Genomic DNA, 225,477 nt, shown 5'->3' with positions numbered 1-225,477 from the left:
CCTGGTCATCCAGCTGCGCAGGCAGCCGCACCACGGCATGACGGTCGTCGCCGCCTGCCTGCCCGCCGGCCCGGCCGCGTCCGGACTGACGGAGATCGACGGCATCCCCGTCCTCGGCGGCTTCTCCGACGTCGCCGGCGTGGTGGCCCGCGCCGACGCCGACGCCGTCGCCGTGCTGGCCTGCCCCGAGCTGGACGGCGCGGCGCTGCGCAGGCTGGCCTGGGGGCTGGAGGACGCCCGCACCGACCTGTTCGTGGCGCCGGCGCTCATGGACGTGGCGGGCCCGCGCATCAGCATCAGCCCGGTGGCGGGCATGCCGCTGCTGCACGTCGAGCACCCCGACTTCCGGGGGGCCAGGCGCCTGACCAAGAGCCTCTTCGACCGGTTCGCGGCGCTGCTGGCCCTGCTGCTCCTGGGCGTGCCCATGCTGGTCATCGCCGCGCTGATCCGCGCGACCAGCCCGGGACCCGCCCTGTTCCGGCAGGTCAGGGTGGGCAAGGGCGGGACGGAGTTCCAGGTGGTGAAGTTCCGCACGATGGTCGTCGACGCCGAGCGGCTCAAGACCGATCTGGAGCGTGACAACGAGGTCGACGCCGTCCTGTTCAAGATAAGGAACGATCCAAGAATCACCCGCGTGGGCGCCTTCCTGCGCCGCTACTCCCTCGATGAGCTGCCGCAACTGCTCAACGTGCTGCGCGGCGAGATGTCGCTCGTCGGCCCCCGCCCGCCGCTGCCCGACGAGGTCAGGCAGTACGGCGCGGACGTGCGCCGCCGCCTGGTCGTCAAGCCCGGCATGACCGGCCTGTGGCAGGTGAGCGGCCGCTCGGACCTGACCTGGGAGGAGTCGGTCCGGCTGGACCTGCGCTACGTGGAGAACTGGTCGCTCTTCCTGGACCTGCAGATCCTCTGGAAGACCTGGAGCGCCGTGACCGGCGGGGAAGGGGCGTACTAGTGAAGGCGCTCGTGCTCGCCGGGGGATCGGGCACCCGGCTGCGGCCGATCACCCACACCTCGGCCAAGCAGCTCGTGCCCGTGGCCAACAAGCCGGTGCTGTTCTACGGCCTTGAGGCCATCGCCGCCGCGGGCGTCCGCGAGGCCGGGGTCGTGGTGGGCGACACCTACGCCGAGATCGAGGCGGCCGTCGGCGACGGCAGCGCGTTCGGGCTGGAGGTGACCTACATCCGCCAGGCCGCGCCGCTGGGCCTGGCCCACGCGGTGCTCGTCGCCCGCGACTACCTCGGCGACGACGACTTCGTCATGTACCTGGGGGACAACTTCATCGTCGGCGGCGTCAGCGACCTGGTCGGGCGGTTCGCCCGCGAGCGGCCCGCCGCCCACATCATGCTCACCCGCGTCGGCGACCCCCGGCAGTTCGGGATCGCCGAGCTGGACGCGGCCGGCCGGGTGGTCGGCCTGGAGGAGAAGCCCGAGTTCCCCAAGAGCGACCTCGCACTGGTCGGCGTCTACCTGTTCACCGCCGCGATCCACGAGGCGGTGGCCGAGCTCAAGCCCTCCTGGCGGGGGGAACTGGAGATCACCGACGCCGTCCAGTGGCTGATCGCCGCCGGCCGCAGGGTCGACTCCACCGTCATCTCCGGCTACTGGAAGGACACCGGGAACGTCACCGACATGCTGGAGGTCAACCGGCTGGTCCTGGAGTCCCTGGAGCCGAGGGTGGACGGCCTGGTGGACGGCGCCAGCGAGCTGATCGGCCGGGTGGTCGTCGAGGCGGGCGCGAGAGTGGAGCGGTCCCGCATCGTCGGGCCCGCGGTCATCGGCTCCGGCGCGAGCGTCCTGGACAGCTACGTCGGCCCCTTCACCTCGATCGGGGCGGACTGCGCGGTCAGCGGCAGCGAGATCGAGTACTCCATCGTCCTGCCCAGGGCGTCGATCGCGGGCGTCTCGCGGATCGAGGCCTCCCTCATCGGCCACGACGTCGAGGTCACCCCCGCCCCCGCCACGCCCCGGGCCCACCGCCTGGTGCTGGGCGACCACAGCAAGGTCCAGATCAGCTCGTGACGACATCCGGCGGGACACGCGGGGCGACCCGCCCGAGAACACGCGGGGCCGCGCCCCGGGACGAGAGGGCATGTTCATGACCACCTGCAGGCTGTGCGGCTCGACGAGCCTGGCCAGCGTCGTCGACCTCGGCGCCACGCCGCCGTGCGAGCGCTTCCTCACCCGGGCGCAGCTGGAGGAGCCCGAGGTCACCTACCCGCTGCACCTGCGGGTCTGCACCGGCTGCCGGCTCGCGCAGATCCCGCCGCTGATCACCCCCGAGGAGACCTTCACCGAGTACGCCTACTTCTCCTCGTACTCGACCTCGTGGGTGGAGCACGCGCGGACCTTCGTGCTCGGGGCGGTGGAACGGCTCGGGCTGGGGTCCGGCTCGTTCGTGGTGGAGGTGGCCAGCAACGACGGCTACCTGCTGCGGCACGTCGCGGACCAGGGCATCCGCTGCCTGGGCGTCGAGCCGTCGGAGAACGTCGGCCGGGCGGCGCGGGAGGCGGGGGTGCCCACGTGGACGGCGTTCCTCGACCCCGGGACCGGCGCCTCGGTGCGCGCCGAGCACGGCCCGGCCGACCTGGTGGTGGCCAACAACGTCTACGCCCACGTGCCGGACGTGATCGGCTTCACCCGGGGGCTGCGCGCGCTCGTCGCCGACGACGGCTGGGTCTCGATCGAGGTGCAGTACCTGCCGACGCTGATGGAGGGCAACCAGTACGACACGATCTACCACGAGCACTTCCAGTACTACACCGTCGACTCGGCGCGCGCCGCCCTGGCCTCCGGCGGGCTCCGCCTGGTGGACGTCGAGCGGCTGCCCACCCACGGCGGGTCGATCCGGCTGTGGGCCAGGCCCGAGGAGACGGCCGGGGAGCCCGGGGAGCGGGTCGCGGCGCTGCTCGCCGAGGAGAAGGCCGCGGGCCTGCACGAGCTGTCCGGGTACGCCGAGTTCGGCGAGCGGGTCGCCCGGGTGCGGCGCGACCTGCTGGGCTTCCTCCTCGACGCGGCCCGGCAGGGGAAGACGGTCGCCGGCTACGGCGCGCCCGGCAAGGGCAACACCCTGCTCAACCACTGCGGGATCCGGCCCGACCTGCTGCCCTTCACCGTGGACCGCAACCCGTACAAGCACGGCAGGTTCACGCCCGGGACGCGCGTCCCGATCCTGCCACCCGAGCGCCTGGCCGAGGAGCGGCCCGACTACGTGCTGGTCCTGCCGTGGAACCTGCGCGAGGAGCTCGTCGACCAGCTTTCCTACGTGCACGCCTGGGGTGGCCGGCTGGTCTTCCCCATTCCCGAACTGGAGATCGTCGAGGTGAACCCGTGAAGGTCGTCCTCTTCTGCGGCGGATACGGCAGCAGGATGCGCACCGGCACCGCCGGCGACGTCCCCAAGCCCATGCAGCTCGTCGGGCCCAGGCCGCTCATCTGGCATGTGATGCGCTACTACGCGCACTTCGGGCACACCGAGTTCGTCCTCTGCCTGGGCTACGGCGCCGACCACATCAAGGAGTTCTTCCTGAACTACCGGGAGACGACGTCCAACGACTTCGTGCTCCGCGGCGGCAGGGTCGAGCTGCTGTCCACCGACATCTCCGAGTGGTCGATCTCGTTCGTGCAGACCGGGATCACCTCGCCGATCGGCGAGCGGCTGCGCCGGGTCCGCGACCACCTGGACGGCGAGGAGATGTTCCTGGCCAACTACGCCGACGTGCTCACCGACGCGCCGCTGCCGGAGATCGTCGACCGGTTCGCCGCGTCCGGCGCCGCCGCGTCGATGATGGTGGTGCCGCCCGCGGACACCTTCCACTGCATCGAGCTGGGGGAACGCGGCGCGGTCGGCGGCATCACCCCGGTCAGCGAGATGCCGCTGTGGGTCAACGGCGGCTACTTCGTGCTCCGGCAGGAGATCTTCGACCACATCCCGCCCGGCGGCGACCTGGTCGGCGACGGCTGCGCCGAGCTGGCCAAGCGCGGCAGGCTGCTGGCCTACCCGCACCGCGGCTACTGGCGGCCGACCGACACGGCCAGGGAGCGGGTCGCCCTGGACGAGGCGTACTCGCGCGGCGAGCGCCCCTGGGCGCTGTGGGAACGCGGGCCCGCGGCGGTGACGACCTCGTGATCGGTTTCCGGCCGGCCCGTACGGGCCGGATCGCGCTGCTGGCCGCGCACTGCGACGACCTGGCGATCGGGGCGGGCGGCACCCTGCTCACCCTGTGCTCGGCACGCCCCGGCACGCGGGTGGACGCCCTGGTGCTGTCCGGCGGCGGGACCGGGCGCGAGGACGAGGAACGCGCGGCGCTGGCCGACTTCTGCCCCGGCGCCGACCTGCGGCTGACCGTGCTCAAGCTTCCCGACGGGCGGCTGCCCGCGTACTGGGAGGAGGCCAAGACGGCGGTGGAGGAGCTGCGTGCCCGCACCGACCCCGACCTGGTGTTCGCGCCGCACCGCGGCGACGCCCACCAGGACCACCGCGGCCTGGCGGAGCTGGTGCCCACCGCCTTCCGCGACCACCAGGTGCTCGGCTACGAGATCGTCAAGTGGGACGGCGATCTCGGCAGGCCCGGCGCCTACCAGCCGCTCACGCCCGAGGTCGCCGAGGCCAAGGCGGAGCTGCTGGAGCGGCACTACCCCTCCCAGCACGGCCGGCCCTGGTACGACCGCGAGGCGTTCCTGGGGCTGGCCCGCGTGCGCGGCGTCGAGTGCCGCGCACGCCACGCCGAGGCGTTCCACATCGGCAAACTGACCTTCGACCTGGCTGGAGGGTGAATCCCATGCGCGTGCTGCTGACCGGGCACCAGGGGTATCTGGGGAGCGTGATGGCCCCGGTGCTCGCCGCCGGTGGCCACGAGGTGACCGGGCTGGACTCGGGGCTCTTCGCCGGGTGCGTGCTGGGCCCCGCGCCCGGCGACCCGCCCGGGCACGCCGCCGACCTGCGGGACGTCACCCCGGACATGCTGGAGGGGATGGACGCGGTGGTGCACCTGGCCGCGCTGTCCAACGACCCGCTGGGCGCGCTGGCGCCCGAGCTGACGTACGACATCAACCACCGCGCCGCGGTGCGCCTGGCCCGGCTGGCCCGCGACGCGGGCGTGCGCCGGTTCCTGTACGCCTCCACCTGCTCGGTCTACGGCGCCTCCGGCGAGGACCTGGTCGACGAGGACGCGCCGCTGCGGCCGGTCACCCCGTACGCGGACTCCAAGGTGCGGGTCGAGGACGACCTGCTGGAGCTGGCCGACGACGACTTCAGCCCGGTGTTCCTGCGCAACGCCACCGCCTTCGGGTTCTCGCCCCGGCTGCGCGCGGACATCGTGCTGAACAACCTCGTCGGGCACGCGCTGCTGTCCGGGCAGGTCAAGGTGCTCTCCGACGGCACCCCGTGGCGTCCCCTGGTGCACGCCGCCGACATCGCCGACGCCTTCGCCCTGGCGCTGACCGCGCCGCGCGAGACCGTGCACGCCAGGGCGTTCAACGTCGGCGACGAGGAGAACAACCTGACCGTCGCCCAGATCGCCGCCGAGGTCGCCGAAGCCGTGCCCGGCGCGGAGGTCGTGATCACCGGTGAGACCGGGGCCGACCCACGCTCCTACCGGGTCGACTTCTCGCGGCTGCGGGCCGCGATGCCGGACTACCGGACCCGGTGGACGGTCAAGGCGGGCGCGGTCGAGCTGGCGGAGGCCTACCGGAGGTGCGGCCTGACCGGGGAGGACTTCCGGGAGCGCTTCACCCGGCTGGCGCATCTGGCGGCCCGGCGCGAGGCCGGGACCGTCGACGACGCGCTGCGCCCGCGCCGGGTGAACGGCGACGCGGCCTCCCGCGACGGCGACGCGATCTCCCGGGGTGGTAGCCGGTGACGGCGGGCGCGGACGGTGCGGACGAGGGGCGTGAGATGCACGCCCTGGTGGAGCGGCTCTACCCGATCTGCCGCAGCATCACCGGCGACGGCGTGCGCCGCACCCTGGAGATCGTCTCCGAGTCCCTGCCGCTGCGGGTCCGCGAGGTGCCCACGGGCACCCAGGTCCTCGACTGGACCGTGCCCAGGGAGTGGAACGTCCGCGACGCCTACGTCAAGGACGCCTCCGGCACCCGGGTCGTCGACTTCGCCGCGTCGAACCTGCACCTGGTCGGCTACAGCGTCCCGGTGTCGGCGACCATGACCCTGGACGAGCTGCGCGGGCACCTGCACACGCTGCCCGGGCAGCCCGGCCTGGTCCCGTACCGGACGAGCTACTACGCGGAGACGTGGGGCTTCTGCCTGACCCACGACACGCTGGAGGGCCTGCCCGACGGACCGTACGAGGTCATGGTCGACTCCACGCTCGCCGACGGCCACCTGACCTACGGCGAGCACGTGGTGCCCGGCCGGGTCGCCGACGAGGTGCTCGTCTCCTGCCACGTGTGCCACCCCTCGCTGGCCAACGACAACCTGGCGGGGATCGCCGTGGCCGCCGGGCTCGCGCGACGGCTCGCCGGGACCGACCCGTGGTACACCTACCGCTTCCTGTTCGCGCCGGGCACCATCGGCGCGATCACCTGGCTGGCGCGCAACCGCGAGCGCCTCCCGCGCGTCCGGCACGGCCTCGTGCTGGCCTGCGCCGGGGACCGCGGCCCGCTGACGTACAAGCGCAGCAGGCGGGGTGAGGCCGTGATCGACCGGGCCGTGCGGCACGTCCTGCGCACCTCGGGGCGCGAGCACCGGGTCGTGGACTTCTCCCCGTACGGCTACGACGAGCGGCAGTTCTGCTCGCCCGGCTTCGACCTGCCGGTCGGCTCGCTCACCCGGACCCCGTATGCCGGATACCCGGAATATCACACCTCGGGGGACAATCCGGGCTTCGTGTCGCCCGAGGCGATGGCGGACACCCTGGAGACCTGCTGGGAGGTCACCCGGGTGCTGGAGGGCGACCGCCGCTACCTCAACCTCAGCCCGTACGGCGAGCCGCAGCTCGGCAGGCGCGGCCTGTACGGATCGCTGGGCGGGCGCAGCGACGCCCAGGCGGCGCAGATGGCGATGCTGTGGGTGCTGAACCTCTCCGACGGGGAGCACGGCCTGCTGGACATCGCCGAACGCGCGGGCCTTCCCTTCGGCGCGGTGGCCGAGGCGGCCCGCGCCCTGTACGAGTCGGGACTTCTCAAGGAGTGTTCAGCATGACGGGGTTGCGGGTCGTGGCGGACGTACCGTCGACCGGGACGCTCGGTCTCCGGGTCGGCGAGACGGTGGAGGTGCTCGGCGAGGCCGAGATCCTGGCCACCCTGGACGAGCGGGGGGAGCTGGACGGGCTTCCCTTCATGCCGGAGATGCTGGCCTGGTGCGGGCGGCGGCTCACCGTGCACAAGGTGGCGCACAAGCTCTGCGACACGATCAGTGGCAGCGGCATGCGCCGGATGGAGCGGGCCGTCCACCTCACCGGGGCCCGCTGCGACGGCGCGGCGCACGGCGGCTGCCAGACGGCCTGCCAGTTCTACTGGAAGGAGGCCTGGCTCAGGCGGGCGACCCCGCAGGCCTCGTCCTCCCGGGCCACCTCCGGCGGCACGGCCACGAACGGCACGGTCACGAACGGCACGGTCACGAACGGCGGGGCCTCCAACGGTGGAGCCTCCGACGGCGGCGTCTCCGACGGCACGGTCACGAACGGTGCGGTCTCCGGTGGCGTTGTCACGAACGGTGCGGTCTCCGGTGGTGCGGTCTTCAACGGTGGCCGGGTCGCTCCCGGTGCCCTGGTGGCGCCCGGCGCGCGGGACACCCCCGCCACGGGACGCGACATCGCCGCGGGCCGGACCCTGCTGCCGATCCTGAGCTCCGCCACCCGCAAGGAGCCAGGACCGGACGGCGAGGAGCGCTTCTCCTGCCAGGCCACCGAGCTGCTCCGCGCCGCGCCCGCCTGCCTGCCGCTCAAGGACGTCGGGCAGTACGTCGCCGACGTGCGCACCGGGAACGTGGGCGTGTCCTGGATGCTGCGCTCCCTCCTGGTCGGGCTGTTCAACCGCTACCAGCAGGCCGCCAGGCGCCTCCTGCCGAGGTGGCTGTGGATCAGGGGCGGGATGCGCTGGGGGTTCGTCAGGGGCGAGGCCGGGGCGAAGACCCCCACGCGGACCCTGGACCTGCGGCCGGGCGAGCTCGTCCGGGTCAGGCCCAAGGAGGAGATCCTCAAGACGCTCAACGACGACCTGCTCAACCGCGGCATGGGGTTCGAGGAGGAGATGTCGCGCTACTGCGGGCACGTGGCCCGGGTCAGCGCCCGGATCGAGCGGTGCCTGGACGAGAAGACCGGCCGGATGCTGCGGATGAAGAACCCCTGCATCGTCCTGGAGGGCGTCGTCTGCGCGGGCGCGTACAACGTGAGCTGCCCGCGTGAGTTCGTGCCGTTCTGGCGGGAGATCTGGCTCGAACGCGTCGCGGAAGGCGCCGAGGAACGTGTCGCGGAAGGCGCCGGGGAAGGCGCCGGGCGGCGCGTCGAGGGACGCGGCTGAGCGCTCCCCCCGCGAGACGCTCACCCCACGGACGGCGGAAGGCACGGATGGACCAGCGGCAGACACAGGACGCCGGCGCGCACGACACCGGCGCGCCCGGCTCCTCAGGCGCGTCCGGGGGTGGGCACGGCCCCCCCGACGCGTCCTCGGCGGGCGCGTCCACCGCCGGCGAGCACGGCCCCTCCGCCGGTGAGCAGGTGGGGGCGATCGGCGCCAAGGCCGGGCGCGGGCTGCGCTGGAGCCTGCTGGGCAACGTGGGCACCAAGGCGACCACGTTCGTCATGGGACTGGTGCTCGCCCGGCTCCTCGCACCCGAGGACTTCGGCCTCTACGCCATCGCGCTCGCCGCGACCACCTTCGTCATGCACGTCAACGACGTCGGCATCATCGCCGCCACCGTGCAGTGGCGCGGCAGGGTCGAGGACATGGCGCCGACGGCGACGGTCATGGCCATCGCGTTCAGCACGGCGATCTACGGCGTCTTCTGGGTGGTGGCTCCGTACTTCGCCGAGCTGGCGGGCAGCGCGGAGGCCACGCCCGTGGTGCGGCTGCTCACCGCGATCATCCTCATCGACGGTGTCACCGCCGTGCGGGCGGGCTCGCTGATGCGCGGGTTCGGCCACGACAGGCTGACCAAGGCCAACATCGCGGGCTCGCTCGTCAACGCCGGGGTGGCGGTCACCCTGGCCGCGAACGGCGCGGGCGCGTACAGCTTCGCCGCCGGGCAGGTCGCGGCCAACACGGTCACCGGCGCGCTGGTGTTCGCCTGGGCCGGGCTGCCGTTCCGGCTCGGCTTCGACCGGGAGGTCGCGGCCAGGCTGCTGCGGTTCGGCGCGCCGCTGGCCCTGGGCCTCGGCATCGAGGCGGTGCTGATGAACGCCGACTACGTCATCGTCGGCGCCGTGCTCGGCCCGGTCGCGCTCGGCTTCTACCTGCTGGCGTTCAACGTCTCCAGCTGGGTGCCCAGTGTGATCGGGACCGCGCTGCGCTACGTCACCGTGCCCAGCTTCTCCCGGCTGGCCGAGCAGCGGCCGGAGGCGCTCTCCCTGGGCGTGCAGCGGTCGGTGCCCCTGCTGGTCGCCGCCGTGCTGCCGGTCGCGGTGGTGACGGCCACGCTGGCGCCGGAGATCGTGGCGTTCCTGTACGGCCCGACGTGGGCGCCCGCCGCGGGGGTGCTGGCGCTGCTGGCGGTCCTGATGGTCGTGCGGATGCTCACGTCCCTGGCCTTCGACGTCCTCACCTCGGCGGGCGCCACCCGGGCCACGGTGTGGATGAACCTGGCCTGGGCCGCGGCGCTGGTGCCCGCCCTGTGGGCGGGGACGCACTGGTACGGGGTGCGCGGCGCCGCGATCGGGCACGCGCTGGCCGGGCTGCTGGTGGCCCTGCCGGTGGCGGCGCTGGTGCTGAGCCGCGCGGGGGTGCGCCTGGCGCCGGTCCCGGCCACGCTGGTACGCCCGCTGCTGGGCGCCGCGCTCGCGGCGGCGGTCACGGTGACGCTCGCCGACGCGGTCACGGGTATCGCCGGGATCGCGGCGACCGGGGGAGCCGGGGGCGGGATGGGCGCGGGCGCCGCGCTGCTGCGGCTCTGCCTGGCCGGGGGCGGGGGGCTGCTCGCCTACGTCCTCGTCGTCGTTCCCGCGGCACGGCTGCGCGCGCTCGGGCCGCTCCTGCGGCTCAGCCGGCCGGGGCGGCCGGGGCGGCCCGGATGACCCGGCCGGCTCGAGAGAACCTAGCGACCCTGGCGGCCCGGAAGACCCGGAAGGCCCGGACGCCCCGGACGAACGGATGGAGAGGAGAGGACCGGATGCCGAACTCCGACACGCTGGTGTCCATCGTGCTTCCCGTACGCAACGGGGCCGGCCGGATCGAGGGCGCGGTCCGCTCGGTGCTCGCCCAGGACCACGAGCGCGTCCAGCTCGTGATCTCCGACAACGCGTCCACGGACGGCACCGAGGAGATCTGCCGCGACCTGGCCGCCGGCGACCGCAGGATCGTCTACCGCAGGCACCCGGAGAACGTGGGCCTGTTCGAGAACTTCGTCGGCACGGTCGCGCTGACCGACGGGGCGTTCTTCCGCTGGGTCGGCGACGACGACCGGCTGGAACCCTCGTGCGTCTCCCGGTCGCTGCGGGCGTTCGCCGAGGACGAGCGGCTCGTCCTGGTGACCACGCAGGTCGCCTACACCGGACCCGACGGGACCGTCGCCACCGCCCCCCTCGACCGCCCCGGGCTGGGCTCGGACGACCCGGTCGAGCGCTTCACCGCGATGCTGGGGCTGCTCAACGAGAGCCACCTGCTCGTCGACCCGCTGTACGGCCTGCTGCGGCGCGACCCGCTGGCCGGGATCCCCCGGCGGAACATGCTCCGCGAGGACGAGGTGTTCGCGGCGAAGCTGGCGCTGGCCGGGCCGTGGGGGCACGTCCCGGAGGTCCTGGCCCACCGCAACTGGAAGCACGACCCGCTCACCGCGATCGCCCGCCGACTGGACGTCCCGCCCTGGCGGGCCCGCTGCTCCACCGTCCTGCAGTGCGCCGAGCTGCTCGGGTGGCTGCGGGACAGCGACCTCGACGCGCGGCGCCGCCGCCGCGCCCGCGCGGCCGTCCTGGCCATGTACGCGCGCCGCCACCGGCTGACCGCGGCCCGCCGGGGGCGCAGGCTCGCCTCGGCCGCGTCCGGTCTCCTCGGCGCCGGGCGGTGAGGGACCTCCCCGAGCCGCGTGTCCCGTGACCGACCAGCGATCCGACCGAACCCAGCGAGGAGAACCACCGTGACCACCGTTTTCTCCAACAGCGGAGTGGACGACGAGACCCGCAGGGAGCTGCTCTACGGCGGGCAGGTCTTCGTCTACCCGGCGACGCCCGCCTCCGGCCTGCTGGCCGCCTTCGCCCGGGAACTGGTCGCCGAGGCGTTCGGCGGCCGGGACCCGGAGACCGCCCAGTTCGACATGCCGGTCGAGGAGTTCGCCGAGCTGCTCGCGTCGCTCAAGCCCCGGTTCATCCACCACCCCCGGTGCAAGGAGCTGCTGCCCGCGCTGCTGGAGGAGCTGGGCTGCGACCTGGAGCGGACCTACTTCGACGTGCCCAGGCTGCGCACCTCCACCTCGAACGACTACCTGACCTCGGGCATCTCCTACGCCTTCCACCCGCACCGCGACTGCTGGTACTCGGCCCCGTTCAACCAGGTCAACTGGTGGATCCCGGTCTACGCGGTGGTCCCGGAGAACGTGATGGCCTTCCACCCCCAGTACTTCGGCGCCCCGGTGCGCAACGGCAGCGCGCGCTACGACTACGCCGAGTGGAACCGGACCAGCAGGGCCACCGCCGCCCGGCACGTGCGCGGCGACACCAGGGAGCAGCCCCGGCCCGAGGAGGAGGTGACGCTCGACCCGCAGGTCCGGGTGGTGCCGGAACCCGGCGGGGTGATGGTCTTCTCCGGCGCCCAGCTGCACTCCACGGTGCCCAACACCTCGGGCAGGACCCGCTTCAGCATCGACTTCCGCACCGTGCACATCGACGACGTGCGCGCCCGGCGCGGCGCGCGCAACGTGGACGCGGCCTGCACCGGCACCACCCTGCGCGACTTCGTCCGCTGCGCCGACCTCGACCCCATGCCGGAGGAGCTGGCCCTGGAGTACGAGGCGGAGGCCCTGGCCAGGTCCGGGGCGGGCCCCGAGCGGGTCCCGAGCAGGTCCTGAACCAGGCCGGGCCAGGCTCGCGACCGGTCCCCCGCGGGTCCCGGCCGGCCTCCGAGCAGGCCACGAGCCGGTTCCGAATCCGTTCCGAACCGGGCCCGAGCAGATCCGAGCAGATCCGGGCAGGCGGCGGATCCCGGCCGTCACCGGCCCGATGTGATCCCCGTGACGCCACAGTGACAAGGAGTTCGCGTGCCGCGACCAACACCCATCGTGTCCCGGGCGCCCGGGACACCCGGGAGAGCGGGGACGTAGTGGAGTTCTGGAAGACCCTCCTCGCCCTCGCCAGGAGGAGGCGCGTCGGGTTCCCGCTGCTGGGCCTGGCGCTCCTCGCCGGCGCGGTCACCTTCGCGCTGGTGCCCGTACGCCACGTGTCGAGCACGTCCATGGTGCTGACCACGCCCCCGGCGGGCGGGACACTGGACCCGGTCAAGCCGCAGGGGCGCAGCAACCCGCTGCTGCAGTTCAGCGACGGGCTGCGGACCACGGCCGGCATCCTCATCCTGGCCATGAACACCAAGGCGGTCATGGCGGAGCTCGGCGTGACCGAGGACGGTCCCACCGAGGTCACGATCAACGACGGCCGCAACGACCCCAGCATGATGGGCATCCTGACGAACGGCCCCTTCGTGTACGTCAAGGTCGAGAGCGGCTCCGCCGACACCGTCCAGACCGTCATGACCGGGGCCCAGGCCCGTCTCCGGGCCGAGCTGACCCGCAGGCAGCAGGTGCTCGGCGCCCCCAGCTCCACCTACATCGGGCTCGTCGAGGTGGTCCCGCCCGCCCCGCCGGAGGCGGACCGGACCGGCCCGGCGCGAGCGGCGGGCGGCGCGGCGTTCCTGGTCGTCATCCTCGGCCTCGGGGCCGCGTACGCCGTGGAGCGCCGCAGGGTGTTCCGGCGACGCGACGGCACCGACGGCACCGACGGCACCGACGGCGACGCGGGATCCGCGAGCACCGGCACGGTCCCGGCCGTCCCGGAGGACTCGGCGGCCCCCGAGAACCCGGAGAACCCGGAGAACCCGGAGAACCCGGAGAACCCGGAGAACCCGGAGAACCCGGAGGGCCTGCCGGACCCGGGCCGGACGACGGCGGCCAGGGACCCGGCGGTCCCCGGCAAGGCGATCCCTGGCAAGACCGTCCCCGATAAGGCCGTCGCCGGCGAGGTGGCATCTGCCAAGGCCGTCCCCGCCAAGGCCGTCCCCGCCAAGGCCGTCCCCGGCGAGGCGGCCCCGGGCGGGGCGGCGCGCCAGGACGGCGCGGCGCGACGCGGCGACGGCCGTGACGGCCGGGGACACGGCGGCGACGACGCCGGGCAGGACGGCCGGGACGACCAGGACCGGCCCATCGTGCTCTACCCCGCGGACCCGGCCGGCCGGGAGACGGACGGTCAGGAGAACGGAAGGGCCATGCGGCGGCGCAGGCGCAGGGCGGCGGCGCGGCGGGCGGACGGTACGAGGCACGGACGGCGCAGGCGGTAGACGAGCCGGTCACCGGCAGGGGAGCCCACGGCTCCCCGGCCCGGCGGCCCCCATCGGGCCGGAAAGGAGAACGCGTGGACTTCTGGGGAACGGTGCTCATCGTGGCACGGCGCTGGTACGTCGCCCTGCCGGCGTTCCTGCTCTCCCTGGGTGCCGCCGTCGGCGTCTACACGACGATCCCGACGCCCTACGTCTCGAACGCGGTGCTCGTCCTGACCATCCCGCCCAGCGGCGGGAGCCTGCCGAGCGATCCGGAGCGTCCCAACGGGCTGACCAACCCGCTGCTCAACTTCGACCAGGGCCTGAGCATGTCCGCCTCGATGCTCATCCAGGTGATCGGCACCCCCGAGTCCACGCGGGCGCTCGGCGTGCAGCCGGAGGGCGACACCACCTTCACGGTCACCAACGGCGGCACCAACCCCGAGGCGATGGACGGGGGGCCGTTCGTCTACATCGAGGGCAAGAGCATGTCACCGGACGGGGCGCGGGACATCGTGACGCGGGTCAGGGACCGGGCGAGGACGGAGCTGGCCGCCCGGCAGAGGGAGCTGAACGCGCCGCCGGCGACCTACATCGCGATGAGCGAGATGGTGCCGCCGACCGAGCCGATGCCCCAGCGCGGAGGCAAGTCGCGCGGGGCGGCCGCGGCCCTGCTGCTGGGAGTGCTCGCGAGCCTGGCCTCGGTGTTCTCCCTGGAGAGTTTCCTGGTCGCCCGCGCGCGCAGGCGCAACGCCCGGGGACCGATGCCGTCCGCGTCCGGCCGGCGGCCCGCCGAACCGTCGGCGCTGCGGCGGTGAGGGCCCCGTGACGACCCTGCCGCTTCCCACGTCCCTCGACCGTCCCGGCCTGCGCGCGGCCGACGGGGCCACCCTGGCCGCCGTGTTCGCGGTGGTCCTGATGCTCTCGCCCGCGCGGCTGGTCTTCCGCGGACTGCCGTTCTCGCTCACCCCGGCCGACGCGCTGGGCCTGTTCGCCGCGCTGTGGTGGTTCTGCGCGCACCTCACCGTCACGCTCGGCGCCGCCAAGGGCTCCAACCCCGTGCGCACCTCGCTGTTCCTGTACGGCGCCGCCATGCTGCTCACCTACGGGTACGCCAGCGCCGCCTACCTGCCGCCCGACGAGCTCGACATGGCCGACCACGCCATCGTCCTCGTCGTGGCGCTGGTGGGCATCGGGCTCGCCGCGTGCGACGGCGTCCGCGACCGGGAGCGGCTGGACTTCGTCCTGCGGTCCCTCGTGGTCGCCGGAGCGGCCGTCGGGGTCGTGGCGGCGCTGCAGTTCGTGTTCGAGTTCGACCTCACCAAGTACCTGGACTTCCCCGGTTTCCGGTTCACCGCCGAGCTCCCGGCGATCCTGGAGAGGAACACGCTGCGCCGCGTCGCCGCCACCACCGGGCATCCCATCGAGCTCGGCGTGGTCTGCGCGATGCTCATCCCTCTGGCGCTGCACTACGCGTTCGACGCCCGCGACCGGGGCGCCCCCTCGCTGCGGTGGTGGGTCTGCTGCGCGCTGATCGGCGCCGGGCTGATGTTCTCGGTGTCGAGGTCGGCGGTGCTGGGGCTCGCCGTGGTCGCCGCGGTGCTGATGACCGGGTGGCCGGCGCGCCGCCGGCTCTGGGCGCTGGCCGGCGGCGCCGGCTTCCTGGCGGTGACGAAGGTGGCCGTGCCCGGCCTGCTCAGCGTGTTCCTCGGCCTCTTCACCAGCCTGTCGAGCGATTCGAGCATCCAGTACCGGACCCACGACTACGCGGTGGCCGCCACCGAGATCGGCAACCATTTCTGGGTCGGCCGCGGGCTGGGCACCTGGTACGCGCCGAAGCACCTGATCTTCGACAACCAGTACATCCTCTCGCTGGTGGAGACCGGCGTGATCGGCCTGCTCGCCTTCGCGGCGATCTTCCTCGCCGGGATCCGGGCGGCGCTGCGCGTCCGCCACCTCAGTTCCGACCCCGGGGTACGGAACCTGGGACTGAGCCTGGCGGCCTGCCTGGTCGTCCCCCTCGTCGGGGCGGCCACGTTCGACCTGCGCTCGTTCGCGACCGTGGCCGGGCTGTCGTTCCTGATCATCGGCGTGACGGGCGCGCTGCTGCGGACCACCGGGCGGGCACGCTCACCCGACCCGGTCCCCGCCCTCGTACCGGCACCCCGGCCTGTGCCCGCTCGCGCCCCCGGAACCCACGGCGGACCGTCGGTCCCGGACGACGGAGGCGCCGGGGAGGAGGTCAGCCGGACAGCCGGTCGCGCAGATCCGCCCAGGAACCCGCCGACAGATCACGCTCACTGATCGCGGTGACCGGCAGCGGCCAGCGGATGCCGAGGTCGGGGTCGTCGTAGCGGACGGCGAGGTCCTCGGCCGGGTCGTGCTCCCGGTCGATCCGGTAGCAGACGTCCGCCTGATCGGTCAGTGCCTGATAGCCGTGCAACAAGCCAGGAGGAACGTAGAGATGAACGAACGCCTCATCGTCGAGGACGACCGACATCTGGCGGCCGAAGGTGGCCGAGTCCGGCCGGGCGTCGACGAGCACGTCGTGCACGGCGCCACGGGCGCACCGGACGAGCTTGGCCTCCCCCAGGCCTCCCCGCCCGTGCAGGGCGCGGACCGTCCCCCGGCGGGACCGCGACTGGCTGTCCTGGATGAAGGCGGCGGGCCGCAACCCGTGGGCGGCGGCGAGCTCGGCGTCGAAGGTGCGGGTGAAGAACCCGCGGTCGTCCCGGTACGGGGTGGGGACGAACAGCAGGACACCGTCGATCTCGGCGCGTTCGACTCTCATGGGCCCATCTTTGCCGTTCCCGGCGCCCTGGGCCATCGGCTGTCGGGCGGCGACTCCGTTCCCCGCACCCGGCAGAACGGCTCTTCCAAGCACGAATCTCCACAGAACGGTTCCCCGCAGAACGGCTCCTCCCTGCACGGTCCTTCGCACGAAGGCCCCTCACGGCACGGTTCCCCGCAGAACGGTTCCCCGCGGCACGTCCCTCTGCAGAACGGTTCCTCCCTGCACGGTCCTTCGCACGAAGGCCCCTCACGACGAGGTTCCCCGCAGAACGGCTCCTCCCTGCACGGTCCTTCGCACGAAGGCCCCTCACGGCGCGGTTCCCCGCAGAACGGATCCTCCATGACCGGACCGCCCGAACGGGACGACGAGGCGGGACGCGCGCGCGTCCGGGTCGGTGCCGTCGAGGTCATGGCGCTCAGCGAGGCGGACCTGCTGGACCGCGTGGCCGCCGGATGGCGGCGAGGAGAGGGCGGCGCGATCGTCACCGCGAACGTCGACATCGTCCGCGCCGCCACCCGTACCCCCGCGCTGGCCGCGCTGGTCGCCCGCTCCGAGATCGTCGTCGCCGACGGCATGCCGGTGGTCTGGGCGGCGAGGATCGCCGGCCTGACCCTTCCCGGACGGGTCACCGGTGCCTCGCTCGTCCACTCCCTGGCCGGGCGGGCCGCGCTGGAGAACCGCTCGATCTACCTGCTCGGCGGGGAGCCCGGCGTGCCCGAGGACGCCGCGCGGGTTCTGACCGAACGCCATCCCGGCCTGCGGGTGGCGGGCACCTGCTCGCCCTCCTTCGGGTTCGACAGGACGCCACGGGGGCTGCGGGAGGTGGTCGTCCGGGTGAGTGCCGAGAAGCCGGACCTCGTCATGGTCGGGCTCGGGTTCCCCAAGCAGGAGAGGGTCATCGAGGCCCTCCGGGCGGAGTGGCCGCACGCCTGGTATCTGGGCTGCGGGGCCGGCATCCCGATGGCGGCCGGGCGGTTCCGCCGGGCACCGGTGGCGTTCCAGCGGATGGGGGCCGAGTGGCTGTACCGGCTCGCGCTGGAACCACGCCGCCTGGCCCGCCGCTACCTGCGCGACGACGCGCCGTTCGCGCTCACCCTCCTCGCGGGCGCCCTGCGCGACCGCCTCACCTCCCGGAGCCGTCGATGACACCGGAACCCCGAAACGACACCGACGGGGCCGTTCCCAGGACACCGGAACTCCGGGAGAGCACCGTCGTTGCCAGGACACCGGAATCCCGGGAGGGCACGGGCACGACCGTTCCCGAGACACCGGAATCCGGAGCGGGCACCGGCACGACCGTTCCCGATCGGCTCCCGCTCGCCATAGTGATCGTCACATACGCGAGCGGCCAGGTCGTCGAGGGATGCCTGCGCTCGCTGGAGGCGGCCCTGGCCGGTGCCGGCCCCGCGCGGGTCATCGTGGTGGACAACGCCTCCCCCGACGACACCGTCGAGCGGGTACGCCGGGCCGCGCCCGACGCGGAGATCGTCCAGACCGGCCGCAACGGCGGTTTCGCCGCCGGGGTGAACGCGGGCATCGCCGCCGCGGCCGGCTGTGACGTGCTCGTGCTGAACCCCGACATCCGGCTCGCGCCCGGCGCGCTGCTCCCGCTCCGGCGGGCGCTCGCCCTCCCGGGCACCGGGATCGCGGCCCCCCGCCTCACCTCCGAGACCGGAGAGCTCCACCTCTCCCTGCGCAGGCGTCCCACCGTGACGCGGGCGCTGGGCGAGGCGCTGCTCGGCGGGAACCGGGCCGGGCGGACCCCGGCCCTGGGGGAGCTGGTCGTCGATCCGGCCGCCTACGACAGGCCACAGACGGCCGACTGGGTGACCGGCGCGGCCTGGCTGGTCTCCCGCGCCTGCCTGGACGCCCTCGGCCCGCTGGACGAGCGCTACTTCCTGTACTCGGAGGAGACCGAGTACATGCTCCGGGCGGGGTGGGCCGGGTTCGCGATCCGCTACGAGCCCGCGTCCCGCGCCGTGCACCTCGGCGGGGAGCAGTCCGTCTCCAGCCGGCTGTGGGCGATCTCCGCGGCGAACCGGGTCAGGATGCACCGGGAACTGTACGGCGGGCCGCGCGGCCTGCTGATGCGGCTGGCCGTCGGGCTCAACGAGCTGATCCGGGGGGTCGCCCGGGGCCGCGAGGGCGGCCGGCGGTACCGGGCCGCGCTGCGCGAGCTGGTCGTGATGCGCGAGTGGCCGCGCCTGCCCGCGGGGCCGACCCCGCCGAGTCCGTCACAGTCCCGGGAGACCGGCGACGTGCCGGGCTACATCTGCTTCTCCGCGCAGGACTGGTGGTACCACAACCGGGCGCACTCGGACTTCCAGCTCATGCGTTCGGTCGCCGCCCAGCGCAAGGTCCTCGTGGTCAACAGCATCGGGATGCGCATGCCGCTGCCCGGCAGGTCCACCCAGGTGCTGCGGCGGGTCGGGCGCAAGCTGCGCAGCGTCGCGATGCTCGTCCGGCGACCGCTGCCCGAACTGCCCGGCTTCTACGTGATGTCCCCGCTGCCGCTGCCCTTCTACGGGTCACCGACGGCCCGCCGGGTCAACGCCCTGCTGGTCCGGACCCAGGTAAGGGCCGTGGCGTGGGCGCTGGGACTGCGCCGGCCCGTGATCATGGTGACGATCCCCACGGCGTGGGACGTGGTACGGCCGATGCGCAGGCGGTCGCTGGTCTTCAACCGCTCCGACCGGCACTCCTCGTTCCCCGAGTCCGACCGGGCGACCATCGAGGCGCTGGAGCGGGGCCTGCTGCGCGGCGCCGACCACGTGCTCTACGCGAGCAACGCGCTGATGGGCGAGGAGATCGGGACCACCGGCGAGCGGGCGTACTTCCTCGACCACGGGGTGGACACCGACCACTTCCGCAGGTGTCCGGAGAGCGAGCAGCCCGCCGACCTCCGGGCCGTTCCCGGGCCGCGCGTGGGGTTCTTCGGCGCGCTGGACGACTACCTGGTGGACCTCGACCTGCTCGAACGGCTCGCCGTCGAGCTGCCCCACGTCTCGCTGGTACTGATCGGCGACGCGACCGTCCCGATGGAGCGGCTGACCCGGCACCCGAACGTGCACTGGCTGGGTTTCAGGCCGTACGAGCGCATCCCCGCCTACGGGTCGGGATTCGACGTCGCGATCATGCCGTGGCTGGACACGCCGTGGATCAGGAACTCCAACCCGATCAAACTCAAGGAGTACCTGGCGCTCGGCCTCCCCGTGGTCAGCACCGACTTCGCGGAACTCGCCGCGTACGCCGACCGGGTGAGGATCGCCACCGACCCCGGTCTCTTCGTGGAGGCCGTGCGCGCGGCCCTGCGCGAGGGCGGCCTGCTGCCGGCCGAGACCGTGCGCGAATCCGTGCTGGGCGCCTCCTGGTCCTCCCGCGCCGAACGGCTGATGGCACTCGTCGAACCTTCCGCCGACCTGCCGGCCGGGTCACCCGCGAAACCCCCCGCCGGCCTGTCCACCGAACGCCCCGCCCAGCCGGTGACCGAACCGCCGCCCGCCGGGTCGGCGACCGAACCGATACCCGAAACGGCGACCGAGCCCCTCGCCGGACCGGTGTCGGGCAGGGTCGCCTCATGACCTCTGAAGAGCGAGGACGGCCCCCGGGACGCGGACACCTGCCAGGACGGTCGCTGCCGGTCCTGGCCGGGGCGGGAGCGGTGACGCTGGCGATGCTGGGCTCCTGCGCGGTCGACACCCCGGCGAGCGGCGCCCGCCCCCCGCTCACCTCTCCCACGGGCGCCTCCTCCCCGAACGCCTCCCCGCCGCCCGGCGCGCCTTCCCCCCAGGCACTCCCCCCCGAGCCCCTTCCGACGAACACCCCCCTGACCGACGTCCTCCCGAACGGCGGCGGATCGAAGGGCGGCACGTCGGCCACCGGACAGGCATGGTCGGCCGCGGGCCCTCCCGCGACGGCCGCGCGGGTGCCGTGGGAGGGCGGCCCCGCCTACTACGGCCGGTTCGCCGCACCGGCGGCCGCCGGCTGGACCAGTCCCTCGTTCTTCCCGGTGGGCGTCTGGTTCGAGTCGGTGATCACCCAGGGCGACGTGAACAAGGACAAGGCCGCCGGGATCAACACCTACGTCGAGCTGACCACCACCACGAACATGGAGCTCGTACGGAAGAACGGCATGTCGGCGCTGACGAACGTCCCGCTGCCCGGCTACGGCAAGGAGACCGTGGGCTGGCTGCTCGACGACGAGGTCGACATGTGGGCGAAGGCCGGGGACGCGCCGTGGACGGGAAAGCACCCCGGCGAGGGGGCCCTGTGCATCCCCGAGAACAAGGGCTGCGGCTTCACCGTGCTGCGTACCCAGAAGAACCGGTTCCCCCGGGGCGACGGAAGGATGCACTACGCCAACTACGGCAAGGGCGTGATGATGTGGGAGAGGGACGTGGACGCCGCCACGTTCGTCAACTACTTCACCGACGTCGTCTCGACGGACGTCTACTGGTACACCAGCGAGAGCGCCTGCCTGGACGGGAAGAACTTCCTGTCCCTGTCGCCCGCCCGGTGCCGCCGGGCCGCCAACTACGGCACCGTCATCGACCGGCAGCGCGAGCTGGACGCGCTGGACGGACGCCTCCAGCCGATCTACGCCTTCGTCGAGGTCGGCTGGCCCGCCGAGAACGACACCCGGGCGATCGAGCCGTACCAGGTGACGGGCGCGGTCATGAGCTCGCTGATCCACGAGGCCCGGGGCATCATCTACTTCAACCACAACTTCGGCGGTCCGTGCCACTCCCAGCACGTGCTGCGCGAGAAGTGCGGGGAGAGGGTCAGGCCCGCGGTGACCGAGATCAACCGCAGGATCGCGAAACTGGCGCCCGTGCTGAACACCCAGTCCTACCGGCACCGCTTCGGCCCCGGCCTCGACACCATGCTGAAACACCACCGGGGCTCGTCCTACGTCTTCGCGATGCCCCGCGCCGCGAGCACCCCCGGCAGGCGCACGTTCACCCTGCCCCGCGGGGTACGGGCCTCCCGGGCGGAGGTCCTGTTCGAGAACAGATCCGTGCCGATCGACCGCAGGGGCAGGTTCACCGACTCCTTCGCCGCCGAACACTCCCACCACATCTACCGGATCACTACTCCCTGACGTCCCGCGCCCGAGCGGACGCGAGCCGGCACCTTTCGGGTCCGGCCGTACGCCGGTGGCCGGCCCGGGGCGGCGTGGGGAGTGAAACGTTCAGAACCACCGCCCCCGCGGTGTTCCCACGGAACCGCCGGGCGACCTCGACCTGGAGGATCACGTTCTCGCTGCTGAGGGGACGGATGCCTTCCGTGCGGGATGTGATCGCCCGCGAGTCGTCCGCGTCCGCCGGGAGGCCGGGCCTCCGAAACTTTCAGTCGTTTCCTTGACAAGTTTCGAGGCTCTTTCCACACTTGGGTGCCGAACGTGACGCACCGCCCCGCCCAATTGTTAACGCAAACATATTGTGATCATCCTTCTCGGGTCGGCGGCGATCATGCTCGGAGGTGATGGCGGCCGAGGAGACTCTCGTCGCCGAGCCGAGGGCGCGGCGGGACGAACGGTCGTGAAAACCGTCGAGCCGCCTCGGCCGGACCGGCTTCACCTGCCAGAAGCATCCGGATGGCACGATCTCGGGAGGGTCCGTGGTACGGATCGTCATGGCAAGCGCTCTTCTCGCCACGTCGCTGGTGGCGGTGGCCGGGCAGGCAGCGGCCGGACAGGTCGCGGCCGCGCCTGTCATCACCGTTTCGGACAGTGTGCGTCATCAGCAGATGGACGGCTTCGGCATCTCCACGGCGTTCCGCCGGGGCGAACTGCTGCGCAACCTGTCGACGACGCAGCAGAACGACATCCTCCGCCTGTGGTTCGACCGCGAGACCGGCGCGGGGCTCAGCATCCTGCGCCTGGGCATCGGCGCCTCACCGGCCGGCAGCCCGTACGACAAGATGGTCTCCATCCAGCCGCAGAACCCGGGCGGACCCGACGCGCCGCCGAGATACGTGTGGGACGGCGACGACGGCGCCCAGGTGTGGCTGGCCAAGGTCGCGAAGTCGTACGGCCTGGAGCGGTTCTACGCCAACGCCTGGAGCGCCCCCGGCTACATGAAGGACAACGGGAGCGAGAACAACGGCGGCACCCTCAAGCCCGAGTGGCGCACGGCCTACGCCCGGTACCTGGCGCAGTACACGAAGTTCTACGCGCAGGAAGGTATCAAGATCACGGACTTGGGGTTCACCAACGAACCCGACTACACGTCGACCTACGAGTCCATGCGCTTCACCCCGGCCCAGGCCGCCGCCTTCGTCAAGGTCCTCGGCCCGCTCGCGCCCGACGTCAAGATCGCATGTTGCGACGCCTTCGGCTGGGACCAGGCCAAGGGGTACACCAACGCCATCGAGGCCGACTCCGAGGCCCGCCGCTGGGTGTCCACCTACACGGGTCACACCTACGCCAGCCAGATAACGAGCCCCCAGCCCGGGAACAAGCGCACCTGGATGTCGGAGTGGGGCCCCGACGGGAGCACCTGGAACGAGAGCTGGGACGACGGGAGCAGCCAGGACGGCTTCACCGTCGCCCAGGCCATCCACCAGGCCCTCACCGTCGGCAACGTCAGCGGCTACATCTTCTGGCTGGGAGGCTCCTCGGGAGCCACCCGGGCGATGATCCAGATCGACCCGGCGGCGCGGACGTACCGCGTGTCCAAGCGGCTGTGGGCGATGGCGGCGTACAGCCGGTTCATCCGGCCGGGCGCGGTCCGGCTCGGCACGTCGACGAGCAACTCGGCGCTGAAGGTGTCGGCGTTCCTCAACGCCGACGGATCGAAGGTCGTCGGGGTGCTGAACACCGGCAACTCGGCCGTCACCTGGGACGGCCTGCAGGGCGGCACCACCGCCTACGTCACCGACAACGCCAACTCGATGACGCGTTCCACGGTCACGGGCGGCGCCGTCACCCTCAGGCCGCGCTCCCTCACCACCGTCGTGATCGGCGACCCCACCCCGACCCCCACGCCTACTCCCACCCCCACGCCGACCCCCACCCCGACGCCGACGCCCACCCCCACGCCGACGCCGACCCCCACGCCGACGCCGACTCCCACCCCGACTCCCGTCCCCGGTGGGTGCACGGCGGCGGTCCAGACGGTGAACGCCTGGGGCGGCGGCTTCCAGTCCACCGTCACCGTGAAGGCCGGCTCCAGCGCGATCAACGGCTGGACGGTGAAGTGGACCTGGCCCGGCTCGCAGTCCATCACCCAGTTGTGGGGAGGCATACGGTCCGGCTCGGGAGCGGCCGTCACCATCAAGAACGAGACCTGGAACGGCGGCCTCGCCGCCGGCGCCACCACCACGTTCGGGTTCACCGCCACCGGCCCCGCCGCCACACCGCCAATGACATGTGAGGCCTCCTGACCCGGCGACGACCACCCACGGCGCGGCGGTGAAGACCGCCGCGCCGTAGAGGACGACCGTTCACTCCCGGGCACCGGGACACCGGGGCACCCAGAGGGCACTCCGACCGGATCACCCTGTGGTCTCGCCGTGAGGGGAGAAACGCCAGCGGGCCCAGACGGTCTTGCCGGGACGGCCGGGGAGGTGGGTGACGCCGTGGTCGTGGGCGAGGGCCCCGACGATGGTCAGGCCACGTCCGTGGACGGCCTCGGCGTCGAGGACGAGGCGGCGGAGCCGTCCCGGCCCCCGGTCGGTCACCTCGATCCGAAGCTCGTCCGCCCCGGCCCGCATGGAGAACCTGACCACCGGCTCGCCGTGGACGATCGCGTTGGCGAGCAGCTCGCCGGTCACCAGGACGACGTCGTCGGCGAGATGGTGCAGCGTCCAGGCGGTGAGGGTCTCGCGCACCATGGCGCGAGCCTTGGAGACGATCGGCAGGTCGTGCGGCAGGTCCCAGCAGACGGCATGCGGCTCGTCCGGGGAGCGCCGATCGGCTCCCTTCGGCGCATCCGGAGGTCGCGAGGTGTCGTCGTCCGGAGTCTCGGTCATGCTCTCTCCTCGGGGAGGCGGTGTGCCGTGTCCGGCTCGCGCGTCAGGTGGCGTGGTTCCCCGCCGATGCCGCCCGCGTCGTGGAACGCGCGGAGTGCGCCCGCTCACGCGGTCACTCCCTGCCGGTACGGGGCGTGCCTGCCCGATGGGGTACGGGAGCCCGGCGGCCGTCCGCGCCGGTACGGCACCGAGGTCGCGGCGACGGGCTGCTCCGCCCTCCGGTGACGGCCGGGGGACCCCTCGGAGGTCCGAGGGGGAGGAGCGGCGAGAACCACGGGGCCCGGAATCGAGCGGATGGGCGTCGCGACGGGCGGGCGCCCGGACAGGTCGAGGCGACGACGGGCTGCCATCCGGGCACGGACCTGGGCGGGGGTGGGCTGCTCCCAGTGGTGGTGCGCGCGGTGCGGCAGGCTGGCGGCCTCGTGCGCGTACGGGGGATGGCCGCACCAGCGGCAACCGAGCGGCATCGGCGGCCGGTCCGCATGCCAACGCACCCGGATCGGCCTGGGGTTTCCTCTAGGGTCGTACATCAGGTCGGACCTCCAGAGTCCGGTCGAGGGACTCGTCCCGGCCTGTGATGCCGTGACGGGTCCCGCTTTCGTTTCTGAGACGAGGGCTGTGTTTCCGGGACAGGAGCGGCGCTGCCCGTGCGTTCACTGCGGGGTCAAAAGCCCGCCGCCCGTCAGGTCAGGGCTCACCGGGAGGTGACGGCTTCGTACCCGGTGGTTGTGCGGGCCGTCTGCCGATGTCTCGTGTTCTGGTACTCCGGTGTTACTGCCAGCACTCTTTTTTGGACATAGCTGATTATTTCAACGGCAGGCTTACAGGGGGCTTTCGTTGTGCGCGGCGAGCGGTTTCTTCGGTGACGTTCTCGCGCCTTCCGTCTCTTCACAGGGTGCTCCCGGAAGGCTACGGTGGGTGCCGAAACTCCCTGCACATTCTCGGGACACTTTGTAGTGGACTGTGTTCTTCTGTGTCGCCGGAGTAGCGCCCCCACAGGACGGAGCTGTAATGTCCGTTTTCTATGAATCCGATCCTTCTGTAAAGCCTCTGGTGCTTTTAGGGGTCGAACTCCGTAAACATCGAAAAAGAACTGGTATCTCCATAGAGCGCCTGGCGGAAGTCGTCCAGTTCAGCGCGAGTCTGATCGGCTTCATCGAGCGAGGGCAGCGCACGGCCAGCCGGAACTTCATGGAGCGGTACGACGAGGCCGTGGACGCGGGTGGAGAGCTCGTCCGGCTCTGGGAGCAGCTCACCCGTGCGGCAAGTCCCCGGTGGTTCCGGGGCTGGCTGGACATCGAGCAGGAAGCGCACTCCCTGCACACCTGGCAACCTCTCGTCGTTCCAGGCCTGCTGCAGATCGAGGAATACGCGCGGGCGGTCATCCGCTGCGAGCCCGGTATAACCGAGGAGCAGACGGAGAAGGCCGTCGCGGCACGAATGGAGCGACAGGAGATCTTCAGGCGAACCAACCCACCGCTGTTCCGCGCGGTACTGGACGAAGGCGTGCTGCATCGTCCGGTCGGCAGTAAGGAAGTGATGCGTCGACAATTCGAGCGCCTCATGGAGGCGGTAGAATCTCCGCGAATCGGAATTCAGGTTATCCCTGCGGCGCGGGGAGTGATGACCGGGCTTCTTGGTGGCTTCGCTATCGCACAGATTCCGGGAGGTCCGGATAACGTGTACATCGAGTCCATAATTCATGGACACGTGACAAGTCGCCCAGAAGACGTTGAAGCTATCCATAGCAGATACGACACTCTGCGAGCCGAGGCGCAACCTCAGCACATGTCCATCGAGTTGATCAGAGAGGCAGGGAAACTGTGGATCTGAGTGATGAACTGAAGGGTGCAGCCTGGCGCAAGGCCGCCAAGAGCGGGGCCAACCAGGGCGACTGCTTGGAGGTGGCTCCGTTGTCGGGTGGTCGGGTGGGTCTGCGGGACACCGAGGCTCCCGGGCGGGCGCCGTTCGTGGTGAGCGCGAGCGTCTGGGACGCCTTCATCGACGGCGCGAAAAAGGGCGAGTTCGACTTCTGACTCCCTGTCCGGTGCGCGGGGAAGCTTTTGATCGCTGTCAGAACTTTTCCCGCGCATCGTTGTCCCCAGGAGAGAGGCAGGGAAGCTGTGGATCTGAACGACGAGCTGAAGACCGCGATCTGGCGCAAGGCCACCAAGAGTGGATCCGACCAGGGCAACTGCCTGGAAGTAGCCCCGCTATCGGGTGGTCGGGTGGCTCTGCGCGACACCGAGGCTCCCGAGCGGGCGCCGTTCGTGGTGAGCGCGAGCGTCTGGGACGCCTTCGTCGACGGCGCCAAGAAGGGCGAGTTCGACTTCTGATCCTCACCATCTGGTACGTGGGAAAGACCTTGGTCGTCGCTGGACCTTTTCCCGTGCGTCATTGTCCGCAGGAGAGATGTGGAGAAGCTGTGGATCTGAGTGATGAACTGAAGAGCGCGGCCTGGCGCAAGGCCACTAAAAGCGGTTCCAATCAGGGCAACTGCCTGGAAGTAGCCCCGCTATCGGGTGGTCGGGTGGGTCTGCGTGACACCGAGGCTCCCGGGCAAGCGCCGTTCGTGGTGAGTGCGAGCGTCTGGGAGGCCTTCATCGACGGCGCCAAGAAGGACGAGTTCGACTTCTAGTTCGAACCCGCGAGACATGAGAAGCCCTCGGCCGGGTGGCCAAGGGCTTCTGTCGTCGTACGGCTATGCCACGGTGTATTCGACGTCCCCGAAGTCGGCCACCACGCGAAGCCGTCCGCCGAGGGCCTCCACGTAGGAGCGCAGGGTCGCCACCTCGGCACGGTCGATCTGGCCGCCTCTCCGCCATCGGTACGTTCGTGTCATACCACTGATCCCAGTTGCCGACCCTGTCGCCTGCGACCAGGAGCACCGCCCGGTGAGCCGGGTCGAACGCGAACAGAATGCGGATCTCGCTTTTTTGGATGAACCTGGCCTCAACTCTTTTGGGAGCTGTTCGAGGTTCAGACGTGGCCGGACCGCCTGTTCTGAAACTTTCACGACCATTGACTTATTCAAGTCAGTGAATTGAGAATGCTCAACGTCGTTCGAGAGGGCCACCAGCTGCCATGTCCATGATCCGATCCGAAGGCGTGTGGCCGTTCTTTCGGCATCGATGCGGCAGTTGTCGAGGACGCCGGCGAGGCCCCCGCCTACGACCACCGGATCCGATCCTGAGGCGGCAGATCTCCGGATCCACCAGGGAGAAAGAGGAAATCCATGAGACATCGCATCGCGCTGGCCGCGGCGACGGCCGTCGGCCTCGCGGCCGTGGGGGCCGCGCTCTTGAGCCCGCCGGCCTCCGCCGCCGACAGCGGCTGCTCGGTGAAGTACAAGGTCGCCGGCGAGTGGCAGGGCGGCTTCCAGGGGGACGTCTCAATCACCAATCTGGGCGATCCACTGACCGGCTGGACGCTGGAGTTCGACTTTCCCACCCCCGGACAGGGCGTGACCAACGGCTGGAGCGCCGACTGGTCGCAGTCCGGCGCGCACGTCACCGCCAAGAGCCTTGGCTGGAACTCCAACGTGGCCACCGGCGCCTCGGTGTCGATCGGCTTCACCGGCAAGTGGAGCGGCGGTAACCCCGTTCCCACCGTCTTCAAGGTCAACGGCATCGCCTGCGACGGCCAATCCCCAACCCCAACCCCGACCCCAACCCCAACCCCGACCCCAACCCCGACCCCGACCCCCACCCCGACCCCCACTCCCACTCCCACCCCTGATCCCGGCGGCCCGGCACCGCAGTTGCGCGTCTCCGGCAACAAGATCGTCACCGCCGACGGCAAGCCGTACCGGCTGCTGGGTGTCAGCCGCTCCAGCGGGGAGTACGCCTGCGTCCAGGGCAAGGGGACGTGGGACCACGGCCCGGTGGACCAGGCTTCGGTCGATGCGATGAAGAGCTGGAACATCCACGCCGTCCGCATCCCGCTCAACGAGGAGTGCTGGCTCGGCACCAACGGCACGCCCAGCGGTGCCCTCTACCAGCAGGACGTCAAGGACTACGTGAACCTGCTGGTCGCCAACGGCATCACGCCGATCCTCGACCTGCACTGGAACTGGGGACAGTTCACCGGCGTCTCCTGGGCGTGCACCGACACCACGGCGACCTGCCAGAAGCCGATGCCCGACGCCATGTACGCCCCGCAGTTCTGGACCGGTGTCGCGAAGGCCTTCAAGGGCAACAACGCGGTGGTCTTCGACCTGTTCAACGAGCCGTGGCCGGAATACGGCACCGGTGACACCACCTCGGGCTGGAAGTGCCTGCGCGACGGCGGGACCTGCCCCGGCTTCTCCTACGAGGTCGCGGGGATGCAGAGCCTGGTCGACGCCGTCCGGGCGACGGGGGCGACCAACATCGTCATGGTCGGCGGCCTGGCCTGGTCGAACGACGTGAGCCAGTGGATGCAGTACAAGCCGAACGACCCGACCGGCAACCTGGCCGCCTCGTGGCACTCCTACAGCTTCAACTACTGCTCCAACGAGGCCTGCTGGGACAGCCAGATCGCCCCGCTCGCCGCGAAGGTCCCCGTGGTGACCGGTGAGTTCGGCGCGGACGACTGCGGCTACGACTACATGGACCGGCTCACCAAATGGGCCGACAAGAACGGCGTGTCGTACCTGGCCTGGACCTGGAGCCCCTGGGGCTGCACCCAGGGCGCGGTGCTCATCAAGGACTGGAACGGCACGCCCGAGCCCGGCATCGGTGCGGGCTACAAGACGCACCTGCTCTCCCAGGACCCGTACGCGTGATCCCCTGTCCCGGCCGCGGATGATCGCACCGGGCCCGGCCGTCGCACCGTGACGGCCGGGCCCGTCGGGTGAACGGCCGTCACGGAGCCCGCGCTCAGCCGCTCGAACGCCCCGCGATGAGGACGAGCCGAGGACGCGGCTCGCCGTCCGGCGGACGCCGGAGGTGAAAGTTCCACGACATCTCACCTCAACGGTGCGAACGCGGCACGACAAGAACCCAGGTGGTGAGCCGACGGCACGGGGACGTCCCGGAAATCGGATCCACGCTCTTGACGCCGCGGCCTCCGTTGAATTGACTCAATGACACTGCCGACTGTGAATCGGCTTCGGACAAATAATGATGTTAGCGTTAACATTTTTGCAGCCGAATATGTTCGAACAGCGCCGTTCGATCGTTGTCCCCTGATCGAGAGAAGAGGGCATGATGCTTTTCGGGAGCCTGAGAAGGGCGTTCACGGCCGGTGCGAGCGTGCTGGTCGCCGTCGCCTGCCTGACCGGCGGCGGTACCGCCCAGGCCGCCGCCGTCACCGGCCCGTGTGACATCTACGCCTCGGGCGGGACACCGTGCGTGGCGGCGCACAGCACCACCCGGGCGCTGTACGGCGCCTACAACGGCCCGCTCTACCAGGTACGCCGCTCCTCGGACAACACCGTCCGCGACATCGGCGTGCTCAGCGCGGGCGGAGTCGTCGACGCCACCACCCAGGACTCCTTCTGCGCCAATACGAGCTGCCTGATCACCATCCTCTACGACCAGTCCGGCCGCAACAACCGCCTCACCCAGGCACCCCCCGGCCACTGGCCCGGCCCCGGACCGGGCGGATGGGACAACCTCGCCGACGCCAAGGCCGCCCCGATCACCATCGGCGGCCAGAAGGCCTACGGCGTGCGCATCGAACCCGGCACCGGCTACCGCAACAACAACACCAACGGCGTGGCGACCGGCGACCAGCCCGAGGGCATCTACGCCGTCGTCGACGGCACGCACTACAACCAGTGGTGCTGCTTCGACTACGGCAACGCGCAGACCGACGGCCAGGCCGACGAGCGCGCCATCATGGAGACCGTCTACTTCGGCGCCAACAAGCAGTGGGGCTACGGCGCCGGAGCCGGTCCCTGGATCATGGCCGACCTGGAGTGGGGGCTGTTCTCCGGGGTGAACGCCGGTTACAACAACCTCGCGCCCATCAACCACCGTTTCGTCACGGCCATCGTCAAGGGCGAGCCGAACCACTGGGCGATCCGGGGCGGCAACGCCCAGTCGGGCGGCCTGACGACCTACTACGACGGGCGGCGCCCCAACGGCTACCACCCGATGAAGAAGGAGGGCGCCATCCTGCTCGGCATCGGCGGCGACAACAGCGTCTCCGGCCGCGGCACCTTCTTCGAGGGCGTGCTGACCTCCGGCTACCCCACGGCCGAGACCGAGAACGCCGTGCAGGCCAACATCGCCGCCGCCGGCTACGCCCCCTCCGGAGGCACCCCGCAACAGGGCTCGCAGATCGTCGGGGCCCAGTCGAACCGCTGCGCCGACGTTACCGGCAACAGCACCGCCAACGGGGCCCAGGCGCAGCTGTGGGACTGCGGCACCGGCACCAACCAGCGCTTCACCCACACCTCCGGCAAGCAGTTGCAGGTGTACGGCAACAAGTGCCTGGACGCCTACGCCCGGGGGACCGTCAACGGCACCCAGGTGGTCATCTGGGACTGCAACGGCGGCACCAACCAGCAGTGGAACGTCAACGCCAACGGCACCGTCACCGGCGTGCAGTCCGGCCTGTGCCTCGACGCCAACGCGGCCGGTACGGCCAACGGCACCAAGCTCATCCTCTGGGCCTGCAACGGCGGCGCCAACCAGCGCTGGAGCCTGCGTAGCTGACCCTGACCGGCCGGTTCGGCGTACGAGGGCGAGCGGGTGGAGCGTGCTGGGCGGAGGTCCGGACACCTGGGCGGAGGCATGGCCCCCGGGAGCGGACCTCCGTCGGCACGGCGCGAGCGGGCAGGGGTGACATCGACACCGGAGGGGGAGAAGTCACCCGGCGGGCTCTCGGCCGGCCGTCAGCCGACGTACGGCTCGACGCGGTCCCGGGCACGTCGGCCGACCACGTCCGGCTCGTCCGCGGCACCTCCGGCGATCCGATCCGCGGCACGGCGATCCGACCCCGTCCCGGAGGACGACCGCAGCCGGTCGGTCAGGAATCCCTGGAAGTGCGGGCAGGTCATGATGTCGTCGTGCGGGCATTCCAGGCCGCCCTCCAGCATGTCGAGGGCGGCCTGTGCCCTGGCGATCCGTGCCAGCAACCTCTCGCGGTGGCGGGCCATCACCTCGTGGCGGTCCGGTGCGGACCGGACGGCCAGCATCGTCCGGATGTCCGCGAGCCCGAAGCCCGCCTCCTTCGAGATCAGGATCGCCGCCACCCGGTACAGGTCCGCGTCGGTGTAGCGGCGGCGGTCACCCGCACGGGCCGGGGTCATCAGTCCTTCCGACTCCCAGTGGCGCAGCACGTGGGTCGGCAACCCGAACTGGGCGGCCACTTCACCGATTGACTTCATGTCGACATTAAGTCGCACACTCATGACCATGTCCACACTACTTACCGTCCTCGACTTCCTCGACGACCTCCCCCAAGCCCGCGACCTGCGGGAACACACGTACAAGGCGCTGGGCGACACCGTCGTCGACGTCGGCTGCGGAAGCGGGCGCGCCGTCGGCGAGCTGGCCGCCCGCGGGGCGAGGGCCATCGGCGTCGACCTGGACCCCGCCATGATCCAGGTCGCGGCCGAGCGCTGGCCCTCGGGCGAGTTCCACGTCGCCGACGCCGCCGCGCTGCCTCTCGACGACGGCTCGGTCACCGGCTACCGCGCCGACAAGCTCCTGCACGCCCTCCCCGAGCCCGAACGGGCCGTCGCAGAGGCCCGCCGGGTCCTGGCCGCGAACGGCCGCGCGGTGCTCGTCGGCCACGACTGGGACACGTTCGTGATCGACTCCGACGATCCCGCGTTCATCCGCACGCTCGTCCACGCCCGCGCGGACACCATGCCGCACCCGCGGATCGCCCGCCGGTACCGGAACCTCCTGCTGGACAACGGGTTCGCCGACGTCACCGTCGAGGTCCACACGATCGTGTGGACGGGCACCGAGGGACTGCCGATGCTCGCCGGCCTGGGAGAGGGCGCCTGGCTCGACGACCAGGACGCCAGAGCGCGCGCCGACCGGCTGTTCCTCGCCATCCCGATCTTCCTCGCCTCCGGGACCCGCGCCGCCTGAGCACCGGTACGGCGTTGGAGGGTGATCTTCGGAGGTGTGGCGGCTGATACCCGATTGTCGGGCTCGCAACCGACACGCGAGCCCGACGTCGCCGCGTCCCGCAGGGGTCCGACCTGTCACGAGAAGCGGTACGAGAAAACACGCCGACTCAGGGATCTCAACGTAAAAGCGTAGAGGCACCACCTCGACACGACCGGTTTCGCCGTATTAAAGAGTCCTATGGCAATATTTTTATATAATTTCCCTTAGACGGTCAAATATGCTTCTTTGGCAATATTGTCCGCGTTGCGACATGTGTAGTCATTGGCTCGTCCATGGGAGGTCTGTCGGTAGATCTCGAGGCAGGTGAAACGGGTTGGCCGCTGAGGTGTGCAGTAATTTCCTGACACCGCTCAGCTGGAGCTATACCCTTAACTTCTATGCCTGAGCTTGACTCAACCTACATGCGAACGCAAGCTTGCAGGGCGACGCCTACACCCTGGCTTTGCCTGCCGGATGAGTTGATGCTTACTCACCACACCTTTCGTTCGGACAAATATATAGAAGCGCCTAGGTATGACCGGGAACGGGAAATTTCTCTCTTAACGGGCAAACTTTCAGTTGAACAGGCCAGCCGCTATCGAAGACGTGTGACAACCGCCAGGGCGCTTGAGTTAGCCTCCGTACGGCATGTATCAGCAGGTAAGCTCCGGGTGGAAGGGTTCGCGGTCGTGCACACGCCGGGACGTTTCATCGGTAAATGCGGAGTCGACCTGCAGCATGTTTCGATCGTTTGGCCGAATGACGATCCCGTCAATCGCCAGGACATTCCATGGCCTCAGGCCGTGTCGGAACGCTTCGTGCAGTGCTTCAATGGGTACCAATAGACGGGAGGTGAGACGGATGAATCTGGACTCGCTCATCAAGCGAGGCAGTCTTCCATGGCGGCCAAGACCGGAAGTGGTCGATCTTGATGTCTGGCATGAGTACGAGATCCCGTTGACGGGCACTTTTCGTGTGCACGGTGACCTCATCTTGTTCGCTCAGGTGCTAGAGGGCTCTCGTGGGCTGTCTGCCTGGGCTTATGTCTGCCTTGACGCCTCGGAGGCTCGCGAGGTGGCAGACGTGACATTCGACTCCCTGGAACATCTGGACAGCTTCGTCGAGGCCAAATTCCTTGGCCGAGAGGCCGTGCTGGCCCTGGCGATGGAAGATCGAATAGACAACTGGACACGGAGCGAAGTCGTCGGCGGACTGCTGTCAGCCGTTGAGGGCTTCATCAATGATGTGATTCAGGACACGGCGACCACCGCAAAGGTGCCGGACCCCAAGCAGCGTGTCCTGGCCAAGATTGCGAGCCTGGAGGCTGCGAAGTCCCAGTTGGCTCCTGCCTAGTGCTGTGACCGGAAACGATCGCCGGGTTGGCATGTAGAGCGCTCGTGCCGATTGGATGGGTGCTGATCACGTTCGATCGGCGCTCAGGAGGCCAGGTGACGCAACCGGTCAAGGTCCGCAGGCTCACGGACCCAGAAGGGCAGAAGCTGCAACGCATCGTGCGGCGCGGCACGATGAGCACGGTGCGGTATCGGCGGGCGATGATCCTGCTGGCCTCGGCCGGCGGTAACACGATGGCGGTCATCGCCCGCCTGGTGGCCGCCGATGAGGACACGGTGCGCGATGTGATTCATCGTTTCAACGAGATCGGGCTGGCCTGCCTGGACCCTCGGTGGGCGGGAGGCCGTCCCCGCCTGCTGAGTCCTGACGATGAGGCGTTCATCGCGCAGACGGCCACCACACGACCGGCCAAACTCGGCCGGCCCTTCACCCGCTGGTCCATCCGCAAGCTCCTGGACTACCTGCGCCGCCTGCCGGGCCGTGCCCTCACCCTGGGCCGGGAGACCTTACGCACCTTGCTGGTCCGCCACGGCATCACCTTCCAACGCACCAAGACCTGGAAGGAATCCCCAGACCCGGACTTCGAGACCAAACTCGACGCGATCGAGTACGCCCTCACCCACCGGCCCGAGCGCACCTTCGCCTTCGACGAGTTCGGCCCGCTCGGCATCCGGCCCACCGCCGGCACGGGCTGGGCACCGCGAGGCAAACCGGACCGGCTGCCGGCCACCTACCGCCGCACCCAGGGCGTGACCTACTTCCACGGCTGCTACTCGGTCGGCGATGACCTGCTGTGGGGCATCAACCGAGCCCGCAAGGGCATCGCCCCCACCTGGACCGCCCTGAAATCGATCCGCACCGCCCGCCCCGACGGCGCACCCATCTACGTCATCCTCGACAACCTCTCAGCGCACAAGAACTGGCGCATCCGCACCTGGGCCAAGAACAACAAGGTCAGGCTGCTGTTCACGCCGACCTACGCCTCCTGGGCCAATCCGATCGAGGCGCACTTCGGCCCGCTGCGCCAGTTCACCCTGGCCAACTCCGACCATCCCAACCACACCGTCCAAACTCGCGCCCTGCACGCCTACCTGCGCTGGCGCAACGCCCACGCCCGCCACCCAGACGTGCTGGCCGCCCAACGCCGCGAACGCGCCCGCATCCGTAGTGAGAAGGGCATCCGCTGGGGCGGACGCCCCCTCACACCGGCAGCCTGAAATCCCCACTCAACCCGGCAAACGTTCCCGGTCACAGCACTAGCTGCCTTGGAGCACACGAAACCTCTGGCCGCCTGGCCGGGGGTTTCCGTCGTTGACCTGTCCCCTCCCGATGGCTGAGGCTCGTTTTTCCTTCATGGGGATCCTTGGTCGAGCCGAGAGCTTTCGTGCAGATTTCTGACGTGCGGTCCGAGGCACTCCGGATCCGCGCGGACGCCGGCCGGTCATGGCCGCTCCGTAAGGATGCGGTTCAGGTGGTGGTCCAGGGTGCGCCGTACGTCCGTCAGGGGGCGGCGGCGGTGCAGCAGGTCGAGGCCGAGCCCGCTCACGCCGCCGACGAGCAGGACCGCCTCCTGTGCCGCGTCGATCGAAGGGCGGGCGCCGGCCGCCGTGATCAGATCGGCGACCAGGTCCTCCAGTGGGCTTCCCTCGTGCAGGAAGACCGCCGCCAGCGCGGGATCGGTGAGGCTCCGCGCGTAGTAGGCGGTCATCACCCGCAGGTTCGCGCGGCGCCGGTCGTCGAGCGGGAGCAGCTCCTCCAGGGTGGCGCGCAGCAGCACCCGCGGGTCGGAGGCGTCACGCAGCGCCGCGATCCGCTCCCGGCCCCGGTGCCCGTTCTCCCGGTGCAGCAGCTGCAGGGCGGTGACCAGCAGGTGGTGCTTGTCGGTGAAGTGGTACTGCACGACCCGGGCGGACACACCCGCCTCGGCGGCGATCTCCCGGACGGTGGCCATCTGGAGGCCGCGCTCGGCGGCGATCCGCCAGACCGCCTCGACGATCTGGCGCCGGCGGCCGGCCGGCTCCGGCGCGGTGGGAGCCGGGACCGGCGGGTTCCTGCGGGCCCGGTACGCCCGGGCCTGGCAGCCACGGGAGCAGTAGACCGGGCGGCGTCCACGCGCGGACGCCCGCAGCGGGCCACGGCAGACCCGGCACCTCTTTTCGTCACCCACACTTCCAGCTTAACCGCATCATTACCGTGACGTATTCGCTGCTGAAGCCTTGCTGACAGGGGATATCCGATGGTGTCGTTGATACATTCGTATCTCGACGGGAGTGAACTGTGAACGAAGCCTGGTACCGGCTGGCGATGCTTCTCACGCTCATCGCGGGCGTCTGGGAGGGCCCGATGGCGATCGTCTTCCGCGTGTTCACCGACAAGGCCCCGAACGTGCTGGTGGCGGCGAACTACCTGCCCGCCCCGTGGTGTTACGTCGCCGCCGTGGCCGCGACGGTCGTCGCGTTCGCGGTGATCGCCTTCCTGGACGTCCGGCACAAGCGGGTGACGTCCGCCGCCGAATGATCCCGCGACGGCTCCTGCCCCGGGCGCTCGCCGGGGCGCCGGGCAACGACGAGATGCGCGGCCCTGGGCGGCGGGACAAGGGGTAGCGTGCGGTGATGAGCTTCCGGCTGGCGGCGTACGCCGTGTGCGTCGAGGAGGGGCGGGTGCTGCTCGCCTGCCATGTGGGACACCAGGGCGAGCGGACCTGGACCCTTCCGGGCGGGAGGGTCGAGCACGGGGAGGACCCGTCCGACGCGGTCGTCCGGGAGGTCGCCGAGGAGACCGGCTGCGCAGGGGTGGTCGAACGGCTGCTGGGGGTGGATTCACGGGTGATCCCCGCGGCCGACCGCCTGCCCGGCCTTCCCGAGCACCAGAACGTCGGCGTCTTCTACCGGGTACGCGTCACCGGCGGCCGGCTCCGTCCCGAGCCGAACGGCGAGACCGCCGAGTCGGTCTGGACCCCGATCCCCGACGTCGCACGCCTCCGCCGGTCGTCGCTGGTCGAGGTCGGCCTCGCCCTGGCACGCACCCTTCCGGCGACCGGGCATGTCGATCCCGTCCCGGTCGGCGGCCTGATCCGGCACTGAGCGTCCACCACCCGGCACCGGCCGGGAAATGTCGGTCCACGAGCGTAGGCTCGCCGCGCCGATGTCCGGGAGGTCTCCGCCACCCGCCGGCCCGCGTTTCGGGGTGTGCGGGTGACACGGTTGACCCTGACACGGTGTGAGGTCGTAAACCAGAGGAATCATGTTCAGCATTGGAGATTTCGCCCGCCTCGGCCGGGTGTCCGTACGCATGTTGCGGCACTACGACACGTTCGGACTGCTCCGGCCCGCCCGGGTCGACCAGGCCACCGGCTACCGCTACTACGAGGCACGGCAGCTGTCCCGGCTCAACCGGTTGATCGCGCTCAAGGACCTCGGCCTCAGCCTCCAGCAGGTGGGGCGGATCCTCGACGAGAAGGTCGGCCTGGAGGAGCTGCACGGCATGCTGCGGCTCCGCCGCGCGGAGCTGGAGGCGCGGGTGGCCGACGACACGGCGCGGCTGGCCCGGGTGGGCGCGAGACTCCGAACGATCGAAACGGAGGGCGTCATGCCCATCGATGTCGTGGTCAAGAGTGTTCCCGCGATCCGCCTCGCCGAGTTGAGCGATGTCGCGGAGAGCTTCGAGTCGGACAAGATCGGCCCGGTGATCCAGCCGCTGTACGGGGAGCTGTGCAAGCGGCTCGACGAGGCCGGTCTCGCGATCGTCGGTCCCACGGTGGCGTACTACGAGCAGCTTCCCGAAGGGGTGCGGGTGCACGCCGGCGCTCCGGTGAACGCGGAGCGGGACGGGACCTACGACTTCGACGTCGTCGACCTGCCCGCGATCGAGAGGGCGGCCACGGTCGTCCACCACGGGCCCATGGAGAACGTGGACGCCACGGTCCAGCAGCTCGCCCAGTGGATCGAGGACAACGGCTACCGCAGCTCCGGCATGGCCCGCGAGGTCTACCTCACCTACGGCGAAGGCGACCCGTCGACCTGGGTGACCGAACTGCAGGAAGTCATCACGCCACACCCGTAGAACCGCCGGCCGAACCTCCGGGGGGCACGTGTCCCAGCTCCGTGGCCGGCGGAGCGGACTCCCGGGGGCGTCGCGACACGGCTCGTCGCCCGGCTCCAGCCCGTCCCGGTGACCGGAAACGATCACCGGGACGGGCTGGGGCCGGGATGACAGAAGGAAGATCGGTCAAAGGTCAACGAGTCGTCTGAGGGGCCTGGTAGCGTCGGAGGCCGGTATCGATCTTGATTTGAGATGATATTTCACTATGAGTGACAGTGACGCCGTCGCGTCCGCGTGGGCGCGTGTCGACACCACCGTTCCGCACTCCGCGAGGGTGTGGAACTTCCTGCTCGGCGGCAAGGACAACTTCCCGGTGGACCGCGAGGCCGGGGAGACCCTGCTCAGGCTGTTCCCCGACTTCGCGATGGTCGCGCGCCTGCAGCGTGACTTCCTCGTCCGCTCCGTCCGCTACCTGGTGCGCGAGGCCGGGATCCGGCAGTTCCTGGACATCGGCACCGGGCTGCCCACGGCGAACAACACCCACGAGGTCGCCCAGGGCATCGCGCCGGAATCGCGCGTGGTGTACGTGGACAACGACCCCATCGTGCTGGTGCACGCCCGCGCCCTGCTCACCGGCACCCCTGAGGGTGCCGCGTACTACGTCGACGCGGACGTCCGCAACCCCGAGCTCATCCTGGAGGGGGCGGCCACGACGCTGGACCTCGGCCGGCCGACAGCGGTCATGATGCTGAGCATCGCCGGGCAGGTGACCGACGACGACGACCCCCAGGGCATCATCGACCGGCTGCTGGAGCCCCTCGTTCCCGGGAGTTATCTGGCGCTGAGCGACGGCACGAACACCAACCCGGCCCTGATCGAGGCCGTCACCGCCTACAACGCGAGCTCCGCCAACACCTACCAGCTCCGCAGCCCGGAGCGGATCGCCGGTTTCTTCGACGGCCTGGAGCTGGTGGAGCCGGGTGTGGTGCCGACACCGGAGTGGCGTCCCGAGCCGGACCGCTGGGACGAGCCCTCCCCCGTGGTGAGCGCGTTCTGTGGGGTGGCCCGCAAGCCTTGAGTTCCGCGGCCCACCCCGCAGACCCACCCCGCAGATCCCGAGCCATGCGAACCGGTCCTCCGCCGTCGTGCGAGAGACCCGGCCGTCCTCTCCGCTCAGGCGTGCTCGCGGGCGAACCAGGCGACGGTCCGGCGCAGGCCCTCCTCCAGGCCGACGGCGGGACGCCATCGGAGGATCCCGGCGGTGTCGGTCAGGTCGGCGATCCTGGCGCTGTCGAGGGGGCGGTCGCCGAGGGCGCCGTAGCGGGGACGGGCCTCGCCGCCTGCGACGTCGCCGACGATCCGGGCGAGCAGGTCCACGGTGTCGCGGATGGAGGTGCCCTCTCCCGCGCCGATGTCGAAGGTACGTCCCCCCGCCTCCGGGCACGCGCCCGCCGCGAGGAAGGCGTCGACCACGTCGTCGACGTAGACCCAGTCGAGCTCGCGCGTGCCGCTGCCCAGCTCGGGCTCCTGCCCGCGCAGCAGCGACAGCGTCACGTACGGGACCAGCTTGCGGACGTCCTGGGGGCCGGGACCGTAGACCATGCCGATCCGCAGGTTGCTCACCTGGACGCCCCACAGGTGGTGGAACATCCGCGCGTACCCTCCGGCGGCCCACTTGGAGGCCGCGTACGGCGAGGACGGCGCCCGCTCGCCCTCGTCCGGCCGGAGCTCCTCCAGCGAGCCCGCCAGCACCACCCGGGTGTGCGGGCTGTCGGTGACCGCTGTGAGCAGGTTGACCACGCCGGTGAGGTTGCTGTGCAGCATCGGCAGGACGAGCTTCGGGTCCCTGGCCCCGGCGACCTCGCTGGCCAGGTGGAACACGACGTCCGGGCGGACGGAACGGACCAGGGCCCCGACCGCGTCCGCGTCGGCGACATCGGCGACGTGCCACGTCTCCCCGTGCTCGGAGCCCTCCCGTGCCCTGCGGCCGACGGCGTGCACGTGCGCGCCGAGCTCGCCCAGGCGCCTGACCAGGTGGGTCCCGATGAAGCCGCCGGCTCCCGTCACCAGCACGGGCCTCGCGCGCCAGTGCTCCTCCGTCAACGGGTCGGCCATGTGCTTTCTCCTGGTTCGGGGGGATTTGCGCTAACAAGCGGTAAGGCCCGCTCCGAGGAGCGGGCCTTACCGTGGGGTCGTGCGCCGGTTCCCGATCAGCCGGTGCCGTTCCCGGTCACCAGGCGCCGTCCGCATCGGCCGACGCCTTCGCCGATCGACCGGCGCCGTTCCCTGCCGACCGGCGCCGTTCCCGGTCGGCCGACGCCGGAGTCGGTACCGGTCAGCCGATGCGCCAGGTGTCCCCGGCCAGCAGCAGGTCGTTCAGGTCGCCCGGGCCCTTGTCGCCGACGGCCGCCTCGAGCTGGGCGGCCATGAGCTCGTCGTAGGACGGGCGGTCGACGTCGCGGAAGATCCCGATCGGCACGTGCTCGAACGAGGGCTCGTCCAGCCGGGAGAGCGCGAACGCCAGCGACGGGTCGGCGCGGTGGGCGTCGTGGACGAGGATCTCCTCCTCGCTCACCGCCGACCTCGGGACGACCTCGATGCCGCCGTCGGCCGCCCGGCGCACGGCCTTGGAGGCCGAGGCGATGGGCATGCCGTGCTCCAGGCGCAGCGTGATCTCGTCGCGCTGCTCCGGGTCCTTCAGCGGCTCGAAGGCGTTGTCGTTGAAGATGTTGCAGTTCTGGTAGATCTCGACCAGGGAGGTCCCCCGGTGCTCGGCGGCCTCGCGCAGCACCGACTGCAGGTGCTTGCGGTCGGAGTCGAGGGTCCTGGCCACGAAGGACGCCTCGGCGCCGATGGCCAGCGAGATCGGGTTGAACGGCTTGTCCAGCGAGCCCATCGGGGTCGACTTCGTGATCTTGCCGACCTCGGAGGTCGGGGAGTACTGCCCCTTGGTCAGGCCGTAGATCCTGTTGTTGAACAGCAGGATGTTCAGGTTGACGTTGCGGCGCAGCGCGTGGATCAGGTGGTTGCCGCCGATGGACAGCGCGTCGCCGTCGCCGGTGATGACCCACACCGACAGGTCGGGCCGGGAGGCGGCCAGGCCGGTGGCGATCGCCGGGGCACGCCCGTGGATCGAGTGGAACCCGTAGGTGTTCATGTAGTACGGGAACCGCGAGGAGCAGCCGATGCCCGAGACGAACACCATGTTCTCGCGCTTGAGACCGAGCTCGGGCACGAACGACTGGACCGCGGCCAGGATGGCGTAGTCACCGCACCCGGGACACCAGCGCACCTCCTGGTCGGACTTGAAGTCCTTCATGCCGAGCTTGACCTCGGACTTGGGGACCAGCGAAAGCCCGCCGCCGATTCCGGGGAGGGACACCTCTGTACTACTCACTGTCGATCACGTCCTGGATCACGCCGGCGAGTTCCTCGGCCTTGAAGGGAAGTCCGCGCACTCGGTTGTAGCTGATGATGTCGACCAGGAAGCGAGCGCGCAGCAGGAGCGCGAGCTGGCCGAGGTTGATCTCCGGGAGGAGCACCTTGTCGTAGGCGCGCAGCACCTCGCCGGTGTTGGCGGGCAACGGGTTGAGGTGGCGCAGGTGGGCCTGGGCCACCCTGCCGCCGCTCTTCCTGATGCGCCGCACCGCCGCCGCGATCGGCCCGTACGTGGACCCCCAGCCGAGCACCAGCACGCGGGCGTCGCCGTCGGGGTCGTCGACCTCCAGCGGCGGGATGTCGTTCGCGATCCCGTCGATCTTGGCCTGGCGGATCCGGACCATCCGGTCGTGGTTGCCGCCGTCGTAGGAGATGTTGCCGGTGTTCTCGGCCTTCTCGATGCCGCCGATCCGGTGCTCCAGGCCCGCGGTGCCGGGGATCGCCCAGGGACGGGCGAGGGTCTCGGCGTCGCGCTTGAACGGCAGGAAGGTCGTGCCGTCCTCGGCGTTCGGCCCGGAGGCGAACTCGGTGGAGATGTCGGGCAGGTCGGCCGCGTCGGGCACCTTCCACGGCTCGGAGCCGTTGGCCAGGTAGCCGTCGGAGAGCAGCATGACCGGGGTGCGGTACTTCACCGCGATCCTGGCCGCCTCCACCGCCGCGTCGAAGCAGTCCGACGGGGTCGAGGGCGCGATGATCGGCAGCGGCGACTCGCCGTTGCGGCCGAACATGGCCATCAGCAGGTCGGTCTGCTCGGTCTTGGTGGGCATGCCGGTGCTGGGGCCGGCCCGCTGCACGTCGACCACGAGGAGCGGCAGCTCGGTGGTCACCGCCAGGCCGACGGTCTCGGCCTTGAGCGCGACACCCGGCCCGGAGGTCGTGGTGACGCCCAGCGCGCCGCCGAAGGCCGCGCCGAGCGCCGCGCCGACGCCCGCGATCTCGTCCTCGGCCTGGAAGGTGCGGATGCCGAACCGCTTGTGCCGGGAGAGCTCGTGCAGGATGTCGCTGGCCGGGGTGATCGGGTACGACCCCAGGAAGAGCGGCAGCCTCGACTGCACCGAGGCGGCGATCAGGCCGTAGGCGAGCGCCTGGTTGCCGGAGATGTTGCGGTACACGCCCGGGGGCAGCTTGGCCGGCTTGACCTCGTAGGAGACCGAGAAGGACTCGGTGGTCTCGCCGTAGTTCCAGCCCGCCTGGAAGGCCGCGATGTTGGCCTTGGCGATGTCGGGCTTCTTGGCGAACTTGGTCTCCAGGAACTTGATCGTCGCCTCGGTGGGCCGGTGGTAGAGCCAGCTCAGCAGCCCGAGGGCGAACATGTTCTTGGAGCGCTCGGCGTCCTTCTTGGACAGGTCGAAGCCCTCCAGGGCCCTGACCGTCAGCGAGGTCAGCGGCACCGGGTGGACGCGCCACTCGGTGAGCGAGTCGTCCTCCAGCGGATTGGCGTCGTAGCCGACCTTCTGCAGGTTGCGCTTGGTGAACTCGTCGGTGTTGGCGATGATGTCGGCGCCGCGCGGCAGGTCCGACAGGTTGGCCTTCAGCGCGGCGGGGTTCATCGCGACCAGGACGTTGGGGGCGTCGCCGGGGGTGAGGATGTCGTGGTCGGCGAAGTGGAGCTGGAAGCTCGACACGCCCGGCAGGGTGCCCGCGGGGGCGCGGATCTCGGCGGGGAAGTTGGGGAGCGTCGAGAGGTCGTTGCCGAACTCCGCGGTCCCGGCGGTGAAGCGGTCACCGGTCAGCTGCATGCCGTCGCCGGAGTCACCGGCGAACCGGATGATCACGCGGTCGAGTTGCTGAACCTGTTTGGTCACAGCTCAGTCCTCCTCGACGCGACAGCGCGCCGTTGTTCGTGGCACATTCTTTTTTCCATGCTAGGTCCTCGGGGTGACGCGTAGTCTTTTCGCGCTCCACTCGGCGGAGGAAAGTGACCTTTGTCGCATTGTCCTCGGTGGCCTTGAGTCGAAGCCTGGGGGCGTGCGTACACGGCGCATCGCGGGCGTCCAGCGGCCCGCGGGGAGGTCACGGTCGCGGAAGGCCGGCCCGACACAGCCCGGCCGCGAGCCTGCACAGGTCGACGTGCAGGCGGGCGAAGAGGACGGTCGTGGTCACGCCGTCCAATATATGTCCCGTCCTGGAGCGGCTCTCATCGCCTCCGGTTATGGGCTCATAGCTCCAGGGTATGACGCCGACAGCCGTTCCGGCGACGTGGCGGCCGCCCCGGAGTCGTAGATCCAGCCCGGTCTCATCGCGCGCCGGCCGTACAGCTCGGGGACGGTGACGAAGGTGTAGCCCGCCTCGGTGAGCCGGCGCAGGATCTCCGGGGCCGCGTCCACGGTGGCGTCGTGGACGTCATGCATGAGGACGATCGACCCCGGGCCGGTCCTGGCGACGACCCGCTCGGCGATGGCGCGGGGGGCGGGGTCCTCGCGGTCGTCGGCGTTGACGTTCCAGCGCACCACGGACATGCCCAGCCCGCCGGCGACGTCGGCCACCCGCCCGTCGAGCCCCCCGTACGGCGGGCGCATCAGCGTGGGGGCCTGGCCGATCGCCTGGGCGATCGCGTGCTGCGCGCGGTCGAGCTGGGAGGTGACCATGAGGGTGGTCAGCATGGTGAGGTCGCGGTGGGACCAGGTGTGGTTGGCCACCAGGTGTCCCTCGTCCCGCATCCGCCGCAGCAGGTCGGGGCGGGCCGAGGCGCCGGAGCCGAGGGGGAAGAAGGTGGCCCTGGCCCCGTACCGGCCGAGGACGTCGAGCAGCCGCCCGGTGCCGGGGCCGGGCCCGTCGTCGTAGGTCAGCGCCACGCACCGGGCCCTGGCGCAGTCCACCTCACCGGCCCTGGAGCTGCGGGCCGGGGGCTTGTCGGTGCTCGCGTCGAGCATGTCCTGCTCCGAGGTGCCGGACGGCCTGGCCGACGACACGACCGCCCTCCGGGCCCGCAGCCCGGTCGGCGACAGCAGCGGCTCGGAGACGGCCGACGGCACGGCGACCGCCACCCGCCCGGTGGCCCTGGAGCCCACCTGCCCGTCGTCGAACTCCACGACGAGGTCGCCGCGCGGGTTGAAGACCAGGGAGTCGAACATCGCCGGGTCGAGCCTGAGCGGGTCGAGCCTGAGGGAGCCGAGGCGCACCGGCGTCCCCCGCCGGGTCATCTCCTGCCCGACCAGCCTCACCAGCGTGGTCATCGCGGCGTCGTCCCGAATCAGGCCCGCCGAGTCCAGGACGCGCCGGTCGGTCCGGTCGTACCAGAGGGTGGTGCGGGACTCCCGCCAGCCCGCGTCCATGGAGCGGCCGACGCGCAGCCGTACTCCCAGCACCTCCTCGGACGCGGCGGCCAGGAGCCAGTCGACGTTGAACTCGGGGGCGACCGCGGTGTCACCGGGGGTCTTGCGCCAGGTGAAACGGTGAAGCTCGTCCTCGACCGTGTCGCGGAGCCGGTCGGTGAGGCGGGGGGCTCCGGCGACGGCCGGGTAGGAGGCGTGCATCCGCCGGCCTCCGCGCTCGCCGGTGCTGAGCGTCCGGATGGTCAGGCCGTGGACGACCGAGGGGTCCACGTAGTTGATCATCGTCGGCTCCGAGGGCAGGGGAGCCCTCGTCGCGGGGGAGGCGGTGGCCGCGCCGCAACCGGCGAGCATCGCGACCACCCAGGCGATTCCTCCGATGAATCGCTTTTTAGGCATGAAGAGAGGCTAAACGTACTAATTAGGTATTTACCCGGATTTGATATTAAGTGCACAGAGGCTTTAGGCGTCCCGATCCCTCGGCCCCGGCCCCTCCCGCGGGTCCGGCGCCCGGTCTGGCGCCCGGTTCGGTGCTCGGCCCGGTGCCGGGCCGGACGTGTCCCGCATCGGTTCGCGGCCCGGTGTGCGCCTCGGCTTTCGGCCGGGTTCCGTTCCCGGCGCGGTCCCGGTCCCGGCCGGGTCCCGTCGCGTGACGGGGGCGGCGGATGCTGCTATAGGTAGGACAGGGGAGCGCCGCGGCGCGGACCCCCGGGAGGAGAAGCCATGAGCGGATATTTCGGCTCTTATGTGGTTGTCCTCGCGCTGTTCGCGATCGGCCTGCTGATCGTCGCGGGAGCGCTGCTCGTCAACCGGGCGCTCCGTCCCAGCCGCCCCACCCACGAGAAGCTGCTCACCTACGAGTGCGGCGTTGACCCGGTCGGCGACGGCTGGGCGCAGTCCCAGATCCGCTACTACGTCTTCACCTACCTGTACGTGGTCTTCGCGGTCGACGCGGTCTTCCTCTTCCCCTGGGCGACGATCTTCGCCGCGCCGGGCTTCGGGGCGGCCACCCTGGCCGAGATGTTCGTCTTCCTGGGCTTCATCGCGCTCGGCATCCTGTACGCCTGGCGCAAGCGCGTGCTCACCTGGACCTGAGTCCCGGCGGGCCGACGGCGCGCGGGCGCCGACACTGAAGGAGAATGCGTGCCATGGCGGATCTCCCGATGCCCACCGTGGGGCCGGTCTCGCGGCTGGCACCCAAACCCATGCGCTTCATCCTCAACTGGGGGCGGCGCTACTCGCTGTGGGCGTTCAACTTCGGCCTGGCCTGCTGCGCGATCGAGTTCATCGCGACCTCGATGAGCAGGCACGACTTCATCAGGTTCGGGGTGATCCCGTTCGCCAACGGCCCCCGGCAGGCCGACCTGATGATCGTCTCGGGCACGGTGACGGACAAGATGGCCCCCGCGGTCAAGCGGCTCTACGAGCAGATGCCCGACCCCAAGTACGTGATCTCCTTCGGCGCCTGCTCCAACTCCGGCGGCCCCTACTGGGACTCCTACTGCGTGACCAAGGGCGTCGACCAGATCATCCCGGTCGACGTGTACGTGCCCGGCTGCCCTCCCCGGCCCGAGGCCCTGCTGCACGGCATCATGATGCTCCAGGAGAAGATCGCGGCCGAGAACCTGGGTGATCGCTATGCCTGACCTGCCCGTTCCCGGTCCTGCGTCCGACCCCGTGTCCGGATCCGTTCCCGCGCCTGGTTCCGCGTCCGGTTCCAAGGCCGCGTCCGGATCCGAGGCCGGGAATCCGCCCGCGGCCGGTCCTCTGGCCCGCCTCTCCGGGGACGGGCGCGCCACGGTGTCGGAGTCCTTCGGCCAGACCACGGCGGACGTCGGCGCCGGGGACTGGGTCGCCCTGCTGGCCGCCGCCAGGGCGGAGGGGTACGAGTTCTTCGACTGGCTGACCGCGGTGGACGAGCCGCCGGAGGAGTTCGCGGTCGTCGCCCACCTCTTCGCCCCGGCCTCCCGCTCCCGCCTGCTGCTGCGCACCCGCGTACCGCGTGCCGATCCCCGGCTGCCCAGCGCGGTCGGGGTCTTCCGCGGCGCCGACTGGCACGAACGCGAGACCTTCGAGATGTTCGGCGTCGTCTTCGAGGGACATCCGAACCTCGTGCCGCTGCTGCTCCCCGACGGGTTCGAGGGACACCCGCTGCGCAAGGACTTCGTCCTGGCCGCCCGGGTCGCCAAGGCGTGGCCGGGAGCCAAGGAGCCCGGCGAGTCCGACCACGGCTCGCCGAGCCGCCGCAAGACGCTCCCGCCCGGGGTGCCGCCCGGCTGGGGGCGCGACCGTGGTGCCTGAGACGCCCCGCCGGAGGTGCCCGTGATCGCCGAGGTGCTCGACGCCGCCGTCCGGCTGCTCGTGATCGTCGCGGCCTTCCTGGTGCTGCCGCTGGTCGCCGGGCAGATGGAGCACAAGGTCATGGCGCACATGCAGGCGCGTCTCGGTCCCATGTACGCCGGGGGCTTCCACGGCTGGGCCCAGCTGGTCGCCGACGGGGTCAAGTTCATGCAGAAGGAGGACGTGATCCCGGCCGCCGCCGACCGCCGGGTCTTCGCCCTGGCGCCCGGAGTCGCGCTGGTCCCGTACCTGCTGGTGATGGTCGTGATCCCGGTCGGTCCCGGGCTGGTCGGGGTCGACCTGGACGCCGGGCTGTTCTTCGTCCTCGCGGTGATGGGGGTCGGCGTGCTCGGCTCGGTCATGGCCGGGTGGTCGTCGGGCAACAAGTACTCGGTCCTGGGCGGCATCCGCTCGGCGGCCCAGCTCATGTCGTACGAGCTGCCGCTGGTCCTGGCCGCCTCCAGCGTGGCCATGGCCGCCGGGACGCTCTCCCTGCCGGGCATCGTGCAGGCCTGGCAGTGGTGGTGGCTGCCCTGGCAGGCGATCGGCGCCGTCGTCTTCTTCGTCGCCGGGCTCGCCGAGCTGCGCCGCCCGCCGTTCGACATGCCGATCGCCGACTCCGAGCTCGTCATGGGCCCCATGACCGAGTACACCGGCATGAGGTTCGCGCTGTTCATGCTGGCCGAGTACGCCGGGATCGTCGTGATCTCCGCGCTGACCACCGTGCTGTTCCTGGGCGGCTGGCAGGGCCCCTTCCTGCCGGGGCCGGTCTGGACGCTGCTCAAGGTCTTCCTGCTGGTCTTCGTGATCATCTGGCTGCGGGTGAGCTACCCGCGCCTGCGCGAGGACCAGTTGCAGAGGCTCGCCTGGGTCGTGCTCGTACCGCTGGCGCTGGTCCAGCTCGCGCTGACGGGAGTCGTCAGGGTCGTCGCCGGATGACCCGGCGCCTTTCCTGCGACCCGGCCCCTTTCCTCGCAGGTCCTCGCGCGATCGGGCCGTCGTAGGAGATGATCTGACGTTCGAAGCGCCCACGCTGGGCAGGGAAGTAACACACCCTGTGACGCCACCTGCCAAGGACGGAACGCATGAGCCTCGCGCTTGCCGTTGAGAACCACGAACTGGTCGTCGACGTGCCGGAACATCCACCGGTGCGGCTGCCGCTGACCGGTGACGTCCGGGCGCGCACCATGCTGATCTTCGGCTATCCGGGCAGGGGCAGGACGCGCTACGGCCTGGCGGTGCTGGACGAGTCCGGCCTGGTCATGCTGGAGGCGCCGGGCGCCCGCTCCCGCGAGGAGGTGGAGGCGTTCGCCGCGGACAACGGGCTGGAGTTCGAGTTCCGGACGTTCGACACCCCGCAGCACGCCAGGGTCGCGCTGGCCCGCAGGTCGCCCAGGTGGCGCGGGGTGACCTGGCGCCGGGCGCCCGCGCCGCTGCCGCGCCTGCGCGTGCCCGGCGCGAGAAGCCTCAGGCCGCCGCTGAGCTCGCCCAGGGTGTGGTGGCGCGAGCAGCTGCTGTACGTGCTCATGTGGGCGGTGCTCGCCTACGGGGCGGTCTTCGTGGCGCTGGTGCTGCTGAACCTGACCGACACCCGCGCCGACGTCACCCGGGGGATGGGGGCCCTCGGCGTCGTGGCCCTCGTGCTGGCCGGGCTGACGGTCGTCGGGGCCGTCGTCGTGGTCGGCCTCGGCCGCCGCAGGACCCGCAGGCAGACCGCGCAGGGAAGGGTGCTCAGGCGGGAGGGGCAGCCGCACTGCCGGCTGGTCGTCGTCCACGACCGCCTGCTGCTGGAGACGGCGCGCAGGACCCGGGAGCTGGAGGCGTCCGAGCTGCTGCTGTACTCGGCGGAGTCCGGGGTGAGCGGCCTGCTGGTGGGCGGGGGGCTCTTCCACCTGCCGGGCCGCTGGGACCCCGAGGAGGTGGAGCGCTTCGCCTCCGGGAACGATCTGGAGCTCCGGATCCGCGCGCTGACCCACGAGGAGTACCTGAGCCTGTCGGCGGGGGCCGGGGACGCGGTTCCCTGACCCACGCGCACTGCTCGTCGGCCGGTCAGCGCACGGAAGGACGCGACGCCCTGACCCGCTCGGCGTTTCCTCGGCCGGTCGGTGCGCGAAAAGCGCGATGCCCTGACCCGCGCACGACTCCTCGGCCGGTCGGTGCGCGGAAGGACGCGACGCCCTGACACCCGCGCACGGCCCCTTCGCCGGTCAGTGCACGATCCGCAGCATGATGTCGGAGGCCGTGGGCCGGTTGCCGGGCCGCTTGTCGAGGCAGGCGGCGGCCAGCGGACGCAGTGACGGCGGCATGGGCGACAGGTCGGGATGGTGGTTGATCACCCGGTTCAGGATCGCGGGGATGGTGTCCTCCCCGAAGGCCGCCTTCCCGGAGGCGGCGAAGAGCATCGTCGCGGCCCAGCTGAACACGTCGGTCTCCGTGCCGACCGCCTCGCCCGCGAGCTGCTCGGGCGACATGTAGGCGGGAGTGCCCATGATCTTCCCGGAGGTCGCGGTCACCTGGTCGAGGGCGCGGGCGATACCGAAGTCGATCACCCGGGGCCCGTCGGCGCCGATCAGCACGTTGGCCGGCTTGAAGTCCCGGTGCACGACCCCCGCCCGGTGGATCGCGGCGAGCGCTCCCGCCGTGGCCAGGGCGAGCCGGGTCAGCCCGTCCTCGTCGCGCGGCCCGCTGTCGCGGACGAGCCTCTCCAGGGAGACACCCTCCACGTACTCGCTGACGACGTACGCCTGGTCCTCGTTGATGTTCACGTCGAGCACCCGGGCGGTGGAGAACGTCGCCACCCTGCGCGTCGCCTCCACCTCGCGCAGGAAGCGTTCCCTGACGACCCGGTCACCGCCGACGTGGTCGTGCAGCACCTTGATCGCGACCTTCTGTCCCTGCGGGGTGAGCGCCAGGTAGACCGTCCCCTGCCCGCCCTTGCCGAGCTCGCCGATCAGCCGGTACTGCCCCAGCCGGCCCAGCGGGGCCCGCCCCTGCGGGTCAGACGCCGCGGGCTCGTGGGAGGGCCGCCCGTGCGCGAGGTGTCCCGTCGCGGGGAACGGCGCCTGGTGGGACCGCCCGTCACGCGGATACCCGCCGTTGTCGTACGGGCCGTTGTCGTGGTGACCCTTGCGGTACGGATCGTTGCGGTACGGATCGCCGCCGTAGGGGCCGTTGCCGTAGGGACCTTCGTCGCGCTGGCCGGCACCGTAGGGGCGGACGTCGCGGTGGGCGTCGTACGCGCCGACGTCGTGCGATCGGGTGTCGTGCGGAACGGGCGACCCGTGGTGAACGCCCTGCCGCGCGCTCCCCGTGTGCTGTCGCGGGGGCTGCTGCCACCCCGTGGACGACCGCACGGTCGAGGGGGCCGTCGGCGCGGTCGTGTGCGGGGTCCGGGCGTGCCCGTACTCCGCGGCCGGGTACGGGTGGGCGTCCACCGGCCGCCGGAACACCGACTCCCTGATGATCAGGGCGTGGATCAGCCCGCCGATCCAGCTGCCGAACAGGCCGATCGCCCCGATGGTGTCCAGCCAGGCCGGGATGAGGTCGGAGTCGCCGTAGATCGAGGCGCCGGTCACGAAGACGCCGATGCCGATGCCGTAGAGGACGGCGGCGAGGGCCAGCAACGGGCTGCGGAGCCGGTGGGCGGCGTGACCGATGATGAACGGCGTGCCGATACCGCAGGTCAGCAGGGGTCCCAGGGCCCACAGCACGCTCCACGCCGTGGTGGATCGCGCCGGTGGCCGCGGCTGCCATGCCGGCGGTCCGTACTGGTAGGACATGGGGCGAACAATACGATTCTTTTGGCGTGACCGCAGAGCATTGTGTCCCGCGAGAGCGAGTGAGCTGTGGTTATCGAACACACAGTCTGTGGATAACTTCTGTGGATAACTTCGGGCCGGTGGGATCCCCGTCGCCGTGGCCATACCGCCGAGGTCTCCGGCGCCCGCCGCATTCCCGAGTGCCCCACCGTGCGTCATGATGTTGAGTTGTGGCACGGATACCAGGAGTGGGACTGGCGAAGGGTCTTTCCGTCACCCTTCGCCACATGCTGAACAGGTCGGTGACCCAGCAGTACCCCGAGGTCCGGCCGGAGCTGCCTCCCCGGAGCAGGGGGGTGATCGCGCTGGTCGAGGAGAACTGCACGGTGTGCATGCTCTGTGCCCGCGAGTGCCCCGACTGGTGCATCTACATCGACTCCCACAAGGAGACCCTCCCCGCCCCCGAGGGGGGCCGTCCCCGCGCCCGCAACATGCTCGACCGCTTCGCGATCGACTTCTCCCTGTGCATGTACTGCGGGATCTGCATCGAGGTCTGCCCCTTCGATGCCCTGTTCTGGTCCCCGGAGTTCGAGTACGCCGACGGGGACATCCGCAACCTCCTGCACGAGAAGGACAGGCTGGCGGGCTGGGCCCAGACCGTCCCGCCGCCCCCGGCCCACGAGCCCAACGCCGACCCGCCCAAGGAACTGGCGGCGACCTCACGCCCGGCCCGCCCCCGGCCCACCCCTCCCTCAGGCGCGTCCGCTCCCGGCGCTCCCGGCACCTCCGCTCCGGGCGCTTCGGCTTCCGGATCCGCTGCCGGCTCTAAGGTGCCCGGTCCTGGGGCGTCCGGTCCTGCGGTGTCCGGCTCTGGGGTGTCCGGCTCTGCGGTGTCCGGCTCTGCGGTGCCAGACCCTACGACGTCCGGCCCTACGACGTCCGGCTCCGGGACGTCGGGTCCCGTGCCCGGCTCTCCGGCTTCCGGAGTCCCCGGCTCCCCGGGGCCGGCGGCTCCGGGCTCCCCGGCCTCGGACACCCCCGGTCCGCAGGATTCGTCGGCCCCCCGCACCCCCGGTCCGCAGGGTTCCTCGGAGACGGGCGCCCCGGCCCCGCCTCCCGGGGAGTCCCCCCGGGCGCCGGGCAGGCCCTCCAGACCGGCCACCTCGGCGTCACACGCGCGCGTCCGCGCCATCCGGCCGCCCGGCTCCCTCCCCAAGCCCACCGGTTCGTCCACAGGTGGCTCGTCCGTCGAGAAGTTATCCACAGGTAAGGGTGGCGTGCCCCCGGCGGCCGACGCGCCGGAGCAGACTTCTCCTGCGGATCCCGGTGAAGAGCCGGAGAAGGAGAGGTGAGCGAGGTGCCGTCCTATCTGTCACCGAGCGGGCAGGAGATCGTTTTTCTTCTGCTGGGCGCGGTGGCCGTCGGGTCGGCCCTGCTCGTCGTGACCACCCGGCAGCTCGTCCACGCCGCCCTGTGGCTGGTGGTCTGCTTCGGCGCGCTGGCGGGGTGCTACCTGGTCCTGACCGCCGAGTTCGTCGCCTGGGTCCAGGTCCTGATCTACGTCGGTGCGATCGTGGTCCTGCTGCTGTTCGGCATCATGCTCACCCGCGCCCCGATCGGCAGGACCGCCGACCTCGACAGCCCGAACAGGCTCACCGCCGCGATCGTGGCGATCGCCACCGCCGCCGTGCTGGTCACCGTCGTCGTCGACGGCTTCCGCATGGCCTACGCCCCCCTCGAACCCGGCGGCGGTTCCGCACGTGAGCTCGGCTCCAGCATCTTCCGCAACTGGGTGCTCCCGTTCGAGGCGCTCTCGGTCCTGCTGCTCGCGGCCCTGGTAGGTGCCATCGTCCTGTCCCGCACCGACATCCGCGGGAGGGACTGACATGCACGTCGTCTACCCCGCGGTCGTCTCGGCGCTGCTGTTCTCGATCGGCGTGTACGGCGTGCTCGCCCGGCGCAACACGATCCTCGTGCTGATGTCCGTCGAGCTCATGCTCAACGCCGTCAACCTCAACCTGGTCGCCTTCGACGTGTGGTTGCGCGACCGGCTGCACGGCGGGCAGGTCCTCACGCTCTTCGTCATCGTGATCGCCGCCGCGGAGGTCGGCCTGGGCCTCGCGATCATCCTGGCTCTCTACCGCAACCGCCGGACCGTCGACCTCGACCGTCTCCGCTCCCTGGCCGAGCCCACCGCTTCGACCCCCACCACCGGATCCCCCCTTACGCCTGCCGACACCACGGTCCCCCCTGGGCCCCGCCCTCGGAACGAGCCGTCCGACCCGGCGGAAGGGCGCCGGGCGGACGCCGGGCCGGGTGACGCACGATGACCACCATCGCCGTGCTCGTGATCCTGCTGCCCTTCCTGGGGGCGGTCGCGGGCCTGCTCGGCTCCCGTCTCCCTCACCGCTCCGGTGGCCTGAACGCGGCCGACAACACGGCCGACAACGCGGCCGACAGCACGGCCGACGGCACGGCCGGTCGCCGAGCCGCCTGGATCGCCGTGATCCCCACCGCCGTCTCCGCGCTCCTGGCACTCTGGCCGGCCTACGCCGCCTGGATCGCCACCGGCCGGAGCGGAGCCGGGGCGTCCGCTCCGGCCGTGGCCGGTGGCCAGGCCGCGACCGAAGGGATCACCGCGACCTTCGCCGTCATCGAGACCGGCTCGGTGCCCATCTCCGTGGGGTTGCTGGTCGACGGGCTCGCCGCCTCGATCGCGGTGCTGGTGACCGTCGTCGCGCTGGCCGTCCAGGTGTACTCCGTCGGCTACATGCGCGGCGACCGGCGTTACCCGTCGTACAGCGCCTTCATCAGCCTGTTCACCAGCGCCATGCTGCTGGTCGTCTACTCGGCGGACCTGCTCGTCCTCTACGTGGGATGGGAGGTCATGGGTCTGTGCTCCTACCTGCTGGTCGGCCACTGGTGGGAGGAGAGGGCCAACTCGCGGGCGGCGATCAAGGCGTTCCTCGTCACCCGGATCGGCGACGTGGGTTTCCTGTTCGGCATCTTCGTCCTCGGGACGGCGGCCGGCAGTTTCAGGATCGCCGACGTCGTCGCCGCGGTTCCCGCGATGTCGTCCGGCACACTCGTCGCGGCCACCCTGTTGCTGCTGGCCGGGGTCGCGGGGAAGAGCGCCCAGGTGCCGCTGCACGTCTGGCTGCCCGACGCGATGGCCGGGCCGACGCCGATCAGCGCCCTCATCCACGCGGCCACCATGGTCGCCGCCGGGATCTTCGTCGTCGCCCGCCTCTACCCGGTCTTCCTCGGCGCCCCCGCCACCCTGGACGTGCTCGCGGTCCTGGCCGCGCTCGGCATGCTGGGCGGGGCCCTCGCCGCCCTGGCCCAGGACGACCTCAAACGCGTCCTGGCCTACTCCACCATCAGCCAGCTCGCCTACATGGCCGGTGCGCTGGCGGCGGGTTCCCAGGATGCCGCGATCTTCCATCTGATCACCCACGGAGCGTTCAAGGCGCTGCTCTTCCTGTGCGCGGGGGCGGTGATCCACGCGGTCGGCTCCAACCTGATGAGCACGATGGGAGGGCTCCGCACGCGGCTTCCCGTCACCTTCGCCGCGATGACGATCGGCTTCGCCGCGCTGATGGGCCTCCCCCCGGCCAGCGGCTTCTTCAGCAAGGACGAGGTGCTGGTGGCCATCGAGGGCTCCCTGTCCACCGGTCCGCTGACCGATGCCGCGGCCCTGCTGCTGTACGGCTGCGCCCTGGTCACGGTCGCGGTCACCGGCGCCTACGCCACCCGGGCATGGCTGCGCACCTTCTTCGGGCAGCGCGCCCCGGCGGCCTCCGTCCCCGTCCCCGTCCCCGGCTCCGTCCCAGGCCATGTCCCCGTCTTCGGCCCCGGCTCCGTCCCGGGCCATGTCCCCGGCCCCGGCTCCGGCGTGGGGTCCGCGTCCGGCGCCTCCCACGCCACGGCGCACGCGACCCCACCCACCGTGCACGCGACACCGCCCACCATGCGCTGGCCCATCGTCGTCCTGGCGGTCCCGGCCCTGCTCCTCGGCCTCGCCCGGATCGGCGACGTGCACTGGGGCACCGCCGCTCTCAGCCTCGCGCTGGCGCTGCTGGGCGCCGGCGTGGTCTACGTCGTCTGGCGCTCGGAGCCGGGAAGCGATCCGGCCCGTCTGCTCGGCCCCCTGCGCGTCCCCTGCGAGCGCGCCTTCCACGTCGACGCCGTCTACACGAACCTCTTCGTCCGTCCCGTCCTGCTCCTCGCCGGTCTGGTCGTCCGCGTCGACGACCGCGTGGTGGACGGCGCGGTGCGCGGCTCGGGCCGGACGACCCTGGGCATGGCCGGGCTCGTCCGCCTGACGCAGAACGGCAACGCCCAGCTCTACATCACCGGCCTGCTCGCGGGCGTCCTTCTCCTCACGGCCGGGGCGGTGATCTTCAAGTGATCTCCCTGCTTCTCTGGGGCGGCATCGCCCTCCTCGTGCTGCTCCTCATCCGTCTGGCGGTGACGCGCCGTTGACCCCCATGAGCTGGGTGCCGCTCGCGCTCCTCGGCCTGCCGCTCGCCGGTGCCCTCGCGCTGCTGCTCGTGCCGTCCGGTACGGACGCCGTGACCCGGGGGCGGCTGCTCCGGGCACACGGTCTGGCCGTCTCCGGGGTCACGTTCGCGCTGTCGGTGGTGCTGGCCGTCGCCTTCGACCACGACGACCCCGCCCGGATCCGGTTCGCGACCGACCTGGCCTGGATTCCCGGGCTCGACCTCAGGTTCCGTCTGGGCGTGGACGGGATCTCGCTCCCGCTGGTGGTGCTGACCACGCTGCTGACGTTCCTCTGCTTCGTCTACCTGTGCAGGGGACGCGCCGACGGCCCCGGGCAGCTGCTGGGGTCCGGCGGCGGGAACCGGCCACGGGCGATGGTGTTCACCCTGCTCGTCCTCGAAGTGGGCATGATCGGCACGTTCCTCGCGCTCGACCTGCTGCTGTTCTTCGTGTTCTTCGAGATCGTCCTCATCCCGATGTACTTCCTGATCGCCCTCTGGGGAGGCCGGGCCCGCCGGGCGGCGGCGATCAAGTTCATCCTCTACACCCTGCTCGGCTCGGTGGTCCTGCTGCTCGGCCTGCTGCTCATCTGGTCGCAGACCGGCACCCTGGACATGACGGTCCTCGCCGAGGCGCGGGGGACCGGCATGTCCCGCTCGGTGCAGATCATCGCCTTTCTGGCCGTGGGCATCGGGTTCGCGGTCAAGACCCCTATGTGGCCGCTGCACACCTGGCTGCCCGACGCCCACACCGAGGCGCCGACCGTCGGCTCGGTGCTCCTCGCGGGCGTGCTCCTCAAGATGGGCACGTACGGCTTCGCGCGCATCGCGATCCCGGTTCTGCCCGAGGGGGCCGCCGCGACGGCTCCCTGGCTGGGCGCCTTCGCGGTGGCCGGGATCGTCTACGGTTCCCTGGCCTGTCTCGCCCAGCGCGACCTGAAGAGGATGATCGCCTACTCCTCGGTGGGGCACATGGGCTTCGTGCTCCTGGGCTTCGCCACGCTCACCCCGGTCGGCGTCAACGGGGCGCTGTTCGGCAACATCGCCCACGGCCTGATCACCGCCCTGCTGTTCTTCGTGGCAGGGGCGATCAAGGAGCGGTACGGCACCTCCGACATGCGCGCGCTCGGCGGCGGCATGCTGACGCGTCTTCCCCGCCTGGCCTCCCTGCTCACCTTCGCCTGTGTCGCCTCGCTCGGACTGCCGGGGCTGGCCGGCTTCTGGGGGGAGATGCTGGCCCTGCTCGGCGCCTTCCGTCCCGCCGCGGGCCTGTCCGGCTCCCTCTACCTGGTCTTCATGGCCCTCGGAGGTCTCGGCACCGTGCTGACCGCCGCCTACTTCCTGCTCATGCTCTCCCGCGTCACCCACGGCAGGAGCACCGAGACCGTCCACGTCCCGGTCCTCACCGCCGCCGTCACGGGCGGCCCTCCCTCCACGGGACCCACGGGCGTCGAGGAGGGCACGGCAATCGCCGACGAGAGCGCAGTCCCGGCGGCACGGGGCGCGAAGTCGGGCCGTTCTCCCTCCACGAGCCCAACGGGCGTCGAGGAGAGCACTGCGGCCGCCGACGAGAGCGGGGTGCCGGCGGCACGGGGCGCGGAGTCGGGCAGTCCGCCCTCCTCCACCGGCAGATCGCCCCTGCGTGACGTCATGGGCCACGAACTGGCCGCCTGGGTGCCGCTGGTCGCGCTGATCCTGCTGTTCGGGCTCTGGCCCAAGGCCCTGCTCGCCCTCACCGATCCGGTGGTCCGCACCCTGCTGGGGGCACCGTGATCCAGCCCATCGACTATCACGCGATCGCACCGCCGCTGATCCTGGCCCTCTTCGCCGGGCTCGTGCTGCTGCTGGACGCCTTCCTGCCCCGCAGGGCGTACGTCCGGCAGGTGCTCGGCGCGGTCACGCTGACCGGGGTGATCGCGGCCCTGGCGACGGTGGTCTCGCAGGCCGTACGGGCCGGAGAGCCGCTGAGGACCTTCTGCGTGCCCGAAGGGCTGCTCGGCTCCTCCCGCGCGGTGATCGGCGCGATCCTTCCCCTGGACGGCGCGCCCGCGACGGCCACCACGCCCGGCGCCACCGTGCCCGCCGGCGCGGCACCGTGCTCCTTCGTGGTCGACGACTTCACGCTGGTCTTCGCGGGCCTCGCGCTGGCCGCGGGAGTCGTCGTGGTGCTGCTGTCGGCGACCGAGCTGTCCCGTGACGACATCCCCGTCGGCGAGTGGTACTTCCTGCTGCTCTGCGCGCTGGCGGGCGCCGTCGCCCTCCCCGCCTCCCGCGACCTGATCATGCTGGTGGTGGCGCTGGAGCTCGTCTCGCTACCGGTGTTCGCACTCACCGCGCTCAGACGCTACGACGGCCGCGGCTCCGAGGCCGCGGTGAAGCTCTTCCTGGTCTCGGTGGTCTCCACGGCCGTCATGCTCTTCGGTGTCTCCCTGCTGTACGGGACGACCGGAACCGTCTACCTCGACCGGATCGCCCATGCCCTGCGGGCGGCCGTGCCCGCCTCCGGAGCCGGCCTCGGCCTGGCGGGTCCGGGCGGCGCCGCCGCCGATGCCCAGGGCTCCCTGCCGCACATCGGCCAGATGCCGCCCGCCGTGGTGACCGTGGCCGTGGTGCTCGTTCTCGCCGGGTTCGCCTTCAAGGTCGCCGCGGTGCCGTTCCACGCGTGGGCGGGCGACGTCTACCAGGGGGCACCCGTGCCCGTCGCCGCCCTCCTGTCGGTCATCTCCAAGGCGGCCGGGTTCGCCGGGCTGATCCTCATCCTGGTCGTCGCCCTGGGCGGCCAGAGCGCCACCTGGGGCCCGCTGGTCGCGATCATCGCCGCCCTGACCATGACCGTGGGCAACCTGCTGGCCCTGCGCCAGCGCAACGCGGTCCGCCTGCTCGCCTGGTCGTCCGTCGCCCAGTCGGGCTACATCCTGGCTCCCCTGGGGGTCGGGGACGGCGAGGCGGTGAACGCCTCGATCGCCTACCTGGTCTTCTACGCGGCGATGAACCTCGGGGCCTTCGCCGTGGTCACGCTGGTGTCGAGAGGGCCCGGAGGAGGGCTCGACGACTACCGGGGGCTGGTGTTCCGCAGCCCCGTGGCCGGGCTGGCACTGGCCTTCTTCCTGATCTGCCTGGCGGGGCTGCCTCCAGGGCTGGCGGGGCTCTTCGCCAAGATCGTGGTGTTCCGGGAGCTGCTCGGCGGGGGCGGTGGCTGGCTGGCCGCGGTGATGGCGGTCAACACGGTCGTGGGCCTCTACTACTACGTCACCTGGGTCGTGCGGATCTTCACGCCCGTTCCGGTTCCGGTCCTTTCGGTAACCGGGGCCCCGGCCGTCGGAAGCACCGGGACGGCCGAGCGGGGATCGAGCGCCTCCGGCCTGGATGCCTCCGGTCCTGGCAGGAGCGGCAGGGGCATCCTCGGTCCATACAGGAGCGGCCCCGAGGGAAGCGGCCCGGACGTCCTCGGCCCGGGGGGGATCGGCCCAGGTGGGGGCGGACACGGAGCCGGGTGGCTGCCCGCCGGCGTGGCCGTCGCACTGGCGCTGATCGTGGCGATCGCCTTCTCGGTCGCCCCCCAGCTGGTCCTCGACCTCGTCCCCTCCGCGTTCATCACCGCAGGCTGAACCACTCGGGAACGTTCGACCTGGGCAGAGACGTTGTCACAGGTGAATCGGCATCGACCGGGAGGGGGATGTAGTGCACCACAACGGTCTGCGTACCGCGGTCCTCCTCGGCGCACTGTCCGCGGTGATCATCGCGGCGGGGGCGTGGTTCGGGGGTGGCGCCGGTGTGCAGATCGCGGTCCTGATCGCGCTGGCGGTCAGTGCCGTCGCCTACTTCTTCTCCGACCGCATGGCGCTGTCCGCCATGCGTGCCCGGCCGGTGAGCGAGGTCGAGCAGCCGGTCCTCTACCGGATCGTGCGTGAGCTATCCACCGAGGCCCGCCAGCCCATGCCCCGGCTGTACGTCTCGCCGACCATGCAGCCCAACGCCTTCGCGACAGGTCGGAATCCTCGAAACGCCGTGGTCTGCGTGACCTACGGGATCACCAGGCTCCTCGACGAGCGCGAGCTGCGCGGGGTCGTCGGCCACGAGCTCTCCCACGTCTACAACCGCGACATCCTGATCTCCTCGGTGGCCGGCGCGCTCGCAACCATGATCACCTATCTCGGCTACGCCGGGCTCATCCTCGGGGGCGGGGAGGACGACGAGGGGCCCGGTTTCATCGGCGCGCTCCTCATGCTCGTGCTCGGCCCGGTCGCGGCAGGGATGATCCAGATGGCCATCTCGCGCTCCCGTGAGTACCAGGCCGACGAGTCCGGGGCCCGGCTCACCGGTGATCCGCTGGCCCTCGCCTCGGCGCTGAGGAAGATCGAGATGGGCGCCCGCCAGTTGCCGCTTCCCGAGAACGGCCGGATCGTCTCCGCCTCACACCTGATGATCGCCAACCCCTTCCGCGGCACCGGGATCAGCAGGATCTTCTCCACCCACCCGCCGACCGCCGAGCGCGTCGCCCGGCTGGAACGCATGGCCGGCTACCGCCGCTGATCCACGACCCGGGAAGAGGCACTTTCATACCCGGGGCGGTGGTTCCCCCCACACTCCCGGGGGTGTCGGCTCTCACGCCCCGGAAGTGGCGAGTCCCCCCCCACCTTGGGGTGGCCGGTCACTCCCATACCTGGCGGTGGCGCCTCCCACGACCTGAGAAGGGGAACCGCCAGGGCGAATCACGGGCTCAACCCGGCGACGATCGGATGGTGAACCGATCCGGGCACGACGAAGCGGCGGATCCGTTCCATCTCACCCGTCTCCCGGTCGATCCGATACCAGCCGTAACGGTTACCGCCTCCCTTCCGCGCCCGGCGCGAAACGACCGTCTGCAGATCAAGGTGGCCCATGACGTTCCAGCGCAGCCGGGTCGGCGTCATGCCGTAGGGAACGGCGATGGGAGCGCTCGCGGCGGGGACGCCGGAGGGCACGCTCCACAGGCCGATCCCGGCGTCGCTCTCCGTGAAATGGGCGACGGTCTCGCCTTCCGGCCCGAGCGCACCTCCCAGGGGAGCACGTCCCCGCTCGGCGAAGGGCGACATCGCGTAGACCACCGCCTGGAACGCGTCGTCCACCGCCAGGACGAACTCCGCGTCGGGGCTGAAACTCCACGGCCGCAACCCCGGCCGTACCGTGAGGCTCGTCCCGCTGAGCGTGTCCAGGATCCGGTACTCCTCCCCGACGCCCAGCACCGCGTACCGTCCGCGCGGAGAGAGCTCGATCCGCGTCGCGCGCATGGCACTCGACCAGGTCACACCAGGCACCGCGCGTACCGTGCCCGAGACCACCTTCCGCACCACCAGTGCCCCGCTGCCGAGGTCGAAGTAGGCGACATGCCCGCCGTTGGGCGACAGGGCCAGCGGAGCCCGTCGCCCGCGCGAGGAGAACACCCGGGCGTCGGCGAGGTCGACGACATCGCCACCCCGGAGCCAGAGCCTCCACGGCGCGCACAGGCACCCGTCGAGGCCCGCGTACAGAGCCGGAGACCGCACGTCCTCGGCCCGCGCCGGAAGAGATCCCGCGTCCGCGGCCCGCGCCGGAAGGGCAGCCCCCAAGGCGATGGCGAGCACGCCGGCACAGACGCCCAGGCGACGGAACGACCCCACGCAGACCCCCCGAATCTCCCGGACAACGGGGGCGTCCGCTACGTACCGGCCCACTGTACGCCTCGGTCGGGGCGAGTCGGCGGTGTCGCCGCGGATGTCGTCGCCCGGTCGCGGCGGCGGACCGAAACCGCTTCATCGACGATCGTCCGCCCTTACGGTCGCCGGGTGTTTCGGCGACCGGGCGACCCTGCCGCCTCCGGCGGACGAGTAAGCGACCTCGGCGACCGGATGGTTCTGCCGCCTCCGGCGGGTGAGTGAGCGGCCTCGCGACCGGGCGGTTCTGCCGCCTCCGGCGGACGAGCGGCCGGGGCATGAAGACCTCCTGCCCCGGCCGTGTGCCCTGGATATGCCCCGATCAGGAGCGGGAATCGCGGGATCCCCGGTCACGGCGCCGATCGCTCGACGGGCTAACGGTAGTTCGAGAACTGAAGGGCGATCTCCAGATCCTTGCCCTTGAGCAGGGCGATGACCTCCTGCAGCTCGTCCCTCTTCTTCGAACTCACCCGCAACTCCTCGCCCTGGATCTGTGCCTTGACCCCCTTGGGACCCTCATCGCGAATGATCTTCGAGATCTTCTTGGCGTGCTCCTGGTCGATGCCCTCCTTGAGCGTCACCAGAAGGCGGTACTCCTTGCCGGACAGCTTGGGCTCGTCCGCGTCCAGGATCTTGAGCGAGAGCCCCCGCTTGATCAGCTTTTCCTTGAAGACATCGAGGACCGCGTTGGCGCGCTCCTCGCTGTTGGCCTTGATCTCGATCGCCTTCTGACCCCCCGACCAGGAGATGTCGGCCCCGGTGCCCTTGAAGTCGAACCGGTGCCCCACCTCCTTGAGCGTCTGGTTCAGCGCGTTGTCGGCCTCCTGATGGTCGATCTTGCTGACGATGTCGAACGATGAATCCGCCAAAGTACAATCCCCTCTGAACCGGTAGAACTATCAGCCACGGCCCGGCTCCCAGGTGCCGCGGACCCCGAAGCGCGGCGGCGTCCGCGAGCCGGTTCGGTAGACGCGTACGTAACGGATCAGCCTAGCCAGCATCTCCCGCCGATGCCGAGGCGGTGGCGTGTCCCACCCCGGCCCCGCCGTGCCGTCCGCTCCCCCGCACCCGATCCCGTACGGGTCCCACTCCTTCCCGCCGGCATCCCCGCGATCGGTGCCGGACCGCCTCCCACACGCCCCTTTGACCCCTTCCGTAGCCATCATGAACAGCTGGTGTGCTCCAAAGGTCCAGTTCAGGGCGGGTATGGGGCGACGCGCGCCGCCGATGTCACGTCACCAGCGGAAGTCCGCTATTCTTCTTCCTGTCGCCGCCGCAAGCGGAGGACGCGGCAGGTTGCCCGAGTGGTCAAAGGGAGCGGTCTGTAAAACCGTCGGCTCAGCCTACGCAGGTTCAAGTCCTGCACCTGCCACACCAGCAGAAAAAGCCCTCTCACCAGCGGAAACGCGGTGCGGGGGCTTCTTCGTTTCTGATCCACCATTCCCCGTTTCCCGCGAGATGCGGCTTCCACCTCAACCGTCTACGGCCTTCGTGGTGCAACGCCGATCATCCCGGAGCCGAGATGCCCCCGCCGGAGGAATGCTTTCAGGGGTTGCATCCTGTACCGGGGTACAGGCCTACCGTCGAGCTGCAGGGATCGTTCGCGCAAGGGACGGGTGGTCTTGATGGATGGAGAGCTCATGGGATGGGCGCCGGCCGAATGCACGCTTCCGACCGAGGAGCGGCCGCTGCGGGTGGCGGAGTTCGACGAACTGTTCGCCTCCGCGCTGCGTGGGCTGTACCGCGTAGGACCGGCTCACCTGCGGCTCACACTGGATGACGAGGCCCAGGTGGAGAGGGCCGCGCGTGACCTGGCGGCCCGTGAGACGGGGTGCTGCTCGTTCTTCACCTTCACCTTCACCCCTGGTGGCGATGGCCTGACCTTGGACATCGAGGTTCCGGCGGTGCACACGAAGGTGCTTGACGGGCTGGTGGTCCGGGCGATCGAGGCGGCGCCCCGGGTCGTGTCGTGAACGGGCCGTGGCTGCGTACCGGAGAGGTCGCCGATGCGGTGGGGGTCAACGCTCAAACGTTGCGCTACTACCACCGGCGGGGTCTGCTGGAGGAACCGCGGCGCAGCAGCGGGGGGCACCGGCTGTATCCGCCGGAGACCGTGACCGTCCTTCGGGTGATCAAGGTGGCGCAACGGCTGGGCTTCACCCTCGACGAGGTGGCCGACCTGGTCGAGGCGGCCGCGCATCGTCACGGCAAGCCGCCGGGCAGCGGTTTGCAGGCACGGGCGACGGCCAAGCTCGCCGAGGTGGAACAGAAGATCGCCGACCTTCGGACGATCCGCGAGACATTGTCCCAAGCGCTGAACGCCGGGTGTGACGACCTGGTGGAGTGCGCGGCGAGTTCGTGCTGTCCCCTGCCGTTCTCCGACCTTGCGAAGGGAGGTCGGCATGTCGACTTCGACCGACCCTGAACGGCGCGAGCGCCTGCTCCCGGCCGGCCTGACGGGGCTGGCCGCTCTGGCGTGCACCGTGTGCTGTGCGCTTCCCGTACTGCTGACCGCTGGGGTGATCGGGGGTGCCGGGGCCGTCGCGCTCACGGGTGTCATGCCGACGGTGGCCGTGATTCTGGCGGGTATGGCCGCGCTGACGTGGGGACTGGCGTGGTTCCTGCGCCGGCGGAAGCAGGCCGATGGATGCGCGGGCGGGGCTGGCTGCGGCTGCCGGAACGAGAGGGCTCACCGGGAGATCGAAAGCGGTCCCCTACAGTCGCGGTTGTGACTGTCGCGCGTTCTCTTCTGCTGTTCCTGGTCGCCGCGCTCGCCGAGATCGGCGGGGCGTGGCTGGTCTGGCAGGGGGTGAGGGAACAACGCGGGGTGGTGTGGGTCGGGGCCGGGTTCGTCGCTCTGGGCCTGTACGGACTGGTGGCCACCTTTCAGCCGGACGCCAACTTCGGTCGCATCCTTGCCGCCTACGGGGGCGTGTTCGTCGCGGGCTCGCTGATATGGGGCATGGTGGTGGACAGGTTCCACCCCGATCGCTGGGACGTCATCGGGGCCACCGTCTGCATGGTCGGCGTACTGGTCATCATGTACGGTCCGCGCGGGTAGCCGGAGTCGAGCGAAGCGGTCGAGGCCGGCGGCTGGAGCGACCACCGGGCGGTGGGCTGGCTGGGTGCGGCGTGCCGCCGCCTGGATCATCGCGGAGTCCTTGGCGGAGATCGGGGGGCGGCATGTCTTCGATATCCCCAGGTCGCACCGGCGTAGGAAGATCTGGACATGTGAGTACGCAGGCTCACGTGTCCCGATGTCGTTGCGGCTCCGCGTCAGGATGGGGTCAGGACGCAGAACTCGTGGTCTTCCGGGTCGGTCAGGCACGTCCACGGGACATCGCCCTGGCCGAGGTCGAGGTCGACGGCGCCGAGGGCTCGCAGCCGGGCCACCTCCGCCGCCTGGTCGTCACCGGGGTAGGGCAGCAGGTCCAGATGGACGCGGTCCGGCACGGTCTTCACGCCGGGCGTCCGGAGGAACTCGAGATACGGGCCGCCTCCCGTGGCGGAGCGCAGAACCGCCTGATCGTCGGTCATCTCGTGCAACGTCCAGTCCACCGCCTCGCCCCAGAACCGGGCCATGGCCCGGGGGTCCGCGCAGTCGACCACCACCGCGGCGATCGGCCCGGTGTCGCGATAGATCTCCCGGGGTTCCAGCACGCAGAACTCGTTGCCCTCCGGGTCGGCCAGGACCGTCCACGGGACGTCGCTCTGGCCCACGTCGGCGGGCGTCGCACCGAGAGCCCGAAGGCGCGCGACCAGGTCCGCCTGATGGGCCGTGGAGGTGGTGGCGAGATCGAGGTGTACGCGGTTCTTCGCCGGTGTCCTGGGTTCCGGGACGGGAACGACGTCGACGCAGACGGCGACCGGGTCCGGCCAGACGAGACCACCGGCGGGTCCGACGTAGGTGGTCATGCCGGGGCTGTACGCACTCCAGCCGAGCGCCTCCGCCCAGAACCGGCCGACCGCCGGGGCGTCAAGGGCCTTGATGTTCACCTGAACGGGTCGCAGCGCCATGTGGGAGACCCTATGCGCCCGCTCCGCGACGCCGTGCGCACCGTCGCCGAACGGGGATCGACTCCGCCCACCGTCCCGCTGGGCCGGTCACCCGCGTGTCCAGATGCGCGACGTCTCAGGGGCGGGCGCAGGTCGCGGGGCAGAATGTGGCCTCGGGGTGGCGCGGCGACGGTTTGTCCAGGAGGGGCTGTCGTCGTGATTTCAGGTGCTGGTCGAGGAAGGCCGCCACGTAGGTGCGGGTGAGCTCCGCGCCACGGGCCGCGGGCAGCATGCCGGGGAGAGGTTCGAGGCCGAGGACGTCCGCCAGCATCGGGATGTCGGTGAAGGACTGGTGTTCGGCGTCCGACAGCACCAGCCAGCGTTTCCATCCGGTCAGTAGTTTCCAGTCGCGGTCCCAGGAGGTGTCGAGGCCGCCCGGGACGTGGTCTTTCGAGCCCAGGAACATGAACGGCCGGGAGAGGCCGTCCTTGGGGATGCGGGCGTAGGTGGTGCCGTCCATGTCGATCCCGGCGCGTACGCGGGGGTCCTTGACCATGGTCGCCACGGCGGCGGCCCCGCCGATCGACTGGCCCGCCATCGCGATTTTCCCGCGGTCGATCAGGCGGGAGTGCTTCCACGTGGTGGTCAGCCGGTCGAGGACGAAGGAGACGTCGGCGGCCCGGCCCTGGACGAGCCCGGCACGGAAACCGGGGTCGGTGTCGCTGTCGCAGGCGAGGCATTCGACGACCCGGCCGTCGGACAGGGTGGTGGCGTAGCTCTCGTAGGTGTGGTCGATCCCGGCCACGACGTACCCGCGACTGGCCAGGTCCTCGGCCAGGGAGGTGAGGGTGCTCGCCGGCTTGGTGAAGCCGGGGGAGAGCACCACCAGCGGAAATCTCCCGCCGGCGGGGACGGCGTCCCTGACGGCGTTGGTCCGTGTGTCGCTCAGCGTGTCGTACGGCGTGGTCGAGAGCCCGGAGTCTTTCAGGAGAAGTTTCGCTTCCCCGGCTGTCATGTAGGGCGCGCGTTGCCCGTCGCGTTGCCCGGTCGGGTACCACAGGGTGACCTTGAGTTCCCGGGTGTCGGCGTCGGGGTTCCAGGGGTCGGGGCGGGAGGTGTCGGTCAGATGGAGGACGGTGGTGCCGACCGGGTGGGGGCCGGTGGGGGCGGGCAGGGTGACGGGGCCGGGGGGTGTGGCCGGTGGGGCGTCGGCTCTGGGGGGTGGGGGGGTGGAGCATGCGGAGGTGGCCAGGAGGGTCAGCCCTGCGGTGAGGATCAGGAGTCTTCTCATGGCGAGGTCCTTCACGTGCGCAGCAGGGTCAGGGCCTTGGCCAGGGCGGGGTCGTGTCCGGTGGCGGCGTCGTGGGGGGTCAGGGGGGTGTGGTGGTCGGGGGGTATGCCGATGCGGTCGATCACTTCGCGGTTGGGTCCCAGGTGGTGGGTGGTGGGCAGACTCACGGTGGTGTTGTCGCTGAGCCGGTAGGGGCGGGCCGGGCCGGAGACGAGGCCGGCGGTTCTGGTGCCGATCAGTGTTCCCAGGCGCAGGTCCTTGACGGCGGAGGCGAAGTGCTCGCACGCCGAGGCGCAGCCGTGGTCGGTCAGGACCGTCAGGGGCAGGTTGAGGGGGGCGACGGTGTCGTCGGTGCGCAGGGGCCGGCAGGTGCCGTCCGCGGTGCATTGGTAGGCGGTGGCGGCATCGCGGGCAAAGGCGCTCAGCAGGCGGATGGCCTCTTGGGGGCTGCCGCCGTCGTTGCCACGCAGGTCCAGCACGAGACCGGTCAGGGTGCGGCCGGTGCGCAGGCGGGTGAGGGCGGTGAAGGTCCGGTTGGCCGCGTCGGGGGTGAATCCGGCGATCCGCACATAGGCGATGTCGTCGCCGATCAGGTGTGATCGTACGACTTTCAGGGTGGCCGGGTCGCGTTGGAACACGCCGGGGGTCAGGGTGGCGCTCCAGCGGCGGCCGGTGGATTGCCGCAGGAGCCGCAGCCGGACCGGGCGCGCTTCGGGGTAGCGGGGGGAGAGGGCGGCCAGGGCGGGGGTGGCATGGTGGTCGATGAAGGGGGCCGAGCCGTTGATGGACTCGATGATGTCGCCGGGGCGCAGGGCGGCGGCCCGGGCGGCGCCGCCGTGGACGGTGGTGACGAACAGCGGGGGCAGAGCGGCGCCGGTGGCGCTGGAGTCACCGGTGCCTTGGGGGGTGGTGATGTTGGTCTGCAGGCCCAGGCCGTAGTCGTCGCCGTCGTAGAGGTCGGGGGGCCTGGCGAGGTCGTGCATCCAGCGGGCGTGGTTGTCGTCCAGGGCGGCCACGAGCGCTTCGAGGGTGGCGGTGGCCAGCTTGTCGCGCAGACCGGAGCCCCGGTCGGAGCCCTGGTCGGTGGTTTGGTCGGGGAGGTGGTCGGTGATGGTGCGGTAGGTGGCCTCGAAGGCGGCCCAGTCGGTTGTTCGGTCGCCGGTCAGGGCGGGCATGCTCGCCCGGGGCACGTTGTGCCCGTTGCGGTCGAGCTCCCGGGTCAGGGCGGCGAACGCGGCGGTCAGCAGTGTGCGGGCGTCCAGGGTGGCGCCGCCGTGGTGGTTGCCGAGGATGCACAGGTAGGCCTGCTCGATGACGTCGATCGTGGTGGCCGTCTCCGCCCGGGGAGGACCCGCCGGCGGCGCGCAGGCGGTCGTGGCCGCCGTGCTCGCCTGAACGCGCGGCGGCGCCGGCGCGCTACAGGCCGCCATCAGCAGCGAAACGAGCCCGACGGCCACGATCTTGACGCCGGCCCCGGCGGCGGACCTAAAGGTGGTCACGATGGCCGTCCTGGTGGTGGTCTCGGCACCGGCGCGGGCGGTGACGGCGGCTCTGACGACGGTTCCGGTAGCGGTCATAGCGGTGGTCATGTCAGGCGTCTCCGGATCCACCAGAAGGACGACCAGGTCAGGCCGAGGGTGAGCAGGGCGTAGATGCCGGTCTCGATCCACTGGAAGGGCCAGAAGCGCTCAAGGGGCTGGTAGCTCGCCCGCTGCCGGTAGCCGAGGCGGTTGATCTCGGAGATGCACCCTCCCGAGGAGAGTTCCTGCGGTGAGCAGGGTCCCGACGTCGTGGAGATCGGGACGGCCCGCACGATCGTCGACGACGGTCCCGAGCGTCCGTCTCCGCCGGAGACCGTACGTCCGGACGTGTCGACCAGCCTGCTGGACAGCACCCAGGCGCCCGCGTGGCCGGGAACGGCCGACGTTCTCAGGAAGATCTGCAGGGATCCGCCCTGCGGGGCGCCGAGGCCGTCCATGTTCTCCCGGCTGATCTCGAAGGTTCCGGTGACCGGGGGCATCAGGTGGGGACGGACCAGCAGCGGCACGGCGAGCTGGATCGCGACGAACACGGCCAGCGTGAGGGCCATCGCCGGCAGCGTACGGCGCACCAGCATGCCCACGGTCACCCCCAGGACGAACGCGAAGGCCGCGTACCCCATCGGGGCGATACCGCGCGCGCCGAACACCAGGGGCGCCATCTGCGCCAGCTCCGGCACCGCCGACCGGTCCAGGGGAGCGGACCACCAGGTCACCGCGAGCCCGCACACCCCGGCGGCGGCCATGGCCGCAAGGCCGACGAGCCCCAGCTTGACCGCCAGCCAGCGGCCCCGGGTGACGCTCTGGTTCCACACCAGCAGATGCGTGCCCGCCTCCAGCTCCCGGGTGACCAGCGGCGCCCCCCAGAAGAGCCCGACCAGCGCCGGCAGGAGCAGCACGACGAGGGTGAGGGCCAGGAAGGTGATGTCGTGCGCGCCGAAGAACCGGTCGAAGAAGTCGAGGCAGGTGTCGTCCGCGGTGCAGCCGGCGATCCCGGCGGCGTAGTCGGAGGCCAGGTCCGGCCCGGTCAGGGCCAGGACGGCGAGGAGCAGCGCGAGGACGGCGGCCGTCATCGCGGCCGAGCCGCGGAACTGGCGCCAGGTCAGCCAGATCATCGCCGCACCTCCACGGCGGCCCGCCGGTTCCCCACGGGGTGCTCGTCCATGGAGGCCAGGACGAGGTCCTCCAGGCCGAGAGAGGTGACCGTCCAGGCGGGGTCGTGGATCGGGGAGTCGGTACGGACCACGTACGTGCTCTGCCGGTCGGTGTGGTCGGCGGAGATCACGTGATGGTCGGCGGGGAGCCGGTCGGGATCGCGGCGCGGGCCGGTGAGCCGGTGATGGGTGGCCAGCAGCCGGTCGACCTTCCCTGCCATCCGGACGCGGGAGTCGACGAGGACGATCAGGTGGTCGCAGACCCGTTCCAGGTCGGAGACCAGGTGGGAGGAGAGCACCACGCTGAACTCGTGCTCGGCGACGGCCTCCGTCAGCCCCCGCATGAACTCGCGGCGGGCCAGCGGGTCGAGCGAGGCCACGGGCTCGTCCAGGATCAGCAGCTCGGGCCGCTTGGCCAGGCCGATGGTGAGGGCGAGCTGGGCGCGCTGGCCGCCCGACAGTTTGCCCGCCCGCTGCGCGGGATCGAGGCCGAGTGCCCCGATGTGTCTCCGCGCGAGCGCGGCGTCCCAGCGGGGGTTGAGCCGGGCGCCCAGTCGCAGGTGGTCGGCGACGGTCAGTGCCGCGTAGACGGGGGTGTCCTGGGCGACGAACCCGACCCTGGCCAGTTGCGCGGGCGTGCTCCCGGGCCGCCCGCCGAGCACCGTGATGTCGCCCGTCGTGGGTTCCAGCCGGCCACCGGCCAGCTTCAGCAGCGTGGTCTTGCCGGCGCCGTTGGGACCCACCAGCCCGACGACGTGACCCGCCGGGATGTCGACGGTGCACTCGCGCAACGCCCAGCGTCTGCCGTACCGCTTGCCCAGTGCCTGGGCCCGTAAGGCGGAAGTCACGCTCTGTCCTCCTGGGGGACGGTCCGAAAGGTGGCCGGAACGGCGCGGCGACACTCTCGGCGAGGTCGCGGCTCCAGCGCCAGGTGATGGCGAGAACGAAACTAGGTACCGTCCCCGCCGGTGCGCGTCGGCCGTCGTACCGAGATCGCGTACCTCCTGAGGACGAAGGGCCGCCGGGTCATCCCCGCGATGTACTCCCCGCGACCGCGAGCCCCGTCATCGCGGCCGATGTGGGAGGTGCCGGGCAAGCGTGACAATGTGCCGGTGGAGACCGATGAGCGACCACCGTGGTGGCGGTACGTGCTGGACCTGGACGGCCGGCTGGACGAGGACCGCCCGGGCCGGGACACGCCGGGGCCGGGCGGTGGCGGCCCCGCGCGGCCGTCTCGCGGAGCGCTCGCCGTCGACGGGGTGGTCGCGCTCGTCCTGACGGTCGTCGCGGTGACCATCTCGGTGAGGTATCCGGTGACCGGCTCCGTCGTGGACCGGCCCGAGGTGATCGAGTACCTGCGGCTCCGGCAGACCGTCCCGCCCCTGCCGTCGATTCCCGATCTCCCCGATCTCCCCGACCTTCCGGATCTTCCCGACATTCACGACCTGCCACCAATTCCGGACACTCTGTCCCCGCCGTCCGGCGACCCGCCCGGCAGCGTGGAGGACTGGCCGCTGAGCCACGTTCCGTCCGCGTTCGTCGTGGCGCTGACGGCGTTGCCGCTGGCGGCGCGGCGACGGTACCCGCTCACCACCTTCTGGGTGGTGCTGGCCGCGGCGTCGGCCACACACGCGAGCGCGACCTGGATCACCGTGCTGGCCTGCGCCGTCGCCGCGTACGGTGCCGTCGTCCACGGCCGTAACCGGTTCCTGGCGATGGGGGGTCTCGTGCTCGCGGCCGGGCTCGCCGGTGGCGCCTTCAAGGACGTCGCCCCCGGGCTGCCCAGCTGGCTGGGACCGTTCGTCGTCCTGCTGGGCGTCGGCGTCTTCGGGAGCTTCGTCCGTTTCTGGCGGCGACAGCTGGGAGCCAGCAGGTACCGGCTCGCCGAGCTGCAACAGGCGCAGGAGAACGCCCTGCGCAGGGCCGTCGCGGAGGAGCGCTCCCGGATCGCCGCCGAACTCCACGACGTGGTGACCCACAATGTCAGCGTGATGGTGATCCAGGCCGGTGCGGCCCGCAAGGTCATGGACGCGGAGCCCGAGCAGTCGAAACAGGCGCTGCTCGCGATCGAGTCCGGCGGCCGGGCCGCCATGGCCGAGCTGCGCAACGTCATGGGCCTGCTCGCCGGCCCGGGCGGCGAGCGCCTCGACGGGCCCTCCGACGGGCTCGAACCCCAGCCGGGCCTGGACCAGCTCGACGCCCTGGTGGAACGGGTCCGCGCCGCCGGGGTGCCGGTGAGCGTCGAGGTGTCGCCGCCCGGGCCGCTGCCGCCCGGGATCGACCTCGCCGCCTACCGCGTCGTGCAGGAGGCCCTCACCAACACGATCAAGCACGCGGCCGGGGCGGCCGCGTCCGTGTCGATCGGTCACGACGGCGACCGGCTGGAGATCGAGGTGACCGACACCGGCGGGACGCGAGGCGCCGGGCCGCGGACCGGCGACGGCAGGGGACTGATCGGGTTGCGCGAGCGGCTCGCCGTCTACGGCGGGACCCTGGAGGCCGGACGGACGGCCGGGGGCGGATTCCGGATCAAGGCCCTCATCCCGTGGAGTGCGCCGTGACCGAGCCCCTGCGCGCCGTCATCGCCGACGACCAGGCGCTCGTACGCACGGGATTCCGCATGATCCTCGCCGCCGACGGCATCGAGGTGACGGCCGAGGCCGCCGACGGGGAGGAGGCCGTCGCCGCGGTCCGCCGTACCGCGCCCGACGTCGTGCTCATGGACATCCGGATGCCGAGGACGGACGGCCTCGAGGCCACCCGGAGGATCTGCGCGGGCGGCGCCGGGGACACCCGCGTGCTGATCCTGACCACCTACGACCTCGACCACTACGTGTACGCCGCGCTCGCCGCCGGGGCGAGCGGGTTCCTGCTCAAGGACGTCACCCCCGAGCATCTGGTGGCCGCGGTACGCCTGGTGCGCTCCGGCGACGCCCTGCTCGCGCCCACCATCACCCGCCGCCTGGTCGAGCGCTTCGCCCGCCGCGACGACGCCGGGCCCGCCCTCCACCGTGACCTCTCCCAGCTGACGCCCCGGGAGCTGGACGTGCTGCGCCTGCTCGCCACCGGACTGAGCAACGCCGAACTCGCCGACCGGCTGACCCTCAGCGTGGCCACGGTGAAGACCCACGTCGCGCGCATCCTGTCCAAACTCGGCCTGCGCGACCGCGCCCAGGCCGTGGTGATCGCCTACGAGACCGGCCTGATCTCCCCGGGCGGCGTCCGTTAGGAGGTGGGACCGAACTCGGCGCGCACTGCCGTACTCGATCCGCGGGGTGCGACAAGGTTCAGCTTCTCTCCCACAAGCGTCATGCCGACGACGGCGCGCATCGCCTCTACACCTCGCTGGGATTCGAGCCGGAGGCGGAGGGTTTCCGGCTCTGTCTCCGGCACGTTCCCGCCGCCGTCCGGGCGGCCAAGGCGGCGCGGCGCTGAGAACCGTTCCCTGAAACGCGGAAGGGGCGCGGACCGTCTCCGGATTCCTGTTCCTGCGGCAGGTCCGGTCACGGCGGCACCGTCGAGGGTCGACCCGTCGACCCGTGGGCCCAGCGGTCCCGGTCGTTTCGGACAGGCATCGCCCATTCCGTTTTCGATGGTCGCGAAACGCGCGTGCCGTCGTAGGATCGCCTGTCGTGCTGACTTTTACCGAGATTTTCACAGGCGCCTTGTGCGTGGGGGCGATCGCTCTCGTCGCGGGCGCATTCCAGGCCGCACGCGACAAACGTCTGCGTCACCTTGGTGGTCCGTTCGCCATGGCCATTGTGGGGGGCAGCTTCATGCTTTCCGCCGGTGTCGTCGCGCTTGCCGAGCTGGAGGATTCGGAGCAGTTGATTCCGGTGAGGACACTTCGGCTCCCGGATTCCCGCGAGGAAATGGACACGGACGCGTAGACGACCGGGGTGACCCGGTCTTCCCTCGGCTCTCCGGAAAACCGGTCGACGCGGCCCGAACGGGATTGACACGGTGTTCCCGTGTTCGAGGCGGGCAGGGTGCCACAGGTGACGGCGCTGCTCCGCGACGCGGGCTGCGAGGTCACGTCCTCCAGGGTGAGGGGGCGCTGCGCCACCGTGGGGAACCGTGACGATCCAGTACATGTTCCACCCGGTACGCGCTCGCGGGCGAGCCGCCGGTGGTGCGCGCGCACCTCATGGAAGAGCCGGGGTCGTCGGTGTTGCCCTGGCCGGAACGCCGGTGACAGGATCTTCGCCATGCCCACCTTCCCCGCGTACGACGGAACCGGCCTCGCCTACCACGTGTTCGGTGAGGGGGCCCCGGTGATCTGCCTGCCGGGCGGTCCGATGCAGGACTCCAGCTACCTCGGCGAGCTCGGCGGCCTGTCGGGACACCGGCGGCTGATCATGGTGGATCCTCGGGGCACCGGCCGGTCCGCGACACCGGAGGACGCCGCCTCCTACCGCTGCGACCGGCTGGTCGACGACGTCGAGGCGCTGCGCGAGCACCTCGGTCTCGACCGGCTGGACCTGCTCGCGCACTCCGCCGGCACGAACCTCGCGGTGCTGTACGCGGCCCGGCACCCGGAACGCGTCCGCAGGCTCGCTCTGATCACGCCGAGCACCAGGGCCGTCGGCATCGACGCCACCGGGCGGAGCCGGCTCGCGGTCGCGCGGCTCCGCGAGGACGAGCCCTGGTTCGCGGCGGCCTTCGCCGCTCTCGAAGCCGTCATGGCGGGCGACGCCCCCGGGGACCCGAAGGCCGTCGACCCCTTCTTCTACGGCCGATGGGACGCGGAGGCGCGGACCCACCAGGCGTCCCAGGACGGTCAACGGAACGACGAGGCCGCGGTCGCCTTCGGCGCCGAGGGCGCCTTCGACCCGGAGGCCACCCGCGCGGCACTGGCCGCGTTCACCGCCCCGGTGCTGCTGCTCGCCGGGGAGGTCGACCTGAACACTCCTCCGGACGTCGCGGCCGAGTTCGCCGGGCTGTTCCCGGACGCCACGTTCGTCGTTCAACCGGAAGCCGGACACTTCCCCTGGCTCGACGACGCCGACCTGTTCGTGGCGACGACCCGGACGTTCCTGGGCTGACGATCGGCCGCCCAGACCGGGACGACGGGTCGATTCCCGTCCCCGCTCGGACGGGGATCAGGATTTCCCCGGCAGGGAAAGGCTTTCGGCCCCGGCGGGAAAAACGACGTCGCGTGAGCATCCCGGAACCGGCGAGAACAGCGGTCTCTGTTTTCGCGCTTCTCGTGGGCGTTTCGAGCATCGGATCGGCCGCTCTCGTCGCCGGCGGATTCCAGGCGGCGGAAAACAAGGACCGGCGCCGTCTCGGTGGCCCGTTCACCACGGCTCTCGTGGGAATCGGCTTCGTGCTTTCCGCCGGTGTCGTCGCGCCCGCCGAGCCGCCGGATCCGGAGCGGTCGCCTCAGGCGAGGGTGCTTCGGCCACGGCCGGTCACGGCCTTGCCGTTCTTGAGGGTGGACAGGTTGACGATCGTCACTCCCACCCGGTCCGCCGGCCGGGACGTTCGTCCAGCCGTGTGACTCACCCGGGCCCCCGCTCCGCACGCTCCGGGGTTTCGATCCCCGCGTGCCCGCGAGCGGCCGGGACTCCAGGCCGGTGGGCGCCGAGCCGGTGGCGGCGCAGGCGACCGTACGGCCGCCTGCGACCCGTGTGACACGGCCGGTGGAGGGCGGAGCCGGCTTCGCGCGCCGTCTCAGCGGCGCTTCAGTGGCGTTCCAGGGCGTGGTGCGAGAGTGTGCACGGCCGGCGGGCGGGAGGCGACTCCCGCCGGGGCACGCCCTCGGATCAGAAGGGCGCGGCGTCACACCCAGGGGATTTCACCGGCGCCGAGGGTCACGGGGATTCATCGGTCTTCGACGATCGTGTTCTCACCGCGGGCCGGGGGAGGCGTGCGCGGTGGCGGCCGGCGACGGAGCGGTCCGTCCGGCGGCTCCGGGCTTCGGCCCCTCGCCGTGGACGGGACATCGTAAAGGGGGAACGAGTGCTGGAACAGATAGCCGAGGGCGGGCTTCCGCCGATCATACTTGTGGACTTCGCCGTGTTCTCCGTCACCGACACGATGACGGACCTGATGAGCGGGGTGCCGGGGCCGGGGCGGAGCGTCTACCGCATCGACGCCGTGCAGGATCTCGAGGCGTACGGGGACACGACCATCGCCCGGCTCGCCGATGTGTACGCCCGGGAGGTGGGGGAACTACCGGTCCGGCCCGCCGGGGTGCTCGGTTACTGCAGCGCGGCGACGCTCGCCCTGGAGCTGGCGGACCGGCTCGGTGAGGGCGGGGACGCGCCGCACGTGGTCCTCGTCGAACCGACCTGGCTCACCCCCGGCATGATCGGGCAGGAGCTGGGAGCCCTGCGCGCGACGCTCGGCGCCGCCGCGGAGCCACCCGCCGGGCTCTCGCTCACCACCGCGCTCGACACGCTCACCGGCGACCTGGAGAGGAAGCTGGCGGGCGAGGACATGTCCGAGGCCGAGCGGGAGATGTGCGTCACGATGATGACCCGCCGGTACCGGGCGTGGTTCGGCTTCCTCTTCGCGACCGCCGCGACGCCCGCGCCGACGCCCGTCACGCCGGTCTCGCTCGTGGTCGGCGCCGGGAGCGACCGGGGGCCGGCGCCGGGGTGGACGGCCGACCGGTGCTCGACCGACCGCGTGGACGTGCCCGCGGACGGGTTTCTCAGAAGCGCGGAGGTCCGCCTGCGGATCTTCGACCTGATCGACCGGCGGTACGGTCATGTCCACCGCTGACACGTCACCGCCGTCCCCGTTCCGGGCGCGCGTCTACTGCTTCGCGCACGCCGGGGGCTCGGCCGCGGAGTTCCGCGGCTGGGCGGGCCTGGCGGACGACGTACGGATCGTCGGCGTGGAACGGCCCGGCCGCGGCACCAGGTTCGGCGAGCCGGCCTCCCGGGACCTGCGGGCCCTCGCCCACGACCTCGCGGGCTCCCTGTCGTCGGATCTGCCGTTCGGCCTGTTCGGCCACAGCTTCGGCGCCCTGCTCGCCTTCGAGGTCGCGCACGCGCTGCGCGTCCGCGGCCGCGGGATGCCGCAACGGCTGTGGCTCTCCTCCTTTCCCAGCCCCGACACGGCCCGGCGGGAGCCGGAGGTACGGCATCTGCCCGACGTCGAGCTCCTGGAGACGCTGCACGAGCGGCATCACGGGATTCCCGCGGAGCTGCTGGAGAGCCCCGAACTGCTCGCGGTCGTGGCGGACTACATGCGGGCCGACTACACGGCCGTGGAGACCTACCGCTTCCAGGACCGTGAACCGCTGTCGTGCGCCGTGGAGGTCCTGGCCGGCAGCGACGAGCACGACCTGCACGACAGGCTGGGCGGCTGGGAGAAGCACACCGCAGGGGAGTTCTCGATGCGCCTTCTGCCCGGAGGGCACTTCCACCTGCGCCACCCGGACAACGGCCGCCGCATCGTGCGGGGCATGCGCGACGTGATGACGACCACCGTTTCGACCCCGGGAGTGGAGTGATGAGAGAGATCTCGACCGGCCTGCGACGTGACGGAGGCGGTTCGCCGGCGACCTCGCCGCAGCGCGACCGTGGCCGGGCGTCCGAGGTCGACGCCGACGCCTGCCTGGGTGAGCTGATCACCTGGGCGGGCGAGGCCTTCGCGGAACTGCCCGCCGTCCGGGACCTGAAGCGGGACCTGAAACTGACCTACGCGCAGCTTCTCGGCCGGGTCGAGGCGCAGGCCGAGAGGTTGTCGGCCTGCGGGGTCGTCCCCGGCGACCACGTGGCCGTCGCGGTCCCCCGCTCCGTGGAGGAGATCGTCGCGGTCCTCGCCGTCCTCAGCGTCGGAGCGGTCTACGTCCCGATGGACGGCTCGCTCCCGCCGCCGAGGCTGAGGTCGATGCTCGGCGGGGTCCGGCCGAAGGCCGTGATCGGCGACTTCACCGCGGCCCGCTCCATCGTCCGGGCGGCCCCGGCCCCGTGCGTCCCCGTCCATCCGGTGTCCGTCACCGACCGGTCCGCCGCCGGGCCCGTCCGGGCCTGGGTCCGCCGTGATCCCGGCGACGTCGCGTACATCACGTTCACCTCGGGGTCGACCGGTGTGCCGAAGGCGGTGCGGATCCCGCACCGGGGGGTCGTGCGCCTGGTGCGCGGCGCCTCCTACCTGCGCCGGGGGCCCGGTGAGCGGATGCTGAGGCTCGCCCCGCTGGCCTTCGACGCGTCGACGCTGGAGATCTTCTGCACGCTGGCCACCGGGGCCACCCTGGAGATCTTCCCCGACGGGCCGGTCTCGCCGGACGAGCTGGCCTCGTTCATGCGCGAGGCCGAGGTGACCGTCGCCTTCCTCACCGCGGGGCTCTTCCGGGTCATGGCCGGTGAGGCGATGGAGGCGTTCGCCACCACCCGGCAGCTGCTCACCGGGGGTGAGGTCGTGCCCGCCGACGCGGTCCGGGCCGTGCTGTCGTGCCACCCCGGCCTGACCGTCGTCAGCGCGTACGGGCCGACGGAGAACACGACGTTCTCCACGGTGCATCCGATGGCGGACGCGACGGAGGTCGAGACCCCGGTACCGATCGGCAGGCCGATCGCGGGCACGTCCGCGCTGGTGCTCGACGAGGCCGGCGAGCCGGTCGTTCCGGGCCAGGTGGGTGAACTGTACCTGGGCGGCAGCGGGCTGGCGGTGGACTACCTGGGCGCGCCGGAGGAGACGGAGCGGGCGTTCGTGGTCCCCCGGGGCGAACGGGAGCGTTTCTACCGTACGGGCGACCTCGTCCACTGGGACGCCACGGGGCGGCTGCACTTCGACGGCCGCCGCGACCGTCAGGTGAAGGTGCGCGGCTACCGGATCGAGCTGGACGAGATCGAGGACCGGCTGCGCGGGCGCGAGGGGGTCCGGGACGTCACCGTCGTGGTGGCCGGTACGGAGGCCGGGGCCGGACGGCTGCTCGCCGCCGTCGTGGCGGACCGGGACGACGGCCTGGTGCCGCGGCTGCGCGAGGCGCTCCGCGAGGAGCTGCCCGGCTACATGGTGCCGGTGCTCTGGGTGGTGACCGACCGGTTGCCGTACACGCCCAACGGCAAGGTGGACGTGGGCGAGCTCGAGAGACTGGCGGTGGCGGGCGGCACGGGTCCGCCGCCCGTGGGCACCCCGGCGCCCGCCGTTGCGCCCGCGCCGGGAGGTCCCGCCCACGGAGGTTCCGCCCACGAGGGGACCGCCCACGGAGGGCCGTCCCACGGGAGACCCATGCCGGCTCAGGCCGGCGGGAGCGCCTTCGAGGACGTCATCGCGGCCGTCTGGAGCGAGGTGCTCGGCACCGGCGACTTCGGCGTCCACGATCCCTTCTTCGAGATCGGCGGGGACTCGCTGCTGGCCGGCCGCGTGCACACGCGCCTGCGGGCGGAACTGCCCGGCCATCCGCTCCGCATCGTGGACATCTTCCAATACCCCACCGTGCGGGCGTTGGCCGAGCAGTTGAGGGGAAGGTCCCGATGAACCGGGCTCACACACCGCGCGAAGATGTCGCGATCATCGGTTTCGGGCTGCGCCTGCCCGGTGCCGACGGTCCGGACCGTTTCTGGGAGAACATCGCCGAGGGCCGGGAGTGCCTCACCCGGTTCGACCGTGACGAGCTCACGGCCGAGGGGGTTCCGGAGAGCGTCCTCACCGATCCGGCCTACGTCCCCGTTCGCGGGGTCATATCGGGCGTGGAGGACTTCGACCCCGGCCTGTTCGGCATGCCGCCGCGCGAGGTCCAGGTCACCGACCCGCAGCAGCGGCTCTTCCTCGAATGCGCCTTCGAAGCCCTGGAGAACGCCGGGTACACCCAGGAGACGGCCCCCGGCCCGATCGGGGTGTACGCGGGCACGGGCAGGAACCACTACCTGACGCGCAACGTGCTCGGCCACCCCGAGCTGGTCAGGAACCTGGGCGAGATGGCGATGCTCGTCGGCCACGAGAAGGACCACGTGGCGACGCGCACGGCCTACCGGCTCGGCCTGCGGGGCCCCGCCATCACCGTCCAGTCGTCGTGCTCGACGTCCCTCGTGGCCGTGCACATGGCGGTGCAGAGCCTGCTCCGGTACGAGGCGGACCTCATGCTGGCCGGCGGCGCGTCCATCGTGCTGCCCCAGCGGTCGGGGTACCTGCACAGCCCGCACGACATCCTTTCCCCCGACGGGCACTGCCGGGCCTTCGCCAAGGACGCCCGGGGCGCCGTACCCGGCAACGGGGTCGGCGTCGTGGTGCTGAAGCGGCACGGCGACGCCCTCCGCGACCGGGACACGGTCTACGCGGTCGTCAAGGGGTCCGCGATCAACAACGACGGCGGACGCAAGGTCGGCTACACCGCCCCGAGCGTGAGCGGGCAGGCGGACGTCATCCGCGCCGCGCACGCCGCGGCCGGTGTCGGCGCGGACACCATCCAGTACGTCGAGACGCACGGCACCGGGACCGAGCTGGGCGACCGCATCGAGGTGGAGGCCCTGATCCGCGCGTTCGGCGACTCCGCGGGGCCCGGCTCCTGCGCGCTCGGCACACTGAAGCCGAACATCGGCCACGTGGACATCGCCGCCGGGGTCGCCGGCCTGATCAAGGCGTCGCTCGCCCTGTGGCACGGCCTGATCCCGCCGAGCATCAACTGCGAGCACGAGGAGCCCGACCTCGGACTCGACGGCAGCCCCTTCTACGTCAACCGCGCGCTGCGGCCGTGGCCCGCCACGGACGGGCCGCGCAGGGGCTCGGTGAGCGCGTTCGGGGTGGGCGGCACGAACGCCCACGTCGTCCTGGAAGAGGCCCCGGTGATCGACGACGCGCGGCCGGCACCGGCCCTGCCCGTCGTCGTCCCGCTCTCCGCGCACACCCCGCGGGCGCTGGCCCAGCTGACCGACCGGCTGGCCGGGTACGCGCGCGCACACCCGGAGACCGACGTCCGCGACGTGGCCGGCACCCTGCGTCACGGCCGCCGGGAGCGGGAACACCGCTCCGCCGCGGTGGTGCACGGGACCGCGGAACTGGCGGCACCGTCGGCCTTCAGGCTCCCCTCCCGCAGCCGGAGCTCGGTGGACGTCGGCCTGCTCTTCACCGGGCAGGGCAACCAGCACCCCGGGATGGCCGCGGGGCCCTACGACAGGTTCCCCGTCTTCCGCGACGCCATGGACGACTGTGCCGGTGCGTTCTCCGCCGGCACCGGCACGGACATCCGCTGGTCGCTGTGCGAGGTCCCCGGCGACCCCGTCGCCGCCCAGGCCGAACTCGACGGCATGTCCCTCGCCCAGCCGGCCGTCTTCGCCGTGGAGTACGCCACCGCGAAGTTCCTGCTCTCGCTGGGCCTGCGGCCGAGGGCGCTGCTGGGGCACAGCCTGGGCGAGTACGCGGCGGCGTGCATCGCCGGGGTGATGAGCCTGGCGGACGCCGCGTCGCTGGTCGCGGCCCGCGGCCGCCTGCTGGAACGCGTGCGCGGCGGGGCGATGCTGGCGGTCTTCGCCGGGGAGGACACCGTCGCCCCGATGCTGCCGGCGTCCCTGTCGGTGGCCGCGATCAACGCGCCGCGCTCGGTCGTCGTGACCGGCCCGGCGGACGCGCTGCCCGGCCTCGTCGAGCGGCTCGACGCGCTCGGCATCGGGCACCGTGCGGTTCCGGTGCCGATCGCGGCGCACTCGTCGATGCTGGACGGTCTGCTCGGGGAGTTCCGCGCCCACGCCGGGAAGCTCCGCTACCACCCGCCCGCGATCCCGGTGATCTCCGGGATCACCGGGCGGCCCGTCGACGGCGCGGACGGCTTCGACGCCGACTACTGGACCCGCCATCTACGGCGGACCGTCCGGTTCGCCGACGCGGTCGAGCACACCCTCCGGTGGCGCGACCCGCTGCTGATCGAGGTCGGGCCCGGCCGTACGCTCACCGGTCTGGTGCAGGAGACCGCCGCGGGCCGGCCGGTGACGGCGCTCGCGGCCCTGCCCGGACGCAGGGACGAGGCGCGTCCGCTGACGACCCTGCTGGAGGCCGTGGCCGGGGCGTGGTGCGCCGGCGCCCCGGTGGACTGGAAGGCGCTGGACGACGATCCGCACGCCCGCCGGACGGCCCTGCCCCCGTATCCGTTCCAGCGCACCCGGCACTGGCTCGACCCGGTGACGCCGGAGCCGTCCGCGCAGGAACGCGGGACGCCCCCGCCGCCGCCCCCGCCCCCGGCTTCCGGGCAGGCGCCGGCGCCGGTGACGGCCCCCGCCGGAGAGCCCGGCACTCCCGCGGAGCGGCGGGTGGCAGAGGTCTGGCGGGTCCTGCTGGGAGTGGAGGACGTCGGCCCCGACGACCACTTCTTCGCGCTCGGCGGCCAGTCCCTCCTCCTCGTCCGCATGATCGCCCGGCTCAACGAGCTGACCGGCGTCGCCGTCCCGCTGCGGGAGGCGCTCGCCACCCCGACGGTCCGCGGGATCGCGGCGCTGGTCGAGCACCACGGAAGGGGACGCGCGTGACGGGCGGGGAGCCCAGGCTCGCGGTCGTCTTCGGCGAGGGCGCCGTGACCCTGGGGGACATGCTGGTCGGCCTGGGCTTCTGCTCCGAGCTGGTCTTCGTGCTGCCCGCCGGCCCGGAGGGCGCCCGGTACGCGGCCGTGCTCCGTTCGGCGGGCACCGTCGTCACGCTCACCGGGGACGCCGACGCCGACGTCTCCGCCCTGCGCGCGGCCTCGGTGACCGGCATGGTGACGTTCAACGAACGCGGACTGCCTGTCGCGGCCCGGCTCGCCGCCGCGCTGGGCCTGCCGTTCCACAGCCCAGAGACCGTCGAACGGCTCACGGACAAGGACGCGCAGCGGCGGGCGATGCGCGAACACGGCATCGAGACCCCCGCCTCCTGGCCGCTGCGCCGTGCCGGCGAGTGGCCCGCGGACCTCCGCACGCCCGCCGTTCTCAAACCGGCCCGGGGGGAGGGCAGCCGGAACACCCACCTGGTGCGCGACGCGGACGAGGGGATCGCCCTGGCCGCCCGCCTCCTCGACCCGGCCGGTCCCGCGATGGAGGAGGGCCTCGTCGTCGAGGAGTACCTCGCCGGCGTCCCGAGCGAGCCGTTCGGCGACTACGTCTCCGTGGAGAGCGCCTGCTCGGGGGACGGGATCCGGACCGTCGGCGTCACCGGGAAGCTCCCCCTGCTGCCGCCGTTCCGGGAGAACGGCCAGTTCTTCCCGGACGCGCTGGACGACGTCCTGCGCGCCGAGGTGGTCGAGCTGACCGAGCGCACCCTGCGCGCCCTCGGCGTACGGCACGGGATCACCCACACCGAGATCAAGATCACCCCGCAGGGGCCCCGGGTCATCGAGGTCAACGGGCGCATCGGCGGGTTCGTCAACGAGCTGTACCGGCGGGCGACCGGCCTGGACCTCATCGAGGTGGTGGGCCGGCTCGCCCTCGGGCAGGACGTGGACGTGTCCGCGCGCCCGGCGGGCGGCGTGTTCTTCCAGCACTACACGCGGCCGCCGCCGGAGGCGACCCGGCTCGTCGCGATCGACGGCGCCCGTTCGCTCACCCGGACCCCGGGGATCACCGCGCGACGCCAGCTCGTCCAGCCGGGCACGGATCTGCCCCGTGACGGCAAGGCCGTCTATCTCGATCTGACCACCGGCGACGCGCCGACGCATCGGGAGATGCTCGCCGTGCTGGACCGCGGCCTGCCGGGGGTCCGGTTCACCTTCGAGACCCCGGCGGGACTCGTCACCCGGGCCGGTGACGAGCTGCGGGCCAGGGTCGCGATCCCGGGATGACCGGACGCGCGGGGACGGAGAAAGGGCCGGACGTGAGAGGACCGGCCGGACGCGAGAAGAGAACACGACGCAAGAGGGGGACTTCGTGAACGGGACACATCCCGGCGGCTCGGGAGCGGTGGGGGTCGCGGTCGTCGGTTACGGCGGCGCCGGACGCCAGCACGCCGACGCCCTGAGGGACGCGGCGGACGCGCGTGTCGTCGCGGTGGTGGAGACCGACCCGGGGGCCGCCGCGCGGGCGCGGGAGGCGGGCCTGGCGGTGCGCGCGCTGGAGGAGGTCCTGGCCGACGACGCCGTCCGGGTGGTGGCGCTGTGCCTGCCGCCGGGCGCCCGGGCGGGCGTCGCGGAGGCGGCGGTGGCGGCGGGCAGGCACCTGCTGCTGGAGAAGCCGCCGGCGCGCACTCCGGACGAGCTCACCGGCCTGCTCACGCTGGCCCGGTCCGGCGGGGTGCTGGCCGCGGTGATGTTCCAGCACCGGTTCGCGCTTCCCGAGGCGCTGCGGTCCGCCGACCCGGGACGGTTCGCCGGCGCCGTGGCGAGCCTCACCGTCTCGCGGGCACGCCCCGAGGCGCACTACCGGCAGGCGGGCTGGCGCTCCGATCCCCGTGACGCGCTCGGCGGCGTCACCGCCCATCTCGGCGTGCACTACCTCGACCTGGCGTGTCAGCTGCTCGGTACGCCGCGCACCGTGACCCCGCTGGCCAGGACCGACGCCGCACCCGGCATCGACACGCAGCTGTGCGGGCACGTCGTCTTCGCGTCCGGGGCCCGGCTGTCGGTCGCCGTCACCAGCCGTTCACCGGCCAGGTTCGAGCAGCTCACGGTACTCGGGACCGACGCCTGGATGGAGATGCGGTCAGGGGCCGTCACCGGGGAGATTGACGGGAGGCCGCTCGCCGGCCCGGCCCGGCCGGCGTCCGCGCTGCGCGGCGAGGTCTACCGGGAGCTCTGCGGCGCCGTGACGGGACGCTCGTCTCTCGCCCTGGCCGCGCTGAGCCGCGGCCGTGGCGTGACGGAGGTACTGGACGGCCTGCTCGGCGGGTCCGTCCTCGACGACCCGCGCCTCGCGGGGGTGGCACGGTGACCGGGGTCCCGGCCATCGGGCTCAGCTCCGGGACGCTGCCGCGTTCCACCGCCGCGGAACTGGCCGGCGCCGTGCTCGCGTACGGCGGCTCGGGCCTGGACCTGCGGGTCGGCAAGGGCCAGCGGTGGGAGGAGGACGGCGTGCTCTCCGGACTGCGCGCGATCGGCTCCGCCGGGCTCGACGTCTTCTTCACCGGCCTCGGATGGCGCCTGGGCGATCCCGCGCTGCCGCGGCCGGAGACGGCGGGGGTGCCGGCCGCGTGGCCGGTGAAGGTCTTCTGCGTCGAGGCGCCCGACCCGGGCCTGGTCGGCGAGCAGGTGGCCGCCGCGGCGGACGCCGGGTTCGAGCTGTGGGTCGAGACGCACGCCGGAGGGCCGGACGTGGACGGCCTGATCGACCTCGCCGGTCGTACCGGCGTGGGGGTCGTCCTCGACGTCCTGGGCCTGGCCGCGATCGGCGGCGCGGACGACCACCGGCTGGCCGGCCTCGCACCGCACGTACGCGCGGCCCAGGTCAAGGGCGTGACGCGCACCCCGCAGGGGGTGCGGCACCGCCCGCTGGCACCGCCGGATCTCGACCCCGTCCTGCGGGTCATGGAGAGCACGGCGTTGCGCTGCGTCACGGTGGAGTCCCGCGCGGGCACCCCGGACGCGGACCTGGCCGTACTCGCCCGCGCCCTCGCGCCCGCGGGTCACCCACCGGACACGGCTTCGGTCCGGAACCGTCCGGAGCCGGAGGAGAGGTACCGATGAGACTGGCAGTGATCGGCGACGAACTCGACCAGGACTGCGGGAAGGTCGCCAGGACCGCCGCCGAGCTGGGTTTCGACGCCGTCGAGATCAGGTCGATGGACGGCACGCCGCCCCACCTGCTGACCGACGACCAGCTCCTGCGGGCCCGCGCCGTTCTCGACGAGCACGGGCTGGCGAACGCGGGCTTCGCGCCGCCGGCCTTCAAGATCGGGGTACCCGGGACGGACGAGGAGCTGCGGGCCGCCGCCGACCTGCTGGAGGACGGCTGCCGCCGGGCGGCGCTGCTCGGCGCGCCGCACGTCAGGATCTTCAGCTTCTACCGCGACGGCGACCCCGACCCCGTCCGGGCCGGGCGCGTGGCCGCCCGCGTCATGAGCGGGTTACGGCTGCCGGTCCCGCTCGTCGTGGAGAACGGCACCAGGACCAACACGCCGACGCTGCGGCACGTCCTGGCGTTCCTCGACGAGCTCGGCCGCGACGACGTCGGCATCCTCTGGGACCCGGGCAACAGTGTCTTCGGCGGCTGGGACCCCGCCCCCTTCCCCGCCGACTACGAGGCGGGCCGCGCGCACATCCGCCACGTGCACGTGAAGGACCCCGACTCCACGCGCGGATACGTCCGGCTCGGCGACGGCGACCTGGACTGGCCGGCGATACTGCGGCGGCTGGCCGGCGACGGCTACGGCGGGTTCGTCAGCCTGGAGACCCACTGGCGCGAGGGCCGGCGGCTGACCGCCGACGAGCGTGACAACCCGTGGGGCGAGGCCTTCTCCGACGGCGGCCACGCGGCCAGCGTGGCGTGCATGCGGATCCTGCGCGGGTGGGCGGACGAAGCGGCCCCGGCGGGTACGGGGTCATGAGCGTGACCGGAGCCCCGCCGCTCGTCCTGCTCGGCGCCCAGCGTTCGGGCACCACCGCCCTGGCGGCGGTGCTCGACAGGGCCTTCGACGCCGTGGGCGGTCTCTTCACGATCAACGGGAAGCTTCCCTACCTGCTGCACCGCTGGTGCACCGAGGAGGACCTCTCGGCCCGTCACCTGCGCGTCGACGAGATGCTGCACGCCCTGCGCCGGCGGCCGCCGTACGGGCGGGCGAGCGGGCGATGGCTGGCCACCGTGGAGGAGGTGCTGCGCGAGGCCGCCGCCGAGGTCGCCGCCGGAAGGGTCGAGGACGCGGTGACGTTCCGGCGGGATCTGGTGAACCGGGCCTACCGCGGCGCGACCCGGTTCGGCGAGAAGTACAACGAGTACCTTCTGGAACTCGACCGGCTCGACCAGACCGTGCCGGACGCGCACTGGGTGCTGCTGGTCCGCCACCCGGCGGCCGTGGCGGCCTCGACGCTGCGCTGGTCCGGTGACCGCCCCTGGCGCCCGGCGACATGGGAGGCCGCGCTGGACAAGTGGGTCGCCTGGCACGAGCCGTGGCTGCGGCACGGGCGGACCCGCGATCCCGCCCGCCGCACCGTGCTCGAGTACGACCGGCTGTGCGCGGGCGAGGACCTCGCGCGGCTCTCCGCCGTGGCGGACCTCGACCTCGTCCCGATCGCGTCCCTGCTCGCCCGGCGGCCGCCGCCGGAGGAACCGGAGGAGTTGCCGCCGCATGTCGAGCGCGTCTGGCGGGCCCTTCTGGATTCGGCGGGTCCTGGCCGATCATAGGGCGCGGGCCTTCCCCCGGCGCGTCCACCGCGCCGCCCCCGCGCCCGTCCCCATCCCCGTCCCACCTGCGAAAGGTGTCCCCGACATGAACGACAACCAGCAGCCCCTGCCGTACGAGACCACGCGGGCCACGTCCGCCTTCGGCCTCGGTCTGCACCATGTGCAGCTCGCCCTGCCTCCGGGCGAGGAGGAGGCGTGCCGCCACTTCTACGTGGACGTGCTCGGCATGACCGAGATCCAGAAGCCGCCGGTGCTCGCCGCCCGCGGCGGCCTGTGGGTGCGTGCCGACGCCCTGGAGATCCACCTGGGGGTCGAGGAGGACTTCCGTCCCGCGCGCAAGGCTCACCCCGGCATCCTCGTGGCCGACCTCGACGCGCTGGCCAAGCGGCTGACCGACAAGGGCGTGACGATCACCTGGGACGGCAACTTCCCCGGGTACCGGCGCTTCCACACCGCCGACTGCCACGAGAACCGGCTGGAGTTCCTCTCCCCGGACGACGCGCGGAGTCCCGAGTCGTGAGTGCCCCGGCGTTCGTCCGCCGCATCACGCGCGGCTGGATCGGGCTGCCCGACGCGCCGGGCGTGCGGCGGTGGGCGTGGGTCGCGGTCATCGACGCGATCGGTACCGGCATGCGGATCCCGATCACGGTCATCTACCTGACCGCGGTGGTGCACCTGCCCGCCGCCGCGGTCGGTGTGGGTCTCGGCGTCGCGGCCCTGGCCGGGACCGTCTGCGCACCCGCCGCCGGCACGCTCATCGACCGGTTCGGGCCCAAGGCCGTGGTCGTCGCCTGTTTCCTGCTCGCGGCGACCGGCTACCTCGGCTACCTCTCGATAGGAGGCATGGTCTCCTTCGTCGTGGTCGCCGTCATCGCCGAGATCGCCGAGCACAGCGCGCGCCCCGCCAAGCAGGCCCTGGTGGCCGCCATGGTCACCGCCGAGCAGCGGGTGCCCCTGATGGCCTTCCAGCGGTCGGTGCGCAACATCGGTTTCGGCCTGGGCGGGCTGATCGGCGCGGCGCTGGTCACCCTTGACTCCCAGGCCGGGTACCGGGCGGTCCTCGCCGGCGACGCGGTGTCGTTCCTGCTGGCCGCGGCGCTGGTCGCCGGTATCCGGGTGGCGCGCGCACCGCGAGGCGGACCGGCGGCGCGCACGGGCTCCGGGGCGCGCGCGCCCGGCGGGTTCCGCGAGGTGCTCGCCGACCGCCGGTACGTCGCGCTGGCCGTGGCGAACACGATGGTGATGACGCACGTCACCGCGTTGAACGTGGGCGTGCCGCTCTGGGTGAGCCGGCAGACCTCCGCCCCGCCCGGGGTGGTGGGGGCGTTGTTCGCGCTGAACACGGCGCTCGTCGTGCTGCTGCAGGTCCGGCTGACCAGGGGCGTCTCCCGGGCCGGTCAGACACCGCCGGTGTACGTGCGGGCCGCGGTCTCCTTCGCGCTGGCCGCCGCCGGGTACTGGGCGGCGTCCGTGGCCGGTGACGCCCTGCCGTTCGTGGTGGTCCTGCTGGTGCTCGCCGTGCTGGCCCACACCGCCTCCGAGCTGTACGGCTCGGTGGGGGAGTGGACGGTCTCCGTCAACCTCGCGCCGGAGCGTCTGCGCGGGCGTTACCTCTCCCTGTTCTCCCTCAGTTTCTCCGCGCACCAGGCGATCGGCCCGGTGCTCGTCATTCTCCTCATCACCCAGGTTCCCGGCATCGCCTGGTTCGTCCTGGCCGCCGTGCTGGGGACGGGCTGCCTGGTCAGCGCGTGGCTGGCCCGCGGCGCCCGGGAGCCCGACGAACCGGACGAACCGGACGTGGCCACCGCCACCGCCGACGCCGACGCCAAGGAAGCGAGCAGTACGACATGACCACCCTCGATCCCACACGCTCCTCGACCGCCGACCTGCTCGGTGAGGCGTGGAAGGCCGCGCTGGGCACCGCCCCGTCCGGGCCGGACACGGACTTCTTCGCCGCGGGCGGCGACTCGCTGCTGGCCGTGCGGATGCTGAGCCGGCTGCACCAGGCCCGCGTCGACGGCGTCCTGCCCGACATCCTGCGCGGGCGTACGTTCGGCGGCATCCTGTCCCGGATCGAGGCCCGCCGGGGGCAGGGCGTGGCGGCGCCCGCGGGAACCCCCGCGGACGCGGCCGGCGAGGGCACGACTCCCGCCGTGCCGCTGCTGCCCACGCAACGCCGCTGGATCGGCGGCGCGTTCACCGATCCCGACCACTTCTCGCTGGGGTGGATCTTCGACGTGCCGGAGCGGACGCCCGGCGGCCGGCCCGTGGACACCGCCGCCGTGGAGGCCGCCGTCCTGGCCCTGGTGCGCAGGCACGAGGCCCTGCGCACCCGCTACGTGCTCGACGGGGACGGAGCGCCGTACGCCGAGGTGCTGCCCGACGCGCCGCGCGGGCTGTTCACCACGGCGGACGTGCCCGAGGACGAGGTGCCCGGCGTGTTACGGGACGGATGGCGGGCGCACCGGCTGGCCGAGGGCCGGGTGCTGGCGGCGTGCTGGCTGCCCGCCCGGCGGCTGCTCCAGATCGCCCTGCACCACCTGACGCTCGACGGTTTCTCCGTGGAGATCCTCGCCGACGACCTGGAGGCCCTCCTCACCGGGGCCGAGCCCCCGGCCGACCCGGGTACGCCCCGGAGCCAGGCGCGGGCACTGTCGGCGTGGCTGGCCTCGCCGCAGGCGCGGCAGGACGCCGAGGCGTGGGGCGCCCAGAACTGGCGGCGGGTCCACCGGGTGCCGGTCGAGCCGGCCGGACCGGGACTGCTTCCCAGCATGGACGTCAGGAGCGCCGTGCTCGACGCGGATGACACGTCCGCGGCCCACCTGCTGGCGGCCCGGAGCGGCCTCACCTTCGAGTCGCTGGTGCTGGCCGCGGCGGGAAACGCGATCATGGAGCACTTCGGCCTTCCCGCCGTGAGCGTGGACACCTACCACCACGGGCGGGAGCGGCTGCCGGGCGGCCCCGACCTCACCTCCGCGATCGGTTACTTCCAGGCCAACTATCCCGTGGTGATCACCGGTGGTTCCGGGGACTGGCTGGAGAGCGCCGCCGCCGAGTTCGGCCGGATACCGAGGAACCGGTTCGGTTTCGACGCCCTGCGTTTCGCCGGCCACGCCGCGCTCGCGAACCTGCCGGGCAGCGGCGTCCGGCTGAACTTCCGCAGCCGGATGAGTGAGATCAACGCCAGGGAGGCGGACTGGCTGCCGCCGTCGAGGGTGTCGGCGGGGGGCCGCCGCTCGCCCCGGCAGACGGAGCCGTACGTGCTCATGCTGGAGGCCGACCAGGTCGGCGAGCGGTTCTCCTTCGCCGTGAAGTTCAGCCGTGACCACTTCACCGAGGAGACGGTCGAGCGGTTGATCGGGTCCACGCTCGCCAGGCTCACCGGATCGGCCGGCCACCGCGGGGTGATCGCATGAAGGCGCGTCTCCCGGAGCGGCCCGCCCCCGCGGCCCCCCGCCCGCAGGTGGCGCTCGAACTGCGGGACGTCGTCCTCTCCGTCGGCCCTCCGGGAGCCGAACGGGTCCTCCTGCGCGGCGCCGACCTGCGGGTCGGCGAGGGGGAGAAGGTCCTGCTGTCCGGGCTGGACGGTGAGGCCCGCAGCAGCCTGACGGCGCTGCTGGACGGGCGGATACCGCCCAGGTACGGAACGGTCAGCGCCGGCCGGGTGCACGGTGGCCGCCTCGACCGGCTGCGCCCCGGCCAGCTGCGGCCCGGCCGGGCGACCGTGGTGCTGGACGCCGGCGACCGGCCCGCCGGCACGGCCGTGGACGACCTCCCGCCGGCCGACGAGCCGTACAGCGTGCTGGTCCTCGCCGGGCACGGCTGGGAGGGGCTGAGCGTGCCCGGACGGTACCGCTCCCTGCGGCTGGACGGCGGCCAGTTCGTCGACTGCCCGCCTGCCCGCCGGTCCGGGGGCGTCCGTGTGCCCCTGGCCGACCTGCACCACAGCACGGCGGCCGCCCTGCTGGGGGCGGGCGCAGGGGAGTCGGCCGCCGAGACCACGAGCGGCGTGCTGGTCGACGCGGAACGCCGGGGCCACCGCTCACACGGCGTCGCCCTGCTCCCCACCTACCTGCGGCGGATCAAGGAGGGCGGGATCAGGGTCACGGCCCGGCCGCGCCTCACCGAGATCACCCCCGCGATCGCCTCGGTGGACGCGTGCGGCGGGCTCGGCCAGCCCGCGGCCGAGCTGGCGGCCGGATGGTGCGCGGCCAGGGCCGCCGAGCACGGGCTCGCGGCCGTCGCGATCCACGACAACAACCATGTCGGAATGCTCGCCGCCTACCGGCACGCCTTCCAGGAGCACCAGGTGGTGGGCTTCCTGCTCAACACCTCCGGCCCCTCGGTCTCCGCTCCCGGCGCGAGCAGGCCGACCCTGGGCAGCAACGCCGTCTGCCTGGTCACCCCCACCGCCGGGGGCGGCGAGCCGTTCTGCGTCGACCTCGCCACCGGCGTCGTCGCCGCGGGCAAGATCAGGGACGCCGCGAACCGGGGGGCACCGGTGCCGCGGGACTGGCTGCAAGATGCCTCCGGCACGCCCACGACCGACCCGGCCGCCCTCGACCGGGACGGTTCCATCCCCCTCTTCGGCGGCTACAAAGGGCTGTGCGTCACCCTCGTGGCCGAGATCCTGGCCGGCGCGCTCGCCGGCCGGAGGGTGAGCCCGGACGTCGGCAAACAGCGCAGGCACCTGGACCGCGTGATGGGCTGCTCGCAGCTGTTCGTCGGCTTCTCCGCCCGGCACTTCGCGCCCGAGGGGGATCACGGGGAGCTGTCCGGGCTCGTCCAGCGGCTGCGTGAGGCCGTACTGGCCGGTCACGCCGCCGAACCCGCTCGCCCGTGGTTCCCCGACCAGCCCGAGGAGGACCACGCCGCGGACGCGGACGCGCACGGGGTCGAGGTCCCGGCGTCCGTGCTGGACGACCTCGGATGGACGTTCCCGTGAGCGCCGCCCTCTTCGATCCCGCGCTCGGCTCCGCTCCCGGCTGGCCCCTGGTGCTGTACTTCCACCATGTCAGCGACCTCGTGGACCACTACACGGCGCTCTCCCCCGACGCCTTCCGCCGGGGACTGGAGACGGTTCTCGACACGGTCGGCCCGGCGCTCGACCCCGCCGCCGTCGGGCCCGGGTTCTCACCCCCGGACCACCCGAGCGTGCTGCTGACGTTCGACGACGGCTACCGGGACAACCTGGAGGTCGCCGCTCCGCTGCTCGCGGAGTTCGGGGTCAGGGTCCTGCTCTTCTGCGTCACGGGGGAGCTGGACGCGGCCGATCGCCTGAGCCGCTCCGAGCGCGCCGCTCTGCCGCCCCGGAAGGCCTTCCTGACGTGGGCCGAGGCGGAGCTTCTCGCCGCGTCCGGCCACGTGCTGTCCGCGCACACCGCCGGGCACCCCCGGCTGACGGAGCTGGAACCTCGTGAGGCCGCCGAGGAGGTCGCGGTCTCGTTGCGCGGGATCGGCGAGCGAACCGGCGGGCCCGCGCGCACGTTCGCCTACCCCTACGGGCTGATCCCCCAGCCGCCCCCGGTTCCCCCCGGAGTGCTGGCCTTCGGAACGGTCAGGTCGCCACCGGAGCCCTGGGCACGCCGCCCGCTGCACATCCGCCGCACCTACCTGCCGGTGGGCGACACGGAGCGGTGGAAACGTCTCGCTGTCGGATGGAGAGAGCAATGGTTCGGATCTCAGTGATCATTCCCACCCGTGACAGGGGCGCGGATCTGCGGCGGTGCCTGAACGCGCTGCTCGAATGCGCCCACCGCCTGGACGGCTCGTCCTGCCGGGCCACGCTGCACCAGGTCATCGTCGTGGACGACGCCTCGGTCACGGAGAGCGCCACGGCCGCGGCCAGGTCCTCCCCCCTGCCCGTCGAGGTGTTGCGCAACCGCGACCGCAGGGGGGCCGGGGCCAGCCGGAGGCTCGGGGTGGAGGCCGCGGGCGGCGACGTGCTGGCCTTCCTGGACGACGACGCGGCACCACGCGGCGACTGGCTCATCCAGGCCGCGGACGTGAAGGAGAGCCGTCCCGCCGTCACCGGGCGCGTGCTCTGCTTCGACGACAGCCTGCTGTCCCAGGCGCGCCAGGCCCGCTACGACGCCCGGTACACCCGGCTGGAACGGGACGCGCCGGTCATGTTCTTCGCCGGTGGCAACAGTTCGGTCCTGACCGAGGCCTTCCACGAGGTGGGCGGCTTCTCGCAGGAGGGCACGGGAGGGGACAACAGCCTGGCCCAGGTCCTGAACGAGCGCGGCAGCCCGGTGCGATTCCGGCCGGAACTGGTCATCGCACACCGCAACGGGAAGGGTTGGCAGCGGGCGTTCGTGGACGCGTGGTCCTCGGGACGACAGCACACCGGGCGTATGCCCCTGCCCGAGGGGCTGAGGGCGCTGCGGGACGGGGCCGTCGGGAGCACGCGAACGGTACGGGAGGTCAACAGGCTTCTCGGCGCGGTGCACGTCGTGGGAAGGATCAGGGGCCTGAAGAGCACCTGACGGACCGCGCCGGCCCGGGGGAGGCGGACGCCCGCACGCCACCGGGCGGGCACCGGGGCGGCACCGGGCGGCGGGTGGTGCCGGGCGGCGGGGGTGACCGGTGGGTGCCGGGCGGCGCCGGGTGGCCTTGGGCGGCGCCAGGTGGCGCCGGGTGGCGCCGGGTGGCGCCGGGTGGCGCGGTGCTCAGCCGCCTCGCCTCATCGCCTCATCGCCTCATCGCCGGAGCCAGAGCTCCATCGCGTACGCCCGCAGCAGCCCCGGAAGCGCGTACCTGTCCCCGGGCCGGCGTGTGAGCAGGTGCGCGCCCGCGAGCTCGTCGATCAGCGAGCGGGTGTGGTGGACGCGCAGGCCGGTCGACTCCGCGGCGGTCTCCACCGTGACGTCGTGATCGGACCGGGAACCGAGCCACCGGAAGAGATCGGCCGCGTCCGCGCTGAGCGATCGGTACGACCACGAGAAGGCCGCGCGCAGGTCCGCGGTGGGATCACCGCAGGTGAGGACGTCCAGAGGCGGCCGGTCCCCGTGTATCTCGGCCGCCAGCCTCGACAGTGGCCGCGACGGGTAGGCCGCGGCCCGCGCGGCGGCGATGGCCAGTGCCAGCGGCAGTCCCCCGCACCATTCGACGATGGCCTCGGCCGGGCCGGTTTCCGCGTTCACCCTCTCCTCGCCCAGCCGGCTCGCGAGCAGGGCGCGCGCCTCGGAACGCGCCAGCAGGTCGAGGGAGAGCTGCTGGGCGCCCTCGGTGACGACCAGCGACGTCATCTGGGTCCGGCTGGTCACCAGGGCGACGCACCCGGGTGAGCCGGGCAGGAGCGCGCGGACCTGCGCGGCGTCCCGGGCGTTGTCGAGCACCACCAGGATCCGCTTTCCCGCCAGCAGACTGCGGTACAGCCCCGCCCGGGCCTCCAGGCCGGCGGGGATGCCGTCCGGCGGTACGGCGAGGGCGTCGAGGAGACCGCGGAGCGCGTCCTCCGTGGCCACCGCCGGCCCGCTCGGGGCGAACCCCCGGAGGTCGACGTAGAGCTGTCCGTCCGGGAACCTCCCGGCGACCCGCTGCGCCCAGTGGACGGCCAGCGCGGTCTTTCCCGCTCCAGGCGCCCCCACGATCGCGAGAATGGTGGCGGGGGAACCGGCTCCGGCGCCGCCTCCCCGTGTCAGCGCCCTGTCGAGCCGGCCGAGCTCGGTCAGGCGGCCGATGATCCTGCCGCCCCTGGGCGGCAGTTGCGCCGGGACGATCGGGGTGGGGTGCCGGGGGGCCGGGGACGCGGCCCGGCCGGCCGTGCCGACGGCGACCGGCGGGTCGATGGAGGCGTCGTGACGCAGGATCGCCTCCTCCAGCACCTGCAGCGGCCGTCCGGGGACGATGCCCAGCTCCTCCTTGAGCCTGAGCCGGAGCCGGTGGAGAACCAGCAGCGCGTCGGCCTGCCGGCCGGTCCGGTACAGCGCGAGGATCAGCTTCCGGTGCAGATCCTCGTCGAACGGGTGCTGGTGGGTGAGGTCCTCCATCTCGGGAATCAGGCCGGCGTGCTCGCCCAGGGCGAGCTGGACGTCGATGAACATGTTGACCGCGACCAGGCGGACCCGTTCGAGCCGTTCGGCCTGCTCGTCCAGCCAGGGGTGAGGGCTGAGATCCCCCAGCGGCCGGCCCCGCCACATGGAGAGGGCCGTCTTGAGGTGGGCCGAGCGCTCTCCCGGATCGGTGGCCTGCTTCGCCTGGCCGATGAGCCGTTCGATGATCTGCGCGTCCGTGACGACGTTCTCCCCGACCAGGCAGTACCCGGACGGACGCGTGACGATCGACTCGCGCGCGCCGAGCAGCCCGCGGAGATGGGAGATGTGACTCTGCAGGGTGTTCACGGCCGTGGCCGGTGATCTGCCGTCCCAGACGACGTCGATCAGCCGGTCGCTGCTGATCACCTCTCCCACCCGGAGGGCGAGGGCGGCCAGGACGGTTTTTCTGCGCAGTCCGGAAACGTATCTCGGGGTGTCGCCGAGGACGACGTCGAGCGGCCCGAGGAGCCTGATCGTCACGGGCCGCGCGGGCCCGAGGTCGGGCCCCGTGGATGGAAGCACGGGCCGTCGCGCCGGCGCGACGGCCGCCACGTGGTCGGGCTCGTGTTCGAGCATCGCTCGCCAGGGGCGGGGGCCCGAGGAGGAGAGCCCTTGCCGCACGTTCGGCGCTCCCCGAGAATAACTGCTGGCCGGGCGATGCGGACGCAAATTTCTCTCCAATCCGAACTGGGTTCGCATCAGAGTGCCCCCGGCCGGTTGCGGCCGCCTTGCCCCTCGCTTGTGACCCGCTAATACAGGATTTATGTGACCAAAAGTCAAATATGTCCTTTTTGTGCGGCAAACTCATTGAATTTGACGCGACGGGATAACCGCTCCGCGCCTTTTCTGGTCCTGTCAGGACGTCGGTGACCTGGCGCCCGCGGACCAAGGCGAAGGTGACGGCGCGGCCCTCCACCCGGTCCCGCCGCCAGGCGTGGTCCTTCGTGACGCGTCGTGCCGGTCGGCGGTGGCCGGGAGGTGTCAGGGGAGCGCGCGGAGCCGGCCGGAGGGGCGGCTCCTGAGCCGGTCGACGCTGCGGGCCGTCTCCTCGTCCGCGGGGAGGAGGACGAGGAGTTGCTGCCCGTCCGAGGCGAGTTCGAGCGTCTCGCGGAGCAGCCGGAGCTGGTGCCCGGACGGGTGGTCGATCCGCAGGACCCCCCGTCGCGGGACCACGTGACGGTTCAGGCGCCGCGTGAACTCGGGACCCACGTGGCACTTCACCCAGTGGACGGTCAAGCCGGTCGCCTTCGTCAGCTACGGCGGCGCGGCGGGCGGCAGGCATGCCGTGCTGCACCTGGAGAACGTGCTGACCGAGCTGCACGCGGTGACGATCCGCGACGGCCTGGCCTTCCCGAACTACTTCACGGCCTGGCGGGACGGCCGCCCGCTCGACCCCGAGGCCCCCGGGTACGCCAAGACGCTGCTCGACCAGCTGGCCTGGTGGGCGGAGGCGCTCAGGTCGGCGCGCGAGGCCGTCCCCTACCCGGCGTGAGCGCCGGGCCGGCACCGGTGTCCTCCTCGGGATGAGGTACGAGATCGCCCACCTGCGCGGCAACGGCGGCGTGATCGCCGGCGTTTCCCCCACCCCGGGCGTCCACATGCGGCCACCGCGCCCCGGCGCCCACGTGGCGCCCACGCCGGCCGTGAGCGGGCTGAGCAGGACGGCCGCGAAGAAGTACGCCGGGCAGGGTGCCGGACAGGGCGTTCACGGGACGGTCGTGTGTCACCGGCCGTCGAGATGTGTGAAATGATCTTCATGGCGTTCTTCCGGTCGTGCCGGGCCTCTCGGGCGGTTCCCGCATGGGGGGCGACCGGGGACGCCGAGGGGTCCCGGAGGTTCTCCGGGGCCCTTTTCGCGTCGTACGCGATCCCCTTCAGGAATTCCCCGGGGCGAGGGCGGCGAGCCGGGCGGCGCGGGTGGTGAGGTGGTCCCGTTCGGGGATGCTCGTGGTGCGGCTCGCCGCGACGCGGTACTCCTCGACCGCCGCGTCCCGGTCCCCGGCCATCTCCAGCAGGTGGGCCCGTACGGCGTGGAGGCGGTGGTGACCGGTCAGGCGGCCGCCGGCCTCCAGCGCGGCGAGCATGCGAAGGCCCACCTCGGGGCCGTGCGCCATGGCGGCGGCGACGGCGCGGTTGAGCGACACCATGGGATTGTCGGGGGACATGCGCTCCAGCAGGCCGTACAGGGCGAGGATCTGCGGCCAGTCGGTCTCCTCGGCCGTGGCCGCCTCGTCGTGGAGCGCGGCTATCGCCGCCTGGAGCTGGTAGGGGCCGACCGCGCCATGGGCCAGGGTCGCGGTGACGAGCGCGACCCCCTCGGCGACGGCCGCGCCGTCCCACAGGCTCCGGTCCTGCTCGGCCAGCGGGACGGGGGAGCCGTCCCGCGCGGTACGCGCGGGGCGCCGGGCGTCGGTCAGCAGCATCAGCGCCAGCAGCCCGGCCACCTCGCCGTCGTCGGGAAGCAGGCCGTGGACCATCCTGGTCAGCCGGATCGCCTCGCGGGCCAGCTCCACGCGCTGCAGGTCCGGGCCCGCGCTGCTGGCGTACCCCTCGTTGAAGACGAGGTAGAGCACGTGCAGCACCGAGGCGAGCCGCCTGGCCCGCTCCTCGGGAAGCGGCATGCGGAAGGGGACGCCGGAGGCCTTGACGCGCTGCTTGGCGCGGCTGATCCGCTGCGCCATCGTCGCCTCGGGGACCAGGAACGCCCTGGCGATCTCGGCGGTGGTCAGGCCGCCCACGGACCGCAGGGTGAGGGCGATCGCCGAGGCCGGGGTCAGCGCGGGATGGCAGCACAGGAAGAGGGTGGTGAGCGTGTCGTCCCGGTCGGCCGCGGGCTCGTCGTCCGCGGCCGGTGCCGCCCGCCGGTCCTGGGGCGCCTGCGCGGCCACCCGTTCCTCCCGGCGGCGCCGCGCCTGCTCGTTGCGGACCCGCTCGGTCATCCGGCGGGAGGCGACCTGGACGAGCCAGCCGCGCGGGTTGCCGGGCACGCCCTCGGCGGGCCACTGGGCCACCGCGTCCAGGAGCGCCTCCTGGACCGCGTCCTCGGCGGCGGCGAAGTCGCCGAAGCGCCGGGTGAGCACGCCGACGACCTGCGGCACCAGCGGGCGCAGCAGGTCGTCGAGAAGCGGGCCGGGCAACGTCAGAGCTCCTCGGGCGGGCTCTCCGACATCACCTGGCGCACCTCGATCGGCATGTTCAGCGGCCTGCCGCCGGGACCGGGGGCCGCCGAGACGTACGCGGCGAACTCGATCGCCCGCTCGGGGCCCTCGCAGTCGATGATCCAGTAACCGATCAGGAACTCCTTCGTCTCCGGGAACGGGCCGTCCGTGACCACGGGGGCGCCGCCCTCGCCGGCCCGCACGACCTTCGCCTGGTCCGGGGCCGCCAGGCCCTGCGCGTCCACCAGCTCCCCGGCGGCGACGAGCTTCTCGCTCGTCTCCCGCATGAACCCGATGTGGGCCATGACGTCCTCCGCCGGCCAGGTGTCGATCGCCGGGAAGTCGACCTGGGCGTTGAACTGCATCATCACCATGTACTTCATGGGTTCGCTCCTCGTGTCCTGGCGCCCGTCCCGGCGCCCTCACCCCTTGGTAGAAGCCGGCCGTCCCGTTCTCGACATTCTCCCGGGTGGTCCGTGAGGGAATTTTCGGCGGCGGGTACGAGCCGGTCGTGCGGGGGACCGGTCACGGGGTCGGGCCGGTGGTGAGGGAGCGGCCGAGGAGACCGGCGGCGGGCCGTGCCGGAGGGCGTCACGGCAGGGGGACGCGGAGCGCCAGGATGGCCATGTCGTCCGTCATGTGCCCCCGGCTGTACTCCAGGGCGGCGTCGCCGATCCGCCGTACGGTGCCGTCCGCGTCCAGGTCCCCGCAGGCCGACAGCAGGGAGATCAGGCGCTCGTCGCCGAACAGCTCCTGCTCCCCGGGCGGGTGCGCCTCGGTGACGCCGTCGCTGTAGAGCAGCAGCGTGTCCCCGGGCCGCAGGTCGAAGCGAGCGTTCTCCAGGCCGGTCTCCTCCAGGACGCCGAGGACGACCCCGCGCGTCCGCAGCTCCTCGACCGCGCCGTCGGCCCTCCGCAGCAGGGCGGAGGGGTGCCCGGCGGTGGAGAGCATCCCGGTGAACCCGTTCCCGTCCGGGCGGAAGATCGCGCAGACCGCCGTCAGGAACCGCCCGTCCTTGACCCGCTGGGCCAGCAGGGCGCTGTTGAGCTGCTCCAGCACCTTGCTGGGGGAGACGTGGCGGGGCGCGTCGGCGCGCATCGTGTACCGGGCCAGTGCGGTGATCTGCGCGGCCTCCACGCCGTGCCCGCACACGTCGCCCAGGATCGCGCACCAGCGCGATCCGCTGGCCAGGAACAGGTCGTAGAAGTCGCCGGTCACGTTCACCCCCCCGGCGGCCGGGATGTAGGTGGCGGCGGCCTCCAGGCCGGGGACCTCCGGCATCATCGGCGGCAGCAGGCTCTCCTGGAGGGTCCTGGCCAGTTCCTCGGAGACCCTGCCCGCGGCCTGCAACTCGGCCACGTGCCGTTCGGAGCGGGCCAGCGCGTCCCTGAGCATGATCTCCCCCGACACGGCGCGTGCCAGGGTGGCCAGCGTCTGCGCGTCGATGTCCGTCCAGGTGCGCGGTGCCTCGTCCACCACGCAGAGGCCGCCCAGGACCTCGCCGTCGGGGCCGTGGATGGGATATCCGGCCCAGGCGCCGATCTCCAGCCGCCTCACCGCCGCCAGGCGGCCCAGGCGGGGGTCCGCGGCCACGTCCCCGGCCAGCAGGGGCTCGTTCGTGGCGATCAGGATGTGGCAGGGGCTCTCCCACACCGGGCTCTCCCGCTCGGTCATCGAGAGCTCCCCCATGCCGATCGCGCTCTTCCAGAACACCCGCCGATCGTCCACCAGGGTCACGAAGGCCCGCCGCGTCCCGGTCACCCGGGCGGCCAGCAGGGCGAGATCGTCGAACGACGGCTCGGGGTCGGTGTCGAGGAGGCCGGTGGCCCGTACCGCAGACAGGCGCTTGGGGTCGAGCACCGCCGACGGGATCTCAAAGCCCATGTGCGCAACCACCTTCTCCCCGGTACGCCGTCCGTGAACGCGCCGCCGCGCCGGAAGGCTCCCGGGACCGGTCCGGGACCGGTGATCGTGTCTGTCGGGACAGGGCGGGCCACCACCCGGCCGGTCCGCGCTCCGGTGGCCCGGAGGCGGTGCTGCCCCTCCCGGCGCGGATCACACGGTCCCGTGGTGAATCGTACGGTGCCGTCGCCGCCCGCCCCTCGTCCGCCTCGCAGGTGCTTTTCGTACGGGGCCGGGGAGTGGTTGCTACAGCCCCATCTCGGATGTCAGCAGGTGGTGCGCCCGGTCGACGTCCTCGGGAGTGTATCCGGGGATGCTCCCGTCGAGCCGCTGCAGGAGGTCCATCAGGGCCTGCTTCTGCGCCAGGTGCCGGACGGGGAGCCGGTCGAGGTCCACGCTCATGAGCCAGTCGAGCAGCACCACCGCGTCGGCGGTCCGCAGGCTCAGCGCGGTCATCTCCGAGGCCGCCATCGGCAGGCCGGGCGTTCCGCTCATGCGAGCAACCTACCTCTATGCATATATGCGAAATAACCCGATTTGTCGTACGGGTTTCTCGTTCCTGTCGTACGAACAGGTCATCGCGCTTACCGGTTTCGAAAACGGTCGAAAATAGAGGAGAAGTGATATTGCCTGCTATTTATATGCATTGACCTCCTGAGTGGTCCGCGACACCCGGGGTCACGTGGCGCCGGCGCCATCAGCGCCGCCCGCGCGCCGTCCGTGCCGGGTACTCACGCGGTCCGGCCGCTCCGCGCCGGGTTCCCTCGCCGTCCGGGCCTTGTCCTGACGGGATACCGTCCCGTACGGCGGAACCCCTCACCGGCTGAGCGCGGTCCACAGGGTGCCGAACTCCTCGGCGGTCAGGGCGTTCAGGCCGAAGTCGTCGGGGTAGATCGGGCCCTCGGCGAGGAAGCCGTGCTCGTCCTCGATGTGCCTCCACGAGTAGGTGCGGGCCAGACCGTCGGAGCCCAGCTCGGCGTGCCTCACCGGCCAGTACTCCCCGCCGTCGTCGAGCACGGTCTCGAACAGCCACACGTGGCCGTCGCCGTCCACGCCGTGCCAGTACAGGTGCGGCCGGTCGCTCTCGTCGAGCGCGCGGATCGATTCCCTGCGACGGTCCTGCAGCATCGTGCTCCTCGGTGTCCCACAAAAGCTGGCGAAAGGGGCATGGCCTGCTTTTTGTTATGTTGCGTGTTCTCGGTCCGCTCCAGGCGGAGATCGACGGCCGTGCGGTGGACCTCGGTACCTCCCGGCAGCGGGCGGTGGTGGCCCGGCTCGTGGCGGCCGGCGGGCACGTGGTCTCCACCGATCGTTTCATCGATGACCTGTGGCGCGGGCAACCCCCTCCCAAGGCGCTGACCGCCCTCCAGGTCTACGTCTCCAACCTCCGGCGGGTGCTCGAACCCGGACGGGCACCCCGTACCCCCGCCACGGTGCTGGTGGGATCCCGCCCTGGGAACCCCGCCGGGACTACTACTGGCTGCTCTGGCACGGCCTGCGCGCCGAGAGCGCGATCGCGCTGGGCGACCGGGAGGTGGCCGAGCGGTGCCACCGCGTCCTGCTCCCCTGGGACGGGGAGCAGGACGGAATGCACTCCGGTTCGATCACCCTGGGACCGGTCGCCCTGATCCTGGGGCACCTGGCCGCCTTCCTCGGCCGCGACCCGGACTGACGCTCCGGGCCCCGGACGCGGTCATCCGTGGCGGGGGGCACGCGCGGGCACGCCGGCCGAGGGGCCGAAGACGGCGCGCTCGCGGCGACGGTGACCGCGCCGGAACAGCGAGAGCATCAGCACCAGCACGGGACCGGCGAGCCCGCGCAGCCGGGCCATCTCCTCGGGCCTGGCGTACTGCTCGATCCTGGGCAGGTCGATCCTGGGGTTCCCGCCCTTGCGGACCGCCGCCTCGACCGTGTTCCAGTCGGCGGCGGACACGTACCGGGTGATGATCGGGAAGATCAGCCGCTCCTCCTCGGAGATGTGCTCGTCGAGCATGTCGGCCAGCCGGGTGAGGGAGCGGGCGAGCGCGGAGGCGTCGCCGGTGGAGGCGAACGCGGCGGCCTGACCGTTGATCTCGGCCAGCAGGGGGTCGAGCTCGGCGTGGTCGTCGCTCAGGTCGCGCAGGTCCACCTCGGCCCCGGCGGACCGCTCGATGACGGGCCAGAGCAGCTCGTCCTCCATCGTGTGGTGGTGGTGGATGCCGTGGTTCAGGGTGGCGATGAACGCGGCGATGGCGCTCGCGCGGGCCGGAGTGGCGCTCTGCCGGCCGGCGGCCAGCTCGGTGGCCAGGACGGCCAGGCGCCGGGCGTCCCCGCGCATGGCGCGGTGGGTGATCCGGAAGCCCAGGAGTTCGGGGGGCGTGGCGGTCATGGCGGAGGGCTCCTCGTTCGATGCGTCGGTCTTTACGCCCACCACGATGCGCTCGCCCTCTTAGGACCTACTTGGGGATGACTTGGTGCCTGCCCGGTGGGGTGGCGGGAGGCCGCCCGCCCCACCGGGGCCGGGGGCGGTGCAGCGGTCGCCGGGACGGGACGCACTCGGGGAGAGACGGGCGCGGCATCGCCGACGCGGCCGGGACTCGCGTGAGAACGCCGGGCGGATCGGGGTGGTCCGGGTGGTCCTCGATTGATTTCGCATCCCGCTCCGGAGCCGTGTATGGTTACACCTGTCCGAGAGCGCGAGCGACACGGACAGGCCCCTTTAGCTCAGTCGGCAGAGCGTCTCCATGGTAAGGAGAAGGTCTACGGTTCGATTCCGTAAAGGGGCTCGACAGCCTAGAAGCCCTAACCTTTCGGTTGGGGCTTTCGGCTTGGCCGGCCATAAAGGCAGGTCAGAAAATACTCAAGGTTCCGACGCGCCGACGGGCATACTGGGGTGACCCAGAAGAGATCGCCCCGACCTGCACAAGTACGCAGGCACTCGACGGGTCGGGTATCCTTGCGGGGTCGGTCGATTTTGTCGGCCTCAAGGCGGAGTAGCTCAGCCAGGCAGAGCAAACGGCTCATAATCGTTGTGTCGCCGGTTCAAGTCCGGCCTCCGCTACTACCCATCGGGGTCTCCTCTCTTCGGAGGAGACTGCCGTGGGTTGTCCAATGTCTCGAACGTAGAAAGGCACTCCCACGTGGCTGCCACCGACGTTAGGCCCAAGATCACGCTGGCCTGCCAGGAGTGCAAGCACCGCAACTACATCACGCGGAAGAACCGGCGCAACGACCCGGATCGGCTTGAGCTGAAGAAGTACTGCCCGAACTGCAAGACGCACCAGGCGCACCGCGAGACCCGCTAGTCGCTCTCGCGAAGCCTCCCGTCCCGCGGCGGGGGATGAGTGCTTCATCGGCACGCACGTACTCCACGGAAACCGGCGTCCTCGTACGAGGCGCCGGTTTGTCGTGTTCATACATGTTTTTCGTCGGGACGTTGGCCGCGGCGGAGGGCCGGGGCCGCGGGGCTCCGGGCTACGGTTTCCCGGTGGCCTACGGTTCTCCGGTGGCCTCATCGAGGTCGCGCCGTCCGGGCTCGTCCCGGACGCCCGTCCTGTCACTGTCAGCTCGACCCACCGGCACCGGCCCTGCCGCGCCGGTACCCGCAAAGGAGCACGATGGCTCTGAACCGCGACTTCGTCGGGCGGGCGTCCGCGCCCGCCGCCCCGTACGAGGTCAGCCGTGTGAAGATCAAGGAGTTCGCGGCGGCGATCGGCGACGACAACCCGGTCTACCGGGACCGGGAGGCCGCCCAGGCGGCGGGCCACCCCGACGTGATCGCGCCGCCGACGTTCCCCATCGTGTTCAGCCTGGCGGGAGGGACGATCCTGACCGACCCCGAGCTCGGCCTGAACCTCGCCATGGTGGTCCACGGCGAGCAGCGCTTCGAGTACCGGAGGCCGATCCGGGCCGGGGACCAGCTGGTCAGCGTCTCCACGGTGACCGACATCCGCAGCGTCGGGCGGAACGAGCTGATCACCGTCAGGAGCGACATCGGTACCGTCGAGGGCGAGGACGTGTGCGTCGCCTACAACACCATCGTCGAGCGCGGAGGAGCGAGCTGAGATGGCCGCGACGGTCAGGTACGACGAGGTCGAGACGGGGCAGCAGATCCCGCCCGCCGACTACCCGGTGCGCCGGGCCAACCTGGTGATGTACGCCGGTGCCTCCGGCGACTTCAACCCCATCCACTGGAACGAGCGGTTCGCCAAGACCGTCGGGCTGCCCGACGTGATCGCGCACGGCATGTTCACCATGGCCCAGGGCGGCCGGTTCGTCACCGACTGGGCGGGTGACCCGGGCGCGGTCGTCGACTACGGGGTGCGGTTCTCCTCCATGGTCGTCGTCCCCGACGACGACCGGGGCGCGGTGATCACGGTGAGCGGGATCATCGAGGAGAAGCTGGAGGACAAGCGTGTGGTGGTCGCCCTGACCGCCAGGTCCAACGACTCCCGGGTGCTGTCCAAGGCCCGCGCGGTGGTCCAGCTCTCCTGACGTGCGGCGGCGGCGGGCACGGGCGGTCCGGGAGCGTCCGGGACGTCCGGACCCCCGGTGCCGGTCGGGGCGACCGGGATGACCGGGGGCGGGGCCGAATCTTCTCCCGGTCCGGGGGTAGCGTCCGTGCATGAGCGAAGCACCGACCTTCGAAGTGTGGCCCACGGTGGCGTCCCTGCCCCGGGAGGGCGGCCGTACGGCCCAGGCGGCCTCGCCCTCCACGGGCGACGCCCCCGCCCCCATCACCCCGGGCGGTCATGACGCCGGGCGTACCTCCGCCCCGCCGATCGTCACGGACGCCGACCCGGGCACCGTCACCGGCGCGGGATCCGATCCCGCGTACCGCACCGACGCCACCGGCGGCGACGGCGATCCTGCCGCCGCGCGGAGCACCGGCGCGGACGCCGATCCGGGGCGGCGCGCGGACGCCGACGACGCCGGTGGGCGGGAGAGGGACGCCGACCCGGGCCGGGTCGCCGAGGCCGCGCAGCCCGGCCGCCACCCCGGCGGGCTCGACGACCTGGACGCCAACCGGGTCGCCGAGACCGAGGCGGCTCCCCGGCAGACGCCCGAGGGTTCCGAGCTGGCCGGCCGGTCGGAGGATCTCGACGGCCACCCCGAGCGGATGGTGTCCTCCCAGTTGCTCTGGGACGGCAGCCTGTCGGTCTCCCGGATGGACGAGAGCATCACCCCTCCGGCCGGGGTCGAGGAGGCGAGCGCGCCGCGCGCGACGGTCACCGTCGCGCTGCTGGTGGACGGCCGGCCCGACGATCTGCGCGAGTGCGTACGCGCCCTGGTGGCCCGTACCGAGGTCAGGGTCCTCGCCCTCGACCTGGGGGACGTGGACGGCGCCGGTGCGGTCCTGCACGAGCTGGCGGAGGAGTTCCCCCGGCGGGTGGACGCCTGGCACGTGGCCGAGCTCCCGCACTGGCGGGGCGGGTCCGCCGGGTGGGGGGAGAGCCGCGACGCGCTGTTGCGCCTGGACGACTCGGACGTGCACGTCGTCATGGACACCTCCGTGATGCTGGACGGCGACGCCGTGACGCCGCTGGTCAAGGCGCTGGAGGACGAGAACGTGACCGCGGTGGGCTGGGAGGGGGTGACCTTCCACGACGACGGCCACGGATGGTCGGACGCGGAGTCCGGCGAGGTCCGGGGGCTGTCCGGCCGTCTGCTGGCGGTCAGGCGCGAGGCCGCACTGGCCGCGGGCGGGTTCCCGCCGGACGCCCGCTACCACGGTGACGCCGGGCTGGAGTTCTCGCTCAGGCTGCCGGGCACCCTCGTCGCCCTCGGCAAGGACCTTCCGGTCCACCGGGAACGGGACCACGAGGACGACGGTGTCGATCCCGCCTACCGGGAGAGGGAGTCCGGGCGGACCCGCGAGCGGGTGCTGAAGCTGCTGAGCTCGCCGTAGGCTGGTCGCGGATGTCGGCCGGAGCGGGGAGCACATGACGGAGCGGTTGCCGGAGTCGGCGGCGGGGGCCTCGACAGGGCCGGCGGCGGGGTCCTCGACGGGATCGGTGGCGGGTTCGCCGGACGGGTCGCCGACGGGATCCTCGGCAGGATCGGTGACCGGGTCGGCGGCGGAGTCGTCGTCGGTGCCGGGGGTGCGGCTGGGGCCGCACACCACGCTGGGGCTCGGCGGGCCGGCGAGGACGTTCGTGCGGGCCGGGTCGGCCGAGGAGATCGTCGAGCTGGTGGCGGCGGCGGACCGGGCGGGCGAGCCGGTGCTGGTGCTCGGCGGCGGCAGCAACCTGGTCGTCTCGGACGAGGGCTTCGACGGCCTGGTCGTGCGCGTCGACTCCCGGGGTGTCCGCGAGGAGGGGGAGCTCGTCACCGCGCAGGCCGGCGAGGACTGGGACGCCCTGGTCGAACGGATGGTGGCCGAGGGCCGTACGGGCATGGAATGCCTGTCCGGCATCCCGGGGCTGGTCGGGTCCACGCCGATCCAGAACGTCGGCGCCTACGGCCAGGACGTCTCCCAGACGATCACGGGGGTCCGGGTCTACGACCGCATGACCGGCGAGGTGCGGGAGCTGACCGCCTCCGAGTGCGGGTTCGCCTACCGGCACAGCGCGTTCAAGGAGGAGCCCGGAGGCCACGTCGTGCTCGCGGTCACCTACCGGCTGGCCCGGGAGGAACTCTCGGGCCCGATCGCCTACCGCGAGCTGGCCTCCCGGCTGGGTGTCGCCCAGGGCGACCGGGTGCCGCCCGCGGAGGCCCGCGCCGCCGTGCTGGAGCTGCGCCGGGGCAAGGGGATGGTGCTGGACCCGGCGGACCCGGACACCCGCAGCGCCGGGTCGTTCTTCACCAACCCCGTGCTGAACGCGTCGCGGGCGGCGGAACTGGAGCTGCGGGCGCCGGGGTTCCCGCGCTGGGACATGCCGGAGGGGGGCGTCAAGGTCCCGGCCGCGTGGCTGATCGAGAACGCGGGGTTCCCCAAGGGCTATCGGCGTGGTCCCGCGCGCATCTCCACCAAGCACACCCTTGCGCTGACAAATCCGGAAATGTCGGCATCGACCGAGCAGCTTCTCGACCTGGCCCGGGAGGTCAGGGACGGCGTCCTGGAGAAGTTCGGCGTCACCCTCGTCAACGAGCCCGTGATGATCGGCACCCGCCTCTGAACGCTCCACCGGCGAGGGGTGAGCGACGACCGGCGGGGAGCGCGGGCGAGGACCGGGCGGAGGGTTCGGTGAGGGACCGCGGAGGGCCGAGGCGAAGGTCCGGCGAAGAGGCGGGCGAGGGTTCGCGAAGGGCCGGGGCGAAGGGCCGGGCGAGGGGCCGTAGGAAGGGCCGGGCACCGTAATGGGCATCCGATTTCGGCTGCTATGGTCTGATGGAAAGACCCGAAGGGGAGTAGTCCCAATCGCGTGATCGACATGCTGGCGCCTCAGGGCGCCCGGTCGCGCGGGCCCCGGATCCGGCCGTTCGGCGCGGTTCCGTGGCGGACGAGACCTTCGGCCTGGCAGGCACTCATCATGCCGCCGGGCCGGAGCCGTGCCCGAGACTCCCCGGGTACTCCCCTTCCGCCCCGGCTGCGCGCGCGGGAAGGGCACCCTCGTTGGAAGCGTTCTGGATCAGTCTTGTTGTGATCTTCGTGGCCGAGCTGGGCGACAAGAGCCAGCTCATGGCGATGACCTTCGCCACCCGGTTCAGGGCGTGGCCGGTCCTCACCGGGATCACCATCGCCACCACCGTGGTCCACCTGGTCAGTGTCGGCGTGGGCGGGCTGGCCGGCGACCTTCTCCCCACCACCGCGATCACGGTCGTCGCCGGGCTCGCGTTCCTCGGCTTCGCCCTGTGGACGTTGCGCGGGGACGAGCTGACCGAGGAGGAGGCCGGCAAGGCCCAGCGCACCGTACGGTCGGCGATCATCGCCGTGACCGTCGCCTTCTTCCTGGCCGAGCTGGGGGACAAGACCATGCTGGCGACCATCACGCTCGCCACCCGCAACGGCTGGTTCGGCACCTGGATCGGCTCGACGGTCGGCATGGTCGCCGCCGACGCCCTGGCCATCCTGGTCGGCCGCATGCTCGGCAGGCACCTCCCCGAGCGGATCATCCGCTACGGCGCCGCCGCCGCGTTCGCCGTCTTCGGCGTGATCCTGCTGATCGAGGGGCTGCTCGCCTGATCGGACCCGCTACGGCCTTACCCGGGCGGCGGGGCGAGGTCAGGCGATCAGCGTGAGGCGATGGGCCACGGCGGCCGCCTCGCCCCGGGTGGAGACGCCCAGCTTGCCGAGGATGTTGGAGACGTGGACGCTCACCGTCTTGGCCGAGATGAACAACTCGGCGGCGACCTCGCGGTTGGACCTTCCCAGGGTGACCAGCCTCAGCACCTCCAGCTCGCGCGGGGTCAGCGGTGACTCCCCGTTCCCCGGGCGGTCGACGAGGAAGATCCCGATCCGGCGGGCCAGTGCCTCCATCCTGGTGGCCAGGGGTCTCGCCGAGAGCGACACGGCGATCGGGTAGGCGGTGCGCAACCGGTCCGCGGCGCCGTCGCGGTCACCGGCGCCGGCCGCGGCCAGCCCGGCGTGGAACAGCGACCGCGCCCGGAGGAACGGGCGGCCCAGCCGTTCCCAGGCCGCGGCGGCCGCGTCGTGGTCACGGGCGAGACCGAGGCGGTAGGCCTCGGCCACCGGGCTGTCCACGGTCATCGCGTTCGAGGCCCTCGTGACCTGGGCGCGCAGCGCGGACGCCCGGTCGGGCGCGAGATCCTCGGTCGCCTCGCAGACCCCGCCGAGCAGGCCGAGCACCCGCCAGCCCAGCATGGGCTTGCTCGTGATCCGCGCCTCCCGGGTGACCCGCTCGGCGGCCTCCAGCGCGGCCAGCGGCTCCCCTTCGAGCATGTGCAGGCCGATCTGGAGCCGGACGTTGGCCGTCAGCTCCTGCATGAACTCCTCGGGGACGGCGGCGAAGCCCCCCACCTCGTTCAGGACGGACCTGAGCACGCCGGCCTCGCCGCGGGCGACGGCCACGTCCCCGTGGATCCGCCGCAGGTGGTGGCGGGTGCGCAGGGAGGGGCCCATGGCGAGGATCTGGTCGACCAGGCCGGCGGCCTCGTCGAACCTGCCCAGCGCCTCCAGCGCCTCGGCCCGGTTGGTGGCGATGAACGTGCCCTGGACCCGGTAGCGGCCGTACTCCCTGGCCAGCCGTTCCCCTTCGAGCGCGAGCTCGATCGCCTCGGTGGAGCGGCCGATGTTGTTCAGCGCGTCCACGTTGTTGGCGATGGCCCGCAGGACGTTGCGGCCGGAACCGACGCGCTCGCCGATCGCCTGGGCGGTCTTGTTGAGCGCGATCGTGATGTCGAGGCGTCCCGCGATCGAGTGGCCCACCGCGAGGTTGAGCAGCAACTCTGCCTCCAGGGACTCCTCGCCGTGCTCGCGCGCGATCCGCAGCGCCTCCTCGGTGACCGCCGTCCCCTCCGCCAGCTCGCCGCTGAACATCAGGTACGAGCCCAGCGTGGACAGCACCTCGGCGCGCTCCAGGCCGGGCCCGGGGACCAGCCGTTCGGCGTAGCGCAGGTCGTCGAGCACCCCGGGCCTGCGCCTGGCCTTCTTGAACTGCGCCCGCCGTACGACCAGGTCGGCCACCCGCGCGGGTTCGGCCCGCTCGTCGAGCTCGTCCAGCGCGGCCGTGACGAACCTGCTGCCCCGGTCGACCTCGCCGCACGCGCTCGCGGCCTCGGCGGCGTGTTCGAGCACCGTGGTGTGGTCCACGCCGATGCGCTCGGCGGCATCGGGGATCTTGCACCAGAGGGTGAGCACCCGTTCCAGGAGCTGCATCATCTCGTTGTAGGCGAAGCTCCTGGCGGCCTTGCCCGCGGCCTCCCAGGCGGAGATCAGGGCCCACAGGTCGTCGCGGGCGGAGTACCAGTGGTGGGCGATCTCGATGGCGGCCCTGCCGGGCGGGACCAGCGTGCGGTCGCGGCCGATCTCCTCGGCGAAGCGGGCGTGCAGCCGTACGTGCTCCCCGGGCAGGAGCTCGTCGTGCACGGCCTCGCGGATCAGTGCGTGCCGGAAGAGGTAGTCGTGGCCGTCGGCGACCTGCAGGACGTTGGCCGCGATCGCGGTGCGCAGCGCGTCGTCGAGGTCGACGTCGGACAGGCCGCTGACCGCGGCGAGCAGGGCGTGACCCACCCGGTTGCCGCCGGCGGCGGCGACGCGCAGCACGCGTTGCGTCTCCTCGGGGAGGCGCTCGACGGAACCGATGATCAGATCGTGCAGGGAACTGGGGAAGCCGGAGTCGCCGCCGCACTCCATCAGCGCCTCGACGAAGAGCGGGATGCCCTCGCTGCGCTGGAAGATCCGGCTGACCTGGACGAACTCGGGCGTGGTGCCCAGGATTCCGGCCATCTGGGCCGCGACCTCGTCCCGGGTGAGCCTGGGCAGGTCGATCCGCACGACGTCGTCCAGCCGTCCGAGCTCGGCGAGCACCGGCCGCAGCGGGTGCTGGCGGTGCAGCTCGTCGGAGCGGTAGGTGAGGACCATCAGCACCGGCGCGGTGTGGAGGTTCCGGCTGAGGAAGGCGATCAGGTCGCGGCTGGAGCTGTCGGCCCAGTGGACGTCCTCGACGAGGAGGATCACCGGGTGGCGTTCCGCGAGCCGTTCCAGCAGGGTGAGGATCTGTTCGAAGAGGCGGGCGCGGGCGGTGTCGCTCTCGGTGTCGCCGCTCGGCTCGCCGAACTCGGGGAGCAGCCGGGCCAGGTCGCGCGCCCCGCCCTCGGGGAGCAGGGCCGCGACCCCGTCGGCGCCGAGCTCGCGGACGAGCTGGCGGATCGCGGCGGTGAACGGCGCGTAGGCGAGGCCCTCGGTCGACAGCTCCACGCAGCCCCCGTTGAGCACGTGGGCGCCGTCGGCCGTGGCCCGTTCCGCGAAACACCCGATCAGCCGTGACTTGCCGACGCCCGCCTCGCCGCCGAGCAGCACGGTCACCGCCGCGTCCTTCCGGGCCTGCCCGAATGCCTCGGTCAGGTCCGCGAGCTCCCTCTCCCGCCCCACGAAAACAGGACTTACCGCCCGGGCCACCATGTCTGCCAGCATGCCATGCCTTAAAGGTGTGATCTTCCTATTTTTCGTTCGGCGGAACCGGGTGGTTCAGGGAGGCGACAAGGCCCGTCCGGGCGAATGGCGGCAGGGCTCCCGGACCCTGGTCATCCCTGGATGATCCTGTTGAAGAGGCCTCGGCGGTGCTTTTCCGACGGGTGGGTCCTCCTGTCCTTCCGTACCTCGCGGGCGCGGCGCCGGCCGTCCGCCTCCCGGCGGAGTTCGGCGGTCCGGTCGGCGATCATCTGAAGCTGTAACTCGGGGCCCATAGGGGTTTCCTCCCTGGTGCGGCGCCTCGTGGCGCGCCTTCCTCACAGACTTCAGACTCGTCCTAAGGCCCCCGTTCCCGCATCGGGAGGATGCCCTATCTCGCGGACGACTCCCGTCCCGGAACCGCCCGGTGACACCCGGCCCGCGCAGGGGTCCACGGAAGGTATCGGTTGCGTGACATCGGGGCGGAGATTGCATTTCTCCTCATGTCCCGCCGATGGCTCTGGGGGACAATAATGCATAATTCCGGATTAATCGGTTATGTAGGACAAAGCTCTTTTTTGTTATAATTTCAAATAGGTGAGCTCCTGACGCCGTCCCCGGGACGGAGGGACCGGCTCGAACGGAGCCCGGAACGGCGTGAGGCCCGGCCGCCGGGAGGATGGCGACCGGGCTCTCTGGCCGGGCTCACGTCGCGATGATCTTTCCGAAGAGGCTCCGGCGGCGCTTGCCGGAGGACTCCCGCCGCGTCTGGGCCTCAAGGGCACGGCGGTGCCTGGCCGCCTCCGCGCGGAACCTGGCCGCTCTTTCGTCGATCAACTGGAGCTGCATCTCGGGACCCATGAGGGTTCCTCTCTGCTCGGTGCCTGTCGGCGCTTTCCTGACACACTCCAGAGTCGTCCTAAGGCCCCCCGCGCCACATCGGGAGGATGCCCTATCTCCTGTGGCGGGCCAGCCGAAAACCCCCTTAGGGCGATGGGCACCGCCTTAGGGATCTCCGTGCTCCACGCGGGTCTCCCGTGCTCCACGCGGGTTTCCCGTGCCTCACGCGGGATGCCGGCGCCTCGCGCGGGATGCCCGTGCTCCGCGCCGGCTTCCCGTGCCCTACGCCGGTTCCCTGACGGCCGGGCCCGCCGCGGCCCGCTCCGGGGTGACACGGCGGCGCCGGGCCGGCAGCCCGAACGTCGGGTTGGCGACACCCCAGGCGGCGCCCTTGCAGATCAGCTCCTTGTAGACGGCGGCGAGCCGTCCGGTCAGGACCGCCCGTACGGCACGGTCGTCGGCGGTGACGTACTGGATCAGGCCCTCCCCGCGGCCCAGCGAGACGCACCGGTTGAAGTAGCGGATCGGCATGTTCGGAAGCTTCCCGCCGGTCAGGCGCGCCGCGATCGCGTCGGCGGCCTGCAGCGCGGTCGGGCCTCCCGAGGCGCACGACATCCGCAGCGGCTTGTCCCCGGGGCCCGTCGCCATGGCCGCGTCGCCGACGGCGTACACGTCCGGGTGCGAGACCGAGCGCATGGTCCGGTCGACCACGATCTGGCCGGTGCCGGTGACCTCCAGGGTGCTCGCCCTCGCGATCGGGTGGACCGCGAAGCCGGTGGTCCACACCGTGACCGCGGCCGGTACGGCCTCGCCGTCGGCGACGGTGACGCGCCCGGCCTCGACACCGGTGACGTCGGCGTGCTCGTGCACGGTGATTCCGAGCCCGCCGAGGACCTTCCGCAGGTGCGCGCCGCCCTTGGGCGAGAACCCGTCCCCGAGACCGCCGCGGGTGACGAGGGCGACGTCGAGGTCCGGGCGGGTCTCGGCGATCTCGGTCACGGCCTCCAGGCCGGTGAGCCCGCCGCCGACGACGACCACGGCCTGCCCGGCGGCGAGGCCGGCCAGGCGTTCGCGCAGCCGCAGCGCCCCTGGTCGGCCGGCGATCTCGTAGGCGTGCTCGGCGACCCCGGGGACGCCCTGGGCGTTCCAGCCGCTGCCGAGGGCGTAGACGAGGGTGTCGTAGGCGAGTTCCCCGGCGCCGTCCTCGTCGACGACGGTGACGGTCCTGCGGTCGGCGTCGACGCCGGTGACGGTCGCGACCCTCAGCTCGACACCGGTGCCCGCCAGCATCTCGCGGAACGGCCGGGGAGTGAGGTCCTGGCCGGCCGCGAGCTGGTGCAGGCGGACGCGCTCGACGAAGTCGGGCTCGGCGTTGACGAGGGTGACGGTGACGTCCTCGCGGTGGAGCCGCCTGGCGAGGCGGCCGGCGGCCATGGCTCCGGCGTATCCGGCTCCGAGGACGATGACGCGGTGCTGCGTTTTCCTGTTCATGTCGGCTCCTGTCGGCCCGTGTCGGCCTCTTTCGGCCTCTTGGTTCGCGGGTTCGTCCCTTGAACCGGACGGCGTGCCGTTTCCTGACAGGAACGCGGTGTGAAGCACCTCACACGACGGCACGGGACCATGGGTGCACCTCACCCGGCGGTGCGAGGGCGCGGTGTGAGGCGCCTCACATGACGGTGTCAGGCCCCTCGTACGGCCGCCGGAGGGCTCAGAAGGCGTGGAACAGGGGCTCCCCGTGGTCGTCGGCCGCCCAGCGCGCGGTCGCGCGGTCGAGCTTGTCGGGGTTGAGCTGGTTGCGGATCGCGGCGACGCCCTCGGTGGTGACCTCCAGGCACAGGACGCCGACGACCCGGCCGTCGATGACGGCCACGACGGCGGGGTCGCCGTTGGCGGTCCAGGCGTAGACCCCGGGCGAGCCGCCGGCGAGGGCGCGCTTGGCCTCGCCGGGTTTGAACAGGCCCCGCAGGAACCTCGCGACCGCGAGGGCGCCCTCGAACGCCCTGGCGCGGGCCGGGACCTTCCCGCCGCCGTCGCCCGTCGAGACGGCGTCCTCGGTGAGCAGGCGCACGAGCGGCTCGGTCCGGCCGCTGGCGGCGGCCGTCAGGAACTCCTCGACGATCCGCCGGGCGGCGGCCTCGTCGACCGTGACGCGGGTCCTCCCGTCCGCGACGTGCTTCCTGGCGCGGTGGAGGATCTGCTGGCTGGCGGCCTCGGTGACGTCGAGGATCGCGGCGATCTCCCGGTGCGGGTAGTCGAAGGCCTCCCGCAGCACGTACACCGCCCGCTCGACGGGGGAGAGGCGCTCCAGGAGCGTCATGACCGCGTACGAGACCGATTCGCGCTGCTCGGCGGTCTCGGCCGGGCCGAGCATCGGGTCGCCGGCGAGCAGCGGCTCGGGGAGCCACCGGCCCACGTAGGTCTCGCGGCGCGCCCGCGCGGAGGCGAGCTGGTTGAGGCACAGGTTGGTGAGGACCTTCGTCAGCCAGGCCTCGGGGACCTCGACGCGGCCGACGTCGGCGGCCTGCCAGCGCAGGAACGTCTCCTGCGCGGCGTCCTCGGCCTCACCGGCGGAGCCGAGGAGACGATAGGCGAGGGCCTCCAGGCGCGGCCTGAAGGCCTCGAACCGCTCGACGTCGTTCGCGGTCAGGGCCATGACCCGATCCTAGGTCGCGCCACCCCCCGAAGCGGGCGGATGTTGACGAAAACGGGTGAGAGGGCTGGGCAGGGTCCAGTTTGGAAGTAATCACACCAGTAGGCATGCTGGAGAGGTGTCAACTACGACGACCTCGCTCACCGACGTGGCCGCGTCCAACGCCACGCTGCGGAGCTTCCTGAACGGCCTGCCCGGCGTCGACCGCGTGGGCGCCGACCAGCGCGCCGCGATGCTCGGCACCCGATCCATCAAGACGACCACCAAGGCCCGCGTCATCGACCTCGCCATCGGCATGGTGGACCTGACGACCCTGGAGGGGGCCGACACCCCGGGCAAGGTCCGCGCGATGTGCGCCAAGGCGGTCCGTCCCGACCCGTCCGACCCCTCGGTGCCCAGGGTGGCCGCGGTGTGCGTCTACCCCGACATGGTCGCCGGGGCCGCGGCGGCGGTGAGGGGCTCCGGCGTCAAGGTGGCCAGCGTCGCGACTGCGTTCCCCAGCGGGCGCTCCTCGCTCGACGTCAAGGTCGCCGACACCGGGTTCGCGGTGGCCGCCGGGGCCGACGAGATCGACATGGTCATCGACCGGGGGGCGTTCCTGGCCGGGGACTACGTCAAGGTCTTCGAGGAGATCGTCGCGATCAAGGCGGCGTGCGGGACCGCGCACCTGAAGGTGATCCTGGAGACCGGCGAGCTGGCCACGTACGACAACGTGCGCCGCGCGTCCTGGCTGGCCATGATGGCCGGGGGCGACTTCATCAAGACCTCCACGGGCAAGGTGCAGCCCGCCGCGACCCTCCCGGTGACGCTGGTCATGCTGGAGGCGGTCCGCGACTTCCTGGCCGCGACCGGCCGCCAGGTCGGGGTGAAGCCCGCGGGCGGCATCAAGACCACCAAGGACGCGATCAAGATGCTCGTCCTGGTCAACGAGACCGTCGGCGACGCCTGGCTCACCCCCGAGTGGTTCCGGCTCGGCGCCTCCAGCGTCCTCAACGACCTGCTGATGCAGCGCCAGAAGATGGCCACCGGCAGGTACGCGGGTCCCGACTACTTCACCCTCGACTAAGGGCGTTCACATGTTCGAGTACGCACCGGCGCCCGAGTCACGTGACGTCGTCGCGATCAGGCCGTCCTACGGCCTGTTCATCGGCGGCGAGTGGGTCGACTCCCAGGGCACAGAACGCGACAAGACCGTCAACCCGGCCTCCGAGGAGGTCCTGGCCGAGATCGTCTGGGCCTCCGAGGCCGACGTCGACCGGGCGGTCGAGGCCGCCCGCAAGGCGTTCGGCGTCTGGTCGGCGATGCCCGGCTCGGAGCGGGCCAAGTACCTCTTCCGGATCGCCAGGATCATCCAGGAACGCTCGCGCGAGCTGGCGGTGCTGGAGACCCTGGACAACGGCAAGCCGATCCGCGAGTCCCGCGACGTGGACCTGCCCCTGGTGGCGGCCCACTTCTTCTACTACGCCGGCTGGGCCGACAAGCTCGGGTACGCCGGGTACGGTCCCGCCCCCCGCCCGCTCGGGGTGGCCGGGCAGGTCATCCCGTGGAACTTCCCGCTGCTGATGCTCGCCTGGAAGATCGCCCCGGCGCTGGCCTGCGGCAACACGGTCGTCCTCAAGCCCGCCGAGACGACCCCGCTGAGCGCGCTGCTCTTCGCGGAGATCTGCGAGCAGGCGGACCTGCCGCCCGGGGTGGTCAACATCGTGACCGGTGCCGGCGAGACCGGCGCGGCCCTGGTGAACCACCCGGGGGTCGACAAGGTCGCCTTCACCGGCTCCACCGAGGTCGGCCGCCGGATCGCCAGGTCGGTCGCGGGTTCCGGCAAGAAGGTCACCCTGGAGCTCGGCGGCAAGGCCGCGAACATCGTGTTCGAGGACGCCGCGATCGACCAGGCCGTCGAGGGGATCGTCAACGGGATCTTCTTCAACCAGGGCCACGTCTGCTGCGCGGGCTCCCGGCTGCTGGTGCAGGAGTCCATCGAGGGCGAGCTGCTGGACGCGCTGAAGCGGCGCCTGGGCACGCTGCGGCTGGGCGACCCGCTGGACAAGAACACCGACATCGGCGCGATCAACTCCGCCGCCCAGCTCGCGAAGATCCACGAGCTCTCGGACCAGGGGGAGGCCGAGGGCGCCGAGCGCTGGTCCCCGGCCTGCTCGCTGCCGGACCGGGGCTTCTGGTTCCCGCCGACCATCTTCACCGGCGTCGCCCAGTCGCACCGGATCGCCCGCGAGGAGGTCTTCGGCCCGGTGCTGTCGGTGCTGACCTTCCGTACCCCGGCCGAGGCGGTGGAGAAGGCCAACAACAGCCCGTTCGGTCTGTCGGCCGGCGTGTGGACGGAGAAGGGCTCGCGCATCCTGTGGATGGCGAGCAGGCTCCGCGCGGGCGTCGTGTGGGCCAACACCTTCAACAAGTTCGACCCGACCTCGCCGTTCGGCGGCTACAAGGAGTCCGGGTACGGGCGCGAGGGCGGCCGGCACGGGCTGGAGGCGTATCTCGATGTGTGAGCGGCACGCCGCCGGGCGGCGTTCCCGCCGGGCCCAGAGCACCCGGGGTCATGATTTCGCCCGCGCCGGACGGCCGGTGATGCGGGGCTGGTTCGCGCACCGGTGCGGCGTGAGCCGCTGCGGTCAGATCTTCGTGCCGGCCCGGCTGGCGCAGCAGGAGAGCTCGTGGAGAGGGCTGGGAAATGAGTAAGGCGGACAGGCCGGGCCGGTCACGGACGGGCGGCAAGACCGGCGGGCAGGCCGGTGGGCAGGCCGATGAGCCGACCGGTGGGCAGGCCGGGAAGAAGGCCGCCGGGCAGGAGCCGGGACACGCCGGGGAGAAGGCCGGGGACAGTGCCGGGAACAGTGCCGGGAACAGTGCCGCCGGTCAGGCGCGGGAGCAGGCCGGTGACGCGGGTGCGGCCGTGGGCGCCGGGGAGCACGTGAGCGGCGAGGACGGCGTGAGCGGCGGGGAAGGGGCCGGTCGCGTGCCGGGCAGGCTCGCCGTGCGCAAGACGTACAAGCTGTACATCGGCGGGGCTTTCCCGCGGTCGGAGAGCGGAAGGTCCTATCCCGTGGCCTCCTCCAGCGGTGACTTCCTCGCCAACGCCTCCCGGGCCTCCCGCAAGGACGCCCGCGACGCGGTGTCGGCCGCGCGCAAGGCGTTCGGCGGCTGGTCGGGCGCGACGGCGTACAACCGGGGGCAGATCCTCTACCGCGTCGCCGAGATGCTGGAGGGGCGCCGGGCCCAGTTCGTCGCCGAGCTGGCGGACACCGGGGCCGGGCAGGCCGGGGACGCCGGGGAGATCGTGGACGCGGCCGTCGACCGGCTGGTCTGGTACGCGGGCTGGTCCGACAAGATCGCCGCCGTGGCCGGGTCCTCCAACCCGGTCGCCGGGCCCTACTTCAACATCTCCTCGCCGGAGCCGACCGGGGTGGTCGCGGTGATCGCCCCCGACGAGCCGCTCCTCGGGCTCGTCTCGGTGCTGGCCCCGGTGATCGTCACGGGCAACACCTGCGTGGTGGTCGCGAGCGAGCGCGCCCCGCTCCCCTCGATCACGCTGGCCGAGGTGCTGGCCACCTCGGACCTGCCCGGCGGGGTGGTGAACATCCTCACCGGCTCGGTGGCGGAGATCGCCCCCTGGCTGTCCGCGCACATGGACGTCAACGCCCTCGACCTCACCGGGGTCACCGACGAGCGGCTGGCGGTCGCGTGCGAGGAGGCGGCGTCGGAGAACCTCAAGCGGGTGCTGCGCCCCGCCGCGACGACCGACTGGTACGCCGACCCCGGCACCAGGCGCCTGACGACCTTCCTGGAGACCAAGACCGTCTGGCACCCCACGGGCGTCTGAACCCGCTCCCGGCCCAACCTGACCTGACCGGGCCTGGTCCGACTCGGCCAGATCTGGTCCGACCCGACCCGACCCGGCCCGGCCTGGTCGGGTCCGGCCGGCTCGGCAGGGTGGGGTCAGCGGAGCGGTGCGTGGCGCGTCCAGGGGCGGGCCGCCTCCAGCTCACCGGCCAGTGCCAGCAACTGGGACTCGCCCCCGGGCGCGGCGACGAGCTGGACGCCGATGGGCATCCCGCTGGAGTGCACGCCGTACGGGACGCTCATGGCCGGCCAGCCGGCGAGGTTCCAGGCCGCGGTCGCGGGCGCGTACGTCAGGTTGACGCGGGCGTTCGCCGGCAGGCCGCGACGCCCCCAGCGGTCGGCGGCCGGTGGCAGGGCCGCGAGCGTGGGCATCAGCAGCACGTCGGCGTTGCCGAACCACTGGTCGGCGCCGTGCGCGCGCCAGCGGTCACGGCCGGTCGAGCCGTCCGCGCCGAACCTGGCGAGCAGGCGGCCCGCCCTGACCAGCGACCGGGTGCGGCGCTCCAGCCTGCGCGGGTCCAGGCCCTCGGCATCGCTCCTGGCGCACGCGAACCAGGTGGCGACGGCGGCGCCGGCGAGCCAGGCGGGCATCCGGTCGGTACGGCCCACCATGGTGTGCCCGGCGGCGCCCAGCACCTCGGCCGCCCCGGTGACCGACCGCTGGAACTCCGCGTCCACCGGAAGGCCCGGGGGCAGCGGCAGGGGCGCGACCGCGATCCGCAGCCTCGGCGTCTCCGACAGGGTCAGCCCGCCCGGGTAGTCGTCGATGGCGCTGCCCACGCCGAGCGCCTCGCTCTCCCCGGGCCTGGCCAGGGACATGTCGCCCGCCATCACGGCCAGCGCCAGCGCGAGGTCCGCCACGTTCGTGGCCAGCGGGCCGTTCTCCGACATGCCGTACCAGTCGTGCTCGGGAGGCGGGACCACCCCCTGGCCGGGTTTGATCGAGACCAGGCCGCAGCAGGCGGCGGGGATGCGCAGCGAGCCGAGCCCGTCGTTGCCGTGCGCCAGCGGGACCATGCCCGCCGCCACCGCCGCCGCGCTCCCGCCCGAGGACCCGCCCGGGGTACGCCCGAGGTCCCAGGGGTTGCGCGTCACCCCGTACACGTTGTCGGAGAACGCGGCCAGGCAGAGCTCGGGGACGTTGGTGATGCCGACGACCACCGCGCCCGCAGCCCTGAGCCTGGCCACCACGGGGTGATCGGTGCCGGCGGGCGTGTCCGGCGTGGCCGCCGAGCCGTTGCGCGACACCTCGCCCTCGACCGCGACGTTGTCCTTGATCGCGACGGGCACCCCGGCGAGCGGCAGCTCCGACAGGTCCTCGCGTCCCTCCAGCAGCCGGGCCTCGGCCCGCGCCCGGTCGGCGAGCACCTCGCGGAACGCCCCGACGCGGCCGTCACGCTCGGCGATGGCGTCGAGGTGCTCCTCGACGACCGCGGACGCGGCGACCTTCCCCCGTCGTACGGCAGCCGCGATCTCCACTGCGGAACTTCCCACCCACGACATGAACCGAGTGTGGTCCGGCGAGTCCGCCAGGGGAAGCGCGCCACGTATCGATCCGATGTCTTGTCCGGATCATCGGCGTTATCCGGCCCGGTTCACGCGCGGTAGATCATGTCCCGCCCGGACGGCGCCGGGGGTTGGTCCGGCGGGTGGCCGGGGCCGACATGGGGTCGTCGGGCCAGGGGTGCCGGGGGTAGCGTCCGCGCAGCTCGGCGCGGACCGCCCGGTACCCCTCGCGCCAGAACGAGGCCAGGTCGGCGGTGACGGCGGCCGGGCGTCCCGCCGGGGATAGCAGGTGGATCACCAGCGGGACCCCGGCCACGCGCGGCGCCTCGGCCCAGCCGAACAGCTCCTGCACCTTGGCCGCCAGCACCGGTCGTTCCCCCGAGTAGTCGATCCTGATCCTCGACCCGCTCGGCACCTCGACCCGTTCCGGGGCCGTCTCGGCGAGGCGGGCGTTCCACGGGACCAGGCGGTGCAGGGCGGAGACGACGTCCAGGCGTTCCAGGTCGGACCGGCGGCGGGCCCGCGAGAGCTCCGGTTCCAGCCAGCGGCCGGCCGCCTCGATCAGCGCGTCGTCGTCGGTCGCGGGCCACGGGTCGCCGAGCGTACGACGGCAGAAGGCCAGGCGCTCGCGCAGGGCCACGGCCTCGGGCGTCCAGCGCAGGAGCGACAGGCCCTCGGCGCGCAGCCCCTCCAGGACGGCGGGACGCACGTCGGCGCCGCGGAGCACGCCGGAGGACAGCTCGATCGCGCCCAGCCGCTCCACCCGGCGCGCGGACACGTCGCCGCGCCGTTCTCCCGGCGGCACGCGCCAGGTGATCTCCTCGCCGGACGTGTACAGGGGGGCCGCGGCGAGCCTGGCGATCTCCTCGTCGATCACCACGGCCTGCCTGATCCGGGCGGACGCGGCACCGGTGGGCCGGTCCGCGACCGCGACCGCGAGCCACTCGGCCGTCCCCAGCCGCGACCCGGCCGGCAGCTCCGCCGCCGTCCCCGAGGCCATCAGGTACGACCCGCCGCGCCGCCGCGCGACCCGCTCCGGGTAGGCCAGCGCCACGACGGTCCCGGCCACGGTGTCATCGCTCCCGCCCTGCGCGCCGCCGTCCCTCCCACCCGGTACGGTGTCGTCCCTTCCGCCCTGCGCGCCGCCGTTCTTCCCGCCCCGCACGGTGTCGTCGCTCCCGTTCGGTGCGGTGCCGTCGTCCCCCTGCGGTGCGGTGCCGTCCTTCGCCTTTTCCCGGCGCGGGCCACCGCCGGGGACGGCCCGCGACAGGCGCCCGGCCTCCTGGCGCCAGCGCGCGGAGAACGCGTCGCCACCACGGCGCGCGGAACGCCACACCGCCACCAGGTCGTCACCGGCCTCGCGGGGAAGCTGCTCCGAGAGCAGGGCGACGACCTCGGCCGCCCGCGACCCGGCACCGGCGTCGATCAGGGCCCGCGCCAGGCGCGGATGGACCCCGGCCACCGCCATCCGCCTGCCCCGGCCGGTCACCCGGCCCGCGTGGTCGAGGGCGCCCAGGGCGCTCAGGGTGCGGCGGGCCGCGTCCATCGCCGCGGGCGGGGGCTGGTCGAGCAGGGCCAGTCCGGTGGCGGCCGGGTCGCCCCAGCAGGCGGCCTGGAGGGCGAAACCGGTCAGGTCGGCGAGGGCGATCTCGGGCCGCGCGTACTCGGGGAGCCGGTCGTGCTCGGCCTGCGACCAGCACCGGTAGACCACGCCCGGCGCCTCGCGGCCCGCGCGCCCGGCCCGCTGGGTGGCCGACGCCCTGGAGGCCCGGACCGTGCTGAGCGAGCCGAGCCCGCGGGCATGGTCGGTGCGGGGCTCCCTGGCCAGGCCGGAGTCGACCACGATCCGCACCCCCGGCACGGTCAGGCTCGACTCGGCGACCGAGGTGGCGAGCACCACCCTGCGCCCGGCGCCCGGGGACAGGACCGCGTCCTGGACGCGGGCCGGAGCCTGGCCGTGGACCTGCAGGATCTCCACACCACCGCCACCACCGTCGTTGTCGCCACCGCCGTCGACGCCGCGAAGCTGCGCGGCCACCCGCCCGATCTCGCCGACACCGGGCAGGAAGCAGAGCACGTCCCCCTCCCCCTCCGCCAGCGCGCGCCGCACCACACCGGCGACGTGGGCCAGGAACGCCGGGTCCACCCGCATGCCGTGGGGCGGGGCGACGGTGCCGGTGGGCGGCGCCCAGACGGGGGTGACCGGATGCATGGTGCCCGAGGCGTGCACGATCGGCGCGGGCTCACCGGAGCCGGGCGGAGCGGAATCACCGCCGAGCCGACCGGGATCACCGCCGAACGGGCCGGAATCACCGGAGCCGGGCGGGCCGGGATCGCCGGAGCCGAGCAGGCGGGCCCAGGGGGCGGCGTCGGCGGTGGCGGAGGTGGCGACGATCCGCAGGTCGGGGCGGAGCGTGGCGCGTACGTCGAGGAGGAAGGCCAGTGCGGTGTCGGCGTCCAGGTGCCGTTCGTGGCACTCGTCGAGCAGGACCGTGTGCGTGCCGTCGAGTTCGGGGTCGCGCTGGAGCCGTTGCAGCAGGACGCCGGTGGTGACGACCTCGACGACCGTTCCGGGGCCGGTCCTGCGCTCGCCGCGGATCGAGAACCCGACCTCCGCTCCCACCTCCGACTCCAGCAGCCAGGCCATCCGCCTTGCCGCCGCCCGTACGGCCATCCGCCTCGGTTCGGCCACGACCACCCGCCTTCGTGCCGAGCCGTCGAGGAGCCCGGCCAGGGCGAGCGGGACGAGCGTGGTCTTGCCGGTGCCCGGGGGCGCGGTGAGCACGGCGAGACCCCGCTCGTCGAGGGCCGCGAGCAGCTCGGGCAGGACGTGGCGGACGGGCAGGCCGGACCGGTCGGAACGCACCCGTCCAGTGTCCCCGATGTCCCCGGGAACCGTGCCCGGCGGTGCCAGGAGCGACGTGGTCCGCGCCTCACCGTCGGAGGTGCCCCCGACGTCCCCGGGGGCCGTGCTCTGGGGGGTCAGGACCGGTGGGCGGGGGCGTCGTACTCCAGGCGGGCCCGGTCGACCTCGCCCAGGTTGGCGGCGGCCCACTCGGCGAGCGTGGCGAACAGGGGACCCAGGCTCCGGCCCAGCTCGCTGATCTCGTACTCCACCCGTGGCGGGATCTCGGGGTGGTAGGTGCGCACCACCAGGCCGTCGCGTTCGAGCTGGCGGAGCCGCTGGGTCAGCACCTTCGGGGTGATCGTGCCGATGTGGCGTTCCAGCTCCACGAAGCGCATCCGGCCCTGCGCGTTGAGGGCCCACAGGATCGGGGTCGTCCAGCGGCTGAACACGATGTCGACCACCGGGGCGATGGGGCAGGCGTTCTCGGCCCCGGCGGAGGGATCCGCCGTCCAGCTCGTGCCGCCGTCCATGCGGACCCTCTTTCGATAGTCACTTTCTCCTAGGTACCTACTATACGCAGGCTGTTAGCGTCACCGAGGCGCCGGAGAACGACGTCCGGCGGAGTCGGCGATCACGCCGAATCCGAGAAAGGGAGCTGTTCATGATCGTGGTGACGGGAGCGACGGGGAACGTCGGGCGGCCGCTGGTGAGAGCCCTCGCGGCGGCGGGCGAGCGGGTGACGGCGGTCTCGCGGCACCCCTCGGACGAACTGCCCGAGGGTGTACGGCACCGGCGGGCCGATCTCGCCGACGTGGAGAGTCTCCGTCCCGTGCTGGAGGGGGCCGACGCGCTCTTCCTGCTCATCCCGGGGCAGGGCGCGCACCCTCCGGACGTTCTCGACGCGGCCAAGGCCGCCGGGATCCGCCGGGTGGTGCTGCTCTCCTCCCAAGGGGCGGGGACGCGGCCGCGGGCCCGCTCCCACGACCCGCTCAGGGGTTACGAGGACGCCGTCCGGCGATCGGGACTGGAGTGGACCGTCCTGCGGCCCGGCGGCTTCGCCTCCAACGCGTTCGCGTGGGCCCCGGCGATCCGTTCCGGGCGGACGGCCGCCGCCCCGTTCGGTGATGTCGCCCTGCCGTTCGTCGACCCGGACGACATCGCCGAGGTCGCGGCCGTGGTGCTGCGCGACGACGGCCACGACGGCCGTACCTACGAACTCACCGGGCCGGTGGCGATCTCTCCGCGCGAGCGGGCCCGGGTCATCGGCGACGCGCTGGGGGAACCGGTGCGGTTCGTCGAGCAGAGCCGCGAGGAGGCGAGGACGCAGATGCTCGGGTTCATGCCGGAGCCGGTCGTGGACGGCACCCTCGACATCCTGGGCGAGCCGTCGGACGCCGAACGGCGGGTGAGTCCCGACATCGGACGGGTCCTCGGCCGCCCGCCCCGCGGCTTCGCCGACTGGGTGGCGCGCAACCTTGCGGCCTTCGCCTGACCGGGGGCGCGGCGGTTGGAGGACGCGTGATCCGGGGCGCGCTCACGTTTTTCCGGCCGGGGTGGTGTCCGCCGTGCCGTACGGGGGAATGATCGCTTCGTGATCGGGCTGACCGCCATGTTCGCCGCTGCCGCGACCGCCTACCGAGATGCCGCCCGGCTTCGGGCGGACGATCCGCCGTCCCCCGCCCGGGTCTCCCCGGACAGGACCGTCCCCGCCGGAGTCGTTCAGGACGAGGTCGCCCCCGCCTGAACCGTTCGCGTGAGCCGAGCCCGTCCGGGGCGTCCCGGCCGGACGGGCTCGACCCTCGCCGACCCGACCCGACCTAACCGCGGCCGTGGACACGGCAGCGGATGCGATCCGGGGTTCCGTCGCGTCCGGGGACAGGGGCGTGCCTAGGCCGAGGGGTCGAGGACTCCCGTGCTCACCAGGGCGATGATGACGACGCCGAGGACGATCCGGTAGATCACGAAACCGGTGAAGCGGTGGGTGCTGATGAACTTCAGGAACCACGAGACCGCCAGGTAGCCCACGAGGAACGAGATCACGGTGGCCAGGATCGTGGGCCCCCACTCCGGGGCCGGCCCCTCGCCGATCTTGAACAGCTCCAGGAACCCCGCGCCCAGCACGGCCGGGATGGCCAGCAGGAAGGAGTACTTCGCGGCCTCCTCCCGGCGGTAGTCGAGCAGCAGGCCCGCGCTGATCGTGCCGCCGGAGCGGGAGACGCCGGGGATCAGGGCGAGCGACTGGGCGAAGCCGTAGATCAGGGCGTGGGTGAAGCTGAGGTGCCGCTCCAGGGTGAGCCGGTTGCGGGCGGTGTGGTCGGCGAACCACAGGACGAGGCCGAAGACGATCAGCGTCATGCCGATCAGGCGCAGGTCGCGGAAGGCGCCCTCGATGGAGTCCTTGAAGAGCAGGCCGAGGATCACGATCGGGATCGTGCCGACGATGACGTACCAGCCCATCCGGGCGGCGTGGTGGCTCCGCAGGGCGGGGGTCCACAGGGAGCGGGTCCAGGTGGAGATGATCTCCCAGATCTCCTTGCGGAAGTAGATCACCACCGCGGCCTCGGTGCCGAGCTGGATGACCGCGGTGAACGCGGCCCCCGGGTCCTGCCAGCCGAAGAACGCCGACACGACCCTGATGTGGGCACTGGAGGAGATCGGCAGAAACTCCGTCAATCCCTGAATCAGTCCGAGAATAACCGCTTCGAACCAGCCGATCACTTGAGCACCTTCCGTACCAGCGTGTGCGTGACTACGCGAGGCTAGCGGAGCGGTGGGGCGGTTGTGACCGGCCGTTCGGCCGAGATCCGCCGCGCCGTGGCGCGGCGGGCGTCCACGGTCCTTCCCCCGGCAAGCCCGGCAAGCCCGGCGAGCCCGGAAAGCAGGGGAGGACCGGGAAGCAGGGGAGGACCGGGAAGCAGGGGAGGACCGGGGAGAAGGGGATGCGGCCCGCGGACCGTGCCGTCCGGGAGGTGTCCGGACGGCACGGGAAGCGGGGAAGGGCCGAGGGCCGCATCCGGTACGCCTGCTAGCGGGTCACCCTGACGTCGTCGATGCCGGCCTCGACGAGCGAGGCGCCGGAGGCGTCACCCGCCTCGACCAGGATGCGGACGCTCTGCCCGGCGAAGGCGGAGATGTCGACGTTGGCCGTGGCCCAGGCGCCGTTGCGGTTGGCGGCCGAGCCGAGCTGCTGGAAGACCTGGGTGGTGGAGGAGCCGACGACCTTCACCCGCAGGAAGTCGGCGCTGGAGGCGTTGGAGCCGTGCGCCAGGTACCAGGAGAAGTTCAGCTTCAGCGTCCCGGTCGGCAGGGAGATTGCCGGGGAGCGGATGCTGCTGATCGCGCCGTCCAGGTCGTAGTCGCCCGCCGCGCTGCCCGCGAGACGGCCGGTGACCAGGTCGTTGCTACCACTGACGGTGGTGCCGAGCTGCTTGGCGCCGCTGGAGGTGGTGGCCTCGGGGTCACCGCGCTCCCACGCGCCGGCCGTGGCGGTGTCGGTGCCCGAGGGGTTGGCCGTCCACCCGGTCGACGTCTCGAAGGTGTCCTCCCAGATGGCCGCGGGCGGCGGCGTCGTGACGGCGGTCGTCCACACCGCGTACGCGATGGCGTCGGCGTTCCGGTTCAGCGCGGTGTCGTTGACGTTGGTGGTGGTGTCGCACGCGCGGTGGTAGCAGGGGTCGAAGGGCTGACCCGCCGTGCCGCCCCACAGGGTGGCCTGGGCGCTGCTCTTGGTGCCCTCGGCGCCAGTGAAGGTGCCACCCGCGGGGATGCCGACCGCGATGAACGGCCCGTAGTCGGAGCGGCCGTCGAAGTCGGTGCCCCGGGTCGCCACGCCGATCGAGCTGAAGTACGCCGCGAGCGTCGCCTCCAGCTGCGCCGAGCCCGCCGGGCCGGGGCCCGAGCCGACACCGTCGGAGTTGTCACCGTCGTAGAGGAAGTAGCCCGGGTTCGGCGAGCCGACCATGTCGAAGTTGTAGTAGCCCTTGATCCTCGACCGTTCGGTGGAGGAGAGGCTGTTCACGTACGCCTGGGAGCCGCGCAGGCCCAGCTCCTCGGCGCCCCACCACGCGAAGCGCAGGTGGCGGGTGGGGGCCAGCGACTGGCGGGAGACCTCCAGCGCGGTCTCCAGGATCGCGGCGCTGCCGGTGCCGTTGTCGTTGATGCCCGGCCCGGCGGTCACGCTGTCGAGGTGGGCGCCGATCATCAGGGTGTTGCCGGTGTCACCGCCCGGCCAGTCGGCGATGACGTTGTAGCCGGTCGCGCCGCCGTAGGTGAACGACTGCAGCGTGGTGGTGAAGCCCGCCGCGTCCAGCTTGCCCTTGACGTAGTTGGCCGAGGCCAGGTAGCCGGGGCGGCCGTGGGCGCGGTTGCCGCCGTTGGCGTTGGCGATGGACTGGAACTGCGTCAGGTGTGCCTTGACGGCGGTCAGCGAGATGTCCGGTGGGGCGGCCGCTGACGCCGACGGGGCGGTGAAAGCCAGGGGGATGGCGAGGATCGCCGCCATGCCCGTGGTCCACAGTTTGCGCATCATGCTCCTCGGATCTGAGGGTGGGGGGTCCCCCGGGAGGCCGCGCCCCCAGGGTCGGGGGCGCGCCGTACAGCCGTGGTGCCATGTGGGTGGTGCGTCTGCGTGACCGCTTTCGCTAGCGGGCCGCGCCCTCGGGCGCGGTGCTCCTCGCGGCGCTCTTGGCGAGCGCCGCGGCGTTGCGGTCGGGAATGCCGGTCAGGTCGTAGGCGTAGAACGCGGTGGCGTAGCCCACGGCCTTGGAGTTGCGCTCGAGCGCTGCGGCGTTGATGTTCGTGATGCCGTCGCAGGCGGAGTGGTAGCAGGGGTCGTAGGCGATACCGGCGGTACCGCCGAACTTCGCGGCCTGCTCGGGGGTCTTGATGCCTTCGGCGCCGGTGAAGATGCCGCCGGCGGGGATGCCGTTGGCGATGAAGGCGCCGTAGTCGGAGCGGCCGGTGAAGTCGGTGCCCTCGAACGGCAGGTTGCGCTTGGCGTAGAACGCCTCCAGGCGCTTCTCGATCTCGGCCGATCCGGTCGGCCCGGCCGGGGCGCCCTCGGCGTCGGAGTCGTCACCGTCGTACAGGAAGGTACCGTCGTTCGGCGAGGCGACCATGTCGAAGTTCAGGTAGAGCCGGATCTTGTCCCGCTCGGCCTGCGACAGGCCCGCGACGTACTGCTCGGAACCGAGCAGGCCGAGCTCCTCGGCGCCCCACCACGCGAAGCGCAGCCGGTGCTTGGTGGGCACGTGGGCCAGCTTGAGCGCGGTCTCCAGGATCGCGGCGCTGCCGGAGCCGTTGTCGTTGATGCCGGCGCCCTCGGGCACGCTGTCGAGGTGCGCGCCGACCGCCACGATCTCGCCGGACTTGCCCCAGCGGGAGTCGGCGATCAGGTTCTTGGTACGGCCGACCTCGGTCTCGGCGTCGACCTTGAGACGCACGGTCGTGTTCGGGCTGTCGGCCAGGTCCAGGCCGACGGCCGTGCTCGCCATCACGATGGGCATGTCGAAGCGCCACTCGATGATGTCGAACAGGAGCGGGTCGGTACGGCCCGGCTGACCCTCGTTGAAGAAGATCACACCGGCCGCGCCGGCGGCCTTGGCGTTGGTGGCCTTGTCGACGAACGCGCAGGTGCCGCGCTGGATCAGTGCGATCCGGCCCGGGACGAAGCCCGCGAAGTCGGCCGTCTCGCAGCCCGCGGTCGAGGTGTTCGGGGTCGGCGCGGGCGGGATGACCGGGTCGATGACCTGCACCTGGGCGGTGACGTCGCCGCCGGCGGAGGAGACCACGGTCACGAAGTCGGCCGGGGTGGCGTAGGTCTTCGCCTCGGGGGCCGTCTGCTCCAGGACCGGAGGGCTGAACTCCTGCCAGCCGAGCGGGAACTCGACGTCGGTCGTGGAGGTCTTGTATCCGGCCTTGCGCAGCTTGTCCTGCAGGTAGGCCAGCGAGGCGTCGTAACCGGGTGAGCCCGCGGCCCGGTTGCCGCCGTTGGCGGTCGCGATCTCCTGGAACTTGTCCAGGTGCTTCTTGACGTTCTTGCCCTTGATCTGGGTCGCGAACACGTTGGCCAGCACGTCGGAGACGACGGGGCCGGCGGTGCTCGCGGGGGCCGCGCTCGCCGGGACGGTGAAGGCGAGGGGCAGGGCGATGGCCGTGACCACAGTGGCTGCCTGAACCATGGTTCGGCGTAACCTCAGGCGCATAACGCTCCTAGGGGTGGAACGGGGAGAGGGATTCCCTCTTCGTACATGGCGGAACGTACCGTGATCAAACCATTTCGCCTAGACGTATCTCCGCCGAGATGGGCAGAAGTTATAGCTCGGACCCTGTCAGGGTTTTCTCAGGGGTGCCTCGGGAACGGGCTGACGTGAACCGTTCGTTTGACAGACGAAGAACATCGATCCGGGGAGACATCGTGCATCGTTCGAGAAACCACAAGATAATCGCCGGCGTCTGTGGCGGCATCGCGGAGACCTTCAACATGCCGCCCACGCTGGTGCGGGTGTTCTGGCTGCTGCTCTCGCTCATCCCGGGGCCGCTCTGGGTCGCCTACGTGCTCATGTGGATCTTCGTCCCCAAGGCGCCGGCGGTTCGCTACTGACACATAGTCTGGGGGCATGAGGCGACGCCCACTGTCCCTGGTCCAGGACGACCTGGTCGACTACGAGAAGGCCATGGAGCGGATGGCCGACCTGGTCGGCCGGCGGCAGCGCGACGAGTGCTCCGACACGCTCTGGCTGCTCAGCCACCCGCGGGTGTACACCGTCGGCAGGCGGACCGACGAGAGTCACCTGCCCGACCCTGCTCACGGCATCCCCGTCGTGAGTACGGGCCGGGGCGGGCAGCTCACCTACCACGGTCCCGGCCAGCTCGTCGGGTATCTGATCGTCAAGCTCGGCGAGGGCGAGGGGATCGTCGACTACGTCCGCGAGGTCGAGCTGAGGATCGTCGGCGCGCTGGGCGCGCTGGGCGTCCCGGCCGAGCGCAGGGACACCCCGCCGGGTTCGGAGTTGCTGACCGGCGTGTGGACGAGCGAGACGGGACGCAAGATCGCCTCCATCGGCATGCGGCAGAGCCGCGGCGTCACCAGCCACGGATTCGCCCTCAACGTCGACGGCGACCTGACCCCGTGGGGCTGGGCGGTGGCCTGCGGCATGCCCGAGGTGGACATGACCTCGGTGGGCCGGGAGGCCCCCGCCGCCGCGGAGATGGACCGGGTCCGGGCGGCGGTGGCCGAGGCCTTCGAGGCGGGCTGAGCGTCCCCGCCGGGGCCGCGTGACGGCCGGTGCGGCTCCGGGGAGGAACCGCACCGGGTCACGCCGTGACCCCTTCTGCCGGGTTCGCCGGGCCGCCGGGGCGTGACGGGTCAGGCGGTGGGACCCCTGCCGGCCGGGCCGTCCTCCGGGTCACCGGCCGTGCCGGTCGGGCCCGCCGGGTCGAACGCTTCGGCCATGTCGACCGTGCGGCGCGGGCCGGTGAACCAGTGCCTGGCCGACAGCGCCCACCACAGGCCCACGCCCAGCACCATCACGCCGACCACGATCGGCGAGTAGTTCACCGAGGTCCAGGTGAACTCGTCGCTGAACGGCACGGCCGAGGGCACCAGCGGCATGACGAAGTAGATCGAGATGATCACGATCTCGACGATGGCGATCCAGCACATGACCTTGTACTTGCGCCCCAGCGTCCAGGGGCCCGGCTCGAACCGGTCGCCCATCCGCAGCCGGAGCCAGATCGGGATCGCGAAGGCGATGTAGAGGCCGATGACCGCCACCGAGACGACCGCGTAGAAGGCCAGCGGCACCCCGCCGGGGGCCTCGTACAGGGCGGGCAGGGTGAGGATCAGCGCGACCGCGCAGCCGAAGACGATCGCGTTGACCGGGGTGCGGTTGGCGTCCACCTTCGACCACAGCCGCCAGCCCGGGATGGCGCCGTCCCGGGAGAAGGCGTAGGTCATCCGGGACATCGAGGTCACGCAGCTCATCCCGCAGAAGAACTGGCCGATGGTGGAGATCGTGAAGATCGCCGTGGCCAGGTTGCCGGGGACGGCGCTGTCGAAGATGGCGCCGACGAAGCCGCCCGCCTCGTTGATCGCGTTCACGTCGGTGGCCGCGAACAGGAAGGCCAGCAGCAGGATCCAGCCGCCGATCGCCGAGTAGAAGATCGACTGCCACAGCCCCCTGGCGGCGGCGGTGGAGGCGCCCTGGGTCTCCTCGGACACGTGCGCGCACGCGTCGAAGCCGGTGATCGTGTACTGGGTCAGCAGGAAGCCGAGCGGCAGCACGTAGAACCAGTAGGACGAGTCGGCGAAGCCGGAGTTGTTGATCGTCTCGGTGAACACGAACGACATCGACTGGTGCGAGTCCGGGCCGAAGACCAGGATGAGCACGATCGCCGCGGCGCCGAACACGTGCCACCACACCGAGACGTTCTGCAGCGTCGAGATCAGCCGGTGGCTGAAGATGTTGATCAGCGCGTGCAGGACGAGGATGATCGCGAACAGGATGAACGCGTTGTTGAGGTTGGGGTCCCAGCCGGGGAAGAACCGGCTGAGGGTGATGTTCAGGAACGTGGCGCAGCCGTAGTCGACCGAGGCGGTCACGGCGATCAGCCCGATGAGGTTGAACCACCCGGTGAACCAGCCGTGGATCGGCTTGCCCATCTTGGCGGCCCACCAGTAGATCCCGCCCGCGGTCGGGTAGGCCGAGACCAGCTCCGACATGCAGAGCCCGATGATCAAGATGAAGATCGAGATCAGCGGCCATCCCCACGAGATGGCGATGGGGCCGCCGTTGTTCCACGCCTGGCCGAACGTGGTGAAGCAGCCGGCCAGGATGGAGATGATCGAGAAGGAGATGGCGAAGTTGGAGAAGCCGCTCCAGGTTCTGGAGAGCTCCTGCTTGTAACCGAGTTCGGCGAGCCGCTTCGCGTCCTCGTCGACCGATGTTGGCTTGGTCACTCAAGCCTCCTTGCATGGTGGTGCGGGGGGTGTGAAGATCCGGGACGCGCGCCCCGGACGTCGTCGACGAGCCGCCCGAAACCCGGGTCGTCCAGGTCCCGTACGGCTTGCGAGAACTTGTCGGCCGCCTCGGCGCGGTAGTCGAAGTCGGCGTCGGCCGCCTGCTCCCTCAACAATCCGTGGTGCACGGCGAACCAGAGCGTCCAGGTCAGGTTGGACATGATCAGGTTGAGCCTGACCCGGGCGGTGAACCGCCGGTCCTCGGCGCCGAGGTAGGCGCGGGCCAGCCGGGTGGTCAGGTCGGGGTCGTAGTCGGCCTCGGCGGCGATGTCGCCCAGCTCGAAGGCGGGATCGTTGTTCCCGGAGAGCTGGTAGTCGACGATCCTGACCTCGTCGCCGCAGCGGATGAGGTTCTCCGGCAGCAGGTCGTTGTGGCAGGGCACGGTGGGCGGCGGGTCGGCGGCCAGCGCCCGCTCGATCTCCGCCGCCGCGGGAAGGCGGTCGAGGTAGCCGTCGGGTACGGCCAGTTCGTGGGTACGGCACAGGGTGAGGAACTCGTCCAGCTTGCGGAAGACGGAGAAGTCGTTGACGAACCGGGGACCGGCGTGCAGCCGGCGGCAGGCCGCGGCGACCGGGCCGGGGAGCCCGCGCACCGCGTGCGCGTCCAGGGTGACGCCTTCGAGGTACTCCAGCACCAGCGCGTCCGGGAGCCGGTGCAGCACCCTGGGGCCGATCCCCGCGTCCGCGGCGCGCACGGTGTTGGCGATCTCCTGCTCGATCGGGATGCCCAGGCCGGCCTCGGACACGCGGGGGTCCAGCACGCGCAGCAGCCAGCGCCGGCCGTCCGCCGCGTCCAGGCGGACGATCCGGTGGCTGAGGCCTCCCTTGATCGGCGTCTCGGTCAAGGGCTGTCCCGCCCAGGCGCGCACGTCCGCCAGGGGATCTGGCATGCTGCCCTCCTTTGGCCTACCTTCAGACCATTGATCCGATTTTGCGAGCACGGTGTTACAGAGGGGGCGCGAACCGTGGAACTTCCCAGCTCCGCGCGGGCGGTCGTGGTCGGCGGCGGGGTGGCCGGATGCAGCGTGGCCTACCACCTGGCGCGGCTCGGCTGGACCGACGTGCTCCTGGTGGAACGGCACGAGCTCACCGAGGGGACGACCTGGCACTCGGCCGGTTTCGTCGGTCAGCTCCGCTCCACCGTCACCCAGACGAAGATGATCATGTACTCGGCGGGCCTCTACCCCGAGCTGGCCGAGCTCACCGGCCTGGACCCTGGCTGGCACGGGGTCGGCGGCCTGCGGCTGGCCACCACGCCCGAGCGGGTCCAGGAGTCGCTGCGGCTGGCCGGGGCCGCGGAGACCTACGGGCTCGGCATCGAGATGCTCTCGGGCGCCGAGGCGGGGCAGAGGCTCCCGCTGCTGAACGTCCGGGACGTGCGGGCCGCGCTCTGGCTGCCCGGGGACGGCTGGCTCGACCCGGCGCTGCTGGCCAGGGCGCTGGCGGCCGGGGCGCGGAAACTGGGCGTGCGGATCCTCACCGGGACCCGCGTGACGGGACTCGATGTGGCAGGCGGCGCGATCACCGGCGTACGGCTCGCGCGGGGCGCCGGGAACGGCGGGTCCCCGGACGGGGCCGAGGAGTGGACGGTCCTGGCCGAGACCGTGGTCGTCGCGGCGGGCGCGGCCAGTGGCCGGGTCGGGCGGCTGGCCGGGGTGGACATCCCGGTCGTGCCGATCAAGCATCAATATGTCGTCACCGAGCCTTTCGACGTCTCCTCTTTCATGCCCACGGTCCGGGATCCGGACAACATTGTTTATTTTCGGGAGGAGGGCGGCGGGATTCTGGTCGGTGGGTATATCCGCGAACCCGAGATCTGGGACACGGCGGAACCGCTGGAGGAGCCCCGGACGCTTTTCAAACCCGATATGCCGAAATTTCAGGAATCGTGGGATTCGGCGGTGCGGCGTGTCCCCGACCTGGCCCGTACCGGGATCACGAAGGTCGTCCACGGCCCCGAGGCGTTCACCCCCGACGGCGAGTTCCTGCTCGGCGAGACCCCGGTCCGCGGCCTGTGGGCGGCGGCGGGGTTCTGCGTGCACGGCCTGGCCGCGGCGGGCGGCGTGGGCAAGGTGATGGCCGAGTGGATCGTGGACGGCTCGCCCGAGTACGACGTGTTCGCCATGGACCTGCGCCGGTTCTCCGGGCACGCCCGTTCGGCCTCCTGGGCCCGCGCCAAGGCCCTGGACGCGTACTCGACGTACTACGACATCGTCTACCCCGGCCAGGAGCGCACCGCCGCCCGGCCGCTCCGCCGCTCACCGGCCTGGGTGCGGCACGTGGAGCTGGGGGCGGCGTTCGGCGAGAAGTCCGGCTGGGAGCGGGTCAACTGGTACGAGCCCGCCACGCTCCCGCCGGGTCCCGGTCGCGACGGTCGCGACACCCGCGACGGTCATGACGGTCGTGGCGATCACGATGCCCGCGACGGTCACGAAACCCATGACGCCGCCGGCGGTCACGATGCCGGTGGCGGTCGGGAGGAGGGTGCGGCGCGCCGCCCGGACGGGTGGGCCGGGCGGATCTGGTCGCCGGCCGTCCGCGAGGAGTGCCTGGCCACCCGGGACGCCGCCGGGTTGTTCGACCAGAGCTCGTTCTCCAAGCTGGAGGTGTCCGGGCCCGGGGCGCTGGAAGGGCTGCGGTGGGCGTGCGCCGGGCGGATCGACCGGCCCGTGGGCTCGGTCGTCTACACCCAGCTGCTGAACGAGCGGGGCGGCGTCGAGGCCGACCTGACCGTCACCCGCCTGGCCGAGGACCGCTTCCGCCTGGTCACCGGCACCGCGTTCGGCGTCCACGACGCCGCCTGGCTCCGCGGCCTGGGCCTCGACGTCCGCGACGTGACCTCGGCCCACGCCTGCTACTGCCTCTGGGGCCCGCGGGCGCTCGACATCCTCGGCTCCGTCTGCTCCGACGACCTGACCTTCGGCTACCTGCGGGCCCGGGAGATCAGCGTGGGGAACGTCCCGGTGCTGGCCCAGCGGGTGACGTTCGTGGGCGAGTTCGGCTGGGAGCTGTACTGCCCCACCGAGTACGGGCTGACACTGTGGGACACGCTCATGGAGGCGGGGGCGCCGCACGGCATGCGCCCGGCCGGGTACCGCGCGATCGACGCGATGCGCCTGGAGAAGGGGTACCGCGTCTGGGGGCTGGACATCACCCCGGAGACCACGCCCTACGAGGCGGGCCTGGGCTTCGCGGTCGCCGACGACAGGGACTTCCTCGGCCGTGCCGCCCTCCACGCGCCGTCTGCCCTCCACACGCCGGCCGCTCTCCACGCGCCGGCCGCCCCGGGCAACGGCGATGCCGTCCCGGGACCGGCGCCGGCGCCGGCGCGGCGGCTGTCCTGCCTCGTCCTGGACGACCCCCGCCAGGTCTGCCTGGGCGGCGAGCCGGTCCGTGCCGGTGGCCTGCCCGTCTCACGGGTCACCAGCGGCGGGTACGGCCACCGCGTCGACCGCTCGATCGCCTACGCCTACCTGCCCGCGGCCACCGTCCCGGGCGACCGGGTGGAGGTCGGCGTCACCGGCACCTGGACGGGCGCCGTCGTCGTCGCCGAACCCCTGTACGACCCGTCCTCGGAGCGCATCCGCCACCTGCCCTCCTGACGCCTTCCGCGCCGGCCTGCCCGGCCGTCCCGACCGTCCTGGCCGTCCAGCCCCCGGCCGTTCCGGCGCGTCGGCCGCTCCGGCGCGTCGGCCGCTCCGGCGCCGCGACCCCGGTCCCCGCCCTGTTCCGTCCCGGGACGGGACGCGGTCGCACGTGCCTGATTTCCCATACGTCCCTTCCTCGTCTCGCGTTCCGGTCATCCTGTGGTGCGGAGACCGGCGTCGCGGATACCCCCCGGGGGTTGCCATGAAGGGTGGTGGTGTGGCACTGTTGCGCGTGGATACATACCCCCTGAGGGTATAAAGGAGGAGTGATGAACGGTGTGACGAGAGTGGGCGCGTACGCGCTGGGGCTGGTCGTGGTGTTCGGCGGCGCCCTGGGGGCGGGACGGGTGGCCGGGCCGACGGCGACCCGGGCGGAGGCCGCGAGCGCGGTCCAGGACACCGCGAAGGGCGGCCACGGTGACGGACAGGGCGGGGAACAGGGCGGGGAACAGGGCGGTCAGGCCGGGCACGGCGCCGGGCAGGACGCGGGCCACGGTGCCGCGCCGAGCGCGACCCCCGGCGCGCGCTCCGGCACCGCCGCGCAGGCGGCGAAGGCGCCGGCCGTCCCCGGCGGGCTCCAGGTCTCCGAGGGCGGGTACACGCTCCTGCCGGAGACCGACGAGGTGAAGGCCGGCGAGCGGACCGACTTCCGGTTCTCGGTCATCGGCCCCGACGGTCACCCGGTCACCGGCTTCAGCGTCCAGCACGACAAGGAGCTCCACTTCATCGTGGTCCGCCGCGACCTGACCGGCTTCCAGCACCTGCACCCGGTCCGCGAGGGGGACGGGGTCTGGTCGGTCCCGCTGAAGCTGCCCACCGCGGGGGAGTACCGGGCCTTCGCCGACTTCGCCCCCGAGGGCGGGAAGGCGATGACGCTGGGCATGGACCTGTCCGTGGCGGGCGACTACCGGCCCGCACCCCCCGCCCTCCCGGCGGAGACCGCGAAGGTGGGCGACTACACCGTCACCCTCACCGGGGGGCTCGTCGCCGGCCGCACCAGCATGCTCACGCTCTCCGTCGCCAAGGACGGCCGCCCGGTCACCGACCTGGAGCCCTACCTGGCCGCGTACGGCCACCTGGTCGCGCTGCGGGACGGGGACCTGGCCTACCTGCACGTGCACCCCGACGGCGCCCCCGGTGACGGGCGCACCACGCCGGGCCCGAACATCACCTTCTACGCCGAGGTGCCCAGCTCCGGGACGTACCGGCTCTTCCTGGACTTCCAGCACGCCGGGACCGTGCGCACCGCCGCGTTCACCGCGGTCACGGCCCCGGACCCGGAGTCCGCGGGCGCCACGACGCCGGCCGAGGACGACCACGGCTCCCACGAGCACGGTGATCAGCCGTGAAATACCCCATGGGGGTCACACGTTCCTCTGATGAGGAGAGCGCGCACCCGGACGAGCGACCACGGACGAGGGCGAAGAAGACACACGAGGCACCGGGAGGGGCCGTGACGTCCATGACCACCGGCGAGCCGACCGTCGGCGGCGAGATCGAACTCGCCATCGGCGGCATGACGTGCGCCTCCTGCGCGGCCCGCATTGAGCGCAGGCTCAACAAGCTGGAGGGGGTGAGCGCGACCGTCAACTACGCCACCGAGAAGGCGAAGGTCGCCTACCCCGGTGAGATCACCCACGACGACCTGATCGCCGAGGTCCGCAAGGCCGGCTACACCGCCGAGCCGCCCGCGCCGCCCGCGCCCCCCGAGCCGGTCACGGCCCCCGACGGGAGCGAGCGATCCGGTGAGCACGACGAGCACGACGGGCTCGCGCCGCTCAGGCAGCGCCTGATCACCTCAGCCGTCCTGTCGGTGCCGGTCGTCGCGATGGCGATGATCCCGGCGCTGCAGTTCGACAACTGGCAGTGGCTCTCCCTCGCGCTGGCCGGTCCCGTCGTGGTCTACGGCGGGTGGCCCTTCCACCGGGCGGCCTGGACCAACCTGCGGCACGGCGCCGCCACCATGGACACGCTGGTCTCGCTGGGCACGATCGCCGCCTTCGCGTGGTCGCTCTGGGCGCTGTTCTTCGGTACGGCGGGCATGCCGGGCATGCGGCACGGCTTCGAGCTCGTCCCGTCCGGCGGGGACGGCTCGGGCAACATCTACTTCGAGGCCGCGGCCGGGGTGGTCACCTTCATCCTCGCGGGCCGCTACTTCGAGGCCCGCTCCAAGCGCCGCGCCGGTGCCGCGCTCCGCGCGCTGCTGTCGATGGGCGCCAAGGAGGTCACGCTGGCCTCCGGCGAGCAGGTGCCGATCGCCTCGCTCGCGACGGGCGACCTCTTCTTCGTACGGCCGGGAGAGAAGATCGCGACCGACGGCGTGGTCGAGGAGGGGTCCTCGGCCGTGGACGCCTCCCTGCTGACCGGGGAGTCGGTCCCGGTGGAGGTGCGTCCGGGCGACGCCGTGACCGGCGCCACCGTGAACGTCTCGGGCAGGCTCACGGTCAGGGCCACCCGGGTCGGTTCCGACACCCAGCTCGCCCGGATGGCCAGGCTGGTGGAGGACGCGCAGAACGGCAAGGCCGCCGTGCAGCGGCTGGCCGACCGGATCTCGGCGGTGTTCGTCCCGATCGTGATCGCGCTGTCGGTGGCGACCCTCGGCTTCTGGCTCGGCAGCGGGGCCGGCTCCGTCGCCGCCTTCACCGCGGCCGTCGCGGTGCTGATCATCGCGTGCCCCTGCGCCCTGGGCCTGGCCACGCCGACCGCGCTGCTGGTGGGGACCGGCCGGGGCGCCCAGCTCGGCATCCTGATCAAGGGGCCCGAGGCGCTGGAGTCGACCCACGGCATCGACACCGTCGTGCTCGACAAGACCGGCACCGTGACGTCCGGCACGATGACCCTCCAGGACGTCCACGCCGCGCCGGGACAGGACGCGGGCGAGGTGCTCCGGCTGGCCGGGGCGCTGGAGGCCGCCTCCGAGCACCCCGTCGCCCGCGCCGTCGCCCGCGCGGCGAACTCCACGGCCGAGGTCGAGGACTTCGTGAACATCGAGGGTCTCGGTGTCCAGGGCGTCGTCGACGGGCACGCCGTCCTGGTCGGGCGCCCCCGGCTGTTCGCCGAGTGGTCGCAGGCACTGCCGGCCTCCCTGGAGGAGGAGCTGGACCGGGCGCGGGCCCGCGGGGAGACCGCGGTCGTGGCCGGATGGGACGGCGAGGTACGCGCGGTGCTCACCGTCGCGGACGAGATCAAGCCCACCTCGGCCGAGGCGGTCGCCGCGCTGCGCGCGCTGGGCCTGCGCCCGGTCCTGCTGACCGGGGACAACGAGGCGGTGGCCCGCAGGGTCGCCGAGGCCGTCGGCATCGACGAGGTCATCGCCGACGTGCTGCCCGCCGACAAGGTGGACGTCGTCAAGCGCCTGCAGTCCGAGGGCCGCGTCGTGGCGATGATCGGCGACGGGGTCAACGACGCCGCCGCCCTCGCCCAGGCCGATCTCGGCATGGCGATGGGGACGGGCGCGGACGTGGCGATCGAGGCGTCCGACCTGACGCTGGTCCGCGGCGACCTGAGGGTGGCCGCCGACGCCGTCCGGCTGTCCCGCCGTACGCTCCGCACCATCAGGGGCAACCTGTTCTGGGCCTTCGCCTACAACGTGGCGGCCATCCCGCTGGCCGCGTCCGGGCTGCTCACGCCCATGATCGCCGGAGGTGCCATGGCGCTCTCCTCGGTGTTCGTGGTCAGCAACAGCCTGCGGCTGCGCCGCTTCAAGTGACCGCGCCGCTTCGAGCGGTCGCGCGGTTTCGAGGGGTCGTACGGCTTCGAGGGGCGTGCGGTTTCGGGGGGTCGCGTCGCTTCGAGGGGGCGACCGGCTCCGAGGGACCGAAGCGTCCCGGACGGCGCGCCGCCTCACCCGCGACGGCGGGTGAGGCGGCGCCGGGCCCGGTCCGGGTCACTCCCCGGCGCGGGTGACCGGCCGGGGCAGCTGTGCCGTCCGGAGCCGGGCACCGGCTCCCTTCCGGTCCTTTCTCCTCGGACCGGTCCTTCCCTTCGGCCCGGCCCGTTCCGCGGGCCGGAGGATCCTCCCCACCCGCTCCTCGTCCGCGGTGTAGATGTGGGGCACGTCGACGAAGACCCTCATCGGCCCGCAGCCCACCGTCAGGCCGTCCGCGACCTCGCGCTGGATCCCGCGGAGCGGCACGTAGTTGAGGTAGCAGGTGTAGGCGTTCTGCGACCGGAAGGCCGCGGTCATGACCAGTCGTCCGGCGCGGAGCCGGAAGGCCAGGCTGGTCAGGCAGGGCACCGCGTCGGGAGGCTCCCCGGGAGCGGTCAGCGAGATCCAGCCGCTCTTGGTGTACGGCTTGGCCCGCAGCACGTCGGAGACCCAGTCGAGCTGGTCGACGCCGAGGAACTGCCGCAGCCGTCCCCCGTAGCTGTACTTGAACGGCGGGACGATCGACCGCTCACTGAACTTGCTGGCGTACAGCGGGATCTTCCCCGGGTCGCCGTGGCACGCCAGGATGGGATCGTCCCAGCTCAGCGCGTTGATTTCGAACAGCACGGCCGGGGCCTCGATGATCGGGCCGCGGTCGTCCAGGGCGGGACCGCCGCTGTCCTTCACGTGTCGCATCAGCCAGATCCACGTCTCCCCACAAGACGCGAACCTGAGGAGGTCGGGCATTCATGTCTCCACATTGGGAAAATGGTAGGGATTGTGTGGGAGTCGGCGTTGCCGGGAAACATTGGCGCGCACGTAGTAGACGAAATAGTGGATCAGTGCGAGCAACCCGATGATCACCAGCAGCAGGGCCGGGGTGGGCTCGGCCCCGATCAGCCCGAGCACGCCGACCGCGATGTAGGAGCCGTTGACCAGCGCCAGCATCATCACGTTGATCCCCGGCCACGCCAGTGGCGCGTACGTCTCCGGATAGCGGGGATCGACCGGCAGGTTGGGGCTCCAACCGAGGGCCGAGAAGTGGTCCTTGAGGGGCAGGACGTACAGCAGGCGGAAGTTGTTGAGCGCCCGCGCCGTTCTCATGTGCGCGTTGACCGCCTCGATCAGCCGCAGGAAGGGCAGCACGTTGAGCAGCCCGAACGCGGCGACCGTGGCGAACAGGTACCACGGGACGCTCTCCCAGGCGGCCAGCGCGTCCGGCCTGATCACCTTCGCGCTGGCCAGCGCGACCGCCGCGGCGAACGGAGCGGCGAGCAGGCTCATGGACAACCGGGTCATCTTGATCCGTTCGTCCTTCGCCGCCAGGTAGACCTGGTAGGTGCCGGTGAAGTCGACGGCCAGCAGGGTGACGAACTCCCTGGGCTCCACGGGCAGCGCGTTCGGAGAGCCGGGCGGTGCTTCCGCGGTCGCCCGCGGCGGTGTCTTCCGCATCGGGACCCCACTTTCGGTGGAGAGTGGATTTTCCCGTATGAAGATATTGACTCACTTGTAAGGCTAATGAGGGCTTTTTGACGACATAAGTCTCAGGCTTCTGTGAGCGCGTCCCCGAGCGGCGCCGGCCCGTGTCCGACCGGCGCCCGTCCGTCTTCGTCGCCCGTCCCTCGCCCCCGGTGTCCGTCCGTTCCCGGTGTGCGCCGGAAGCGGGCGTGTCAGCCCTCCTCGGGCGCGCTCGACCCCGCCTCCAGCAGGGCCTCCTCCACGGAGCCGGCCATCGTGAAGAAGGTCAGCAGCCCGGTGGTGGTCAGCATGTGGAGCAGGGTCCGGTTCGCCCCGGCCACCACGAGGCGCGTCCCGGTCTCCTGGCTCTGGCGCAGGCTCCACATCAGCTCGGCGAGCCCGGTGGAGTCGCAGAAGGTGAGTCCCGTCAGGTCGAGGATGAGCCAGGAAGGAGCCGTCCCGGCCGTCGGTCCTGCCGTCATCCCTGTCGTTGTCTCTGTCGTTGTCTCTGTCGTTGTCTCTGTCGTCGTCCCGGCCGTCGTCCCGGAGGGGAACGCGTTCCGCGCCGCGAGGAAGGACGGGGTTGTCGCCGGGGGCGAGACCGCCGAGACCGCCGAGGGTGCCGAGACCGCCGAGGGCGTCGAGGGCAGGGCGGCCGGGGGCGAGGCCGCCGGGGAGAAGGGGTGATCGGGCAGCAGCGGGGAGGTGTCGGGGAAGGCGGGAGACGACTCCTGCGAGGGTGCGGGCAGGGGCGGAGGCTCGGCCGGCGAGACGCCGGCGTCCGTGCCCCATACCCGGGTGAGCTCCCTGCGGAAGACGGGCGCGTAGTCGTAGTCGAGCTCACCGATCGCCCGGACGACGACGGCGCCCCCGTAGGTATCGGTGGATATGGAGAGGATTTTCGCATCTTCGGGTGGCATGGAAGGGCTCCTTAGACCCGCGGTTCACAGGGCGGGCGTTCCCCCCGTCTTACCAGGTATGCCTGTCCGGGAGCTCGAGTCAGGATGAGGTGCCGGTCATGCGGGGACGTCCGTCCCCGGCGCGACCACGCGGCCGGGAGCACCGGCCGGGCCGGAGCCGGGGCGATCATGGTGACGAGATCACGGACGGTGGTCACGCGCGGGCGGGGATCCTCCAGGCCGGGGGCGGTGAGGAACCGGATCCGGACGTCCGTTCATCCCCCGTCGCGGCGGGCGTTCTGCTTGGCGATCCCCTGGAGGACCTCGGTGACGTGCGGGGAACAGACGGGGTCGCGGGAGTGCCGGCCCGAGAACCAGCGTGTCTCGATCACGTAGTCGGCTCGATGGCCGCACAGGCATCTGCCGGAGGTCTCGGAATCAAGGGGGACGACTGCCGTGCGGTGGGTCACCATGGGTTAACTTTAAAGCCCTTTGAGAGTTTTGTGATATTTCTCATTGTTGCGAACGCGCACCGGAGTGCATCGGACACTCTCTCATCTCGCCGCCACCCGGGGGGCTCGTCTCGTCCTTCCGGTGGACGGAGACCCGGCTCTTCCCGGTGACGGAAGGCGATCCGGCTCTTCCACATGGCGAAAGGCCGTCCGAGTGAACGGCCGCTCACCCGAACGGCCGCTCACCCGGACGTCCGTTCACTTGGACGGTCGCTCATCCGGACGGTCGTTCAGCCGGTCGGCGTCCCGGGGAGAGGACGGTTCCGGGGGCGCGGACGGGCCGGGGGGATCTCCACGGGGTCGGCGCCCGCGACGACGGTGTTGGCGACGGTGCCGATGCCCTCGACGGTCATCTCGACGAGGTCGCCGATCCGCAGCGGCGGCGGCTCCTGGCGCCCGCGGCGGCCCCACAGCTCGGCGAGGCAGCCGCCGTTGCCGCAGGTGCCGGAGCCGAGCACGTCCCCGGGCCGGACCCAGGTGCCGCGGGAGGCGTAGGCGACGAGGTCCTCGAACGGCCAGCCCATGTTGGAGAGCAGGTCCCGGCCGATCTCGGCGCCGTTGACCGAGACGCTCATGGCCAGGCTCAGGAAGCCGTCCGCGTCACGGAAGGGCTCCAGCTCGTCGGCGGTGACGAGCCAGGGACCGAGGGTGGTGGCGGTGTCCTTGCCCTTGGCGGGTCCGAGGTTGACCTTCATCTCCCGGCCCTGGAGGTCGCGCGCCGACCAGTCGTTCATGATCATATATCCGGCTATGTGGTCCCGCGCCCGTTCGGGGGTGAGGTCGCGACCGGCCCTTCCGATGACCGCGGCGACCTCCAGCTCGAAGTCCAGCACCCGGCAGCCGGGCGGGACGGGCGCCGGATCGCCGGTGCCGATCACCGCGTACGGGTTGGTGAAGTAGAACGTCGGGGCCCGGTACCACTCCGGGACCACCTCCCGGCCGTCCCCGACGCTGCGGACGACGCCCTCGACGTGCTCCTCGAAGGCCACGAAGTCCCGTACGGTCGGCGGCGTGAACGGCACCTCCAGCCGTACCCCGGCCAGCGGGACCGGCGCGCCCGCGCTCCGGGCGGCCTCCCGCAACGTCGCCTCACCGGCGCGGAGCAGCCCGAGCAGGTCGGTGCCCGCCTCCAGCGGGCGGACGGCATCGCCCTCGACGACGCCGCAGCGGGTCTCGCCCTCGAACGTGTAGGTGGTCAGGCGCACCGTCGTCCTCCGATCGGCGTGTCGGCGATGTCTTCCGTGCCGGCGGGATTCGTACCGGCGGGATTCGTGCCGGCGGGATTCGTGCCGGCGGGATTCGTACCGGCAGGGGTCGTACCGGAGGTGCTCATACCGGCGGGGCGACGAACACGCCGCGGTCGACGTCGTTGAAGGACTCCTTGGCGACCAGCTCGTTCATCGGGTTGGCCGTCCCCCACTGGTCGGTGACCTCGGGCCGGGAGAAGTCGTACACGCTGGGGTGCCACACGTCCTCGTCGAGCCTCTCCAGCTCGGTGGTGTACTCGACGGTGTTGCCGTGCGGGTCGAGGAAGTAGGAGAAGGTGTTGTCCCCGGCCAGGTGGCGGCCGGGTCCCCAGATCATGCGCACCCCCGCCCGCAGCAGCCGTCCGGTGCCGTACATGTACTCGTCGACGCCGCGCAGCTCGAAGCTGACGTGGTGCAGCGAGGCGTGCGGGCCGCGGGCGACGGCCAGGCTGTGGTGCTGGGGGTTGCAGCGCATGAAGTGCATGACCTCGCCCATGTGCGGGTGGCCGAGGGTGTCGGACAGGGCGAAGCCCAGGTGGGTCTCGTACCAGGCGCGGGTGGCGTTGATGTCGGGGGCGTTGAGCACCACGTGCGAGAGCCGCACCGGCACGGACTCCTTGGCCTCCAGTCTGCGGTGGGCGCGGACGGCCACGTCGGCGGAGACCTCGACGGTACGGCCGTCCAGGTCGAAGAAGCGGAACCCGTACCCGCCGCCGGGGGTGTCGATCGTGCCGGGCTCGGAGATCAGCGGGACGCCGGCGGCGCGCAGCCGGACCGCGAGGGCGTCGACGTCGGCGGGCGTGGCCGCGCCGAAGGAGACGAGGTCGAGCCGCTTCTCGCCGGCCTTGCGCAGCCGGATCACGTACTGCTCGGGGGAGCCCTCGGCGGCGAGGAACGTGATGCCGGTGTCGGAGGCGACCTCGGTGAGGCCCCAGACGCCCGCGTAGAAGTCGCGCTGCCTGTCGTGGTCGGGCACGGCCAGGTCGACGTGCCGCAGGTGGGTGATCGGGCGCATGTCAGTCCTTGAGCTCGAAGAGGGACGCCGCGTTGCCGCCGCGGATCGCGTGGAAGGCGGGTTCGCCGAGCCCGGCGGCGCGCAGCGCGCCCACCGGGTCGTCGGTGCCCATGTCGAAGGGGTGGTCGGAGCCGAGCGTGACCCGGCCGGCCCCGGCGGCGTCGACCAGGTGGCGCAGCGCGGCCGGGTCGTGGACGAGCGAGTCGAACCACAGCCGCCGCATGTAGGAGCTCGGCTCGTGCGCGCATCCCCGGGCCTCGGGGCGGACGCGCCATCCGTGGTCGGCCCGGCCCAGGTGGGCGGGGAGGTAGCCGCCGCCGTGGGCGGCCAGCACGCGCAGGTCCGGATGCCGGTCGAGCACCCCGGAGAAGATCAGGTGGGAGAGCGCGACGGTGTTCTCCACCGGCTGTCCCACGATGTTCGACAGGTACCAGCGGTCCAGCCGCTCGTCCAGCGTGCAGCCGAACGGGTGCAGGAACACTACCGCGCCCGAGGCCGCGGCCCGTTCCCAGAACGGTTCCAGCGCCGGGTCCGACAGTTCGACCCCGGGCGCGTGCGAGGAGATCTCCACCCCCCTCAGGCCCAGGCCCAGCGCGTGCTCCAGCGCCTCGGCCGCGAGCGCGGGGTGCTGGAGGGGGACCAGCCCGAGGCCGTGCAACCGGCCGGGCACCTCGGCGCAGTGCGCCGCGACGCCCCGGTGGGCCAGCTCGAACACCTCCCGCGCCAGCTCGGGCCCGGTCCAGGGATGGTAGTGCGACGGCGAGGGGCTGACGATCTGCACGTCCACCCCGGCCGCGTCCATGTCGGCGAGCCGCGCCGGAACCCGGGTGAGCCGGTCGAGGCGCGCGCCGACCATCCGGCCGGAGACGGCCAGGGACTCGGGGCCGTTGCGGCGGGCGTCCAGCTCCCGGTGCGCGGCCAGGCCCTCGTGCCCGGCGACGAGCCGTTCCACCTCGGGCAGGATGACGTGGGCGTGCACGTCGACGGTCCTCACGGCAGCTCGCTCAGCATCGTGGCGGTGCGGCCCATCAGGCCGGGCACGTCGGCCTCGGGGGAGGGGGTCATCTGCCAGCGGGCCAGCATCAGGGAACTCTCGACGACCGTGCGCACGCGCTCGAACCTGCGGTCCATGAACGCGTCGAACAGCGCCTGGTCGGCGGTGCCGCGCTCCAGCAGCAGCTCGGCCAGGACCAGCGCGTCCTCCAGGCACATGGCGGCGCCCTGGGCGAGGGTGGGCGGGCAGGCGTGCGCGGCGTCGCCGACCAGGACGACGGCGCCGCGGTTCCAGGGCCGCTCCACCAGCAGCGACTCGAACCAGGTGTAGTTCACCCGCGCGGGGTCGGTGATGTCGCGCCGGATCTCCTGCCAGGCGCCCCCGTACGGCTCGGCCAGGGCGCGCATCAGGTCGGCCTTCTCCCCTGGCGGGACGGACGCCCTGTCGCGGGCCTTCTCCACCAGGTAGGCGTACAGGGTGTCCTCGCCGGTGGGGCAGTAGCCGGCGATGTAGCAGGGACCGCCGTAGACCAGGTCGGTGCGCCGGACGCTCTCCGGCCGCCTGGCGTGCACGCGCCAGATGCCCATGCCGACCGGTTGCGGCCTCGCGTCGACGCCGATCAGGGCGCGGACCGCCGAATGGATGCCGTCGGCGCCCACGACCAGGTCGTACGCGCCGGTGGAGCCGTCGTCGAACGTGACCGCGCAGCCGCCGCCACCGTCGGCGGCGCCACCGGCGCGGTCCTGGAGGGCCACGACGGTGCGGCCCAGGGTGATCCGCGCCCCGGCCTCCAGCGCGGCGTCGACGAGGACGGCCTGCAGGTCGGGCCGGTACATGCCCAGCGTCGCCGGCAGGTCGGGGCCGCCGGTGCGCATGTCGGGCCGCTCGAACAGCAGAGTCCCGTCCGGGGCGCGCATGCCGAAGGAGTCGAAGCCGTACCCGCCCGCCTTCACGCGCTCCCACACGCCGAGCTCGCGCAGCACCCGCAGCGCGTTGCCCTGGAGGGTGATGCCGGACCCGACCGTGCTCCAGGCCGGCTCGAGCTCGGCCACGTCGACCGTGACACCGGCCCTGGCCAGCAGGATCGCGAGCGCGGAACCGGTGATGCCACCGCCGACGATCAGAACGTTCACGACTTCTCCCTGAGGGTGGAGACCCCCGCCGCGCGAGCGGTGCGAGGACGGGGGTGGGAAAGGGGGCGGCCCCGGTGGCGTCGGTGCGCGTCCGGGCTCCGGTGCGCGTCCGGGTGCGCGTCCGGGCCCCGGTGCGTGTCCGGGGCGGGCCGGGGCGGCCCGGTCACTTGAGCGCGACGGGGTTGACGGGCGAGCCCACCGCCCCGGTGATCGGCAGGGGTGCGGCGACGAGCTGGAACTCGTGGACGCCGTCGGCCGCGCAGTCCGCGGCCAGCGCCTCCAGGTCCCACATCTCGCCGACGAGCAGTCCCATGTTGGGGATGACGACCTGGTGCAGCGGCTGGAAGGCGTTCTCGAACTCGTTGGGGCGCACCTCGAACCCCCAGGTGTCGGTGGCGATCGCGGCGATCTCCGTGCGGTGCAGCCAGCCCGCCGTCCAGAACGACAGCCCCGGGGACGGGCCGCCCGCGTACTCGCCCCAGCCCTCGCGCCGGGCCCTGGCGAGCCGGCCGGTACGCACGCAGACGATGTCGCCGCGCCCCACCCGGACGCCGTGCGCCTCGGCCGTGGCCAGCAGGTGCTCCTCGGTGACGGCGAAGCCGTCGGGCAGCTCCCCGCCCGAGTCGCCGCCCAGCACGGCGGCGACGTCGAGCAGGACGCCCCGCCCGGCGACCACCCCGGCGATGGTCTCGATGCCGGTGACCAGGTCGCCCTCGCTGGTGACGACGTCCTGCGCGCGGCGGCCGTTCCAGGCCATGCCGTGGTCGAAGATGTGGCCCAGGCCGTCCCACTGGGTGGAGCACTGCAGCGGCATGGCGATCACGTCGTCCGCGCCGCCGATGCCGTGCGGGAAGCCCTGGTTGCCCAGCGCGGCGTCCACGCCGGTGTCGAGCATGGTGTGCACCGGGTTGGTGCGGCGGCGCCAGCCGCGCTGCGGGCCGTCCATGTCGAACCGCTGCGACAGCGAGAAGCTGACCCCCCTGCGCACCAGCCGGGCGCCCTCCACCCGCTTGGCCTCGTCCAGGAAGTTCAGGGTGCCGCGCACGTCGTCGGGTCCCCACCGGCCCCAGTTGGAGTACGTCCGGGCGGCCTCGGCGATCGCCTCCTCGGCGTTCACGCCTCCGCCCTGCAGGTGACGCGCTGGGTGCCCAGGCCGGTGATCGTGCCCTCCATGACGTCCCCGTCGCGCAGGAACCGCCCGACGGCCATGCCGTTGCCCGCGGGGCTGCCGGTCAGTACCAGGTCGCCTGGCTCCAGCCGGACGATCTCCGAGGCCGCCGAGACCAGCGCGGCGACGTCGAAGAGCATGTCCTCGGTCGACTCGTCCTGCATGGTCTCGCCGTTGACGCTCAGCGTGATCCGCAGCGGGTCGCCGACGAAGGCGGCGGGCACCAGCCAGGGGCCCAGCGGCAGGAAACCGGGGGCGTTCTTGCCGCGGAACCAGTCGGTGCCGATCTCCGGCATGTCCCGGCGGAACACCAGGTCGCGGGTGGTGACGTCGTTGCAGATCGTGTACCCCGCGACGTGGCCGAGCGCGTTCCCGGGGGCGACGCGGAAGGCCGGGCGGCCGATCACCGCCGCCAGCTCCAGCTCCCAGTCGTGCCGGTCGCTGTAGCCGGGCAGCACCAGGTCGTCGTACGGGCCGGCGATCGCGCCGGGCAGCCCGACGAACAGGTACGGCGTCCCCTCGGCCGCCCGGCGGTCCATCATCGCGCCGATCTCGGCGCGGGCCGCGGCCTCCTGCTCGGGACCGTCCGGGCGGCGGTGGGCGACGGCCAGGTCGACGACGTGGGTGCGGTAGTTGGCGCCGGACTGGATCACCTGCCCCGGCCGCAGGGGGGCCAGCACCGACAGGCCGTCCAGCTCCCTCCAGGGGAGCGAGGCGTCGGCGGCCAGCTCGGCGAGCGCGGGCAGCGCGGCGTCCCAGTCGCCGAGCAGCTCCGCCGTCGAGGTCCAGCGCCCGCCGAGGTCGAGCACCCGGGCGTCGGCGACGAGACCGGGGAACTCCCGCCCCTCGGCCGCGAACGTGCCCAGCGAGAAGGGGGCGGGGGATTGCGGGGAAGTTTCCACCACGTTGCCTTTCCAGTGACTTGCCCTCACTGTGGCGCGCGGTGAACAATCTGGGAAATAGATACCTTGTATGGGGTCATTCGCTGGACAAATGACTTGGGTCTGGAGGCACGGGTGGACGGCCGGGTCCTGGCCCGCCTCGGTCGGTGGTGAAACGGCCCGGCTCGTCCCAGCCGGTCGCGAAACGGTCGGGTTCGCCTCGGTCGGTCGTGAAACGGTCCGCGACGCCTCGGTCGATCGTGGAGAGGGCGGGCTCGGCTCGGTCGGTCGGTCGGTCGGGAAAGGGCAGGTCCGCCTCAGTCGGTCTTGAAGGGGTCGTGCTCGGCCAGCAGCTTGTCCAGCCTGGCCTGGTCGACCCGGCTGACGACGGCGGCCTCCTCGTTGCGGTCGCGCACGCACTTGGCCAGCGTGAAGGTCGAGGTCACCACGTAGAGCAGCCCGAGACCCATGAAGGACCGGACCCAGGTGGTCACCGGGAGGTAGGCGATGCCGATCCCCAGGGCCGTCACCGACAGGCCGAAGGAGAGGACGGCCTGCGCGTAGAAGGCCGTGGTCGTCGAGTTCTTCACCGGTCGCGTCATGCCACCATCGTCGGCGCGATCCGCCTCCGGGACATGGGCGCGGCTACTTAGTTACTCGTGAGTACGACGTCCGCCGCCCCCGTCACCCCTCCAGACCCTCGGCGCGAGCCAGGAAGAGGGCGCGCTCGCGCTCGTTGCGGGTGAGTCCGGCGGCCCGTTCGAACTCCGCGCGCGCCTCGCCGGGACGGCCCAGCCTCGCGAGCAGATCCCCCCGTACGGCCGGTAGCTGTGGATAGCCGGCGAGCGCGCGCTCCGCCGCCAGCCCCTCCACGATCTCCAGCCCCCGCGCCGGGCCGTACGCCATCCCCACCGCGACCGCGCGGTTCAGCTCGACCACGGGCGAGGGCGCGACATGGGCCAGCAGCAGGTAGAGGGCGGCCATCCGCTCCCAGTCGGTGTCCCCGGTGGACGGCGCGCGGGCGTGACAGGCGGCGATCGCCGCCTGGAGACCGTACGGTCCCAGCGTGCCGAGCGCCTCGGCGCGTGCCAGCGACTCCAGCCCGCGGCGCACCAGCAGCCGGTCCCAGAGCCCGCGGTCCTGGTCGGGGAGCAGGACGGGCTCGCCGTCGGGCCCGGTCCTGGCGCGCAGCCGCGACGCCTGGATCTCCATCAGCGCGACCAGGCCGTGCACCTCGGCCCGGTCCGGCATCAGTCCCGCCAGGATCCGGCCCAGGCGCAGCGCCTCCTCGCAGAGCGCGGGGCGCGTCCAGCCCTCACCGAGGGTCGCCGAGTAGCCCTCGTTGAAGATGAGGTAGACGACCTCCAGGACCGAGGAGAGCCTGCCGTCCAGCTCGTCCGGCGCGGGCATCTCGATCCGCACCCGCCTGTCGGCGAGGGTGCGTTTGGCCCGGGAGATCCGCTGCCCGACGGTCGGTTCCGGCACCAGGAAGGCGCGGGCGATCTCCGCGGTGGTCAGGCCGCCCAGCAGGCGCAGGGTGAGCGCCAGGCGTCCCTCGGCGGGCAGCACCGGGTGGCAGGCGGTGAACAGCAGGCGCAGCACGTCGTCGCCGACGGGGTCGTCGAGGGTGTCGTCCGTCTCGTCCTCCGCCGCCCACCGGCGGACCTCCAGGTCCCGTCCGACCTCTTCGAGCTTGCGCTCGTAGGTGTTCCTGCGGCGCAGCAGGTCGATGGCCCGGTGCTTGGCGGTGAGCATCAGCCAGGCGCCGGGGTTGTCCGGCACGCCGGTCTCCGGCCACCGCTCCAGCGCGACGACCAGGGCGTCCTGGGCCAGCTCCTCGGCCAGCCCGATGTCGTTCACGATCCGGGCCAGGCCGCCGATCACCCTCGCGGACTCGATCCGCCAGACCGCCTCGATCCTGCGGTGAGCATCGTCGACTTCCATGACGCCCGATCCAACCCCACTCCGCCCCGGTACGCGACGGCGCCCCTGCCCTGTCCCGCGACCGGGATCGCGGGACAGGGCAGGGGCGCCACGGTGTGTCACCGGCAGAGCCGGCGGCGGGGCCGGGCCGGGGCCGGGTCGGACTCCTGGACCACCGGTGAGGGCACGGCCCGACCCCCAGGACTCAAGGTCCAGGAGACGAGAGTGCTCACTCACCGGCGGCTACCGGGCACCGAGTCCGCCCGAACAGCAGAGGACGGCTTCAGGAGAGGGCGGCGTCAGCAGAGGACAGCGTCAGGGGCGGACGGCGTCAGGAGAGGGCGGCGAAGTCCTCGGGGCCGAAGACGCGCAGCACCTCGGCCTCGCCCTCCCAGCCCTCCCAGTGGTCGCGGTGCAGCTGCATGAAGCGGGAGGTCCACTCGATCGTCTCCTCCTTCGACCGGGTCTGGTAGAGGGCGTAGCTGATCATCTCCTTCGCCTCGGCGAACGGGCCGTCCGTGACGGTCAGCTTTCCTCCGGCCAGCTCGACGCGGGCGCCCTCGGCGCGCGGGGCCAGCCCGCCGTTGTCCAGCATGGCACCGGCCCGGGTGGCTTCCTCGCCGAGCTTGTTGATGGCCTCCATCAGCTCGGCGGGCGCCGGGGTCGCGGGCTGGTTGATGACCTTCAGGGTGACCAGGTATCGCATCGGGTGTCTCCTTCGACGGTGTTCGCGGTTGTGAGGATGTTCGCGGTCGCGACGGTGTCCGGACCGCGACGGTGTTCAGGTTGTGATGGTGTCCGGACCGTGACGGTGTTCGGGTCGTGACGGTGTTCGGGTCGTGACGGTGTTCGGGTCGTGACGGCAGTCGTGGTCGTGACGGTGGTCATGATCGTGACGGTGTTCACGGTCCACCGGTGTTCTCGAAAGACGGGACGAGACGCCTCCGGCGTGCGGGGCGCCGGTCAGGCGTGTCCGGACGGGACGCGCCGCCGGAGGTGGAGCGACAGGGTCGAGATCCAGGTCCAGACGACCACGATCCCGGTGACGAAGGCCAGGATGGACCAGGTGGCCCCGCCGCCCGCCGCGATGGAGAAGAAGGTCACCAGGAAGAGCCCCCCGGTGATCCGCGAGTACGACGCCCACCCCCGGCACCCCTCGGCGGCGAACCTGCGGCCGGCGACCAGGCAGGCCGCGATCACGCACAGGAAGCCCACGGCGCCGACGGCGAAGTGGAGCGTCCCGTGCCAGCTCACCGGACCCGGCCCCTGCGGCGTTCCGGCCGGGAACCCCATTCCCGGATCCGCCCGGAAGATTCCCGCGCCGACCAGGCTCACCCCGTACACGGCGACGAGCCGGGGGATCCAGGCCGCGCCGACCCCGCCGGTGAGGGCCCGGCGCATACCGGCCGCGCAGGCGGCGGTCGCCAGCCCGGCCACGACGAGGTTGGTGATCTGGATCCATCCGAGGTCGCCGTTGGCGAGCATGCTCCATGCGTGACGGGTGAGGTCGAAACCCTCCCGCGTCAGCGCCTGGACGATCGAGACCACGACGTACACCGGCCCGGCGACGACGCCGAGGCCCAGCAGCGACGTCGTGACACCCGCCGCCGGGTCACCGGTCCCCGCGCCCGTCGTTCTCCTGCCCGTGCCACCCGTCGTTCCTGTGTCCGTGCCGCCCGTCGTCCGCTGGGTCAAGGCCCTTCTCCTCACCGCTCCGGGGCCGGTCCGCTGCTTCCTTCCGGCCCTTGTGACCACACTTCGAACGGGACCGGGCCGTTTCGACAGGCCGCCCGGATTCTTTTCATGATTTTTTACAGGCGGGTACGCCCCGGCCCCGGAACGGGCTCCTCCCCTCCGAAGGAGGCTCCCGTTCCAGGACCTGTGGGAAGGCTCCCGCTCCCCCGGACCGAGCCGGACCGAGCCGGACCGGGCAGAACCGGGCGGAACCGGGGAGGGAGGGCCGGCGCCTCGGTGCTCCGCCGCCCCGATCTTCACGGCGAGCCACCCGGCTGAGAGGATGTCCCCGTGACCTCCAGTGCGACCGGCCCGGCCGCCACGCGAGCGGACATGACGTTCCGTTCGGCGCGCGCGGCCGTCTTCGCCGTGGTCTGCCTGGGGTTGAGCGTGACGGCGCACGTCCTCACGGGAGGCTCGGTCTCCGCGACGAGCGCCGCCGTCGCCCTCGTCCTCGCCTTCGCCACGGCCCTGGCCGTCTCGGGGCGCGAGCGTACGGTGGCGGTGATCCTGCCGCTGCTGGCGGGCGTGCAGATCGTTCTGCACGTGCTGTTCTCCCTCGCGCACGCCACGTCCCCCGCCGAGCTGATGGGGCACGTCCACTCCGGGCTGCTGCCCGGCCTGGGCATGCTGGTGGCGCACGGATGGGCCGTCGGGCTGACCGCGCTCTGGATGGCGCGCGGCGAGGCGGTCCTGTGGGCGATGCTGCGCGGGCTCGGCGTCCGGCTCCGCCGGGTGCTGATCGCGTTCGTCACCCCGGTGCGCGTCCCGCTCCTCACCGCGAGCACGGTAGAGCCGGAGGTCCTCCGCTCCGCCGTTCTGCGTCACGTCGTCAGCGGGCGCGGCCCCCCGGCGGCCGTCGTCGCCGTCTCCGGCTGACCTGCCGGACGACCGGGTCACCCGGAGCGCGACCCCGGGTCACCCGGGACATCACCCTTCCCGCGCACACCCGCGCGGGCCTTCGCCGACGCCGCTGACGACCCCGCCACGCCACGCCACACCACGTCACACCACGCCTCCGTCCGGACGCGTGCGCGGCCACGGGGCTCCGCCCGCGCAGGGCACTCCGCCCGCGCGTGTACGACCACGGCGCGCGTACCCGGCGCGCGTGCGGGCCGTCCGGCCATCCGGCGCACCGAACCATCGTGACGATCCCGGCCGCCCGTCCGGCACGGGCCTCTTCGAGCGGAGTTCCGCCGAGGCCCCGGTCGTACGGCCAGAAGAAAGGCATCACCATGTCCGCTCGACGTACCGTTTCCACCACCCCCGCCCCGATCCGCCGTGCCGTCTTCGCCGGAATCCTGATCGCGACCATGACGGTCCTCGGCGCGTGCGGCTCCCAGGGGACCCCGGCCTCCCAGGGAGCGCCGGCCGGCACGGCCTCGGCCGTCGCCCCGAGCTCCACACCGGCCGCCGTGGCGGCTCCCGGCGCCGTGCTGACGATCACCGACCCCTGGGTGAAGACCGTGAAGAAGGGGATGAGCGCCGCCTTCGGCACCCTGGTCAACAACTCCGACGCGGAGGTGACGGTCGTCTCCGGCGTCTCGCCGCTGTCCCCGGTGATCGAGCTGCACGAGGTCGTCGACTCCAAGGGAAAGATGATCATGCGGCCCAAGGAGGGTGGCTTCGTGATCCCCGCCAAGGGCACCCACCACCTCCAGCCCGGTGGTGATCACATCATGCTGATGGGCGTCACCGAGGCGGTGAAGCCCGGCTCGCAGATCCCCTTCACCCTGACCCTCAAGGACGGCACGACCATGGAGTTCACCGCGGTCGGCAAGGACTTCGCCGGGGGCAAGGAGGACTACCAGCCCGGCATGGACATGGGAGACGACCAGGGCGACCAGGGCATGGACATGGGCGAGAGCAACGGCTGAGCGGGAGAGGCAGGACAGCTCATGCGGGAACCTCGACTCAGCCGCAGGGGCCTGCTCGCGGGGGGCGCCGTCACCGCGGCCGGCGCCCTCGCGGCGTGCGCGCCCGACCAGATCCTCTCCCCGGCGGCCCCCCGGCCCGCCGCGGCGCTCCCCGCGCCCGCGACCTCGGACGTCTCCCGCGTCCCGGGGGGCTCCGACGGTTCAGGCGGCCTGGTGACGGAGCCGTTCGACGGCGTTCACCAGGCGGGGATCGCGACGCCGCCGCAGACGTACGGGGTCTTCGTCGGCATGGACCTGCTGCCCGGTGTCGGCCGCGAGGCGCTGGAGCGGATGATGCGGCTGCTCACCGACGACGCCCGGCGGCTGACCCAGGGCAGGCCCGCCCTGGCCGACACCGAACCCGAACTCGCCGTCCTGCCCGCCCGGCTGACGGTGACCTTCGGGTTCGGCCCCGGCCTCTTCACGGCGGCCGGGCTGGCCGGCCGCCGTCCCGAGTCGGTCGCCCCGCTGCCCGCCTTCACGATCGACAGGCTGAGGAAGGAGTGGAGCGGCGGTGACCTGCTGCTGCAGATCTGCGCCGACGACGCGCTCACCCTGGCCCACGCCCTGCGCATGACGGTCAAGGACGCCCGCGCGTTCGCGAGGGTCCGCTGGACCCAGCGGGGCTTCCGGCGCGGCGCGTACACCCACGCCGCCGGGCTGACCCAGCGCAACGTCATGGGGCAACTCGACGGGACCGTCAATCCCCTCCCGGGCGGCCCCGACTTCGACCGGGCCGTCTGGGTGGACGACGGCCCGTCCTGGCTGCGCGGCGGCACCACGCTGGTGCTGCGGCGCATCCGGGCGGAGATGGAGACCTGGGACGCCGTGGACCGGGTCGGCAAGGAGTTCACGGTGGGACGCCGCCTGGACAACGGCGCCCCGCTCACCGGCCGGGACGAGCGCGACGAGGCCGACTTCACGAAGGTCAACGCGATCGGCTTCCCCGTCATCTCCGAGCAGGCCCACATCCGCCGGGCCCACGTCACCGACCCGGGCATGCGCATGCTGCGCCGGGTCTACAACTACGACGAGGGGCTCACCCCGGACGGGCACGCCGACTCGGGGCTGTTGTTCGCCTCCTACCAGGCCGACATCGCCCGGCAGTTCGTCCCGGTCCAGCGCAGGCTGGCCGAGGCCGACCTGCTCAACGAGTGGACGACCCCGATCGGCTCGGCGGTCTTCGCCGTCCCGCCGGGATGCTCCCCGGACGGCTGGATCGGGGAGAGCCTGCTCGGCTGAGCCGGCGCGGCCGCCGGGTGACGGTCACCGATCCCGCGGCCTCGCCACCCCGCCGGTCCCTTCCCCGCCCTGGAACGGGGAGGGGCCGGCGGGCCCGGACGTCCGCGCCGGCCCCGAGGGGTCGTGCACGCGATTCCGACGGCTTCGCGACAATACTGCGGCGAGCACCGGTTGATATCCTCACGTGGTGACAGGATTCGCCCCATCGCCCCCGGTCGATGCGGGCGTCCTGTCCCGATGGCGCACCACGACGACAGTCCCCGAGCCGTCAGGATCCCCACGATGCTGAAAGCCGGTCGGTCCCAGGAGGAGATCCGCCGGCACAACCTGGGCGCCCTGCTGCGGCAGGTTCACCTGGGCGGGCCGGTCTCCCGCACGGTTCTGGCCGATCGCATGGGCCTGAACCGGAGCACCATCATGGCGCTGACCGCCGAGCTCACCTCGGCGGGCCTGGTCCGCGAGGAGCGCCCCACCGACACCGGCAAGGCGGGACGGCCCTCGCTGGTGGTCCGGCCGGAGTCCGACCGGGTGTACGTGCTGGCGTTCGACGTCCGGGTGGACCGGCTGGTCGCGGCCAGGGTCGGGCTGGGCGGGACGGTGCTGGAGCGGATGGAGGCGGTCAGGCCGCGCGCCGGGGCCGACCTGGACGACGTGGTCGGGGTGCTCGCCGGATTCGCCCGGCGGCTGCACCACGAGGCGAGCCCGGAGGCGGTCTGCGTCGGGGTGGGGGCGGCCTACTGCGGCATGATCCGGCCCGCCGACGGGATGGTGCGGTTCGGGCCGAACATGGGCTGGGTGGATCAGGCGTTCGGTGCCGAGCTGGGCCATCGGCTGGGGCTCGGCCTGCCGGTGGCGGTGGGCAACGAGGCCCACCTGGGCGCGCTGGCCGAGCACGAGCGCGGCGCGGGGGTCGGCTTCGACAACCTGATCTACCTGCACGGGGACGTCGGCGTGGGAGGCGGGATCATCGTCGGCGGCAAGCTGCTGGACGGCGACGGCGGGTACGGCTGCGAGCTCGGGCACATGATGGTGAACCCGCACGACGGGCGGCCCTGCGGGTGCGGCTCGCGGGGCTGCCTGGAGGCGGAGGTGGGGGAGCAGGCCCTGCTCGACGCGGCCGGCCGCTCCGCCGACCTCTTCGGCCGGGAGGGCGTACGGACGGTGGTGGAGGCCGCCGATCGCGGTGACCTCGGGGCGCGGGACGCGCTGCGCCGGATCGGCGACTGGCTGGGCATCGGGGTGGCGAACCTCATCAACCTGTTCAACCCGGGCATGGTGATCTTCGGGGGGATGCTGCGCGAGGTCTACCCGGGAGCGGCGGACCAGGTCCGCGACCGGGTGGAGGCCAACGTGCTGATGATCTCCCGGAAGGCGCGGCTGCGCGTTTCGGCCCTCGGGGACGACGCCACCCTGATCGGCGCCGCGGAACTCGCCTTCTCCAGGGTGCTGGCCAGCCCCCTGGAGGTGCTCGCCCGGGGCGGCGCGCTGGAAGCGGGCGCCCGCACGCACGACGTCATGATCCGGTGACCTCTCGCCGCCTCACGTCCGGCGGCCTCGTGTCTCGAAGGTTCATGTCTCGGAGCTTCGCGCCTTCGGTCCCGTGTCCGGCGGTCGCGTCCCTCACGGCCTCACAGCGTGAGGCGTCGTGTCACCTGGCTTCACGCTCCACCGTCTCATGGCTCGCGGTTCCATGTCCCGGCGGCGAACCGCTCCACCCAGCGCCGTTGCCAGGGGGTCTCGACCGCCCGGGGGTGGTGATGTTCGCGCACCCACCGCACGGCCTCGCCGGCGGGCAGGCCGGTCATGGTGACCAGGCACGCCAGGACGGTGCCGGTACGGCCCACCCCGCCGCCGCAGGCGACCTCGACGCGCTCCCCCGAGTGCGCGCGCTCGTACAACCCGCCGATGGCCCGGGCGGCGGCGCGCGAGTCCGTGGGCAGCAGGAAGTCGGGCCAGCGGATCCACTCGGACGGCCAGGTCAGGGCGTCCTGGTGACGACGCCGCAGGCGGGCGGAGCCGAGACAGAGCGCGAAGTCCGGCGCGGGGCCGGTGGGGGTGGGGTGGCGGAGCCCGCGGCCACGGACCCAGGTGCCGTCCGGGAGCCGGATCGCGTCGGTGAGCGGTGCGGTCATATGCCGATTGTTCCGCCTCCCCCGCCCGATGTCCTCCCCAATATCACGACCGGCGACCGGCCGGACGCAGCGGGCGGTCGGGCCGGGCAGATTTGTGTACACCGATCTCGCCGCCCCGGGCCGGGAGGTATAGGTTCTTCTGGCGCCATGACGGTACGACCCGCCCAAGGGGCCGTGGCCTGACGGCACGGCCTGCCCGAGGGCGCGTGGCCTGACGGTACGACCCGCCCGGGCCCGGGACCTGACGGCGCGGCCGGGCCGGAGGCCCGTGATCCGACGGTGCGGCCGGGCCGGAGGCCCGCGGCGCCCGCCCGCCATCCAGCACGGAGGTAGACAGTGTCGGCTCCCGCGGACGTCCTGCCGATGCCACCGGCCGGCCGGTCGGCGACACGGGCGGAGACGCGGAGCGAGCGCAGGCCGGAGATCGAGGGGCTGCGGGCCGTCGCCGTCCTGCTCGTGGTGATCTACCACGTCTGGCCACGGCGGGTGTCCGGCGGGGTGGACGTGTTCCTGATGCTCACCGGTTTCCTCATCACCGGCTCCCTGCTGCGCACGGTGGAGCGCCGCGGGCGGGTGGCGTTCGGGGCGTTCGCCGCCCGCCTGGCCGGCCGGCTGCTGCCGCCCGTCGCCCTGGTGCTGCTCGGGGTGCTGGCCGGGACGCTGCTGTGGTTGCCGCGGACCCGGTGGCACGACACGCTGGCCGAGGTGTTCGCCTCGGCGCTGTACTACGAGAACTGGCACCTGGCGGCGGCGGCCGTCGACTACCTGGCCGGGGGGAACGCGGCCGGTCCGGTACAGCACTTCTGGTCGCTGGCCGTCCAGGGCCAGTTCTACGTGATCTGGCCGGTGCTGCTGGCCCTGACGACCCTGGTGGCCGCGCGCAGCGACCGGAGCCCGAGAACGGTCTTCCTCGGCGTGATGGCGCTGGTCTTCGCCGTCTCGCTCGCGTACTCGGTGGTGGGGACGGCGGCCGACCAGCGGTGGGCCTACTTCGACACGGGCGCCCGGCTGTGGGAGTTCGCCCTGGGCGGCATGCTCGCGGTCGTCCTGCCCTACCTGCGCCTCGCGCGCGCCCTGCGGGTCGCGCTGGGCTGGATCGGCCTGGCCGCCCTGGTCTCGTGCGGGGTGCTGCTCCAGGTCTCCACGGTCTTCCCCGGGTACGCGGCCCTCTGGCCGACCGGCGCCGGGGTCATGATCATCGTGGCCGGGGTGACGGGCAGCGCGTTCGGCGCCGACCGGCTGCTCACCCTGCGTCCCGTGATGTACGTGGGGAGCATCTCCTACGCGCTGTACCTGTGGCACTGGCCGATCTTCATCTTCTACCTCGCGCAGACCGGCCGTACCGCGGCGAGCCTCAAGGGCATCGTCCTCATCGTGGGCACGTCGCTCGTCCTCGCGGCGGCCACCACCGCGCTGACCGGCCGCATCCCCCTGGGCGGCGCGGGACGTCCGGCGGCGATCGGCGTGGCGTGCCTGCTCCCGGTGCTGGCGATCGCCGGGGCGTGGACGTTCCGGCTGGACGCCCAGGTCGCGCAGGCCGGGCGGGAGGGCGGCGGCATCGTCCCGGCCCCGGCCGTGGCCGCCCGCGACCGCCCCCGGACCTACGCCGACGGCTGCAACCAGGTCACCGGCCGCGACGAGCTCCTGACCTGCCGGTACGGCTCCCGGAACCCGGCCCGCACGATCGTCCTGGCCGGCAACTCGCACGCCGCGCACTGGTTCCCCGCCCTGCACGCCATCGCCGACGCCAACGGCTGGCAGGTGGTGAACATGACCAAGGGGGCGTGCGCGCTCTCCACGAGGCCGCAGCGCTACCAGGGCAGGCCCTACCCCTCCTGCGACCGGTGGCAGCGGGACGTCATGGCGGAGGTGCGGCGGATCGAACCGGATCTCCTGGTCACCACCGCGACGATCTCCAGCCCGTTCGAGCGCGGCGAGACGCTCCCCGCCGGGTACGTCGAGCGGTGGCGGCAGCTCGGCGCGATGGGTGTCGAGGTGCTGGCGATCCGCGACACGCCGCGCATGCCGTTCGACCCGCCCGAGTGCGTCGAGGTCAAGGGGGCCGGGGCCTGCGTGGACGACGCGCGGAGCAGCCTCGCCGCGGTCTCACCGGCCGCCCGGCTCCGCCGCCCGCCGTCCAACGTGACGTTCGCCGACCTCACCCCGCTGCTCTGCCCGCGGGACCGGTGCCCCTCGGTCATCGGCGACCTGATGGTCTACTCCGACAAGGGGCACATCACCGCGACCTTCATGCGGAGCCTGGCACCGGCGGTGGAGAAGGAGATCCGCGGGGTCCTGGGTTCCTGATCGCCCTGGACGTCTCCCCGTCAGGACGGAGCGTCCGGCGGGGAGGCGTCCGTGACCGTCACGGGCCGTGGCGGGTGCACGTCCGTGAGGACGGGTACACGACCGCGCGGATCCGTCACCGGCCGTGGCCCCCGTGGTGGTGGCGCAGGGGGTTCCAGCCGTCGGTGCCCGCCAGGTACTTCCGGGGGGTGAATTCGGCGGCCTGCTCGGCGGTCAGCTGCGGCCGGTCGTCGTTGACCCCCGCTCCCGGGCCCACGTTGCGGTACTCGGCCAGCCGGGCGTCCCGCCAGCTCAGACCGGACATGTCACTCCAGGGGGCGTCCTTGACGTGCCGCCCGATCCAGGACTCGCGGAACACCGCCTGCCCCCGCGCGGTGACCGAGCCGCCGGCGGGCCAGGGGCGGCCCAGGTGGTAGGTCCGGTCCGGGGCGTCGCTGACGAGCCTGCTGCGGTGGATCAGGAACCCGTACGGGTTGGCGATCTCGGTGCTGGGCGCGATGACGTACCCGTTGTTGGTGGTGCTGCCGCGGGTCAGGGCCTTGATCACGCAGCCGTCGAAGACCGCGGTGGCCCGCCCGAAGATGAAGTCCACGTCGCCCTCGACGTAGCAGTCGCGGAAGTACTGGCGGGCGAAGGTGGTGGCGCTCGCGGTGTTGGCGTAGAGGGTGTCCTGGTTGCCGATGAACCGGACGTTGTCGTAGACCTGCCGGTCGCCGGTGGTCCGCACCGCCACGGCCTGGCTGGCCCCGTTCGCCGCCTCGTCGTAGGAGTTCTCGAACGTGAGGTTGCGGGCGGTGAAGTCGGGGGCGCTGATCACGTACGAGGCGCTGCCCGACGTGCCGTAGTTCCCCGAGCCGTCCGGTTTCGGGGTGGAGGCGGAGAGGTCGAAGGTGAGCACGACCCGGCGGGGGTCGCGGGTGGCGCCGACCAGCGAGATGTACGGCTTGTCCGCCGGGATGACCACCTGCTGCTTGTAGGTGCCCTCGCGGACCAGGATCGTGACCGGGGAGGTGTTGCCGGAGGGGACGGCGTCGACGGCGGCCTGCACGGTCGTGTGGTCCCCGGAGCCGTCGGCCGTGACCACGATCACGGTGGGGGAGGGGCCGGTCGCGGCCACGGCGGGCACGGCCGTCGCGGCCGTCGCGGCGATCGTCACGGCGGTCGCCAGGGGGAGTAACGGAAGCCGCATCTGCAACCTCGCAGGGGAAGGGGCAATCGGTTGCATGAAACACTGCGGTAATCTCCCATGTGCGTCAATAGGGCCCTTGCTGAAACCCTTTGTCCACTGCAAACGGTTGCAGTTTCTGTTCGCTCTTTCGGCGAGGTCAAGCGGTCCGGTGCGCCGGGACGCGCCCCGCCGGTCTGCACCCAAGCTGCGACCCCCGCGCGGTCGTACGTCGCGGCCGTACGTCGTGGCGGGGCGGATCGCCGGGAGCGCCCGGGCGGGCCGTCACCTGCCGCGTTCTGCCACGCCCCGGTTTCGTCGGTGGCGCCCGATAGCGTCGAGGACCCACCGGACGAAGGGATCGCCATGGCGACGGCGACGTCACGCGACGGCACGCGGATCGGGTTCGAGCGCGTGGGGGAGGGGCCCACGCTCGTGCTGGTCGACGCGGCGGGCGGGTTCCGCGGGTTCGGGCCCATGGGCCCCCTCGCCGAACACCTCGCCGACAGGTTCACGGTCGTGACCTACGACAGGCGCGGACGCGGCGAGAGCGGCGACACCCCGCCGTACGCGGTGGAACGCGAGGTGGAGGACCTCGCGGCCGTGATCGGGGCGACCGGGGGGCCTGCGTTCGTCCACGGGTTCTCCTCCGGCGCCGCCCTGGCCCTGCTCGGCGCGGCTGCCGGACTGCCGATCGCGATGCTCTCGCTCCTCGAACCACCGGTCACCCTCGACCGGCCGGCGGGGGAGGACGAGGCGCGGGCCGACACGCCCCGGGGTGACGCGCCCGAGGATGACGGAGCGCGGCACGAAGGGCCCGAGGGGAACGCGCCGGGGGACGGATCACGCGAGGACGGCGATCTCGCGGCCGAGATCGACGCGCTCGTCGCCGCCGGTCGCCGTGCCGACGCGGTGGAGCACTTCCACAGGAGCATCGGCGTCCCCGCCGAGATCGTCGCGGGGCTGCGGCAGGCCCCGTTCTTCCCGGCGCTGGAGGGCATCGCGCACACGCTCGCCTACGACAGCCGGATGACCTCGGCCGTCTCCGCCGCCACGCTCCGGTCCGTCGCCGTGCCGGCCCTGGTGATCAACAGCTCGTCCAGCGACGACCGCCTGCGCGGCTGGGCCGCGGATGTGGCGGCGGTCCTTCCCCGGGGGCGCCACCTGACCCTTCCCGGTGAGTGGCACGGCGTGTCCGAGAAGGTGCTCGCCCCCGCGCTGGCCGGTTTCCTCGCGTGAGAGACGTCCCTTGCCCATGCGAGCCGGACGCGGCACGTCACCCGTACCGGTCGCGAGCAGGCCGGGCACGACCCGTGCCCGGCCGTGATCGTGATCGTGAGGCGTCATGTTCCTCACCCGCCTGAGCGTCCCCCGCCCCGTGTCCGGCTGGCCCGCGACCCTGCCCGCCGTCCGGCATCTCGTCGAGCACGGCCTGGACCTCACCGCTCCGGTCACCTTCCTGGTGGGGGAGAACGGTTCCGGGAAGTCCACGATCGTCGAGGCGATCGCCGACGCGTGCGGCGTCAACTCCGAAGGCGGCAAGGCGGGCACCCTCTATGCGAGCAAGGGGTCGGTCACCCCGCTGGGTGAGGTCCTCGACGCCGACTTCACCGTCGGCGGCCTGCGCCTCACCCGGGGTCCCCGTCTCAAGCGGCGGGTGTTCTTCTTCCGCGCCGAGACCTTGATCAACCTGGCACGTGGGGTGTCGGGCCTGCCCGGATACTGGCAGGAGCACCCCGACGAGCAGTCCCACGGGGAGGGGTTCCTCACCGTGCTGGAGCGCATGGTGAACGGGCCGGGAATCTACCTGCTGGACGAGCCCGAGGCCGCCCTGTCGTTCCAGTCCTGCCTGCGGCTGGTCGGCCTGATGGACCGGGTCGCGCGCAGGGGCGGGCAGATCGTCTGCGCCACGCACTCGCCGATTCTCACGAGTCTCCCCGGCGCGCGCATCCTGGAGCTCGGCGAGGACGGCATCCACCCGACGGAGTGGGAGAGGCTACAGATCGTCGATCACTGGCGGCGCTTCCTGGCCAAGCCGGATTTCTACCTGCGCTACGCCCTGGACGGTGACACCGGCGACTGACCATCCGATCGGACGGCAGGCGCGGCCAGGTCCTCCATGTCGAATTCGGCCCGCCCACGCCGCGACCCTTGTGCCGGGATCGATTCGTTCACACCACGACCCGTTCACCCCACGATCCGCTCAGGCCGGCCCGTCCGATGACCGTGACGTCAGCTCGCGCATGGAGTCCACGGCGAGCCGCCACGGACGGTCTCCGGTGAGATCGGAGCCGTCGCCGGGCTCGAACTCCCCGGGGTCGAACAGGACGCGCACGCCTTCGGCGCGGAGCCGCTCGACACTGTGCCGGAACGGCGTACGGGAGGCGAGGGCCGCGTTGACGAACGGCAGGACGACCACCGGGATCCCCAGGCCGGGCGCCTCGGCCAGCAGGCCGAGGGCGTAGGTGTCGGCGATGCCCTGCGCGAACTTGTTGACGGTGTTGTAGGTCGCGGGCGCGACGATGATCGCATCGGCTCGCGGCGGCTTGGGCTCGTCCGGTGTCCGGTACCGGCTGCGCACGGGTCGGCCGGTCTGCTCCTCCAGGGCGGGGACGTCGACGAACCCCAGGGCGGACGGTGTGGCCACGACCTGGACGACCCACCCGTCGTCCTGGGCGAACGTGACGAGACGGCCGACACCGTCGGCGGCACCCGCGGCGCACACGATCACGTAGAGAACCCGGCCGGACCGGTTCACGCGAGGACCCCGCGAGGTACGCCACGCTCGCGCGCCCCGTCACAGGCACAGGCACAGGCGCCAACGCAGACACAGGCGCAGGCGCGGGCGTCTGCGCAGGCCGATCCGGTCCGCCCGGCACGTTCACGGTCTCGCATCTCGCCCTCGTCCTCCGCTCCTCGACGAGGTCCACGGTACGCGTGCCCGGAGGCCGTTCTCCCGGCCGGCCCGGGTGCCCGTCCGGACCCCGGGAACGAACCGGGAGCCGCCGCAGGCCCGTTCCCCGCCTTGCCGTTCGTTCACCTCCGGCGGGCCCAGGCCTCCCGGAAGGAGAGAAAACGAACGGGTCCCCGCCGCGCGCTCCCGCGAGTGAGCGGTTCGGAAGAACGGGTCTCCGCGGGTGAGAAGGGCGGCTTTCCGGGAAGGTGGGACCGCGACGGGCGTCCGCGCGCCGAGGTCCGGTCGCGCTCCCCGTCCCCGCGGGACGCGCTCTTACAACACGCTGTCATCGCCGTAAAGAGCGACCGTTAACGAACACCTGCTTCGATCTTCACGAAGATCTGTTTCGGTGTTCGGGGGTGTTTCGCCGCATTGTTGGCCGTGGCAGATCCCTGCCCCGCGAGGCACACCCCCTGGACAAAGGCAGAGACCATGGTCAAACGCGCCCTGGCAACCGTCTCCTTCCTCCTCGTCGCACTGCTCGGACTGGCGCTTCCCGCGCACGCGGTGACGCTGGAGCAGAAGCTCGCCGCGCTCTCCAACTTCTCCCAGCCCACGGCGGGCAGCGCCTCCAGCTGGCGCTCCGCCTGGCAGAACCAGGGAGCCTGGTCGGGCTACGGGTTCGACTGGTCGACCGACCTGTGTTCGACCAGCCCCGACCAGCCGCTCGGCTTCGACTTCAGGATGCCGTGCCGCCGCCACGACTTCGGGTACCGCAACTACAAGGCGGTGAGCCGGTTCCCGGCGAACAAGGCCCGCATCGACAACGCCTTCTACTTCGACATGAAGCAGGTCTGCGCGGGATACTCCGGCGTCCCCAAGACCACCTGCGACGGTCTCGCCTGGACCTACTACCAGGCGGTCAAGGAGTTCGGCACCCTCAACGTCACCAAGGCGCAGATCGAGCGGGTGCGCCAGGCCGCCGAGGAGCAGGCCGCCCGGGAGCAGGCGACCCAGCAGGGCACCCAGGAGCAGGGCACCCAGGAGCAGGCCACGCCGGAGCAGACGGCCCAGGAGCAGGCGACGCCTGAGCAGACCCAGGAGCAGGCCGCGCAGCAGTAGCGCGGGACCTCGCGGCGGGCCCCCGGCGGGCCGGTCGGCGCGTGACCCGTCCGCTCCCGTACAAGCGTGACCCGTCCGCTCCCCGCACAGGCGTGACCCGTCCGCTCCCCGCACAGGCGTGACCCGTCCGTTCCCCGCGCAGGCGGGGGGCGGGCGGGTCACGCGGGCGTTCAGGGGGAGGCGGGCTCGTCCCCCGGGGCGAACTGGGCGATCGCGGCCTCGACCGCCGAGGCGATGTCGGCGGCACCGGCGGTCCCCGAGGCCTCGACCACCGCCGTCCACGCGGGGATCGACTTCCGGGAGAACTCCCGGCCCACCGGCGAGTCCGCCACGGCGACGGGGTCGGGGCCGAGCTCGCCGCTGAAGAAGAGGGCCAGTGCCATGAAGGCGCTGTCCCACCCGGGCCCGACGTAGAGCGCGCCCGCGCCGCTGCCCACCATCGCCAGGGGCACGGAGTGCTCCAGTTCGAGGGTGGTGCCCTCCCCGGCCGGGGTGAGGCGTACCTCGACCAGGCTGTTCTCGCCCCCGAAGGTCACCTTGAGCAGGCGGGGCGGCTCGCAGTGCAGGATCCTCCCGCCCGCGTTGCCCTCCAGCTGGAAGTCACCGCCGACGCGCAGGTCGCCGCTGATCGGCAGGAACCAGCGCTTCAGGCGGTCGGGGTCGGTCAGGGCGTCCCAGACGTCCTCGGCCGGGGCGTCGTAGTCGCGTCGCAGCACGACGGCGACGTCCTCGCCGTTCCCGCCGTCCTCACCGCTGCCCGGCCGGGTGCCGACCTCGCGGTGAATGGCGTTGATCTGGGCGATGATGTCGAACATGACCTTCTCCTAGGTGTGGGGGGTGCCGGGCGTGATGCCCGGGTCCCCTGTCGTCGTGTCCGGAGTTCCGGGTGAGCGGCGTCCGTGTCCGCCACGGGAGAGTTCGGCGGCCAGCCCGTCGAGGTGCCTGCCCCAGAACCGGCGGAAGTGTTCCAGCCACATGTCGATCTCCCGCAACGGTGTGAGGTCCAGGGTGTACAGGCGGCGGTTGCCCTCCGCCCGGACCGTCGCGAACCCGTTGTCCCGGAGCACGCGCAGGTGCCGCGAGACCGCCGGCTGGGAGATCGCGAACTCCTCCCGGATCGTCGCGGTGATCACACCGGAGGCCTGCTCACCGCCGGCGAGCACCTCCAGGATCCGGCGCCGGACCGGATCACCGAGAACGTCGAAGGCGTTCACGGGCCCGACTATGCCAGTCTGTGCTTATATAAGTCAAGACTGGCATAGCGGTGGCCGGGTCGGCGTCGCCCTCACCTCCGGGGCCCGCCCTTGCCGCCCTCGCCTCCACGGCCCGGTCCCGCCTCCGGACCCCGGCCCGGTCGTCGTACGGCGGCTCAGGGCCGGTCCACGACCGGATCCGCCAGGACCTGGACGAGGGTGCGCGCCTGACCCCCGTCGCGGTCGGGGCCGGACAGGCCGGCCATGGTCACGAGAGCCTTCCACAGCGCCCATCCGCGCGCCCGCCGCCAGGCGTCGTCGGGAAGGCCCGCGGCCTCCCGGAAGATCTTCCGCTCGTCCCCGGCGAAGTACGTCCACGCCATCACGAGGTCGCAGGCGGGGTCACCGACGCCGCAGGTGCCGAAGTCGATGACCGCGCCGAGCCTTCCCCCGACGGCGAGCAGGTTGCCGACGGCGACGTCCCCGTGGAACCACACGGGCGGCAGCGGCCAGGCCGAGGTCAGCGCGCTCGCCCAGACGGCCCGGCAGGCGGCGGCGTCGACGACGTCCCCGAGCCTGTCGAGGGACTCCTCGACCTGGTCGCCGTAGGCGCTGGGATGACAGCCCCGGAAGAAGGAGTGACGGCCCGCGGCGGGGCCCTGCCCCGCGGGGGCCCGGCGGAGCGCGGTCAGGAAGGCCCCGAGGTCGCGCGCCAGCTCCGTCCGGTCGACGTCCTCGGCGTCCGCGGCCCCCTCGACGGTGTCCCCGTCGATCCAGCCCCGCACCGACCAGGGAAACGGGTAGCCGGCCCCCGGGCGCCCGGTCGCGACCGGCTCCGGTACGGGTAACGGCAGGTGCCGGGCCAGCTCGGGAAGGCAGCGGTCCTCCTTCTCGACGCTCGCCACGTACCCTTCGGCGCTCGGCAGGCGCACGGACAACCGGTCGCCGAGCCTGAAGGTCCGGTTGTCCCAGCCCTGGAGGGGCACGGGCTCGACCGGGAGGTGGGCCCAGCGGGGGAACTGCTCGGAGACGAGGGTCCGCACGAGGTCGGCGGTGATGTCGATCACGCGGCCAATTCTGCGCGCGACCGGTGGGTGTCATCCACCGGATTTCGCGCGGTCAGCCGGAGGCGTAGCGGGTCGCCAGAACGAGGGCGGTCAGCCGGAGGCGTAGCGGGCCGCCAGGACGAGGGCGGTCAGCCGGAGGCGTAGCGGGCCGCCAGGACGAGGGCGGTCAGCCGGAGGCGTAGCGGGCCGCCAGAACGAGGGCGGTCTCGGCGAGGCGGGCCCGCAGTTCCGGCGGTCCGAGGACCTCGACGTCCGTGCCCAGGGCCAGGAACACCCCGTGGGCGTGGTCGATCGACTCGATGGGGAGCAGCGCGCGGGTCCAGCCGTCCGGCTCGGCCGTGCCGGTGTCGGCCAGGGCCTGCGCGGCCGTCCCGGTGAGGCGGGCGGCGCCGCGGGGCGAGAGGCGGACGACGGCCTCGCCCCGGTACAGGCGGGCGTGGAAGTCCGCCTGGTACCTCTCCCAGTGGCCGGCCAGGTCGAAGTCCCCGGGGGGCCGGAACTCCTCGTCCCGCACGGTGAGACCGAGGATCTGGTCGACCCGGTACGTCCGCGGCCCCGGCCCCGCCACGACGTACCAGCGACCGGCCTTGAGCACCAGGCCGTACGGCTCCAGGCGCCGGTCGACGTCGGTCGGCTCCTTCCAGCGGCGGTAGCGGATGTCGAGCACCCGCCCGCGCCACACCGCGTCCGCCACCTGCGGCAGGTACGGGACGTCGTCGTCCCTGGCGTACCAGCCGGGCGCGTCGAGGTGGAAGCGGGAGCGCATCCGGTCGGCCTGCGCGCGCAGCTCGGGCGGGAGCGCCGCGCGCAGCTTGAGCTGGGCGGTCGCGAGCGCCGACCCGAGCCCGAGCTCGGCGGCGGGTCCCGGGATCTCGGACAGGAAGAGTGCCTCCGCCTCACCGGCGTTCAGCCCGGTCAGGCGGGTACGGTAGCCGGCGAGCAGCCGGTAGCCACCGGAGTGCCCGGCGTCGCCGTAGAGGGGCACGCCCACGCCGTGCAGCGACTCGATGTCGCGGTAGACCGTCCGCACCGACACCTCCAGCTCCGCGGCGAGCTGCGCGGCGGTCATCCGGCCCCTGGTCTGGAGCAGCAGGAGGATCGACAGGAGCCGGCTGGACTTCACTGACACAAGATGTCAGTGAACCGGCACTACGGTCCAGCCATGGCTTTCACCGAGAAACTGCTCTGGGCGCCGCCCCCGATCGAGGTGGGGGGCCGCCGCGTCAAGCGCTACCACGTCACCGCCGACCCCTCCGGCATCGACCCGGAGATCGAGAAGGCGGCGTACGCGATACTCCCCGAGCTTCTTCCCGAGCCGGACGGCACGCCGCCGGGCACCTTCGTCGTCCTCCACAGGGGCGGGGACAGCGGGGCCTACATCAACGCGTACAGCTGGGTGTGGGACAACGCCCTGCACTTCGGCGGGGCCGCGGCGGGCCAGCCGGTGCTGGGCTGCCCGGACACCGACCCGACGAACTTCGTCCGGCTGGACCGGTCGCTGATCGGCTGCGTCTGGGAGGTGCCGCCCATCCTCCACGAGCGCGACGCCTGGGTACGGCACATGCTCTCGCCCGAGACCCCCGACCTCGACGCCTACATCGCCGACACGCTGCCCGACGGCACCACGGGAGACCGCCGATGAGCGACTTCGACTTCCTCACCGGCACCTTCGACGTCGTCAACCGGCGGCGCACCGACGCCCTCGACGAGACGAGCGAGTGGGAGGAGTTCCCCGGCGTCAGCCACGCCTCCCGGCACTTCGAGGGCGGGGCGAACTTCGACGAGATCGTCTTCCCCACCAAGGGCTTCAGCGGCGTCACCCTGCGGCTGTACGACGTCGAGCGCGAGCAGTGGTCCCTGTACTGGTCCAGCAGCCTCACCGGGACGCTGTACCCGCCGGTCGTCGGCCGCTTCACCGGCGGGCGCGGCGAGTTCTACGGGGACGACACCCACGAGGGCAAGGAGGTCCGGACGCGCTTCGTCTGGTCGGACATCACCGAGCGGTCGGTCCGGTGGGAGCAGGCGTTCTCGGTGGACGGGGGAGAGACCTGGGTGATCAACTGGATCATGGAGTTCACCCGCCGCTGATCCCGCCGACCGGTGTGGGCCGGCCGTGAGGGCCGGCCCGATCCGTTCCACCGGCCCAGGTCCGCCTCCGTCGGCCCAGGTCCGCCTCCGTCGGTCCGGGTCCGCCTGCGTCGGTCCGGGTCCGCCTCCGTCGGGACCCGGCACAGCGTGACGGCGAACGCGGCCGAGCCCGCGCGCGGGAGGCTCGCCCGCGCGGAAGCCGCCGTGGCCCCCGTGGCGGGGCGGGAGCCCCCCGGATCCCCGGTGGATCGAGCGGAACGTCAGTTCCAGTTGTCGATCTTGACGTCGTGAGGGTCCGGAGCGCCCTTCCCGGTCTCGAGCAGCGCCTTCAGGCTCATCAGGAAGAGCGCCCACTTGGTGCTGCAGTGGTGCATGAACTCCACCGGTTCCTTCCAGCCCTCGTGCCGGAAGAGAACGACGGTGTGGTCGCCCTCCCGGCGGAGGACCCAGTCCACGTGCGTGCCGATCCACTCCTCGGGCCCGTCGACCACCTCCCAGAGCACGTGCCTGTCCGGGTCGAGCGTGAGGACCTTCATGTCGAACCCGCCGGCCCCGAACCGGAAGCGGAGCACGCCGCCGACGTCACCGCCCTCCCCCCGGGTGTCGGTGGTCCACCAGCCGGCGAGCCCCTCGGTGGTGGTCAGGGCCGCGTAGACCTCGGCCGGTGGCGACGTGACCGCGATCCTGTGCAGGATGTCCACCATCGTCGGTTCCTCTTTCCCGTGTCGCTCTCGGATGATGCGAATTCACGGCTGCGCGCCGTGTTCGTCCTTCGCGCGCTGGAGGGCCTCGGCGATCCGCTTGATGGTGCGGAGCCTGGTGTCCCACGCCGCCCCCACCGAGGACAGCTGCGCGACCGCGCGGGCGAGTTGCGCCTCGTCCACCCGGTACCTTCTCTCCCGCCCGGCGGGGGTGGCGTGCACCAGGCCGACCCGGTCGAGCACGGCGAGGTGCTTCGCGACGGCCTGCCGCGTCACGGGCAGCCGCTCGCTGAGGCCGGTGGCCGTGCCGTCGCCGTCCGCCAGGAGCAGGTCGAGCATCCGCCGACGGGTCGGGTCCCCGACCGCGGACCACAGGTCGTCGTCGACGGATGTGCTCACGGGGCCGTCACCGGCCGCGCGAGGTAGGCCCCCAGCCGGGGAACGAAGGTGTCCCAGCCGCTGACGTGGTCGGCGTACATCTCCTCCAGCTTGGCGGCCTCCCAGCCCGTCTCCCGGAATCCGGTCTCGGTGAGCTTGATCGTGGTGCCCGTGCCCGAGGGGGTGAGCTCGAAGACGACCAGCAGTGAGCCGGTGGGGTCGTCGACCTTGCCGCCGGGATAGCACCAGCGGAACGAGAACAGCCGGGGCGGCTCGGCGTCCACCACGGTCATCGGCTCGACCGTCGCCCGGTCGCCCCAGACGAACTCGCCGACGGCGCCGGGCGTCGCCTCGAAGCGGGCGTCGTCGGTCCACCACTGCGAGATGTGCTCGGGACGGCTGACGACCTCGAAGACCACCTCGGGTGAGGCGTCGACATGGATCTCACGCTCGATGCTGCCGTACTCCATATCCCTCACTCCCTTCATGTGCAACGTTTGGTTGCGCATTACGCTAGCGCACCGTTCGCTGTCATGCAACCATCGGTTGCGCGATGAGGGGAGGTGGGCCGTTCCGGCTCCGCCGGTGAGGCGGCGGAGGCGCTCTCACCGCACGGTCCGGCCCGAGACGATCCGCGCCACGATGATCTGCCACGCGGCGTACGCGAGGACGAGGAGCCGCTCCGGCCATCCGATCGGGACGTCGGGACCGAAGCCGCCGTCGCCGGCCCCGAGCAGGACGGTCTGGGCGACCATGAACATGACCAGCGCCACGGGTGGCAGCGCCGCGCTCCACCACAGCCCGCGCCTGGCGGTGGAGAACGAGCCGTCGCGGCTGAGCCCGAAGGTGATCAGCAGCGCCGCGACGGGAAGAAGCATGAGCGCGAGGCCGGCGCCGAGCCCGTGCAGGGTGCCGGTGGCGGACAGCCGATCCTGCGGCGTGTCGATGGGGTCGGTCACGAAGACGCCGCCGACGACCGTGCCGGCGGCCGCGATCGCCAGGACGACCGCGCCGATCCGGGCCGGGAGCCGCCGTGGCCGGGCCAGAAGCGCGACCGCCAGGCCCCCGTAGCCGATCGCGGACAGCAGGAACGCCACCGTCATGATCCAGCCGAGCGCGCCGCGCGCGTACTCGCTCGTCGTCTGCCAGCTCGTCGAGACGTCGGGCCGGATCAGGTGGAGCAGGACCAGCAGGAGCAGGAACGCGATGCCCGCGATCGCCGAGACGTCGGCGGCGTGGGCCGGGAACGCCCGCCGCGCCGGCGCGGCCGCGCGCCCGTCGTTCCGCGGGGGCGAGGGAGGTGTGAGGGTCACGATGCACTTCTTTCCGGAGCCGGACGGCGTCCTCGGAAAGAGGTAGAAGCCACGTCGTGGTTCTCGACGTCCGACTCCGGAAAAAGGGGCGACGGCGGTGCCGGTACGGCCCCCGGGACCCGTCCGGGTGTCAGTGCCGGGTTTCGTCCAGCTTCGCGCGGACCGTCAGCGCCGGGCTTCGTCCAGCTTCGCGCGGACCGTCGCGGCGTCGGCGGGCACCCCGGGCGACTCCCAGAACTCCTCGATCCCCCCGGCGTAGGGGAAGCCGTACGCGGGGGTTCCCGGCTGGAAGCGCCATCCGTCCGCGAGCGCTCCGGCGTCCACGGCGTCGTAGCCGATCCCGTCGAGGAACGCGGTCGTCTCCGCCTTCGCGCCGGCGTCGTCGCCGGCGATCGCCAGGGCGCTGCGGTCGGCCGCGTCCGAGGCCCGCGCCAGCGCCCGCAGGTGCTCGACGTAGATGTTGTTGAAGACCTTGACGACCTTGGAGGTCGGCAGGTGCCGCTGCAGCAGCTCGCTGGACGTGGCGGACGCGTCGTCCAGCTCGGGGAAGGTCCCGTCCCGCTCGGAGTAGTAGTTGTTGGTGTCCAGGACGGTCTTGCCGGCGAGCGGCTCCACCGGAACGTCGCGACAGGCCTTGAACGGGACGCTGACGACCACCAGATCGCCGGCCCCGGCGGCCTCGGCGGAGGTCGCGGCGCGGGCCCTCGGCCCGATCTCGTCGACCAGCTCCCTCAGCGTCTCGGGGCCGCGCGAGTTGCTCAGCACCACGTCGTAGCCTGCCGCGGCGGCGAGCCGGGCGACCGTGCCGCCGATGTTCCCGCTGCCGATGAATCCGATGGTTGTCATGACAACCGTCAACCCTCACGCCCTGCCGGGCATTCCCCACCACCTGCGGCGACCCCGCGAACCCCGTGCCCGCCCGGCCTCCATGGGACTCGCGCCGTCACGATCATCTAGCCTGACGACCGTGGAGTATTTCGTGTACGGCCGCGACCGCCCCGGTGCCTTCGGGCTCAAGATGAGCCTGAGCGAGGAACACTGGTCCTTCATGGACGGGTACGGGGACCTGCTGATCGCCCGCGGTCCCACGCTGACCGGCGAGGGGGACGACGCCGAGTCGACGGGCAGCCTGCACATCGTCGACCTGCCCGACGCGGAGGCCGCCCGCGGGTTCGCCTACGAGGAGCCGTACTACCTCGCGGGCGTCTTCGAGTCGGTGCTGCTCTGCCGCTTCCGCAACGTCCTGGGCCGCACCATGTGGGACTTCACCGAGACCGCCGACGGCCACGGCCGGTTCCTGGTGATCACCACGGGCGAGCCCGGCCCCGCGCCGGTGACCACGGGCGAGCCCGGCCCCGCGCCGGTCACGTCGAAACACATGATCGTGTACGGCGAGCTGCTCACCCTGGACGGCGGGACGCGGATCGGCCGGGCGGCCACGGTACAGGCGCCGGACCCGGAGACCGCCGCGGCGCTGCTGCCGGCCGGCGACGGCGACCGCACGGAGGTACACCCCTGGCGCTTCGGCGGCAGACCTCGCGGGACACCCACCGGATGATCGTGAGGCCGACGTCGCTTCGAACGGGGCGGCCCCGGTGGGTGGTCACCGCGCGGACGAGGCCGGAGCCGGCCCCAGGCCTCGTTCTTCCCGGCGAGAGCGAGGGCGAGGGCGGCGTCGGCGGGTCAGGCGGTGATGCGGGTCATCTCCCGCAGTTCCCCCCGGGTCGACTCGCAGTCCATCGCCCGTAGCCGGGCCAGCACCGGTCCGGCGTCCGCGTTGAACCGCAGCTCCTCCGGGCAGCCCTCGACGATCCGCCACAGCAGCGCCATGGCCGCGCCGGAGTCGCCGTCCATCGCGTGCGCGGTGGCCACGGCCAGCAGGTGCCGCGCCTGGCGGTCCTTGTCGGGGAGGCGGTCGGCGTCGACGCCCGCCGCGAGGCGGATCGCCTGCGCGTACCGGCGCATCCGGACCGCGACCGCCACCCGGTGCAGGTCCACCTCCAGTGCGAACTCCGGGCCCAGCCGGTCGCCGATCTTGCGGGCGTGGTTCAGCAGCTCCTCGGTCCGCAGCACGTCGCTCTCCTCGGCGGCGGCGAGCGCGGCCGTCAGGTAGCAGAGCCCGGTGACCTCCGGCGACTCGGGCCGGTCGTCGATCACCGCCAGGCACAGCCAGCGCGCGTCGGCGTAGCGGCCGAGCGAGACGAGCACGCCCGCCACCTCGGCCCGGGTGATCGCCGAGCCCGCCGACAGGGCCACCGCGCGATCGGCGGCGAGCAGGGCCAGCGCATGCCGGCCGCAGCTTCGCAGCAGCGCCGTGAACAGCCGGTACACCTCGGTGAGGCCGGCCGTACCGGCTTCCCGGTCCGCGTCGGTGGCGACCCTGACCGACAGGTCGGCCATCGACAGGAGCGAAGGCAGGCGGCGGCGCGTCTCGGTGTAGCGGAGGGGCGAGCGCTGCCAGATCTCCCACGCCGTCATCACGTGGTGCCGCACCCGCGGCACGCTCTCGGTCACCTCACCGGTGAACCGGCCGGGCAGCAGCAGCGCGTTCCCGACCTTGTCGGATTCACCGTGGTCGTAGGCGGGCGGGAGTTTTGTCCGGCCGCCGACGAGCTCGGAGAGATCCTCGACGCGGAGCACCTCGGCGATCCGCATGATGGTCGACAGTCGATCCAGGGGTTTCACCCCGTTCTCGATCAGGCGGAGCCATTCCTCGCTGCAGCCGACCAGGTCGGCCAGAATTCTTCGGGTAAGGCCGCGCGAGCGGCGCCTGGCCATGATCCGCGCGCCGTCAACCAAGAAATCGCCGACCATGCCGCCACATTAAGTGAGGAATTCAAAGCCCTCGGTGGCCAGAAATGACGGTAACTCCTTGCCACCCTACCCACCTGAAATGTAGGTTATTCTGGAGGGTTCTTCGTGACGCAACTCCAGTTGGATTCAGCCCGTCGGGCTGCGCCGACACTGCCGCTACACCATTCGGCAGGAGGAGACCACGATGGCGATCGACGTCGAGTCGATTCGGAAGGAATTCCCGTTCTTCGAAACCGCCCCTGACGGTTCCCGCCCACCCGTATACCTCGACAGCGCCGCCACCACGCAGAAACCCGCCGTTGTCCTGGACGCGTTGAACCACTACTACATCCGTACCAACGCGAACGTGCACCGGGGCGTGTACCGGCTGGCCGTACAGGCGACCGAGCTGTACGAAGGGGCACGAAGCAAGATCGCCACGTTCGTGCGCGCACCGCGGGCCGAGGAGATCGTGTTCACCAAGAACGCGACCGAGGCCGTCAACCTGCTGGCCAACTCGTTGATCTGGGCGGACGGACGGCTGCGCGTCGGTCCCGGCGACGAGATCGTCCTGACCGAGATGGAGCACCACTCCAACCTGATCCCCTGGCGGCTGCTGGCCGAGCGGGTGGGGGCGAAGGTCAGGTACCTCGGCATCACCGACGACGGCCGCCTCGACCTCTCCGACCTGAACGAGAAGATCAACGAGCGGACCAAGGTCGTCGCGGTCGTACACGCCTCGAACATCCTGGGCACGGTGAACCCGGTCGCGACGATCGCCGCCCGCGCGCGCGAGGTCGGCGCCCTGATGGTCGTCGACGCGGCCCAGTCGGTCCCGCACCTCGGCATCGACGTCACCGCGCTGGGAGCCGACTTCGTCACGTTCTCCGGCCACAAGATGTGCGGCCCCACCGGAATCGGCGCCCTGTGGGGCAGGTACGAACTCCTGGAGGCGCTCCCGCCCTTCCTCGGCGGCGGCGAGATGATCGAGAACGTCACGGTGGACGCCATGCACTACGCCGCGCCCCCGCTCAAGTTCGAGGCCGGAACACCCCCGGTCGCGCAGGCCGTCGGCCTCGGCGCCGCCTGCGACTTCCTGGGCGGGATCGGCATGGACGCGATCACCGCCCACGACCAGGCCCTGATCGAGTACGCCCTGGACCGGCTCGGCGGCGTGCCCGGCATTCGCTTCATCGGCCCGACCGACACCGCGAACCGGCTGCCGCTGCTGTCGTTCGTGGTGGACGGCATCCCGCTGCAGCGCATGCGCGCGAGCCTGGACGAGGCGGGCATCGCCGTCCGGTCCGGCAACCACTGCGCGCAGCTCGCGTGCAGCCGGTTCGGCGTCCCCGCCGCGATCCGGGCCTCGTTCTACCTGTACAACTCCCCCGACGAGGTCGACATCCTCGCCGAGACCCTGGAGACGGCCACGCGGTCCAGGACCGCCGTGGCCGCGGACACCTCCTTCGACGTCGGCCAGGTACGGCCGTACAAGGACATCCTGCTTCCGTCGATCTTCCAGCCGTGGGCGGAGCACCTGGTCGAGGCGCTGGCGCCGGCCCCCGGCACCAAGGCGCTCGACGTCGGCACCGGACCCGGCACCGTCGCCCGGGTACTGGCCAGGGCGGTCGGCCCCACCGGCGCCGTCGTCGGCACCGACCTCAACCCCGCCATGCTCGCCCTCGCCGCCGAATCACCCGCCGTCGACGGCGCCCCCATCCAGTACGTGGAATGCGGCGCCACCCCGCTGCACGTCTCCGACGAGGCGTTCGACCTGATCACCATGCAGCAGGTCCTGCAGTTCGTTCCCGACCGCGGCGCGGCGCTGGCCGAGATGCGGCGGGCCGCCCGCCCCGGCGCGCGGATCGCCGTCACCACCTGGCAGCCGCTGCACCGCAACCCGCTCTTCCGCGCCCTGCACGACGCCGTCGCCACCGTCCTCGGCCCGGACAAGGCGACTCTCTTCGAGGAGCCGTGGTCCCTGCCGGGGATCGAGGTCGCGACGCTGGCGAAGGAGGCCGGTTTCGTCGACGTCGAACTCCTCGAATGCACGCTGCCGACCACCGTCCCCGGCGGGCCCGACGCGATCTGCTGCCTGTTCGACTTCTCCGCGGTCAGTCCGTACATCGGTTCGCGTCGCGCCGCCCTCACGGCCGCCGTACGCGCGAACCTGGCGCACTGCACGGACGAGGCCGGCGTCCACTCGGAGACCGCGGTGACCCTGGTGACCGCGCGCGCCTGACCGTCGCTCCTTCCCACGAAGGCCACCTCCCACCGGGAGGTGGCCTTTTCGGCGCCCGGGCCATCACCGTCACGCGAACGGGCACGGTTCGAGAACGCCGTGCGGACACTCCTACCCCTCGCGCCCGGATCTTCCCGTCTCGTCTTGGTGCGTGACGCCTGTCATCCGGATGCGCCCCCCGGACGGTAGTCATCGCCGGGACGACGGAACGGAGACGATGGATGGACGACGGATTCGCCGAGTACGTGGCGCACCGGCGCTTACGGCTGTGCCGGATGGCGTATCTCCTCACCCAGGACTGGGGCACGGCCGAGGATCTGGTGCAGACCGCGCTGTCGAAGGCATGGCTCGCCTGGCGGCGGGTCGAGGGCAACCCCGACCCGTACGTCTACCGGATCATCGTGAACACCCACGCCTCATGGTGGCGAAGGCGCTGGCGCGGGGAGGTGCCGGCCGCGAGCGTCCCCGAGACGGCCGATCCACGCGACACGGCCGCCGAGGTGGACGATCGGGCCGTGTTGTGGAGCGCGATCGGCACGCTTTCCCCGCGCCAACGTGCGGTGATCGTCCTGCACTACTTCGAGGGACGGACGCTCGCCCAGGTCGCGGACATCGTCGGTTGCTCCCCCGGGGCGGTGAAGCGCCAGCTCAGCCGCGCCCTCACCCGTCTTCGCGTCGATCCGGACATGCAGACCATGAAGCTGGAGAGGGTTTAGCGATGAGGCACACCGAGAGTGATCTGCGACGGCTCCTGACCGAGCACGGCGGGGAACGGGCTCACCACGGACCGTCCGTTCAACTCGACGCGATCGTGAAGCGGGGTCGCCGCATGCGCCGTGTTCGGCGGGCGGTGACGGCCGGGACGGCGGCGGCCATCGCCGTCACCGCCGTCGGACTGGTGAACGGCCTGCTGGCCGGGCCATCCGGGACGGCCGAGCCGATGGTCGCCCAACGTCCTGTGGACTCGGCCCAGGTGACTCCCGGAGCGCAACTTCCCGAGGAGTTTCCCGTGAGGTTGGGGGCCGATACATTCGATCTCCCCCTCGTCCACTCCCAGCGGTTCGAGACGGAGGGCGTCACCTGGACGGTGACCTTCACTCCGAGCAGTTTCTTCACCGGCTACAAGGTGGTCTGCGACGATCCCCAGGCTTGGGTCGTCATCTCACATCAGCTCAAGAGCGGCGAACCGGGCGGCACTGCGGGACGGTGCAGTGGGTCGATGGGCGGACACCACGACCGGCTTTCGGCGCCCTCCGACTGGCTGAAGCGTCCGCAGTCCCTGCAGGTCTGGGTCTTTCCGGCGGATGCCCCGGTCAGGGAGGTGGCGGAGGCCGTCACGGGCTGCCGGTCGATCCGGAAGTCGACAGGGTGCGACGAGATGGCCCAGTCCCGCGCGCTGGCGCACCCCAAGGTACGCGAACGTCTGCTGGCCGAGATCGGCGAACGGCCAGGCGGGTGGGCCGTCGGGATCTACGACCGCCCCGCCGCGGCCGAGCCCGTACCGAACGGCGAATCTCCGGCGGGTGCTGAACGCCCGACGGAAAACGCGTCCACGCCGACCGGCCGGTAAGGAGGGCTTCAGGCGACGAGCGCGCTTTCGACAGGGAGGGGCGGACGCGTGAGGTTGCCGAAGTCGAGCATGCGAGGCGGGGCCCTGCGACGATGTGTCGCCCAGACTCACACGGCAGATGAGGGGTGAGCGGAATGGGTAAGCGCAAGACGTGGGCCGACAAGCGAGAAGAGATCATGAGTCGTCCCGGCGCGGGGGCCGCGTACGAGGCGGCGCGGATCCGTTTCGATCTTGGTGTCGAACCCGCGCTGTCGGCTCGGGACGTCCTGCACGATCACGATATTTGCCCGGGGAAACGCCGGCCTGGACCAACGCCGGTCGAGTGACCGTGAGTTCCCGCGACTTCCCATCGATCGCCGTCCGTACGGGCGTGCAGTGGGGCACGTCCGGCGGACGCCGCGAGGGGATCCAGAAGACCGATCGGTTCTGGTCGATGCACGACTCACCACCGGCGGCCATGGGAGGGTGAGAAGTAGCTCTCGACCGCACGACCTGGCGGTTGACCTTCTGGAAGCGTCCAACAAGGTGATCGTGATCCTGCCGCTCTTCCGAAAGACACAGGACGGGGTGCAGGCCGCCGACATCAACCGAGCGACGCTGCCAGGAAACGGTGCGAGGCAGAGCACGACCTGACCACCACGCACGTGTCCGAGAGGAGCGCATGATGGGTCGCAGCCGCTGGGAAACCTACAGGGCGAAGCGTCTGCGCGAGATGGAAGCAGATGCGCGGTCTCACCCCGACTACGAGCAGGTCGGCCGTGACCTGGAGTTGGGAGACCAGTTGCGGAAGATCCGTAAGCGCCGGGGCCTCGCCCAGAAGGTCGTGGCGGAGCGTTCCAGGATGTCCCAACCCGCTCTGTCCCGCATCGAGGGCGGTGGTGGCATTCCAGATATAGCGACACTGCTGCGCCTCGGTGCGGCAATGGGGGTTCGGTTCCGCGTCGAGCTCGTCGTCGACGACGACACCACCGAAATCGAGCCTCTGACGGTGCATAACCGGCAGCTCGCGAACATATGAGGTGCAGGTGGCCACCTCAAGGCTCAACCTCTCGGGTTCCGCTACTTCTTGCGCAGCAACCGCCTTCGGCCTCGACGGGCTTGCTCGGCAGTTGTCGGCGCGAGGGGAACGAGGAAGGCTCGGTTCCGGATCACATTCCTGAGCTGAGCGTGCGATGTCAGGGCGGATGACGGGAATCGAAAGCACGCTGTCAGCTCGGAAATCATCCACTGATGTTGCTGCCCTGAGCTGGAAAACGAGAGTGCAGGTCAGAGAGGGTCGAGTACCCGTGAGTGACCGCGGTTCCCGTCTGCCTCGTCCCACCCCGGAGGAGTCGAGATGTTGAGCTCGCCTGGAACGTGGCAGACGGGAGGATCCGACCTACCGTAACCACTTGCGGCTCTCGTGTTGGTATGTCAATCATCCCGGAGCCGAAGTACCCCCGCCGGAGGCACAACGGTTTTGCAGCGGGTCGACGTTTCTGGCTGCATAATGCGCCTGAACTGCGTGTATGGCTCTTAGCTGCCCATCAAGGGGGAAGATCGTCCTGCACGCATCCCGCCATCAAAAACGAGCCGTCACCAACTCCAGAACCTGCGGATTCAAAGTGCGCCGCCGACCATCAACGCCCCCCTTCCAGACTTACACCAAGACGCTTCGACCACTGGCCGGAGGCCGGTTTCGTCGTGCAATATCCCGCGTCACCCGGTAGGCCGGGCTAAAGCACGAAGCTCGAACGGCTGACGCTGCTCATCTTCGCCGGGTTCTTGAACGATGGTTCCCTGATGGTAGAGGATCGTCCATCCATCAGGACTGTGCTGCCAGATCGTGGCTCGTCGTGTTATCCGTCCGTTGAGGACCAGGGTGTACGTCAGTAGGTAGACGTCGGTGGCCAGCCCCCGGCAATGGAAATCGGACGTCTGCCACTCCTCGGCTGGCGGATCTTTGTAGCGTTCCTCCAGTGCATCAAGCACGTAAGCACGGCTGTAACGCCTTCCTGACGCCCCTGTCTCCCAGAAGTCCGGTGCTGTCAAGGCCTCAAAATCTGCCCTTGTTGTGCCGAACTCGGGTCGATGAAAGAGCGGCTCCCTCTGGACAAGCTCGTCGAGAACACCACGTAGCCGCTCATCGATTATAAAGTCGGGTTCCATTCTCAAGATTTAACACAGCTGGACTCGGTCGAGCATATCAATTGGGAATCGAACCCACGCTGTCAGCTTGGGAATCATCTACTGACCTTGCTATCCTGAGCTGGTAAAACGAGGGTGCAGGTCAAGGTGGGTCGAGTCCCCGTGATTCCCCGTGAGTGACCGTGGTGCCCTGCCTGTTCTGGCAGGCATCCGGCACGGGATCAAGCCTGATTCCTGGGAGCGGTGAGCATGGAGCGGGGTTGCTGGCACGTGAAGGCTGACCGTAGGCCGATGGCCGGGCGAAGTCATCGGTGGACGCAGTTTGCAAGATCAGACATGATGGTTCCTCTATACGGAGGATCAGATGGAGATCGGGTTCATTGGAATTTTTTTACTGTTGGTCATGTGGGTTGTCCCGGCCGTGCTGGTGTTCTTTTTTCTTTACTGGGCGATCCGCCTGGCGATCAGACATGAGAAGCGGCGAGTGCTGAGTCCCCAAGAGATCCTGACTCAGGAGCGACGAGAACGTATGGCAGCGGAGCGTGCTGATCACTTGCGCACCAGGCGGCGCCGGCCCGAATGAGCAAGCATCCGAAGGCCTCATGTGTGGTGCGAAGGGGTGAATTCAGAAGCTGACGAAGACTTTGGGTCGGGAATCCATCCCTGACCTGGAGCTTGAGGTGTGGAGCGGGTGACGGGAGTCGAACCCGCGCTGTCAGCTTGGGAATCATCTACTGACCTTGCTGCCCTGAGCTGGGAAAACAGGGATGCAGGTCAGGGCGGGTCGAGTCCCCGTGATTCCCCGTGAGTGACCGTGGTTCCCCGCCTGTTCTGGCACGCATCTGGCACGCGATCATGATGGCTCGATCTACGCGAGGTGCGGTAGCTCGCATCAGCGGGCAGCATGGCGGGGTGTCGGATTTGGTGTGGGATGAGGTTAAGAGTTTCTTCGATCCTGGCCTGATGGGGACGCTGCCGGATGTCTGGGTTACAGGCACCTCGGTTGAGGACTGGCAGATGGTCCTCGATTTGATCGAAGTCCATGGTTGGAGAAGCGAGTATCGCGAAGGCGACGTCGTCATGCCGTTGCCCCGTGCCGAGCAGGTGCTATCCCGACCTGTGGATGCCGAGTGCGCGGAGCTTCGCGTTTGGCCGGCGCCTGATGTACTGGCGATCTTCCGGTTCATGGCGGATGACGCGATCGACTTCGACGTCGACCTGCGGGAGCTTCAGGGGCAGGAGCGGCTGGACATCCTGTGTGAGTTCATCACGGTGATTGGGCGGCGGCTGGGCAAGTCGGTGATGATGTCGCCAGAGGGGGACTGGGATCCGGGCAGCCCAGTACTCGGGTTCGATGTCGGGACCGATCGAGTGGTGCTGTTGGCGCGGCCTTGGGCCGACTGACCTCGTCACGAACGGAGGACTGGAAAATGGAGCGGGTGACGGGAATCGAACCCGCGCTGTCAGCTTGGGAAGCTGATGTTCTGCCATTGAACTACACCCGCGTGCGGCGTGCCGCGTGACCACTCTAGCGGAAACTCGGGAGGCTCTGGACCTCCCAGCGACGAGATTCTCAGCAGTCCGAGGTGCGGGAGCGCCGCCGCCTCAGGGGCGCGGCGTTGGTAGGTTGCCTCACGTGCTGCTTTCCGATCGTGACATCGCCGCGGAGATCGAGGCCGGAAGGGTCATGATCGATCCCTTCGAGCCGGAGATGATCCAGCCCTCCAGCGTCGACGTGCGCCTGGACCGTTACTTCAGGGTCTTCGAGAACCATCGGTACCCGCACATCGATCCGGCGGTCGAGCAGCCCGACCTGACGCGGATGGTGGAGCCGGACAGCGGCGAGCCGTTCATCCTGCATCCGGGGGAGTTCGTGCTGGCCAGCACGTACGAGGTCGTCACGCTGCCGGACGATCTGGCCTCGCGGCTGGAGGGCAAGAGCTCGCTGGGCAGGCTGGGCCTGCTCACTCACTCCACGGCCGGGTTCATCGACCCGGGGTTCAGCGGGCACGTCACGCTCGAACTCTCCAACGTCGCGACGTTGCCGATCAAGCTCTGGCCGGGAATGAAGATCGGTCAGCTCTGCCTGTTCAGGCTCAGCTCGCCGGCCGAGTACCCCTACGGCTCGGAGAAGTACGGGTCGCGCTACCAGGGGCAGCGGGGGCCGACGCCGAGCCGTTCGTACCTGAACTTCCACCGGACGCCCATCTGACCACCACCGGATCCGGTGCGACCACCACCGGATCCGGTGCGACCACCATGGAATCCGGTGCGGTCCCCATGGGATCCGGCATGACCATGACGGGATCCGGCATGACCATGACGGGACTCGGGGGGCCATGACGGGACCCGGCAGGGAGCCGCCAGCGGATCCGTCGGCGGTCCCCAGCGGATCCGGCGTGACCGCCACCGGATCCGATACGGGCCGCCACGGGATTCGGTGCGGCCGGAAGTCGGGCGGCGGGAGTCCGAAAGCCGGGAATCCGGGGACGTCCGGAAGCGGAGGGCGGACCCGTCCCAGGGAGGCCGGGCACGGCGGGGAAGCGGGTCGTGATGGAAATCACGCTGATCATCGGCGGTGGCCGCGCACCCCGACCGACCTCCCGGGATCCCGGCAGGCCCGCCTGAACCGGGCATCCCGGAGGAGACCGCGGGCGACGCGCCGGACGGTCTTGCCGGAGAGAGTCCCATATGTAACCTGGCTTCGGCATAATGTGGCCGAAAACCAGCAAAACGGTCACGGAAAGTTGCCCTCAAGGCTGCCTCAAGCCGAGTGTCTCCGGGTATGCGCCGGGTAGCGACATGAGGAAGAGTGCGTGTCTAGCGGGTGAAGTTCGCATTTCCGCTGGTAACCCGTAACCTTCTCTGCGGACCATCCCCGCACATCTGGAGAACGACGTGCGCCTGCGTCTCACACCGAGTGAGGACAGCTACTACGACTTGTTCGCCGACTCGGCGAACAACCTCGTCACAGCGTCCCGTCTGCTGGTAGAGATCATCAGTGACGGATCGGACCGGGAAGCCCTGGCCGAGAAAATGCGCGCATGTGAGCACGCCGGTGACGAGCGTACTCATGCGATCATGAACCGGCTCAACGAGAGCTTCATCACCCCCTTCGACCGCGAGGACATCTACCGCCTCGCATCGAACCTCGACGACGTCATGGACTACATGGAGGCGGCCGCCGACCTCATCGTCCTGTACCAGATCGACCACCTTCCCAAGGAGGTCGTCCGGCAGGTGGAGGTCCTGGAACGCGCCGCCGAGCTCACCGCCGAGGCCATGCCCCGGCTGCGCTCCATGAAGAACCTGAACGAGTACTGGATCGAGATCAACCGGCTGGAGAACCAGGCCGACCAGGTCTACCGCCGCCTTCTCGCCAAGCTCTTCGGCGGGGAGTACGACGCGTTGACCGTCCTCAAGATGAAGGAGGTCATCGACCAGCTCGAGATGGCCGCCGACGCCTTCGAGCACGTGGCCAACACGATCGAGTCGATCGCGGTCAAGGAAAGCTAAGTGGATCTCACGCTCGCACTCGTCATCGGCGTGGTGATCGTGGCGCTGGTGTTCGACTACACCAACGGCTTCCACGACGCCGCGAACGCGATCGCGACCTGCGTCTCGACGCGCGCGCTGACGCCGAGGGCCGCGCTGTTCATGGCCGCGGCCATGAACTTCCTGGGTGCGCATCTCGGTACGCAGGTGGCCGCCACGGTCGGCAAGGGCATCATCGACGCCCCGAACGGCAGCCACGGCCTCGTCATCGTGGGGGCCGGCCTGATCGGCGCGATCACCTGGAACCTCGTCACGTGGTACTTCGGCCTTCCCTCCTCCAGCAGTCACGCGCTGATCGGCGGCCTGGTCGGCTCCGCGATCGCCTCGGCGAGCACCGTCCACTGGGACGGGGTGCTGGAGAAGGTCGTCATCCCGATGATCCTCTCCCCGCTGATCGGCTTCAGCCTCGCCGGTCTCGTCATGATCGGCATCCTGTGGGGGTTCCGCAGGTCCCAGCCCGCGAAGACCAACCGCGGGTTCCGGCACGCGCAGATCGTCTCCGCGGCGGCGATGGCCCTGGGCCACGGTCTCCAGGACGCGCAGAAGACCATGGGAGTCATCTTCCTGGCCCTCGTGGTCGGCGGGTACCAGAACCAGGGTGACCCGATCCCGCAGTGGGTCATCCTCTCGGCCGCCACCGCCATCTCACTCGGCACGTACGCGGGCGGGTGGCGGATCATGCGGACCCTGGGACGCCGGATCATCGCGCTCAACCCGCCGCAGGGGTTCGCGGCGGAGGCCGCCGCGGCGACCGTGCTCTACACCGCGGCGATCGGCTTCGGCGCCCCCATCTCGACGACCCACACGATCACCAGCGCCATCATGGGCGTCGGCGCCACCAAGCGCCTGTCGGCCGTGCGCTGGGGGGTCGCGGGGAACATCATCACCGCCTGGATCCTGACGATCCCGGCGGCCGCGCTGGTCGCCGTGCTGTCCTACTTCGCCCTCCACTGGATGGTCGAGTAGCGGGCCGCGGCGGACGCTCCGTCATCGGGAGCCCTCGGGAAGCGATCGGAAGCCCTCGGAGGTTTTCAGAAGCCTTCGGGAGCGACCGGAAGCCCTCGGGGGTTCTTCGGGAGCTCTCAGGAGGCCGGGCGCGCCCGGTGCCCATGACGACCGCGCGGGACCGCCGGCCGGGAAGGATCCCGGCCGGCGGTCCCCTCGTCCGAGAGGGCCCGTCTACCGCCGGTACATCACGTCGACGTCCCACCGGGTGAAGCCGAGCTTCTCGTACAGGCGGATCGCCGCGGGGTTGCTCTCGTCCACGTACAGCATCACCTGGCTCAGCCCCCGTGACCGCAGGTGCTCCAGGCCCGCCAGGGTCAGCGAGCGGCCCAGGCCGCCGCCCCGCTCGCCGGGGTCGACGCCGACCACGTACACCTCGCCGATCGGCTCGTGCGCGTGGTCGCCGTCGTCGTGGACCTTGGTCCAGTGGAAGCCCACCGGCCGGTCGCCGCCGCCGGGGCCGTCCTGCCGTACGGCGAGGAAGAAGCCCTCCGGGTCGAACCACGGCTCCCGCTCGCGCAGTCTCAGGTCCTCGATCGTCCACGCCCCCTGTTCGGGGTGGTGGGCGAAGGCCCTGGCGTTGAGCGCCAGCCACGCCTCCGCGTCGGAACCTCCGGGCCGGAACGTGCGCAGCCGTACGCCCTCGGGGAGCTCGTAGCCGGGCAGGTCGCCGGCCAGGGGGCGGCGCATCCGCCACAGCGACCTGACCTTCTCGAACTGCGCCGACCTGGCGAGCGCCTCGGCCGCGGGGTGGCCGCCGTGCGCCCACAGGCGCAGGCGCCCGCCGGCACGGTCGAGCGCGGCCCGCAGCAGGTGCGCCCCGTACCCCCGGCGCCGGAAGGCGGGATGGACGACCAGTTCCCCGGTCGGGCCCTCGACGGGATCGGCCGGGTCCACGTGCGCGTACCCCACCAGGTCGTCCCCGGCGTACAGGAGCACCGCCCCGATCTGTTCGTCGCCGCCGTAGCGCAGGTGCAGCAGGGCCTGTTCGTTGAGCGGTCCGACCCCGTCGGCCTCGGTGGCCGCCTCCGCCACCTCGAGGATCGCGGCCACCTCGGCGCCGCCGAGCGTTCCCCGATGTTCCACACGCGCGTTCATGATGTGGACTCTAGGGGGGTGCGCCGTTCGCGGGGACGGCGGGGACGGGGAGACCGGCGGAAAAGACCGGCAAAGGAGACCGGCGGGGGAGGCGGGTGAAAGGGGCCGCCGAAGGAGGGCGGTGAAAGGGGCCGGTGGAAGGGACCGGCCAAGGAGGGCGGTGAAAGGCGGTGAAAGGGACCGGTGGGGGAGACCGGTGAAGGGGACTGGCAAAAGCCGCCATGTACCGGTCCGGTGAATCGTTATCTCTCGGACGTTCCACCGTCAGACGACCCCCCTAGTGTCATGGTCCATGATGTCTCGTTCCTTCCAGCGGCTGGCGATGGCGGGCGTACTCGCCGGAGCCGGTCTGGTACTCGCGATGGGACCGGCCGAGGCGGGCAACAAGCCCGCCAAGCCCGCCAAGACGGTGCCGGTCCGCCTGCTCTCCCTCAACGACTTCCACGGCAACCTCGAGCCTCCGTCCGGATCCTCCGGCCGCATGGTCGACGAGACCGGCGCCACCGTCGAGGCGGGCGGCGCCGCGTACGCCGCCACGCACCTCAAGCAGATGTCCGACAGGAACACCCTCAAGGTCGCCCAGGGCGACCTGATCGGCGCCACCCCCCTGATCTCCGCGGCCTACCACGACGAGCCGTCGGTGGAGTTCCTCGGCAAGGTCGGCGTCACCGCCTCCGCCGTGGGCAACCACGAGTTCGACGAGGGGTACGCCGAGCTCCGGCGGATCATGAACGGCGGCTGCCACCCGGTGGACGGCTGCTCGCCCGCCGGCCGCTGGAAGGGCGCGACGTTCAGCTACCTCGGCGCGAACGTGATCTTCAAGCGGCCGACGCAGGCCGCGGAGAAGCAGGCGCTGGACGCGCTCGGCGGCACGAGCACCGGCGCGCTGCGCGGCCTGCTCAGGGAGTACGGCATCCCCGCGCTGCCCCCGGTCGCGATCCGCTGGATGAACGGCGTGCCGATCGGCTTCATCGGCCTGGTCACCAAGAGCACCCCGAGCATCGTCACCTCCGAGGGCATCAAGGACCTGGAGTTCACCGACGAGGTCAAGGCCGCGAACGTGGCGTCCAAGCTGCTCAAGCTGGTCGGCATCAAGGCCCAGGTCGTACTGGTGCACGAGGGCGACCAGGTCACCCCGGGACAGTCGCCGGACGCCTGCGCCGCCCAGCCGGGCGTGGGCAACCGGATCGCCACGCAGGTGGACGCCGAGATCGACATGATCCTCAGCGGCCACTCGCACCAGGCCTACCTGTGCACGGTGTCCGACCCCAAGGGCGGCACGCGCCTGTACAGCCAGGGCGGTTCCTTCGGCCGCGTCATCACCAAGGTCGACTTCCAGGTGGACGTCAGGACCCGTGACGTGGTGCGCTCCACGGTGGTGGCCGACAACCAGGTCGTGACCAGGACCGTCACGCCCGACCCGGAGATCACCGCGTTCGTCCAGACGTGGAAGGACCGCGTCGCGCCGGTGGCCAACAGGCCGATCGGCAGGATCACCGCGGACATCACCAACACCGCCGCGGCCTCCGGGGAGTCCCCGCTGGGCAACCTCATCGCCGACGCGCAGCTCGCCGCGACGAGGACCGGCGGCAACACCCAGATCGCCCTGATGAACCCCGGTGGCGTACGGGCCGCCCTGACCTACGCGGGCTCGGCCGCGGGTGAGGGCGACGGCGTGGTGACGTACGGCGAGGCGTTCACCGTGCAGCCGTTCAACAACCTCATGCAGGCGGTCACGCTCACCGGCGCCCAGCTCAAGACCGTGCTGGAGCAGCAGTTCACCGGCGGGCCCAACGCCCAGGCGTTCACCAAGATCCTTCAGCCGTCGTCGAACTTCACCTACACCTACAGCGCGAGCGCGCCGTGGGGTTCGAAGGTCTCCGACATGAAGATCGACGGCGTCGCGGTGACGGACACGCAGACGATCAGGGTGGCGGCCAACAACTTCCTGGTCGGCGGCGGGGACGCGTTCCTCGCCTTCAGGGACGGCGCCGACCTGTGGAGCGGCCCGCTGGACATCGACGCGTTCACCGCCTACTTCGCGGCGAACCCGACGATCACCCCGCCGGTGCCCGGTCACATCACGGTCGTGCCGTAACACCGGCGAAAGACGCGGCGCGCCCGCCGGGGCGCGCCGCACCCCGATGAGACGAGCCGCCACGCGGGTGTGGCGCGCGGGTGAGGCCCGCCGGACGCGTCCGGCGGGCCTCACCCGTTCCGGGTCCCGCGGTGTGCCCGGTCTCATGCGTGTCCGGGTCCCGCGCGTGTTCGTGCCTCGTGGCGCGCGGGGTCCCGTGTGTGCCCGGCGCTCCGGGCGATCCGGAAGGTCCTGCGGGGGCGGGGGCGCGTGCGTACCACCGGGGATGTACGACGATCTCCTCCTCGCGCCGGTCGGCGGGCGGGGGCCGGTGTCCTACCGTGGCGGGGTGAGGATCGGGAGGGCCGACGCGCTGATCGCGTTCGGCGTGCTGACCGGGATCGTCGTGGGCGTCTACGGCCAGATGTCCAGCTCCGGGTCACCGGAGCGCCCCCTGGACGTGTTCGGCATCGCGTTGATCATGGCGTCGGCGCTGCCGCTGGCGGTGCGGCGGAGCAGGCCCGCGACGGTGGGGGCGATCACGGTGATCTGCGCCCTGGCCTACTACGCCTGCCGGTATCCCGGGGTCTTCACCGCCGCTCCGGCACTGCTGACGATCTACACGGCCGCGTCCCTGGGACGGCGCCGCCTGGCGTTCTCGCTCGCCGCCGCGCTGGGTGTGGGGATCTACGGTCTCATCGCGCTCTCCGACGTCGACCCCACGCCTCCGGGCGGCCTGTCCCTGATCAGCGGCTGGCTGGTGGCGGTGACGGTCGTCGGCGAGATGACCAGGAACCGCCGCGCCTACCTGGAGGAGGTCGAGCATCGGGCGGCCGAGGCCGAGCGCACCCGCGAGGAGGCGGCCCTGCGCCGGGCCGGTGAGGAACGACTCTGGATCGCCCAGGAGCTGCACGACAGCCTCACCCACAGCATCTCGGTCATCAACGTCCAGGTCTCCGTGGCCGCGCACCTGCTGGACCTGGATCCCGGGCGCTCCCGGGAGGCGCTGGCCGCGATCAGGGAGGCGGGCCGCGAGGCGATGTACGAGCTCCGCGCCACGCTCGGGGTGCTGCGGCAGGCCGACCCGGACGATCCCGGGGCGGGACTCGCCCGGCTGCCCGGCCTGGTCGCCAGGGCCGAGGCGGTGGGACTGCCGGTCAAGGTCCTCGTCGCGGGGGAGCCAAGGGAACTGCCCCCGGCCGTCGACCGGGCGGCCTACCGCATCACGCAGGAGGCGTTCACCAACGTGCTCCGGCACGCCGGGCCCGCGTCGATCATGTTGACCACCGAGTACCGGCCCGGGACGATCGTGATCTCCGTGGAGGACGACGGGTCCTCGGACGCGGAGGTCGTCACACAGGGGATGGGGCTGATCGGGATGCGCGAGCGGGCCGTCGCCGTCGGGGGGTCGTTCACGGCGGGGCCGCGTGCGGGAGGGGGGTTCACCGTCCGGGCCGAGCTGCCGCTCACCGGATCACCGGGTACGGAGCGGCCGGACGAGTCGTCCGAGAGGGGACGGCGGTGACCCGGGTCCTGCTGGCCGACGACCAGGCGCTGATCAGGGCGGGGTTCCGCGCGCTGCTGGAGACGGCCGGTGACATCGTCGTCGTCGGCGAGGCGGGCAACGGCGTCGAGGCCGTCGAGCTCTCCCGCGCGCTGCGGCCGGACGTGGCGCTGCTGGACGTCAGGATGCCGCTGCTCGACGGGATCCAGGCAACCCGGCGGATCGGCGCCGACCCCGAGCTCGACGCGGTGCGGGTGGTGATCCTGACCAACTACGCCCTGGACGAGTACGTCTTCGCGGCCCTGCGCGCCGGGGCGAGCGGCTTCCTGCTCAAGGACATCGAACCGGCGGAGCTGCTGAGATCGGTGCGGGTGGCCGCCGCCGGGGAGGCGCTGCTCTCGCCGTCGGTGACCCGGCGGCTGATCGAGGAGTACGTGTCCACCCCGCCCAGGCCCGTGGCCGGACCCGGCCTGGGACGCCTGACCGTGCGGGAGCGGGAGATCCTGGCCCTGGTCGCCACCGGCATGTCCAACCTGGAGATGGCCGAGCACCTGACGATCAGCCACGCCACCGTGAAGACCCACGTCAGCCGGTCGATGACCAAGCTGGGGGCCCGGGACCGGGCGCAGCTCGTCGTCTTCGCCTACGAGTCGGGGCTGGTCACCCCCGGTGCCCCGCCGGGCGTGCCCGCCTGACGCCGGGCCGCCCGGGGACGATCACGCCCTCGGACACGGCGGGCACGCGGCTGGAGCGTGGTGAACGGACGCGGCGGGCATGCGGCGGACATGCGGCGGACATGCGGCGGACATGGTGAACGGAGGCCGGGACAGGCCGTACGCGGCGGGCACGGTGAACGGAGACCCGGACAGGCCGTGTGCGGCGGACCCTGCTCCTGCTCGGGCTCTAGCTGTGGGCGGGCTCGCGCTCCTCGACGGGCTCGTTGCCGCGCTCGGGCACGAACCGGTACCCGACGTTGCGGACGGTGCCGATCAGCGCCTCGTACTCGGCGCCGAGCTTGGCGCGGAGCCGCCGGACGTGCACGTCCACGGTGCGGGTGCCGCCGAAGTAGTCGTACCCCCAGACCTCCTGGAGGAGCTGGGCGCGGGTGAAGACCCTGCCCGGGTGCTGCGCCAGGTACTTCAGGAGCTCGAACTCCTTGAAGGTCAGGTCCAGGGCGCGGCCGCGGAGCCGGGCGGTGTAGGTGGCCTCGTCGATGGAGAGGTCGCCGTTGCGGATCTCGTCGGGCACGTCCTCGGCGGCGGAGAGGCTGAGCCTTCCCACGGCCATCCGGAGCCGCGCCTCGACCTCGGCGGGGCCGGCGGTGTCCAGGATGACGTCGTCGGCACCCCACTCGGCGGTCAGCCCGGCCAGGCCGCCCTCGGTGACGATCACCACCAGCGGGCAGGCGACGCCCGTGGTCCGAAGCAGCCGGCACAGGCTCTTGGCCTGGACGAGCTCGCGGCGCGCGTCCACCAGGATCGCGTCGGCGGGCGGGGCGTCGAGGAGGGCGGACGCCTCCGCCGGTGACACCCGCACCGAGTGCAGCAGCAGTCCCAGCGCCGGAAGCACCTCGGTCGAGGGCTCCAGGGCGTTGGTGAGCAGCAGGAGATTGCTCACGATGTCTCCTTCCCGCGTCAGCCGGCGATTGGCCGTACAAACACGTAAGGACCCGGGGGCTACGTTGCCCAGGTCCCGTAGTAGGTGAGGATAACCCACGGGGATGAGGCGTCCATCGAACGTCCACCTGATGAACACGGGTTCTCCAGGTGAATTCGCCGTAATGGCACGGTAACCCTGCGTGTGGACGAGGAGACGATTCACAGATGGCGACGGGCATTGTCAGGTACTGGGCGGCGGCGAAGGAGGCGGCGGGCGTGGCCGAGGAGCCGTTCGAGGCCGCCACGCTTGCCGAGTTGATGACCAAAATCACATCCGGGCGAGACGCGTTGGCTCACGTGGTGAGACGATCGTCGTTCCTGGTCGACGGGAACCCGGTCGGCCTGCGGGCCCACGAGACGGTCGTCCTGGCGGACGGGGCGACGGTGGAGGTGCTGCCCCCCTTCGCGGGCGGCTGAGCCGGGCGCGACCGCTTCAGGGGTGGCCGAGCCGCTCCGGGAAGGGGCGAGGGGCGAGGGGCGTCATCTTCGCGCGGCGGCCGAGCCGGCGGAGGCTACCACCTGCGCGTCGTTTCGGACAGGATGGCCGGGGGAGAGCACGCCCACGGCCTCTGCCCGGAGCCGCAGAGTGATGAACAGGGAGTCGGATGCGTAAGCTCATCGCTTTTCTGGTCCTGCTTCTCGTCCTCGTCGCCGTCCTGGACCGGGTGGCGGTCACCGGGGTCCAGCGCGAGATCGCCGCGCAGGCGGCGGCCAAGTACGACCTGGCCGTCCCGCCCGAGGTCACCATCGAGGGCATCCCCTTCCTCACCCAGGCGATCGCCGGCCGCTACGAGAAGGTCGACGTCACCGCGGGCAGGATGACCGTCGCGGGCGTGGCACTCTCCAGCGTCGCCTTCACCCTGTACGGCGTCACCGCCCGGCTGGAGGACCTCGTCCTGAACCCCGAGCGGGTCGACATGCGCGCCGAACGGGTGGAGGGGGCCGTGGTGGTGCCGGTGGCGACGCTCAACCAGCGGGCGCCGCGCGGGGTCAAGGTCAGCGTCGAGGGCGGCGCGCTCAGCGTGAAGGGGGAGATCACGGTGCTGGGGCGGCAGGTGCCCGCCGAGGCGACCATGAAGGTGCGGGTCGCCGAGGGCGGCCTGCAGCTCGTCCCCGAGAAGGTGACCCTGGGCGGTGGCATCGCGGTGCCCGACCCCGAGCGGTTCCTCAGCTACCGCGTCCCGATCGGGAAGCTGCCCTACAACCTCAAGCTGACCGACGTCCAGGCCGTCCCGGAGGGGCTGCGCATCTCGGGGACGGCCTCGAACGTGCCCCTGCGCGGCTGAACGGCGTCCCGTGTCTGAACCGGATCGCCCCGCCGTACGTCGTGAGGGTGTGAGCCAAGCCGGAACCGCCGACGAGCAGCTTGTCAGGGCGCTCTTCGACGAACACGGCGGGCCGCTCTACGGCTACGTGCTGCGGCTGACGGGAGACTCGGGAAGGGCGGAGGACGTCGTGCAGGAGACACTGCTGCGGGCCTGGCGTCATCCGGACGCGCTGACCGGACGATCCATCCGCGCCTGGCTGTTCACGGTGGCCCGCAACCTCGTGGTCGACCAGCACCGGGCGCGCAGCGCGCGCCCGCCGGAGACGGGTGACGAGGCGCTCGCCGTGGTGCCCGCCGAGGACGAGCTGGACAAGGCCGTGGAGTCGTGGGCGGTGGCCGAGGCGCTGGCCGCGCTCAGGCCCGAGCACCGCGAGGTGCTGGCCGAGGTCTACTACCAGGGCAAGTCCGTCCGGGAGGCCGCCGACGCGCTCGGCATCCCCGCCGGAACGGTGAAATCGCGCACGTATTACGCGCTTCGGGCGCTCAAGCTGGCGCTGGAGGAGCGGGGGCTCGCGCCATGACCATGACCTGTGACGAAGTACGGATGTCGCTGGGCGTCTACGCCCTCGGCGCCCTGGAGCCCGACGAGCAGGTCCTGGTCGAGGCCCATCTGGCGGGGTGCGCCCGGTGCCGGGCGGAGCTGGAGGAGCTGGCCGGGGTGGCCACGTTCCTCGGCAAGGTGTCCCAGGACGACGTGGCGCAGGTGGCCAGCCCGCCCGGCGCGGTGCTCGACCGGCTGCTCAGCGCCGGTGCCAGGCGGCGCCGCACGACCCGGCTGATGCTCTCGCTGGCCGCCTCGGTGCTGGTGGTCGGGCTCGGCGGCGGGACCCTGTGGGCCGTGCTCCAGTCCGGCGGGCCCGAGAGCACGATGATCTCCGCTCCGCAACCGGCCGCCGACCGGAACTCGGCCGCCGAGGGGGGCGGCCCGGAGAGCGGGACGCTCCTGCGGGACCCGGACTCGTCCCGGTCCGCCGCGAGGGAGGAGAGCCCGGTGGCGCCGTCGGAGCCGTCGGAGCCGTCGGAGCCACTGCCGCCGTCCTCGTCGGCGATGACGAAGGACGTTCCCTCGCCCTCGCCCTCGTCGTCGGCGACCCGGCCGCCCGGCGCGGAGGCACTGATCGCGCCGGACGAGCCGCTGAGGTGGGAGGCGCGGAGCGGCGCGGTGCGCGCGGAGGTGACCGCGCGGGCCGGGCAGGAGGGTACGGTCGTCGGCGTCGTGCTCACCGGCGCGGCCGAGGGCACCCGCTACCGGCTGAGGGTGCTCGGCGACGGCGGCCTCCGGGAGACGGCGGCCGGCTGGATCACCGGGACCGCGGGCGCGACGGGAGGCACCGGCGATCCGGCCGCCTTCACGACGACGACCACGATCCCGGCCGGGCGCATCACCTCGTTCCAGATCGTCACCGCCCAGGGGCGGGTGCTGCTCACTGTCGTCGCCCGCTGAGCGCGGGAACCGTTCTCGGTGCTTGTCGAGTGTGGGAGCCGTTCGCGGTGCTTGTTCGAGTGTGGGAGCCGTTCGCGGTGCCCGGAGCGTGGGAGCCGTTCGTGAGGGCGGGGACCGTTCACGACGTCCGCCGGGCGCGGGAATCGCGAGCGGTGCCGGCGCGTTGTCGTTCGTCATGACCGGGTGGACGGTGCTGGCCGTCACGCTCGCCCTGGCCACGCTCGCGGGCGTGCTGCTGCGGCGGCGCGACGGCACGGTGCGGGAGGCGAGGGGCGGGGTGGAGCGGCTCACCGCGAGTGACCTGCGGGTGGAGCTGGGTGAGCGGGCGACCCTCGTGCAGTTCTCCAGCGCCTTCTGCCAGCCGTGCCGGGCGACCCGGCGGATCCTCGACGAGGTGACCCGGATGGTGCCGGGCGTCGCGCACGTGGAGGTCGACGCCGAGTCCCGCCTGGACCTGGTCCGGTCGCTGAACATCCTGCGCACCCCCACCGTCCTGGTCCTGGACGCGTCCGGCCGGGTGGTGCGGCGTGCCTCGGGCCAGCCCAGGAAGGCGGACGTGATCAGCGCACTGGGGACGGCGGTGGGGGAGTGAACGGCGCACCCTACCGCCCGTCGAGCGATCATGTCTCAGAAATTGGACAGGGATGTGACAGATGGCGGGACGCCGGGGTAATGTCGTGGGCATGAACCCGACGACAGAGCTGCTTACGAAGCGGCGCGCGGTTGATTTCTGCCGCGTGACCACCGCGCTCTGTCGCGTTTCCTGAGGGCGATCTCAAGCGGCCGTCCGAGCCGCACCGATCTGCACGACCCTTCAGGAGCATCAAGCGATGCAAGCCGATCCCCGAGCTCTCCGTTTCGCCGCGGCCGTCACCGCCGTCGTGCTCGCACTCGTCCTGGTCACCGGCAGCGCCTGGCTGCTGGCCGCGCAGGCCGTGGTGTTCGCACTGGGTGTCGCCGGCCTCTCGCCGTACGGAACGGTCTTCAAGGGGCTGGTGAGAAGTCCTCCCCGTGAGACGGAGGACGCCTCGCCGCCGCGTTTCGCGCAGGCGGTGGGTCTCGTCTTCGCCCTGGTCGGCCTGGTCGGATACGTCGCACAGATCACGCCGCTGGCCCTCGGCGCCACCGCCGCGGCACTCTTCGCCGCCTTTCTCAACGCCGCCTTCGGGCTCTGCCTCGGCTGCGAGATGTACCTGATCATTCGTCGTCTACCACCCGCCGCAAGATGATCCTGGAGGATCAAAATGAGCCGCTCCGCCGTCCTGGTCGACGCTGACTGGGTCGAGGCCAACCTCGACACCCCCGGTGTCGTACTCGTCGAAGTCGACGAGGACGCCAGCGCATACGACACGGGCCACATCCGTGGCGCCGTGAAGATCGACTGGAAGCAGGACCTCCAGGACCCGGTCCGCCGTGACTTCGTCGACCGTGAGGGCTTCCAGGCGCTGCTGTCGTCCCGGGGCATCGCCAATGACGACACCGTGGTCCTCTACGGTGGCAACAACAACTGGTTCGCCGCCTACGCCTACTGGTACTTCAAGCTCTACGGCCACGAGAACGTCAAGCTCCTCGACGGCGGCCGCAAGAAGTGGGAGCTCGAGTCCCGCGAGCTGGTCAAGGACGTCACCACGCGCCCGGAGACGAGCTACCAGGCCAAGGACCAGGACCGGTCCATCCGCGCCTTCCGCGACGACGTCGTCGCCGCGATCGGCAAGCTCAACCTGGTCGACGTGCGCTCGCCCGACGAGTTCACCGGCAAGCTGCTCGCGCCCGCCCACCTCCCGCAGGAGGCGGCGCAGCGCGGCGGCCACGTTCCCACCGCCCGCAACATCCCCTGGTCGAAGACCGCCAACGACGACGGCACCTTCAAGACCGACGAGGACCTCAAGGCCCTCTACGAGGACGCGGGCATCGACTTCTCCAAGGACACCATCGCCTACTGCCGCATCGGGGAGCGCTCGGCGCACTCGTGGTTCGTCCTCCACGAGATCCTCGACCAGGCCAGCGTCAAGAACTACGACGGATCGTGGACCGAGTACGGCTCGCTGATCGGCGTGCCGATCGAATTGGGAGAGGCCCGCTAATGACTCAGGGATGCGCAGCACCGGAACAGACGGCCGCACTTCCGGCCGGGATCGACCTCGCGGGACAGGCCGTGATCCAGGGCGTGGTCACGGGCACGGGCAGGGCGTACGCCCGCCTGCTCGACCACGCCGGCGAGTTCACCGGTGAGGTGGTGGTGTCCGACGAGGGCGTCTTCCGCTTCTTCGCCGCCCCCGGCGACTGGACCGTCCGCATCATCGCGGGCGGTGGCGTCAGCAAGGACATCCCCGCCCAGGCGCGCCTGGGCGAGGTCACCCAGCTCGCCGTGAGCGTCTGACCCACCGGGTCGGACCCGCTTCACCTCGGAAAGGACCGGTATCCCGCGAGGGGTGCCGGTCCTTTCGCGACAGGGGACCTTCCGGGGGGCTTCCGCTTCTCCCGGCCCCTTTCACCTCGGAAAGGACCGGTGCCCCGCGAGGGGTGCCGGTCCTTTCGCGACGCGCGACCTTCCGGGCTCCCGGGCTTGCGGACCTTCGGGGTCGTCCTCCCGGTCGCCGGTCAGGCGGTCAGGCGGTCCTCCACCCGTCGCAGGGCGTCGGTGTAGTCGGGCTCGGGGTCCATGGCCGCCGCCAGGCGCAGGTGCGGCAGGGCCTGCCGGTGCCGGCCGGCGCGCTCCAGCGTCCTGCCGAGCAGGAAGCGGGCGTAGTGGTCCCCGGGCGCGCTCTCCAGCAGCGACTCCAGCGTCTCCCTCGCCCGGCCGAGCTGGGCCGAGCCGAAGTAGGCGCGGGCCGCGAGCAGGCGTACGGCGGAGTCGTCGCCGTGCTCGGCCAGCAGCGGCTCCAGCGTCCGCAGGGCGCCGAGCGGGTCCCGGACGCCCAGCAGCGCCTCGGCCTGACGCAGCCACCTGACCTCGTCGGGCAGCTCCCTCGCGGGAGCGGCGTTCCGTACCAGGTCGGCGAGGACCTCCGGGGACTGCGCGCCCGTGACGGCGGTGTCGCCGACCATGAAGGTCGGCGAGGTGGCGATGCCCGCGGCCTTGCCGCGCAGCAGCTCGGAACGGACCTCGTCCGCGCCGTCGCCGCGCTCCAGCGCCTCGGCCATGCCGTCCAGGCCCGCCTCGGCGGCGAGCGCCGCCAGGGTGGCGCGGTCGGCGATGTCGGCGCCCTCGGTGAAGTGGGCGCGCAGGATCCGCTCGACGACCGCGTCCTGGAGCGGTGCGCCGCCCCGCCCGCGGGCGAGGGCGATCACCCGGTGGGCGTCGAACGTGTTCGCCCGCCACACCGCGCCCCGGTGCCGCGTGCCGCCCTCCTCCGTGCCCTCCCGGACGCCTTCGTCGCGGGCACCCGCGTCCGTGCCGATCCGCAGGGCGCCCTCGGCGACGGGGTCACGAAGGGCGTCCTCCAGCGGCTCGGACGGTGCCGGCGCCGTCGGGTCGATGACGTACGGGCGCCAGACGACCTCCACGTCCTCGCCGAGTCCGGCCTTCTCCAGGCGTCGCCTGCCGACGTAGGCCCACGCGCAGGTCATGTCGGCCCAGATCTCCATGCGCTTCATGGCCCCTGTAACAACACCGGGGCGGAGCATCATCCGCAGGGCCGGGGAGGCACGGAAGCCCCGCCCGCCGAGTCCGTAACGCGGGGTCCCGTCAGTCCGATACGGGCCTCCGTCCCACCAGCCCCTCCTCTCCCGTGCGTTACGGTGGACCCGGGGAAAATGCAGCGGATTGACGGGAACGCTGCCCGAATGGGAGGGCGAACTCTTACGCTGTCTCCGAGGCTTCCGATGAGCCCGATGGCGGAGGTTCCGTGGCGGACGTGCATCCCGAGCATGCGCAGCTCCAGGCGGACCGGATCTACCTGGGCTGGCAGTATGCCTTGTTGCACCCTGATCCGGGTCCGGCTCCCAAGCGACCCTCCCCCCTGGAGAATCCCCCCGAGCCGGTCGATCCCGAGTGGATCCGCAGGGAGCGCCTGAACGAGGACCTGCTGAACCGGCCGGTCAAGATCGTCCGCACGTTCATGGCGGCGCTGGCGACGCTGATCCTCGTGCTGGGCGTCACCGAGATGCTGAGCTGGTCGTTCGCCGTCGTCGGGATCATCGCCGCCGGGGGCATCGCGGCGTTCTGCAGCTACGCCGTCCACCAGGGCGACCGGGCGGTCCGCCACCGCATCAGGGAACGCGAGGCGGCCGGGGACCGATTGCGCGAGGAACGCGACAGGGAGCTCTTCCTCGCCCAGGAGGAGCACGCCGCCCGCTACCGCGAGTGGGCGGAGAAGAAGGAGCGCCACGACCGCCAGCTGACCTGGTACGCGGTGGCCGTGCCCGACGAGATCGACCGGATCGACGTCGCCGGGGGCACGCTGCCCGGCTGGTCGGCGCTGATCACCCTGCTCGGCGCGACCCGCCTCTACAGCGGCGGCCACCTGACCGTGCTCGACCTGTCCGAGGGGGCGGTCGCCAAGGACCTCATCGAGCTGGCGCGCAGGGGCGGCGACGAGCCGCTGGTCTGGGTGCTCCCGGTGGACCTGCCCCGGCTCGACCTGGGTGCCACGCTGGCCCCCGAGGCCTTCGCCGACGTCCTCGCCCACGTGGTGAGCGTCAGCGAGGAGCACCGTACGACCAGGGATCTGTCGTTCGACAACGCCATCCTGGAGCGCGTCCTGGAGGTCCTCGGCGAGAGCGCCACGATCAACCAGGTGACCGCGGCGCTGCGTGCCCTGGCGCAGGTCGGCGACCCCCGGGAGGACCTGCGGTTCGGCCTGATCACCGCCGCCCAGCTGGAGCGGATCGGCACCCTGTTCGGCCGCGGCGTCAGCGACCGGGTGGTGATCGAGCGGGCGTGGGCGCTGGAGTCGCAGCTGCGCAAGCTGGAGACGCTCGGCTCGGAGGCGGTGCGCCTGCCGCCCGCGCGGCTGCGGGTCGTGTCGATGGACCGTCAGGCGGGGGTGTTCGGCAACCGGGTCCTCGGCACCTACGTGGCCACCGCGCTCACCCACATCCTGCGCCAGTCGCCCGCCTCCGAGCGGCCGTGGTACCACACGATCATCGTCGCGGGCGCGGACAAGCTCCGCGGCGACGTGCTGGACCGGCTCATGGACGCCTGCGAGACCTCCAGGACCGGCCTGGTGCTCACCTACCGCTCGCTCACCCCGACCGTGCGGGAACGGCTCGGCCGGGGGCACGCGGCGGTGACGTTCATGCGGCTCGGCAACGCCGAGGACGCCCGGATCGCCAGCGAGCACGTCGGCACCGAGCACCGCCTGGAGCTCGCCCAGCTCACCGAGACGATCAGTGCCGCCGGTGCCGGACTGGACGGCGGCTACGTCTCCACGGTCGGTCAGGCCGAGGAGGGCGAGGACGGGCGCGAGGCGGGTCCCGCCGACCTCAAGGAGGACATCACCGAGTCCACCGAATGGGGCCGTCGCGCGACCAAGGCGATGGGGGACACCGAGCGGGTGCTGCACCGCTCCAGGGAGTTCCTGGTCGAGCCGCACCAGCTCCAGCAGCTCCCCACCACCTCCGTGATCGTCACCGACGCCACCGCCCAGGGCCGCAGGGTCCGGCTCGCCGACGCCAACCCGGCGATACTGACCTTCCCCAGGACGACGCTGGGCGAGTTCGACGAGATCAGGGACGCCGTCCTGGACCGGGCGGAGGAGAGACGGGACCGTACGGCGCACGAGCCGAACCCGTTCGAGGACGCGCCGCCCAACCTCGGCCCGCCCCCGGCCAGGCTCGACTGGCGCCGCCGCCGATGAGCCCGCGGCCGGTGCCGGTACGGCCGGTGCCGGTACGGGCGGTGCGGGTGAGCCCGGTGCCGGCACGACCCGGCGGCCCGGTCACCGATCCGAGTCCACGTCCGGGTCCGAGTCCGAGTTCGGGTCCGAGTTCGGGTCCGAGTTCGGGTCCGGGTTCGGGTCCGGGTTCAGGTCCGGGCTCGGCTCCGGGGCCGGGGCGTCCCCTTCGTGGGGCGTGCGTGGCGGCCGGGCCGGTGGGTACGCCAAGGAGGCGTCCGTATGTCGTAATGGGATGGTCAATGCGGGGGTGCGAGCCCCGAGTCAGGTTCGACCGTGGTCACGGGGGTGGCCCATCCCCGATTACGCGTCGGCCGGTACGGCGGAGCGATCCGTGAAGCGTCAACCCTCCGGCCTGGAGCCGGGTCCCCCGGGTGGAGACCAAATGCAGCCAAGTGTGTCCCGTCCGCCCCATGCCCTGAGCGGGCCCTGGTACAGAATCCAGGCGATCACGGCGCCCTCGCGCAGTTCCTCGGCCGAGTGGGACTTCGTCACCGTCCTGCCCGCCGTGCTCTCCGCGGCCCAGCGCGGCCGGCCGTTCGTGGTCGGCTGGCTGTCGCGGGGGTCCGGCGCCCCGCTGGAGCTGATCACGAACGCGGGGCCGCTGACCCCGCCGCGCCCGCCCCGCCGGGCCGCCGGCGCCGAGGCCGAGCCGCTCCCGGCCGGCCCCGAGCCGCTGCTCTTCCCCGGCGGCGCCCGCGGCGTGCGGATCGGCGAGGAGTGGCTCCGCGACCTGTCGGACCTGGCGTGGACCGTCTGCCCCGGGCGGCAGGCCCCGCCGCTGGGCGGGCGGCGCGAACCGGACGCCGACGAGATCAGGCGGCCCACGCTTTTCGAGTCGACGCTGGTCACGCTCATGTCCCGGCCGTTCGCCTGGCTGGTGGTGGCCGAGCAGACCGACCTGCTGGACGCCGAGGTCGCGCACCTGCGCACCCAGCTCAACGTGCTGCGGCAGTACGGCGACGCCTCCGAGCGTTCCCGCTACGACGCCGAGCGGGCCGAGCGGCGCATGCAGGAGCTGGACGCCTTCCGCGAGGCCGGGCTCTGGAACGTGCGGGTGCTGGCCGGGGCCGCCGGGCCCGACGAACTGCGCCAGATCGCGCCGGTGCTGGTCGGCTCCGCCGAGATGAGCCACCACCCCTACCGCCTGCGCAGCGCGCTGCCGGGACCCGTCCACGGGTTCGCCGAGGCGCTCGCGACGACGCTGCAGGACCCGGCCGACGGCGCCGCCGCGCCGTTCGCGGCCACCGCCGGGGCGCTCGCCGCCCTCGCCGGGCTGCCGCACCGGGAGGTCCCGGGGGTGCGCGTGCTCGACGCGGGCTTCTTCGACGTGACCAGCGAGGCCGACACCGTGCCCGGCGCGCTGACCGTAGAGCTGGGGGCGATCCTCGACGGCCAGGACCGGCCGGTCGGCTCGTTCAAGGTCCCGCTGGCCACCCTCAACCGGCACGCGTTCGTCACCGGCGCCACCGGCTCGGGCAAGTCCCAGACGGTCCGGCACCTGCTGGAGCAGCTCACCGGCGCGGGCATCCCGTGGCTGGCCATCGAACCGGCCAAGTCCGAGTACGCCGCGATGGGCGGCCGGATCGAGCACCTCGCCCCGGTGACCGTGATCAACCCCTCGGCGCCGGAGAGCGTGCCGTTCAGCGTCAACCCGCTCGCCCCCGAGCCCGGCTACCCGGTGCAGGCGCACATCGACATGGTGCGGGCGCTGTTCATGGCGGCCTTCGACGCCGAGGAGCCGTTCCCGCAGATCATGTCGCTGGCCCTGCAGCGGGTGTACGAGGCCAACGGGTGGGACGTGGTGACCGGCTGGGCGGCTCCCGGCGCGGCGGTGCGGCCCGCCGTGCCGACCCTGGAACAGCTCCAGCGGCACGCGATGGACGTGATCAAGGAGATCGGGTACGGCCGGGAGGTCCAGGCCGACGTGGAGGGCTTCATCTCGCTGCGGCTGCGGTCGCTGCGGGTCGGTTCGGCGGGCCGGTTCTTCGAGGGCGGGCACCCGGCCGACATCGGCGACCTGCTCCAGCGCAACGTGGTGCTCGCCATCGAGGACGTCGCCAACGACGAGGACAAGGCGTTCCTGATGGGCACGCTGATCATCCGGATCGTGGAGCACCTGCGGATGCGGGCCAGGAAGGAGCGCAGCAGCGGGCTGCGGCACGTCATCGTGATCGAGGAGGCGCACCGCCTGCTCCGCGACCGTGGCGCCGGACGCGCCAGCACGCACGCGGTCGAGCTGCTGGCGGGCATGCTGGCCGAGATCCGCGCGTACGGGGAGGGCATCGTGGTCGCCGAGCAGATCCCCACCAAGCTCGTCTCCGACGTGGTGAAGAACACCGCGCTGAAGGTGATCCACCGGCTGCCCGCCGAGGACGACCGGCACCTGGTCGGCGCGGCGACCAACCTGAGCGAGGAGCAGTCGCGCCAGGTGGTCTCGCTCCCGCCGGGGGTGGCCGCGGTCTTCGCCGACGGCATGGACCGGCCGCTGCGCATCCAGGTGCCGCTGGGCGAGGACCGCGAGCGCCCGGTGCCCGGCCACCTGCCGCCGATCTGCGGGCGCCGCTCGGCCGCGTGCGGGCAGGAGTGCCAGGAGGGCCGGGCGTGCACGCTGGTCGAGCTGCGCGAGGCCGACCTGCTCGCCGAGGCGCCCGAGTGGGCCTGGCTGCGCATCTGGGCCGACACGCTGGTGCTGGCGTTCTGCACCAACCGGCCGATGCCGGGGGTGCCGCGCGCGCTGGCCGACCTGTGGTCGGAGCTTCCCGCGCGGCGCCGCGAGTGCCTGCTGGCCACGACGGTGGAACGGAGCGTGGGCCGCCGCGCGTGGTCGCTGCGCACCACCGGCGATCCGGCGACGCTGACCGAGCAGGTCGCCGCGGTCGCGACCCGGCTGCTCGGCCCCGACCGCGAGCCCGGCGAGCGGCCGGGACCGGCGTGGGTCATCCCGCAGGTGCGGTGGCTGCACGAGGTGGACCGGCTCTTCCCGTACGGGCAGCCCGCGCCCAACCCGCGCGGGTCCGCGCCGGTGATGGAGTACGCGCTGTTCAGCCGTGCCGCGGGCGCCTCGGAGCTGCTCGGCCACCGGGCCAAGGCGTTGCGCCACCACCCCCTGTCCATGGAGGTGGAGCGCAACCGGGAGCTGGCCTGGCGGGCGATCCTGGGCGACGACGAGCGCGAGGGCGTGAACCGCGACGTCGACACCGTCACGATCGGCATCGACCCGGCCGAGCGGCTCCGGCACGTGGCGCAGACGATGGGGGCGGGCTGGCTGGAGGGCGTGCTGTCGTGGCCGCACCGGTTCGTCCTGCCGTTCGACGCGGACTCGCCGGAACCGGTCGAACTCGCCTTCGCCGAACGGTGAGGGCGGGGCAGGGTGGCGCGGCTCGAACGATCGGGTCCGGTCCGGCGGCACGGTTCGAACGGTCGGGTCCGGTCCGGCGGCACGGTTCGAACGGTTCGGTGGGGTCCGCTCCCGCCGGGCGTGCGTCCAAGGCGAGGCCGGCCGGTCTCCGCGCGAGGCAGGCCGGTCCGGTCCGGCGCTCCGTTCTCGCCGGGCGTGCGGGGTGTGCGGCCGGGGGTGCCGGTGCCCAAGCACGGCTAGGATCTGCGGCATGAACGATTCGGCGATTCCGGTCCCCGAGCCGGGCGGGCCGGCCGCCGCGTCGTGCTACGACCGGTCGCCACGCGAGGAGACGGCATGACTCAGCTTCCGCTGCGGGCGCAGCTCGCGACCGCTCTCGGCCGTACGGCCGCGACCCTGTCCCGGGTCACCGGACGCGGGGACGGGTCGGTGATCGGGGGCCGGGTCAGCCTGGTCCTGGAGCCCGACCTGCTGCGCAAGCTCGCGCACGACCGCAAGCTCGTGCTGGTGAGCGCGACCAACGGCAAGACCACGACGACCCGCCTGATCACCTCCGCGCTGTCGGAACTCGGCGACGTCGCCACCAACGCCTTCGGCGCCAACATGCCCGCCGGGCACGTCTCGGCGCTGTCGTCGGCCAAGCACGCCCCGTACGGGGTGCTGGAGGTCGACGAGAAGTACCTGCCCGAGGTGATCGACACGACCGGCGCGGGGGTCATCTGCCTGATGAACCTCAGCCGCGACCAGATGGACCGGGCCGGGGAGATCTGGCTGCTCGCCCAGAAGTGGCGGCGGGCGCTGGCCGGGAAGCACACCCACGTGATCGCCAACGCCGACGACCCGCTGGTGACCTGGGGCGCCTCCACCGCCGCCTCGGTCACCTGGGTGTCGGCCGGGCAGCCGTGGAAGGAGGACTCCTGGTGCTGCCCCGAGTGCGGCGGCCCCCTCGACCGCAAGGGCATGGAGTACGTCCCGCCCGGCGGCATGGGCACCGGCGCCCCCTCCCGCGCGGGGGAGAACGACTGGGCCTGCCGGGAGTGCACGTTCCGCCGCCCCGAGCCGTCCTGGGTCCTCGACGACGACGCGGTCATCGACCCGCGCGGGCGGCGCTGGGTGCTCGACATCCAGCTCCCCGGGCGCGCCAACCGCGCCAACGCGGCGATCGCGCTGGCCACCGCCGAGGCGTTCGGCCTGCCGGTCGAGCGGGCGCTGCCCCGGCTGCGCGAGGTCAGGTCGGTCGCCGGTCGCTACACCACGGTGGAGCGCGACGGCCGTCACGCCCGGCTGCTGCTGGCCAAGAACCCGGCCGGCTGGCTGGAGGCCTTCGACGTGCTCGACCCCTCGCTGCCGGTGGTCCTCTCGGTCAACGCCCAGGGGCCCGACGGCCGCGACACCTCGTGGCTGTGGGACGTCGACTACCGGGTGCTGCGCGGCAGGCCGGTGTTCGTGACCGGTGAGCGGCGGCTGGACCTCGCGCTCCGGCTGGACGTCGCGGACGTGCCGTTCCAGCTCTCCGGCTCGTTCGAGCAGGCGCTCGCCGCGCAGCCGCCGGGCAGGGTCGACGTCATCGCCAACTACACCGCCTTCCAGCAGATTCGATCGGAGTTCGGTCGTGCAGTCTGACAGCGCCCTGCGCCTTGTCTGGATCTACCCGGACCTGTTGAGCACGTACGGCGACCAGGGCAACGTCCTGGTCCTGGAGCAGCGCGCCCGGCGTCGCGGCATCCCGGTCGAGACCGTGCACGTGCGCTCGGCCGACGCCGTCCCCGAGGGCGGTGACATCTACCTCATCGGCGGTGGCGAGGACCGGCCGCAGATCCTGGCCTCGGAGCGGCTCCGCCGTGACGGGGGCCTGCACCGGGCCGTCCAGCGTGGCGCGGCCCTGCTGGCGGTGTGCGCGGGCTACCAGATCATGGGCACCACGTTCGGCGGCGAGGAGGGCCAGCCGGTCGACGGCATCGGCCTGATCGACATCGCCAGCGGCCGGGGCGAGGGCCGGGCGGTCGGGGAGCTGGCCGGGGAGGCGGACCCGGCGCTCGGCATCCCGACGCTGACCGGTTTCGAGAACCACATGGGCGTCACCCGGCTGGGGCCCGGGGTCCGGCCGCTGGCGCGTACCGCGGTGGGCACGGGCAACGGCGACGGCACCGAGGGCTGCCACATCGGCAAGATCGTCGGCACGTACCTGCACGGCCCCGCGCTCGCCCGCAACCCCGGCCTCGCCGACCTGCTGCTCACCTGGGCGGTCGGCGCCCAGCTGCCGCCGATCGACGACGCGTGGTTCGATCGGCTCCGCGAGGAGCGCCTGGCCGCGGTACGCCCGGGCTGAGACGCGGGAGGTTCGGGCTGAGACGCGGGAGGTCCGGGCCGTCCCGCCGGCCGGGCGTGGGAGCGCCGCCCCCCGCCGGGACGGAGCGTTCCCGGTCACGGCGAGCGCTCCGGCCGGGGTGACGCGGGGCGCCGGTCGGGACGCGGGCCGGTGGGCGAGCGTCAGTGGGCGGGGGTCAGTAGACGAGGGCCTGGACGCCCTCGCCCAGGATCTCCTCGACGAACGTGGGGGCCCCCGCGATACGGATCCCCTCGATCAGGTCGTCGACCGTGATGTCCCGCCGCGCCGCGCACTGCGTGCAGAGCGTCACCCTGCCGCCGGCCAGGACCGCGCCGAGCAGGTCGCCGAGCCCGGCCGCGTGCGGCAGGGAGAACGTCTCCGCCCGCCCGGGAAGGGCGAACCACGACGCCTCGCCGGTCAGCCAGAGCGAGACGGGGACCCCGCTCGCCAACGCCGCCGCGGCCACCGTGAACGCCTGGTTGCAGCGCTCGGGTGCGTCCTCGCCCGCGGTCACCTTGATCACCAGAGATCGTGCCATGCGGGAAGCCTATGCGGGTCCGCCCGGCGGGCGCGAACCGTGCCGGGGCGGCCCTAGGCTCGGACCCATGGACGTTCCCGAACTTCATCCCGATCTTGAGCCGATCGCCTTCCTCGTGGGCAGGTGGGAGGGCGCCGGAGTCGGGGGATACCCGACGATCGAGAGCTTCACCTTCGGCCAGGAGATCGTCTTCGGTCACAACGGCAAGCCGTTCCTGACCTACACCAGCCGCACCTGGCTGCTCGACGAGGCGGGCGCCAAGGTCCGCCCGCTGGGCACCGAGACCGGTTTCTGGCGCCAGCTTCCCGGGCGGCAGCTGGAGGTGTGCCTGTCCCACCCCACGGGCATCGTGGAGATCTACGTCGGGGAGGTGGTCTTCCACAAGATCGAGCTTCAGACCGACGTGGTGGCCCGCACCGCGACCGCCAAGGAGTACACGGCGGGCCACCGCCTGTACGGCCTGGTCAACGGCAACCTGATGTGGGCCTACGACATGGCGGCGATGGGACAGCCGCTCCAGTCGCACATCTCGGCCGAGCTCAAGCGGGTGGGCGACTTCGTCCCCGAGGGCTGATCCGCCCCGGGGGCCTACCGGCTCCCGGAACCGCCCGGCTCTTACGACCGGCCAGCTTTCACGACCGCCCGGCTCTTACGACCGCCCGGCTCTTACGACCGCCCGGCTCCTACGGCCGATCGGGCCTGAGAGCCGATCCGTCGCCCTCCCCGGTCGTGCCCGGCCTTCGGAGCGTGACGAACGCGACCGCGATGCCGGCCAGCAGCAGGGCCCCGGAGACGGAGAAGGCCAGGCGGTAGCCCCCGGTCAGCGCGGCCGCCTGGCTCTGACCGGCGGCCAGCAGCTCCCCGGTGCGCGAGGCGGCCAGCGTGGACAGCACCGCCACACCTGCGGCCATGCCGATCTGCTGGGTGGTGTTGAACAGCCCCGACGTCAGGCCCGCGTCGTCGGGCCGGGCGCCGGACATGCCGAGCGAGGTCAGCGCGGGCAGCACCAGTCCGCCGCCGGCGACGAGCAGCATCACCGGGAGCAGGTCGGTGACGTAGTCCGCGTCCACGGGAATCCGGCTGAGCCGGCCCATCGCCCCGGCCAGCAGCGCCAGGCCCGCCATCAGCACCGCGCGCTCGCCGAAGCGGGTGTTGAGCCGGGCGGAGACGAACAGGGACACGCCGCCGATGCAGACCGCCGCGGGCAGCATCGCCATACCGGTGCCGAGCGCGCCGTAGCCGAGGACCTTCTGCAGGTGGAGCGCGACGAGGATCTGGAAGGCGAACATGGCCGAGAGCGTCAGCATCTGCACGAGGTTGGCGCCCACGACGTTGCGCGAGCGGAGGATCCGCAGCGGCATCAGCGGGGTCCTGGCGGTCGCCTGGCGGGCGAAGAACGCGGCCAGCAGGGCGAGCGAGAGCGCGCCGAGGCCGAGGGTGTGCGCCGCGATCCAGCCGTACCGCTCGACCTGGACCACGGTGTAGATGCCCAGCGTCAGCCCGCCGGTGACCAGTACGGCGCCGAGCGCGTCGGCCCCGGCGGTGAAGCCGATCCCCCGGTCGTGCGGCAGCACCCGGATCGCCACCGCGATCGTGGCCAGCCCGATCGGCAGGTTGACGAAGAAGATCCAGTGCCAGCTCAGCGCGTCGGTGAGGACCCCGCCCAGCACCTGGCCGATCGAGGCCCCGGCGGCGCCGGTGAAGCTGAAGAACCCGATCGCCCTGGCGCGCTCGCGCGGCTCGGTGAACAGCGTCACCAGGATACCCAGGACGACCGAGGAGGCCATGGCGCTGCCGGCGCCCTGCAGGAACCGGGCGCCGATCAGCAGGCCGGGCCCGTCGGCGGCTCCGGCCAGCAGGGACGCGGCGGTGAAGACCGCGTTGCCCGCCAGGAACATGGTCCTGCGGCCCACCAGGTCCCCCAGCCGCCCGGCCAGCAGGAGCAGCCCGCCGAAGGCGATCAGGTACGCGTTCACGGTCCAGCTCAGCCCGGCGGGCGAGAAGCCGAGGTCGCGCTGGATGGCCGACATCGCCACGGTGACGATGCTGCCGTCCAGGATCGTCATCAGCATCGCGGCCGAGAGCACGGCGAGCGCCGTCCAGCGTGATCGGCTCGCGTCGGGCGGCGAGGTCGCGGGGGGAGGGGCGGTGGATGACACGGTCGTCTCCTGTCCGATAGGGAATAGGAGAGACCGTAACAGATAGTTTTGTTGTAGACGATCCCTGTCGGATCTACTTCGTGCTCTGCCGTGCCCTCCGGGCCGCCTGCGGGGACTCGACCGGAGTGGCCAGGTGTCCCTCCGCCAGCCGTCTCATGGCCCTCACCAGCACCTCGGCCTCGTCGGCGGGCAGGGCGTCCAGGGCCGCCCGGTGCACGCCGTCGACGATCTCCTGGCTCCGCCGCGCGGTCCGCGCGCCCTTCTCGGTGACCACGACGATCCGCGCCCGCCGGTCCGTACGGGACGGACGGCGCTCGGCGAGCCCGGCCTTCTCCAGGGCGTCGACCGTGACGACCATCGTGGTCTTGTCCATGTCGCCGATCTCGGCGAGCTGGATCTGGGTGCGCTCCTCCTCCAGGGCGTGGAACAGCACGCAGTGCATGCGCGGGGTCAGCCCGATCTCGGCGAGCGCCGCCGCCATCCGGGTTCTCAGGACGTGGCCGGTGTGGTCCAGCAGGAACGACAGGTCCGGCTCGGTGCGGGCGACTGCCATGGCGATCATGTCGTCCAGACTACCAATCGTTTCGCTCGCGGATTATCCGCAAGAGATCGTGTCCGGGCTCCCTGCCGCGTCCGGGCTCTCCGCCGTCCCGGGCCTCCCGCCCTGTCCCGAACTCCCCGCCGTCCTCGGGATCGCCCGCCGTTAGGCTCTCGGGGATGAGCACTCCCTTCACCCCCGAAGCGGTCGAGGCGATCAGGCGTCACATGAACGACGACCACGCCGGCGACGCCCTGCTGATCTGCCGGAGCCTGGGCGGGCAGCCCGAGGCCACCGCCGCGACGACGACCGGCGTCGACGCCGAGGCGATCGAGTTCGCCGCCGTGGTCGGCGGGCGGGAGGTCACCGTCCGGGTCCCGTGGAGCACCACGCTGACCGAGCGGGCGCAGGTCCGCGCCGAGGTCGTCCGCCTCTACCGCGAGGCGTGCGAGGCGCTCGGCGTCCCCGCCCGCGGCGAGCACTGACCGCCGGACCCCCGCCCCGTTCCGGTGGCGCCGGGTGCGGTCCCGCCCGCGGGGTCCCTCAGGAGGCGACCTCGATGCGGGCGGAGAGGCCGTAGCTGAACCCCTTGCCGGAGGTGGACCTGCCCTCGATCTCCTGGGGGCCGCCGTTGGAGATCACCGGGATGCTGAGCAGCAGGTCGTCGCCGATGTGGTCGTCCTCCCAGACCTCGATGGTGAACGAGGCCCCCGGCGCGACGGTCAGCCGGGTGTACGGCCCGGCGGACCTCCGGGTGCCTCCCGAGCACTTGGCGGCGGCACTCGTCCAGGTCCAGCAGTACCCGAGCCTGGTCTCGGCCTCCTTGCCGTTGGTGGGCCACATGTAGTACGTGCCGCCGTTCTCCTTGAGCTCGACGCGGACCTCGTCCTGGCCGCTCTCCTCCAGGTCGAACGCCTCCAGGGAGCCGAGGACCAGGACGAGCTCACCCGCGAGGGGCGCGCCGGACGTCAGCCGGACCTTCCGCTCGCCGGGATCGGCCGCGACGGCCCCGGCGGGGGTGGCGAGGAACGTGGCCAGCGACAGCGCGGCGGCCGTGGCGGCGATTCTGGACAGGGTGGTGCGCATGTGATCCTCCGTCAGGCGTAGGTGGGCTCGAGGCGGAAGACGAACCGGTAGTGGTAGCCGTTGATGTTCGCCTCGTGGGGGTGGTACTGCGTCTCGCTGATCGGCGTCGGCCAGAGCGGCACGTTGATCAGCACGTCGTCGCCCGCGAGGTCGTCCTCCATGAGCGCGACCATCAGGAGCCTGCCGTCGGCGGGAAAGGTCGCCGAGCCCGAGTTCACCGACCTGGTCCTGGTGCCCTCGGGGCAGGCGTCCCCGGCGACGTGGACGCAGTCGAACCGCGCGACCGACAGGTCGTTCCCGTTGTACGGGAAGACCCGCTTCACCGTCCTGTCCTTCTGGGCGATCACGTAGATCTCGTCGTGCCCGCTCTCCTCCAGTTCGTACGCGACGACGCTGAGCAGGGAGACCCGCACGTTGGGCGCGGGGTCGTCGGCGTGGGCGGCGGCGCCCGTGAGGAGTGTCCCCGCGAGCAGCGCGCCGCCGAGCGCCACGCGGGTGAGTGACCGGAACATGGCCGTTCTCCGTTCGTCGGTGATCGTGCGTCGCCATCATGGGCGGGGGCTCTTGTGATCTCCTTGGAACTGGCTGCGTCCGGCGTTCCCGTGACGGGCCGGTGCGAGCTTGATGACGGTCGGGTCACTGCCGAGACCGTGCGGGAGGTTCGTGGAAAGCTCCCAAATACCAAAATTTCCTGAAACAGGGAGGTTCGGTGAAGCCACGAGCACTCGTACTGGCGCCCATGCGGGGTCCGGAATGGAACCGTCTGAGGGAACTCGTCGACGTCCACTACGACCCGGTCGAGCACCGCCCCCACCGGGCGGACGACCTCGCCCGCCAGCTCGCGGACACCGGAGCGCGCATCCTCGTCACCGAGTCCGACGAGGTGGCCGGCCCGGTCCTGGAGCATCCGCTGCTGGTGGTGGGCTGCGCCCGCGGCGACGCGGAGAACGTGGACCTCCCGGCGGCCACCCGCAGGGGCATCCCCGTCGTCTGCGCCCCCGGGCGTGACGCCGACGCGGTCGCCGAGCTCACCCTCGCGCTGATCCTCGCGGTGACCCGCCGGGTGGCGGTCGGCGACCGGGAGATCCGGCAGGGCACCGTCTCCCCCCACCGGCACCGCGCCTGGGAGCTCGCGGGCCGGACCGTCGGCCTGATCGGCCACGGGGTCGTCGGCCGCGCGGTGGCGTGGCGGATGAAGGGGCTGGGGATGCGCGTCATGGTGTACGACCCCGAGGCGCGGGAGAACCGGTACGGTCTCGACGTCCTGCTGGCCCAGGCCGACGTGATCTCGGTACACGCCCCGGCGTCGGCCGGCCCCCTGTTCGGCGCGGCCGAGTTCGCCGCGATGAAGACCGGATCGATCTTCGTCAACACCGCCGACCCGTACCTGTACGACATGAACGCCCTGGTCGGGGCGCTGAAGGCGGGGCATCTGGCGGGCGCCGGTCTCGACCGGTTCGCCGGGGAGTGGCTGGAGCCCGGTCACCCGCTCACCGACATGGACAACGTGGTGCTGACCCCGCACCTGGGGGCGTCGACCTACGACACCGAGATCAACCACACCAGGATGATCTGCGAGGACATCGTCAGGGTCCTCGGCGGGGAACGCCCGCTGCACTGCGCCAACCCCGGCTTCCGGGCCTGATCGTGCGGGGAAGGGGCTGGAAAGGGAAGAACCCCGGGCCACTTCCTCCTGCCGGGCAGGAGGGCCGGTGGACTACAGGCGGGATCACTCCCACCCTCCGGCGGCCCGGGGTTCCGGTGATTGTCGTGGATTCGCCGAACGTCGCCAGACGCCCGGACAGAGTCCGGTCGCGGCGTCCTAGCGGACAGCCACCTCGCTAGCCCAACTATGATCAACCATTGTTCGGACCACCTCCTTTCGGCGTGCCTGTACGTTATGAAATCCACGGCCCGAGGGCAAATAAATATTCGTCCCGGCCGTGCGGCTTCCGCGACCCGCCTCCGACCAGGCCGTCCTCCGCGCTCCACGACCGTCCTGGCTCGTTCGCCGTTCCCCGCGGGGGTGCTCGTCTCGCCCGTGAGACCGGGTGGGAGACCGCCCGCCGAGCCGGTCGCGGGCCGTCGGCACCACCGGTCACCGGACCGTTCACAGAGCCGTTCACAGAGCCGTTCAGGAAGCCGTTCAGGAAGCCGTTCACGAAGGCCGGTCGCGGGGCCGGTCGCGGGGCCGTTCGCGGAGCCGGGGGCGAGGGCCGGGGATACGGTGATCGCGGCCACGAACAGGGCCCCGGTGCTCTTAGACTCATGCCATGACCGAGACGTCGTGGCATGAGGAACTGCGGGCACGCGGTTACCGGGTCACTCCGCAACGCCAGCTGGTGCTTGAGGCGGTCAAGGCCTGCGAGCACGCCACCCCCGAGGAGATCTGCAACCGGGTGCGGGAGACCGCGCGCGGGGTGAACATCTCCACCGTCTACCGGACCCTGGAGCTCCTGGAGGAGCTCGGCATGGTCGCCCACAGCCATCTCGGGCACGGTGCCCCCACCTACCACCTGGCGGCCGAGGCCGAGCACGTGCACCTGGTCTGCCGGGGGTGCGGGGAGATCAGCGAGGTCAGTCCCGACCTGGTGGAGAACTTCGTCACCCACCTGGACGACCGCCTCGGGTTCGCCACCGACGTGCACCATCTGACGATCTTCGGTCGCTGCCGCAACTGCCGCTGAGCCGCCGCCGGCGTGGTCGGCGGGGCCTCGTAGGCTGGAGCCATGCGAAGCCCTCTGCTGGACACTCCCGGCGCGGTGGCGGCCGAGGCCCCCGACGCCGACGTCGCCGGACACTACGGCGATCTCTTCGCCGAGCAGCGCGCGCTGCTCGCCGGGGAGGCGATGGTCGACCGGAGCAACCGCGAGGTCGTCCGGATCGCCGGACCCGACCGTCTGAGCTGGCTCAACAGCCTGACCTCGCAGAAACTCGACGACCTGCCCCCGGGGCGGCCGACCGAGACGCTGCTGCTGGACGCCCAGGGCCGGGTGGAGCACCACCTCGTGCTCGTCGACGACGGCGAGGCCGTGTGGGCCCATGTCGAGCCGGGCACCGGCGCCGCGCTGGCCGGCTTCCTCGACAGGATGCGGTTCATGCTGCGGGTCGAGGTCACCGACGTCAGCGACCGCTACGCCGTCGTCTCCGTGGGCGACGAGGCGCGCCCCGTGCTGCCCGAGGGGGCCATCGCCGTCGGGCGGGACGTCCTGCTGCCGCGCGAGCTGCTGGCGGCCGGGATCGGGCTGGGCCTGGCAGGGCTCTGGGCGTACGAGGCGCTGCGGATCGAGGAGCACCGTCCCCGCCTGGGCTTCGAGACCGACCACAAGACGATCCCGCACGAGGTGGGCTGGATCGGCACGGCCCTGCACCTCAGCAAGGGCTGCTACAAGGGCCAGGAGACCGTGGCGCGGGTCCACAACCTGGGTCACCCGCCACGGCGCCTGGTCTTCCTGCACCTGGACGGCAGCGTCGACACCCTGCCCAGGCACGGTGCTCCCGTGACCCACGACGGCGCGGAGGTCGGCTCCGTCGGCAGCTCCGCGCGCCACCACGAGCTCGGGCCGGTCGCGCTGGCCGTGATCAAGAGGACCGTGCCGGTGGACGCCACGCTGGAGGCACAGGGAGTGGCCGCCTCCCAGGAGGTCGTGGTGCCGCCGGACGCCGGGCGCAACGTCACGATCGACCCGGCCCTCCGCCGCCGCATCCGCTGACCGTACGACGGCCGGGGCGTCCCGATCCCGTTCGTGCCGATCCCGCCCGGCCGGGGCGTGCCGGAGCGGGCCGGGGCGGGACAGGACGGCCCGGCCGGGGTGGTTCAGACCTCCAGGATCAGGGTGATCGGCCCGTCGTTGGTCAGGGAGACCTTCATGTCCGCGCCGAACACCCCCGTCCCCACCCGGGCGCCCAGCTCGCGGAGCGCGGCGCAGACGGCCTCGACGAGCGGCTCGGCCACCGGGCCGGGCGCGGCCGCCTGCCAGGTGGGGCGGCGCCCCTTGCGGGCGTCGCCGTACAGGGTGAACTGGCTGACCACCAGCAGCGGCGCGCCGACGTCGGAGCAGGATCTCTCGCCGGAGAGGATCCGCAGCCCCCAGAGCTTGGCGGCGAGCCGGGACGCCTCCGCCGGGGTGTCGGTGTGGGTCACGCCGACCAGGACCAGCAGCCCGGGCTCGTCGACGGCCCCGACCGTCACTCCGTCCACCGTCACCGACGCGGAACTCACCCGCTGCACCACAGCACGCATGCCCCCCATCATCCCGTGCCCCCCGGAGTCCCTCGGCTCCGGCCGGAAGGAGAAGAAGTGCCCGCTGAGTCGTTGCTCGTCGAGGTCGTCCGCTCGGGGTTCGTGGAGTCGACCCACCGGGCACGGATGCTCGCCGTCGCCGCCGACGGATCCCCGGTGAGGGTGCACGGGGAGGTGGACGCCCTGGTCTCGCCGCGTTCGGCGATGAAGCCCCTGCAGGCGCTCGCCATGGTCCGCGCCGGGCTCGCCCTGGAGGGGGAGTCGCTGGCGCTGGCGTGCGCGAGCCACGCGGGCGAGCCGTTCCACGTGGACGGGGTACGGAGGATCCTGGCCGGGGCGGGCCTGGAGGAGGGCGCGCTGCGCTGCCCGGAGGACCTGCCGGAGGACGTCGCCTCCCGCGACGAGGTGCTGCGCTCCGGAGGGGGCCGCGCCAGGGTCCACATGAACTGCTCGGGCAAGCACGCGGCGATGGTCGCCACCTGCGCGCTCAACGGCTGGCCGCTGGAGACCTACCTCGACCCCGCCCACCCGCTGCAGCGGGCCGTCCGCGCCACGATCGAGGAGCTGACCGGTGAGCGCGTCGCCGCCGGAGGGGTGGACGGCTGCGGCGCCCCCCTGTCCTTCGTCTCGATGCTGGGTGTCGTCAGGGCGTTCCGTGCCCTCGTCCGGGCGGAGGAGGGCACCCCGGAGCGCCGCGTCGCGGACGCCTTCCGGGCTCATCCCGAGTGGACGTCGGGCACCACCCGTCCCGAGGCCCGGTTGATGCGGGCCGTCCCCGGGCTGATGGTCAAGGCCGGGGCGGAGGCCTTCGACGCCTTCGTGTTCGCCGACGGGCGTTCGGGAGCCGTCAAGATCGAGGACGGGGGCCAGCGCGCCCGGGTCCCGGTCACCGTCGCGGCCCTGGCCGCCCTGGGGTTCGAGGGTCCCGAGCTCGACGAGCTCGCCACGGGCGTCCTGCTCGGCGGGGGGCGTCCCGTGGGGGAGATCCGGGTGAGCAGGAGGCCGTGACATCGGACAGACACGGACGAGCGGGAGGCCGTGACGGGGGCGGGCACGGGAAACCGGGCACCGTGACGGCGGGAGGACCCGGGTGGGTGTCGTGACGGAGCGGGCTCGGGGGAGCCGGACAGCGTGACGGGGCGGGCCCCGGTGAGGAGACCGTGACGGCGGGCCCGGCCTTTCGGGCTTCCGCCCCGGCCACGGCGGACATCTGCAATCATGTCGGCAGTCCGACGTTTCCCGAGGTGGCATGCGCGCGCCCGTACACACACGACCGTGGGCGTCCGCGGTCGTGCTTCTCGTAGCGATCTCCTGCCTCGTCCCGGGATGCAGCCCCGGGGGCGTCGCCGTGCCCGCGGGGGGCGGCACGCCGCACCCCTCCCCGGCCCTGACCCTGCCGCCCACCCGGGCCCCGCTCGTCATGGTCATCGGTGACAGCTTCACGGTCGGCTCCGGCCCGGTGCGAGGGTGGAACGGCTACGCCGCCGGCGTCTCCCGTCAGCTGGGCTGGCAGCTCGTCACGGCCGGTGCCGCCGGGACGGGCTACGTCAACCCCGGCAGGGTGGGACGGACCTTCCAGCGTTCCTTCGACGAGGAACTCGCCTGGCGTCCCGCACCCGACCTGGTGATCGTCTCCGGCGGGCGGAACGACCGCCGGATCGGGGCCGCCAGGATCGAGGCCGCGGTCGTCCGGCTGGTGGGGTCGATCCGGCGGCGGTGGCCGGGTACCGGCGTCGTGGTGGTCGGCCCGATCTGGATGGCCAAGGCGCCGCCGTGGGCCTACCGGATCAGGGACGCCGTCGCGATCGCGGCCGAACGGCTGGAGGCGCCCTTCCTCGATCCCCTCGACGTCCTCGACACGCACGGCCGGGGCTGGGGCAAAGGGGCGGTCCTGCCCGACGGCGTCCATCCCACGCTCCTCGGGCACGTGCGCCTCTCCCGCTGGATGATCGCCGAGCTGCAGGGACACGGCATCGAGGCGGGCTCGTCGTAGCGAGGGGGACCGGTCCGTGGAGGGTTCACGGCACGTGGTCTTTTCCCGGAGCCGGAGTCAGCGCCGGCGCCGGCGCCGGGAGCGGGCCGTTGCCGGGACGCACTCCGTACGAGGGTGCCGGGACGCGCCCCGTGCGGGACCCGGGGGACCCGCGCAGGGCGCGCCGACGGCGACCCTCAGGCGGCGGTCAGGAGAGGGTGGGGGTGGGTGGGGTGCCGGTGCCGTTCCAGGAGCCGATGAAGCCGAAGGTGGTGGATCCTCCGGCGGGGATGGAGCCGTTCCAGGGGGCGTTGGTGAAGGTGAAGACGGGGGCGGTGGCCGAGAGGGTGGAGCTCCAGCTTTGGGTGATGTTGACCCCGGCGGGGTAGGTCAGGACGCTCTTCCAGGTGGTGACGGCGGCGGTGCAGGTGACGGTGATCTCGCCCTGGAAGCCGCCCTGCCAGGAGCTTGCGGTGCGGTAGGTGGAGGTGCAGCCGCTGGGCGGGGTGGAGGTGGTGGTGAAGGTGGTGGTGGCCGAGGCGGTGGAGGTGTTGCCTGCGGCGTCGCGGGCCACGACGTGGAGGGTGTAGGCGGTCTGGGCCGACAGGCCGCTCAGGGTGATGGAGGTGGTGGTGGAGGAGCCGAGTTTGGTGGTGCCGCGGTAGACGTCGTAGCCGGTCACGGCGCGGTCGTCGGTGGAGGCGGTCCAGGTCAGGCGCGCCCCGGTCGAGGTGACCTGCGAGGCCACCGGGGTGCCCGGCCTGGTCGGCGCCTGCGTGTCGGGAGTGCCCGTACCGCCGAAGATCTTTGCCTGGACCGCGGTCTGCGCGATGCCGTTCGCCCCGTTGAAGAGCCGCTCACCCCAGGGGGTGAGGTTGGCGACGTTGAAGTTGGTCACCTGGTCCAGGTACTCGACGCCGCCGCCGTTGCCGCTCCACGACCAGCCGAAGTAGCCGATGCCCCTGGCCTGCGCCTCGGACATGATCGTGTCCTCGTCGGGGTTGCCGTCGGAGTGGTTGAAGCCGAACTCGCCGATCACCAGCGGCAGGCCGGCGGTCTGGAACGCCTGCAGGTAGGAGGTGACCTCGGCGGCCGTGTCGAACACCCCGTACATGTGCACGGAGAAGACCGTGTTGCGCTGCGGGTCGGCGGCGAAGACGGTCGCCGCGTTGTCGCGCATGGTGAAGGACCAGTCCTGGCCCCAGTTGGGGGCGTCCACCATCAGCAGGTGCTGGAACCCGTTGCCGCGCATCCGGGCGATGGCCGCCGAGGTGGCCTGGGTCCAGTTCGGGGTGGTGGCGTTGTTGCCGATCGGCTCGTTGCCGATGTTGATGACGACGTAGTCCTCCTGGCCGACGAGCGCGCTCTTGACGCTCAGCCAGTAGTCCACGGCCTGGTCGAGGGTGTAGGCGCCGCTCTGCTCGCCGTAGCCGGTGGTGTCGTGGTTCTCCAGCACGCAGATGAGCTTGTTCTGCTTGCAGAGCGAGACCACGTTCGTCACGTCGGCGGCGTTGTTGGCGGTCCACCGGCCACCGCTGAGGACCACGCGGACGGCGTTCGCGCCGAGCGACTTGATGTCGGCGAACGAACCGGTCTGGCTCGCGTACCAGGTGTGCGCGTGGCTGGTGCCCCGCATCACGAACGGGGTCCCGTCGCCTTCGACGATCTTCGTGCCGCTGAGGTGCAGGCCGACGGCGGCGTGGGCGGTGGACATCGAGATCGGGACGAGGAATGAGAGAAGGAGCGCCGCGAGCAGCGCCAGTCGTGTTCGCATGACCTACCTCGGGAGAGAAGTGCCCGGCCGGGCGGAGGGGTCGTCGCGCCCGGCCGGAGCGCTGAGGAGGCGGCTTGCGAGGGCCGCCTCCGGGGTTCTGGGGCGGAATCCCGGCCCACGATCCCGGTCACCGGGATCGTGGGGGGACGGAATCCCGGCCCGCGGTGCGGGTCGTCGGGCCGGGGCCTGGGAAGGCGAGGTCCCGGCCCGCGACGGGTGACACCGCGGGCCGGAGCTCAGCCGGTGGTGCAGGCCACCGGCGTGGGGACGCCGTTGGTGCCGGTCTGGCTCGCGGTGAAGCCGAACGACGTCGAGGCGTTCGGGGCGAGAGCGCCGTTCCAGTTCGCGTTCCTGACCGACACGTCCGCTCCCGTCTGGGTGTGCGAGCCGCCCCAGAGCTGGCTGATCGTCTGGCCGTTGGGGAACCTCCAGGTCACCGTCCAGCCGGTGATCGCCGAGGTGCCCTCGTTCTTGACGGTCACCTCGCCCTGGAAGGCGCCCTGCCAGCTGCTGCCGACCTTGTAGGTCGCGGTGCAGCCGCCGGTCGGTGCCGTCGTCGTGGTGAACGCGGTGCTCTCGGAGGCGGTGGAGGAGTTGCCCGCCGCGTCCCTGGCGATCACGGACACGGTGTAGGCGGTGGCCGGGGTGAGGCCGGTGAGGGTGTGGGTGGTGCCGGTGGAGGTGGCGACCTTGGTGGTGCCCCGGTAGACGTCGTAGCCGGCGACGCCCACGTTGTCGGTGGAGGCCGTCCAGGTCAGGGTCGCGCCGCTCGCGGTGATCGCGGAGACGGCGGGCTTGCCCGGCCGCGACGGCGCCACGGTGTCCTCCTCCGGGGCGGCCGTCGTGGTGAACGCGGTGCTCTCGGAGGCGGTGGAGGAGTTGCCCGCCGCGTCCCTGGCGATCACGGACACGGTGTAGGCGGTGGCCGGGGTGAGGCCGGTGAGGGTGTGGGTGGTGCCGGTGGAGGTGGCGACCTTGGTGGTGCCCCGGTAGACGTCGTAGCCGGCGACGCCCACGTTGTCGGTGGAGGCCGTCCAGGTCAGGGTCGCGCCGCTCGCGGTGATCGCGGAGACGGCGGGCTTGCCCGGCCGCGACGGCGCCACGGTGTCCTCGGGCGCGTCACCGGGCGGGTTGCCCCAGATCTTCGTCGTGCCCGAGTAGACCGTCATGTTCTGCACCCGCACCGGGGTCGCGCCCGGAGTGGTGACGACACCCGTGTACGACCAGTCGTTGGACGGGTCCCACGTGCCGGTGCTCGCGAGGCGGAACTGCACCTCGCGCCGGTGCTGCGACTGGCCGGCCGGGGCGATCGAGGTGTTCGAGCAGTCGATCGTGACGTAGTAGGTCTTCCCGGACAGCAGGGTCGGGCCGGTCGGCGCCTTGCACTGGTTGTAGGCCGACGTCACCGTGACCTGGCTCGCGGTCGTGTCGCCGTCGAGGGTGAAGTAGTAGCGGAACGAGCCGTCGGTGAGCTGGCGGGCCGGCCAGGCCGACTGGTTCCTGACGATCGCCTTGATCTCGGTGAACGTCGAGCCGGTGGCGTTCACCCCGGCCTCGATGAAGATCTCCGGGCCGTCGGGGGTCTCGGCGACGGGGAAGTTCGCGGCGGGGGCGCCGCCGTACTCCTTGTAGAGGCGGGCCAGGGCGCTGGTGAAGCCCGCGTTGTAGTCGGTGGCGACCTCGTTCATCACGTAGTCGTCGCGCTTGTCCGTGTACTTGTCGTCCGGGTCGGGCGGGCCGCCGACGAGGGCGCCGTACAGGGTGTGGCGGGTCTCGACCGGGTTGGTCATCTGGTCGGTCCACGAGCCGTGCGCGGTGCGGTGGTGCGGGTTCTTCGGCGGGTTGGCGCCGAACCCGATCATGTACGAGGAGTTGCGCGGGTTGTCGCCGAGCGCGTAGTTGACCTGCCGGACCGCGAAGTCGTGGTAGCGCGCCTTACGCGTCGCGTCGGTGATCGAGTCCGAGTGGACCAGCGCCGCGAACGAGGTGTTGGCCGCGTAGCGCAGCGACCCCCACCGGTCCAGGACCGCCTGGCCGCCCGGGGAGTAGCGGATCCGCTGCCCGTTGACCCCGACCGTCCAGTAGTCCAGCCAGCGGTTGGCGTCGTCGAGGTAGCGCTGCTTGCCGGTCAGCTTGTGCAGGAGCACGTAGGCGCCGTAGGACTTGTCGTCCCAGGCGATCGTCCACTTGTAGGACTTGATGGTGGACTGCGGCTCGGTACCGAGGTTGTCGTAGTACGCCTCGGCCTTGGCCAGGTAGGAGGCGTCCTGGGTGGCCCGGTGCAGCCAGATCGCGCCCCAGACCAGCTCGTCGTTGAAGCCGCTCCAGGACCGGTAGTACCCGGCGGCGTCGGTGATGCAGTCGCTGTAACTCTTCCGCACGGTGTCGGCGAAGGTGTAGAGCTGCTTGGCGTGCGTGAGCAGGGTGTCGGCGTAGGCCGGGTTCGTCGGGCGGAAGACGATCGAGGAGGCGGCCATCGCCGCCGCCGTCTCCCCGGCCAGGTCCGATCCGCCACAGGTGGCGTCGATCTTGTACGAGGGCCGTTCCATCTGCATGGCCTCGGCCGGGCCCCACCAGGCGTGGTCCTTGCCGCCGTTGCCGACCTGCCCGTAGAGCACGTTGGCCGACGGGTGGGCCTTGATGAAGTAGTCGTTGACGAACTTGAGGTTGTTCAGCAGGTGGGTGAGCTGCCCCGAGGAGGCGTACGCGTCCCGGTACTCCACCGCGCCCCAGGCCAGCATCGTCGCGCTGGCCGCCATCGGCAGGCCGAACTTCACGTGGTCGCCCGCGTCGTACCAGCCGCCGGTCAGGTCGAGCCCGACGTCCTGGCCGTCGGTCAGCGCGGAGTCGCCGCGCCATCCGACGCGGTTCCAGCTCGGCAGTTTCCCCGCCTGCTGGGCCTCGTAGAACCAGATGGACTTCTGCAGCGCCTCGCCGTACGCGAAGGCGGGAGCGGCGGCCCGGACGGTGGTCTGAGCGGCTGCCTGGGCGGCGGCCGGCACCGGCACGGCGGCCAGCGCCAGCAGCGCGAACGCCGCCAGGGTCTTCTTCATGGGGGGTGCCTCTCGCAGGTGGTGCTCGGGGCGTGACAGCAGGTCAGGGATGCCGTCACGCCCCGAGGTCTTGGGGAGGTGGAGCCGGTCCGGCGGACCCGGCTCACGAGGAGCCGGACCCGCCGGGCGTTTCATCAGGGGAAGAGCCGGCCGTACTCGGCCAGGGCGACGGCGACGTCGACCTGCGCCCAGAAGCGGTGGTAGTTGAAGGACGGGGCGGGCCCGGTGCCCTTCAGGAAGGCGTCCACCTTCGGCCAGTCGGGGTCGTTCTTGTAGAAGGACCGGATCGACAGGAAGGTCGAGTCGGAGTTGATCACGTCGCCGTTGGGCATCTTGCCGGTCCAGCCCGGGGGCACGTAGACCGGGTCGTTGAGACGGCTGTAGTCGGCCTTGGTCTCGGTGACCGAGACGCCCTTGGCGTCCTGGTTGTTCTTCCACAGACCGTCGAGCAGGCCCTTGGCCACGTTCTTGGCGGTGGCGTTACCGGACTTGGCCGCGTAGTACATCAGGACCTTGGCGTAGGAACCCGCCACACCCACGTCGGTGGTGTAGTCACGGATGCTGACGTGCAGGCCGGCGTTGGAGCTGGGGCTGGTCGGGTTCCAGGTGTCGGGCTGGCCGGTCCACACCAGCGTCGAGGGGATCTGGTAGGTCCCGTCGGCGTTGATCGTGGTGTTGTCGGTGGCCCACTTGACCCACTTGTCCAGCACGAGCTTGGCGTCGGCGTTGCCGGTCGCGTAGTACAGCTCCGCGACCCGCTCCATCGACCAGGCCTGGAAGCCGAACCACTGGTTGGACGGCGGGTCGTGGTAGACCGGCTGCCAGTCGTAGGCCATGCCGTAGAAGGTCGGCAGCGTCGACGGCGGGGCCGCGTAGTGACCCTGCCAGCTGTTGGTGGCGCCACCGGCGATCGCGCCCTCGGTCGACTGGAGCCAGCGGTAGAACTCCAGCTGACGCTTGGTGCTGGTCGTCCAGTCCTGCACCGCGGTCGTGCCCTTGGGCTTGAGCACGTCCACGCTGGACAGCGCCCAGGCGGCCATCGGGTTCTGGTAACCGGAGTGGTTGTGGCTGGAGCCGATCCTCCAGGCCCAGCCGGCGGAGGTGTCGTTCGCGCCGCCCCATGCGTAGTACCAGCTCAGCAGGTAGGACGCGCTGTCCTTGCCGGTGCCGGCCGGGCAGGAGGTGCTGGTGCACCCCTGCTTCTTGAAGTACTTGTCGAACAGGGAGTAGCGCAGGTAGTCGCCCATCTTCGCGGCCTTGGAGACGGTGGCCGAGACCTGCGTCTCCTTGCCCTGCTCCTTGGCCCAGGTGTGCGCCCAGTAGGCGACCTGGACGGCGCGGGCGTCGGCGTCGGGGGCGTTGGTGTACTTCCACTGCTTGGTGTAGGAGCTGTCCCCGGTGAACAGGTCGAGGAAGCCGTTGGGGCCGCCGTGCTTGAAGGTGTCGCAGGACGGCTGCGGAATCGTCTCGAAGACCGACTCCTCCGGGCCGCGCTGGTAGGTGTTGATGTACGCGGGCTTGGTGGTGCCGTCGCCGCAGCGGCCGAAGCCGTAGGTGTTGTCCACGTCGAGCAGCCAGTGCATGCCGTAGACGTCACTGTTGCCGTAGGCGCTCTTCAGCTCGTTGCCGATCGGGTCGACGCCGACCGAGACGCCGTTGTCCAGCTTGGACGGGTACTGCTTGATGTCGTCCCACTCGCCGGCGTACGTGGCGGGCTTGGCCGGGTTGTAGAAGGAGTTGGTCGGCTGGTCGGCCGGGGCCGGGATGATGTACTTCTCCATCGAGGCCCAGGCCTCGTTGAACTTGCTCCAGTCGCCGGTCACCTTGCCGTAGGCGGCCTCCAGCCACAGGTAGTAGCTGTAGGCCTCGGAGGTGGTCTCGTGCCCGTGGTCCGGCGCCTCGACCATGAAGGTCTCGACCGAGTGGTAGGGCACGCCCTGCGGCGAGAAGTACCCGTTCGCCGGGTCCTTGAGCTTGTTGTACATCGTGGTGAAGCGCTTGATGTACTCGTTGTCGCCACCGGTGGAGTCGTTGTCGACCTCGGTGGCGGTCGCCTTGCCCGCGGTGTGGCCACTGGCGGTCGAGGTGAACTCGGCGCTGCCGGAGGCCTGGTCGCTGTCCTCGGCGGCGGCGATCTTGACCGTCTGGGCGGTGTTCCAGTTGGCCGTGGTGAAGGTCAGCGACGCGCCCGAGGAGACGGTCAGGTCGCTGTCGCCGCTCGTCCTCGCGGTCGTCACGGTGACGTTCGAGGCCGGGGCCTTGGAGAGCTTGACCGCCAGGTCGGCGTTGCCACCCTCGGCGACCGCGAGCGTGGCCGGGGTGACGACCACCGCGGCGGTGGAGGTGCCGGAGACGGTGATCCCGGCCGGGGCGGACGTGGTGGTCGCGCCCTTGTCGTCGGTCGCCCGCGCGCTGACGGAGTAGCTGCCCGCGGCGACGTTCGTCCAGTTGTACGAGTACGGCGCGGTGGTGTCGGTGCCCACCACGGTGCTGCCGTTGAGGAAGTCGACCTTGGCGACCGTGCCGTCGGAGTCGGAGGCGTTCGCGGTGAACGCCACCGTGGCGGGCGCGGTGAAGGTGGCTCCGGCCGTGGGCGCGGTGAGCGTCGCGGTCGGCGGCTGGTTGACCGGGTTGGTCCCGCCACAGGTGGTGCCGTTGACCGTGAAGCTCGTCGGCTTGGGGTTGGACCCGGACCAGGAGCCGTTGAACCCGACGCTGGTCGAGGCGCCCGTGGCCAGGTTGCCGTTCCAGGCCAGGTTCTTGGCGGTGACGGCCTGGCCGGTCTGCGCCCAGGTGGCGCTCCAGCCCTGGTCGACCTTCTGCGTGGTCGTCGGGAAGTTGAACCCGAGCGTCCAGCCGGTCAGCGGGTCACCCAGGTTCTTGATCGCCACGCTGGCGGTGAACCCGCCCTGCCAGTCGCTGGTGGTGTAGGTCACGTCACAGGCGACGGCCGCGGCGGCGGGCGAGGCCGCGAGCGCGGTCATCGTCCCGGCCGTCAGGCCGACCAGAGCGAGAGCGGCGACCCGCCGTCGGAGGCGTGGGAGCGCTCCCGCTTTGATGGGGAATCTATACATGAAATGGGCCTCCATGGGTGGGATCGACGCGAAGCCACTGGTGGTGACTTTGAGTCGGATCGAACAGGGGGAGAGAAAGGGTGGGAGCGCTCCCATAAGGGATTCTGTGTACCGGGGCGGGGATGTCAATGGCATGTGGTACCGGTTACGCCGATGTTTCACGGCTCACGCCGTCAGGCTGCTGTGATCCGGACGACATTTTTCGCGGGTCGTGAAACTTTCAAGCTTCCGATCTTGAATTCCGAACGCTTGCTTGTGAAGGGGGTTTTCCAGCATCCGGTCCCCGGTTCTCCGGCGCCGCCGCCCGGGAGGCCGCGGGGACGCCCGCCGGGGCCCGGACCGTCGGCCGCGGGACACGCGAGGTCCCGTGCGAGGCGCGCCGGGGGTGCACGGGGAGGCACGGGGGTGCGCGGGGGGTGCGCGAGAGGCGTGCGGGGCCGTGTGGGGCGCAGCGGGGCGTGCGGGGGGCGCGGAGGGGGAAGCGGGGACCGGGCCGCACGGGGGGCGTACGGGGCCGCACGGGGCCCGTGCCGAGGACTCGACGGGGACTCGGCGGGGGCGCGGCGGGGACGCGGCGGGGACGCGGCGCGCCGGCATGCCCCGCCGCGCCCCGGACGTCGTGCCTTCCGATGCTTCGGGGCGCGTATTCACTTTCCGTTTTCCCGGCACCGTTCCCGGGTTTCCCCTGTCGTGTGAAACGTCGGGAAGAATGGCCTTTCCGGTCGCACCCGGCCCGCGATCCGAGTGACGCGCGCGCGTGAGATGATTTCCCGGATCACCCGGTCCGGTGGCGCTTGCGCTTACGGTCCCTCAGCTTGATCACGCTCCCGTCGTGCTGGTGGTTCCTGATGCTGTTGCGGTCGCCCTTTTCCGCGTCCCGGCCGGGCGCCGCCGCCGGGCAGAGCCCGTCGGGGCCGACCACCAGGTCCAGCGGCGCGGAGGCGCTGGGGTCGAGCTGGGCCGTGCCGGGGAAGGTGGCCACGAGCTCGCGGGTCCCCGGCGCCAGGCCGGTCACGGTCAGGGTGGCCTGGCCGCCCGCGTCGAGCAGGGCCGCGCCCACGCTCACCCCGTCGGAGAAGAACTCGACCGGGCCGGTGGGGGCGATCGGCCCCGCGGAGGTGACGGTCGCGGTGACGAGGAGCCTGCCTGCCAGCGTCGGGGAGCACACCGCGGACAGCGTGACGGCGGTCGTCGTCGGCGGGTCGGCCGCGCACAGGGATCGGGTGACGATGTTGGTGTCGAGCGTGACGGCGCCGTTGCGGGCCAGCAGGCGGCCGTCGACGGTCACGCCGGTGGTGGCGGTGATCGAGGTCAGCGCGAGGATGTTGCCCGCGAAGTCGGAGCCGGTGCCCAGCGTGGCCGAGCTCCCCACCTGCCAGAACACGTTGCACGCCTGGGCGCCGTTGATCAGGTTGACCGTGCTGGCGGAGGCCGTCGTGAGGGTGGAGGCGGTCTTGAAGATGAAGACCGCGTCGGGATCTCCCTGGGCGTCGAGGGTGAGCTGCCCGGTGATGCCGAAGGTGCCGGCGGCGGAGTCGTAGGTGCCCGGGGTGACGGTGGTGCCGCCCAGCTCGGTGGGCAGGGTGGCGTCGACGGCCTGGCCGGCGGCGTCGTTGTAGGCGACGACGAGATCGGTCTGGGCCTGGGCGGCGACGGCGTCACCGTCATTGACGGTGCCCACCACGACGCCGGGCGGGAAGCCGGTGACGGCCGCGCCCGGGCTCACCCCGAGATTGCCGGTGAGCACGGTGGGACCGGTGTTCGTGACCGTCGTCCCCGCCAGGACCGCGAAGTTCCCCGCGGTGCCGAGCGGCACCGGGGTCGCCGCGGCGGCGGTGCCCGGGGTCGCGACGACGCACCCCAGCGCGACCGCGCACGCCAGGGCCGCCGCCTGCCAGGAACGAACGCCTTTTCGGGGGGCGGCACGCGAGGAGCCTGTTCCCATCATAATGTTTTCCTTTTCTTTTGGTATTTCTCCGTCCGGACGCATTCCGCTGATGCGCCATTTTTCTCACTCTAACGATCGGTCACTTCGTATTCGCCACACGACATGCGGTGTTTTCCGTGGACATTAATTCTGAATGTGAGGAATGTGTGGCGCGGGCCGGGAGAAACGCGCGCACCGGAGAGCCTCGCGGACCGCGAACGGCCCGGACCGCGAACGGCCCGGACCATGGACGGTCCGGGCCGGGGGGCGTACAGGCCGAGGGGGGGGGGGGGGGGGGGGGGCCCCCCCCCCGACCCGGCTGCAGTTCGCCTACCGCGACGACCCCCGCAACAGGCCGCGGTTCATCGCCCTGGCCTCGGAGGTGC

Annotated in this window: 208 protein-coding genes, 4 tRNA genes and 1 pseudogene (1 of these 213 only partly in view); 134 read left to right on the top strand and 79 right to left on the bottom strand. The window is 71.9% G+C overall.

Translation table 11 applies throughout. From position 1 onward, the window contains the following. From ACLQ2R_RS01065 to ACLQ2R_RS01000, 14 genes are all read left to right on the top strand, one after another. A protein-coding gene (locus ACLQ2R_RS01065; RefSeq protein WP_425957356.1) for a sugar transferase crosses the window boundary here: on the top strand, positions 1-952 show its 3' portion. The gene continues 512 nt to the left of window position 1, outside the view; only the last 952 of its 1,464 coding nucleotides appear in the window; the start codon falls outside the window, past its left edge; its stop codon occupies positions 950-952. Further along, positions 952-2,019 carry a glucose-1-phosphate thymidylyltransferase gene (locus ACLQ2R_RS01060; RefSeq protein ID WP_425957355.1) on the top strand — a complete coding sequence of 356 codons (1,068 nt, stop codon included), beginning with the start codon at positions 952-954 and terminating at the stop codon, positions 2,017-2,019. The genes ACLQ2R_RS01065 and ACLQ2R_RS01060 overlap by 1 nt, the downstream gene beginning before the upstream one ends. 70 nt (positions 2,020-2,089) lie before the next feature. Next, on the top strand, positions 2,090-3,331 hold the full coding sequence (locus ACLQ2R_RS01055; RefSeq protein WP_425957354.1) for a class I SAM-dependent methyltransferase: 1,242 nt from the start codon (positions 2,090-2,092) through the stop codon (positions 3,329-3,331). Continuing rightward, positions 3,328-4,125: a sugar phosphate nucleotidyltransferase gene (locus tag ACLQ2R_RS01050; RefSeq protein WP_425957353.1), complete on the top strand. Its 798-nt coding sequence runs from the start codon at positions 3,328-3,330 to the stop codon at positions 4,123-4,125. The genes ACLQ2R_RS01055 and ACLQ2R_RS01050 overlap by 4 nt, the downstream gene beginning before the upstream one ends. Next, complete coding sequence (locus ACLQ2R_RS01045) at positions 4,122-4,772, top strand: PIG-L deacetylase family protein (protein WP_425957352.1); 651 nt, start codon at positions 4,122-4,124, stop codon at positions 4,770-4,772. Before ACLQ2R_RS01050 ends, ACLQ2R_RS01045 begins: the two co-directional genes overlap by 4 nt. 5 nt (positions 4,773-4,777) lie before the next feature. Further along, positions 4,778-5,857, top strand: a complete 1,080-nt coding sequence (locus ACLQ2R_RS01040; RefSeq protein WP_425957351.1) for an NAD-dependent epimerase/dehydratase family protein — start codon at positions 4,778-4,780, stop codon at positions 5,855-5,857. Next, positions 5,854-7,155, top strand: coding sequence for a DUF4910 domain-containing protein (locus ACLQ2R_RS01035; RefSeq protein WP_425957350.1), 1,302 nt, complete (start codon positions 5,854-5,856; stop codon positions 7,153-7,155). Before ACLQ2R_RS01040 ends, ACLQ2R_RS01035 begins: the two co-directional genes overlap by 4 nt. Beyond that, a complete protein-coding gene (locus ACLQ2R_RS01030) occupies positions 7,152-8,474 on the top strand; it encodes a hypothetical protein (protein WP_425957349.1) in 1,323 nt (440 codons plus the stop codon). The genes ACLQ2R_RS01035 and ACLQ2R_RS01030 overlap by 4 nt, the downstream gene beginning before the upstream one ends. A gap of 47 nt (positions 8,475-8,521) precedes the next feature. Then, positions 8,522-10,183: a lipopolysaccharide biosynthesis protein gene (locus ACLQ2R_RS01025; protein WP_425957348.1), complete on the top strand. Its 1,662-nt coding sequence runs from the start codon at positions 8,522-8,524 to the stop codon at positions 10,181-10,183. Between the two features lie 95 nt (positions 10,184-10,278). Continuing rightward, positions 10,279-11,172 (top strand): glycosyltransferase family 2 protein, encoded by an 894-nt coding sequence (locus ACLQ2R_RS01020; RefSeq protein ID WP_425957347.1) that lies wholly within the window; start codon positions 10,279-10,281, stop codon positions 11,170-11,172. A 69-nt stretch (positions 11,173-11,241) separates the two neighbouring features. Further along, positions 11,242-12,168, top strand: a complete 927-nt coding sequence (locus ACLQ2R_RS01015; protein ID WP_425957346.1) for a hypothetical protein — start codon at positions 11,242-11,244, stop codon at positions 12,166-12,168. Between the two features lie 251 nt (positions 12,169-12,419). Next, entirely contained in the window at positions 12,420-13,646 is a 1,227-nt protein-coding gene (locus ACLQ2R_RS01010) for a hypothetical protein (RefSeq protein WP_425957345.1), read from the top strand. Between the two features lie 74 nt (positions 13,647-13,720). Beyond that, positions 13,721-14,443, top strand: a complete 723-nt coding sequence (locus ACLQ2R_RS01005; RefSeq protein WP_425957344.1) for a hypothetical protein — start codon at positions 13,721-13,723, stop codon at positions 14,441-14,443. 7 nt (positions 14,444-14,450) lie between these two features. After that, positions 14,451-15,929, top strand: a complete 1,479-nt coding sequence (locus ACLQ2R_RS01000) for an O-antigen ligase family protein (RefSeq protein WP_425957343.1) — start codon at positions 14,451-14,453, stop codon at positions 15,927-15,929. Here ACLQ2R_RS01000 and ACLQ2R_RS00995 read toward each other — a convergent pair. Next, positions 15,868-16,416: a dTDP-4-dehydrorhamnose 3,5-epimerase family protein gene (locus ACLQ2R_RS00995; protein WP_425957342.1), complete on the bottom strand. Its 549-nt coding sequence runs from the start codon at positions 16,414-16,416 to the stop codon at positions 15,868-15,870. The two genes, ACLQ2R_RS01000 and ACLQ2R_RS00995, sit on opposite strands and share 62 nt — an antisense overlap. A gap of 342 nt (positions 16,417-16,758) precedes the next feature. Here ACLQ2R_RS00995 and ACLQ2R_RS00990 point away from each other — a divergent pair, with 342 nt between their 5' ends. From ACLQ2R_RS00990 to ACLQ2R_RS00975, 4 genes are all read left to right on the top strand, one after another. Continuing rightward, positions 16,759-17,565, top strand: a complete 807-nt coding sequence (locus ACLQ2R_RS00990; protein ID WP_425957341.1) for a WecB/TagA/CpsF family glycosyltransferase — start codon at positions 16,759-16,761, stop codon at positions 17,563-17,565. A gap of 179 nt (positions 17,566-17,744) precedes the next feature. Beyond that, entirely contained in the window at positions 17,745-20,000 is a 2,256-nt protein-coding gene (locus ACLQ2R_RS00985) for a glycosyltransferase (RefSeq protein ID WP_425957340.1), read from the top strand. Further along, entirely contained in the window at positions 19,997-21,520 is a 1,524-nt protein-coding gene (locus tag ACLQ2R_RS00980; RefSeq protein ID WP_425957339.1) for a hypothetical protein, read from the top strand. The genes ACLQ2R_RS00985 and ACLQ2R_RS00980 overlap by 4 nt, the downstream gene beginning before the upstream one ends. A gap of 533 nt (positions 21,521-22,053) precedes the next feature. Beyond that, positions 22,054-23,805 (top strand): cellulose binding domain-containing protein, encoded by a 1,752-nt coding sequence (locus ACLQ2R_RS00975; RefSeq protein ID WP_425957338.1) that lies wholly within the window; start codon positions 22,054-22,056, stop codon positions 23,803-23,805. Between the two features lie 111 nt (positions 23,806-23,916). Here the strand turns inward: ACLQ2R_RS00975 and ACLQ2R_RS00970 are convergent, their stop codons facing one another. Further along, positions 23,917-24,393, bottom strand: coding sequence for an ATP-binding protein (locus ACLQ2R_RS00970; protein WP_425957337.1), 477 nt, complete (start codon positions 24,391-24,393; stop codon positions 23,917-23,919). 1,011 nt (positions 24,394-25,404) lie between these two features. On the opposite strand from ACLQ2R_RS00970, the gene ACLQ2R_RS00965 reads away from it, so the two are divergent. The 4 genes from ACLQ2R_RS00965 to ACLQ2R_RS00950 all read left to right on the top strand — a co-directional run bounded on the left by ACLQ2R_RS00965 (position 25,405) and on the right by ACLQ2R_RS00950 (position 27,031). After that, positions 25,405-26,226: a helix-turn-helix domain-containing protein gene (locus ACLQ2R_RS00965; RefSeq protein ID WP_425957336.1), complete on the top strand. Its 822-nt coding sequence runs from the start codon at positions 25,405-25,407 to the stop codon at positions 26,224-26,226. Beyond that, positions 26,217-26,429, top strand: coding sequence for a DUF397 domain-containing protein (locus ACLQ2R_RS00960; RefSeq protein ID WP_425957335.1), 213 nt, complete (start codon positions 26,217-26,219; stop codon positions 26,427-26,429). The genes ACLQ2R_RS00965 and ACLQ2R_RS00960 overlap by 10 nt, the downstream gene beginning before the upstream one ends. Before the next feature lie 87 nt (positions 26,430-26,516). After that, positions 26,517-26,729: a DUF397 domain-containing protein gene (locus tag ACLQ2R_RS00955; protein WP_425957334.1), complete on the top strand. Its 213-nt coding sequence runs from the start codon at positions 26,517-26,519 to the stop codon at positions 26,727-26,729. Between the two features lie 89 nt (positions 26,730-26,818). Further along, entirely contained in the window at positions 26,819-27,031 is a 213-nt protein-coding gene (locus tag ACLQ2R_RS00950) for a DUF397 domain-containing protein (RefSeq protein ID WP_425957333.1), read from the top strand. Positions 27,032-27,094: 63 nt separating this feature from the next. On the opposite strand, the gene ACLQ2R_RS00945 is transcribed toward ACLQ2R_RS00950, so the two are convergent. Next, positions 27,095-27,235, bottom strand: coding sequence for a hypothetical protein (locus ACLQ2R_RS00945; protein ID WP_425957332.1), 141 nt, complete (start codon positions 27,233-27,235; stop codon positions 27,095-27,097). Between the two features lie 393 nt (positions 27,236-27,628). On the opposite strand from ACLQ2R_RS00945, the gene ACLQ2R_RS00940 reads away from it, so the two are divergent. Together ACLQ2R_RS00940 and ACLQ2R_RS00935 are read left to right on the top strand one after the other, a co-directional pair. Next, on the top strand, positions 27,629-29,158 hold the full coding sequence (locus tag ACLQ2R_RS00940) for a cellulase family glycosylhydrolase (protein ID WP_425957331.1): 1,530 nt from the start codon (positions 27,629-27,631) through the stop codon (positions 29,156-29,158). Between the two features lie 421 nt (positions 29,159-29,579). Further along, positions 29,580-31,037 (top strand): arabinofuranosidase catalytic domain-containing protein, encoded by a 1,458-nt coding sequence (locus ACLQ2R_RS00935; protein ID WP_425957330.1) that lies wholly within the window; start codon positions 29,580-29,582, stop codon positions 31,035-31,037. A 179-nt stretch (positions 31,038-31,216) separates the two neighbouring features. Here the strand turns inward: ACLQ2R_RS00935 and ACLQ2R_RS00930 are convergent, their stop codons facing one another. After that, positions 31,217-31,711 carry a MerR family transcriptional regulator gene (locus ACLQ2R_RS00930; RefSeq protein WP_425957329.1) on the bottom strand — a complete coding sequence of 165 codons (495 nt, stop codon included), beginning with the start codon at positions 31,709-31,711 and terminating at the stop codon, positions 31,217-31,219. 28 nt (positions 31,712-31,739) lie between these two features. Between ACLQ2R_RS00930 and ACLQ2R_RS00925 the strand changes: the two genes are divergently transcribed. The 4 genes from ACLQ2R_RS00925 to ACLQ2R_RS00910 all read left to right on the top strand — a co-directional run bounded on the left by ACLQ2R_RS00925 (position 31,740) and on the right by ACLQ2R_RS00910 (position 35,017). Continuing rightward, complete coding sequence (locus tag ACLQ2R_RS00925) at positions 31,740-32,426, top strand: methyltransferase domain-containing protein (RefSeq protein WP_425957328.1); 687 nt, start codon at positions 31,740-31,742, stop codon at positions 32,424-32,426. Positions 32,427-32,845: 419 nt separating this feature from the next. Continuing rightward, entirely contained in the window at positions 32,846-33,292 is a 447-nt protein-coding gene (locus ACLQ2R_RS00920) for a hypothetical protein (protein ID WP_425957327.1), read from the top strand. A gap of 16 nt (positions 33,293-33,308) precedes the next feature. Then, positions 33,309-33,800: a hypothetical protein gene (locus ACLQ2R_RS00915; protein WP_425957326.1), complete on the top strand. Its 492-nt coding sequence runs from the start codon at positions 33,309-33,311 to the stop codon at positions 33,798-33,800. 95 nt (positions 33,801-33,895) lie between these two features. Further along, entirely contained in the window at positions 33,896-35,017 is a 1,122-nt protein-coding gene (locus ACLQ2R_RS00910) for an IS630 family transposase (RefSeq protein ID WP_425957325.1), read from the top strand. Positions 35,018-35,241: 224 nt separating this feature from the next. On the opposite strand, the gene ACLQ2R_RS00905 is transcribed toward ACLQ2R_RS00910, so the two are convergent. Beyond that, positions 35,242-35,967 (bottom strand): TetR/AcrR family transcriptional regulator, encoded by a 726-nt coding sequence (locus ACLQ2R_RS00905; protein WP_425957324.1) that lies wholly within the window; start codon positions 35,965-35,967, stop codon positions 35,242-35,244. 110 nt (positions 35,968-36,077) lie between these two features. Between ACLQ2R_RS00905 and ACLQ2R_RS00900 the strand changes: the two genes are divergently transcribed. The 4 genes from ACLQ2R_RS00900 to ACLQ2R_RS00885 all read left to right on the top strand — a co-directional run bounded on the left by ACLQ2R_RS00900 (position 36,078) and on the right by ACLQ2R_RS00885 (position 38,919). Next, a complete protein-coding gene (locus ACLQ2R_RS00900) occupies positions 36,078-36,317 on the top strand; it encodes a hypothetical protein (protein ID WP_425957323.1) in 240 nt (79 codons plus the stop codon). Positions 36,318-36,412: 95 nt separating this feature from the next. Continuing rightward, complete coding sequence (locus ACLQ2R_RS00895) at positions 36,413-36,883, top strand: NUDIX hydrolase (RefSeq protein ID WP_425957322.1); 471 nt, start codon at positions 36,413-36,415, stop codon at positions 36,881-36,883. A gap of 160 nt (positions 36,884-37,043) precedes the next feature. Then, positions 37,044-37,862, top strand: a complete 819-nt coding sequence (locus ACLQ2R_RS00890; protein WP_425957321.1) for a MerR family transcriptional regulator — start codon at positions 37,044-37,046, stop codon at positions 37,860-37,862. 244 nt (positions 37,863-38,106) lie between these two features. Continuing rightward, positions 38,107-38,919, top strand: coding sequence for an SAM-dependent methyltransferase (locus ACLQ2R_RS00885; protein WP_425957320.1), 813 nt, complete (start codon positions 38,107-38,109; stop codon positions 38,917-38,919). A 95-nt stretch (positions 38,920-39,014) separates the two neighbouring features. Here ACLQ2R_RS00885 and ACLQ2R_RS00880 read toward each other — a convergent pair whose 3' ends face one another. From ACLQ2R_RS00880 to ACLQ2R_RS00865, 4 genes are all read right to left on the bottom strand, one after another. Then, the gene (locus ACLQ2R_RS00880; RefSeq protein WP_425957319.1) at positions 39,015-39,956 is read right to left on the bottom strand and encodes an NAD-dependent epimerase/dehydratase family protein; all 942 of its coding nucleotides are present in this window, start codon (positions 39,954-39,956) and stop codon (positions 39,015-39,017) included. Between the two features lie 220 nt (positions 39,957-40,176). Further along, on the bottom strand, positions 40,177-41,223 hold the full coding sequence (locus ACLQ2R_RS00875; protein ID WP_425957318.1) for a 2-oxoacid:ferredoxin oxidoreductase subunit beta: 1,047 nt from the start codon (positions 41,221-41,223) through the stop codon (positions 40,177-40,179). Between the two features lie 7 nt (positions 41,224-41,230). Next, positions 41,231-43,084 carry a 2-oxoacid:acceptor oxidoreductase subunit alpha gene (locus tag ACLQ2R_RS00870; RefSeq protein WP_425957317.1) on the bottom strand — a complete coding sequence of 618 codons (1,854 nt, stop codon included), beginning with the start codon at positions 43,082-43,084 and terminating at the stop codon, positions 41,231-41,233. A 345-nt stretch (positions 43,085-43,429) separates the two neighbouring features. Beyond that, on the bottom strand, positions 43,430-44,950 hold the full coding sequence (locus tag ACLQ2R_RS00865; protein ID WP_425957316.1) for a polysaccharide deacetylase family protein: 1,521 nt from the start codon (positions 44,948-44,950) through the stop codon (positions 43,430-43,432). 324 nt (positions 44,951-45,274) lie between these two features. Here ACLQ2R_RS00865 and ACLQ2R_RS00860 point away from each other — a divergent pair, with 324 nt between their 5' ends. From ACLQ2R_RS00860 to ACLQ2R_RS00840, 5 genes are all read left to right on the top strand, one after another. Continuing rightward, complete coding sequence (locus ACLQ2R_RS00860; RefSeq protein WP_386239785.1) at positions 45,275-45,646, top strand: NADH-quinone oxidoreductase subunit A; 372 nt, start codon at positions 45,275-45,277, stop codon at positions 45,644-45,646. Between the two features lie 53 nt (positions 45,647-45,699). Then, positions 45,700-46,197, top strand: a complete 498-nt coding sequence (locus ACLQ2R_RS00855) for an NADH-quinone oxidoreductase subunit B (protein WP_184537730.1) — start codon at positions 45,700-45,702, stop codon at positions 46,195-46,197. Next, the gene (locus ACLQ2R_RS00850) at positions 46,190-46,852 is read left to right on the top strand and encodes an NADH-quinone oxidoreductase subunit C (RefSeq protein WP_425957315.1); all 663 of its coding nucleotides are present in this window, start codon (positions 46,190-46,192) and stop codon (positions 46,850-46,852) included. The genes ACLQ2R_RS00855 and ACLQ2R_RS00850 overlap by 8 nt, the downstream gene beginning before the upstream one ends. Positions 46,853-46,873: 21 nt before the next feature. Continuing rightward, complete coding sequence (gene nuoH / locus ACLQ2R_RS00845; protein ID WP_425957314.1) at positions 46,874-47,830, top strand: NADH-quinone oxidoreductase subunit NuoH; 957 nt, start codon at positions 46,874-46,876, stop codon at positions 47,828-47,830. 146 nt (positions 47,831-47,976) lie between these two features. Continuing rightward, a complete protein-coding gene (locus ACLQ2R_RS00840; protein ID WP_425957313.1) occupies positions 47,977-48,915 on the top strand; it encodes a hypothetical protein in 939 nt (312 codons plus the stop codon). A gap of 183 nt (positions 48,916-49,098) precedes the next feature. On the opposite strand, the gene ACLQ2R_RS00835 is transcribed toward ACLQ2R_RS00840, so the two are convergent. Further along, positions 49,099-50,670, bottom strand: a complete 1,572-nt coding sequence (locus ACLQ2R_RS00835; protein WP_425957312.1) for a protein kinase domain-containing protein — start codon at positions 50,668-50,670, stop codon at positions 49,099-49,101. A 266-nt stretch (positions 50,671-50,936) separates the two neighbouring features. Between ACLQ2R_RS00835 and ACLQ2R_RS00830 the strand changes: the two genes are divergently transcribed. The 7 genes and pseudogenes from ACLQ2R_RS00830 (at position 50,937) to htpX (ending at position 59,684) form a co-directional block, all read left to right on the top strand. Next, positions 50,937-52,001, top strand: coding sequence for a 4Fe-4S binding protein (locus ACLQ2R_RS00830; protein ID WP_425957311.1), 1,065 nt, complete (start codon positions 50,937-50,939; stop codon positions 51,999-52,001). After that, a complete protein-coding gene (locus ACLQ2R_RS00825) occupies positions 51,998-52,534 on the top strand; it encodes an NADH-quinone oxidoreductase subunit J family protein (RefSeq protein ID WP_425957310.1) in 537 nt (178 codons plus the stop codon). Before ACLQ2R_RS00830 ends, ACLQ2R_RS00825 begins: the two co-directional genes overlap by 4 nt. Position 52,535: 1 nt before the next feature. Further along, positions 52,536-52,838, top strand: a pseudogene (nuoK, locus tag ACLQ2R_RS00820) (NADH-quinone oxidoreductase subunit NuoK); the annotation flags it as partial. 137 nt (positions 52,839-52,975) lie between these two features. Next, positions 52,976-55,060: an NADH-quinone oxidoreductase subunit L gene (locus ACLQ2R_RS00815; protein ID WP_425957309.1), complete on the top strand. Its 2,085-nt coding sequence runs from the start codon at positions 52,976-52,978 to the stop codon at positions 55,058-55,060. A 79-nt stretch (positions 55,061-55,139) separates the two neighbouring features. Next, positions 55,140-56,924 (top strand): complex I subunit 4 family protein, encoded by a 1,785-nt coding sequence (locus tag ACLQ2R_RS00810; protein ID WP_425957308.1) that lies wholly within the window; start codon positions 55,140-55,142, stop codon positions 56,922-56,924. Then, complete coding sequence (locus ACLQ2R_RS00805) at positions 56,921-58,759, top strand: NADH-quinone oxidoreductase subunit N (protein ID WP_425957307.1); 1,839 nt, start codon at positions 56,921-56,923, stop codon at positions 58,757-58,759. The genes ACLQ2R_RS00810 and ACLQ2R_RS00805 overlap by 4 nt, the downstream gene beginning before the upstream one ends. Positions 58,760-58,832: 73 nt before the next feature. Then, positions 58,833-59,684, top strand: a complete 852-nt coding sequence (htpX, locus tag ACLQ2R_RS00800; protein WP_425957306.1) for a zinc metalloprotease HtpX — start codon at positions 58,833-58,835, stop codon at positions 59,682-59,684. A gap of 179 nt (positions 59,685-59,863) precedes the next feature. Here the strand turns inward: htpX and ACLQ2R_RS00795 are convergent, their stop codons facing one another. Together ACLQ2R_RS00795 and ACLQ2R_RS00790 are read right to left on the bottom strand one after the other, a co-directional pair. Next, positions 59,864-60,676: a hypothetical protein gene (locus tag ACLQ2R_RS00795; RefSeq protein WP_425957305.1), complete on the bottom strand. Its 813-nt coding sequence runs from the start codon at positions 60,674-60,676 to the stop codon at positions 59,864-59,866. A 521-nt stretch (positions 60,677-61,197) separates the two neighbouring features. Further along, entirely contained in the window at positions 61,198-61,692 is a 495-nt protein-coding gene (locus tag ACLQ2R_RS00790) for a YajQ family cyclic di-GMP-binding protein (protein WP_425957304.1), read from the bottom strand. 421 nt (positions 61,693-62,113) lie between these two features. Between ACLQ2R_RS00790 and ACLQ2R_RS00785 the strand changes: the two genes are divergently transcribed. From ACLQ2R_RS00785 to ACLQ2R_RS00765, 5 genes are all read left to right on the top strand, one after another. Continuing rightward, positions 62,114-62,195, top strand: a tRNA-Tyr gene (locus ACLQ2R_RS00785). Positions 62,196-62,463: 268 nt separating this feature from the next. Continuing rightward, entirely contained in the window at positions 62,464-62,796 is a 333-nt protein-coding gene (locus tag ACLQ2R_RS00780) for a hypothetical protein (RefSeq protein WP_425957303.1), read from the top strand. Then, on the top strand, positions 62,793-63,248 hold the full coding sequence (locus tag ACLQ2R_RS00775) for a MerR family transcriptional regulator (RefSeq protein WP_425957302.1): 456 nt from the start codon (positions 62,793-62,795) through the stop codon (positions 63,246-63,248). The genes ACLQ2R_RS00780 and ACLQ2R_RS00775 overlap by 4 nt, the downstream gene beginning before the upstream one ends. Then, positions 63,226-63,555, top strand: coding sequence for a hypothetical protein (locus tag ACLQ2R_RS00770; RefSeq protein WP_425958174.1), 330 nt, complete (start codon positions 63,226-63,228; stop codon positions 63,553-63,555). The genes ACLQ2R_RS00775 and ACLQ2R_RS00770 overlap by 23 nt, the downstream gene beginning before the upstream one ends. Beyond that, positions 63,552-63,884, top strand: a complete 333-nt coding sequence (locus ACLQ2R_RS00765; RefSeq protein ID WP_425957301.1) for a YnfA family protein — start codon at positions 63,552-63,554, stop codon at positions 63,882-63,884. The genes ACLQ2R_RS00770 and ACLQ2R_RS00765 overlap by 4 nt, the downstream gene beginning before the upstream one ends. A 215-nt stretch (positions 63,885-64,099) precedes the next feature. Here the strand turns inward: ACLQ2R_RS00765 and ACLQ2R_RS00760 are convergent, their stop codons facing one another. The 5 genes from ACLQ2R_RS00760 to ACLQ2R_RS00740 form a co-directional block, all read right to left on the bottom strand. Beyond that, positions 64,100-64,840 (bottom strand): VOC family protein, encoded by a 741-nt coding sequence (locus ACLQ2R_RS00760; protein WP_425957300.1) that lies wholly within the window; start codon positions 64,838-64,840, stop codon positions 64,100-64,102. 115 nt (positions 64,841-64,955) lie between these two features. Further along, positions 64,956-66,110 carry an alpha/beta hydrolase family protein gene (locus tag ACLQ2R_RS00755; protein ID WP_425957299.1) on the bottom strand — a complete coding sequence of 385 codons (1,155 nt, stop codon included), beginning with the start codon at positions 66,108-66,110 and terminating at the stop codon, positions 64,956-64,958. A gap of 11 nt (positions 66,111-66,121) precedes the next feature. Next, positions 66,122-67,687 carry a S41 family peptidase gene (locus tag ACLQ2R_RS00750; RefSeq protein WP_425957298.1) on the bottom strand — a complete coding sequence of 522 codons (1,566 nt, stop codon included), beginning with the start codon at positions 67,685-67,687 and terminating at the stop codon, positions 66,122-66,124. Between the two features lie 8 nt (positions 67,688-67,695). After that, positions 67,696-68,763, bottom strand: coding sequence for an ABC transporter permease (locus tag ACLQ2R_RS00745; protein ID WP_425957297.1), 1,068 nt, complete (start codon positions 68,761-68,763; stop codon positions 67,696-67,698). Next, positions 68,760-69,650, bottom strand: a complete 891-nt coding sequence (locus ACLQ2R_RS00740) for an ABC transporter ATP-binding protein (protein ID WP_425957296.1) — start codon at positions 69,648-69,650, stop codon at positions 68,760-68,762. The genes ACLQ2R_RS00745 and ACLQ2R_RS00740 overlap by 4 nt, the downstream gene beginning before the upstream one ends. A gap of 264 nt (positions 69,651-69,914) precedes the next feature. On the opposite strand from ACLQ2R_RS00740, the gene ACLQ2R_RS00735 reads away from it, so the two are divergent. The 20 genes from ACLQ2R_RS00735 to ACLQ2R_RS00640 all read left to right on the top strand — a co-directional run bounded on the left by ACLQ2R_RS00735 (position 69,915) and on the right by ACLQ2R_RS00640 (position 92,482). After that, positions 69,915-71,363 (top strand): sensor histidine kinase, encoded by a 1,449-nt coding sequence (locus tag ACLQ2R_RS00735; protein WP_425957295.1) that lies wholly within the window; start codon positions 69,915-69,917, stop codon positions 71,361-71,363. After that, positions 71,360-72,031 carry a response regulator gene (locus tag ACLQ2R_RS00730; RefSeq protein ID WP_425957294.1) on the top strand — a complete coding sequence of 224 codons (672 nt, stop codon included), beginning with the start codon at positions 71,360-71,362 and terminating at the stop codon, positions 72,029-72,031. The genes ACLQ2R_RS00735 and ACLQ2R_RS00730 overlap by 4 nt, the downstream gene beginning before the upstream one ends. Before the next feature lie 403 nt (positions 72,032-72,434). Continuing rightward, positions 72,435-72,692, top strand: coding sequence for a hypothetical protein (locus tag ACLQ2R_RS00725; RefSeq protein WP_425957293.1), 258 nt, complete (start codon positions 72,435-72,437; stop codon positions 72,690-72,692). Between the two features lie 318 nt (positions 72,693-73,010). Then, the gene (locus ACLQ2R_RS00720) at positions 73,011-73,847 is read left to right on the top strand and encodes an alpha/beta fold hydrolase (protein ID WP_425957292.1); all 837 of its coding nucleotides are present in this window, start codon (positions 73,011-73,013) and stop codon (positions 73,845-73,847) included. 113 nt (positions 73,848-73,960) lie between these two features. Beyond that, on the top strand, positions 73,961-74,305 hold the full coding sequence (locus ACLQ2R_RS00715) for a hypothetical protein (RefSeq protein ID WP_425957291.1): 345 nt from the start codon (positions 73,961-73,963) through the stop codon (positions 74,303-74,305). A gap of 461 nt (positions 74,306-74,766) precedes the next feature. Then, entirely contained in the window at positions 74,767-75,534 is a 768-nt protein-coding gene (locus ACLQ2R_RS00710; protein WP_425957290.1) for a hypothetical protein, read from the top strand. Beyond that, positions 75,521-76,270 (top strand): thioesterase II family protein, encoded by a 750-nt coding sequence (locus tag ACLQ2R_RS00705; protein ID WP_425957289.1) that lies wholly within the window; start codon positions 75,521-75,523, stop codon positions 76,268-76,270. The genes ACLQ2R_RS00710 and ACLQ2R_RS00705 overlap by 14 nt, the downstream gene beginning before the upstream one ends. Then, positions 76,270-78,243, top strand: a complete 1,974-nt coding sequence (locus ACLQ2R_RS00700) for a non-ribosomal peptide synthetase (RefSeq protein ID WP_425957288.1) — start codon at positions 76,270-76,272, stop codon at positions 78,241-78,243. Before ACLQ2R_RS00705 ends, ACLQ2R_RS00700 begins: the two co-directional genes overlap by 1 nt. Then, positions 78,240-81,221: a type I polyketide synthase gene (locus ACLQ2R_RS00695; protein ID WP_425957287.1), complete on the top strand. Its 2,982-nt coding sequence runs from the start codon at positions 78,240-78,242 to the stop codon at positions 81,219-81,221. The genes ACLQ2R_RS00700 and ACLQ2R_RS00695 overlap by 4 nt, the downstream gene beginning before the upstream one ends. Next, the gene (locus tag ACLQ2R_RS00690; protein ID WP_425957286.1) at positions 81,218-82,504 is read left to right on the top strand and encodes an ATP-grasp domain-containing protein; all 1,287 of its coding nucleotides are present in this window, start codon (positions 81,218-81,220) and stop codon (positions 82,502-82,504) included. Before ACLQ2R_RS00695 ends, ACLQ2R_RS00690 begins: the two co-directional genes overlap by 4 nt. Before the next feature lie 85 nt (positions 82,505-82,589). Continuing rightward, entirely contained in the window at positions 82,590-83,588 is a 999-nt protein-coding gene (locus ACLQ2R_RS00685) for a Gfo/Idh/MocA family protein (RefSeq protein WP_425957285.1), read from the top strand. Then, positions 83,585-84,340 carry a hypothetical protein gene (locus ACLQ2R_RS00680; protein ID WP_425957284.1) on the top strand — a complete coding sequence of 252 codons (756 nt, stop codon included), beginning with the start codon at positions 83,585-83,587 and terminating at the stop codon, positions 84,338-84,340. Before ACLQ2R_RS00685 ends, ACLQ2R_RS00680 begins: the two co-directional genes overlap by 4 nt. Further along, on the top strand, positions 84,337-85,200 hold the full coding sequence (locus ACLQ2R_RS00675) for a sugar phosphate isomerase/epimerase family protein (RefSeq protein WP_425957283.1): 864 nt from the start codon (positions 84,337-84,339) through the stop codon (positions 85,198-85,200). Before ACLQ2R_RS00680 ends, ACLQ2R_RS00675 begins: the two co-directional genes overlap by 4 nt. After that, the gene (locus ACLQ2R_RS00670) at positions 85,197-85,994 is read left to right on the top strand and encodes a sulfotransferase (RefSeq protein ID WP_425957282.1); all 798 of its coding nucleotides are present in this window, start codon (positions 85,197-85,199) and stop codon (positions 85,992-85,994) included. The genes ACLQ2R_RS00675 and ACLQ2R_RS00670 overlap by 4 nt, the downstream gene beginning before the upstream one ends. A gap of 85 nt (positions 85,995-86,079) precedes the next feature. Then, the gene (locus tag ACLQ2R_RS00665) at positions 86,080-86,514 is read left to right on the top strand and encodes a glyoxalase (RefSeq protein ID WP_425957281.1); all 435 of its coding nucleotides are present in this window, start codon (positions 86,080-86,082) and stop codon (positions 86,512-86,514) included. Then, positions 86,511-87,845 carry an MFS transporter gene (locus tag ACLQ2R_RS00660; protein ID WP_425957280.1) on the top strand — a complete coding sequence of 445 codons (1,335 nt, stop codon included), beginning with the start codon at positions 86,511-86,513 and terminating at the stop codon, positions 87,843-87,845. The genes ACLQ2R_RS00665 and ACLQ2R_RS00660 overlap by 4 nt, the downstream gene beginning before the upstream one ends. Further along, positions 87,842-89,410 carry a condensation domain-containing protein gene (locus tag ACLQ2R_RS00655; protein WP_425957279.1) on the top strand — a complete coding sequence of 523 codons (1,569 nt, stop codon included), beginning with the start codon at positions 87,842-87,844 and terminating at the stop codon, positions 89,408-89,410. The genes ACLQ2R_RS00660 and ACLQ2R_RS00655 overlap by 4 nt, the downstream gene beginning before the upstream one ends. Continuing rightward, complete coding sequence (locus ACLQ2R_RS00650) at positions 89,407-90,939, top strand: Ldh family oxidoreductase (RefSeq protein ID WP_425957278.1); 1,533 nt, start codon at positions 89,407-89,409, stop codon at positions 90,937-90,939. The genes ACLQ2R_RS00655 and ACLQ2R_RS00650 overlap by 4 nt, the downstream gene beginning before the upstream one ends. After that, entirely contained in the window at positions 90,936-91,682 is a 747-nt protein-coding gene (locus ACLQ2R_RS00645; protein WP_425957277.1) for a polysaccharide deacetylase family protein, read from the top strand. Before ACLQ2R_RS00650 ends, ACLQ2R_RS00645 begins: the two co-directional genes overlap by 4 nt. Beyond that, on the top strand, positions 91,664-92,482 hold the full coding sequence (locus tag ACLQ2R_RS00640) for a glycosyltransferase family 2 protein (RefSeq protein WP_425957276.1): 819 nt from the start codon (positions 91,664-91,666) through the stop codon (positions 92,480-92,482). Before ACLQ2R_RS00645 ends, ACLQ2R_RS00640 begins: the two co-directional genes overlap by 19 nt. Before the next feature lie 213 nt (positions 92,483-92,695). On the opposite strand, the gene ACLQ2R_RS00635 is transcribed toward ACLQ2R_RS00640, so the two are convergent. Both ACLQ2R_RS00635 and ACLQ2R_RS00630 read right to left on the bottom strand, forming a co-directional pair. Further along, the gene (locus ACLQ2R_RS00635; RefSeq protein WP_425957275.1) at positions 92,696-94,513 is read right to left on the bottom strand and encodes a BTAD domain-containing putative transcriptional regulator; all 1,818 of its coding nucleotides are present in this window, start codon (positions 94,511-94,513) and stop codon (positions 92,696-92,698) included. 501 nt (positions 94,514-95,014) lie between these two features. Then, positions 95,015-95,206, bottom strand: a complete 192-nt coding sequence (locus tag ACLQ2R_RS00630; protein WP_425957274.1) for a hypothetical protein — start codon at positions 95,204-95,206, stop codon at positions 95,015-95,017. A 19-nt stretch (positions 95,207-95,225) separates the two neighbouring features. On the opposite strand from ACLQ2R_RS00630, the gene ACLQ2R_RS00625 reads away from it, so the two are divergent. Both ACLQ2R_RS00625 and ACLQ2R_RS00620 read left to right on the top strand, forming a co-directional pair. After that, entirely contained in the window at positions 95,226-95,525 is a 300-nt protein-coding gene (locus ACLQ2R_RS00625) for an NADPH-dependent FMN reductase (RefSeq protein WP_425957273.1), read from the top strand. 31 nt (positions 95,526-95,556) lie between these two features. Further along, on the top strand, positions 95,557-95,784 hold the full coding sequence (locus ACLQ2R_RS00620) for a hypothetical protein (protein WP_425957272.1): 228 nt from the start codon (positions 95,557-95,559) through the stop codon (positions 95,782-95,784). A gap of 123 nt (positions 95,785-95,907) precedes the next feature. Here ACLQ2R_RS00620 and ACLQ2R_RS00615 read toward each other — a convergent pair whose 3' ends face one another. The 5 genes from ACLQ2R_RS00615 to ACLQ2R_RS00595 form a co-directional block, all read right to left on the bottom strand. After that, the gene (locus ACLQ2R_RS00615) at positions 95,908-97,170 is read right to left on the bottom strand and encodes an RNA polymerase sigma factor (protein WP_425957271.1); all 1,263 of its coding nucleotides are present in this window, start codon (positions 97,168-97,170) and stop codon (positions 95,908-95,910) included. Positions 97,171-97,172: 2 nt separating this feature from the next. Next, the gene (locus tag ACLQ2R_RS00610; protein WP_425957270.1) at positions 97,173-97,574 is read right to left on the bottom strand and encodes a YciI family protein; all 402 of its coding nucleotides are present in this window, start codon (positions 97,572-97,574) and stop codon (positions 97,173-97,175) included. Positions 97,575-97,782: 208 nt separating this feature from the next. Next, positions 97,783-99,075, bottom strand: a complete 1,293-nt coding sequence (locus ACLQ2R_RS00605; protein WP_425957269.1) for a PP2C family protein-serine/threonine phosphatase — start codon at positions 99,073-99,075, stop codon at positions 97,783-97,785. A gap of 264 nt (positions 99,076-99,339) precedes the next feature. Next, positions 99,340-99,588, bottom strand: a complete 249-nt coding sequence (locus ACLQ2R_RS00600; protein ID WP_386238242.1) for a hypothetical protein — start codon at positions 99,586-99,588, stop codon at positions 99,340-99,342. Between the two features lie 321 nt (positions 99,589-99,909). Next, on the bottom strand, positions 99,910-100,221 hold the full coding sequence (locus ACLQ2R_RS00595) for a hypothetical protein (RefSeq protein ID WP_425957268.1): 312 nt from the start codon (positions 100,219-100,221) through the stop codon (positions 99,910-99,912). A 56-nt stretch (positions 100,222-100,277) separates the two neighbouring features. Between ACLQ2R_RS00595 and ACLQ2R_RS00590 the strand changes: the two genes are divergently transcribed. Next, the gene (locus ACLQ2R_RS00590) at positions 100,278-100,721 is read left to right on the top strand and encodes an AfsR/SARP family transcriptional regulator (RefSeq protein WP_425957267.1); all 444 of its coding nucleotides are present in this window, start codon (positions 100,278-100,280) and stop codon (positions 100,719-100,721) included. A 65-nt stretch (positions 100,722-100,786) separates the two neighbouring features. Here the strand turns inward: ACLQ2R_RS00590 and ACLQ2R_RS00585 are convergent, their stop codons facing one another. Further along, positions 100,787-101,461, bottom strand: coding sequence for a hemerythrin domain-containing protein (locus ACLQ2R_RS00585; RefSeq protein WP_425957266.1), 675 nt, complete (start codon positions 101,459-101,461; stop codon positions 100,787-100,789). A gap of 324 nt (positions 101,462-101,785) precedes the next feature. Between ACLQ2R_RS00585 and ACLQ2R_RS00580 the strand changes: the two genes are divergently transcribed. The 8 genes from ACLQ2R_RS00580 to ACLQ2R_RS00545 all read left to right on the top strand — a co-directional run bounded on the left by ACLQ2R_RS00580 (position 101,786) and on the right by ACLQ2R_RS00545 (position 107,197). Further along, positions 101,786-101,858: transfer RNA gene (locus ACLQ2R_RS00580), tRNA-Thr, on the top strand. A 201-nt stretch (positions 101,859-102,059) separates the two neighbouring features. Then, a tRNA-Met gene (locus ACLQ2R_RS00575) sits at positions 102,060-102,133 on the top strand. A 79-nt stretch (positions 102,134-102,212) separates the two neighbouring features. Then, positions 102,213-102,377 (top strand): 50S ribosomal protein L33, encoded by a 165-nt coding sequence (rpmG, locus tag ACLQ2R_RS00570; protein WP_030921771.1) that lies wholly within the window; start codon positions 102,213-102,215, stop codon positions 102,375-102,377. A gap of 312 nt (positions 102,378-102,689) precedes the next feature. Continuing rightward, positions 102,690-103,136, top strand: a complete 447-nt coding sequence (locus ACLQ2R_RS00565) for a MaoC family dehydratase N-terminal domain-containing protein (RefSeq protein ID WP_425957265.1) — start codon at positions 102,690-102,692, stop codon at positions 103,134-103,136. 1 nt (position 103,137) lies between these two features. Then, positions 103,138-103,566: a MaoC family dehydratase gene (locus ACLQ2R_RS00560; protein WP_344890667.1), complete on the top strand. Its 429-nt coding sequence runs from the start codon at positions 103,138-103,140 to the stop codon at positions 103,564-103,566. Positions 103,567-103,696: 130 nt separating this feature from the next. Next, positions 103,697-104,980 carry a hypothetical protein gene (locus ACLQ2R_RS00555; protein WP_425957264.1) on the top strand — a complete coding sequence of 428 codons (1,284 nt, stop codon included), beginning with the start codon at positions 103,697-103,699 and terminating at the stop codon, positions 104,978-104,980. A 154-nt stretch (positions 104,981-105,134) separates the two neighbouring features. After that, the gene (locus tag ACLQ2R_RS00550; protein WP_425957263.1) at positions 105,135-106,190 is read left to right on the top strand and encodes a UDP-N-acetylmuramate dehydrogenase; all 1,056 of its coding nucleotides are present in this window, start codon (positions 105,135-105,137) and stop codon (positions 106,188-106,190) included. 437 nt (positions 106,191-106,627) lie between these two features. Continuing rightward, a complete protein-coding gene (locus ACLQ2R_RS00545; protein WP_425957262.1) occupies positions 106,628-107,197 on the top strand; it encodes a TMEM165/GDT1 family protein in 570 nt (189 codons plus the stop codon). A gap of 39 nt (positions 107,198-107,236) precedes the next feature. Here ACLQ2R_RS00545 and ACLQ2R_RS00540 read toward each other — a convergent pair whose 3' ends face one another. The 4 genes from ACLQ2R_RS00540 to ACLQ2R_RS00525 all read right to left on the bottom strand — a co-directional run bounded on the left by ACLQ2R_RS00540 (position 107,237) and on the right by ACLQ2R_RS00525 (position 113,576). After that, positions 107,237-110,107 (bottom strand): helix-turn-helix transcriptional regulator, encoded by a 2,871-nt coding sequence (locus ACLQ2R_RS00540; protein ID WP_425957261.1) that lies wholly within the window; start codon positions 110,105-110,107, stop codon positions 107,237-107,239. Between the two features lie 681 nt (positions 110,108-110,788). Next, positions 110,789-110,944 (bottom strand): hypothetical protein, encoded by a 156-nt coding sequence (locus ACLQ2R_RS00535; protein ID WP_386238585.1) that lies wholly within the window; start codon positions 110,942-110,944, stop codon positions 110,789-110,791. A gap of 261 nt (positions 110,945-111,205) precedes the next feature. Further along, positions 111,206-112,414, bottom strand: a complete 1,209-nt coding sequence (locus ACLQ2R_RS00530; protein WP_425957260.1) for an NAD(P)/FAD-dependent oxidoreductase — start codon at positions 112,412-112,414, stop codon at positions 111,206-111,208. A gap of 217 nt (positions 112,415-112,631) precedes the next feature. After that, on the bottom strand, positions 112,632-113,576 hold the full coding sequence (locus ACLQ2R_RS00525) for an RNA polymerase sigma-70 factor (RefSeq protein WP_425957259.1): 945 nt from the start codon (positions 113,574-113,576) through the stop codon (positions 112,632-112,634). A gap of 115 nt (positions 113,577-113,691) precedes the next feature. Here ACLQ2R_RS00525 and deoC point away from each other — a divergent pair, with 115 nt between their 5' ends. The 3 genes from deoC (at position 113,692) to ACLQ2R_RS00510 (ending at position 117,408) form a co-directional block, all read left to right on the top strand. Beyond that, a complete protein-coding gene (deoC, locus tag ACLQ2R_RS00520; protein ID WP_425957258.1) occupies positions 113,692-114,639 on the top strand; it encodes a deoxyribose-phosphate aldolase in 948 nt (315 codons plus the stop codon). A gap of 10 nt (positions 114,640-114,649) precedes the next feature. Beyond that, positions 114,650-116,077, top strand: coding sequence for an aldehyde dehydrogenase family protein (locus tag ACLQ2R_RS00515; RefSeq protein WP_425957257.1), 1,428 nt, complete (start codon positions 114,650-114,652; stop codon positions 116,075-116,077). A gap of 422 nt (positions 116,078-116,499) precedes the next feature. Continuing rightward, positions 116,500-117,408, top strand: coding sequence for an aldehyde dehydrogenase family protein (locus tag ACLQ2R_RS00510; RefSeq protein ID WP_425958146.1), 909 nt, complete (start codon positions 116,500-116,502; stop codon positions 117,406-117,408). Between the two features lie 116 nt (positions 117,409-117,524). On the opposite strand, the gene ACLQ2R_RS00505 is transcribed toward ACLQ2R_RS00510, so the two are convergent. The 3 genes from ACLQ2R_RS00505 to ACLQ2R_RS00495 all read right to left on the bottom strand — a co-directional run bounded on the left by ACLQ2R_RS00505 (position 117,525) and on the right by ACLQ2R_RS00495 (position 122,312). Then, positions 117,525-118,931, bottom strand: coding sequence for an amidase (locus tag ACLQ2R_RS00505; protein ID WP_425957256.1), 1,407 nt, complete (start codon positions 118,929-118,931; stop codon positions 117,525-117,527). Positions 118,932-119,037: 106 nt separating this feature from the next. Beyond that, positions 119,038-121,800: an ATP-dependent RNA helicase gene (locus ACLQ2R_RS00500; protein WP_425957255.1), complete on the bottom strand. Its 2,763-nt coding sequence runs from the start codon at positions 121,798-121,800 to the stop codon at positions 119,038-119,040. A gap of 116 nt (positions 121,801-121,916) precedes the next feature. Further along, a complete protein-coding gene (locus ACLQ2R_RS00495) occupies positions 121,917-122,312 on the bottom strand; it encodes a winged helix-turn-helix transcriptional regulator (protein WP_425957254.1) in 396 nt (131 codons plus the stop codon). Between the two features lie 131 nt (positions 122,313-122,443). Between ACLQ2R_RS00495 and ACLQ2R_RS00490 the strand changes: the two genes are divergently transcribed. Continuing rightward, on the top strand, positions 122,444-123,274 hold the full coding sequence (locus ACLQ2R_RS00490; RefSeq protein WP_425957253.1) for an NAD(P)H-binding protein: 831 nt from the start codon (positions 122,444-122,446) through the stop codon (positions 123,272-123,274). 99 nt (positions 123,275-123,373) lie between these two features. Beyond that, positions 123,374-123,526: a hypothetical protein gene (locus ACLQ2R_RS00485; RefSeq protein WP_425957252.1), complete on the top strand. Its 153-nt coding sequence runs from the start codon at positions 123,374-123,376 to the stop codon at positions 123,524-123,526. Positions 123,527-123,669: 143 nt separating this feature from the next. On the opposite strand, the gene ACLQ2R_RS00480 is transcribed toward ACLQ2R_RS00485, so the two are convergent. The 3 genes from ACLQ2R_RS00480 to ACLQ2R_RS00470 form a co-directional block, all read right to left on the bottom strand. Further along, positions 123,670-124,500 (bottom strand): undecaprenyl-diphosphate phosphatase, encoded by an 831-nt coding sequence (locus tag ACLQ2R_RS00480; protein WP_425957251.1) that lies wholly within the window; start codon positions 124,498-124,500, stop codon positions 123,670-123,672. Positions 124,501-124,807: 307 nt separating this feature from the next. Further along, the gene (locus tag ACLQ2R_RS00475) at positions 124,808-126,310 is read right to left on the bottom strand and encodes a M28 family peptidase (protein ID WP_425957249.1); all 1,503 of its coding nucleotides are present in this window, start codon (positions 126,308-126,310) and stop codon (positions 124,808-124,810) included. Between the two features lie 112 nt (positions 126,311-126,422). Continuing rightward, positions 126,423-127,961 (bottom strand): M28 family metallopeptidase, encoded by a 1,539-nt coding sequence (locus ACLQ2R_RS00470; RefSeq protein ID WP_425957248.1) that lies wholly within the window; start codon positions 127,959-127,961, stop codon positions 126,423-126,425. A 236-nt stretch (positions 127,962-128,197) separates the two neighbouring features. Between ACLQ2R_RS00470 and ACLQ2R_RS00465 the strand changes: the two genes are divergently transcribed. Continuing rightward, positions 128,198-128,383: a PspC domain-containing protein gene (locus ACLQ2R_RS00465; RefSeq protein ID WP_386238611.1), complete on the top strand. Its 186-nt coding sequence runs from the start codon at positions 128,198-128,200 to the stop codon at positions 128,381-128,383. Positions 128,384-128,399: 16 nt separating this feature from the next. Beyond that, positions 128,400-129,038: a lipoyl(octanoyl) transferase LipB gene (lipB, locus tag ACLQ2R_RS00460; protein WP_425957247.1), complete on the top strand. Its 639-nt coding sequence runs from the start codon at positions 128,400-128,402 to the stop codon at positions 129,036-129,038. Between the two features lie 110 nt (positions 129,039-129,148). Here the strand turns inward: lipB and ACLQ2R_RS00455 are convergent, their stop codons facing one another. After that, entirely contained in the window at positions 129,149-130,741 is a 1,593-nt protein-coding gene (locus ACLQ2R_RS00455) for an amino acid permease (RefSeq protein WP_425957245.1), read from the bottom strand. After that, the gene (locus ACLQ2R_RS00450; RefSeq protein WP_425957243.1) at positions 130,738-131,691 is read right to left on the bottom strand and encodes a choline/ethanolamine kinase family protein; all 954 of its coding nucleotides are present in this window, start codon (positions 131,689-131,691) and stop codon (positions 130,738-130,740) included. Before ACLQ2R_RS00450 ends, ACLQ2R_RS00455 begins: the two co-directional genes overlap by 4 nt. A gap of 75 nt (positions 131,692-131,766) precedes the next feature. On the opposite strand from ACLQ2R_RS00450, the gene ACLQ2R_RS00445 reads away from it, so the two are divergent. The 3 genes from ACLQ2R_RS00445 (at position 131,767) to ACLQ2R_RS00435 (ending at position 138,157) form a co-directional block, all read left to right on the top strand. Next, complete coding sequence (locus tag ACLQ2R_RS00445) at positions 131,767-134,403, top strand: GcvT family protein (RefSeq protein WP_425957242.1); 2,637 nt, start codon at positions 131,767-131,769, stop codon at positions 134,401-134,403. Positions 134,404-134,717: 314 nt separating this feature from the next. Further along, positions 134,718-135,797: a hypothetical protein gene (locus ACLQ2R_RS00440; RefSeq protein ID WP_425957240.1), complete on the top strand. Its 1,080-nt coding sequence runs from the start codon at positions 134,718-134,720 to the stop codon at positions 135,795-135,797. Between the two features lie 113 nt (positions 135,798-135,910). Further along, entirely contained in the window at positions 135,911-138,157 is a 2,247-nt protein-coding gene (locus tag ACLQ2R_RS00435) for a heavy metal translocating P-type ATPase (protein ID WP_425958145.1), read from the top strand. A 177-nt stretch (positions 138,158-138,334) separates the two neighbouring features. On the opposite strand, the gene ACLQ2R_RS00430 is transcribed toward ACLQ2R_RS00435, so the two are convergent. The 14 genes from ACLQ2R_RS00430 to ACLQ2R_RS00365 form a co-directional block, all read right to left on the bottom strand. Beyond that, the gene (locus ACLQ2R_RS00430; RefSeq protein WP_425957239.1) at positions 138,335-139,012 is read right to left on the bottom strand and encodes a hypothetical protein; all 678 of its coding nucleotides are present in this window, start codon (positions 139,010-139,012) and stop codon (positions 138,335-138,337) included. A gap of 51 nt (positions 139,013-139,063) precedes the next feature. After that, positions 139,064-139,768, bottom strand: coding sequence for a hypothetical protein (locus ACLQ2R_RS00425; protein WP_425957237.1), 705 nt, complete (start codon positions 139,766-139,768; stop codon positions 139,064-139,066). Between the two features lie 218 nt (positions 139,769-139,986). After that, complete coding sequence (locus tag ACLQ2R_RS00420; RefSeq protein WP_425957236.1) at positions 139,987-140,694, bottom strand: STAS domain-containing protein; 708 nt, start codon at positions 140,692-140,694, stop codon at positions 139,987-139,989. A 254-nt stretch (positions 140,695-140,948) separates the two neighbouring features. Further along, on the bottom strand, positions 140,949-141,146 hold the full coding sequence (locus ACLQ2R_RS00415) for a hypothetical protein (RefSeq protein WP_386238629.1): 198 nt from the start codon (positions 141,144-141,146) through the stop codon (positions 140,949-140,951). A 269-nt stretch (positions 141,147-141,415) separates the two neighbouring features. Next, on the bottom strand, positions 141,416-142,390 hold the full coding sequence (locus tag ACLQ2R_RS00410) for a fumarylacetoacetate hydrolase family protein (RefSeq protein ID WP_425957234.1): 975 nt from the start codon (positions 142,388-142,390) through the stop codon (positions 141,416-141,418). 124 nt (positions 142,391-142,514) lie between these two features. Beyond that, positions 142,515-143,447 carry a VOC family protein gene (locus ACLQ2R_RS00405; protein WP_425957233.1) on the bottom strand — a complete coding sequence of 311 codons (933 nt, stop codon included), beginning with the start codon at positions 143,445-143,447 and terminating at the stop codon, positions 142,515-142,517. 1 nt (position 143,448) lies between these two features. After that, on the bottom strand, positions 143,449-144,441 hold the full coding sequence (locus ACLQ2R_RS00400; protein ID WP_425957232.1) for an amidohydrolase family protein: 993 nt from the start codon (positions 144,439-144,441) through the stop codon (positions 143,449-143,451). Continuing rightward, a complete protein-coding gene (locus ACLQ2R_RS00395; protein WP_425957231.1) occupies positions 144,438-145,574 on the bottom strand; it encodes an FAD-dependent oxidoreductase in 1,137 nt (378 codons plus the stop codon). Before ACLQ2R_RS00395 ends, ACLQ2R_RS00400 begins: the two co-directional genes overlap by 4 nt. A 163-nt stretch (positions 145,575-145,737) precedes the next feature. Further along, on the bottom strand, positions 145,738-146,691 hold the full coding sequence (locus ACLQ2R_RS00390) for a cyclase family protein (protein WP_425957230.1): 954 nt from the start codon (positions 146,689-146,691) through the stop codon (positions 145,738-145,740). Then, the gene (locus ACLQ2R_RS00385) at positions 146,688-147,647 is read right to left on the bottom strand and encodes a fumarylacetoacetate hydrolase family protein (protein WP_425957229.1); all 960 of its coding nucleotides are present in this window, start codon (positions 147,645-147,647) and stop codon (positions 146,688-146,690) included. Before ACLQ2R_RS00385 ends, ACLQ2R_RS00390 begins: the two co-directional genes overlap by 4 nt. A gap of 293 nt (positions 147,648-147,940) precedes the next feature. Continuing rightward, positions 147,941-148,225, bottom strand: coding sequence for a YiaA/YiaB family inner membrane protein (locus tag ACLQ2R_RS00380; RefSeq protein WP_425957228.1), 285 nt, complete (start codon positions 148,223-148,225; stop codon positions 147,941-147,943). 82 nt (positions 148,226-148,307) lie between these two features. After that, a complete protein-coding gene (locus ACLQ2R_RS00375) occupies positions 148,308-149,567 on the bottom strand; it encodes an RNA polymerase sigma factor (protein ID WP_425957227.1) in 1,260 nt (419 codons plus the stop codon). Between the two features lie 310 nt (positions 149,568-149,877). Further along, the gene (locus tag ACLQ2R_RS00370; RefSeq protein WP_425957225.1) at positions 149,878-150,252 is read right to left on the bottom strand and encodes a YciI family protein; all 375 of its coding nucleotides are present in this window, start codon (positions 150,250-150,252) and stop codon (positions 149,878-149,880) included. A 257-nt stretch (positions 150,253-150,509) separates the two neighbouring features. Next, positions 150,510-151,241: a DUF998 domain-containing protein gene (locus ACLQ2R_RS00365; RefSeq protein ID WP_425957224.1), complete on the bottom strand. Its 732-nt coding sequence runs from the start codon at positions 151,239-151,241 to the stop codon at positions 150,510-150,512. Positions 151,242-151,571: 330 nt separating this feature from the next. Between ACLQ2R_RS00365 and ACLQ2R_RS00360 the strand changes: the two genes are divergently transcribed. The 4 genes from ACLQ2R_RS00360 to ACLQ2R_RS00345 all read left to right on the top strand — a co-directional run bounded on the left by ACLQ2R_RS00360 (position 151,572) and on the right by ACLQ2R_RS00345 (position 155,965). Then, positions 151,572-152,159 carry an MFS transporter gene (locus tag ACLQ2R_RS00360; RefSeq protein ID WP_425957223.1) on the top strand — a complete coding sequence of 196 codons (588 nt, stop codon included), beginning with the start codon at positions 151,572-151,574 and terminating at the stop codon, positions 152,157-152,159. A gap of 356 nt (positions 152,160-152,515) precedes the next feature. Then, positions 152,516-153,157, top strand: coding sequence for a copper chaperone PCu(A)C (locus tag ACLQ2R_RS00355; protein ID WP_425957222.1), 642 nt, complete (start codon positions 152,516-152,518; stop codon positions 153,155-153,157). A gap of 21 nt (positions 153,158-153,178) precedes the next feature. Beyond that, positions 153,179-154,438 (top strand): Dyp-type peroxidase, encoded by a 1,260-nt coding sequence (locus tag ACLQ2R_RS00350; RefSeq protein ID WP_425957221.1) that lies wholly within the window; start codon positions 153,179-153,181, stop codon positions 154,436-154,438. 282 nt (positions 154,439-154,720) lie between these two features. Then, on the top strand, positions 154,721-155,965 hold the full coding sequence (locus tag ACLQ2R_RS00345) for an ROK family protein (RefSeq protein ID WP_425957220.1): 1,245 nt from the start codon (positions 154,721-154,723) through the stop codon (positions 155,963-155,965). A 146-nt stretch (positions 155,966-156,111) separates the two neighbouring features. On the opposite strand, the gene ACLQ2R_RS00340 is transcribed toward ACLQ2R_RS00345, so the two are convergent. Further along, complete coding sequence (locus ACLQ2R_RS00340; RefSeq protein WP_425957219.1) at positions 156,112-156,570, bottom strand: protein-tyrosine phosphatase family protein; 459 nt, start codon at positions 156,568-156,570, stop codon at positions 156,112-156,114. Between the two features lie 336 nt (positions 156,571-156,906). Here ACLQ2R_RS00340 and ACLQ2R_RS00335 point away from each other — a divergent pair, with 336 nt between their 5' ends. Further along, a complete protein-coding gene (locus ACLQ2R_RS00335) occupies positions 156,907-158,877 on the top strand; it encodes an acyltransferase family protein (protein WP_425957217.1) in 1,971 nt (656 codons plus the stop codon). Between the two features lie 115 nt (positions 158,878-158,992). Here ACLQ2R_RS00335 and ACLQ2R_RS00330 read toward each other — a convergent pair whose 3' ends face one another. Further along, on the bottom strand, positions 158,993-160,066 hold the full coding sequence (locus tag ACLQ2R_RS00330; RefSeq protein WP_425957216.1) for a pectinesterase family protein: 1,074 nt from the start codon (positions 160,064-160,066) through the stop codon (positions 158,993-158,995). A 342-nt stretch (positions 160,067-160,408) separates the two neighbouring features. Between ACLQ2R_RS00330 and ACLQ2R_RS00325 the strand changes: the two genes are divergently transcribed. Then, a complete protein-coding gene (locus ACLQ2R_RS00325; RefSeq protein ID WP_425957215.1) occupies positions 160,409-161,281 on the top strand; it encodes an alpha/beta fold hydrolase in 873 nt (290 codons plus the stop codon). A 106-nt stretch (positions 161,282-161,387) separates the two neighbouring features. Continuing rightward, a complete protein-coding gene (locus ACLQ2R_RS00320) occupies positions 161,388-162,125 on the top strand; it encodes an AAA family ATPase (RefSeq protein ID WP_425957214.1) in 738 nt (245 codons plus the stop codon). 120 nt (positions 162,126-162,245) lie between these two features. Here the strand turns inward: ACLQ2R_RS00320 and ACLQ2R_RS00315 are convergent, their stop codons facing one another. Continuing rightward, positions 162,246-162,800: a flavoprotein gene (locus tag ACLQ2R_RS00315; RefSeq protein WP_425957213.1), complete on the bottom strand. Its 555-nt coding sequence runs from the start codon at positions 162,798-162,800 to the stop codon at positions 162,246-162,248. Positions 162,801-163,430: 630 nt separating this feature from the next. On the opposite strand from ACLQ2R_RS00315, the gene ACLQ2R_RS00310 reads away from it, so the two are divergent. After that, complete coding sequence (locus ACLQ2R_RS00310) at positions 163,431-164,060, top strand: phospholipase (protein WP_425957212.1); 630 nt, start codon at positions 163,431-163,433, stop codon at positions 164,058-164,060. Positions 164,061-164,230: 170 nt separating this feature from the next. On the opposite strand, the gene ACLQ2R_RS00305 is transcribed toward ACLQ2R_RS00310, so the two are convergent. The 4 genes from ACLQ2R_RS00305 to ACLQ2R_RS00290 all read right to left on the bottom strand — a co-directional run bounded on the left by ACLQ2R_RS00305 (position 164,231) and on the right by ACLQ2R_RS00290 (position 167,443). Then, positions 164,231-164,875, bottom strand: coding sequence for an SRPBCC family protein (locus tag ACLQ2R_RS00305; RefSeq protein ID WP_425957211.1), 645 nt, complete (start codon positions 164,873-164,875; stop codon positions 164,231-164,233). A gap of 9 nt (positions 164,876-164,884) precedes the next feature. Beyond that, positions 164,885-165,274 carry an ArsR/SmtB family transcription factor gene (locus tag ACLQ2R_RS00300; RefSeq protein ID WP_425957210.1) on the bottom strand — a complete coding sequence of 130 codons (390 nt, stop codon included), beginning with the start codon at positions 165,272-165,274 and terminating at the stop codon, positions 164,885-164,887. Positions 165,275-165,429: 155 nt separating this feature from the next. Continuing rightward, positions 165,430-166,320, bottom strand: a complete 891-nt coding sequence (locus tag ACLQ2R_RS00295) for an aminoglycoside phosphotransferase family protein (RefSeq protein WP_425957209.1) — start codon at positions 166,318-166,320, stop codon at positions 165,430-165,432. Between the two features lie 166 nt (positions 166,321-166,486). After that, the gene (locus ACLQ2R_RS00290) at positions 166,487-167,443 is read right to left on the bottom strand and encodes a helix-turn-helix transcriptional regulator (protein WP_425957208.1); all 957 of its coding nucleotides are present in this window, start codon (positions 167,441-167,443) and stop codon (positions 166,487-166,489) included. 39 nt (positions 167,444-167,482) lie between these two features. Between ACLQ2R_RS00290 and ACLQ2R_RS00285 the strand changes: the two genes are divergently transcribed. Further along, on the top strand, positions 167,483-167,962 hold the full coding sequence (locus ACLQ2R_RS00285; protein ID WP_425957207.1) for a hypothetical protein: 480 nt from the start codon (positions 167,483-167,485) through the stop codon (positions 167,960-167,962). Further along, the gene (locus ACLQ2R_RS00280) at positions 167,959-168,408 is read left to right on the top strand and encodes a hypothetical protein (RefSeq protein ID WP_425957206.1); all 450 of its coding nucleotides are present in this window, start codon (positions 167,959-167,961) and stop codon (positions 168,406-168,408) included. Before ACLQ2R_RS00285 ends, ACLQ2R_RS00280 begins: the two co-directional genes overlap by 4 nt. Positions 168,409-168,668: 260 nt before the next feature. Here ACLQ2R_RS00280 and ACLQ2R_RS00275 read toward each other — a convergent pair whose 3' ends face one another. The 5 genes from ACLQ2R_RS00275 to ACLQ2R_RS00255 form a co-directional block, all read right to left on the bottom strand. After that, entirely contained in the window at positions 168,669-169,112 is a 444-nt protein-coding gene (locus tag ACLQ2R_RS00275; protein WP_425957205.1) for an SRPBCC family protein, read from the bottom strand. 42 nt (positions 169,113-169,154) lie between these two features. Then, complete coding sequence (locus ACLQ2R_RS00270; protein ID WP_425957204.1) at positions 169,155-169,508, bottom strand: ArsR/SmtB family transcription factor; 354 nt, start codon at positions 169,506-169,508, stop codon at positions 169,155-169,157. After that, a complete protein-coding gene (locus tag ACLQ2R_RS00265) occupies positions 169,505-169,957 on the bottom strand; it encodes an SRPBCC family protein (RefSeq protein WP_425957203.1) in 453 nt (150 codons plus the stop codon). The genes ACLQ2R_RS00270 and ACLQ2R_RS00265 overlap by 4 nt, the downstream gene beginning before the upstream one ends. Before the next feature lie 135 nt (positions 169,958-170,092). Continuing rightward, entirely contained in the window at positions 170,093-170,800 is a 708-nt protein-coding gene (locus tag ACLQ2R_RS00260) for a DUF998 domain-containing protein (RefSeq protein ID WP_425957202.1), read from the bottom strand. A gap of 165 nt (positions 170,801-170,965) precedes the next feature. Further along, positions 170,966-171,646: an NADPH-dependent F420 reductase gene (locus tag ACLQ2R_RS00255; RefSeq protein WP_425957201.1), complete on the bottom strand. Its 681-nt coding sequence runs from the start codon at positions 171,644-171,646 to the stop codon at positions 170,966-170,968. A gap of 121 nt (positions 171,647-171,767) precedes the next feature. Between ACLQ2R_RS00255 and ACLQ2R_RS00250 the strand changes: the two genes are divergently transcribed. Continuing rightward, complete coding sequence (locus ACLQ2R_RS00250; RefSeq protein WP_425957200.1) at positions 171,768-172,358, top strand: YciI family protein; 591 nt, start codon at positions 171,768-171,770, stop codon at positions 172,356-172,358. Positions 172,359-172,483: 125 nt separating this feature from the next. Here the strand turns inward: ACLQ2R_RS00250 and ACLQ2R_RS00245 are convergent, their stop codons facing one another. Next, positions 172,484-173,614 carry a helix-turn-helix domain-containing protein gene (locus ACLQ2R_RS00245; RefSeq protein ID WP_425957199.1) on the bottom strand — a complete coding sequence of 377 codons (1,131 nt, stop codon included), beginning with the start codon at positions 173,612-173,614 and terminating at the stop codon, positions 172,484-172,486. Between the two features lie 184 nt (positions 173,615-173,798). Between ACLQ2R_RS00245 and ACLQ2R_RS00240 the strand changes: the two genes are divergently transcribed. The 5 genes from ACLQ2R_RS00240 to ACLQ2R_RS00220 all read left to right on the top strand — a co-directional run bounded on the left by ACLQ2R_RS00240 (position 173,799) and on the right by ACLQ2R_RS00220 (position 178,423). Beyond that, positions 173,799-175,835, top strand: coding sequence for a SufS family cysteine desulfurase (locus ACLQ2R_RS00240; RefSeq protein ID WP_425957198.1), 2,037 nt, complete (start codon positions 173,799-173,801; stop codon positions 175,833-175,835). A 221-nt stretch (positions 175,836-176,056) separates the two neighbouring features. After that, positions 176,057-176,551 (top strand): SigE family RNA polymerase sigma factor, encoded by a 495-nt coding sequence (locus ACLQ2R_RS00235; RefSeq protein WP_425957197.1) that lies wholly within the window; start codon positions 176,057-176,059, stop codon positions 176,549-176,551. Between the two features lie 182 nt (positions 176,552-176,733). Then, positions 176,734-177,405, top strand: a complete 672-nt coding sequence (locus ACLQ2R_RS00230) for a hypothetical protein (protein WP_425957196.1) — start codon at positions 176,734-176,736, stop codon at positions 177,403-177,405. A 134-nt stretch (positions 177,406-177,539) separates the two neighbouring features. Continuing rightward, positions 177,540-177,731, top strand: coding sequence for a hypothetical protein (locus ACLQ2R_RS00225; protein ID WP_425957195.1), 192 nt, complete (start codon positions 177,540-177,542; stop codon positions 177,729-177,731). Between the two features lie 335 nt (positions 177,732-178,066). Next, complete coding sequence (locus ACLQ2R_RS00220; protein WP_425957194.1) at positions 178,067-178,423, top strand: helix-turn-helix domain-containing protein; 357 nt, start codon at positions 178,067-178,069, stop codon at positions 178,421-178,423. A 680-nt stretch (positions 178,424-179,103) separates the two neighbouring features. On the opposite strand, the gene ACLQ2R_RS00215 is transcribed toward ACLQ2R_RS00220, so the two are convergent. Further along, positions 179,104-179,553, bottom strand: coding sequence for a DUF4440 domain-containing protein (locus ACLQ2R_RS00215; RefSeq protein ID WP_425957193.1), 450 nt, complete (start codon positions 179,551-179,553; stop codon positions 179,104-179,106). A 343-nt stretch (positions 179,554-179,896) separates the two neighbouring features. On the opposite strand from ACLQ2R_RS00215, the gene ACLQ2R_RS00210 reads away from it, so the two are divergent. Together ACLQ2R_RS00210 and ACLQ2R_RS00205 are read left to right on the top strand one after the other, a co-directional pair. Beyond that, the gene (locus ACLQ2R_RS00210) at positions 179,897-180,115 is read left to right on the top strand and encodes a hypothetical protein (RefSeq protein WP_425957192.1); all 219 of its coding nucleotides are present in this window, start codon (positions 179,897-179,899) and stop codon (positions 180,113-180,115) included. A 329-nt stretch (positions 180,116-180,444) separates the two neighbouring features. Continuing rightward, positions 180,445-180,936: a hypothetical protein gene (locus tag ACLQ2R_RS00205; RefSeq protein WP_425957191.1), complete on the top strand. Its 492-nt coding sequence runs from the start codon at positions 180,445-180,447 to the stop codon at positions 180,934-180,936. A 27-nt stretch (positions 180,937-180,963) separates the two neighbouring features. Here ACLQ2R_RS00205 and ACLQ2R_RS00200 read toward each other — a convergent pair. After that, a tRNA-Gly gene (locus ACLQ2R_RS00200) sits at positions 180,964-181,037 on the bottom strand. A 131-nt stretch (positions 181,038-181,168) separates the two neighbouring features. Here ACLQ2R_RS00200 and dcd point away from each other — a divergent pair. From dcd to ACLQ2R_RS00185, 3 genes are all read left to right on the top strand, one after another. Continuing rightward, positions 181,169-181,744 (top strand): dCTP deaminase, encoded by a 576-nt coding sequence (dcd, locus tag ACLQ2R_RS00195; protein ID WP_386238733.1) that lies wholly within the window; start codon positions 181,169-181,171, stop codon positions 181,742-181,744. A 686-nt stretch (positions 181,745-182,430) separates the two neighbouring features. Then, positions 182,431-183,048 (top strand): DUF47 domain-containing protein, encoded by a 618-nt coding sequence (locus ACLQ2R_RS00190; RefSeq protein ID WP_030924556.1) that lies wholly within the window; start codon positions 182,431-182,433, stop codon positions 183,046-183,048. Further along, a complete protein-coding gene (locus tag ACLQ2R_RS00185) occupies positions 183,049-184,053 on the top strand; it encodes an anion permease (RefSeq protein ID WP_425957190.1) in 1,005 nt (334 codons plus the stop codon). Positions 184,054-184,266: 213 nt separating this feature from the next. On the opposite strand, the gene mshD is transcribed toward ACLQ2R_RS00185, so the two are convergent. Next, positions 184,267-185,190, bottom strand: coding sequence for a mycothiol synthase (mshD, locus tag ACLQ2R_RS00180; RefSeq protein WP_425957189.1), 924 nt, complete (start codon positions 185,188-185,190; stop codon positions 184,267-184,269). A 292-nt stretch (positions 185,191-185,482) separates the two neighbouring features. On the opposite strand from mshD, the gene ACLQ2R_RS00175 reads away from it, so the two are divergent. The 3 genes from ACLQ2R_RS00175 to ACLQ2R_RS00165 all read left to right on the top strand — a co-directional run bounded on the left by ACLQ2R_RS00175 (position 185,483) and on the right by ACLQ2R_RS00165 (position 189,466). Next, positions 185,483-187,288, top strand: coding sequence for a bifunctional metallophosphatase/5'-nucleotidase (locus tag ACLQ2R_RS00175; protein WP_425957188.1), 1,806 nt, complete (start codon positions 185,483-185,485; stop codon positions 187,286-187,288). A gap of 328 nt (positions 187,289-187,616) precedes the next feature. Further along, a complete protein-coding gene (locus ACLQ2R_RS00170) occupies positions 187,617-188,792 on the top strand; it encodes a sensor histidine kinase (RefSeq protein ID WP_425957187.1) in 1,176 nt (391 codons plus the stop codon). Beyond that, positions 188,789-189,466 carry a response regulator gene (locus ACLQ2R_RS00165; protein ID WP_425957186.1) on the top strand — a complete coding sequence of 226 codons (678 nt, stop codon included), beginning with the start codon at positions 188,789-188,791 and terminating at the stop codon, positions 189,464-189,466. The genes ACLQ2R_RS00170 and ACLQ2R_RS00165 overlap by 4 nt, the downstream gene beginning before the upstream one ends. 208 nt (positions 189,467-189,674) lie before the next feature. Here ACLQ2R_RS00165 and ACLQ2R_RS00160 read toward each other — a convergent pair whose 3' ends face one another. Further along, complete coding sequence (locus ACLQ2R_RS00160) at positions 189,675-190,388, bottom strand: response regulator transcription factor (RefSeq protein WP_386238741.1); 714 nt, start codon at positions 190,386-190,388, stop codon at positions 189,675-189,677. 206 nt (positions 190,389-190,594) lie between these two features. Between ACLQ2R_RS00160 and ACLQ2R_RS00155 the strand changes: the two genes are divergently transcribed. From ACLQ2R_RS00155 to ACLQ2R_RS00115, 9 genes are all read left to right on the top strand, one after another. Further along, the gene (locus tag ACLQ2R_RS00155) at positions 190,595-190,846 is read left to right on the top strand and encodes a MoaD/ThiS family protein (RefSeq protein ID WP_425957185.1); all 252 of its coding nucleotides are present in this window, start codon (positions 190,595-190,597) and stop codon (positions 190,844-190,846) included. A 188-nt stretch (positions 190,847-191,034) separates the two neighbouring features. Then, complete coding sequence (locus ACLQ2R_RS00150; RefSeq protein WP_425957184.1) at positions 191,035-191,715, top strand: DUF2993 domain-containing protein; 681 nt, start codon at positions 191,035-191,037, stop codon at positions 191,713-191,715. Positions 191,716-191,764: 49 nt separating this feature from the next. Next, complete coding sequence (locus tag ACLQ2R_RS00145) at positions 191,765-192,277, top strand: sigma-70 family RNA polymerase sigma factor (RefSeq protein ID WP_362807618.1); 513 nt, start codon at positions 191,765-191,767, stop codon at positions 192,275-192,277. Continuing rightward, on the top strand, positions 192,274-193,200 hold the full coding sequence (locus tag ACLQ2R_RS00140) for an anti-sigma factor family protein (RefSeq protein ID WP_425957183.1): 927 nt from the start codon (positions 192,274-192,276) through the stop codon (positions 193,198-193,200). Before ACLQ2R_RS00145 ends, ACLQ2R_RS00140 begins: the two co-directional genes overlap by 4 nt. A 175-nt stretch (positions 193,201-193,375) precedes the next feature. Beyond that, positions 193,376-193,792, top strand: a complete 417-nt coding sequence (locus tag ACLQ2R_RS00135) for a TlpA family protein disulfide reductase (protein WP_425957182.1) — start codon at positions 193,376-193,378, stop codon at positions 193,790-193,792. Positions 193,793-193,853: 61 nt separating this feature from the next. Then, a complete protein-coding gene (locus tag ACLQ2R_RS00130) occupies positions 193,854-193,967 on the top strand; it encodes a putative leader peptide (protein WP_425957181.1) in 114 nt (37 codons plus the stop codon). A 63-nt stretch (positions 193,968-194,030) separates the two neighbouring features. Beyond that, positions 194,031-194,429, top strand: a complete 399-nt coding sequence (locus ACLQ2R_RS00125) for a DUF4395 domain-containing protein (RefSeq protein ID WP_425957180.1) — start codon at positions 194,031-194,033, stop codon at positions 194,427-194,429. A gap of 15 nt (positions 194,430-194,444) precedes the next feature. Then, on the top strand, positions 194,445-195,284 hold the full coding sequence (locus ACLQ2R_RS00120; protein WP_425957179.1) for a sulfurtransferase: 840 nt from the start codon (positions 194,445-194,447) through the stop codon (positions 195,282-195,284). Further along, positions 195,284-195,580: a DUF1416 domain-containing protein gene (locus tag ACLQ2R_RS00115; RefSeq protein WP_386238755.1), complete on the top strand. Its 297-nt coding sequence runs from the start codon at positions 195,284-195,286 to the stop codon at positions 195,578-195,580. The genes ACLQ2R_RS00120 and ACLQ2R_RS00115 overlap by 1 nt, the downstream gene beginning before the upstream one ends. 221 nt (positions 195,581-195,801) lie before the next feature. Here the strand turns inward: ACLQ2R_RS00115 and ACLQ2R_RS00110 are convergent, their stop codons facing one another. Continuing rightward, on the bottom strand, positions 195,802-196,797 hold the full coding sequence (locus ACLQ2R_RS00110; protein WP_425957178.1) for a DsbA family protein: 996 nt from the start codon (positions 196,795-196,797) through the stop codon (positions 195,802-195,804). Positions 196,798-197,048: 251 nt separating this feature from the next. Here ACLQ2R_RS00110 and ACLQ2R_RS00105 point away from each other — a divergent pair, with 251 nt between their 5' ends. From ACLQ2R_RS00105 to ACLQ2R_RS00090, 4 genes are all read left to right on the top strand, one after another. Next, on the top strand, positions 197,049-199,001 hold the full coding sequence (locus tag ACLQ2R_RS00105) for a hypothetical protein (RefSeq protein WP_425957177.1): 1,953 nt from the start codon (positions 197,049-197,051) through the stop codon (positions 198,999-199,001). A gap of 421 nt (positions 199,002-199,422) precedes the next feature. Next, a complete protein-coding gene (locus ACLQ2R_RS00100) occupies positions 199,423-202,398 on the top strand; it encodes an ATP-binding protein (protein WP_425957176.1) in 2,976 nt (991 codons plus the stop codon). Positions 202,399-202,734: 336 nt separating this feature from the next. After that, the gene (locus ACLQ2R_RS00095; protein WP_425957175.1) at positions 202,735-204,021 is read left to right on the top strand and encodes a MurT ligase domain-containing protein; all 1,287 of its coding nucleotides are present in this window, start codon (positions 202,735-202,737) and stop codon (positions 204,019-204,021) included. Continuing rightward, entirely contained in the window at positions 204,011-204,727 is a 717-nt protein-coding gene (locus ACLQ2R_RS00090) for a type 1 glutamine amidotransferase (RefSeq protein ID WP_425957174.1), read from the top strand. The genes ACLQ2R_RS00095 and ACLQ2R_RS00090 overlap by 11 nt, the downstream gene beginning before the upstream one ends. A gap of 175 nt (positions 204,728-204,902) precedes the next feature. On the opposite strand, the gene ACLQ2R_RS00085 is transcribed toward ACLQ2R_RS00090, so the two are convergent. Further along, positions 204,903-205,265 carry a DsrE family protein gene (locus tag ACLQ2R_RS00085; protein ID WP_425957173.1) on the bottom strand — a complete coding sequence of 121 codons (363 nt, stop codon included), beginning with the start codon at positions 205,263-205,265 and terminating at the stop codon, positions 204,903-204,905. A 67-nt stretch (positions 205,266-205,332) separates the two neighbouring features. On the opposite strand from ACLQ2R_RS00085, the gene ACLQ2R_RS00080 reads away from it, so the two are divergent. Then, a complete protein-coding gene (locus tag ACLQ2R_RS00080; RefSeq protein WP_425957172.1) occupies positions 205,333-205,839 on the top strand; it encodes an FABP family protein in 507 nt (168 codons plus the stop codon). 109 nt (positions 205,840-205,948) lie between these two features. On the opposite strand, the gene ACLQ2R_RS00075 is transcribed toward ACLQ2R_RS00080, so the two are convergent. Then, positions 205,949-207,424, bottom strand: coding sequence for an MFS transporter (locus tag ACLQ2R_RS00075; protein WP_425957171.1), 1,476 nt, complete (start codon positions 207,422-207,424; stop codon positions 205,949-205,951). Between the two features lie 73 nt (positions 207,425-207,497). Beyond that, positions 207,498-207,986, bottom strand: coding sequence for a MarR family winged helix-turn-helix transcriptional regulator (locus ACLQ2R_RS00070; protein ID WP_425957170.1), 489 nt, complete (start codon positions 207,984-207,986; stop codon positions 207,498-207,500). A 155-nt stretch (positions 207,987-208,141) separates the two neighbouring features. Between ACLQ2R_RS00070 and ACLQ2R_RS00065 the strand changes: the two genes are divergently transcribed. Next, positions 208,142-208,447, top strand: a complete 306-nt coding sequence (locus tag ACLQ2R_RS00065) for a DUF2470 domain-containing protein (RefSeq protein WP_425957169.1) — start codon at positions 208,142-208,144, stop codon at positions 208,445-208,447. Between the two features lie 58 nt (positions 208,448-208,505). Here the strand turns inward: ACLQ2R_RS00065 and ACLQ2R_RS00060 are convergent, their stop codons facing one another. Together ACLQ2R_RS00060 and ACLQ2R_RS00055 are read right to left on the bottom strand one after the other, a co-directional pair. Next, positions 208,506-209,048, bottom strand: coding sequence for a hypothetical protein (locus ACLQ2R_RS00060; RefSeq protein WP_425957168.1), 543 nt, complete (start codon positions 209,046-209,048; stop codon positions 208,506-208,508). An 11-nt stretch (positions 209,049-209,059) separates the two neighbouring features. Continuing rightward, on the bottom strand, positions 209,060-209,560 hold the full coding sequence (locus ACLQ2R_RS00055; protein WP_425957167.1) for a hypothetical protein: 501 nt from the start codon (positions 209,558-209,560) through the stop codon (positions 209,060-209,062). Positions 209,561-209,757: 197 nt separating this feature from the next. On the opposite strand from ACLQ2R_RS00055, the gene ACLQ2R_RS00050 reads away from it, so the two are divergent. The 3 genes from ACLQ2R_RS00050 (at position 209,758) to ACLQ2R_RS00040 (ending at position 212,761) form a co-directional block, all read left to right on the top strand. After that, entirely contained in the window at positions 209,758-210,693 is a 936-nt protein-coding gene (locus ACLQ2R_RS00050) for an NAD(P)-dependent oxidoreductase (protein WP_425957166.1), read from the top strand. A gap of 628 nt (positions 210,694-211,321) precedes the next feature. Continuing rightward, positions 211,322-211,735, top strand: coding sequence for a Fur family transcriptional regulator (locus ACLQ2R_RS00045; protein ID WP_362807666.1), 414 nt, complete (start codon positions 211,322-211,324; stop codon positions 211,733-211,735). A 42-nt stretch (positions 211,736-211,777) separates the two neighbouring features. Then, the gene (locus ACLQ2R_RS00040) at positions 211,778-212,761 is read left to right on the top strand and encodes a YgfZ/GcvT domain-containing protein (RefSeq protein ID WP_425957165.1); all 984 of its coding nucleotides are present in this window, start codon (positions 211,778-211,780) and stop codon (positions 212,759-212,761) included. Positions 212,762-212,865: 104 nt separating this feature from the next. On the opposite strand, the gene dtd is transcribed toward ACLQ2R_RS00040, so the two are convergent. Then, positions 212,866-213,291: a D-aminoacyl-tRNA deacylase gene (gene dtd / locus ACLQ2R_RS00035; RefSeq protein WP_425957164.1), complete on the bottom strand. Its 426-nt coding sequence runs from the start codon at positions 213,289-213,291 to the stop codon at positions 212,866-212,868. Between the two features lie 57 nt (positions 213,292-213,348). Here dtd and ACLQ2R_RS00030 point away from each other — a divergent pair, with 57 nt between their 5' ends. Then, complete coding sequence (locus ACLQ2R_RS00030) at positions 213,349-214,299, top strand: asparaginase (RefSeq protein ID WP_425957163.1); 951 nt, start codon at positions 213,349-213,351, stop codon at positions 214,297-214,299. A 283-nt stretch (positions 214,300-214,582) separates the two neighbouring features. Beyond that, the gene (locus tag ACLQ2R_RS00025; RefSeq protein ID WP_425957162.1) at positions 214,583-215,284 is read left to right on the top strand and encodes an SGNH/GDSL hydrolase family protein; all 702 of its coding nucleotides are present in this window, start codon (positions 214,583-214,585) and stop codon (positions 215,282-215,284) included. A gap of 187 nt (positions 215,285-215,471) precedes the next feature. On the opposite strand, the gene ACLQ2R_RS00020 is transcribed toward ACLQ2R_RS00025, so the two are convergent. From ACLQ2R_RS00020 to ACLQ2R_RS00005, 4 genes are all read right to left on the bottom strand, one after another. Next, a complete protein-coding gene (locus ACLQ2R_RS00020; RefSeq protein WP_425957161.1) occupies positions 215,472-217,037 on the bottom strand; it encodes a cellulase family glycosylhydrolase in 1,566 nt (521 codons plus the stop codon). A 236-nt stretch (positions 217,038-217,273) separates the two neighbouring features. After that, entirely contained in the window at positions 217,274-220,090 is a 2,817-nt protein-coding gene (locus ACLQ2R_RS00015; protein WP_425957160.1) for a glycoside hydrolase family 9 protein, read from the bottom strand. Positions 220,091-220,224: 134 nt separating this feature from the next. Then, on the bottom strand, positions 220,225-223,074 hold the full coding sequence (locus ACLQ2R_RS00010; protein ID WP_425957159.1) for a glycoside hydrolase family 48 protein: 2,850 nt from the start codon (positions 223,072-223,074) through the stop codon (positions 220,225-220,227). A gap of 865 nt (positions 223,075-223,939) precedes the next feature. Continuing rightward, positions 223,940-225,112, bottom strand: coding sequence for an ice-binding family protein (locus ACLQ2R_RS00005; RefSeq protein WP_425957158.1), 1,173 nt, complete (start codon positions 225,110-225,112; stop codon positions 223,940-223,942). Positions 225,113-225,477: the final 365 nt, after the last annotated feature.

The organism is Streptosporangium sp. DT93 (assembly GCF_049844535.1).
Taxonomy (GTDB): domain Bacteria; phylum Actinomycetota; class Actinomycetes; order Streptosporangiales; family Streptosporangiaceae; genus Streptosporangium.
Note: the sequence above shows the minus strand (reverse complement) of the source record. Positions and strands in the feature narration are given on the sequence as shown.

What these genes read in the sequence shown, in the direction of transcription:
- ACLQ2R_RS00590 (WP_425957267.1), top strand. Translation starts at nt 100,278, where the DNA reads ATGTTGCGTGTTCTCGGTCCGCTCCAGGCGGAGATCGACGGCCGTGCG.
- ACLQ2R_RS00525 (WP_425957259.1), bottom strand. Translation starts at nt 113,576, where the DNA reads ATGGCCCTGACCGCGAACGACGTCGAGCGGTTCGAGGCCTTCAGGCCG.
- ACLQ2R_RS00235 (WP_425957197.1), top strand. Translation starts at nt 176,057, where the DNA reads ATGGACGACGGATTCGCCGAGTACGTGGCGCACCGGCGCTTACGGCTG.
- ACLQ2R_RS00605 (WP_425957269.1), bottom strand. Translation starts at nt 99,075, where the DNA reads ATGGGCTTTGAGATCCCGTCGGCGGTGCTCGACCCCAAGCGCCTGTCT.
- ACLQ2R_RS00515 (WP_425957257.1), top strand. Translation starts at nt 114,650, where the DNA reads ATGTTCGAGTACGCACCGGCGCCCGAGTCACGTGACGTCGTCGCGATC.
- ACLQ2R_RS00670 (WP_425957282.1), top strand. Translation starts at nt 85,197, where the DNA reads ATGAGCGTGACCGGAGCCCCGCCGCTCGTCCTGCTCGGCGCCCAGCGT.
- ACLQ2R_RS00595 (WP_425957268.1), bottom strand. Translation starts at nt 100,221, where the DNA reads ATGCTGCAGGACCGTCGCAGGGAATCGATCCGCGCGCTCGACGAGAGC.
- lipB (WP_425957247.1), top strand. Translation starts at nt 128,400, where the DNA reads ATGAGGCGACGCCCACTGTCCCTGGTCCAGGACGACCTGGTCGACTAC.
- ACLQ2R_RS00055 (WP_425957167.1), bottom strand. Translation starts at nt 209,560, where the DNA reads ATGTTCCGGTCACTCACCCGCGTGGCGCTCGGCGGCGCGCTGCTCGCG.
- ACLQ2R_RS00420 (WP_425957236.1), bottom strand. Translation starts at nt 140,694, where the DNA reads ATGCCACCCGAAGATGCGAAAATCCTCTCCATATCCACCGATACCTAC.
- ACLQ2R_RS01020 (WP_425957347.1), top strand. Translation starts at nt 10,279, where the DNA reads ATGCCGAACTCCGACACGCTGGTGTCCATCGTGCTTCCCGTACGCAAC.
- ACLQ2R_RS00020 (WP_425957161.1), bottom strand. Translation starts at nt 217,037, where the DNA reads ATGCGAACACGACTGGCGCTGCTCGCGGCGCTCCTTCTCTCATTCCTC.
- ACLQ2R_RS00860 (WP_386239785.1), top strand. Translation starts at nt 45,275, where the DNA reads ATGAGCGGATATTTCGGCTCTTATGTGGTTGTCCTCGCGCTGTTCGCG.
- ACLQ2R_RS00470 (WP_425957248.1), bottom strand. Translation starts at nt 127,961, where the DNA reads ATGGTTCAGGCAGCCACTGTGGTCACGGCCATCGCCCTGCCCCTCGCC.
- ACLQ2R_RS00880 (WP_425957319.1), bottom strand. Translation starts at nt 39,956, where the DNA reads ATGGCCGACCCGTTGACGGAGGAGCACTGGCGCGCGAGGCCCGTGCTG.
- ACLQ2R_RS00070 (WP_425957170.1), bottom strand. Translation starts at nt 207,986, where the DNA reads ATGATCGCCATGGCAGTCGCCCGCACCGAGCCGGACCTGTCGTTCCTG.
- ACLQ2R_RS00340 (WP_425957219.1), bottom strand. Translation starts at nt 156,570, where the DNA reads ATGACCGCACCGCTCACCGACGCGATCCGGCTCCCGGACGGCACCTGG.
- ACLQ2R_RS00345 (WP_425957220.1), top strand. Translation starts at nt 154,721, where the DNA reads ATGCTGAAAGCCGGTCGGTCCCAGGAGGAGATCCGCCGGCACAACCTG.
- ACLQ2R_RS01040 (WP_425957351.1), top strand. Translation starts at nt 4,778, where the DNA reads ATGCGCGTGCTGCTGACCGGGCACCAGGGGTATCTGGGGAGCGTGATG.
- ACLQ2R_RS01030 (WP_425957349.1), top strand. Translation starts at nt 7,152, where the DNA reads ATGACGGGGTTGCGGGTCGTGGCGGACGTACCGTCGACCGGGACGCTC.
- ACLQ2R_RS00125 (WP_425957180.1), top strand. Translation starts at nt 194,031, where the DNA reads ATGCAAGCCGATCCCCGAGCTCTCCGTTTCGCCGCGGCCGTCACCGCC.
- ACLQ2R_RS00815 (WP_425957309.1), top strand. Translation starts at nt 52,976, where the DNA reads ATGACCACCATCGCCGTGCTCGTGATCCTGCTGCCCTTCCTGGGGGCG.
- ACLQ2R_RS00600 (WP_386238242.1), bottom strand. Translation starts at nt 99,588, where the DNA reads ATGAGCGGAACGCCCGGCCTGCCGATGGCGGCCTCGGAGATGACCGCG.
- ACLQ2R_RS00750 (WP_425957298.1), bottom strand. Translation starts at nt 67,687, where the DNA reads ATGACCGCTACCGGAACCGTCGTCAGAGCCGCCGTCACCGCCCGCGCC.
- ACLQ2R_RS00970 (WP_425957337.1), bottom strand. Translation starts at nt 24,393, where the DNA reads ATGACCGAGACTCCGGACGACGACACCTCGCGACCTCCGGATGCGCCG.
- ACLQ2R_RS00080 (WP_425957172.1), top strand. Translation starts at nt 205,333, where the DNA reads ATGGACGTTCCCGAACTTCATCCCGATCTTGAGCCGATCGCCTTCCTC.
- ACLQ2R_RS00560 (WP_344890667.1), top strand. Translation starts at nt 103,138, where the DNA reads ATGGCCGCGACGGTCAGGTACGACGAGGTCGAGACGGGGCAGCAGATC.
- ACLQ2R_RS00100 (WP_425957176.1), top strand. Translation starts at nt 199,423, where the DNA reads ATGCAGCCAAGTGTGTCCCGTCCGCCCCATGCCCTGAGCGGGCCCTGG.
- ACLQ2R_RS00655 (WP_425957279.1), top strand. Translation starts at nt 87,842, where the DNA reads ATGACCACCCTCGATCCCACACGCTCCTCGACCGCCGACCTGCTCGGT.
- ACLQ2R_RS00245 (WP_425957199.1), bottom strand. Translation starts at nt 173,614, where the DNA reads ATGGTCGGCGATTTCTTGGTTGACGGCGCGCGGATCATGGCCAGGCGC.
- mshD (WP_425957189.1), bottom strand. Translation starts at nt 185,190, where the DNA reads ATGAACGCGCGTGTGGAACATCGGGGAACGCTCGGCGGCGCCGAGGTG.
- ACLQ2R_RS00890 (WP_425957321.1), top strand. Translation starts at nt 37,044, where the DNA reads ATGTTCAGCATTGGAGATTTCGCCCGCCTCGGCCGGGTGTCCGTACGC.
- ACLQ2R_RS00945 (WP_425957332.1), bottom strand. Translation starts at nt 27,235, where the DNA reads ATGACACGAACGTACCGATGGCGGAGAGGCGGCCAGATCGACCGTGCC.
- ACLQ2R_RS00915 (WP_425957326.1), top strand. Translation starts at nt 33,309, where the DNA reads ATGAATCTGGACTCGCTCATCAAGCGAGGCAGTCTTCCATGGCGGCCA.
- ACLQ2R_RS00375 (WP_425957227.1), bottom strand. Translation starts at nt 149,567, where the DNA reads ATGGAAGTCGACGATGCTCACCGCAGGATCGAGGCGGTCTGGCGGATC.
- ACLQ2R_RS00310 (WP_425957212.1), top strand. Translation starts at nt 163,431, where the DNA reads ATGGTCAAACGCGCCCTGGCAACCGTCTCCTTCCTCCTCGTCGCACTG.
- ACLQ2R_RS00885 (WP_425957320.1), top strand. Translation starts at nt 38,107, where the DNA reads ATGAGTGACAGTGACGCCGTCGCGTCCGCGTGGGCGCGTGTCGACACC.
- ACLQ2R_RS00855 (WP_184537730.1), top strand. Translation starts at nt 45,700, where the DNA reads ATGGCGGATCTCCCGATGCCCACCGTGGGGCCGGTCTCGCGGCTGGCA.
- ACLQ2R_RS00895 (WP_425957322.1), top strand. Translation starts at nt 36,413, where the DNA reads ATGAGCTTCCGGCTGGCGGCGTACGCCGTGTGCGTCGAGGAGGGGCGG.
- ACLQ2R_RS00475 (WP_425957249.1), bottom strand. Translation starts at nt 126,310, where the DNA reads ATGATGCGCAAACTGTGGACCACGGGCATGGCGGCGATCCTCGCCATC.
- ACLQ2R_RS00275 (WP_425957205.1), bottom strand. Translation starts at nt 169,112, where the DNA reads ATGGTGGACATCCTGCACAGGATCGCGGTCACGTCGCCACCGGCCGAG.
- ACLQ2R_RS00865 (WP_425957316.1), bottom strand. Translation starts at nt 44,950, where the DNA reads ATGCCTAAAAAGCGATTCATCGGAGGAATCGCCTGGGTGGTCGCGATG.
- ACLQ2R_RS00350 (WP_425957221.1), top strand. Translation starts at nt 153,179, where the DNA reads ATGCGGGAACCTCGACTCAGCCGCAGGGGCCTGCTCGCGGGGGGCGCC.
- ACLQ2R_RS00995 (WP_425957342.1), bottom strand. Translation starts at nt 16,416, where the DNA reads ATGAGAGTCGAACGCGCCGAGATCGACGGTGTCCTGCTGTTCGTCCCC.
- ACLQ2R_RS00435 (WP_425958145.1), top strand. Translation starts at nt 135,911, where the DNA reads ATGACCACCGGCGAGCCGACCGTCGGCGGCGAGATCGAACTCGCCATC.
- ACLQ2R_RS00920 (WP_425957327.1), top strand. Translation starts at nt 32,846, where the DNA reads ATGCCTGAGCTTGACTCAACCTACATGCGAACGCAAGCTTGCAGGGCG.
- ACLQ2R_RS00415 (WP_386238629.1), bottom strand. Translation starts at nt 141,146, where the DNA reads ATGGTGACCCACCGCACGGCAGTCGTCCCCCTTGATTCCGAGACCTCC.
- ACLQ2R_RS00440 (WP_425957240.1), top strand. Translation starts at nt 134,718, where the DNA reads ATGAACGGTGTGACGAGAGTGGGCGCGTACGCGCTGGGGCTGGTCGTG.
- ACLQ2R_RS00305 (WP_425957211.1), bottom strand. Translation starts at nt 164,875, where the DNA reads ATGTTCGACATCATCGCCCAGATCAACGCCATTCACCGCGAGGTCGGC.
- ACLQ2R_RS00720 (WP_425957292.1), top strand. Translation starts at nt 73,011, where the DNA reads ATGCCCACCTTCCCCGCGTACGACGGAACCGGCCTCGCCTACCACGTG.
- ACLQ2R_RS00120 (WP_425957179.1), top strand. Translation starts at nt 194,445, where the DNA reads ATGAGCCGCTCCGCCGTCCTGGTCGACGCTGACTGGGTCGAGGCCAAC.
- ACLQ2R_RS00225 (WP_425957195.1), top strand. Translation starts at nt 177,540, where the DNA reads ATGGGTAAGCGCAAGACGTGGGCCGACAAGCGAGAAGAGATCATGAGT.
- ACLQ2R_RS00490 (WP_425957253.1), top strand. Translation starts at nt 122,444, where the DNA reads ATGATCGTGGTGACGGGAGCGACGGGGAACGTCGGGCGGCCGCTGGTG.
- ACLQ2R_RS00015 (WP_425957160.1), bottom strand. Translation starts at nt 220,090, where the DNA reads ATGAAGAAGACCCTGGCGGCGTTCGCGCTGCTGGCGCTGGCCGCCGTG.
- ACLQ2R_RS00150 (WP_425957184.1), top strand. Translation starts at nt 191,035, where the DNA reads ATGCGTAAGCTCATCGCTTTTCTGGTCCTGCTTCTCGTCCTCGTCGCC.
- ACLQ2R_RS00965 (WP_425957336.1), top strand. Translation starts at nt 25,405, where the DNA reads ATGTCCGTTTTCTATGAATCCGATCCTTCTGTAAAGCCTCTGGTGCTT.
- ACLQ2R_RS00220 (WP_425957194.1), top strand. Translation starts at nt 178,067, where the DNA reads ATGATGGGTCGCAGCCGCTGGGAAACCTACAGGGCGAAGCGTCTGCGC.
- ACLQ2R_RS00770 (WP_425958174.1), top strand. Translation starts at nt 63,226, where the DNA reads ATGTCGACTTCGACCGACCCTGAACGGCGCGAGCGCCTGCTCCCGGCC.
- ACLQ2R_RS00535 (WP_386238585.1), bottom strand. Translation starts at nt 110,944, where the DNA reads ATGGGTCCCGAGATGCAGCTCCAGTTGATCGACGAAAGAGCGGCCAGG.
- ACLQ2R_RS00665 (WP_425957281.1), top strand. Translation starts at nt 86,080, where the DNA reads ATGAACGACAACCAGCAGCCCCTGCCGTACGAGACCACGCGGGCCACG.
- ACLQ2R_RS00175 (WP_425957188.1), top strand. Translation starts at nt 185,483, where the DNA reads ATGATGTCTCGTTCCTTCCAGCGGCTGGCGATGGCGGGCGTACTCGCC.
- ACLQ2R_RS00980 (WP_425957339.1), top strand. Translation starts at nt 19,997, where the DNA reads ATGACCTCTGAAGAGCGAGGACGGCCCCCGGGACGCGGACACCTGCCA.
- ACLQ2R_RS00240 (WP_425957198.1), top strand. Translation starts at nt 173,799, where the DNA reads ATGGCGATCGACGTCGAGTCGATTCGGAAGGAATTCCCGTTCTTCGAA.
- ACLQ2R_RS00265 (WP_425957203.1), bottom strand. Translation starts at nt 169,957, where the DNA reads ATGGAGTACGGCAGCATCGAGCGTGAGATCCATGTCGACGCCTCACCC.
- ACLQ2R_RS00285 (WP_425957207.1), top strand. Translation starts at nt 167,483, where the DNA reads ATGGCTTTCACCGAGAAACTGCTCTGGGCGCCGCCCCCGATCGAGGTG.
- ACLQ2R_RS00255 (WP_425957201.1), bottom strand. Translation starts at nt 171,646, where the DNA reads ATGACAACCATCGGATTCATCGGCAGCGGGAACATCGGCGGCACGGTC.
- ACLQ2R_RS00045 (WP_362807666.1), top strand. Translation starts at nt 211,322, where the DNA reads ATGACCGAGACGTCGTGGCATGAGGAACTGCGGGCACGCGGTTACCGG.
- ACLQ2R_RS00430 (WP_425957239.1), bottom strand. Translation starts at nt 139,012, where the DNA reads ATGCGACACGTGAAGGACAGCGGCGGTCCCGCCCTGGACGACCGCGGC.
- ACLQ2R_RS00540 (WP_425957261.1), bottom strand. Translation starts at nt 110,107, where the DNA reads ATGCTGGCAGACATGGTGGCCCGGGCGGTAAGTCCTGTTTTCGTGGGG.
- ACLQ2R_RS00215 (WP_425957193.1), bottom strand. Translation starts at nt 179,553, where the DNA reads ATGGAACCCGACTTTATAATCGATGAGCGGCTACGTGGTGTTCTCGAC.
- ACLQ2R_RS00760 (WP_425957300.1), bottom strand. Translation starts at nt 64,840, where the DNA reads ATGGCGCTGCGACCCGTTCAGGTGAACATCAAGGCCCTTGACGCCCCG.
- ACLQ2R_RS00975 (WP_425957338.1), top strand. Translation starts at nt 22,054, where the DNA reads ATGGCAAGCGCTCTTCTCGCCACGTCGCTGGTGGCGGTGGCCGGGCAG.
- ACLQ2R_RS00115 (WP_386238755.1), top strand. Translation starts at nt 195,284, where the DNA reads ATGACTCAGGGATGCGCAGCACCGGAACAGACGGCCGCACTTCCGGCC.
- ACLQ2R_RS00675 (WP_425957283.1), top strand. Translation starts at nt 84,337, where the DNA reads ATGAGACTGGCAGTGATCGGCGACGAACTCGACCAGGACTGCGGGAAG.
- ACLQ2R_RS00425 (WP_425957237.1), bottom strand. Translation starts at nt 139,768, where the DNA reads ATGCGGAAGACACCGCCGCGGGCGACCGCGGAAGCACCGCCCGGCTCT.
- ACLQ2R_RS00095 (WP_425957175.1), top strand. Translation starts at nt 202,735, where the DNA reads ATGACTCAGCTTCCGCTGCGGGCGCAGCTCGCGACCGCTCTCGGCCGT.
- ACLQ2R_RS00210 (WP_425957192.1), top strand. Translation starts at nt 179,897, where the DNA reads ATGGAGATCGGGTTCATTGGAATTTTTTTACTGTTGGTCATGTGGGTT.
- ACLQ2R_RS00280 (WP_425957206.1), top strand. Translation starts at nt 167,959, where the DNA reads ATGAGCGACTTCGACTTCCTCACCGGCACCTTCGACGTCGTCAACCGG.
- ACLQ2R_RS00130 (WP_425957181.1), top strand. Translation starts at nt 193,854, where the DNA reads ATGGCGGGACGCCGGGGTAATGTCGTGGGCATGAACCCGACGACAGAG.
- ACLQ2R_RS00835 (WP_425957312.1), bottom strand. Translation starts at nt 50,670, where the DNA reads ATGTCCTACCAGTACGGACCGCCGGCATGGCAGCCGCGGCCACCGGCG.
- dtd (WP_425957164.1), bottom strand. Translation starts at nt 213,291, where the DNA reads ATGCGTGCTGTGGTGCAGCGGGTGAGTTCCGCGTCGGTGACGGTGGAC.
- ACLQ2R_RS00370 (WP_425957225.1), bottom strand. Translation starts at nt 150,252, where the DNA reads ATGCGATACCTGGTCACCCTGAAGGTCATCAACCAGCCCGCGACCCCG.
- ACLQ2R_RS00155 (WP_425957185.1), top strand. Translation starts at nt 190,595, where the DNA reads ATGGCGACGGGCATTGTCAGGTACTGGGCGGCGGCGAAGGAGGCGGCG.
- ACLQ2R_RS00930 (WP_425957329.1), bottom strand. Translation starts at nt 31,711, where the DNA reads ATGAAGTCAATCGGTGAAGTGGCCGCCCAGTTCGGGTTGCCGACCCAC.
- ACLQ2R_RS00085 (WP_425957173.1), bottom strand. Translation starts at nt 205,265, where the DNA reads ATGGCACGATCTCTGGTGATCAAGGTGACCGCGGGCGAGGACGCACCC.
- ACLQ2R_RS00650 (WP_425957278.1), top strand. Translation starts at nt 89,407, where the DNA reads ATGAAGGCGCGTCTCCCGGAGCGGCCCGCCCCCGCGGCCCCCCGCCCG.
- ACLQ2R_RS00355 (WP_425957222.1), top strand. Translation starts at nt 152,516, where the DNA reads ATGTCCGCTCGACGTACCGTTTCCACCACCCCCGCCCCGATCCGCCGT.
- ACLQ2R_RS00065 (WP_425957169.1), top strand. Translation starts at nt 208,142, where the DNA reads ATGAGCACTCCCTTCACCCCCGAAGCGGTCGAGGCGATCAGGCGTCAC.
- ACLQ2R_RS00840 (WP_425957313.1), top strand. Translation starts at nt 47,977, where the DNA reads ATGAGCCTCGCGCTTGCCGTTGAGAACCACGAACTGGTCGTCGACGTG.
- ACLQ2R_RS00135 (WP_425957182.1), top strand. Translation starts at nt 193,376, where the DNA reads ATGACCGGGTGGACGGTGCTGGCCGTCACGCTCGCCCTGGCCACGCTC.
- ACLQ2R_RS00330 (WP_425957216.1), bottom strand. Translation starts at nt 160,066, where the DNA reads ATGCGGCTTCCGTTACTCCCCCTGGCGACCGCCGTGACGATCGCCGCG.
- ACLQ2R_RS00745 (WP_425957297.1), bottom strand. Translation starts at nt 68,763, where the DNA reads ATGATCTGGCTGACCTGGCGCCAGTTCCGCGGCTCGGCCGCGATGACG.
- ACLQ2R_RS00010 (WP_425957159.1), bottom strand. Translation starts at nt 223,074, where the DNA reads ATGACCGCGCTCGCGGCCTCGCCCGCCGCCGCGGCCGTCGCCTGTGAC.
- ACLQ2R_RS00495 (WP_425957254.1), bottom strand. Translation starts at nt 122,312, where the DNA reads ATGGACGGCGGCACGAGCTGGACGGCGGATCCCTCCGCCGGGGCCGAG.
- ACLQ2R_RS00990 (WP_425957341.1), top strand. Translation starts at nt 16,759, where the DNA reads ATGACCGGACCGCCCGAACGGGACGACGAGGCGGGACGCGCGCGCGTC.
- ACLQ2R_RS00565 (WP_425957265.1), top strand. Translation starts at nt 102,690, where the DNA reads ATGGCTCTGAACCGCGACTTCGTCGGGCGGGCGTCCGCGCCCGCCGCC.
- ACLQ2R_RS00940 (WP_425957331.1), top strand. Translation starts at nt 27,629, where the DNA reads ATGAGACATCGCATCGCGCTGGCCGCGGCGACGGCCGTCGGCCTCGCG.
- ACLQ2R_RS00505 (WP_425957256.1), bottom strand. Translation starts at nt 118,931, where the DNA reads ATGTCGTGGGTGGGAAGTTCCGCAGTGGAGATCGCGGCTGCCGTACGA.
- ACLQ2R_RS00555 (WP_425957264.1), top strand. Translation starts at nt 103,697, where the DNA reads ATGAGCGAAGCACCGACCTTCGAAGTGTGGCCCACGGTGGCGTCCCTG.
- ACLQ2R_RS00040 (WP_425957165.1), top strand. Translation starts at nt 211,778, where the DNA reads ATGCGAAGCCCTCTGCTGGACACTCCCGGCGCGGTGGCGGCCGAGGCC.
- ACLQ2R_RS00005 (WP_425957158.1), bottom strand. Translation starts at nt 225,112, where the DNA reads ATGATGGGAACAGGCTCCTCGCGTGCCGCCCCCCGAAAAGGCGTTCGT.
- ACLQ2R_RS00640 (WP_425957276.1), top strand. Translation starts at nt 91,664, where the DNA reads ATGGTTCGGATCTCAGTGATCATTCCCACCCGTGACAGGGGCGCGGAT.
- ACLQ2R_RS00320 (WP_425957214.1), top strand. Translation starts at nt 161,388, where the DNA reads ATGTTCCTCACCCGCCTGAGCGTCCCCCGCCCCGTGTCCGGCTGGCCC.
- ACLQ2R_RS00925 (WP_425957328.1), top strand. Translation starts at nt 31,740, where the DNA reads ATGTCCACACTACTTACCGTCCTCGACTTCCTCGACGACCTCCCCCAA.
- ACLQ2R_RS01025 (WP_425957348.1), top strand. Translation starts at nt 8,522, where the DNA reads ATGGACCAGCGGCAGACACAGGACGCCGGCGCGCACGACACCGGCGCG.
- ACLQ2R_RS00325 (WP_425957215.1), top strand. Translation starts at nt 160,409, where the DNA reads ATGGCGACGGCGACGTCACGCGACGGCACGCGGATCGGGTTCGAGCGC.
- ACLQ2R_RS00830 (WP_425957311.1), top strand. Translation starts at nt 50,937, where the DNA reads ATGCTGAACAGGTCGGTGACCCAGCAGTACCCCGAGGTCCGGCCGGAG.
- ACLQ2R_RS00060 (WP_425957168.1), bottom strand. Translation starts at nt 209,048, where the DNA reads ATGCGCACCACCCTGTCCAGAATCGCCGCCACGGCCGCCGCGCTGTCG.
- ACLQ2R_RS00380 (WP_425957228.1), bottom strand. Translation starts at nt 148,225, where the DNA reads ATGACGCGACCGGTGAAGAACTCGACGACCACGGCCTTCTACGCGCAG.
- ACLQ2R_RS01055 (WP_425957354.1), top strand. Translation starts at nt 2,090, where the DNA reads ATGTTCATGACCACCTGCAGGCTGTGCGGCTCGACGAGCCTGGCCAGC.
- ACLQ2R_RS00585 (WP_425957266.1), bottom strand. Translation starts at nt 101,461, where the DNA reads ATGACCGCCACGCCCCCCGAACTCCTGGGCTTCCGGATCACCCACCGC.
- ACLQ2R_RS00780 (WP_425957303.1), top strand. Translation starts at nt 62,464, where the DNA reads ATGGGATGGGCGCCGGCCGAATGCACGCTTCCGACCGAGGAGCGGCCG.
- ACLQ2R_RS00850 (WP_425957315.1), top strand. Translation starts at nt 46,190, where the DNA reads ATGCCTGACCTGCCCGTTCCCGGTCCTGCGTCCGACCCCGTGTCCGGA.
- ACLQ2R_RS00140 (WP_425957183.1), top strand. Translation starts at nt 192,274, where the DNA reads ATGACCATGACCTGTGACGAAGTACGGATGTCGCTGGGCGTCTACGCC.
- ACLQ2R_RS00110 (WP_425957178.1), bottom strand. Translation starts at nt 196,797, where the DNA reads ATGAAGCGCATGGAGATCTGGGCCGACATGACCTGCGCGTGGGCCTAC.
- ACLQ2R_RS00935 (WP_425957330.1), top strand. Translation starts at nt 29,580, where the DNA reads ATGATGCTTTTCGGGAGCCTGAGAAGGGCGTTCACGGCCGGTGCGAGC.
- ACLQ2R_RS00810 (WP_425957308.1), top strand. Translation starts at nt 55,140, where the DNA reads ATGAGCTGGGTGCCGCTCGCGCTCCTCGGCCTGCCGCTCGCCGGTGCC.
- ACLQ2R_RS00620 (WP_425957272.1), top strand. Translation starts at nt 95,557, where the DNA reads ATGAGGTACGAGATCGCCCACCTGCGCGGCAACGGCGGCGTGATCGCC.
- ACLQ2R_RS00610 (WP_425957270.1), bottom strand. Translation starts at nt 97,574, where the DNA reads ATGAAGTACATGGTGATGATGCAGTTCAACGCCCAGGTCGACTTCCCG.
- ACLQ2R_RS00755 (WP_425957299.1), bottom strand. Translation starts at nt 66,110, where the DNA reads ATGAGAAGACTCCTGATCCTCACCGCAGGGCTGACCCTCCTGGCCACC.
- ACLQ2R_RS00530 (WP_425957260.1), bottom strand. Translation starts at nt 112,414, where the DNA reads ATGAACAGGAAAACGCAGCACCGCGTCATCGTCCTCGGAGCCGGATAC.
- ACLQ2R_RS00450 (WP_425957243.1), bottom strand. Translation starts at nt 131,691, where the DNA reads ATGCCAGATCCCCTGGCGGACGTGCGCGCCTGGGCGGGACAGCCCTTG.
- ACLQ2R_RS00705 (WP_425957289.1), top strand. Translation starts at nt 75,521, where the DNA reads ATGTCCACCGCTGACACGTCACCGCCGTCCCCGTTCCGGGCGCGCGTC.
- ACLQ2R_RS00695 (WP_425957287.1), top strand. Translation starts at nt 78,240, where the DNA reads ATGAACCGGGCTCACACACCGCGCGAAGATGTCGCGATCATCGGTTTC.
- ACLQ2R_RS00405 (WP_425957233.1), bottom strand. Translation starts at nt 143,447, where the DNA reads ATGCGCCCGATCACCCACCTGCGGCACGTCGACCTGGCCGTGCCCGAC.
- ACLQ2R_RS00700 (WP_425957288.1), top strand. Translation starts at nt 76,270, where the DNA reads ATGAGAGAGATCTCGACCGGCCTGCGACGTGACGGAGGCGGTTCGCCG.